Source organism: Kribbella pittospori, assembly GCF_004331465.1.
GTDB lineage: Bacteria > Actinomycetota > Actinomycetes > Propionibacteriales > Kribbellaceae > Kribbella > Kribbella pittospori.
The window spans coordinates 448298-673759 of sequence record NZ_SJKB01000002.1 but is presented as its reverse complement, the minus strand read 5'-3'; the positions used below and the strand labels follow the sequence as shown (position 1 = coordinate 673759).

The window sequence follows — 225462 nt, the reverse complement described above, 5'->3', positions numbered from 1 at the left end:
CGTTGTCGAAGATCGACATCGTCGGGAACGGGTTCGGCCGCTGGAACACCATGCCGACCACCCGGCGGACGGCGACCGGGTCGATGCCGGAGGCGTACAGGTCCTGCTGGTCCAGCAGCACCTTGCCCTCGACCCGGGCGCCGGGGATCACCTCGTGCATCCGGTTCAGGGTCCGCAGGTAGGTGGACTTGCCGCAGCCGGACGGACCGATGAACGCGGTGACCGAGCGGGGCTCGATCGTCATCGACACGTCCTCGACGGCCTTGAAGTCGCCGTAGTAGACGTTGAGGCCACTGACCTCGATGCGCTTGGCCATATCGACTCAGAACCTCTCGTGACTATTTCGACTTGACGGCGCTGAACCGGGCAACCAGCCGGGCCAGCAGATTGAGTGCCAGGACAAGGAGGATCAGGGTGAGCGCCGCCGCCCAGACCCGGTCCGCGGCCGGCTGCAGCGCCAGTTCGGTCCGGTCCTGGTTGATCATCGTCGGCAGCGCGCCCATGAACCCGTCGAACGGATTCAGGTTGATGTTCTTGGAGTAGCCGACCAGGATCAGCAGCGGCGCGGTCTCACCCATCACCCGGGCCAGGCCGAGCATCACGCCGGTGATGATGCCGCCGAACGCGGTCGGCACGACCACCTTGAGGATCGTCTTCCACTTCGGTACGCCGAGTGCGTACGACGCTTCCCGTAACTCGTCCGGGACGAGTTTCAGCATCTCCTCGGTCGACCGCAGGACGACCGGCAACATCAGCAGCACCAGCGACAGCGACACCGCGAACCCGACCCGGTTGAAGCCGAAGATCGTGATCCAGACCGCGTAGATGAACAGTGCGGCGACGATCGACGGGACACCGGTGAGGATGTCGATCATGAAGCTGACCGCCCGGGCCAGCCGGGTGCCCTTGCCGTACTCGACCAGGTAGATCGCGCCGAGGATGGCGATCGGGACCGCGATCACGGCGGTGATCAGGCCCATGATCAGGGTGCCCATGATTGCGTGGTACGCGCCGCCGCCCTCGCGCCGGACGGTGATCCCGCGCTGCGACTGGCTCCACCAGTTGGCGTCGAACAGCAGGTGGTAGCCCTTGCTGACGACGGTCCACAGGATCCAGATCAGCGGGATCATCGCGAGCACGAAGGCGAGCGTGATCAGCACGGTGGCGAGCGTGTTCTTGAAGGCCCGCGCGCCCGACTTCCCGGTCAGGTCCAGAGCCTGCCCGTCGTAGGCCGGTTTGTTGGCTGCAAGCGTGGTCACGCTACGGCTCCTTCCTTCGCGGCGGCTCCGCCGGCGCTGCGGTTGCGTCGTGTCCGCTTCCCGCCCGGTCCACTGCGGGCGACGATGAGCCGGGCCGCGGAGTTGACCAGGAACGTCACCACGAACAGCACCAGGCCGGCCGCGATGTAGGCGCCGGTCTTCTCCGGCGAGTCGAACTCGGCGGCGTTGTTGGCGATCTTCGACGCGAAGGTCTCGCCACCGGCGAAGATCGACGAGTTCCACGGGTCGTTGGCGTTCGGCACCGACAGGATGATCAGTACGGCGACGGTCTCACCGAGGGCCCGGCCCAGGCCGAGCATCGAGGCGCTCACCACACCGGACCGGCCGTACGGCAGCACGGCCATCCGGATCATCTCCCACTTGGTCGCCCCGAGCGCGAGTGCGCCCTCGCGGTGCGCGACCGGGGTCTGGGTGAAGATCTCCCGGCTGATCGCGGTGACGACCGGCAGGATCATGATGGCCAGTACGACGGACGCGGTGAACACCACGCCGACGTTGTCGCCCGGCGGCTTCTCGAACAGCGGCAGCCAGCCGAGGGCGGTGGCGAGACCGTCGATCACCGGCCGCAGGATCGGCGCGAAGAACAGGATGCCCCACAGGCCGTAGATGATCGACGGGACGGCGGCGAGCAGGTCGACCGCGTGCGCGACCGGCGTGGCCAGTCGCTTCGGCGCGTAGTACGTGACGAACAGCGCGACGCCGACCGCGATCGGGACCGCGATGATCATCGCGATGATCGAGCTGATCACAGTGGTGTAGAACATCGCCGCGATGCCGAACCGGGGCTGGTCGCCGCCGGGCTCCCAGATCCGGGAGAAGAGGAAACTGCTCTGGTCGTCGGCCAGTGCCGGGATCGCCAGCGCCAGCAGGAAGATGCCGACGAACGAGACGATCGCGATCACCAGGGCGCCGGAGCCGTGCGCCAGGCTGCTGAACAGCCGGTCGCCGAGGTGGCCGACCGGGCCGAGGTCGAGCTTCGGTCCGGCCTGGTCGCCGGTTGCTGCCACGGCGGCGGGTTCCGCCGGCCGGCCGGGCGGTTCCGTGCCGTCTGGACTACTCATCGATGGTGCTCCAAGCGCCTTGGTCGTGGGGTCAGGTCCGGACTGAGGATCAGGTTGAACCCGCTCCCGGGTCCGACGAGGCGAAGCCCCGGCCGCTTCCGATGACTCGGACCGGCCGGGGCTCGCATCAGTGCTGCTTCGTCGTCAGCGGATCGACCGACTCAGCTGATCGACTGGATCGCCGCGTCGACCTTGGTCCGGATCTCCTCCGGCAGCGGCGCGTAGTTCAGGTCGGTCAGCGACGCCTGGCCGTCCTTGCTCGCGAAGTAGGTCAGGAAGCTCTTCACCAGCGCGGTCTTCTCGGCCGGCAGACCCTTGGTGCAGGCGATCTCGTAGGTGACCAGGATGATCGGGTAGGCGCCCGCCTCCTTGGTCGCGTAGTCCAGCTTCAGCGCCAGGTCGGAGCCGGTACCGGCCGGCTTCGCGGCGGCCAGCGCCTTGCCCGCGGACTCGGCCGACAGCTCGATCGGGGTGCCCGAGCCGTTGTCGATCTGGGCGATGCCGAGCTTGTTGTCGACGGCGTACGACCACTCGACGTAGGTGATCGAGTTCTTGGTGCTCTTCACGCCCTCGGCCACACCCGCGGACTTCTCCTTGCCGGCACCCGTGCCGGTCCACTTCTTGGCCGGCTCACCGGTCCAGGCACCGGCGCCGGAGGCGGCCAGGTACTTGGAGAAGTTCTCGGTGGTGCCGGACTCGTCGGAGCGGAAGAACACCGAGATCGGGGCCGACGGCAGGGTGGCGCCCGAGTTCAGCTTGGCGATCGCCGGGTCGTTCCAGGTCTTGATGGTGCCCTGGAAGATCTTGGCGGCGGTCGGGCCGTCCAGGACCAGCTTGTCCAGGCCCTCGACGTTGTAGGCGATCGCGACCGGGCCGATGACCATCGGCAGGTCGACGGCCGCGTTGTTCGCGCAGCGCTTCGTGGCCGCGGTCATCTCCTCGGGCTTGAGGGCCGAGTCGGAGCCGGCGAAGTCGACCTGCGACGCGTTGAACTGCTTGATGCCCGCACCGGAACCGGTCGGGTTGTAGTTCACCGTGACGTCGGCGCACTTCTCGTTGTACTTGCTGATGACCTCGTCGATGGCGTTCTTCTGCGCCGAGGAACCCTCGGCGTTCAGGGTGCCCTGCGGGCAGTCGGCGGCGGCCGAGGAATCCGAGCTGCTCGGGTTCGAGGAGCCGGACGGCTCCGGGTCACTGCCACAGGCGCTCAGAGCGAGCACACCGAGGGATGCCACGGCGACGGAGCCGACGCGGAGCAGGCGATTGACGGACACGAGAGTGTTGCCCTTCTGCGGGAATCAGACTTCTGAACTTCCACAGACGGTAGGGAGACGAGGTGACCGACCGGTCCGTCGTCGGTGAACGAGCGGTGAACGATTCCAATAGCGTGTGCGACGGCTGGCGTGCCGCCAGGCGGCCAGCAGGTGAACTGCGTTAAGAGCCGTGACTCTGCGTAGAACCGAACGCCCGTCGGCCCACATTTCGGTGACGCTGGGCACATCGCCGGAGATGAACAACCGGCGTCGGGATTCAGCTGGAGAAGTCCTCCGGGGCCACGCCGTCGAGGAACTGGCGGAACCGTTCGAGCTCGGCCTGCTCCTCCTCCGGCGTCGCCACGCCGGCCTCGCGGAGCACCTGTTCGGTACAACGGATCGGCGTACCGAGCCGGACCGCGAGGGCGACCGAGTCGCTCGGCCGAGCGGACACCCGGGCACCGTTGCCGAGGACAAGCTCGGCGTAGAAGACCGCGTCGCGCAACTCGACGATCTCGACCGCCTCGATGTGGACGCCGAAGGCCTCGATCAGGTCGCGCATCAGGTCGTGGGTGAGCGGACGCGACGGGCGCAGGCCCTGCTCCTCGTAGGCGATCGCGGTCGCCTCGACCGAGCCGATCGAGATCGGCAGGTAGCGGTAGCCCTCGGTCTCGCGCAGCATCATCACCGGGGCCCGGTTGGGCGATTCCATCCGGATCCCGATCAGTGTCAGTTCTCGCATCATCGTCATGGTGCGCCCCGAACCTCTCCTCAGACCGGCACCCGGTGGGGCGCCGGTTCCTCGGTAGGAACATACCCGTCACCACCAGTGTGACTCGGGTGCCCCAGCGGCTGTGCCTGGATCGTCACCGAGCCGTGCCCGGGGTGTGTCGACGATCACCTTCAGGGGGCGCTGAAGCGCTCGTGCACCAGCCGCCCGCCGGCCAGTTGGTGGGCCACCACGAAGGCGCCGGGGGAGAACTTCCCCACCCTCAGCCCCAGCTCCCGGGCCAGCGCAGGCAGCACCGGCCGGTGCGAACAGACGGCGGTCACCTTGCCCTGTTTCCAGGCCCGGTCCGCCAGTCCACGGAGCCCGTCCGGATCGGCGTCGTACCCGCGCTCGGAGATCTCCGGCCACAGGTGAATGTGCCGTCCGATCGAGGCGGCGTACGGCCTGAGGGTCGCGATGCACCGCTCCGCGTCGCTGCTGATCAGCCGGTTCACTCCCAGTGCGGCGAGTACGCCGGTCAGGCGCTCGGCAACCGCCGTACCGGTGTCGCTGAGCGGTCTGTTGGTGTCCTTGCCGTCCCAGTCCTTGCGCTTGACCGCCGCGGCGTGCCGCACCAGGACGAGGGTGGCGACGACCGGGATCACCCGGTCGAGGTTGTCCAGGATGTCCACGTCCCGGGGATAGCTGAGCTTGGTGCGGGCCTTGTCCACCGGCAGCCAGGCGACCTCGTCCACCTCGTCGTTGGGGCGGAAGTCGCTGTTGTCGTCGACTGGTCTGGCGGACCAGTAGTGCACCAGCTTCGGCGCGGTCCCGCCGTTCTTGCGGACCGTGTAGCGCTGCACACCGACCGGTGGGCCGAGCACGACCCGGTATCCGGTCTCCTCCTCGATCTCGCGGCCGGCCGCACGCAGTACATGCTCGTGCTGATTCAGTTTCCCCTTGGGCAGGGACCAGTCGTCGTACCGGGGACGGTGCACCAGCAGCACCTGCCGGGTGTCGCGGCGCTCACGCCACACGACACCACCCGCGGCGATGACCGTCGCCGGGTTGCTCATGATGTCAGCCTAGGTAATCGGGTCAGCGGTTCTGCGTCGGCCACGCGTGGCGATGAGTCTTTCCTGCAAGTCGCGCAGCGGTTCTCCGCCCGGTCCGGTCAGTTTCGCCTGCCAGGTGTCGTCGGGCTGCAGCCACCACGACTGGGTGTCCTCGTCGAGCGCGAGGTCGAAGAGCTCGTCCAGTTCGGCGATGTGGTCCTGCTGCTTGAGCTGGACCAGCACCTCGACCCGGCGGTCCAGGTTGCGGTGCATCAGGTCGGCCGAGCCGATCCACACCTCCGGTTCACCGCCGTTCTCGAAGTAGAACACCCGGCTGTGCTCGAGGAACCGGCCCAGGATGCTGCGCACCTGGATGTTCTCGGACAGGCCGGGGATGCCGGGCCGGAGCGTGCAGATGCCGCGGATCCAGAGCTCGATCGGTACGCCGGCCTGCGACGCCCGGTACAGCGCGTCGCAGAGTGCCTCGTCGACCAGGCTGTTCACCTTGATCCGGACCTTCGCGGGCCGGCCGGCCAGGTGATGCTGCACCTCGCGCTCGATCCGCTCCATCAGGCCCCGCCGCACCGACTGGGGCGCGACCAGGATCCGCCGGTAGCCGGAGCTGCGGCCGAAGCCGGACAGGTGGTTGAACAGGTGGGCGATGTCCTCGGTGACCACCCGGTCGCTGGTGAGCAGGCCGAGGTCCTCGTACAGCCTGGCGGTCTTGGGGTGGTAGTTGCCCGTGCCGATGTGGACGTAGCGGCGCAGGCCGTCCGGCTCGTCGCGCACCACCATCGACAGCTTGCAGTGGGTCTTGAGGCCGATCACGCCGTACACCACATGACAGCCGGCATGCTCGAGCTGGCGGGCCCACTTGATGTTCGCCTGCTCGTCGAACCGGGCCTGGATCTCCACCAGCACCAGCACCTGCTTGCCCGCCTCGGCCGCGTCGATCAACGCGTCCACGATCGGGGAGTCACCCGACGTCCGGTAGAGCGTTTGCTTGATCGCCAGCACGTGCGGATCCGCGGCGGCCTGCTCGATGAACCGCTGCACGCTGGTCGAGAACGAGTCGTACGGGTGGTGCACCAGTACGTCGCGCTGCTTCAGGGCGACGAACATGTCCGCCGGGTTTGACGTCTCGACCTCCGCCAGGTGCGGATGGGTGGAGGGCACGAAGCCGGGGTACTTCAGCTCGGCCCGGTCCAGACCGGCGATGTTGAACAGGCCACGCAGGTCCAGCGGGCCAGGCAACTCGAACACCTCGGACGCGGTGACGCCCAGCTCCGACAGCAGCAGCGCCTTCACCTGCGGGTCGATCGACTCCTCCACCTCGAGCCGGACCGGCGGGCCGAACCGGCGGCGCAGCAGCTCCTTCTCGAGCGCGGCCAGCAGGTTCTCGGCGTCGTCCTCCTCGACCTCCAGGTCCTCGTTGCGGGTGACCCGGAAGGTGTGGTGCTGGGTGACCTCCATCCCCGGGAACAGCTGCCCCAGGTGGGTCGCGATGACGTCCTCCAGCGGGACGAACCGGCCCTCCGCGACCTGCACGAACCGCGGCAGCAGCGGCGGCACCTTGACCCGGGCGAAGTGGTCGCCGCCGGTGTCGGGGTTGCGGACCACGACCGCCAGGTTCAGCGACAGGCCGGAGATGTACGGGAACGGGTGCGACGGGTCGACCGCCAGCGGGGTCAGCACCGGGAAGACGCGGTCCCGGAAGAACTGGGTCATCTCCTCGCGCTCACTGTGCGCGAGCTCTTCCCAGCGGAGGATGTCGATGCCCTGCTCGGTCAGCGCCGGCTGGACCGCCTTCCGCCAGGTCTGCGCGTGCCGGTCCATCAGCTCGCGGCTGCGGGCCAGGCTCCGGTCGAGCACCTCGCGCGGAAGCAGGCCACTGGCCGCCTTCACCGCGACACCGGCGGCGATGCGGCGCTTCAGACCGGCGATCCGGACCATGAAGAACTCGTCCAGGTTGTTGGCGAAGATGGCCAGGAACTTGGCCCTCTCCAGGAGCGGGACCCGATCGTTCTCGGCCAGCTCGAGAACGCGCTGGTTGAACGCGAGCCAGCTCAGCTCGCGATCGGAAAAACGGTCCTCCGGGAGGTCGCCGGCCGCCGTGATGTCGTACGGGGGCTCGACGTCGTACTCCCGGTTGTGGGACGCCAGCAAGTCTCCTGCCACGTTGTCCAGCATCCCATCCTTTGGTGAACGGGAGGTAGCCACGGGCATGTCCGATTCGCAGGCTGGTGCCGTCCCGGACCGGCTGCTGTTGCTAGCGTCTCGCCTTGTGAACCCACGACTGGACGCGCTGCTCGGCAACGCGGTGTCCGCCGTTCAGGCGAACGCGGTGAAGCCGCTGTACGCGCTGCCCACGGCCGTTCGGAGGCGGCTGGCCGGTGCGCCGATCCAGATCGACGGCAACACTCTTGACCCCGAGGTGCAACTGCTCCTGCGCGTTGAGGGTTTGTTGCCAAGCACAACGAAATCGGACGTGGCCACGGCACGTGCGCATCTGCGCACGGTATGCAAGCTGGTCGCCGGGAACCCGCGGGAACTACACCGTGTGACCGAGCTCACCGTCCGTGGTGCCGACGGTCAGCTCGGCGCCCGCTTGTACGTGCCCAGGGACGCTGGTCGTGGGCTGCTCGTGTTCCTCCACGGCGGTGGCTGGGTCGTCGGCGACCTCGATACCCACGACTGCCTGTGCCGGGCGCTGGCCGACGAAGCCGGTCTCCGGATCCTTTCGGTGGACTACCGCCTGGCCCCGGAGGCGCCCGCGCCCACGGCCGCGGAGGATGCCATTGCGGCCTTCACCTGGGCGGTCGACCACGCCGAGGACCTCGGGGTCGATCCCGCGCTGGTCGCTGTCGGCGGCGACAGTGCCGGCGGGAATCTGGCCGCCGTGGTCGCCCAGCAGTGCGTCAGCCGCGACCTCCCGCGTCCGGCGCTTCAGGTCCTCCTGTATCCGGGACTCGACCTCGTTCACCGACGCCCCAGCCGGGACCTGTTCCCGGACGGCTTCATCATCACCGAGCACGACATCATCTGGTACCGGGACCACTACACCCCTGACCCCGGGGTCAGGCCGGACCCACTGGTCTCGCCCATTCTGACCCCCGACCTCACCGGTTTGGCGCCTACCTACATCGCCACCGGCGGCTTCGATCCCCTCCGCGATGACGGCAACGAGTACGCCGACGCGCTGAAGTCAGCCGGCGTCGAGGTCACTCACATCTGCCACAGCGGGCTGACCCACGGCTTCATGAATCTTCTTGCCGTCCCCGGCGCTGTCCAGGAGGCACGCGCTCATCTCACCGATCACCTCAGAGCCGTGCTCCGCTGATCGACGGTGGGGCCAGGAGCCGCCCGGCTGGGGGGTAAGAGGCACGGACGGCTCCTGGTTGATGGTGGGACGTTTCCGGCCGCGGTTCATGACGCGAAGTGAGCTCGCAGCTTCGCTGTGACGTCACTCACAGGGTGGCGGAGGGTGCGTACTGGACGTCCAGCGCAGCTGTGATGAAGCCGAGGGACGTGTAGAGACGTCGGGCCGCAGTGTTCGTGCCGTCGACATACAGCACGATCGCATCGAGGCCGCGGTCATCCTGGAGATAGCGGAGACCCTGGAGCGTCAGCGCCTTGCCCAAGCCGCTGCCCTGGTGGTCGGGGGAGACCCCGACCACGTAGACCTCTCCGACCCCGTCCTCGACCTTCGTCCAGTGGAAACCGGCCAGATCGCCGCTCTTGGCGTCCACAGCCAGGAAGAAGCCGGCCGCATCGAACCACGGCTGCTGCAGCCGCTCGGCCAGATCCTCCGCCGTCCAACTGCCCTGCTCGGGGTGGTCCGCGAACGCCCGCGCGTTCACCTGCAGCCACGCCGCGTCGTCCTGTCCCTGCACAAACGTCCGTACGTCGATGCCCTCGGCCCACACCGGGTCGGGCAGTGCCGCCCGGGTACGCCGGAGGAAGTAGAGCTCCCGCGTGACCTCCAGACCGAGCCGTGTAGCGAGCTCGTCGGAGCCGGGCAGCCGCCCATGGGCCCAGACCCGGATCCGGTCACCACCGTGGTCGAGCAGCATCCGGAGCAGCGCCGTGCCGGTGCCTTGGCGTCGTGCCGACGGGGTGACGACCAGCTCGGCGGAGCCGTCGGCGGCCAGGGCGCCGTACCCGATCAGGTTCCGGGCGCTCTGCAGGCCGGAGACCTCGATGATTCCGGGTTCGCCCTCGTACGCGAGGACGTGGACGTCACCGGAGTGCTCGCCGTCGAGATGGAGCAGCGTGCGCTCCGACAACGGGTTCACTCCGTCGCTCTGTGCCGCCGCATGGGCGAGCTCTGTGACGGCGGCGGCAGTGGCCGAAGGCAACGGTGAGGGTACGGCTTCGAGAGTCACTCCAATACCGTAAAAGGTCCGGACGAGTTCATGCTCAAGTCCTTTCAGAGGCCGGGCGAGTCGGGTAATTTCGCGGCACCGCGCATCAAAGGTGATCGCAACGACGACGGAGAAGACATGGCCTTGACAGGACGAGACAAGACGTGGCCGAGGAAGCGATGGGCCCTCGGGCTGGCCGCTGCCGGGACGGCCGCTGTGCTCGGCTTGGCCACGGGGGGAACCGTGACCCAGGCGGCGACGGCGAAGCCCAAGCCGACGCACACCCAGATCCAGCTGCTCGCCATCAACGACTTCCACGGCAACCTGGAGCCGGCGACCGGCTCGAGCGGCAACATCAACGGCACGCCGGCCGGCGGGGCGGCGTACCTGGCCACGCACCTGAAGCAGCTGCGGGCGGCCGCGGAGGCCAAGGGCCAGGACTCGGTCACAGTCGCCGCGGGTGACCTGATCGGCGCCTCGCCGCTGCTGTCGGCCGCGTTCCACGACGAGCCCACGATCGAGGCTCTGAACGGGATGGGCCTGGAGGCCGCCTCGGTCGGCAACCACGAGTTCGACGAGGGCTGGCACGAGCTGCTCCGGATGCAGACCGGCGGCTGCCTGCCGGACGGCGACGGGCAGAACAACCAGAACTCCTGCCCGGACGCCAAGCACCCGTTCACGGGCGCCAAGTTCAAGTACCTGTCGGCGAACGTGTTCTTCGAGAACACGCAGAAGACGCTGTTCGCGCCGTACACGATCAAGAGCTTCAAGGACGGCCGCAAGGTCGGGTTCATCGGCATGACGCTGGAGAACACGCCGAACATCGTGACCAAGTCCGGGATCGAGGGCCTGACCTTCAAGGACGAGGTCGAGACGGCGAACGCGCTGGTTCCGGTGCTGAAGAAGAAGGGCGTGGAGTCGATCGTCGTGCTGCTGCACGAGGGTGGCTTCCCGGCCGACCCGCGGGCCTACAACAGCTGCCCGGGCATCTCCGGCCCGATCGTCGACATCAACGCCGGACTGGACCCGGAGATCGACGCGATCATCTCCGGCCACACCCACCAGGCCTACAACTGCACGCTGATGGACAGCGCCAAGCAGCCGCGGCTCGTCACCAGCGCCTCGTCGTTCGGACGGCTGGTCACCGATGTCCGGCTCAGCATCGACAACAAGACCGGTGACGTCGACCGGCTGAACACGATGGCGAACAACCAGATCGTCACCCAGGACGTCCCGCAGGACCGCAAGACCAGCGAGCTGATCGCGAAGTACAAGACGCTGGTCGACCCGATCGCGAACAAGGTGATCGGCCACCTCACCACCCCGTCGGTGGTGCGCACTCCCGACGACTCGCTCGAGTCACCGCTCGGCAACCTGATCGCGGACGCGCAACTGGCCGATCCGACGGTGGTGACCGACGGGAAGACGCCGGTGGTGGCGTTCATGAACCCGGGCGGCATCCGGGCCGACCTGGCGTCGACCGGTGGTCAGGTCACCTTCGGGCAGGCGTTCACCGTGCAGCCGTTCAACAACTTCCTGGTGTCGATGGACATGACGGGCACCCAGATCAAGGCCCTGCTGGAGCAGCAGTTCTCCGGGGTCAACGGTCCGGAGCCGGCCAAGTTCAAGGTGCTCCAGGTCGCCGGGATCACCTACACCTGGAACCCGGCCGCCGCGGCGGGCTCGAAGGTGGTGGCCGGATCGATCATGATCGCCGGTCAGCCGCTGGTGGACGCGACGACGTACCGGATCGTCACTAACAACTTCCTGTCCGACGGCGGTGACGGCTTCCCGGCCTTCACCACGGCGACAAGCAAGTTCTTCGGCGGCCTCGACATCGACGCGTTCGCGAACTACCTGACCGCGCACGACCCGTACACACCGGTTGCGACCGACCGGATCTCGATCGGTTCCTGACCTCAGAAGAAGAACTTCACCAGCACGAAGGCCAGGGAGGCGGCGGTGGTCAACGCCGCCTTCCCTGAGCCGAAGCCACGCTTGAACGCGGTGCCGAACACGGCGACCGTCAGCGGCACCAGCATGAGCAGCAGCGTGATCCCGGCCGCATGGACGCCGACGTGCGACCGCCCGGTCAGCACCAGGCCAAGTACGAACGCGAACGTCAGTCCGAGCCAGGTCGTGATCTGGATCGGCCCGTCGTCACTGCGATGCCCGCGATGCGACGCTCGGGTCGCACGGCGATGCGAAGTCGGAGCAACGTGCGCCATCGGTCACCTTCCGAAAAGAACCGAGTACGCAAGGTAGCAGCATCTTCCCCAGAAGGTAAAAGTCTCAGCCGCCCGCGAACGGGGGCAGAGCATCGACCTGAGCACCGGCGTGCAGCGGCGTGCCGGGATCGGCCCGCTGGCCGTCCAGCAGGAAGGTGCAGATGCCGAGCACCCGGGCCAGCTCGGGCCGGCCGGTGGAGACGGTGCCGATCAGGTCGCGGATCGAGGCGGCGTCGGCTGTCGCGGAGGACTCGCCGGCGGCGCTGCGCGCGGCGGCGAAGTACCTGATGGTCACTTCCGGCATCTGGGAGTACGCCTCACTGGTCGATAGCTCGTCCGCTATTATGTCAGCTTGCTGTTGCTACCCAGTGTGTCTCAGGTCCGCGGCAACGACGCCGCCGGGGCCTGACGACCGGGCACGAGGAGACAGCGTGAGTACGTTGCTTCTGCTGACGAACGCACTGCAGGCCTCCACGGAGGTGCTGCCGTCGCTCGCGCTGCTTCCGCATCAGATCCGGATCCTGCCCGCCGAGGTCGCCGCGCTGGTCGATGCTCCCGATGCGGATGCGGTCCTGCTCGACGCCCGCCGCGACCTGGTCGCCGTCCGGAGCGTGTCTCGTCTGATCCGCACCACCGGGATCGAGGTGCCGCTGATCCTGGTGGTCACCGAGGGCGGTCTGACCGCGGTGAACGCCGACTGGGGCGCGGACGACGTACTGCTCGACACCGCCGGTCCCGCCGAGATCGAGGCGCGGCTGCGGCTGGTGATCGGCCGCCTCGCCGCGGCCCGCGACGAGGACCCCGACTCCAGCCTGATCCGCACGGGCGACGTCGTGATCGACGAGGCGTCGTACACGGCGAAGCTGAACGGGCGGGCGCTCGACCTCACCTACAAGGAGTTCGAGCTGTTCAAGTTCCTCGCGCAGCACCCGGGCCGGGTGTTCACCCGCGAGCAACTGCTGCAGGAGGTCTGGGGCTACGACTACTTCGGTGGCACCCGGACCGTCGACGTGCACGTACGACGGTTGCGCGCGAAGCTCGGCCCGGAGCACGAGTCCCTGATCGGGACCGTCCGCAACGTCGGCTACCGCTTCGTCGTCCCACCGGTCACCGCCACCCGCGAAACCGCTGACGCGCCGGCCTGACCTCTTGGTCCTCCGGGCGGCCTCTTAGTCGTCCGGGCGGCCGCGGAGGCGCTTGGTCTGGCCTCGGCGCTTCTTGTCGTCGAGCCGGCGCCGGACGGACGACTTGCTCGGTTTGGTCGGCCGCCGCTTCCTCGGCGGTGGCGCGATCGCCTCCCGGATCAGCGCCACGAGCCGCTCGCGAGCCGCCTCCCGGTTCCGCCACTGCGACTTGTATTCCGACGCAGCGATCGTCACCACGCCGTCGACCAGCCGCGACCCCAGCCGTTCCAGCGCTCGCGCCTTCAGTACGTCGCTCAACGCCGTGGTCGCCGCCACGTCGAAACTCAGCTCCACCCGGCTGTCCGTCGTGTTCACCGACTGCCCACCCGGCCCACTGGACCGCGAGAACCTCCACGCCAACTCGCTGTCCGGAATGACCACCCCCGCCCGCACCACCAGTCCGTTCTCCACCCACCCATTGTCCAGTCGGAGGAGTGAAACGGCTGGTTGAAGCGTAAACACTGCGACGTACTGTGGATTGCTATGAGCCTGGGGACATGGGTACTGGTAGCGGCGGTTGCCGCTGGTGTCCTGTTCAGCCTGGCCAAAGTGTGGTGGGACGGGCGGTTCCGGAAGGTCGTGACGCGAGAAGTGGACGGCGTGGAGCGGGTTTCCGCGGCGGAGGTCGGTGCGGAGCTGGGGGAGCGGGCGACGCTGCTGCAGTTCTCGTCGGCGTTCTGCGCACCGTGTCGGGCGACCCGGCGGACGCTGGCCGAGGTCGAGGGCATGGTCGACGGCGTCCGGCATGTCGAGCTCGACGCCGAGTCGCACCTGGAGCTGGTCCGGCGGCTCGACATCCTGCGGACCCCGACGACGCTGGTGCTCGACCGCACCGGAGCGGTCGTCAAACGGGCCAGCGGTGCGCCGCGCAAGCCCGACGTGATCGCCGCGCTGGCGACCGCGCTCGACCGCCAGCCGCAGTAGACGGTGTCCGGTAGCTGCAACCCAATGGCGGATGCACCGCCTCGTAGGGAATGCTGTCCCACGTGAGCTACCCAGCCGGTTGGTACGACGACCCACAGGACCCGACCCAGCAGCGCTACTGGGACGGCAACGCCTGGACTGATCAGCGCCGCGGCCAGCAGGGTCCCGGTCCGTACCAGGGCCAGCAGTACGGGCAGCCCGCCCAGCACGGCCAGGTGTACGGCGGAGGGCAGTCCGGCCAGCCGAGCCAACCGCAGTACGGCCAACCCGCGCAGTACGGCCAGCCGGCGCAGTACGGACAGCCCCAGCAGTACGGGCAACCGCAGTACGGGCAGCCGCAGCAGCAGGGGCAGGGCTATCCGGCGTACCCGCAACAGCAGCAGGGCTACGGCTACCCCGGACTGCGGGTGCCGTCGACTCCGGACGGCCAGCCGCTGTCCGGCTGGTGGCGCCGCGTGTGGGCCCGGATCCTCGACTCGATCATCGTCGGGATCATCGGTCTGCCGCTGACCGGCTACTTCTACTACCAGTACATCCAGGTGATCTGGGACTACCTCGAAGACACCATGGACTCCGCGGCCGCGGGGAACACCCAGCCCAGCACCACGCTGCCGGCCGAGGCGTACCAGTGGATGATCCCGGCGGTCCTGATCGGGCTGCTGGTCGCCTTCGTCTACGAGTACCTCTTCCTCACCAAGAAGGGCTGGACCCCGGGCAAGAAAGCGCTCGGCATCGCGGTCCGGCTGCGCGACGTCCCGGGCCTGCCGCCGGGTCCGGCCGTGGCCAAGCGGTACGGCTTCATCATCGGCCTCAGCCTGCTCGGCGCCATCCCGCTGGTCGGCACGCTGTTCGGCTTCGTCGCGCTGATCAACTACCTCTGGCCGCTCTGGGACGACAAGAAGCAGGCCCTGCACGACAAGGTCGCCGGCACCAACGTGGTCCGGACCAACTAGGGTTGTCCGTAATCTGATCAGTTGTCTCACTCAGTGAGACCAGGGCGGGCCGGGTGGCCGGGCTTCCGTAGTCTCGATCCGTGGCATACACGACATGGCTGACCAAGCGCCGGGCAGTGGACAACTGCCGGGTGCGCTCGTCGCTGTGTCGTCGCCGCTGACCAGGCGGCGTCCCGAGCGCTGCGGAACCGGTCGCTGAGCACGGTTCCGCGTACGTCGTCTCCCCGCAAACCCGGGCGGGTCCGGCTCGAACCACTCCTTCTCCGGGAGTCGTCATGTCCGATCGGACGGCGCAACAGCACACGGTGAAACACCCCCAGGTCGATCCGCGGGGACTCCGGTTCGCGGCCGGTGTGACCACGGTGCTCCTGGCCCTGACGCTCGTACTGAACAGCCCCTGGCCGCTCGCGGTGCAGACCGTGGTGTTCGCGATCTCGGTCGCGTTCGGCGTCCAGGCCTCGCCGTACGGGCAACTGTTCAAGCGGCTGATCCGGCCACGGCTCGGTCCGCCCAAGGAGTTGGAGGATGCCGCTCCGCCGCGGTTCGCCCAGCTGGTCGGCCTCGTCTTCGCAGTCGTCGGTCTGGTCGGGTATCTGACCGGTGCGACGGTGCTCGGCGTGGTCGCCACCGGATTCGCCCTGGTCGCCGCGTTCGTGAACGCGGCCGTCGGGCTCTGCCTCGGTTGCGAGGCCTATCTGCTGATCCACCGCATTCGTACGCCTAACACCGCTACCAACTGAGAGGCAGCACACATGAGCAGGGAATCCGCGCTCGTCTCGGCCGACTGGGTCGAGGAGCACAAGAACGACGCCGGGGTCGTCCTGATCGAGGTCGACGAAGACGTCTCGGCGTACGACGCCGGCCACATCGCCGGTGCGATCAAGCTGGACTGGAAGGACGACCTGCAGGACCCGGTCCGGCGGGACTTCGTCAACCAGGAGCAGTTCGAGGCACTGCTGTCCGACCGCGGCGTGAAGAACGACGACACGGTCGTGCTGTACGGCGGCAACAACAACTGGTTCGCGGCCTACGCGTACTGGTACTTCAAGCTGTACGGGCACAGCGACGCCCGGCTGCTCGACGGCGGCCGCAAGCGCTGGGAGCTGGACAGCCGCGAGCTGACCGACGAGGTCGTCAAGCGCGAGGCCACCGAGTACAAGGCGAAGGCGCAGGACCTGAACATCCGCGCGTTCCGCGACGAGGTGAAGGACGCCATCGGCGTGAAGAACCTGGTCGACGTCCGCAGCCCGGACGAGTACGCCGGCCGGCTGCTGGCTCCGGCCCACCTGCCGCAGGAGCAGGCGCAGCGCGCCGGGCACATCCCGACCGCGGCGAGCATCCCGTGGAGCAAGGCGGCCAACGACGACGGCACCTTCCGCTCCGACGACGAACTGCAGAAGCTGTACGCCGACGCGGGCGTCGACTTCGGCAAGGACACCATCGCGTACTGCCGGATCGGCGAGCGCTCGGCGCACACCTGGTTCGTGCTGCACGAGATCCTCGGCCAGGCGAACGTGAAGAACTACGACGGATCCTGGACCGAGTGGGGTTCGCTGGTCGGCGTACCCGTTGCCCTCGGCGACGAGCCCGGAAAGGCCTGACACATGTGCGGAGCGAAGAAGGGCGGCCTCGACCTCAAGGGTGTCGACGTCGACAAGGAAGCCGTCATCCAGGGCCAGGTCCTGCGCGGCGAGGAGCCGGTCGGTGGCGCGTACGTGCGGCTGCTGGACTCCTCCGGTGAGTTCACCGCCGAGGTGCCGACGTCGGCGACCGGGCACTTCCGGTTCTTCGCGGCGCCGGGCAGCTGGACGCTGCGCACGCTGGCGCCGAAGGCCGACCCGGTCGACCGCCAGGTCGTCGCCCAGTACGGCGCGGTCGCGGAAGTGGCCGTCACCGTCTGAGCCGTCGATCGTTACTGATGGTGCCACCTCCACCCGACGGTGGCCCACCCTGAAGTAAGCCCCGAAGGGCCCGGACCTTGCGCGTTCGGGCCCTTCGGCATGTCCGGATCCGCCGCCGTACAGGGCTTTGCGGTCATCGTGCCCGGGTTACGGGTACAGCGGGAAATCTCGGCTGCCGGGCGGCCATGTAACGGTTTGGTCTCGGAGCGGGGTCAGCTCGTCACCTACCGCAATCGGCTGAGTTGTGTCTGTGTCCTGACCCGCACTTCGGGTCACGTCATCACTCAGGGAGGAGGGGTCAATGCGACCCCGCATCGGATACAAGAAGCTCGCCGCCGTCGGAGTTGCGGCGGTTGTCGGCGTGGCTTCTACGATCGCGCTGACTTCGGGTTCTGCGTCCGCCTCGCCGGTTTTCGGATACAGCGGCTACTCGTACGGGACCGACGTTGAATCCGGGCTGGCGAACAGCGGCCCGCAGGTGGTCAGCAAGTTCGGTTGCACCACGGACGCCACGAAGGCCGACAAGAACGACATCGCCACGGCGAACGTGAACAACCAGGCGATCGCCCGCAGCGTGCGGACCGACACGCACGCGTTCAACGACAAGCGCGGGACCGGCGTCACCAGCAACGCGACCGCCGTCGACATCAAGGTCGGCAACCTGCTCACGCTGACGGGTGTGAAGACCACCACCACGGCGAAGTACTCCAAGGGCCAGCTGTCCTACACCGGCAACACGACGTTCGCGGGTGTGAAGATCGGCGCCATCTCGGTGCCGTCGCTGATCAAGCCGAAGTGGAACACCAAGGTCGCGGTTCCGGGCCTGGGCTACATCGTGCTGAACCGCGTCGGTGGCGTGAAGACCAGCTCCGGCATCTACTCGTACGCGCAGGCGGTCGTGCTGCACGCGACGGTGAAGAACCAGTACATCCCGGAGGGTGTCGACGTCGCGGTGCTGAAGACCCGCGCGGAGATCTCCAAGCCGGCCACCGCGCTGGTGATCGGTGACGCGTACGGCACCAAGGCCAACGCCGACAAGCTGGTCGTCTCCGGCCCGACGTCGCTTCAGACCACCTGCCAGGGGACTGAGGGCAAGACGGTGCGGGTGGCCGTCGGCGAGCTGAACATCCCGAAGGTCGCCTACGTGGGTGCGGTCTACACCACGAAGAACGGCGCCATCGGCGAGAACAAGTCCTACATCAACTTCACCTCGCACGTCGGTGGAGTGAAGGTCGGCAACCTGTCGATCGGCGCCATCGAGTCCTCGGCGTCGGCGTGGAAGACCAAGGACGGCAAGGGCGGCGTGAGCTCGTCCTCGAGCATCGCCTCGATCAAGGTCGGCAACAAGACCTACCCGGTCGCGACCGGCGAGAACAAGACGCTGGAGATCCCGGGTGTCGCCCGGCTGACCTTCAACCAGGTCCTGCGGCAGCAGCGGTACATCTCCGTGAACGCCCTGGTGATCGACGTCTACAGCCTGAACACCAAGGTCATCGTCGGCCACTCGGCCGCCGGCGTCGTCAGCTGATCCAGCTCGACGTACCTTTCTGAGTCGAACCTCACCGACCCAGAACAGCACACCCGGCCCCGGGCCCGGATCTCACGATCCGAGTCCGGGGCCGGTGCTATTCCTGCCGCAACCGCGCGGCGAGCTCCGCGTTGCGTTGCGCGAACGTCCGCCAGGCAACCGGCGTGGCCTCCACCCGGTCGCGGGCCGTCGTCTCCGTCACCGCCTGCTGCGTCCAGGTCTGCATCCGGCCACCGAGTATGCGGAACCGCACCAGCACACCGTCCGACCAGCCGTGGACGTCGACATCGTGCGGCTCGAGCCGGGACACCTTCTGCTCCGCGACGATCCACTCGAACGCCGCAAGCTCGTCCTGCAGCTTGGCCGCGAACTCGAACCGGAGCCCGGCGGCGGCCACGTCCCGTCGACGTACCAACTCGGCGCGCAACGCAGTCACCGCGGCCGGATCACGCTCGAGTACGGCGCACGCCGTACGGGCCAGTGCCTCGCGGTCGTCCGGACCGATGCCGAACAACTCAGCGAACTCACGGACCGATCCGTTGGAGTCCGCCGTGTACTGCAGCGGCAGCACTCGCTGAAGTGCCGAGATCGCCTGCCGGACGCGCAATCCACCGAGGTACGGACCGAAGTGCGGCGCCGCCGGGCTGACGGTGTGCGTGAACCGCAGCCCCGGCCGTTGGGGTCCGTCGTCGAAGCGGATGTAGCCGACGACCTCGGCTCCGCCCTCCATGCGGTTCCAGCGCGGCTTCGAGTACTCCAGCAGGTTGCGCTCCAGCCAGGCTGCCTCATGCTCCGAATCGCACCAGACACTCTCGATCCGGGCGATCCGCTTGACCATCCGGGCCAGCCGGGGCCGGTCGCCGAGGTGGGTCCAGTACGACTGCACCCGGCGGCGCAGGTTGACCGCTCGGCCGATGTACAGCACCTTGCCGGCCTCGTCGCGGAAGCGGTACACGCCCGGCTCCTGCGGGAGTCGGCGGGCGACAGTACGGGCGGGGGCCACGGGCGGTCAGGCGTCCAGGATGAGGGTGACTGGACCGTCGTTGACGAGCGCGACGTCCATGTGGGCGCCGAACCTGCCGCGTTCGACCTTGGCGCCGAGTGACTCCAGGGCCGCGCAAAAGGCGTCGTACAAGGGTTCGGAGACCGGGCCGGGGGCGGCCGCGCTCCACGACGGACGGCGGCCCTTGCGGGTGTCGGCGTACAGGGTGAACTGGCTGATCGCGAGGATCGGTGCCTGCTCGTCGGAGGCGGACCGCTCGTCGTGGAGGATGCGCAGGGTCCAGATCTTGGCGGCGAGTGTCTTCGCCTTCTCCTCGGTGTCGTCATGCGTGACGCCGAGCAGGACGACCAGCCCCGGACCCTCGATCGCTCCGACCACTTCACCGTCGACGGTCACCGACGCCTGGCTCACCCGCTGTACTACAGCTCTCATGGAACCATCCTGCCCTGCGGGATATGGTCCGGTCATGGCGTCCACTCTGATCACCGTTGCCCCGACCGGTGCCGAGACCGCGAAGGCGGACTGCCCGGCTCTGCCGACCACGCTCGACGAGCTGGTGGAGACGGCGAAACGGTGTGAAGCCGCCGGAGCGGCGATGATCCACCTGCACATCCGCGACGGCGAGCACCGGCCCACGCTTGAGCTCAGCCGCCTGACCGACGCGGTCGCCGCGATCCGGGCGAACACCGGGCTGATCGTGCAACTGTCGACCGGTGGCGCGGTGACCGATCCGTACGACCACCGGCTCCGGGTGCTCGACGCCGGTCCCGACTCCTGCTCGCTGACGATGGGGACCGTCAACTTCGGTGACGACGTGTTCATGAACCCGTGGCCGTTCGTGGCCGAGCTCTACCAGCTGAGCCAGGAGCGCGAGGTGGTCCCGGAGTTCGAGTTGTTCGACCTCGGGCATGTGGCCGCGCTTCACCGGCTGCTGGACAAGTTCGGCTTGCCGTACGGCGGCCGCGTGCACTGCGACCTGGTGATGGGAGTCCCAGGCGGCATGCCCGGCACGACGGACGCCCTCGTGGCAGCCGTCAACGCACTCCCCGCCGCGGTCACGTCCTGGTCAGCGACAGGCATCGGGCGTACGTCGCTCAACGTCGCACTGGCGGCCTTGTCGAAGGGCGGTCACCTCCGAGTCGGCATGGAGGACACGCTGACGCTGGCGAAGGGCCGGCCGGTCACGCACAACGCCGAACTGGTCGAGCGCGCCGCGGCCCTCGCGACGATGGCTCAGCGCCCGCCGATGTCGCCGGACGAGGCGCGCGACTTCTTGAACGTGAAGCGGGACCGCTGAACCACGAACCACACCACGCCGATCACGATGATCGTTGCCTCCAGCAATAGCCAGTCGCGCAGATAGTCGCGCGGCAGCACGGTCGGGTTGACGCCCTTGCCCTGCCGCAGCAGCAGCGGGATCGCGATCAGTGTGGTCAGACCGACGTACAGCAAGGTGGTTCGGACCGCGCTGATGGTGCGGTGATGGTCCGGACCGGCGGACCAGCGGGTGACCAGCCAGCCGGTGGCGACGGTCAGCGGGACCAGGAAGAAGTCATCGGCCAGCACCGCGCCGGCGAGCCACAGCGGCAGCCGGATGAGCGCTTGGAGCTGCACTGCGTCCAGCAGGAGCCACAGTCCCCAGAGGCCGACGCCGATACCGGCAGCTGCGAGGGATGCCCGGAGCTTCATGCGATCACCTCCAGGCGGTGGACCCACTTGGTCTGCAGTACGCCGGGCCGGTTCGGCGCGATGATCCGAGCCGGATAGCCGTGGTCGAGGGCCAGCTCACCGCCGTTCAGGCGTAGCGCCAGCAGGGTGAGTGGATCATCGGCGAACTCGGGCGGCAGCTCGCTGGTCGCGTAGAAGCCGCCCTTCTCCATCGAGACCACCCGGACCCTGGAACCCTTCGGCGCCCCGCACAGCTGCAGGAGATCGCGGATCCGAATGCCCTCCCATCGAGCGCCCTGACTCCAGCCCTCGACGCACGCGATCGGCAGGTCGGACCTGCTCTGCGGCAGCTGTTGCAACTCGTCGAGCGTGTACGACAGCTCCTGTGGTCCTTTGATCGTGAAGCGCCAGTCCGGTCCGATCCCGGTGACACCCGCGTCGTGCGCCGTACGGTTGATCGGCAGGCCCTGCGGACCGATGTTCGGCTTGCGAGGCGCCAGCACCGCGACCGGGCCGAGGGCCGGAACGGATTGGCCGACCGACGTGATGCCGGCCAGCGCGGCCGCCCCGGCGACCGTCCGGAACAGCCCGCGGCGGGTCAGTCCGGTGATTGCTGGCGGCAACGACTCGGCGACGGTCTCGGAGGTTGCGCGCCAGTGCGCGACGATCAGCGGGAGCTTGACCGCGAGGTGGACCAGCAGTGCGCCGATGATGATCCAGGCCAGCGCGTAATGCGTTTGTTTGAAGGGAAACGGCCACGGATACCACTGCAGCGTGTTGACGAACCCGATGAACAACTCCAGTGCCATCGCGGACACCAGCACCAGGATCGACAGCCGCTCGAGGACGTTCGCCAGTGCCTGGCGGCTCGGCGGCCAAGGGAGCTTGGCGAACAGTTTGGGATAGACCGTCCACAACTTTGCCAGCAGCAACGGCACGGCGACCGTGCCACTCAGGACGTGCAGCCCCTGCGTCACGCGGTACAGGGAGGCCGGCCGGCTGGGGATGTGAAGCCAGCCAGGGGTCTCCTGCTGGAAGTGGCTGAACAGCCCGGTCAGGAAGCAGATCGTCACCGCGATCCCGAGCCAGCGTCCGATCACCACCGCGACCCGCGGCTGGTGCAGCGGGGAGGGGAACGACTTCTCCGTCGGGGGCGCCGGAAGCTTCATGCTTCCACTACAACGCAGATCACCTGCCCCGAACGTCGCTCAGCGGTTACTGCTCGCGAACGGCCGGACCGTCAGTAGACGATCGCCTGCGTCCCGTCGGTGAGGATCTCCTCGGTGAACGCCGGGGCTCCGGCGACCCGGGTGCCGGGGAGCAGCTCGGCCTCGGTGAGGTCCCGACGCTTCGCGCACTGGGTGCACACCGTGAGCTGCCCGCCCTCCAGAACCGTGCCGACCAGGTCCGCCAACGGGGCCGCGTGCGGGAGTTCGAAGGTCTCGGCGCGTCCGGGGACGGCGAACCAGACGGCGTCGCCGGTCAGCCACAGGGAGACGGTCGCTCCGGCGGCCACGGCGGTCGCGGCGACGGTGAACGCCTGGTTCGCGCGTTCGGCCTCTTCGGCGCCTGCGGTCAGCTTGATCACCAGGGTGCGGGACATCACGCCACGGTAACCGAAGCTTCCGGGCCGGTATCCCCTAGACTGGCCGACGTGTTGCACGTCATCTTCACCTCCCTGCTGATCCTGGTCTGCGTGTTCATGGCCTGGTTCTCGGCGTTCGTCGTCTACCGGCTGTACCGCGGCCGCAGCGCGAACTGAGTGACCTGATGGCGTTCGAGATCCCGCAGGACCTGCATCCGGACCTGATCCCACTCGCGTGGCTGCTCGGTCGCTGGGAGGGCCGCGGCCACGGCGACTACCCGACGATCGAGAAGTTCGAGTTCGGGCAGCAGATCGACTTCAGCCACAACGGCAAGCCGTACCTGCACTACGTCAGCCAGACCTACGTGGTCGGCGAGGACGGCACGAAGGAGCGCCCGCTGGCGGTCGAGACCGGATTCTGGCGGCCGCAGCCGGACAACAAGGTCGAGGTCATCCTGGCCCACCCGACCGGCTTCGCCGAGATCTGGTACGGCGACATCGACGGCGCGAAGATCGAGTTGCAGACCGACGTCATCGCCCGGACCGTGAGCGCCAAGGAAGTCACCGCCGGTCACCGCCTCTACGGCCTGGTCAAGGGTGAGCTGCTCTGGGCCTACGACATGGCCGCCGAGGGCCAGCCGCTCCAGCCTCACCTCTGGGCGACGCTGGTCCGCTCCAGCTAACTCTCGGCCACCCAGGAGTACTCGACCTTCGGTCGTCCGCTGCGGCCGTCGTATCGCTGGGTGCGGAGTGCCTGGCCCTGGTCGGCGAGGTGCTCGAGGTAGCGGCGCGCGGTGATCCGGGAGGTGCCGAGGGACGTCGCGACCTCCTCCGCGGTCCAGCCCTCCCGGTTGCCGAGCAGCTGGACGACGCGATCCAGCACCGATCCGGCCAGGCCCTTGGGCACCGACGAAACGGTTGCTGGGTGCAACAACCGGTCGACCTCGTCCTGATCCGCGACGACCTGCCCCGCCTCAGCCGCTCGCCGCTGACGCGCGTACGCCGTCAGCCGGTCCCGCAAAGTCTCGTAGGCAAAGGGTTTCAGCACATACTGCACGACGCCGATCCGGGCCGCGGCCTGCACCGCAGCCACCTCGCGCGCCGACGTCACCGCGACCACGTCGATCTGGTTGCCCAGGGCCCGCAGCCGGCGGACCACGTCGAGTCCGTGCCCGTCGGGCAGGTTCATGTCCAGCAGGACCAGGTCGATCTCACCACGGGTCAGCACCTGTAGCGCACGGGCCGCCGTACCGGCGACGCCGATGCACGTGAAGCCCTGCAGACGATCGACGTACGTGCGATGGGCCTCCGCGGCGACCGGGTCGTCCTCGACCACGAGGACCCGCAGGTCAGGCACTGGCGCTCACCGCCCGCGGCAGCCGGACCCGGACAGTCAGCGCCGGTACGTCGTCCAGCTCGGAGTCCGGGTCGACCATCAGCGTGCCCTGCCAGCGCTCGACCGTGCTGCGTACCAGCACGAGGCCGAGTCCGTGCCCCGGCTCCACCTTCGTCGTCCAGCCTCGGTCGAACATGTGGGCCAGCTCGGTCGCACCCAGCTCCGCTCCGGTGTTCGTGACGATCAGGTCGATCGCGTCACGCGTCGTACCCGCCCGCAGCTCGACCCGGCGCGGAGCGGGACCACCCCGCGCAGCCTCGATCGCGTTGTCCAGCAGGTTTCCGACGACGGTGACCACGTCCTGCGCGGGCAGCCGTGTGTTCAGCGGCTCGTGGCCGAGCTCGAGCGTCAGGACCACGCCGCGTTCCTGCGCCTGCGCGAGCTTGGCAAGCAGCAGCGACGCAAGCACGGGATCACCGACCGTACCGACTACGCGATCCGTCATCGCCTGCGCGAACTGCAGCTCGGACACCGCGAACTCGCGGGCCCGTTCCGGTCTGCCGATCTCGATCAGGCTGACCACGGTGTGCAGCCGGTTGGACGCCTCGTGGTTCTGCGCCTGCAGGGAGTCGGCCAGACTGCGCACCGCATCCAGCTCACCGAGCAGCCGCTGCAGCTCGGTGTGGTCTCGCAGCGTCACGATCCGGCCGGAGCGTGACGGTTGCTGGTTCACGACCACGACACCCTGCTTCCCGAGGTGGAGTTCGTCGTACGCCGTCCTGCCCGCGCGCAGCAACTCGGCGAGGGTGGAGGGGAGATGCAGGTCCTCGATCGGCGTACCCGGGATGACCTCGCTGAGGCCGAGTAGCTCCAGGGCTTCGTCGTTGGCGAGCTGGACGCGGCCGTCGGCGTCCAGCAGGATCAGCCCCTCGCGGGCGGCGTGCAGCACGCCCTCATAGAAGTCGAGCATGCGGGCCAGCGACTGGGTGCCCATCCCGCGGGTGGCCCGGCGAACCCGCCAGGTGACCAGCGCGTTGCCTGCGATCGCGACCCCGAGCATGAGGCTGGCGACACCGAGCATCGAGCGCATGTCGAGCTGGATCAGCTCCCACCAGCCGGGTGGCGCGACGCCGGCGGCCGCCGCATCCCGCTCGGCCTGCGCCCGGGACCGGCTGACCATGGTGATCGCCACCATCAGGATCAGGATCGCGACCGTGACCGTCTGCAGCCAGAGAACCTGGCGGCGCAGTTCCCACGGCCGGCGACGCATGCGGACAGTCTGCACCGAGAACGATATGAACGAAACGCGCACTTCTCCTGTGCGTCACGTCACAGTTACCCAAGCAGCATCCGGCCCCTCCTCCACTGCCCGCCGGCCGATACAGGGAGTCCCACCATGTCGAGCCCGACCGAACCGCGACCGACCCCGGTCCGCAACGACCGGACCCATTTCCTCTACATCGCCGTCATCGTCGCCGTCCTGCTCGGCATCGGTGTCGGCTTCCTCTTCCCGGACTTCGCGGTCGAGCTGAAACCGCTCGGCACCGGATTCGTGAACCTGATCAAGATGCTGATCAGTCCCATCATCTTCTGCACGCTGGTACTCGGCATCGGCTCGGTCCGGCAGGCCGCCAGCGTCGGCAAGGTCGGCGGTCTCGCGCTCCTCTACTTCCTGGTGATGTCGACAGTCGCGCTCGGTATCGGCCTGGTGGTCGGCAACATCGTCCAGCCGGGTTCCGGTCTGAACCTGACCGACAAGCTCCGCGAGACCGGACAGAAGCAGGCCGCCGGCGCGCACGAGAGCACGACCGACTTCATCCTCGGCATCATCCCGAAGTCGCTGCTGTCCTCGCTGACCGAGGGTGAGGTGCTGCAGACCGTGCTGGTCGCCCTGCTGGTCGGCTTCGCGCTGCAGGCGATGGCTGCCAAGGGCGAGCCGATCCTCACCGCCATCGGGCACATCCAGCGGCTGGTGTTCAAGATCCTGTCGATGATCATGTGGACCGCGCCGATCGGTGCGTTCGGTGCGATCGCGGCCGTCGTCGGCGCCACCGGCTGGGACGCGCTGGTCAGCCTGGGCAAGATCATGCTGGCCTTCTACATCACCTGTCTGCTGTTCGTGATCGTTGTCCTGGGCACCGTTCTCCGCGTGGTCACCGGCATGTCGATCTTCCAGCTACTGCGCTATCTGGGCCGCGAGTTCCTGCTGATCGTGTCCAGCTCGTCGTCGGAGACCGCGCTGCCGCGGCTGATCGGCAAGATGGAGCATCTCGGCGTCGGCAAGCAGGTCGTCGGTATCACCGTCCCGACCGGCTACTCGTTCAACCTGGACGGCACCGCGATCTACCTGACGATGGCGTCGCTGTTCATCGCCGAGGCGATGGACACACCGTTCTCGATCGGCCAGCAGATCTCCCTGCTGCTGTTCATGATCGTGGCCTCGAAGGGCGCTGCCGGTGTCACCGGTGCGGGCCTGGCCACGCTGGCCGGCGGCCTGCAGTCGCACCGGCCGGAGCTGGTCGACGGCGTCGGTTTGATCGTCGGCATCGACCGGTTCATGTCCGAGGCTCGAGCGCTGACGAACTTCGCCGGCAACGCGGTCGCGACCGTCCTGGTCGGGCACTGGGTCGGGGCGTTCGACAAAGAGCAGGCCAAACAGGTCTTCGCCGGCGACGATCCGTTCGACGAGGCCGCCTTCGCGGCCGGAGACACCCACGCGGGCGACGTTCCCCTCGAGGACAGCCGCAGTACCGAGCCCAGCCGCGTGACCGACCACTGAGCCACCTGTCCCACCCCTCCGGCACTGCCCGTCAGCTCCCCCCCGCTGACGGGCAGTGCTGCGTTCAGCTGCCTGCGAGCTTCTGGACGACCGGGGCCAGATCGTCGAGGTACGTCGAGTTGACCGTGATGTACGTCGTACCGAAGGTGTCCCTCCGGCGCTCCAGTTCGTCCACCATCTGCTGAGGCGTACCGCGCAGCATCATCAGCGAGTCACTCGCCTCCAACTCCTCCGGCTCGACTCCGGCGGCCTGCTTCGTCCACGGCGGCAGTTCGCGCGTGCCTGCCGCGAAGAGGTTCATCGCCAGCTCGATGTCGTCCGCGCGCGGTCCGGCCAGCTCACGCAGGTCCTGGATGAGTCGAAGGATCTCCGCACGCGGTGTCATCGCGTCCTTGGCGATCGAAACGATGTCGGCCCGGGCCGCGGCCAGAGCCAGTGCCCGTGGTCCACCGGCGGCGAGCATGATCGGCGTACGACGGTCGCCGTCGAGGTCCGCCAGCAGGTCGAGGGTCTCGCGGACCTGGTCGCGACGCTCCTTGCCCGATCCGAAGGGCAGGCCGATCTCGGCCGCCTGCTGCTCGACACCGGGCCGTCCGGTCCCGATGCCGAAGTCGAAGCGGCCGTCGGTGAGGACGGTCAGCGTGTGCGCATCCCAGGCGGCCTGGCGGGGCGTCCGCAGCGGGGCCGCGGCCACGAAGGTCCCGACCCGGATGTCGGCCAGCGTCGCGGCCATCGCGAGCGAGGCGAACGGTGACGGCAGCTGCAGGCCGTCGGGCATCAGCACGCTGGTGTAGCCGAGCTCCGCGGCCCGTCGCACCGTCGTGGTCCACTGCTCCGCGGTCGTCGGGCTGCCCACGACGCCGAAGCGGAATCGCTTGTCACTCATCGCCTTGCTCCCTTCACTGGATTCGATACCTCCACCCTGCCGTCGGGCGGGGTTGTCCACATCCCACGACGGGAGGCGTTCGCCGTACGCCGGCCGACGTACTCTGGTGACATGTCACGGATGCGCAGCCCCCTGCTCGACCGCCCCGGCGCGGTCGAGGCCGACGGACTCGACGCCGGGGTCGCGGCCCACTACGGCTCGGACCTGCGGGAGCAACGCGCCCTGGTCGCGGGGAAGGCGTTCGTCGACCTGTCCCACCGTGAGGTCGTCACGATCACCGGTCCCGACCGGCTGACCTGGCTGCACGCGCTGACGACGCAGTACTTCGAGGGGCTTACGCCCGGTACGTCGACCACCGCGCTGCTGCTGTCGCCGACCGGCCATGTCGAGCACGTGATGTACGGCGTCGACGACGGCGAGACGTTCTGGCTGCACACCGAGCCCGGCGCGGCCGCGGCCCTGGTCGAGTGGCTGCAGAAGATGGTGTTCATGTCCCGGGTGGAGATCGCGGACGTGACCGACGACTACGCGATCGTCTGGCGGCCCGGACCGGCTCCCGCGGACGGTCCGTTGACCCGCAGCGGCGCGGACTCGCTCGGCGGGCACGAGGTGTTCCTGCCGCGCGCCGAGTTGGCGGGTCTGGAGGGTCCGGCAGCCGGAGTCTGGGCGTACGAGGCGCTCCGGATCGAGGCGGGCAACCCACGGTTCGGCCTGGACACGGACGAGCGCGCGATTCCGAACGAGCTGGGCTGGCTCGGCGTCGGCGTACATCTGGACAAGGGCTGCTACCGCGGCCAGGAGACGGTCGCCCGGGTGAACAACCTCGGCCGCCCGCCGCGCCGGCTGGTGCGGCTGCACCTGGACGGTTCGGTCGACCACCTGCCCGCGCACGGGTACGCCGTCCGCGTGGGGGACAAGCAGGTCGGGTTCATCGGGTCCGCGGCGCGGCATCACGAGCTGGGTCCGATCGCATTGGCGCTGGTGAAGCGGAACGTGGACCCCGCGGCCGTGATCGAGGTCGTCGCCGAGGATCAGCCGACGGTGACCGCGACCCAGGAGGTCCTGGTCGACCCCGAGGTGGGGCTGCACGTGCGCTCGCAGCTGTGAGCCGGATCATTCGCAACACTGCATTTTGCACCTGTACTGTTCAGCCGTGACCGAACCTGTGATCCTGGCCGACGTCGTCCGCAGCGGCTTCGTGGAGGGCCACCACCACGGCTCCGTCGTGGTGACGAACCCCGACGGCTCCGTCGCCTGGGCGGCCGGCGTGGTGGACCAGCCGATGTTCCCGCGCTCGTCGAACAAGCCGATGCAGGCACTCGGCATGCTCCGCAACGGGCTCACCCTCGACGGCAAACTGCTGGCTCTGGCCGGCGCCTCCCACTCGGGCGAGCAGATCCACCTCGACGGCGTCCGCGAGATCCTCGCGATGGCCGGCACGGACGAGACTGCGCTGCGGACCCCGGAGGCGTACCCGTTGGCCGACCCGGCCCGGGACGCATGGGTGCGCGCGGGGCACGGACCGGAGCGGATTACGATGAACTGCTCGGGCAAGCACGCCGCGATGCTCCTGACCTGCTACGTCAACGGGTGGTCGTTCGACGACTACCGTGCCCCGGATCACCCGCTGCAGAAGGTGATCCGGACCGCGATCGAGGACTCGGCGGGGGAGAACGCGTCCTACGTCGCGGTCGACGGCTGCGGCGCTCCGATCTTCGCCCTCAGCCTCGCCGGCCTGGCCCGCTCCTTCGGCCACTTCGCGGCCGCTGCTCCGGGCACGCTCGAGGCGCGGGTGAAGGATGCCTACCGGTCATTCCCGGAGTACGCCAGCGGGACCACGCGGGACGAGGCTGCGTTGATGCGCGGCGTCGACGGCCTGTTCTGCAAGGCCGGAGCGGAGGGCGTGTACGCCGTCGGTCTCGCCGACGGCCGCGGCATCGCCCTCAAGATCGAGGACGGCGCCGCCCGGCCTCGCCAGGTCGTGATGGCCGCCGTCCTCCAGCGCCTCGGCTTCACCGACGGCGTCGTCGAGCGCCAGCTCCGCTTCCCGCTGTACGGCGGCGGTGTCGACGTCGGCGCCGTACAGCCACACCTTCCGGCGTTCAGCTGACCAACGGGTGCGTCGGGGTCACCTCCGGCGTGTGGATCGCGACGTCGAACCAGTCGGACAGGCTGTCGCCGGTCATGTACGACCCGGGGCCGTACTCCGGGATGCCGCGCGTCTTGGCGGTGCCGCGCAGCCAGGCGCGGACCGCGTCCGGTTGCGGGCGGCTGTGCAGATCGAGGACGAACTGCCCGTTTCTGGCGGCCGTGAGTTGGTGCTCGAACCAGTCGGAGGATGCCGGCGGCAGCGTGACCGGGCCGAGCGTGGTGCCGTGGTCGACGGTGCAGCCGACAGAGCGGTAGCGGTCGCCGTACCAGTCGCGAAGGTACGAACCGGCGTTGCGGAAGACGACGTCCGGGTCCGGTGGGACGGTGACGCGTAGACCGGGGGCGTTCGCCGTGTGCGCGTTCGCGGCCCAGTAGATGACCTTGTTCCGGGTGAAGCCGTGCCACCAGCGCACGTTCTCCGCTGCCCGGGCGTCGCGATAGCCCCAGATCTCGGCCTCGGGCAGGCTGAACGCCGTGTAGAACGACAGGATCTGCCGGGCGTGGTGCTCGGTGATCGCGTAGTCCCGGTCATTCGGCCGATGCGGCAGCTTCTGGACGAGCGCGAGCACAGCCTGCGCCTTGGCGACGTACGGCGCCTTGTCCTTGACCTCCTTCCAGTACCACTGGACGTACGCACCGATGTCCTCGAGCTGCGGGCGGATGGGCTTCAGACTGCGGCGCAGTTCGGCCAGTCGGTGGGGTGCGCGGCGGGCGACGTACTCGTCGATCGCGTCGTACGCGAGTTGCCGGGTGGCGAAGTACTCGGAACCCGCGAACCGCACCTTGTCCCGGTGCGTGGCGTTGTAGGTGCGCAGGTAGGCGAACAGCTCGGCGATCTCGTGGGTGCGGCTCTCGGTGCTCAGCTGGCCGACCAGTGCGTTGAGGTCGCCGCGTCCGGTCAGCACGTATTCGTTCAGCTGCGTGCCCAGCGACCAGTCGTCCTCGAACGCGATCGCCCGGAAGCCGAGCCGCTCCACGAGATAGCGGACCACCCGCAGCTTCAGGTGCGTGAGCTCGGCCGTCGCGTGCACGGCCTCGCCGAGTCCGACGATCTGTGCGCCAGCGATGGACCGGCGGAGGTGGTCCAGATCTCCCAACGGCTCGGCCTTGCGGGCGATCCAGCTCGTGATCGGGTCGCCGGAGGCCTGCGCCGGCGCCAGTCCGGTCGCGGCCGCTACACCTACCGCCGAGCCGGCCAGGAACGTTCTTCGTGTGATGGTCATGCCACACCACTCTGGCCGGGCGAGGCGTTCCGGGCATCCGCCAGTGGAGGGCTCCACAGATACGCCCTCTGTCGTACGCACGGAGTCCGCCGGACTCCTATCGTCGACGGCATGACCGACCAGAAGGCGATCGTGGTCGGCGGCGGGATCGCCGGCCTGGCCGCGGCGGCCGCGTTGATCCGGACGGGCTGGCGCGTGCAGGTACTGGAGAGCGCACCCGAGCTCGGCGAGGTCGGCGCAGGCCTGGCCGTCACTGTGAACGGGGCCCGTGCCTTGGACGCGATCGGTGCCGGCGACAGGGTCCGGCGGGACGGGTACGCCGTACGTCCGGCCGGGTCACGCCGGTCCGACGGCAAATGGTTGCTCAGGGCACCTGATGGGAACGGGCTCACCCGGATGATCGGGATCCATCGGCAGCGGCTGCACGCGGCATTGGCCGAATCCGCCGCCGGCGCGGAACTGGTGACGGGTGCGCGCGTCACGGCTGTCGACCCCGGTACGCCGGGAGCCTCGTCGGCCCGCGTGACGTGGACGTCCGCGAGCGGTTCGTGCAGCGCCGACGCCGACCTGGTCGTGGGTGCGGACGGGATCCGCAGTGTTACCCGGGGCGTGCTCTTTTCCCCGTTCTGCCTTGCGTTACAGCGGTTACTCGAGTTGGCGGGCGATCATCTCCGAAACCACGATCGTCGACGACAGCTTCGCCATGCTGTGGGGCCCGCAGGCCGAGTTCGGCTCGCTCCGGATCAGTGCCGACCAGGTCTATTGGTACGGGTACGTGCGGCTTCCGGCCGGTCATGGTTTCCCGGACGAGATCCGGGCGGTTCGCGAGTACTTCGGCGCGTGGGCTCCCGACGTACGGGCGCTGACCGCGGCAACCTCCGACGTGATCCGGCATGACGTGTGGGAGCTCGAGCCGTTGCCGCGGTACACGGCCGGGCGGGTCGTGCTGATCGGTGATGCGGCGCATCCGATGCTGCCGACCTTGGGGCAGGGGGCGAACTCGGCGCTCGAGGACGGGGTGTCGGTGGGGGCGTTGATCCGCGGTGACGGGGAAGTTGCGGTGGGACTGCAGGACTACCGTGCGCAGCGGTACCGGCGTACGCAGCAGCTGGTGACGCGGTCGGCGCAGATGGCTCGGGTGGGTGCCCATCTCGGGCGTGGGCAGTGGCTGCGGAATGCGATGCTGCGGCTCACACCGGCCGGTCTCGCTGCGCGCAGCGGTACGCGGCACCTCGATTGGACCCCGCCGGTCATTTAGCGCGGAGGCGGTCCACCGGGGGTGAGCTGATCGGAAGTGGCGCGGCCGGTGTGGGCAGGTTGTAACCGGCGTACAGGCGGCGACGGATGTCTTCGAGAGGGAAGGTCTCGCGGTAGATCGCGAGCTTCACCGTGACGCCCTCCAAGGTTGCTCTGAGCAACATTTCCTCGACCGCCGGGTCGGCGGCTCCGCGGGCGGCGAAGACGGAGCGAATGGCGTCCTCGACCTGGCTGACGCGGACCGACTTGTCGGCCTCGACGCGCGCGAAGACGTCGTGGGTGGTGGGCTGCATCATCAGGGTGATCGCGAGCCGCTGGATCGGAAGCGTGGTGGCGGCCGCCATCAGGGCGCCGTCGATGATGCCGGCCAGGCGCTCGTCCGGGCTGCCCTGGATCGTCAGGATCCCGGCGATGCCGTCCAGCCAGCGGTCCAGCAGTTCCGCGGCCAGTTCTTCCTTGGCGGCGAAGTAGTACGAAACCAGGCCACGGGACACCCCGGCTGCCTCGGTGATCTCGGAGATCGATGCGGCCTCGTACCCCTTGGCGGCGAAGACCTCCAGAGCCGCGGCCAGGATGCGCTCCCGGGAGCGCTCTCGCAGCTCCTGATTCACGGTGGCCGAGCGCGGCACGGTTCCTTCCCTGCTGGTCGTTACCCCGGAGGCCGAGCTACCTCCCCCATCAAGTGCTCGGCGCTCCCGGGTTCGGACCCCCCCGTTCTTTTCTGGCCCCTCCCCAGGCGCCGTTTATAGACTGGACGTCCAGTTAACAAATGTCAAAGGTCTTCCCGTTTCGTGGACACGTGCCGTCACCGGTAAGATGAAAGGGCTGCGCCCTGCGTCGAGTGGCCATCTCGTGCGACACAACACGCCGTAGCCGCCGCCTGACACCCAGTCCCCATTGCTTGGAGCGCTTCCCCATGCCTGTCCGTAACGACCTGCGCAACGTCGCGATCGTGGCCCACGTCGACCACGGCAAGACCACCCTGGTCGACGCGATGCTGTGGCAGTCCGGCGCCTTCGGCGCGCACCAGCACGTGGACGAGCGGGCGATGGACTCCGGCGACCTGGAACGTGAGAAGGGCATCACGATCCTGGCCAAGAACACCGCCGTACGGCACAAGATGGCCAACGGCGAGCAGATGACGCTGAACATCATCGACACCCCCGGCCACGCCGACTTCGGTGGCGAGGTCGAGCGCGGCCTGTCGATGGTGGACGCGATCGTGCTGCTGGTGGACGCCTCCGAGGGCCCGCTGCCGCAGACCCGGTTCGTGCTGCGCAAGGCGCTGGCGCGGCAGATGCCGGTGATCCTGGTGGTGAACAAGGTGGACCGCCCGGACGCCCGGATCGCCGAGGTCGTCGACGAGACGTACGAACTGTTCCTCGACCTGCTCGACCACGACGCGGACCAGAGCGCGCTCGACTTCCCGGTCGTCTACGCCTCCGCGCGGGCCGGCCGGGCCTCGCTGGCCCAGCCCGCCGACGGCGGCATGCCGGACTCCGAGGACCTCGAGCCGCTGTTCGAGACGATCCTGGCCAACGTGCCGGCCCCGGAGTACACCGAGGGAGCGCCGCTGCAGGCGCACGTCACCAACCTGGACGCCTCGCCGTTCCTCGGCCGGCTCGCGCTGGTCCGGGTGCACGAAGGCACGCTGAAGAAGGGCGCCCAGGTCGCCTGGTGCCGTCACGACGGCTCGATCCAGCGGGTCAAGATCACCGAACTGCTGGTCACCGAGGCGCTCGAGCGGGTGCCCGGCGACTCGGCCGGTCCGGGTGACATCGTCGCGATCGCGGGCATCCCGGAGATCATGATCGGCGACACCCTGACCGACCCGGACAACCCCAAGCCGCTCCCGTTGATCACCGTCGACGAGCCGGCCATCTCGATGACGATCGGCACCAACACCTCGCCGCTGGCCGGCCGGGTGAAGGGCACCAAGGTGACCGCGCGGCTGGTCAAGGACCGGCTCGACCGCGAACTGGTCGGCAACGTGTCGCTGAAGGTCCTGCCGACCGAGCGTCCGGACGCCTGGGAGGTGCAGGGCCGCGGTGAGCTGGCGCTGGCGATCCTGGTCGAGCAGATGCGCCGCGAAGGCTACGAGCTGACCGTCGGCAAGCCGCAGGTGGTCACCCGCGAGATCGACGGCAAGCGGCACGAGCCGGTCGAGCGGCTGACGATCGACTGCCCGGAGGAGTACCTCGGCACGGTCACCCAGCTCCTCGCGGTCCGCAAGGGCCGGATGGAGCAGATGACCAACCACGGCACCGGGTGGGTCCGGATGGAGTTCCTGGTCCCGGCTCGCGGTCTGATCGGGTTCCGGACCGAGTTCCTGACCGACACCCGCGGTACCGGTATCGCGCACCACGTGTTCGAGGGGTACGAGCCGTGGTTCGGCGAGCTGCGGACGCGGCCGTCGGGTTCGCTGGTGTCGGACCGGTCCGGCGCGGCCACGTCGTACGCGATGATCAACCTCCAGGAGCGCGGCACCATGTTCGTGGAGCCGACCACCGAGGTGTACGAGGGCATGATCGTCGGCGAGAACTCGCGCTCGGACGACATGGACGTCAACATCACCAAGGAAAAGAAGATGACCAACGTCCGGTCGTCGACCGCGGACGAGTTCGAGAAGCTCGTCCCGGCCCGCAAGCTGTCGCTCGAGCAGTCGCTGGAGTTCTGCCGCGAGGACGAGTGCGTCGAGGTCACCCCGGACGCGATCCGGATGCGGAAGGTCGCTCTGACCCAGGTCGAGCGGTCGAAGCTGGGGCGCAAGAACAAGAGCTGATCCTTCCCACGCGTGCTGCGCAGCCGCTCCTCCGTCGCGGCTGCTGCGCGCGCTCCCGCCCACCCGGTTCTACTACCGGGCTCATCGCCGCGACCTGCGGCTCGGCCGCGGTGTGCTGCTGCCCTCGTGAGGGAGGGTTCTCCGGCGTACTGGGTGTGCCCTCTGGCTTGTCTTACCGGCCGGCTCGGGAACGAAACGGCAACGGGGGGCGCGACATGCGGAGCGAACTACAGGGGTGTGATACACCATTCCTCGGTCGGTCTGTGGGGAAGAAATCCGGATCGTTACCAACCGGACGTGGGGGTCTGACGTCTGTCATGTGCAAGCAACTCTTTGGGGGAAGGAAACAGGAGCATGGGAATTCTGCGTAAGCTCGGCGCCACCCTCACGGCAGCCGCGTTCGTGGGGGTGGGCGCACTGACCGCGACCACGACGGCCGACGCGGCCGTAGTGGCACCGAAGGTTGCGCCCCAGGCCGTGGTCGTGCCACAGCAGGCGACCGCGGCGGCGTCCTCGACCGGGCTCGTGCCGGGCAAGCTGCGGATCGACAGGCGGTGTATGACGAAGGGCCGGGTGCTGTGCATCAACAAGCGCACCCGCAAATTGGTGTACATGGTCAACGGCAAGCCGATCCAGATCACCGACGCACGGTTCGGCGCTCGTAGGACGCCGACCCGGCAGGGCGTCTTCAAGGTCCAGCGCAAGTCGAAGAACCACGTGTCGTCGCTGTACCACTCGCCGATGCCGTACGCGATGTTCTTCAGCGGTGGCCAGGCCGTGCACTACTCGGCCGACTTCAAGGCCCGCGGGTACAACGGCGCCTCGCACGGCTGCGTGAACATCCGGGACAAGAAGAAGATCGCCTGGATCTTCGCCCGGGTGAAGGTCGGCGACAAGGTCGTCGTCTACAACGCCTGACGAGACCGCAGCGCGGTCTGGAAGGCCTTGTAGAGCCGGGGCTCGATCAAGCAGAACGTGGCTTTGCTGACGGAGGTCGTCGTACGGAGAAGTGTCCGTACGGCGACCTCCGCCGCTGACTGGGCCGGCCAGCCGTAGATCCCCGCGGACACCGCCGGAAGACTGAGAGTCTTGGCCCCGAGCTCGTCCGCGATCCGCAACGCGTTGCGATAGCAGGACTCCAGCAACGCCGGATCCCGTTGTCCTGCGTTGTAATTCGGCCCGACCACATGGATCACGTACGACGCCGGCAGCGCACCCGCGGTCGTCCAAGCAGCCTCGCCCGTCGCGGCACCGTTCGGATACCGCTCGACGAGCTCCGCGAGGATCTCCGGCCCGCCGGCGCGGTGGATCGCGCCGTCCACACCGCCTCCGCCGCGGAGCGCGTGATGGGCCGCGTTGACGATCGCATCGGCCGGGATCGTGGTGATGTCCGCCGTACTCAGGACGATCTCCATGGCGGTCTCCTCGTCAGTCGAAACAGGTGGGCAGCCAGTCGAGGAGGGCGGCGGCGATGTCCGCCGCGGAGTCCTCGGGCAGGAAATGCAGGCCGGCCACGGTGACCTCGCGCTGGTGCGGCCATCGGCGACACTGTTCCCGGAGCGGTCCGGTGAGCAGCGCGCCCGGCTCCGCGTTGATGAACAGCTTCGGGACCGGGGCAGCGGCCATCCAGGTGGCGTTGGCGGCCACGATGTCGTGGACGTCGGCAGGCGTACCGTCGATGGGAATCTCCCGTGCCCAGGTCAGAGTGGGCCGGCGGGACTCACCGGGCTGCTCGTACGGCGCGCGGTAGACGGCCAGCTCGTCGTCCCGCAGAGTGCGCAGGATCCCGCTCGGCAGGACTGTCTCGACGAAGACGTTCTGCTCCAGCACCAACTGCTCGCCCTCTGGCCCACGTAGCTTGCGGAACAGCTCCGGAGCCGGTGCGTTCGGCCCGTCCCACGTCACGGGGGCGATCAGGGTCTCCAGGTAGGCGATTCCCCGGACCGCGCCCGGGTGCCGGCGCGCCCAGTCGACCGCGAGCACTCCACCCCAGTCGTGGCCGACCAGTGTCACCCCGCTGGTCAGGCCCATCGTGTCGAAGAACCCGTCGACGTACCGGCGGTGGTCGGCAAACCGGTACCGTTCGGCCGGATCAGCCGTCGACGGGGCCGAGCGCCCCATGCCGGCCAGGTCGAGGGCCACACACCGCGCGACCGCGGAGACGGGTTCGAGGACGTTCCGCCACAGGTACGACGAGGTGGGGTTGCCGTGCAGAAAGACGACCGGCGGCCCACTGCCGGTGCTGCGGTATGCGAGGCGGACACCGTGGACATCGATCTCGTCGTACTCGCCCGCTGTCACAGCGCTCAGCACCCCGCCTCGGTCACGACTTGCTCACAACAGATGCACAATTCGCAGATCTCAACCTACGCTGGACCGCCAACCAAAAGACCGGTGAGGACGTCCTATGTAGGTAGGACGGGGTCTACCAAAGGGGTTTTCCGATGCGCGCGCTGATCATTCGCAACGTGCTGGCCGGTGTCGTCTCCGGCACCGTGATTGCGGCACTTGCTGGTCTCGGAATGAGCGCAACTGCGGCGCCGACCGCCACGACGGACCTGAAGACGGTGCCGTTCGAGGTGAGTGGCGAACTGCCGATCTACCCGAAGGCGCTGTACAAGAACGGCTCCTCCGGCACGTCGGTGCGCAAGGTCGAGGCCCGGCTGGTCCAGCTGAAGTTGCTGGAGAAGCGCTACCAGGACAACGACTTCGGCACCATGACCCGGTCCGCGGTGAAGAAGTTCCAGAAGTCCAAGGGCATCCCGCAGCTCGGGTACGTCGACCAGAACACCTGGAACAAGCTGTCCGCGGCCACCCACGAGCCGACCCAGACCGAACTCTTCCCGCCGGCGCCGGTGGTCAACGGCAAGAAGCTGGATGCACGCTGCGCGACCGGAGTGGCGCTCTGCATCGACAAGACCACCCGCAAGCTGCGGTACGTCGTCGACGGTGTGGTGAAGATGCAGCTGGACGTCCGGTTCGGCGCGGTGAAGACGGCGACCCGCGAGGGCAGCTTCACGGTCGGCTGGAAGAGCCGCAACCACGTCTCCAAGCTGTACGACTCGAAGATGCCGTACGCGATGTTCTTCAGCGGCGGCCAGGCGGTGCACTACTCGTCGGACTTCGCGGCCCGCGGCTACAACGGCGCCTCGCACGGCTGCGTGAACGTCCGGGACCTGGGCAAGATCAAGGTCCTGTTCGACGAGGTCAACGTCGGCGACAAGGTGATCGTCTACCGCTCGTAGGGCTTCAGAGCGGCCGCGGTCCGGCTCGTACGGCTTCAGAGCGGGCGCGGTCCGCGGCGGCGCCGGATGCCCCAGCCGCCCCGGCCGCGGCCGGAGGCGGCGCGCAGGGCGGGCCGCGCGTCGACCAGGTAGACACCGGCGGCGACGATGCCGATCAGGCCGAAGAAGCTGAGCCAGCCCTGGAAGATCTGACTGAGCGTGAACACGATCAGGATCAGCATCCAGCCGGGTTTGGTCAGCTTGTCGGCGGCGACGAACACCGCCCGTGGCCGGAACGCGGCGTCCAGCAGCGCGACCAGCTTGAGTCCGAGCAGCACCCACCAGATGATCTCGAGCGGACCTGCGAACCCGGGAAAGAGGTTCGGGAACGTAGCGAGTGGGAGCATGCACACGAGCCTAACCGAAAGACCGGGCGGCCCACCTCTGCTGGCTCGCAGATCGGGGCCACCCGGTCGGGAAAACTACCGTCAGTCGCCGACCTTGTCGGCAGCGTCCGTGGCCGCCTTGGAGGCCGTCTTCGCGGTCTTGCGGGCGCTGGTCGCGGTCGCCTTGACGTTGCGGGTCGCGGTCTGGGCGGTCTTCTTCGCGGTGGTGCGGGTCGCCTTCGCCTTGCTCACCGTGGTCTTGGCCTGGGTGACCAGGTCCTCGGTGGCCTTCTGGCTGCGGATCCGCTCGACCAGGTCCTTGCCGCGGCCGGCCAGGTCCTCGTAGGTCTCCTCGGCCTGGCCGAGCACGGTGGTGAAACCGGCCTGCGCGACCGCGGGCAGCTCACGCAGCTTGGCCGGGGCGGTCTTCGCGTCGGCCACGAAGGCGTCGAAGCGCTTGGTGACCTCGGACTGCGCCTTGGTCAGTTCGGTCTGCAGGGTCTTCTGGTCCAGCTTGGCGAACCGGGCGGTGACGTCCTCGCTGACCGCGCGGAACTTCTCCACCGCGAGGTCGCCGGCGCCGGCGATCGCGTAGAACGGGGTGACAGGCGTACGGGTAGCCATCAGGCTTCTCCTCGGGTGTTTGCAGCAGGATGCGATTACTTGGTGGTGCGTTTGCTTGCCGGGGATTTCCTGGCCGTCGGTTTGGCCGCGGCCGGCTCGTCGGAGGGCGTGTTCTCACGGACGAAGGACGCGTAGACGTCCAGCAGGACACGCTTCTGCCGCTCGTTCAGGACGGGATCGAGCAGCACCGCTTCGACCACACCGGAAGCACTCCGGCCGTCCGAACCGTCGTCCGGGTCGAGGATGCCGGCCCGCACGTACAGGGTCTCCGCGGAGATCCGCAGTGCCTTCGCGAGCTGTTGCAGTACGTCGGCCGAGGGTTTCCGCAGGCCGCGCTCGATCTGGCTGAGGTACGGGTTCGACACACCGGCCAGGTCGGACAACTGCCGCAACGACAGCTGCGCGTTCCGTCGCTGCTCGGCGAGGTACTCCCCGACGGAGCCCACCGAACCTGCGACGCGATCACTCAACCTGGCCATGCGTCCAGTGTGCTAGCAGAGTGCTTGCAATTGCAAGCAGGATGGCCGTGAGGCCGCTCACGTCAGGGAGGTACGGCGCTGTTACTGCACCCGGTGAACCTTGTGCTGCGCGGCCTGGGCGCGGGGGCGGACCGTGATCCGGTCGATGTTCACGTGCGACGGGCGGGTCGCGATCCAGGCGACGATGTCGGCGATGTCCTCGGAGGTGAGTGGTTCGCCCACTCCGGCGTACACGGCGTCGGCTTTGGCCTGGTCGCCGCTGAAGCGGGTCAGCGCGAAGCCCTCGCTGCGGACCATGCCGGGGGCGATCTCGCAGACCCGCACCGGCTGGTCGAACAGTTCCAGGCGCAGGGTGTCGACGACGGCCTTGGCCGCGTGCTTCGCGGCGACGTACCCACCGCCGCCCTCGTAGGCGACCTGGCCGGCGGTGGATCCCATCACGATGATCGTGCCCTTCCCGGCGACAAGGGCCGGGAGCAACGACTTGGTGACCGCGGCGACGCCGATCACGTTCACCTCGTACATCTGCCGCCAGGCCTCGAGGTCCGCGTCCGCGACCGGCTCGAACCCGAACGCGCCACCGGCGTCGTTCACCAGCACCTGCAACTGCTCACCGACCGCCTCGGCCAGCGCCGCCACGTCCTCCGCGGACGTGACGTCGCACTGCACCGCACGCCCGTCGATCTCCTTCGCCAGCGCCTCGATCCGGTCCAGCCGACGGGCCGCACACACCACCTCGAACCCCTCACGGGCCAGGTACCGCGCCGACGCGGCCCCGATCCCACTGCTCGCTCCGGTCACCACGGCAAGAGGACGGCTGCTCGAAGTCATAGGCCGAGTCTCTCAAACCTGCTGGACCAGCACGCGCTCTGTCCGATCGGCGACCGCGGCCTGGCGACGAGCCGATCCGACGACCGCGGCCAGGGCCGCGAGGCTGATCGCGACGAAGCCCGCCAGCATGCCCAGGGTCTGTACGTCGGGGTGGATCAGCGACTGACCACGGAACGCCTGGACCGTCACGGTGACCATCAACCCCGTGTAGGCGAAGGCGGCCACACCCACGAGGCGCGCGCGGACCCGCTCGGGACGCAGCCACGCCACCCGTCGGGACAGGAGGGTCAGAATCAGTACGGCGATCAGCAGCGCGTGGATCGCGTGCAGCCCGACGAAGTGCGGGATGCGCAGGTCGCCACCGACGGTGCTCCAGTGCGTCAACGGCATCCCGGGCCCGCCGGCCTCGACGCCGATGCCATGACTGCCCGCGAGCGTGACCGGGTGGCCGTAGGCGTCGGTCACCTGCTGCCGGTCGGAGTTCGCGCCCACCAGGTAGAAGGCGATCCCCATCCCGGCCACCGCCAGGCCGAGGCCGACCCGGATCGCGCGGTTCAGGGGTGCGTCGCCGACCCGCTGGAACAACAGCATGACCGCGATCACCAGGCTGGCGCCGAACAGGCCGAGGACGCCGGACATGAAGATCCGCTGGCCGACCTGGTTGAAGGTGTCGGTGTTGTCGTTGAAGTGGCTGAACGTGCCGCGGGCCGCTTGGACGGCGATGAACCCGACGTCCACCACGCCGGTGACCGCGAACGCCGTACCCACCCACCAACCGAAACGCTTCGCCTTGCGCAGCCGGGACACCAGCCAGGCGAGGGTCGCGCCATACAGGACGAACGCGATGCCGAACTTGAACGGCTTGAGCCACACGGACTCGTTGAGGATCTCGCGGTGGTCGGCGACCAGGCCGACGCCGGCCGTCAGGACGAGACCGGCCATGGCCAGCACCATGACCATCAGCGGACGATGCCAGGACCGCACTTCTTCGAGGACTCTACGCATGTGATCCATGCTTTCGGCGCGCCGCCTCGAGCGCAGTGGAGCGAATCCCTCGATCGTGGTGGTGGTAGACCCACCTGACGTCGCCGGAGTTACCCTGACCACGTGACCGTACCGTCCGCTGACCGTCCCGTTCGGCGGGTTGCGATGATCAGCCTGCACACGTCGCCGCTGGATCAGCCGGGGACCGGTGATGCCGGTGGGATGAACGTCTACGTGGTCGAGTTGTCGAAACGGCTTGCCGGGCTGGGGATCGAGGTCGACGTCTTCACCCGGGCGACCTCGTCGGCGCTGCCCGCCAGAGTCGAGCTGATGCCGGGCGTTGTGGTCCGCAACGTCGCCGCCGGGCCGTACGAGGGCCTGAGCAAGAACGAGCTCCCCGCCCAGCTGTGCACGTTCGCTCGGGCCGTACTGCGCGCCGAGGCGATCCACGAGCCCGGCTGGTACGACGTGATCCACTCGCACTACTGGCTCTCCGGCCAGGTCGGGCTGCTCGCCCGCGACCGCTGGGCCGTGCCACTCGTCCACACCATGCACACCATGGCGAAGGTGAAGAACGCCAGCCTCGCGGAGGACGACGTACCCGAGCCGCCGGCGCGATTGCTGGGTGAGGAGCAGGTGGTCGAGGCCGCGGACCGGCTGCTGGCCAACACCGACGATGAGGCCAACGAGCTCATCACCCTGTACGGCGCTCAGCCCGCGAAGGTCGGTGTGGTCAACCCCGGCGTGGATCTGGACATGTTCAGCCCCGGCGACCAGGCCGAGGCCCGGCGTGCGGTCGGCGTACCCGAGGACGCCGTCGTACTGGCATTCGTCGGCCGGATCCAGCCGCTGAAGGCGCCCGATCTGCTGATCCGGGCCGCCGCGCGGATGCTCGAGCAGGATCCGTCGTTGCGGAGCCGGCTGGTCGTCGCGATCATCGGCGGCCCATCCGGCAACGGGATGGAGCACCCGGAGTCGCACGCGGAGCTGGCCCGGGCGCTGGGCGTCGACGACGTGACGCGGTTCGTGAAGCCGATGGAGCGGCCAGGTCTGGCGCAGTGGTACCGGGCCGCATCGGTTGTCTGCGTTCCGTCGTACTCGGAATCCTTCGGGCTGGTCGCGCTGGAGGCCCAGGCCTGCGGTACGCCGGTTGTTGCGGCGGCCGTCGGCGGCCTGACGACCGCGGTCGTGGACCGGCAGACCGGGCTGCTCGTGCGGGGCCACGCGGTCGGTGAGTTCGCCGACGCGCTGGCCCGGATCGCGACGGATCCGCACACCCGCGAGACGATGAGCCGGGCGGCGGTCAAGCATGCGCAGGCCTTCGGCTGGGAACTGACCGCCAAGAAGACGCTGGACGCGTACCGGACGGCGACGGAGACGATGGCGGCCGAGCTGGCCGCGGAGGTGGCTGGGTGAGAGTTTCGGCGGCGGACGTGATCCGCCAGGTGCTGACCGAGAACGAGCTCGAGTTCACCGAGACCAGTCCGGGGGAGTTCAGCGCCGATCTGCCGGGCGAGCGGAAGCTGAAGACGACCGTCTCATTGATCGTCGGAGCGCAGGCGGTGCAAGTGCACGCGTTCGTGGCCCGGCACCCGGACGAGAACCACGAGGCCGTCTACCGCTGGCTGCTGGAGCGGAACCTGAAGATGTACGGCGTCGCGTTCGCGGTCGACCACCTGGGAGACATCCACCTGGACGGAAAGGTCCCGCTGCACGCGATCACCCCGACCGAGGTGGACCGATTGCTCGGCGCGGTGCTCGAGTACGCCGACTCGTCGTTCAACACGATCCTCGAACTCGGCTTCGCGTCCTCGATCCGCAAGGAGTACGAGTGGCGCGTCTCCCGCGGCGAATCCACCCGCAACCTGGACGCTTTCAAAGGCTGGCTGGAGCCCAAGTAGTCTGAGGGCCATGACCTATCGCCTCATCCTGCTCCGCCACGGCCACAGCGACTGGAACGCCAAGAACCTCTTCACCGGCTGGGTCGACGTCGACCTGAACGCCCAGGGCGTCGAGGAGGCGCAGCGCGGTGGCGAGTTGCTGCGTGACCGCGACCTGCTGCCCGACGTACTGCACACCTCGGTGCTGCGCCGGGCGATCCGGACCGCGACCATCGCCCTCGAGGTCGCCGACCGCCAGTGGATCGACGTCCGCCGGTCCTGGCGGCTGAACGAGCGGCACTACGGCGGCCTGCAGGGCAAGGACAAGAAGCAGACCCTGGAGGAGCTCGGCGAGGAGCAGTTCATGCTGTTCCGCCGTTCCTACGACACCCCGCCGCCGCCGATCGAGCGCGGCTCGGAGTACGACCAGGCCGGCGACCCGCGCTACGCCGGGCTCCCGTCCGACATCATGCCGACGACCGAATGCCTGAAGGACGTCGTCGAGCGGATGCTGCCCTACTGGTACGACGCGATCGTGCCGGACCTGCGGGTCGGCAAGACCGTCCTGGTCGCCGCCCACGGCAACTCGCTGCGCGCCCTGGTCAAGCACCTGGACAACCTGGACGAGAAGACCGTCGTCGGCCTGAACATCCCGACCGGCATCCCGCTGTACTACGAACTGGACGAGGACTTCCAGCCGATCACCCCGGGCGGCGAGTACCTCGACCCGGTGGCCGCCAAGGAAGCCATCGAAGCCGTCAAGAACCAGGGCCGCTGACCTCCGCCCGAAGCTGCTCGAGCAGGGCCTGCAGCTCGGGACTCGCGGCCACGAGCTGAGGATTGTCCTCCAGAAGAGCGAGTTTGCTCTCCTGGAGGGCCTTCAGCTGCTGTTGCACCGCGTCGAGATGCGCGAGCATCTCGGCGCCGTCCATGGCGGACACGTCGGTGTTGACCAGCCGCTCGGTGACAGATTCGTCCATGGCAGGGACGCTATCGGAAACCCGGCACATAAAGGCGCCCCCGGCAACAATCTGCCGGGGGCGCCTTGGTGTCTGGGTCAGTTGGTGCCGTTGGGGTTCGGCGTGGAGGCGCCGGCGCCGGAGCCCGCCGCCGTACCGCCGATGGCGACCGGGAGCTCGCCGGTGACCAGGTAGACGACCCGGCGGGCCATCGAGACCGCGTGGTCGGAGATGCGCTCGTAGTACCGCCCGAGCAGCGCGATGTCGACCGCGACCTCGACGCCGTGCGGCCAGTCGTCGTCCATCATCAGCCGGAACTGGTTGGTGCGCAGCTTGTCCATCTGGTCGTCGGTGGCCTCCAGCTTGTTCGCTGCCTCGACGTCGCGGCTCTTGATCACGTCACCGGCGGCGTCGACCATCTTGCCGGCCACCGTGCCCATCTCCTGGATCACGTCGTGCAGTTCGTCCGGGATGGCCGGCGACGGGTAGCGCAGCCGCGCGATCTTGGACACGTGCGCGGCCAGGTCGCCCATCCGCTCCAGGTCGGCGACCATTCGCAGCGCGGCGACCAGCATCCGCAGTTCGTTGGCGACCGGCGACTGCCGCGCCATCAGCTCGAAGACCTTCTCCTCGACGCCCTCGCCGGCCGCGTCCAGCTGGATGTCCGACGCGATGACCTCTTCGGCCATCCGGATGTCGGCTTCCAGCAGGGCCGAGGTCGAGCGGCGTACGGCGGTGGACACCGTGCGCGTCATCCGTTCCAGCTCGGCGAGGATGTCGTCGAGCTGCTCGTGGTAGGTGTCACGCATTGTGTTCGTTTCCGATCTCTGGTGTCCGGTTGCCGCGAGGGCGGAGCGGGCCACCGGCCCGGTACCCGCCCAACGGTGACCGTATGCCGTCGAGGTTGCCGGATGGCGACGAGTGGTGAACGCCTGATGAACAGTTAGGTCGCGTCCCGGTCATCCCGCGATCATTCGGTCTTTCCCTGCTGGTTGCCCGCGTAGCATCGTTGCCGTGGACCCCACGCTGGCTGCGGTGCTGGGCGGCGTCATCGGCGCGGCCCTGGCTCTGCTTTCACTCGGTGCGATGATGCTCAGCGAGCGGGCCCAGCGCAAGATCCCGGAGTCCCCGGACCCGATCGTCCCGACCGGCGTCGCCACGGTTCTGTCGGTACTGCGTTCGTCCGCCGTCGTGATGGGTCCGGAGGACCAGGTCCTGCAGGCGAGTGCGCCGGCCCATGTGCTCGGCATCGTCCGCGGCGAACGCCTGGTGGTGGACGACATCCTGACCATGGTCCGCGCGGTCCGCCGCGACGGCGAGATCCGGCAGCAGGACCTGGAGATCGTCCGCGGCCGGCTGGGCGCGACGCAATACGTCAGTGCCCGGGTGGCTCCGCTGGGCAGCCAACTCGTGCTGGTCCTGGTCGAGGATCGGACCCGCGAGCGTCGCCTGGAGGCGATCCGGCGCGACTTCACCGTCAACGTCAGCCATGAGCTGAAGACGCCGATCGGCGCGCTGATCCTGCTGGCCGACGCGGTCTCGGAGGCCTCCGACGATCCGGAGGCCGTGCAGCGGTTCTCCAGCCGGATGCAGGTCGAGGCGGCCCGGCTGAGCCGGCTGGTCAAGGAGATCATCGAGCTGTCCCGGCTGCAGGGGGACGACCCGCTGGAGAACCCCGGCCCGGTGGACATCAACGGTGTCATCGAGGCCGCGGTGGACCGCTGCCGGGTCGACGCCGAGGACCGCGACATCAAGATCGTCGTGAAGACCGAGCCCGACCTGGAGGTGATGGGCAGCGAGGACCAGCTGTCCATTGCCATCGGCAACTTGGTGGAGAACGCGGTCAACTACAGCCCGGACGGCACCCGGGTCGCGGTCGCCGCGCACCCGATCGGGGACCTGGTCGAGGTGACCGTCAGCGACCAGGGCGTCGGCATTCCGACCGGCGACCTGGAGCGCATCTTCGAGCGCTTCTACCGGGTCGACCGGGCCCGCAGCCGGGAGACCGGCGGCACCGGTCTCGGCCTCTCGATCGTCAAGCACATCGCTTCCATCCACGGCGGCGACGTACGGGTCTGGAGTGTCGAGGGCCAGGGCTCCACCTTCACCGTGAGACTCCCTCTGCGGCTCGAACCCGCAGCGGGTCAGACCGACTCCTCCAGCCAGGACGAGCCGGCCCTTTATCTGACGCCTACCCCGTCGGAAAGAACCAAGGAGGCAGCTTCGTGACCCGAGTGCTGGTCGTCGAAGACGAAGAGAGCTACAGCGACGCGTTGTCGTACGTCCTGCGCAAGGAGGGGTTCGAGGTCGCCGTCGCGGAGACCGGCCCGGACGCGCTGGACGAGTACGACCGGGCCGGTGCGGACATCGTCCTGCTCGACCTGATGCTGCCGGGTCTGTCCGGCACGGAGGTGTGCCGGGCTCTGCGGAGCCGGGGCAACGTCCCGGTGATCATCGTCAGCGCCAAGGACACCGAGGTGGACAAGGTGGTCGGCCTGGAGCTGGGCGCCGACGACTACGTCACCAAGCCCTACAGTCCACGCGAGCTGCTGGCCCGGATCCGTGCGGTGCTGCGCCGTGGCCAGGATGTCGAGCTGCTGCCCGACACGCTGGAGGCCGGTCCGGTCCGGATGGATGTCGAGCGGCACGTGGTGACCGTGTCCGGGACCGAGATCCGGCTCCCGCTCAAGGAGTTCGAGCTGCTCGAGATGCTGCTGCGCAACACCGGCCGGGTGCTGACCCGCGGGCAGCTGATCGACCGGATCTGGGGCGCCGACTACGTGGGCGACACCAAGACCCTGGACGTGCACGTGAAGCGGCTGCGCTCGAAGCTGGAGAAGGACCCGTCGAACCCGCAGCATCTGGTCACGGTGCGTGGTCTGGGCTACAAGTTCGAGTCCTGAGTCACAGCCCCACAGGTCGCGACGGCCTTCGGGGTTAGCTTAGGCTCTCCTTAGTTGAGGCAATCTGTCGAAGGAGAGTCACCATGTCCTGGTCCCGTTCCCGGGTGGTCAGCGCGGTCGCCGCCGTGGTGGTCGCGACCACCACGCTGGCCGCGTGCGGCAATGACGCCGACGAGCAGGCCACCGGCTCTGCCAGTACGGCGGCCGCCGGGTTCCCGGTCACGTTGAAGAACACGTTCGGTGAAACCACCGTCACCAAGAAGCCGGAGCGCATCGTCACGCTCGGCTGGAACGCGCAGGACGTGGTCTACGCGCTTGGTGAGACACCGGTCGGGATGCCCAAGGTGACCTACGGCCCGACCGCGGCCGGCGTCACCGCCTGGGACGCCGGCAAGTTCGACCCGGCGAAGACCGAGTTGCTCGACACCGCAGACAAGTACCCGTTCGAGAAGATCGCGGCGCTCAAGCCCGACGTGATCCTGGCGCCGTACGAGGGCTTCGACGAGGCGACGTACAAGACCCTGTCCGGGATCGCGCCGACGGTCGCGTACCCGGGTGCGCCGTGGCAGACCACCTGGCAGGACCAGACCCTGCTGGTCGGTGAGGCGCTCGGCAAGAAGGCCGACGCGGAGAAGCTGATCGCCGGGATCCAGGACAAGATCAAGCAGGTCGCGACCGATCACCCGGAGTTCAAGGGCAAGACGATCACGGTCGGCTCGTTCGGCGCGGAGAACTACGTGTACATGCCGGGTGACCCGCGGGTGCAGATCCTGAACGAGATGGGCTTCAAGAACGCGCCGGGCGTCGAGGCCCTGGAGAAGACGAACACCAAGAAGGAGTTCTCGCTCGCCATCAGTAAGGAGAAGGTGGCCGACGTGGACGCCGACGTACTGGTCGCGTACGTCGACGGCCTCGGGGCGCAGAAGTTCCTGGCCGACCCGGTCTACTCCTCGCTCGGTGCGGTGAAGCGTGGCAGTGCGTACGCGATGGAGGACCAGCAGGTCATCTCCGGGATGAGCGCGGTCAGCGTGCTGAGCGTCCCGTGGGTGCTCGACAAGACCATCCCGAACCTGGCCAAGGCTGCTGCGGCGGCCGGCTGACGCAGGCCGCCGTCTGGGGCCGGGGCCGCTACTCGGCCGGCGGCGGCGTCGGCGAGTAGTGGTTGTCGGTGAGCACCGGGATGTAGGTGGTGATCGGGCCGGCCTGGCCGAACGTGATCACCACGTTGATCATCTGGCCGGGCTTGCCTCCTGTGACGGTGATGCGCCTACTGGCGTCGCCACTCGGCGTCTCGGTCGGGGTAGCAGTCGGGTCTGCCGACGGCGTCTCCGTGGGGGTCGCACTCGCCGTTTCGCTGCCGGCGGCCGGCAGCATGGTCGACGTACCGGCCTTCAGAACGATCGGGGCGAACTCGCTGAACGTGACCTGGCCCGGCTGGTCGCCGCCGGCCTGGCCGTCCTGCGTGCCGGGCGGGGCCTGCTCGATCTTGACCAGGGTGTCGTCGGTGCTGCCGTCGTTGATGATCGCGCTGTGCAACTCGCCCTTGCCGTCCGCGGTGGCCAGCACCAGCATGTTGCGAACCTTGATCGAGCCGGAATCGGCGTTGGTGCCCTCGGCGGCCTGGTACGGCTTCGCGGTCTGGGCGTTGAAGTTCGCGCCGCACGCCGCCAGCGCGATACTGAGAGTGGCGGCGGCCCCGGCCAGCGCGGTACGCCGGACGAACCGCGAGGACAACGTGATCGGCACTGGAATCCCTCTTCTGCAAGCTGTTCGACGCCGTCAGGCAGCAGCCTCCGGCGCAGGAAAGCGTAGCCCGCGGCTGCTGCGGCCCCGACGGCGGGATGCCCGTCACGGGGTGTCGCGACGGTGTCCCCGGCAACCATTCACGCGCGCACGAGGCACGGCCGCCAGCGTTTGTCAACCCACGAAGTGGCCTCTGACCAGCGCAAACGCCGAAACCGGACCACCCAGCACGTGGTAAGATGGATCTCGGAAAGGGGCACGTGACATATGACTTTCACAGTCGGCGAGACGGTTGTTTACCCCAATCACGGAGCGGCCGTCATCGAGGACATCGAGACCCGTCAGATCAAAGGTGAGGACAAGACCTATCTGGTCTTGAGGATCGTCGCTCAGAACGACCTGGTCGTCCGGGTCCCCGCGTGCAACCTCGATCTCGTCGGCGTGCGTGACGTCGTGGATCAGGCTGGCCTGGAGCGCGTCTTCGACGTGCTGCGCGCACCGCACACGGAGGAGCCGACCAACTGGTCGCGTCGCTACAAGGCGAACCTGGAGAAGCTGCACTCCGGTGACGTGATGAAGGTGGCAGAGGTCGTCCGCGACCTGTGGCGCCGTGAGCGTGACCGCGGTCTCTCCGCCGGTGAGAAGCGGATGCTGGCGAAGGCACGTCAGATTCTGGTCTCCGAGCTGGCCCTGGCCGAGCACACCAATGAGGACAAGGCGGAAGCCATCCTCGATGAGGTTCTCGCTTCCTGACTTCGGTCAGATCGCGTCGCATGAGCACTGCGGCCATCATCCCGGCGGCCGGACTGGGACTGCGACTCGGTGGTGAGAACTACAAAGCGTTTCGAGAGGTCGGTGGCGATTCGCTGCTGGTCCACGCAGTTCGTGGACTGAAGGCAGCGACCGCCGCCGACCTCGTCTGTTTGGTGGTCGCCGTACCGCCCGGGTTCGAGGAGTCGGTGGCCAAGGAGCTCGAGCCGTACGCCGGTGACGCCCGGCTGCTCGTGGTCCCGGGTGGTGCGGAACGCCCCGACTCGGTCCGGGCGGCCCTGGACGTGGTCCCGGCCGACGGCATCGACTGCATCCTGGTCCATGACGCGGCCCGCGCGTTCGTTCCGGCAGACGTGGTCGAGCGGGTGGTCGCGGCGGTTCGTGGCGGCGCGCCGGCCGTCGTGCCGGTGGTCCCGGTGACCGACACGATCAAGCAGGTCTCGCCGACGGGTGAGGTGGTCGACACGCCCGACCGTTCGACTTTGGTCGCCGTGCAGACCCCGCAGGGCTTCGAGCCCGGCGTACTGCGTCGTGCGCATGCCGCCGGCATCGTTGGGGCGACCGACGACGCGATGATGTGTGAGCGGCTCGGGGTGCCGGTGATGACGGTCGAGGGGTCCCAGGACGCGTTCAAGGTGACCCGGCCGCAGGACCTGTTGCTGGCCGAGGCGATGCTGGCGGAGAGGCGGCTCGGATGAAGATCCCACGGGTCGGGAACGGCATCGACGTACATCCGCTGGAGGACGGCCGGCCGATGTGGCTGGCCGGCCTGCACTGGCCGGAGGAGACGGCTGGGCTCGCGGGTCACTCCGACGGCGACGCGGCCGCGCATGCGATCTGCACCGCGTTGCTGAGTGCGGCCCGGCTGGGTGACCTCGGGTCGAACTTCGGCACAGCCGAGCCCGAGTGGGCCGGAGCCTCCGGGATCGCCTTGCTGACCGAGGCGGCGCGGCGGGTGCGAGCCGCCGGGTTCGAGATCGGCAACGTCTCGGTCCAGATCGTCTGCAACCGGCCCCGCATCGGACCCCGCCGCGAGGAGGCCGAGAAGGTGCTGACCGCCGCCTGCGATGCGGAGGTATCGGTGAGTGCGGCAACCACCGACGGCCTGGGGTTCACCGGCCGCGGTGAAGGCATCGCCGCGTTCGCGACCGCCCTTATCTACTGACCGGCTCGCTCGAGAACCGGGCCGCCCGCGGATCGAGCTCGTTGCCCATCACCTGGGTCAGCAGGCCGTACAGCTCGGGTCGACGGCCGCGCATCCAACGCTGTCCGGTTGCCAATGGCACCAGATCCAGGTCGAGGTCGGCGGTCACCACGGCTTCGTCCGGTACCGGGGTCTCGGCAATGATCCGTCCGTACGGGTCCAGGATCATCGCGTTGCCGGTCCGCAGTTCGTCGTCGTCCCGACCGACGCCGTTGCTGAACAGCAGGAACAGCCCGTTGTCGTGCGCCCGTGCCGGTAGCCACCGCATCAGCCACTCCCGTCCGCTCGGCCCGTTGAACGCGACCTCGACCGCCGCCGGATCCTGCTTCCTGTTCTCCCAGACTTCAAGCGGGATCGGCTTCATTCCGTACGGGCTGCGCGAGTTCGTCCCGCCGGTCTGGTGTGGCGCGATCAGGACGGTTGCTCCGAGCAACGCGGTGATCCGGACGTTCTCGACCAGGTTGTTGTCCCAGCAGATCAGCACCCCCGCCCGGAAGCCCCACGGCGTGTCGAACACCGTGTACGACGATCCGCTCGCGATCTCCTCGTGCTCGAACGCATGCAGCTTCCGGTGCACGTGGACCTCGCCGTTGGGGAGACAGACGGCGTACGCGTTGAACAGCTTGCCGTCGGCAGCTTCCAGGAAGCCGACGCCGAGGCCGGCCTCCAACTCCTGAGCCAGGGCAGCGATTCGGCTGACCAGCGGTCCGTCGGCGGGCTCGGCCAGCTCGTGCAGCCGCTCGGCGGAATGGTTGCGGAGGTGCCAGTAGCCGAGCAGGCACATCTCCGGGAGTACGACGAGCCGGGCGCCGTCGGCGACCGCCTCCCGGGCCAGGCGCTCGACGGTGGCGAGGTTGGCCGCGGGCTGGTCCGGGACCGGCTGGAACTGGACGACGGCGCTGCGGAAGAGGGTCATGCGCCCATCGAAACGCCGATCGATCCATGACGTCCAATAGCGATTGGTCGACATTCCATATCCTGGAGTTATGGATCTCCGATTGCTCCGGACCTTTGTCACGGTGGCACGGCTGCGGAACTTCGGGGCCGCGGCCGACGAGTTGGCGACCAGTCAGCCGGCGTTGACCAAGCAGATCCAGGTCCTCGAGCGCAGGGTCGGATCCGTTCTGTTCACTCGCGGTAGGCACGGTGCCCGGCTGACCCCGGCCGGGGAGTTGTTGCTACCCGACGCACTCGAACTGCTCGAGCGATCCGAGGCCTTCGACCGGCGCGCGGTACAGGTTGCTGCGGGTGACGAGGGATCGCTGGCGATCGGGTTCGGGCTCTCCGCGATCGACCTCGCGCCGCGAGCCGTCGCGTTGTTCCGCAGCCGGTGGCCGGGAGTGTCGATCTCCCTCGACGACATGTCGTCGGCAGTGCAGTGCGAACGCCTGCTCGCCGGGAGCCTTCAGATCGGCTTCGTCCGGCTGCCGGTTCCGGCCGGCCTCGAACGCCTCCGGCTCCGCAGGGATCGGCTCGCCCTGGCCGTCCCGGCCGGCCAGGACGTACCGCGTGACGTCGGCCGCTGGCTCGACGATCGTCCGCTGGTCCGCCTCACGCCGTCCCGGGGTCCCGGCCTGACCGCCCAGATCAACGGCCTGTACGCCGAACTCGGTTGCCATCCGCAAGTGCTTCAGGAGGCCGCCGACCTGCAGACGGTGCTCGCTCTCACGGCCGCCGGCGCCGGGCCGTCCGTCGTACCGCAGTCCGCCGAACGGATCGCTCCACCGGAGCTCCGGCTGACTCCGCTTTCCGGCCGGGCCGCGTCGTGGTGGATCGGCGCCGCCTGGTCCACCCGGACCCCGCTCACAGAACGCTTCCTGAAGGCCGCGGCAGAGGTCGCTCGCGCCTAGCTAGCGTCGGCGCGGGAGTTCGTAGGTGTCCAGCCAGGCGGCGAAGAGGTCCAGGAGCGCGGCCTCGTCGGGACTGAACGTCGCGGCCAGGCTGATGAAGTCGTCGGTGGTCACCGAGCCGTGGCGGTTGGTCCTGGTCCACGTCCGGAGCAGGTCGAAGAATGCGTCGTCGCCGAGATGCTTGCGCAGGGCATGCAAGGTCATCGCGCCGCGCTTGTAGAGCCGGTCGTCGAACATCATCTCCGGCCCGGGATCCGACAGCATCAGGTCCGCGGACAGGCCCCGCATCCGGGCGTACGCCTTGGACACCTGCTGGTCGGCGGTCAGGCCGCCGGACGCCTCCGACCACAGCCACTCGGCGTAACAGGCGAACCCCTCGTTGAGCCAGATGTGCTGCCAGGTCGAGGGAGTCAGGCTGTTGCCGAACCACTGGTGCGCCAGTTCATGCGCGACCAGCCGCTCGGACGTACGCCGACCGTCCACGTGATTGCTCCCGAAGATCGAGATCCCCTGCGCCTCCAGCGGAATCTCCAGGTCGTCGTCCGTGATCACGACCGTGTAGCCCTCGAACGGATACGGCCCGAACAGCCGGCAGAACAGCTTCATCATGTCCTGCTGCCGGCCGAAGTCCGTCCTGAACTCCCGCAGTTGCCCGGCCGGCAACACCGCCCGCGTCGGCACCGGTGACGTGGCCATGTCGAGGACGTCGTACCGGCCGATCTGGATCGTCGCCAGGTACGTCGCCATCGGTGCGGCCTGGTCGAACACCCAAGTGGTGCGGCTCGCCTTCACCCGGCGCGACACGAGCCGGCCGTTCGCGACCACCTGGTACGGCGAGTCGGTGGTGACCGTGATCCGGTAGTGGGCCTTGTCGCCGGGGTGGTCGTTGCAGGGGAACCAGGTGGCAGCGCCACTCGGCTGGCTGGCCACGATCACGCCCTCGGTGAGTTCCTCCCAGCCGAGTTCACCCCACGGACTGTCCTCCGGCTTGGGGTTGCCGGCGTACTGGACGTCGACGACGAACTCGGCGCCGTCCGTGATCGCGGCCGACGGCGTCACATGCAGCTTCCCGGAGCGGTGGGTGTAGCGGGCGGCGCGGCGGCCGTTCACCGACACCTTCGCGACCCGCAGGCCGGACAGATCGAAGGTCAACCGGGACAGCGCTTGGTTGGCGACCGCGGTGATCGTCGCCTTGCCGCTCAGGCGGTTGCTGTTGACCCTGTAGTCCAGGTCCAGTTCGTACGACTCCACGTGGTAGCCGCCGTTGCCGTGAGTGGGCACGTAGGGATCGCCTGCGGTCGACGCTCCGGGCCGCCCGGTCGCGCGGGCAACCATCAGCCCTGCCAGGGGGCGATCGGGTTCCCGGCCCAGCGCGTCCCGGCAGGCACACCTTCACCACGCATCACCAGAGACACCGGACCGATGGTAGCTCCCGCGCCCACCGTGGCGGCCGGCAGGACGATGCCGTGCGGCCCGAGGGTGGCGCCTGGTCCGAAGGTGACTGTGCTCATGGAGAGAACTCGATCATGAAAAAGGTGCGTCTGCAGCACGCAGCCGCGATTCACCGTGGCGCCGTCGCCGAGGGTGACCAGATCCGCCTCCGGCAGCCAGTACGTCTCGCACCAGACGCCCTTGCCGATCCTGGCTCCGAGGGACCGCAGCCAGAGCGCGAGAACCGGCGTACCCGCGGCCGCGTTCGCGAACCAGGGCGCCGCGACCAGTTCGACGAAGCTGTCCACCACCTCGTTGCGCCAAACGAACGAGCTCCACAGCGGGTACTCGACCGCGCGGGTCCGGCCGACGATCAGCCACTTGGCGACCGTCGCCATCCCGCCCGCGACCGCGCCGGCGGCGAGGATCACCGCGCCGGACAGCAGGAGCGTCGCCCACGGACCGATCCACAGATCCATCGCCTGCAGCGCGAACAGCACACCGAGCGCGATCAGCACCGTGCACATCATCGGCACGAACCGGCACAGCTCGACCAGCGCCCGGGCGACCTTCAGCCGCGTCGGCGGGTTGAACGTGCGGCTCTGGTCGCCCTCGACGGCCTGGCGGCGCAGCTTCACCGGCGGCGAACCGAGCCACGACGTACCCGCCTTGGACTTCTTCGGCGCCGCCGACAGGACCGCGACCAGGCCGTTCTTCGGCACCGATCGGCCCGGTGCGGTCATCCCGGAGTTCCCGAGGAAGGCACGCTTGCCGACCTTCGCGCCGGCCACGTGCAGCCAGCCGCCGCCCAGCTCGTACGACGCGATCATCGTGTCGTCGGCCAGGAACGCACCCTCGCCGACCGTCGTCATCTTCGGGAGCAGCAGCACGGTCGAGGCCTCGACGTCCCGGCCGATCTTCGCGCCGAGGGCGCGCAGCCACCACGGCGTCAGCAGGCTCGCGTACAGCGGGAACAGGAGGGTGCGAGCCGAGTCCAGCAGTCGCTCGGTCGCCCACACCTGCCACCCGATCCGGCTGCGCACCGGGTAGTGGCCGGGCTTGATGCCGATGCCGAGCAGCCGTACGCCGATCAGTGTGAGCAGGGCCAGCGTGACGAACCCGACCAGCGTCATCAGCGGGATGGCAGACAGAGCCTTGAGCGCGGCCGCTTGCAGGGTGTCGGTTCCTCTCAGGGCACGACCCAGTACGACGATCGCCGCGGCGGCAGCGGCCACCGGGATCAACGACATGACCGCGGACTGAGCGCCGTACGCGAGAACCCACCACGGCGCCCGGGCGGGACGGTGGTCCGGCCAGGGGTGGCGGGCACGGCCGACGCGGGTCGCGGGCGAGCCGGACCAGCGCTCGTTCGGGGGGACCTTGCCGGAGACGGCCGAGCCGGCGGCGATCTCGGCGTTCCGGCCGATCTCTGCCCCGGGGAGCAGCGTGCTGCGGGAGCCGACGACTGCCTCGGCGCCGACGCTCACCGTGCCGACGTGGAGTTGGTCGCCGTCGATCCAGTAGCCGGACAGGTCCACCTCGGGCTCGACCGAGGCGCCGCGGCCCATCGTCAGCATGCCGGTGACCGGCGGGAGCGTGTGCAGGTCGACGCCGCGGCCGATCTTCGCGCCGAGGGCGCGGGCGTAGTACGCGATCCAGGGCGCGCCGGCGAGGTTCGCCGCGCCGGCGGCGTCGGAGAGGTTCTCGGCCGCCCACAGCCGGACGTGGACGTTGCCGCCGCGTGGGTAGGTGCCGGGTTTCACGCCGTGCAGGAGCAGGCGAGCGCCGACGACGGCGATGCCCATCCGACCGGCTGGAGTGATCAGGATCAGCCAGCCGGCCAGGATCCACCACCACGAGACGGTCCGAAGCCAGGGCAGTGGGCCGGCGAGCTCGGCCAGCAGGTTGTTCAGTGTGAAGAGATAGACGAGCCAGCGGACGCCGACGACTGTCTGGAGCACCAGGGTCAGGGCGGTCTGGAGTAGCTGCGTGGACTTCGGCGTTGGTCTGATCTCGCGGACCTCGACCGGGCCAGTGATCAGCACGGTCGACTCGTCGAGCCTGTCGGCCAGGGCGCCTAGTCGCGGGTACTCGTAGATGTCGCCGACGGTCACGTCGGGGTAGCGCTCGCGCAGCGCCGACACGAGCTGCGCCGCGGCGAGGCTGCCGCCGCCGTGCAGGAAGAAGTCGTTGTCGAGGCCGGTGACCTTGGCGCCGAGGACCTTCGTCCAGCGTTCGGCCAGCCAGCCGGCCGTGCCGTCGAGCATGGCGGCCGGGCCGTCGGAGTCCATGCCGGGCAGCGGCCAGGGGAGGGCGTTGCGGTCGACCTTGCCCGACGTTCTGGTGGGCAGAGTGTCGACGATCGCCAGCAGCGGCACGAGGGCCGCGGGGAGAGCTTCGCGGAGTCGCTCGGTCGCCTTGGCCTGGTCGAACGTGTCGGGGTCCTCGGGTACGACGTACCCGACGAGCAGTTGATTTCCGGCCGCACTCGCGCGGACTGCGGCTGCGGCGCCGGTGACTTGGGGTAGCGCTTGGAGCGCGGCGTCGACCTCGCCGAGCTCGATCCGGCGGCCGCCGAGCTTGATCTGCTCGTCGGCGCGGCCTTGGAAGAGGAGGCCCTCGGGCTCGTAGCGGACGAGGTCGCCGCTGCGGTACGCGCGATCCCAGCCGAGGGTCGGCATCGGGGCGAACTTCTCGGCGTCCTTCGCCGGATCCAGGTACCGGGCCAGGCCGACGCCGCCGATGATCAGCTCGCCGATGCCGCCATCGGCCACTTCGTTGCCTTCGGCATCTACGACGGCGAGATCCCAGCCGTCCAAGGGGAGACCGATCCGGACCGGGCCCTTGCCGGTCAGCTGTGCACCACACGCGACCACGGTCGCCTCGGTCGGGCCGTACGTGTTCCAGACCTCGCGGCCGTCGACGGCGAGCCGCTCCGCGAGCTCGGGCGGGCAGGCCTCACCGCCGAAGATCAGCAGCCGGACCTGGTCGAGTGCGTCGGCCGGCCAGAGCGCTGCCAGGGTCGGCACGGTCGAGACGATGGTGATGCCTTGGGCAACCAACCATGGGCCGAGGTCCATGCCGCTGCGGACCAGCGATCGCGGCGCCGGCACCAGGCACGCACCGTGACGCCAGGCCAACCACATCTCCTCGCACGACGCGTCGAACGCGACCGACAGGCCGGCGAGCACGCGGTCGTCCGGGCCGATCGGCTCCTTCTGGAGGAACAGTCGCGCCTCCGCATCCACGAACGCCGCCGCGGAACGGTGTGTGACGGCGACACCCTTCGGCACACCGGTCGAGCCCGATGTGAAGATGATCCACGCGTCATCCTCCGGTCGCGGACCGTCGTGATGCGATGGCCGGGCGTCCGTCGTACTGGGGGAATCCATCCGGGCGCTGTACGGGTAGTCGAAGTAGCCGTCGGCGTTGTCGTTGTCCGGGATCGGGCCTGGTTGCGGGCGCAGGACGGTCAGTTCGAGATCGTCGGCGACGGTCGCGGCGACGGCGGCCTCGCCGAAGACCAGTTCGGCGCGCTCGTCCGGGTCGTCCGCGTCGACCGGGACGTACGCCGCGCCTGCCTGGAGTGTGCCGAGGATGGCGACGTACAGGTCGTTGTGGCCGGACGAGATTCGTACGCCGACGCGATCGCCCGGGCCGATGCCGGCCGCGGTCAGGCGTGCTGCGAACTTGGTGACCTGCTCCAGTAGTTCGCGGTAGCTCAGGCTCACGCTGCCGTCATCAAGCGCCGGCTCATCGGCGTACTTGTCGGCCGTGTCCTGCAGCACCCCCACCAACGTTCGCGCGGGCGCCGCCAGCTCCCCGCGTCGCAACGTCACGGCCGGATAATACGCTGCAAAGTTGACAATTCCTGCATACCGGCCGACTGCGAGATGGCCGTCCCGGACCGACCGCTTGCCGGCCTAGACCGGCGTGTTGATCGAATTGTCGCGGCCGGTGGCGGGGGTCGCGATCACGGTCTGCGAGAACATGGTGGACTCCTGCTTCGATGGGCTGTGCCGCGAAGCTAAGTCCGGTCGCTCGGGACCCCTCCCGAGCTCAGTCGTCCAGTATGTCGACGTCCGAGGGAACGAGGGTGGTCGACAGCAGCAGTTCGGCGAACAGGTTGTCGTTCAGCGCGTTGCCGACCGGTTCGCCCACCTCCTCGCGGGTGAGCCCGGCGACGCCCTCACGGGACAGCCTGTTGCGTACGCCCGCGACCAGGTGCTCGACTCGCTTGCCCGTCCAGCCGGCGTCCGGCTGGAGCTCGGACAGCTGGTCCGCCGCAACGCGCCAGGCGAGAGGGAGGGGGTGACGCTCGTGCAGGAGGTACCGCTGGCCCACCACGATCAGTGCGAGCTTCTCGTCGGGGCTGAGGTGCCAGATGCGTGGCGGCTGCGTCGGGTCGCGGTGCCGCAGGACGGGCCGGGTCCCGCTGTCGCCGGCGACGTACACCTCGAGCAGATGCTCCCGGCCGCTGGACCCCTGCACGAAGAGAGGTGTGTAGCCGGCCGCAAGCGGCACCGGATCCTCGGACGGGAACAGCCGCTGCCCTTCCGGCAGCCGCAGTGGCAGCCGCCCGGTCGCTGTCACCCACCACTGCCCGGACCGGTACGTGATGGACCCGTGCTGCCGGCTCACCCGCTGGTCGTCCTCGCCGACGCACACGTGCACCTTGGGCCGGTTCCGGCCGAACAGGATCGACTGGCCGGGAGCAGGGTCGACCGAGATGCCGCCGGCGACGGTCAGCACGAAGATGGTGCCGGGACGTGCAGTCGGTACGCCGTTCGCCAGGCTGGTCTGGTCCTTGGGCAGCCTGCGGCCGATCGGATCCACGTCACGCCCTCGGAAGCTTGGCCGCGGCGGCCTGGCTGAGCTTGCTGGCCAGCCCACACAGGGACGCCGGCTTGCCGGGCCCGGACACCACGACCTGCACCAGTTCGATCGCGTCGTCGTCGTGCGCATCGAGGAACGTCCGGTACACGACCCGCACAGTGCAGGTGCCCGGCCCCTCGTCATCGCTCTGCACGAACGCGGACCGCCCCGCCACCTTGACCGGCTGCCCGTCCGACGCGTCCAGCGGCTGGTCCCGGTCGAACCGCAGGGCCACCGACAGATCGCTCGTCGTACTGTCCCAGCCGCACTGCCACCCACCGAACGAGTGCTCCGGATGCGTCGCGTCGACGCCGGGGATCAGCTCCAGCGCCTGGTTGTCGAGCAGCGCACACGCGTCCAGTCGTGCCAGCGACGTGTCCGGCAGCGGCTGGGTACGACGGGGTATCGGCCCCGCTCCCAGTACGCCGATCGCCTTCTGCGTCACGGCCTCCGCCATCCCGCACACGTCCATCCCGGACCCGTCGGTGTGCCTGGCCCCGACCCGCACGTTCTTGTGATCGGACAGCACCAGCACCCGATCGCACGAGTCGTCCTCGGCCTTCTCCCGCACCACCGCGAGCAGGTTGCCGGTGTGCTTCTCGACGTCACCCTGCGGTAGCTCGTCCGAGTCCGGCAGTTCGAAATCGGCGCGTACGTCGACCTCCTGGTCGCCCTTCCCGGTCACCACTACGTCGCACCGGTCGAAGTTGCCATAGCTCGGCTCCAGCGTGGTCTCGCCGAATGAGCTCAGCGACGCCTCCTCGATCAGCGCGCACGGATCGACCGTCAACGGGTCGCCCACCGGATCACGCACAGCGCGAACGCCCGATCCCTCAGACGCCGTCGTGTCGCGCAACGCGTTGACGAGCACCAGCGCCAGCACCACCGCTACCACAACAGCACCGGCCGCGGACGGGATCAGCCACCGCTGCTTCCTCGGAGGCGGCGGGAGCGGAGTGCCGCCCAGTTGATCGATCACCTGTGCGACGCTCGGCCTCGCGGCAGGATCTACGGCAAGCATCTGTGTGATCAATGGCGTGAGTGGACCGGCCCGCCGAACCGGTTCGATCTCACCGTGCGCCGCCCTGCGCAGTACCGCCAGGGGATTGGGATCCGTGCCGAACGGCGAGTGCCCTTCGAGTGCTGTGTAGAGCACGGCGCCGAGCGAGAAGACGTCCGAGGCCGCGGTGGGTTCATTGCCGTTGGCAACTTCCGGGGCGAGGTGGGCCGGCGTACCGACGGTTGAGCCGTCGGTCAGCGTCGCCTCGGCCCACAGCCGGCGGGAGATCCCGAAGTCGGCCAGCTTCGCCGTACCGTCCGTCGTGACCAGGACGTTGCCCGGCTTGAGGTCGCGGTGGATCACTCCGGCCGCGTGGACGGCCTGCAACGCCAGTGCGAGCTGCAGGCCGATCAGTGCGACCTCCGGTGGCGGCAGTGTGCCGCGCTCCGCGATCAGCTCATCCAGACTGCGGGACGGCAGGTACTCGAGCACCAGCCAGTGCTCGTCGCCGTCGCTCACCACGTCGAAGATCGTCACCACGCGCGAATCGTGGATCCGGGCACCGGTCCGCGCCTCGCGGCGCAGCCTCCGGCCGTCCGGGTCGTCGACACCGGGGTGCGCACGCTTGAGCGCGACCACACGGTCCAGTTGCTCGTCGTGGGCACGCCAGACCGATCCCATGCCACCCGTCCCGAGCGGCTCCCCCAGTAAGTACCGGCCCCCAATCAGCCGATCGGTCACTTCACCAGATCCGCCGATACCGCGAAGGTGTTGCAGGCTTTGTTCTCACCGATGTTGAACCCGTTCTGGATCCAGAAGCCCTGACTGGTCGCCAGGCCGTGGGTCCGCTCGTCCTCCGGAGTGTCCGACGACTCGCCGAAGCTGTTGCTGGACTGCCGTTTGAACTCGTCCAGCCGGCCGGTCAGCGGATACGACTGCTCGACCGCCTTGCTGAACACGCCGGCGAAGCAGGATGCCTGCAATTCGTTGCGGCGCGAGGACTCCAGCTTCTGGTCCGGGTGGTCCTGCAGGTAGACCGCTCGCGCGTAGAACAGGCCGCTGACACCTTGCACGTGGTGACCGTACTCGTGCGCGATGGTCATCAGGTACGCCAGGTCCTCGGTCGGACCGAACGCCTTGTTCATCTGCGCGACGTCGGTGTACATCACCTGGTTGCCGTAGCAGTAGAACGCCAGCACCCGGCCGGACAGCGGCTCGAACCGGCCGCACGGCGTGGTCACCGGCTTGTCGAACACGACCAGGCCCGGGTCCGGCTTCTCCTGCCCGATCTCCTTGAAGATCGGCCGCCAGGCCTCGTTCAGGCAGCCGAACAGCTTCTCGTAGTACACCTTCTGCGCGGCAAGACTCCCGTCACCGAGGTCGGCGGCCTTGCAGCTCTGCTCCGGCAGCGCACCGGTGTCGTAGATGTCGGCGTGCAGCAGGAAGTCCTCGGCGCTGCCCTCCTGCGGGTGGCTGGTCGCGGTCGGCACGATCGACGGACCAGACACACCGGGGCCGGCGGTGTTGTCGTCGCTGTTGCCGCCGGACATGATCATGCTGATCACGGTCAGCGAGACACCGAGGACCGCCACGACGAACACGCCGAACAGGATCAGCCGGAGTGCACCGGACCGGCGGGGTGGTGGGTGGAACCCGTTGAACTGGCCCGGACCGCCCCCGTAGTACGGCTGCTGTGGACCCCACTGACCCTGGTACGGCGGTTGCTGCTGGAACTGCGGCGCCGCTTGTGGAGGTGGCAGAACACCGGGCGGCGGACCCACCGGCCGATCCTGTGGACGACCGCCGTAGCCGTACTGGCTGCTCACGGATCTTGCCCTCCTGCCCCTGCACTGGACGAACCCGCACGAGACTACCCTCGACCCATGTCACTGAAGCGTCGCGTCCTGCCGGCCGCCCTGCTGCTGTCTCTGGCCGTCCCGATCGTTGCCCTGAGCACGTTGCCCGCGCAGGCCGCGGACGACAGCATCACGGCGTACTCGGCCGAGGCGACACTGACGAAAGACGGCAAGCTGCAGGTCAAGGAGACGGTCGATCTGGCCGCCGGTGGCAGTACGTTCAGCCGGACGCTGGCGACGCGGGTCCGCGCGGACGCCGAGCGGGACCGCACGTACGGCCTGAGCGACGTGTCGGCGACGGTGAACGGCCAGCCGGCGCAGGGCTTCCAGAACGAGGGCACCGACGACGGCCGTCGGCTCACGGTGAACGTGTCCGGTCAGTCCAAGGTCGTCTACAGCTACACCGTGGACAACGTGGTGGCCGACTCCACCGAGGGCCGTGAGGTCAGCTGGCCGATCTTGCAGGGCTTCGGTACGGCGGTCCCGAAGGCGAGCGTCACCGTCAACGTGCCGTTCGCGACCTGGGTGACCTGCATCGCCGGACGTGTCGGTTCGAGCATGCCGTGTACGTCGTCGCAGCTCGCCGAGTCAGCCGCTTTGCAGATTGAGCAGAACGGCGTACCGGCTGGTGGGCGGCTGACCTTCCTGACCGGACTGAGCGACCAGGCAACAGTGCAGCCGAACGCGGAGTTCAAGACCCGCTGGACACTCGGCCGCGCGTTCACCGCCGACTCGAGCACCATCGGTCTCGCAGCCATCGTGCTGGCCATCGGACTGCTCGCTGCGGCAGCACTCTGGTTCCTCCGCGGGCGTGACGCTGGCAAGGTCGCCGGGGGCGCGCCGGAGCGGCCGGTGCTCGACGGCTCCGACGGTCCGCAGTTCGCCGCGCCTGACGGGATTCGTCCGGGTCAGGTCGGCACGGTGGTTGACGAGACGGCCGACGTCGTCGACATCACCGCGACGCTGCTGGACCTTGCTGTCCGCAACTACCTCACCATCGTCGAGCTGCCGCGGGAGACACGCTTCGGCAAGCTGGACTGGGAGCTGCACCGTCTCAACCAGGGTGGTCCCGAGCTGCTGCCGTACGAGAAGGCCCTGCTCGACGCGGTGTTCGCCGACGGCGACACTGCGGTCGTCTCCGCGCTCGGCCCGTCATTGCGGCCGCGTTTGAACCTCGTACGCGAGCAGCTGTACGCCGATGTCGTCACTCAGGGCTGGTTCAGCAGCCGGCCGGACGCCGTACGGAACCGCTGGACGACCGCGGGTCTGGTCCTGCTGGGCGCGGGCGTCGTACTGACCATCGTGCTGGCCATTGTCAGCAAGTTCGGACTGGTCGGCTTCGCGGTCATGCTGGCCGGACTGGCGCTCGCGCTCGTCGGCCAGATCGCGCCGGCCCGCACTGCCCGCGGCGCCGCCGTACTCGGCCGAGTGGCGGGCCTGCAGCAGTACCTGGCCAACGAGACGTCGGCGGACCTGCCGCAGAGCCACCGGCTCGAGTTCGCCTCCCGGTGCCTCCCGTACGCCGCTGTCCTCGGGCTGACCGAGAAGTGGGCGCTCGAGATCGCAGCGACCGACGACGACGCCGAAGCGGACGCCGGCATCGGCTGGTACTCCGGTCCGGAGAACTGGAACCTGTCCGACATCGGCGAATCGCTCAGCAACTTCGTGATGGCGTTCGGCGGTTCGGTGTCCGCCGGCCGCCGGCTGTTCTAAGCCACCCGGGCCGGGGCAGCGGTGTAGGTGTTGCAGTAGTTGGGCGACTTACGGTTGTACCCGGCAACGAGCCACCGGTAGTTGCTCACCCGGTTGCCGTGGGTGTGCACCCGCGGGACGGAGTAGTCGTCGCCACTGTGGGCGATCAGGAACTTCCAGTTCACCAGCAGCGGGCCGTTCATCGGGATGACCGCGGCGTTCGCACCGAGGTACGCACCGCCGAGGCAGGTCGCCTGGAGCTCGCGGCGCCGGCTCTCGAGCAGCTTCTGAGCCGGGGTCATCTTCTGCGCCCGGGCCATCGACGCGACCAGGATGCCGGTCAGGTACTGCACGTGATGGCCGTACTCGTGCGCGAACGTGTTCAGTCGCAGCGCGCGGGAGTACACCGCGTTGGACTTGAAGTTCTTGTTGTCCACGACGTACGGGATGTAGATGGTCAGGTTCGTCGCGCAGTACGCCGCCCGGACGCTGCGCTGGATGCCACAGGGGCTGGGGATCGGGCGGGCGTACACGACTGCCTTCGGCGGGACGAACCGGATGCCGGCCTTCTTCATCGCCAGCGACCAGGTGCGGTTGAGGCAGGGCAGCAAGCGGTTGTAGTAGTTCCGCGCGGCGGTGTAGTTGACCGGCGCGAACGGCGGCTCGGCGCAGCTCGCGGTGGCGATCGGACCGATCTTGTAGAGCTTGTTCGCGGTGACGAGTTGATCATCGCGCGACGGGACCTGCTTGGTCGGGGTTGGGCTCGGGCTCGGGGACGGCGACTCCGATGGGGACTCCGACGTCGCCGTTGACGGGGTGTTGGTCGCCTGCGGGGTGTCGTCGCCGGCGTTGCGGACGAGCAGGGTGATGCCGGAGCCGACGACTAGTACGGCGAGGACGACCAGGCCGATCAGGAGAGTGCGGGAGTTGCGCTTCGCGCGGCGGCCGCGGCCGGAGCCGGGTGGCTGGGGGATCGGGACGGGCGGGTACTGCCAGGTCGGTGCCTGCTGGACGGGTTGGCCCATCGGGCCGGTCTGGCCGCCGGGTGCGGCGGCGTGGCGGGCGCCGCTGGAGCGGGCGCCTTGCTGGGCGCTCGGTGGTGTTGCGCTCCAGGCCGAGGAGCCTTCCTGCTGCGGCTTACCGAGCTCGGGCGGGCCCCACAGATAAGACCCCTGAGAGTACGGTCCCTCTTGCTGGGGCGGCTGCCCCTGGCCGGGGCCGGACGCACCAGACTGTGCAGGACGAGACTGCGGCCCAGGCTGCGCGGGACCGGACTGCGCCGGACGGGACTGTGCAGGACGTGATTGCGCGGGACCGGGCTGGGCAGGCCGTGATTGCGTGGGCCCGGACTGAGAAGGACCGGACCACGTGGGCCCGGTCTGTCCTCGACCGCCTTGTGCGGGACCGGATTGTGCGGGACCGGATTGTGCGGGACCCGGCTGACGGGGATCGCTTGCAGCGGGACCGGCCTGTCCCGGACCGGGGCGTGCCGGACCCGACTGGCCGGACCTGGACTGTCCTGGGCCGGGGGGAGTCGGACCGGGCTGACCTGGTGCGGACTGCGCCGGACCCTGCTGACCTGGACCGGACTGCCTCGGACCACCTTGCGCGGGACCACCACCCTGCGCCGGACCACCACCCTGCGCCGGACCACGTTGTGCAGGACCGGACTGCCTCGGGCCGGACTGGGGTGTGCGCCTGGACTGGTCTGGGTTGGTTTGCCAGGTGGAGGGCTTGTCGGGGTCTACCGGGCGGCGGTTGGTCCAGCCTTCGCCGAACCAGTTGTTCTGCGGGCGCTCGCCGCCGGACGGGTCCTGGAACTCGCGCTTGGCCTCGATGTCCTCTTCGGTCCACCACTGGCCTGGCTGACCGTCCCGGGCCGGCCGCTCCGGCGGACCGGTCGGCTGATCGCCCTCAGCCGGCTCGCGGTCTGCCGGGTCGTGTCCCGGGGGTGGGTTCCAGTTGTCCGACATCGATACTCCTCACGACCTTGCTGGGTGTTGCCGTCAACGTGATGCATCCGGCGCTGTTTCGGGGTGCCGAAGCCGCGCCCGGTCGGTTCCCCCCGGACAACGATGCACATCCCGGACATACTTTGCGTGATCCGGGTTCACCCAGGCTAGTCACCCCGGGCTGTCACCGCGCATCAGACCGGTGTCGGGCGAGCATTCCGGTCTACCGAACCTTCCCGGCCGAGGCGGCGAAGGTGTTGCAGACGTTCGGGTTGCGGCTGTTGAACCCGCGGGTGGCCCAGTACTGGTGGTTCACCCCGTCGCCGTGGTCGTTGTTGTAGTCCGTCCAGTGCAGGATCAGCCACTTCCACTGGAACAGGGACTCACCGGTGACCGGGTAGGTACGCCGGTTGGACCCGATGAAGATGTCACCGAAGCAGGACGCCTGCAGCTCCAGCCGCCGGCTGCCCTCGAGTTCGGCCGCCTGGGTCGGCGCCTCGTACCGGATCCGGCTGTTGGCCGCGAGGATCCCGGTCATGTTCTGCACGTGGTGCCCGTACTCGTGGGCGAACTGATGCAGCATCCACATCCGCGCCCACACCTTCTGATAGGCCTCCGGGTGCCGGTTGTAGTTGCCGATGTCCTCGCTGAGGTTCATGTAGATGGTCTCGGTGCTGCCGCAGTAGAACGGCGGGCCGCTGTCGCTGTAGCTCCCGCACGGCGTCTGGATGGTCCCACTGAACGACAGCACGTGCGGTGACCGGAACCGGCCACCGGCCTTCGCGACGATCGACGGCCACGCCTTGTTCAGGCACTTGAGCAGAGTGGAGTAGTTGGCCCGCGCACCGGCCGCGGTGGACGGACGGGACCGGCTCTCCGTGCAGTTCACTGACTTCATGCCCCCGGCCTTGTACAGCTTGTTGCGCAGCACGAGGTCGGTGTCGGTTGGTCCAGGCTTGGGCTTCGGCGTACTGGTCGTCCGCGGTGCGGTCGGTCGCGTGGTGGTCGGCTTGGCCGTGGTCCGCGGCGCAGTCGGACGGCTGGTGGCAGTGGCCGGTACAGGTGAGGGCTCTTCGGACGGCTCGTACGTCGGGCTGTCGGTCGACGTCGGAATCGACGGACTGCTGTAGGGAGAGTCGTTGTGCTTCAGGGCGTTCGACACACCCAGCAGACCGATCCCACCGAGTACGACGACACCGAGGATCGCGAACAGCACCTTCGCACCGCTGCCCTTCTTCCGCGGCGGCATCGGTCCACCAGGCGGTGCACCCCACCCGAACTGCGGCGGCGGCGGACCGCCGTACCCGGCGAACTGTCGGGGCGACGGCGGTGGGTACTGACCAGGCGGAGGAGGAGGTGGTGGATACTGCCCGGGCGGCGGTGGGCCCCACTGGTTGCCAGACACCCGCCAGACGCTATCCGAGCCCCGGCTCAACTCACTCTGGCCGCCGACGCGGTGTAGGTGTTGCACTTGCTGAGGTTCCGGCTGGTGAAGGCCGTCCGGCTCCAGGCGCCGTGGTTCTTCCGGCTCCCGTGGTCCCGGGGCAGCGAGGCGATGTCACCGCTGTTGTTCACGATGTACAGCCACTGCCGGTAGAGCCCGCCGGAGATCGGGTAGCTGCCCCGGTTGGCGCCGAGGAACGTGTTGCCCAGGCAGGACGCCTGCAACTCCATCCGCCGGTTCACCTCGAGCGCTGCCGCCTGGTTCGGCATCTGGTAGCGGACCTTGTAGTACGCCGGCAGGATGCCGGTCATCTGCTGGATGGCGTGCGAGTACTCGTGCGCCACTGTGTGCGTAGCCAGCGCCCGGGTGAACTGCTGGTTCTGCCGCCAGTACTGGATGTCGTCGGCAACATCCATGTAGATGGTGTGGTTCGACGAGCAGTAGAACGACAGACTCCGGTCGGAGTTGCCGCACGGGGAGTTCGCGCTGCCCACCCAGGAGATCAGTCCGGGCGTCCGGAACCGGCTGCCGGAGGCCTGGACCTGCCGCGGCCACGCACGGTCCAGGCAGGCCTTGACCGCGCGGTAGTAGGCCGTTGCCTTCGACCCGTTTCCGAGCCCGGAGCGGGACTCCCTGCAGTTCACCGACCGCTGCATCCCGGTCTTGTAGAGCCGGTGGGTGGCGATGAACTGCAGCGGGCTGACCTCCTTCGGCGCGGTGGTCGTCCGCGTGGGCTGGGGTGTCGGCGGGCGAGTGGTAGGTGGCGGCGGCAACGAGGTGGTCGTTGCCACCGGCACCGAAGGGGTCTCGTACGCCGGAGCGCTGGTGGCAACCGGCCGGGTCACGGCCACATCGTCGTCGTCACCCTGGGCGATCTTGAGCGCGATGATGATCGCGGCCGCCCCCGCGGCAGCGAGCAGGCCGAGGACCAGGAAGGCCACGCCGCGCGACTTCTTCGGTGGCTGCGGTGGCATCGGTCCCCAGCCGTACTGCGGGTTGGCCGGTGGCGGACCGTAGTACCCGGGCTGCTGTGGAGGTCCCCATTGGTTGCCTGACACGCGGCAGACGGTAGCGGAGCCCAGGCTCAACCACAGTTGAACGTGCGTCACGATATGGTGCCCAGGTCAACACTGACCCCTCCGATACGGTGTGATTGAGCAATGCGTCTTCGTCTGCTCGGGCTCTCCCTGTGTGCCCTTGGTCTGACCGCCCTCACCGGCCTCCCCGCCGGTGCGACCGGTTCCAGCGGTGCGGCCGACCCGGTCGTGACCAACTTCGACAGCCAGATCCGGGTCGAACGTGACGGCCTGCTCCGGGTTTCCGAGACCTGGAAGCTCAGCAACGTGACCGGGACCTTCACCCGGTTCGTCGTCACCCGTGACCACCTGCCCGACGACGTCGACCACGTGCAGGAGATCCAGGACCTGCAGGTCAAGTCCGGCGGCCAGGACAAGCAGGCCGAGCTGAGCACGGACGGTGACGTCACCTCGATGGCGGTCGCCGACGTCAGCGGCAACACCCAGCTGGACTTCACCTACACGGTCAAGGGCGCGGTCGCCCAGACGCTGAACGGCACCGAGGTGCGGTTCGCCCCGCTGACCGGGATCAACCTGACCGTCCAGCAGACCAACATCGTCTTCAGTACTCCGGAGGTCTCGCACGTCTCCTGCTTCGCCGGTGCGATCGACAGCAACACGCCGTGCACGCTGGCGCAGATCGGTGAGACGTCCGGCCCGACGTTCCAGCAGCAGAGCCTGCCGCCGGGCAACACGGTCCGGATGACGATCGGCTTCCCCGAGGGCGAGATCGCCGCGAACTCGATCGTCGAGTACCGCAAGACCCTGAAGCGCGCGTTCTCCACCGACACCGCGCAGCTGATCACCGCGCTGGCCGTGCTGTTGCTCGGCCTGATCGGGCTGCTGCTGCTCTACCGGGTCCGCGGCCGCGACCAGGTCGACCCGCGTCGCGTCGTACCGGCGTCGCTGTTCAGCCTCGGCCCCGACACCCGGATCGACTTCACCCCGCCGTCCGACCTTCGGCCCGGCGAGGTGGGCACGCTCATCGACGAACGGATCGACCCGGTCGACGTCACGGCGACGATCATCGACCTGGCCGTCCGCGGGCACATCACGATCATCGAGCTGGAGCACGAGACGGAGTATGCGCGACCGGACTGGGAGCTGCGCCGGGTCGCGAACGCGCCGTCGGAGGAACTGCAGCGGTACGAGAACGTCCTGATCCGCGCCATCTTCGGCGACGCCGACTCGGTGCTCGTCTCGGAGCTCGGCCGCCAGGTGCGGGAGAACCTCGGCCAGGTCCAGGACGCTCTGTACGACGGTGTGGTCAAGCGCGGCTGGTTCAACGAGCGCCCGGACCGGACCCGGTCGCTGTGGGCGACGATCGGTATCGCCACCACGGTGGTCGGCGTGATCGCGACTGTTCTTCTCGCACTGTTCTCGACCTGGGGCCTGCTGGGCCTGGCGGTCACCGCCATCGGCGTCGGCCTGATCGTGGTCGGCCGCTACATGCCGGCCAAGGCGCCGGCCGCCGGCCGGGTGCTCGGCCAGGTCGCCGCGATCCGCGGTGAGCTGCTCGAGATGGACGTCAGCGAACTGCCCTCGGACCAGCACGCCGAGCTCTGCTCGCGGGCACTGCCGTACGCCGTCGTCCTCGGCGGATCGGAGCGCTGGATCGACGCACTGGTCGCGACCGACGAGGACGCCGACGAGGACGAGGGCTTCGCGTGGTACCGCGGTCCGCGCGGCTGGCACCTGCAGTACCTGCCGGACTCGCTGCGAAACCTCACCACGAACCTCACCGGCGCACTCTTCGCCCGCTGAGTCCTACCAGTTGGCCTGTGGCTCCCGCGGTGGGAGCTGCAGGCCGCTCGGGTGGATGACGTACACGAGCCCGCCCGAGTGCGGTACCCACGCGTTCTCGAACGCAGTCCGGTCGTACGTCGTCCGCACCTCGCCGTTGCTCGGGATCAGGTGCGAGGCCGGATCGTTGACGACCACGTTGCCGGCCGGGTCGAAGCCGACGATCACCATCAGGTGCCCGTTGGTCCCGTAGCCCGCGCCGGGCAGGTCGCCCTTCTTGAACGACAGCGACGCGACCAAGGGTATGCCGGCCTTGATGAACTGCTCCGCCTCGGTCAGCGACCGCAGCCGGGTGATGAACCCGTCCACTCCGCGGGATCCGGCATACGCCGTGTTGAACGGCCAGTTCCCGGCACCGTCGTACGCGTAGTCGAAGACTGATCGAGCCGAGTGGTCCACCTGTGGATCCGCGTCGGCGGGATCGACCCAGGACGTCTCGCCGGCGGTTGGCCCGGCACCGTAGTAGTCCAGCACCATCGCCGTCGACGTCGCTGAGCACCAGGCCTCGCCACCGCCGTCCCACTGCGGATAGTGCCCGAGGTGCGTCTCCTGCGAGTACGTCGGTACGTCGAGAACGATGCCCTCCGCGCCGCCAAGGGGGCTCGCGGCAACCTTCTTCTCGTCGGGCAGCCGGGACGCCATTGCCCCGACCGACCGGACCACCGGGCTCTGCGTCGTACCGCTCAGCCGGTACAGGGTCACCTTCAGCTGCCAGCGGTCCAGCCAGCGTCCCGAGGCCGCCGTGAAGGTGTCGACGGCAACAGATCCGTCCTCATCACCCTGACTCGGCACCGAGGTCCGGTGGATGTCGCCGGCCGCGGTGTCGTCGCCGCTGGACCAGCGGCCGAGCACGTACCACTTGGTCGTGGTGCCGGCATCGGTCTGGCCGGCCATCGAGACCTCGACCCAGGTGCCGGGCGGCGTGGTGGCGTTCCAGGACGCGACCAGCTCGGTCAGCCCGAAGCCGGTGCTGACCTGCGGCGAGACCCAGCTGGTCTGGTCGTAGCTCTTCGCGGTGCCGTCGCCGAACGGATCGACGTACGACGTGGTGCCGGTCGAGGTGCCGAAGGTCAGGGCACCGTCGGTGACGTTGGTGCCCTGCTGGGCACCGGCGAGGAAGTCGGTGGTCGACGTCCACGTGCGGTAGGCGATCTGACGCGGCGGGGCGACCTTGGCGGCCTCGCTCGGTAGCGAGCCGGAGGTCAGCACGACCACACCGATGATCAGGGCGGTGAGGGAACGGGCGGCGGTCATTCTTCGACGGTAGACCCGAGTCGGTGAACGCGTGCCGCGATCGCGTGTCGCGCGGTCAGATAATTACGAGCGCTTGTCCCACTCCTCGGCGAGCATCGCGAACACGGCCTCGTCGGTCCATCGGCCCTTGAGGAACTCGTTCTGCACGAACGTCGCCTCGTGGCGCATCCCGAGCCGCTTCAGCAGGTTCGCCGAGCTGGTGTTGGTGGCGTCCAGCCGGCCGATGATCCGGTGCATGCCGTAGTCCTCGAACCCGATCCGCAGCAGCTCGACCGACGCCTCCGCGGCGAACCCGCGGCCGTGGAACTCGGGGTGGAAGACGAAGCCGATCTCGCCGCCGCGGTGCTCGGCGTTCTGGACGAACAACGACACCTCGCCGACATGCCGGCCGGTCTCCCGCAGGATCACAGCGACGGTGAGCGCCTGACCGTCGGTGTCCATCGGTACGTCGGCCAGCCGGCCGGCGAGGGACTCCTTCACCTGCTCCGGCGTCTTCGGGTCGTACAGCAGGAACCGAGTCACATCCGGGTTCGATTGCAGCTTCAGCAGGTCGTCGTAGTCGGTTTCGCGGTAGCGGCGCAGGGTCAGGCGGTCGGTCTCGATCGGCAGTGAAGAGCTCACCGATCGAGACTATGAGACCGCCGCAACCCAATTACCCGTTGGCGAGGGCAACGAGCCGGGACTGGTCACCGTTGAAACGGTCCTGGTCGATCGGCGTCGAGCTGTACTGCCAGATGGTGTGGAACGGCCAGCCGCCCGGCAGGGTCCCCGGCGCCGAGGCATAGCGGGCCACCCAGAGCGGATTGGTCGAGTTGAAGGCGGTGCTGTTGCCGGTGCAGCGGCTCCACCAGTCGAGGTTGGTGTAGATGACCGGGTCGCGGCCGGTGCGGGCCTTGTAAGTGTTGAGGAAGTCGCGGATCCAGCTGACCATCGCCGACGCGCTCAGTCCGTAGCAGGTCGCGCCGTACGGGTTGTACTCGATGTCGAGTGCACCCGGCAGGGTCTTGCCGTCCCGGGACCAGCCGCCGCCGTGGGCCAGGAAGTACGTGGCCTGGTTGGCGCCGCTGGAGTCGTTCGGGGTGGCGAAGTGGTAGGCGCCGCGGATCATCCCGACGTTGTAGGACCCGTTGTACTGCTGGGCGAAGTACGGGTTCGTGTAGTAGTTGCCTTCGGTCGCCTTCACGTAGGCGAACCGTTTGCCGGCCGACCACTGCGAGGCCCAGTTGACGTTGCCCTGGTGGCTGGAGACGTCGATGCCTTCGACCGAGGCGGCCGGGGCCATCACCGCCGGAGCGGCGCTGGTCGTGGTGTTCTGCAGCCAGCCCATGTAGGCGTCGCCGGCCTTGTCGATGCCGTGCTGGCGGGCCTGCGGGGTGGGCTGGTGGGACGCGGTCGACGCGTCGGTGTTCGGCGTACTGGCTTGGGCGGAGCCGATCGAGGCCAGGAGCAGGCCAAGAGTGACGGCGGCACCCGTGAGGACGGACTTCACGGTGAACCTCCACAGAGCGATGAGGGGCGGACAGAGCGCTCGGCGGAGGTTCTACCCGGCCTCAGAAAGAATCAAACCTCCAGTCTGTAGCCGACGTGATTATTTACCCACCAGCTACTTCACGTACTTCGCCGCGGCAACGTAGGTATTGCAGGCCGCCGGGCTGAGGGTGTTGAAGCCTGCATTGGCCCAGCGTGGCTGGACCGTGCGGCTGCCGTGGTCGCGGCGGGTTCCGTACTCGTCGCCGGAATGTGCCGTCATCCAGGTCCACCAGTACTTGAGCGATCCGGTCATCTTGTAACTGTTCTTGTTCGCGCCCATGAACACCGCGCCGAAGCAGGTCGCCTGGATCTCCAGCCGGCGGCTCATCTCCAGGGACTTGTCCCCGCTGAGCTGGTACTCCAGATTCGACGACGCCCGGAGGATGCCGGTCATGTTCTGGACGTGGTGGCCGAACTCGTGGGCCACCGTGTCGGTCATGACAGCTCGCGCGAAGATCGAGTTCTGCTTGCTGTACTGCAGGTCGGAGTCCACGTCCATGTAGATCGTGGCGTTGGCGGAGCAGTAGAACGAGATCCCCCCGTCGGTACCGCACGGCGTCGACGCCGACTTGTGGAAGACGATCAGGTGTGGCGCGGCGAATCTGGCGCCGGCCAGTGTCACCTGCTTCGGCCAGGCGCGGATCAGGCAGCGCAGCACGGTGACGTAGTACTTCTGCGCGTTCGCCGTACTGGTGGCCCGGGCTCCGGACTCGCGGCAGCCCACCGACGACTGCTTGCCGGTCCTGTAGATCCGGTTCTTGGTGACCATGTCGGAATTCGACGGCGGCGGAGGCGTCGTCCTGGTCTGGGTCGGCTTGGGCTGGGTCGGTTTGGTGGTCGGGACCTTGGTGGTCGTGGGGAAGTACGTCGGGCCCTCGGTCGGCTCGTACGTCGATGACGTCGGCTCGGGCTGGCTGTAGTCGTCGCTGTTGTGCTTCAGCAAGCTGCTGAGGACCGCGAACCCGACGATGGCGAGACCCACGATCGCGATCGGCAGCACGATCCAGCCGACCTTGCTCTTCTTCTTGGGCGGCGGTGGGAACCCGTTCGACCCCCAGCCGAATCCCGGCCCCGGCGGCGGGCCCATCGGCGGGCCCATGCGCGGTGGACCCTGCGGTGGACCCCAGTACTGCGGTGGTGGACCCGGTGGCGGACCGTACTGCGGGGGCGGTGGGCCCTGGTACGGCCCCGGCTGTTGCGGCGGCGGGCCGTACGGTGGCTGGTTCGGCAACGGATTCCTCCTGACAAGTGCTCCTGCCGGTATTTTGTCAAGAGGGAGTGCCACTTCCCGTTACCCTTGACCGGTGACACTTCGCTTGTACGACACCATGACGGCAGCAGTGCGGGATTTCGAGCCGGTCCATCCGGGCAAGGTCGGGATCTACCACTGTGGGCTGACGGTGCAGGGTGCGCCGCACGTCGGGCACATCTACAAGGAAGTCGTCTTCGACGTTCTGCGGCGCTGGATGGAGCGGTCCGGGTACGAGGTCACCGTGATCGCGAACGTGACCGACATCGAGGACAAGATCCTGGCCAAGTCGGCCGAGCGCGGTGTGCCGTGGTGGGCGCACGCCTACGAGTTCGAGCGCGAGCTGCACTGGTCGTACGACGTACTCGGCTGCCGCCCGCCGACGTACGAGCCGCGCGCCACCGGTCACATCCCGGAGATGCTCGAGCTGATCGACGAGCTGATCGAGCGCGGCCACGCGTACGTCGCCCCGGACGGTTCCGGCGACGTGTACTTCGACATCCGGTCGTGGCCGTCGTACGGCGAACTGTCGCACCAGAAGATCGACGACATGGAGGCCGCCGAGGACGCGGACCCGCGCGGCAAGCGGGACCCGCGCGACTTCGCACTGTGGAAGGGGTACACCCCGGACACTCCGCGGACGGCCTCCTGGCCGGCGCCGTACGGCCGCGGCCGCCCGGGCTGGCATCTGGAGTGCTCCGCGATGGCGGGCAAGTACCTCGGTGACGAGTTCGACATCCACGGCGGCGGTCTGGACCTGCGGTTCCCGCACCACGAGAACGAGCTGGCCCAGTCGACCGCGGTCGGGCGGAAGTTCGCCCGGTTCTGGATGCACAACGCGCTCGTCACCACCGCCGGCGAGAAGATGTCGAAGTCGATGGGCAACGGCGCGATCGTGCGCAACGTGGTCCAGCGGGTCCGGCCGATCGAGCTGCGGTACTACCTGGTGCAGTCGCACTACCGCTCGGTGGTGGAGTTCTCGTTCGAGGCGCTGGACGAGGCCGCGAAGGGGTTCCAGCGGGTCGAGGGCTTCGTCACCCGGGCGACCGAGGTGACCGGCGGAGTCGAGCCGGCGGCCGAGTTGCCGTCCGACTTCGGCGCGGCGATGGACGACGACCTGGGGACGCCGGCGGCGTTCGCCGTACTGCACAACACCGTGCGGGACGGGAACAAGTTGCTCGCGGACGGGGATTCGCCCGCGTTGCGGGAGAGCCTGGCGGCAGTGCGCGGGATGCTCGAGGTCCTCGGGCTCGACCCGTTGGCCGACCCGTGGGCGTCGCGGTCCGACGTCGGCGGCGAGCTGACCGAGGTGGTGGACGGGTTGGTCAAGGCGCTGCTGGAGCAGCGGCAGGCCGCCCGCGAACGCAAGGACTACGCCGCGTCGGACGCGATCCGCGACCGGCTGAAGGCGCTCGGCGTCGTCGTCGAGGACACGCCGCAGGGACCACGCTGGTCGCTGGCGGCACCGACTACAACCGACGAAGGAAGCTGACGTGCCGGGAAGTAGCCAGCGCAAGGGCGCCATCCGCAAGAAGCCGCGGGGCAACCCGACCGCCGGATCCGGTGGCCGGGTCCGCCGCGGTCTGGAGGGCAAGGGCCCGACCCCGAAGGCGGTGGACCGGGTCAAGCACCCGGCGCACAAGCGGGCCAAGGCGAAGGAGCGCGCCAACGAGCGTGAGCGCACTCGCCGCCCGGCCCGCAAGGACACCGACTCCACGGTCGAGTGGGTCTACGGCCGCAACCCGGTGGTCGAGGCGCTGCGGGCCGACGTACCGGCCGCGGCGCTGCATGTTGCCGAAGGCACCGAACGGGACGCCCGGCTGCGGGAGGCATTGCTGCTCGCGGTCGAGCACGGCGTCTCGGTGCTCGAGGTGCCGCGGGCCGAGCTCGACCGGGTCACCGCCGGCGGCGCCCATCAAGGTGTCGCGGTGCAGATCCCGCCGTACGAGTACGCGCATCCCGACGACCTGCTCGACCGGGCGTACGCCGCCGGCGAGGTGCCGCTCGTGGTCGCGCTGGACGGGGTGACCGATCCGCGCAACCTGGGCGCGATCACCCGGTCCGCGGCGGCCTTCGGTGCGCACGGCGTACTGGTGCCGGAGCGTCGGGCGGCGTCCGTGTCGGCGTCGGCGTGGAAGACGTCGGCCGGTGCCGCGGCGCGGATCCCAGTCGCCCGGGCGACCAACCTCAACCGCGCGCTGAAGTCGTACAAGGACGCCGGCCTCATGGTCGTCGGCCTGGACATGGGTGGCGCCGTCGAGCTCCCCGACCTGGACGTCGCCACCGAGCCTCTGGTCCTGGTCGTCGGCTCCGAAGGCAAGGGTCTGGCCCGGCTGGTCCGCGAGAACTGCGACCTGATCGTCTCGATCCCGATGACGTCAGCCACCGAGTCCCTCAACGCCGGCATCGCCACCGGCGTAGCCCTCTACGAAATCTCCCGCCGCCGCGCGTGATGTGACAACGCCCCGGACCGGGTGGTCCGGGGCGCTGTTGTTGTTGCAGGGGTCAGTAGACGCTCACGCCGTAGCGGGAGAGTGCTTCGGTGACGGGCTGGAAGTACGTCGTCCCGCCGCTGCTGCAGTTGCCGGAGCCGCCGGAGGTGAGGCCGAGGGCCGTGGAACCGGCGAACAGCGCGCCGCCGGAGTCGCCGCCCTCTGCGCACACGTTGGTGCGGATCAGGCCGGTGACGGTGCCTTCGGCGTAGTTCACCGTGGCGTTCGTAGCGGTGACTGTGCCGCTGTGCACCCCGGTGGTGCTACCGCTGCGCTTGACGGCCTGGCCGACGGTCGCGTTGGCCGACCTGGTGATGTCCTGGCTCGTGCCGTTGTACAGGTCCACCGTTCCGGGGTGGTTCGTGAACGACGTGCTGTACTTGACGATCGCGTAGTCGTTGCCGGGGAAGCTCGACCCGAAGGTGGTGCCGAGCAGCGTGGTGTGGCCCGAGTTCGAGTACCAGCTGGATGCGATGTTGCCGCAGTGACCGGCGGTCAGGAAGTAGTACGTGCTGCCACTGCGGACGTTGAAGCCGAGCGAGCAGCGGTACTGCCCGCCGTAGATCGCGTCACCGCCGGCGATGTACTTGGTCAGCTTGCCGGAGATCTTCTCCAGGGTGACCCGGTCGCCGAACTGCTTGGTGACGCCGGTGAGCGAGGACAGCTTGGCACCGGTGACCGTGTCGTCGTACGAGACGATGATCCGGCCGTCCGGGTTGGTCTGCCAGGCCGTGCCCGGGATGGACGCGTCCTTGCTCAGCGTGGCGGTGATGGCGGTCGCCGACAGTGCCGACGGCTTGATCGGGGCGGCGCTGGCCTGGGTGGCCAGCAGCCCGGCGGCGGCGAGCCCGGCGGCTGCCAGGATCGCGGTGGTACGGCGAAGCGGAGAGAATTTCACGGTTTCAGCCTCCTCACGATGAGGACGCGCTCGGGGCGGGTGCGTCCTTGACTTAAAACCGTGAGCAGTAGTACCCAGATCTGTCCGTGAGTATTCGCCCGAGCTCGGAGCGTGAGGGTAATCCTCCGGTCAGTACACGGCGACGCCGTACCGGGTGAGGGCCTCGACGACCGGCTGGAAGTAGCTGACACCGCCCGAACTGCAGTCGCCGCTGCCGCCGGAGAGCAGTCCGTAGGCGTACTGCCGGTAGAACAGCGGACCACCCGAGTCGCCCGGCTCCGAGCAGACGCTGGTCCGGATCATGCCGGTGACGCGGCCTTCGGGGTAGTTCACCGTGACGTTGAGCCCGGTCACTGTGCCGCTGTGCAGGCCGGTGGTGCCGCCGGCGCGGTACACGTACTTGCCGAGGTTCGGGTTCACCGCCCGGCTGATGTCCTGCGACCGCCCGTTGTACAGGTTCACGCTGCCGCCGGGCCGCGAGATGTCGGTCCGGTAGACGATCAGCGAGTAGTCGTTCCCCGGGAAGCTGAAGTGGTGCCGCTGGCCGAGCCGGGACGTCTTGGCCGAGTTGTTGTACCAGGTCGCGGCCTCGGCACCGCAGTGACCGGCGGTGAGCAGGTAGTAGATGCCCCGCCGCGAGACGTTGAAGCCGGCCGAGCACTTCACGTCCCCGCCGTAGATCGCGCTCCCGCCGCTGATCCGTGTGGTCAGCTTGCCGGGCAGCTTCGTCAGTACGACGCCCGCCCCGAGCTTCTTGGTCACGCCGGTCAGTGAGGTCAGCTTGGAGCCGGTGACGGTCGAGTCGTAGGACACCTCGACGGTGCCGTCCGGCCGGGTCATCCAGGTGGTGCCCGGGATCGAGACGTCCTCGTTCAGGGCAGAGGTGATGGCCGCGGCCGACAGTCGCGGCGGCTTGACCGGATCGGCCTTGGCAGGCAGTGCGGTCAGGGCCAGAGCGGTTACGGCGAGCGCAGCGGCTGCGCGCCGGACAGTGGAGGGTCGCATGTCATCAGCCTTCCGTGGCGTGCGGTTCTGATGAGTTCATTGGCAGCTTCAGGACGTCAAACGCTTGGTTGAGTCTAGGCCGCCGCAGGTCACCGTGCGCCGCAACACCTGCATATCACCTCGCAACACTGCGTGATCGACATCGACGGTCCACTTCTCGCCGGACAGCGTCACCGTCATCGCCCCGTTCTCGAACCACGGCCCGTGCGACAGCCGCCAGTCCGCCGCCACATCCCGTACGCCGGCCGACCGCGCGAGGCGGTGCAGCAGCGCGGTCATCCACCGGGTCCCGAGGATGTGATTGCCCCACCTGATGTGCTGCGGCACCGGGTTCCGGAACGGCGACATGGTGAGCTGGCGGATCGCCGTACCCGGATGCTCGACGGTCGTCAGCCGGGCCTCGGCAATGTAGCTGCAGTGCACGTCGCCGGACAGCATCAGGATCGACGCCGGCGGATCCTCACCGCCGACCACCTCGGTCAGCAGCGTGGTCATATCGTCCAGCGACTTCCGGAACGACGCCCAGTGCTCCAGATCCATGCGCTGCCGGATCTTCTCGCCCACTCGGGCGCCGCGCCGACCCCATGCGCCGGACGAGATCGCCTCGTCCCATCCCTCCAGGTGATGCAGCCCGGGCGCGAGCAGGAACGGCAGGGTCGAGGCCAGCAGGAGATGCCGGATCGGACGCGTCGCGCCGACCGTGTGCCGTTGTACCCACTCCCACTCGTGGGTGTCGACCATCGCCCGCTCGTCCGGGTCCAGATGCCGGGAGCACCGTGAGTCGATCGCGAGCAGCCGGACATCGCCGAAGTCGCGGTAGAAACTCCAGCGGGTCGACGCCGGATCCTCGTCCGCGGTCCAGGCGAAGCTGTCCAGGTACGCCGTACGTTCGTCGTCGTCCTCGATCGTGAGCATTGCGCGGTACGTCGCGTCCCGGTCGAGCTGCTCGGGCGAGAGATTGCCGAGGTGCTGATAGACCCAGTACGACGCGTAGGCGCCGACGACCCGGTCGTGCCACCACGGCTGCCCGGTCACCCAGCGACGCCAGGTCAGCGAGGTGTTCCAGTCGTCGCGCAGGTCGTGGTCGTCGAGCAGCATGCACAGCGGGACCGTCGAGAACAGCCAGCGCACGGCGGGAGTCGTCCACGAGTCGTCGTACAGCCAGGTGTACTCCTCGAAGTTCCCGATCTCATCGGCGACCTCGGACCCTGGCCGACCACCGTGGGCCTCGTGCAGCCGACGCAGTACGGCGTCGGACGGGTCGTCGGCGTACACCTGGTCACCGAGGAGCAGCACCGCATCCGGTTGATCGTCCTCACCGGCTGCCACCGACTCGGCCAGCGCGACCAACGCGTCCGGGCCGAACTCCTTGAACCCCTTCTCGTCGAACGGCGCGGACCGGCGGCACGACCCGAACGTCAGCCGGAAGGTCCCGTCCGCACGCGGTGTCCGGATCACACTCGGGCCGTACGGGCTGTACGCGACCGGCCACACCGTCCTGCCGTCCAGCATCACCTCGTACGGCGTCGTGGAGTCCGGCTCGAGGCCCTCGATCCGGACCAGCGCGTAGTGGTGGCCGTGCACCGACCAGGTCCGGGCCGTGTGGCCGAGCACCTCGACCTCGGCCGGACCGCTGGTCTCCACCCAGACGGTGGCCCGGGTCTCGTCGACGTACCGCAGCAGCGGCCCCAGCCTGAGCTCCATCCGGGCAACCTACAAGCTCAGTCCAGTCGCAGCGAGTGCAGAACGAACGACGCGAGCTCGCGGTACGCCTCGGCGTCGTTGAGGCCGGTGCGGCGGGCGATGTCGCCGCGCTGGATGGCCTGCATGGTGTGCGCGACCATCTCGGCCGCGAACGCGATGTCGACCTGCCGGAACGTCTTGTTGTTGATGCCGTCCTCGATCAGCGACCGGACCCGATCGGCCGCGATCCGGGTGTTCCGCTCGTACACCGAACGCGCCGGCGCGAACGTCGCGACGTCGTCCAGGAAGGTCCGGCTGGCCGGCCGGAGCGCGTCCGCGACCGCGTTCAGGTACGCCGCGATCCGCCGGTCGTGCCGGGTCTGCCGGGCGACCGCGGACTCGACCTGGGCGGTGGCATTCTTGAAGTAGTGCTTCACCACCTCGACGGCGAGCTGCTCCTTGCTCGGCGCGAGCGCGTACAGGGTCGTCTTGCTGCAGCGCAGCTCGGCGGCCAGGTCGTCCAGGGTGAACCGGCTGAAGCCCTGCTCGAGGAACAGGGTCAGGAGCCGGTCGAGCAGTTCGGACTGCCTGCGGGTACGGCGCCCCGGAACGACTGTTGTCATATCGAGACAGCATAGAACGATACGGAACTATGTGCTTCAGTATCGTTACGAGTATCATTTCGTCAGCCGTTGAGAGGGGTGCCTGATGGCTGTCGATCGTCTCCTGCCGACCGAGGAATCCACCGATCTGCTCGCTCTGGTCCGTGACCTGTGCGTGCACGAACTCGCGCCGTACGCCGCTCAGGCGGAGGAGAGTGAGACCTTCCCGCGGGACGCGTTCCGCACACTCGGCAAGGCCGGACTGCTCGGCCTGCCCTACCCGGAGCAGTACGGCGGCGCCGAGCAGCCGTACGAGGTGTACCTGCAGATGCTCGAGGAGATCGCCGCCGCCTGGATGTCGGTCGGCGTCGGGGTCTCCGTGCACACGATGACCAGCTACGGGCTGGCCACCTTCGGCACCGAGGAGCAGCGGGCCCGGTTGCTGCCGGACATGATCGGCGGCGAGATGCTCGGGGCGTACGCGTTGTCCGAGCCGCAGGCCGGCTCCGACATCAGCGGGATGACCACGCGCGCGGTCCGTGACGGCGACGAGTACGTGCTGACCGGCACCAAGGCGTGGATCAGCCACGGCTCGCACGCCGACTTCTACACCACCTTCGCCCGTACGTCGGCGGACCCGAAGCGCGGCATCTCGGCCTTCCATGTGCCGGCGACCGCGGAGGGTCTCAGCTTCGGCGCGCCCGAGCGCAAGATGGGCCTGACCGGGTCGACCACCACGCTGGTCAACTACGACCAGGTCCGGATCCCGGCTGTGAACCTGATCGGCGCCGAGGGTGACGGGATGCGGATCGCCCTGTCCGCGCTGGATTCCGGCCGGCTCGGCATCGCGGCGTGTGCGGTCGGTCTGGCCCAGGCCGCGCTCGACGTTGCCGCGGCGTACGCGCTGGAGCGGCAGCAGTTCGGTCAGGCGATCGCGGACTTCCAGGGCGTCCAGTTCCTGCTCGCTGACATGGCCGCCGCAGTCGAGTCGGCCCGGGCGACGTACCTGCAGGCCGCGCGCCGCCGCGACCTCGGCCGGCCGTTCACCCAACAGGCCGCGATCGCGAAGCTGATCTGCACCGACGCCGCGATGAAGGTCACCACCGACGCGGTCCAGGTGCTCGGTGGGTACGGTTACACCCGCGAGTTCCCGGCCGAGCGGTACATGCGCGAGGCCAAGGTCACCCAGATCTTCGAAGGAACCAACCAGATCCAGCGGCTGGTGATCAGCCGAGATCTCCTGAGGAGTGTTCGATGAAGCTTGGCCCGTCCGACGTCGCGCTGGTCACCGGTGGCGGTTCCGGTCTCGGTGAGGCGACGGTACGGCGGTTGGCCGCCGACGGTGCCGGGGTCGTGATCGTGGACCTGGCATCGTCTGCAGGCAAGGCGATCGCCGACGAGCTGGGCGACCGGGTCGTGTTCGCACCGGCCGACGTCACCGACGAGGCTGCCGTGACGGCAGCGCTCGACGCGGCTGCTGAGCTCGGCACCCTGCGGGTGGTTGTCACCTGCGCGGGGATCGCCACGCCGGGCCGGGTCGTCGGGCGGAAGGGTCCGTTGCCGTTGGCAACGTTCCGGCAGGTGGTCGAGGTGAACCTGATCGGCACCTTCAACGTGCTCCGGCTCGCGGCCGAGCGGATGATCGCGCAGGAGCCCGCCGCGGACCTCGACCGGGGCGTCGTGGTGATGACCGCGTCCATCGCGGCGTACGACGGTCAGGTCGGGCAGGCGGCGTACGCGGCCAGCAAGGGCGGCATCGTCGGCCTCACCCTGACCGCGGCCAGAGACCTTGCGGACAAGGGGATCCGGGTCGTCACCATCGCTCCGGGCACCATGGAGACGCCGATGCTGGCGGGCCTCCCCGAGGAGACCCGCACGGTCCTCGAGCAGCAGGTCCCGCATCCGTCCCGGCTCGGCCGCCCGTCCGAGTACGCCGCTCTGGTCGGTCACATCGTCGACAACCAGATGCTCAACGGCGAGGTCATCCGCTTGGACGGCGCCCTGCGGATGCCGCCGCGCTGATCACTCCGGTTCGGTCAGAGTCGGGGTGGGTAGCGCGAGCTTCTCATCCGGCTTGGCCGCCAGCACGTCCTCCACGTAGGACCGGGCGGCCTCCATCGTGTCGATCTCGCGGCCGGCCTGCTCGGACAGGAACCAGCGGTGCTCGAGCACCTCGTGGAACACCTCGGCCGGCTCGAGCTTGCGGTTCAGGTCCCGCGGAACCGAGCGGACCACCGGCTCGAACACGGTGGTCAGCCACTGGTGCGCGACGATCTCCTCGTCCTCGTTCTGCTGGTCGGTCGCGGCGGCGAACGCGTCCAGGTCGTTCAGCAACCGGCGGGCCTGGTTCTCCTCGACGTCCAGGCCGGTGAGCCGCAGCAGCCGGCGCGAGTGGTGCCCGGCGTCGACGACCTTCGGCTGGATCCGGACCTGGCTGCCGTCCCAGTCGGTGATGATGTCGATCTCGGCGACGTCGAAGCCGAGCTCGTTCAGCCGCCGGATCCGCGAGTCCAGCCGGTGCATCTCGTCGGTGGTGAACTCCTCCGGCGCGGTCAGCTCGGCCCACAGCGCCTCGTATCGCTTCTGGATCGACTCGACGGTCTCCTGCGGGTCGATGTCCGGGTCGAGCAGACCACCCTCCTGCAGGTCGAGCAGTTCGCCGAAGAGGTTGATCTCCGCGGTGTAGAGATCGTGCGCGCGCTGGCCGTCGGAGATGTCCTGGTGCAGCTCGCCGGTCTCGGCGTCCACCAGGTACGCCGCGAATGCGCCGGCGTCGCGACGGAACAACGTGTTGGACAGCGAGCAGTCGCCCCAGAAGAACCCGAGCAGGTGCAGCCGGACGATCAGCGCGACCAGGGCGTCGATCAGCCGGTTCACCGTGTCCGGCCGCAGCGTGCTGGAGAACAGCGCGCGGTAGGGCAGCGAGAACTGCAGGTGCCGGGTGATCAGGATCGAGTCGATCGGCTCACCTTTGCGATCCAGCCGGTCGGTGATCACACCGACGGGCTCGACCGAGGGCGACTCCAGCCGTTCCAGATCGCGCAGCAGCCGGTACTCGTGCAGCGCCAGGTGCTCCATCACCTCTTTGATCGCGTACACGCTGCCGTTGACCCGGACGAACCTGACCACGTGCCGCGAGATACCGCGCGGCAGCGCGACCAGTTGGTCCTCGGGCCAGTCCTCCAGGGGCACGTCCCACGGAAGCGACAGCAGACCGGTGTCCGGGCGGGTGGCGACAAATCGGGGCACGGCTCCAAGTCTGTCAGGAATCCTGAGGGTTCAGCGAGGTACGCAAGCTATTGCAAGAACTTGCGTGATCAGGCGTAGAGTTTGCGCTATGACACGACGACTTGCAGAGGTGGCCAAGAAGGTCGGCGTCAGTGAAGCCACCGTGAGCCGGGTCCTGAACGGGAAGCCGGGAGTGTCCGAGGCGACTCGGGAAGCCGTACTCACGGCGCTCGATGTCCTGGGGTACGAGCGTCCGACGCAGCTGCGCGGCGACCGGGCCCGGCTGGTCGGGCTGGTGCTGCCCGAGTTGCAGAACCCGATCTTCCCGGCGTTCGCCGAGGTCGTCGGTGGCGCGCTGGCGCAGCAAGGTTTCACGTCCTTGCTCTGCACTCGCACAGTCGGCGGCGTGTCCGAGGCCGACTACGTCGACCTGCTCCTGCAGCAGCAGGTGTCCGGGGTGGTGTTCGCCGGCGGGTTCTACGCCCAGGCCGACGCGCCGCACGCGCACTACGAGCTCATCCAGGAGCGCAAGCTGCCGACCGTCCTGGTCAACGCGGCGGTCGACCACCTCGGCTTCCCGCAGGTGTCCTCGGACGACTTCGTCGCCGCCGAGATGGCGCTCGGCCACCTGCGCGCCCTCGGTCACCGCCGGATCGGCATGGTGCTCGGGCCGCGTGACCACATCCCGTCGCGGCGCAAGCTGGACGCGTTCCTGGCCGCGGACGAGGCGGACATGGAGCTGGTCGAGCACACGATGTTCTCGCTCGAGGGCGGGCATGCGGCCGCGACCCGGCTCGTCAACAACGGCGTCACCGGCATCGTCTGCGCCAGCGACATCCTCGCGCTCGGCGCCATCCGGGCAGTCCGCCGGGCCGGCCTGTCCGTCCCCGACGAGGTCTCCGTGATCGGGTACGACGACTCCGCGATGATGAACTGCACCGACCCGCCACTGACCACGGTCCGGCAGCCGATCGACGCGATGGGCCGGGCCGCCGTCGACATGCTGGTCGCCTTGATCGAACGGGCCGCCGTGCCTGCCGACGAATTGCTGTTCGAGCCGGAGTTGGTCGTCCGGGCCTCCACCGCGCGCGCCAGGATCTGACCTACCACCCTCTCCGCAGCCGCTGACCGGTCACCGGTCGGCGGCTGCTGTCGTCTGCTCCGCGCGAGCCACCTTCCCATCTGAAGTCACGTTTTTGCAATCTTCTATTTGAGTATTGCGCAGTGGTGTCGAGTTGCCTACGGTGTCCGCAAGATCGAGGGAGAGGGTGGATCGATGAGGACAACGCGGCGCGGGCTCAGCCTGCTGCTGGTCGCGGGACTCGGGCTGGTGGCCGCGTCCTGTGGGTCGGGGGACGACGAACCGAGTGCTCAGACATCAGCGAGCAGCGACGGCCCGGTGACCATCACGGTCGGCTGCCAGCCGCCGAAGAGCAATCCGAAGGAACGGCAAGCCTGGGACGCCGACGTGGCCGCGTTCCAGCAGCAGCACCCGAACATCACCATCCAGAGCAAGGACGCGTTCCCCTGCATCAACCCGGACACCTTCCAGGCGAAGCTGGCCGGCGGCAGTCAGGAGGACGTGTTCTACGTCTACTACACCGACGTGCAGAAGATCATCAAGGCCAAGCAGGCCGCCGACATCAGCCAGTACGTCGGCGACGTCCAGGCGGTCAAGGATCTGCGGCCGGACGTGATGGGCGTGTTCAAGGACGGCGACAAGACCTACGGGCTGCCGCGCAACAACTACAACATGGGCCTGGTCTACAACCGCAAGTTGTTCACCCAGGCCGGCCTGGACCCGGACAGCCCGCCGAAGACGTGGGGCGAGGTGCAGGAGGCGGCGAAGAAGATCGCCGGGCTCGGTGCCGGGTACGTCGGGTTCGGTGAGTACTCCGCCGGCAACACCGGCGGCTGGCACTTCGCCGCTTCGCTGTACGCACGTGGCGGGTCGATGGTCAGCGACGACGGCAAGACCGCCGCGTTCAACAGCGCCGAAGGCAAGGCGGTGCTGGAGAACCTGAAGCAGATGCGCTGGAACGACAACTCGATGGGCAGCAAGCAGCTCCTCCAGTGGGAGGACCTGATGCGGATGATGGGTTCCGGCAAGCTCGGCATGATGATCGGCGCGCCGGATGTCGTGCAGGGCGTGAACAACGACTTCCAGGGCAAGTTCGAGGACTACGGCGTGACCGCCGTACCGGAGTCCGAGGGCAAGGCGTCGCTGAGTGGTGGCGACGGCTACATGTTCAACCCGAAGGCGACGCCGGAGAAGATCAAGGCCGGGCTGCTGTGGCTGAACTTCCACGAGCTCACGCCGGGTCAGGGGCAGTTCAACTACGCACGGGCGAAGGAGCAGGGGCGTCCGGTCGGGCTGCCGATCCCGGATCTGTACGGCGACTCCGCGCCGGGCAAGCAGATCGTTGACCTGCGCAAGCAGTACGCGACGGTCCCGGTCGACCACTTTTCGCCGTACGTCGCGGCGCAGTCGACCATCACCAACAAGCTCGAGCCGCCGAAGGCGCAGGAGCTGTACGCCGTCCTGGATGTGGCGATGTCTGCCGTACTCACCCGGAAGGACGCCGACATCGACAAACTCCTGTCCGACGCGGAAGGCAAAGCCAACAAGATCCTGGCCAAGAACACCTGATGGCTGACAACACCAGCACACGCACCCGCCGTCCCCGCTCCGCGGGGACGGCGGGTGGTGGGGGAGAAGAACGGCGGGGTTCGGCGGACGGGGCGGCAGGAGGCGGCGGGCTCCGGCGGTCGGCCCTCGATTCATCACCCACCCCCGACCAGGTGGGTGCGCTGCGGCGGGCGGTGGGGCGGAATCTGACTGCCTACGGGTTCTTGTGTGGGGCTTTGATCTGTTTCGCCTTGTTTTCCTGGTATCCGATGGTTCGGGAGGTGGTTCTCAGTTTTCAGGAGAACAACTTCGTCGACCCGGGGAAGTGGGTCGGATTCGACAACTTCCGGACCGTGATCGAGGATCCGGCGTTCCGGTCCGCGTGGCTCAACACCGCCGCGTTCAGCGGGCTCGCCCTCGTGATCGGGTACGCCGTACCGTTCGTGCTGGCCGTCGTGCTGAATGAGCTCAGGCACGCGAAGGCCTACCTGCGGTTCGTCGTCTACCTCCCGGTGATGCTGCCGCCGGCCGTCGCCGTACTGCTGTTCAAGTGGTTCTACGACCCGGGCTCCGGCCTGTTCAACCAGATCCTCGACGTCTTCCACCTCCCGCCGCTGAGCTGGCTGGACTCCACCAGCACGGCGCTCGTCAGCCTGGTGCTGGTGTCGACCTGGATGAACCTCGGCACCGGCACGCTGATCTACCTCGCCGCGCTGCAGAGCATCCCGGGCGACCTGTACGAGTCGGCCGAGTTGGATGGCGCCGGCCTGTTCCGCCGGGTGTGGCACGTGACGATCCCGCAGACCAAGCTGATCCTGCTGGTGATGTTGCTGCTGCAGGTCGTCGCGACCATGCAGGTGTTCATCGAGCCGTACCTGCTGACCGGCGGCGGTCCGGAGAACGCGACCGTCACGGTCGCCTACCTGATGTACCAGTACGCGTTCAACTTCGGCGACTTCGGTGGCGGTGGCGCGCTCGGCCTGATGCTGATGGTCGTGCTGCTGGTGTTCTCCACGATCTACCTGCGCGTGTCTCGCGAGGAGGAGGCCCGATGAGGACCTTGGTGTCGCCGCTCGCGCTGCGGACCCCGCGCGGCCGGCTGATCTACTGGACGATTCTGACGGTGGTCGTGGTCGGCTTCACCGGCGCGTTCGTGTTCCCGCTGTACTGGATGGTGACCGGCGCGCTCAAGTCGCCGGACGAGCTGGCCCAGATCCCACCCAGCTTCTTCCCGAAGTCGTTCGACCTCGGGGTGTACGCCGACGCCTGGGAACAGCTGCAACTGGGCGTCTTCCTGAAGAACACCGCCCTGTACGCCGGTGGCGCGTGGCTGTTCACGCTCGCGGTCGACGTCACCGCGGCGTACGCGCTGTCGAAGCTCCGGCCGTTCTTCGGCAAGCTGATCCTCGGCGCGATGCTGGCGACGTTGATGATCCCGCCGATGGTTCTGCTGCTGCCGACGTACCTGGTGGCCAAGGATCTGCCGATCTTCCATCTCGACCTGCTCAACACGCCCTGGGCGATTTGGTTGCCGGCGGCAGCGAACGGCTTCTTCGTGTTCCTGCTGAAGCGGTTCTTCGACTCGATCCCACGCGAACTGCTGGAAGCGGCGGAGATCGACGGCGCATCGCCGCTGCGGATCCTGTGGTCGATCGTGCTGCCGGTGTCGCGGCCGATCCTCGGCGTGGTGTCGATCCTGTCGGTCGTGACGGTGTGGAAGGACTTCGTCTGGCCGCTGCTGGTGCTGCCGGAGACGGACAAGATGTCGATCAGCGTCGGCATCGCGTCGCTGTCCGCCCAGATGCCGCAGAACGTGCTCATCGCGTCCTTGGTCATCGCCAGCCTGCCGACGATCCTGGTCTTCTTCGTGTTTCAGCGGAGCATCATGGCGGGGCTCACCGCCGGAAGTCTTAAAGGATAAGAACAACATCCCGCCCCTCGCTCCGCTCGGGACGGGATGGAGAGAGGGCGGTCTGACCGCCGGAAGTCTTAATGGGTAAGGGGATTCGATGGCTGACGAGTGGTGGCGCGATGCGGCGATCTACCAGGTGTACCTGCGTAGTTTCGCCGACGGCAACGGTGACGGGATCGGCGATCTGGCCGGTCTGCGCGAGCGGTTGCCGTACCTGGCCGAGCTCGGCGTGGACGCGATCTGGCTGAACCCGTGGTACCCGTCCCCGATGGCCGACGGCGGGTACGACGTCGCCGACTACCGCGCGATCGACCCGGCGTTCGGCACGCTCGAGGAGGCCGAGGCGTACATCGCGGAGGCGCACGCGCTGAACATCCGGACCATCATCGACATCGTCCCGAACCACGGATCCGATCAGCAGGACTGGTTCGTCCAGGCGCTGCAGGCCGGTCCGGGGTCGCCCGAGCGCGAGCGGTTCCTGTTCCGTCCGGGACGCGGTGAGCTGCCGCCCAACGACTGGCAGTCGATCTTCAACGGCCCCGCCTGGACCCAGGTCGAGGACGGCGAGTGGTACCTGCACCTGTTCGCCCCGGAGCAGCCGGACTTCAACTGGCGCAATCCCGAGGTGGTCGAGGAGTTCCACGCGATCCTGCGGTTCTGGCTGGACCGCGGCGTCGACGGGATCCGGATCGACAGCGCCGCCGTACTGTTCAAGGACCTGGACAGTGTCGAGGAGTCGTACACCGACCACGACGAGGTCCACGACGTGTACCGCGGTTGGCGCCACCTCACCGATGCGTACGACGGCCGGTTCCTGGTCGGTGAGATGTGGATGCCGGACCAGGAGCGGTTCGCGCTGTACCTGCGTCCGGACGAGATGCACACCGCATTCAACTTCGACTTCCTGTCCCGGCCGTGGCAGGCGGACGAACTGAAAGCGTCGATCGACCTGACGCTGACCACGCACGTCCCGATCGGAGCCCCGCCGACCTGGGTGCTGTCCAACCACGACGTCACCCGGCCGGTGACGAAGTACGGGCGCCCGGACACGTCGTTCTCGCATCAGGACCGCAAGCACGGCATGCGTACCGATCTCGTCCTCGGCGAACGGCGCGCCCGCGCGGCGGCACTGCTCGCGATGGCGCTGCCGGGTGCGGTGTACGTCTACCAGGGCGAGGAGCTCGGTCTCCCGGAAGTCGAGAACCTTCCCGACGAGCTGCTCCAGGACCCGATCTTCGCCCGCTCCGGCGGTACCGATCGCGGCCGGGATGGTTGCCGAGTGCCCCTACCGTGGTCGGGCAAGGAGCCGCCGTTCGGATTCGGAACCGGTACGCCGTGGCTCCCGCAACCCGCCGACTGGAAGAACCTCACCGTCGAGTCCCAGCACGACGACCAGAGCTCGATGCTCACCCTCTACCGCACCGGCCTCGCACTCCGCCGCACCTATCTCGGCGACGGCACCCTCACCTGGCTCGACTCACCACCCGGTGTGCTCGCATTCCAGCGGGAGAACCTGACCTCCATCACCAACCTGACGGCCGACCCGGCCGACCTGCCACCGCACGAGGAGGTGCTCCTCACCAGCACCCCACTCGACAACGGCAGACTCCCGACCGACAGCACCGCTTGGATCAGGTGAGGGGACGGAATCGGCGTAGGCGGAGGCTGTTGGAGACGACGAAGACTGAGCTGAAGGCCATTGCCGCGCCGGCGAGGATTGGGTTGAGGAGGCCGGCGGCGGCCAGTGGGAGGGCGGCGACGTTGTAGGCGAAGGCCCAGAACAGGTTGCCCTTGATCGTCCGCAACGTGCTGCGGGACAGGCGGATGGCGTCCACCGCCGCGCGCAGGTCGCCGCGGACCAGGGTCAGGTCGCTGGCCTCGATCGCCACGTCGGTACCGGTGCCCATGCTCAGGCCGAGGTCGGCCTGGGCCAGGGCGGCGGCGTCGTTGACGCCGTCACCGATCATCGCGACGACCCGGCCTTCGCCCTGCAGTTGCTTCACCGCGTCGACCTTGCCGGCAGGCAGTACTTCGGCGATCACCTCGTCGATGCCGACCTCAGCCGCGACCTTCTGCGCTACTGCCTCGTTGTCGCCCGTCAGCAGCACCGGCCGCAGTCCCAGCGCCTTCAGCTGGCCGATCGCCTCTGCTGACGTGGGCTTCACCGTGTCCGCAACCACCAGGACCGCTCGCGCTTCCCCGTCCCATCCGACCGCGACCGCCGTACTGCCCTCGGCCTCGGCGTGGTCCTTGGCGTGCGCCAACTCCTCCTGCAGGTACTGGCTCCACTCCTCCAGCAACCGCGTGCGTCCGACCAGGACCGCGTGCCCGTCGACGATGCCCTGGACACCAAGGCCTTCGACGTTCCCGAAGTCCTCGACCTCGGGCAGTTGACCGAGCTCGGACTGGGCACCGCGGGCGATGGCCTGTGCGATCGGGTGCTCGCTGGAGTGCTCCAGCGCCCCGGCCAGACGCAGTACGTCGGCACGCTCCTGCCCAGGAGCCAGCAGTACGTCGATCAGCTCCATCCGGCCCGTGGTCACGGTGCCGGTCTTGTCCAGGACGACGGTGTCGACGCGACGAGTGGACTCCAGCACCTCCGGACCCTTGATCAGGATGCCCAGTTGCGCACCTCGGCCGGTGCCGACCATCAACGCGGTCGGCGTGGCCAGCCCGAGCGCACACGGGCAGGCGATGATCAGTACGGCGACCGCAGCGGTGAACGCGACCTCGACCGGAGAACCGTTGCCGAGCCAGAAGCCCATCGTCGTCAGCGAGAGCCCGATCACGATCGGCACGAAGAACCCGGACACCTTGTCCGCCAGCCGCTGGACCTCGGCCTTCCCGTTCTGCGCGTCCTCGACCAGTCGCGCCATCTGCGCCAGTTGGGTGTCGGCGCCCACCCGGGTGGCTCGGACGATCAGTCGACCGCCCGCGTTCACGGTGGCGCCGACGACCGCGTCGCCCGCACTGACCTCGACCGGGACGGACTCCCCGGTCAGCATCGACGCGTCGACCGCGCTGCTCCCGGTCACGATCACACCGTCCGTCGCGATCTTCTCGCCAGGCCGTACGACGAACTCGTCACCCACGGCCAGTTGGTCGGCCGGGATCCGCACCTCGGCGCCGTTCCGCAGTACGGCGACGTCCTTCGCACCCAGCTCCAGCAGGGCCTTCAGGGCCGCGCCGGACCGGCGCTTGGCGCGAGCCTCGAAGTACCGCCCCGCCAGGATGAACGTGGTCACGGCGGTGACGACCTCGAGGTAGATCTCCTCGGCGCCGGTGCCGCGGGACGGGATCAGCGTGAACGGCATCGTCATCCCCGGCTCGCCGGCGGAGCCGAGGAACAGCGCATACAGCGACCAGAGGAACGCACTCACCACGCCCAGCGAGATCAGCGTATCCATGGTCGTGGCGCCGTGTCGCAGGTTGGTCCAGGCGGCCTTGTGGAACGGCCAGGCCGCCCACGTCGCCACCGGGAAGGCCAGCGTCAGCGACGCCCACTGCCAGTAGTCGAACTGCAGCGCCGGGATCATCCCGAACGCGATCACCGGCACCGCCAGTACGATGCTGGCGATCAGCCGCTCGCGCAGCGGCTTCAGCTCGTCCGGCTCATCCTCGTTGCCATCGGCAACCGCAGGAGCCGGCAGCGACGCGGTGTAGCCGGTCTTCTCCACGGTGGCGACCAGGTCGTCGGTGGTGATGCCGGCCGGGTACGTCACCTTCGCCTTCTCGGTGGCGTAGTTGACGGTCGCGGTGACGCCGTCCATCCGGTTCAGCTTCTTCTCCACCCGGGCGGCGCACGAGGCGCACGTCATGCCACCGATGATGAGTTCGACGGAATCACTCATGGCAAGCCTCCTCAGTGGCCGTGCGGGGTCTCTTCGTGCCCCGGGGTGGTGGTTGTTGTCGTCTTGGTCGGCACCGGAGCCGGCGGCACGATCGTGGTCCCGTTCGGGCCCACCTTCACGGTGAACTCGGCGGTGTGCACGGCGCCCGCGTGCTGGAAGTCCAGGAACAGGCTGTACGTCGCGGCGGTCGGGAAGGTGGTGCCGAAGGTGATCTCCGGGCCGCCCTTCATCCCCGGCTCCGCGTGCTGGGCCGGGTGGTTGTGCAGGTAGGCGAGGTCGCCGCTGCGCAGCGAGACCAGGTGCCCGAAGGCGCCCAGGTACGGCTGCAGGTCGGTGACCGGCTTGCCGCCCCGGCTGACCCGGAACGTCAGCTCGGATTCCTTCCCCGCGACCGGAGTGCCCGACAGCGTCACGTCGTACCCGTGGAAGCTGTAGATGCTGGAGGGCTCGCTCAGCGGGACCGGGATGTAGAGACCGGAGACGTTGACGTCGGTGCCGAGCGTCAGGCCGCGGTCCAGTCCGGCCGGCTGGAAGTCGGCGTACAGCCGCCAGGTGCCACCGGCGGTGAAGGTGAACGGGACGCTCCACGTCCCGCTCGCGTCCCTGGTCGGGTGTACGTGGTGGAATCCGGACAGGTCACGCCGGACCACAATCAGGTGCAGGTCCTTCTCGTGGGTCTTCGTGTACTGCGTGACCGGCTTGCCGTCCGGTCCCTGGATCGTGAAGCGCAGTTGGGTCTTCGCGCCGGACTGGTAGAACGTCGTCGCCGGCGCGAACGTGTAACCGGCGTCGGACACCGCCAGCCCGGGCAGCTGCCCGGGGGCATCGTGTCCCGCGCCGTGTCCTGAGGTCTGCTCCATACCGCCCATTTCCTCTCCGTGGGCCGGAGCCGCGGGCGTGTCGGCCGCCGCGATCGGGTCGACCGCGGAGCCGATCGCGTACGCCGCCCCGAAGGCGAGCGTCAGCGCACCGGCGAACGCGCCGAGCCGGAGCGCGACGGCCCGGCTCACGACGCCGCCAGTTCGTAACCCGCCTCGTCGACGGCCTCGCGCACGGCGGCCTCGTCGAGAGCGGACTCACTCGTCACGTGCACCGCGGAGGTGCCACCGGCGACGAGATCGATGCTGACCTCCTGCACACCGGGAAGCTTGCTGAGCTCCTCGGTGACCGCGGAGGTGCAGTGGCCGCAGGTCATCCCGGAGACGGAGTAGGTGGTGTTCATATCGGGCTCCTTCAGAGTGTGTTGTGTCAGCTGCGAACGAGGCGGGCGATCGCGTCGGAGGCCTCGCGGACCTTCTCCTCGGCCTCGGCGCCACCCTTCTGCGCGGCCTCGACCACGCAGTGCGACAGGTGCTCGTCGAGCAGTTCGAGGGAGAAGGACTGCAGCGCCTTCGTCGCGGCCGACACCTGGGTGAGGATGTCGATGCAGTACTTGTCCTCCTCGACCATCCGCTGCAGGCCGCGGATCTGGCCCTCGATCCGCCGCAGCCGCTTCAGGTGGCTGCTCTTCTCGGCGGTGTATCCGTGCACATGAGCGTCGGCGTCGGTGGTCATCTCAGGTTCCTCCAGCGGTCCGCGGCTACCCCTCGGGGGTATGTCGACAGGCATGAAGTTACCCCCTTGGGGTATCAAGTGCAAGTCTTCGGTCGGTACGGGTGGGGGGTATCACATCGAGCGGTCCGGCAACAAACCTGTCACGCTGTGCGTCTGCCACGAGACGAGAGGGGCACGATGCCGGAACTGGCGATCAGTACGCGCGGTCTGCGCAAGACCTACCGGACCCGGCTGGGCCGCAAGGTGGTCGCGGTCCAGGGCCTCGACCTGGACGTGCCGGCCGGGGGAGTACACGGGTTCCTCGGGCCGAACGGCTCGGGCAAGACGACGTCGATCCGGATGCTCCTCGGCCTGATCCGCGCTGATGCCGGGACGATGACGGTGTTCGGCCGGCGCGTGCCGGCCCAGTTGCCGGAGGTGGTCGGCCGGGTCGGTGCGATCGTCGAGTCGCCGAAGTTCTTCCCGGCGTTCACCGGCGAGAAGAACCTGCAACTGCTCGCCGAGGCGATCGGCGTACCCCGCCGGCGGGTCGGTGAGGTGCTCGAGCAGACGTCTCTGGCGGACCGCGGCGACGACCGGTTCCGCTCGTACTCGCTGGGCATGAAGCAGCGGCTGGCGATCGCGGCCACGCTGCTGAAGGAGCCCGATCTGCTGATCTTCGACGAGCCGACGAACGGCCTCGATCCGGCCGGCATCCGGGAGATCCGTGAGACCATGCGTGGACTCGGCAACCAGGGCCGGACCGTGCTGGTGAGCAGCCACATCCTCGCCGAGGTCGAGCAGGTCGCCGACACCGTGTCGATCATCGGCCACGGCCGGCTGCTGGCCTCCGGCACCGTCGCGGAGGTGATCGGCGGCGGTACGACGACCACGGTCAAGGTTGCCGTGGACAATCACGAGGCGGCGACCCGGATCCTCACCGCGGCAGGGATGACGGTGCGGGCCGATGGCAACTATCTGCTGGTGGACGGCACCGGGCAACCGGCCGAGATCACGCGCCGGCTGGCGCATCAGGAGCTGTACGTGTCCGAGCTTGTCCCGGTCCGCGCGGACCTCGAGTCCGTCTTCCTCGAGCTGACCGCGGAGGAGAAGATCTGATGCTCCGTCTCACCACGGTCGAGTTGCGCCGGCTGGTCGCCCGGCGGATGACCGTCGTCGGCGTGATCGGCCTCCTGCTGATCATCCTGCTGCTGTTGTTCGCGACCTGGCTCGAGGCGCGGCCGTCGTCGGCGGACGAGCAGCGCGCGGCCCAGTCGCAGTACGAGCTCGCCCATCAGCAGTGGGTGGACGGCCACGTGGCGAACGAGGCCGCGTGCAACGAGCAGTGGGACAAGCAGCCCGATCCGAAGCCCAAGCGCGAGGACATGTGCAGCTACCCCGAGCCGAGGCCGGAGGAGTTCGGCAAGCCGCCGACGGTGTTCGCCGAGCTGATGCCCGACCTGCTGCACGGAGTGTCGTACCTGCTGCTGTTCGCCGCGTTCCTGCTGGGCGCGAGTTTCATCGCGGCCGAGTTCAGTACCGGTGCCATCGGCAACTGGCTGACCTTCGAACCACGCCGGCTACGGGTCTACGGCAGCAAGCTGCTGGCGGCCGCGATCGGATTCGTGCCGGTGGCGGTCGTGGTCCTCGGTGTCCTGGTGGTCGGCACCTACCTGATCGTCGACCAGCTCGGCAGCACCGCGACCACGACCGGCAAGGTCTGGGGCGATCTGCTCGCGACGGCCGGGCGAGCCGTCGTACTGACCGCTCTGGGCGCGGCTCTCGGCGGCGTGGTCGGTCTGCTGCTGCGGCACACCGCGGCCGCCATCGGTCTGGCGATGGGGTACCTGGTCCTGGTCGAGGCGATCTTCGGCAACCTGCTGAACAAGGTCCAGCCGTGGTTGGTGAAGCTGAACTTCGACGCGTTCATCCGGCACGACACGACGTACTACGTGAACCAGTGCTCGTCGACCAGCGACGGCGGCTACATGTGCAACAGCGTCCTGAAGACGCTGACGTTCGAGCGTGGTGCGTGGTATCTGGGCATCCTCGCGGTCGTCCTGGTGGTGTTCGGCGCGGCGGTCTTCCACCGCCGCGACATCAACTCCTGAGCCGCCGCATCCGTCCGAACAGCGCCACCCCGACAGCGATCGCAACGGCTACGGCGGCCAGTGCCAGGCCGCGCCGCAGACCGGGCGGTGTGTAGCTGCAGTCGATCCGGTCGGCCGAGTCGCCGAGCGGTACGGCGATCAGGCCGCCGAAGTCCCGCGGAGTCTTGGCCGCGCCGTCCCCGGTGGAGCAGCTCCAGCCGGGCAGCTTCGGTACGGCGACCACGGCGTACCCCTGGCTGCCTGCCGGGAGGGTCGCGCTGATCGAATGACCGCCCGCCTCGACGTCCGTCGCCCCGGTCGTGCGCAGCGTCTCGACGGCCTTCGCCAGGGCGGTTTCGTCGAGGCAGCCGATCGCGCCCCTGGGTGCGATACCGCGCTTCGCGTTCCCGAGGAACTTGACCTCCACGGACACGGCACCGGAGGCCGGCGTCGTGCCGAGGCCGACCACCCCGCTGTTCGTCGTCACGCCCGGCCGGCGGCTCGCGAGCAGGTCCGTCCATTTGGGGTCACCGGTCTGCCGCACCTGTCCGACCGTGTGCGGCAGGTTCAGGAAGATCTTGGAGCCCGGGCGGCACTGGCCCTCGAGCGTGACGCTTCCGCCGCCGGGCATCCGCCTGCCCTTGTACGTCGGCACCTGGTAGACCTGGGTCCCGAGCAGCCGGTCCTGGGCGACGAAGACATTCGGCGCCTGGGTCGTGCCGAGCCCGGGCCGCACCGTGACGAGCGGCGGCACCGTGGCGCGGGTGAACTCCGGAGGGCCGCCGTTGAGGTGCATCCGCGCCCCGACCGAGAAGATCGCGTCGACCACCGGGTTGTCCAGGTCGCGGTTCGCTCTTCCGTAGCCGGTCCAGCCGAAGCCGAGATCGGTCAGCGTCTCGTTCAGCGAGTGCGGCAGCAGGCTGCTGTAGAGACCCGGGCCCTGCCCACCGAGCAACACCGGGTCGTTCGGCGTCACCGCGGTCCCCGGATCCGTCCGGTACGACGGCCAGTCGCCGGCCGCCTCGAGCGCGTCGAGCCGCTGGGTCTGCCGGTCGTCCCAAGGGCGCAGCGATGCGCTGAGGATCTCCTTGCGCTGCTCGTCCGTCACCACCGCGGACCAGGTCGTCTCCACAGCGACGACGGCCAGCACGAGGGTGAAGGCCGCCGCGACCGGCCACTTCGACCGCTTCAGCGAGGGCGAGCGGCGTACCGCCCAGATGATGGTGAGCGCTCCAACGGTGACGACGCCGGAGACGATCAGCAGGGACACGGCGTACTCGGTCAGGTACGGGCTCCCGTCCGACACCACCGCGATCACGGCGACCAGGGCGCCGCCGCCGAGCAGTGCGATCGGCCCGGGCAGGCGGTACGCGACCGACAACCAGCCCATGACCACGATCAGGCCGCACAGGACGAACGCCTCGCGGTACTGGCTGCCGTTCGGCGTGTCGAAGCCGTGCCACATCGCCTGCGTCGGAGCCCACCGGAACGACAGCGTGACCAGGACGGTGGTGATCACCCAGACCAGCTTGGTCCGGATCGGCACCGCCCGGTTGAACGGCAGGGTGCAGGCGAGCAGCAGTGCGACCGTTCCGACGTACAGGCTGGCCGTGCGGCCGACGCCCTCGGACAGCGGGAGCAGGCGGGAGAGGAACTCGCTCCATTCGTTCGCCGTGAAGATCCCGGGCGGCGACGGCGTTGCGTCACGGTTGGCCATCAGGACCGGGAGCAGGATGGGCGCCGACAGGGCGATCCCGAGAACGAACGAGATTCCGTGCCGGACGACGACACGCAGCCGGTCCACCCAGCTCAGGTCGCTGGTCAGTATCCGCGCGATCAGGTAGATTCCGCCCGCGATCGTGGCCATGTAGGCGGTGTAGAAGTTGGAGACCCAGAAGACCCCCACCACCAGCACGCTGAGCAGGCGGTTGGTCCTGCGGAGTGACCACTCGGCGACCAGGAAGAACAGCGGCAGGGCGATCAGGCCGTCCAGCCACATCGGCACGTATGCGCCGTCGTCGATGGCCCAGCCGCAGACGCCGTACGAAGCTCCGAGAATTGCTGCAACCCAACGGGGTCCTCGATGCATCTTGATGAGTAGCACCGCCATCGCGGCGGCGGCGAGGCTCAGTTTGAGGACGGTGATGACGTAGACGGCCAGATCGATCTGGTCGCGGGGAAACAGCCCCACCAGCAGCGACAGGGGGCTGCCCAGCACGACGCCGTAGTCGCCGAGGAAGCCGACGCCGAAGCCGCTCTGCCAGTTGAAGAACAGGTCGCCCTGAGCGCGGCCGTGCAGGACGTCCCAGAGATGGGCGAAGAACGGGATGTACTGCGTGCCAAGATCATTGGTGCTGCGGGACACTGAACCGAAGGGAAAGGTACCGCGGATGACTCCGGAGGCGGCGAAGACCGCCGCCACCACTAGCCCGGCCGCCGGCGCCGCTCTGCCCGCCTGGGCAGGCCGGTCCTGCACCCCCGTGCCCTGCTCCGATCCCACAGTCCGCCCCTTTGTTCGCTCGCCCCGGCGTGCAAAGCTAACGCCTAGTTCAGGTCTAGACAAGAATCGCGTCGGCGCGGACGGGTGGAATCGATGAGAACGACGATGCGACTGAGTCTGGTCGTACCATGCTTCAACGAGGCCGAGGTGATCGCCAAATTCCACCAGGCCCTCAGCCGGGAACTGACCGCCACCGGCCGTCCGTACGAGATCGTGTACGTCGACGACGGCAGCGCGGACGAGACGCTGGACGCGCTGGTCGAGCTGGCCGCCACCGACGAGTCGGTGCGCTACCTGTCCTTCAGCCGGAACTTCGGCAAGGAGTCCGCGATGCTGGCCGGCCTGCGCTACGCCAGCGGCGACGCCGTGGTGATCATGGACGCGGACCTGCAGCACCCGCCGGAGCTGGTCGGCCGGATGCTCGAGCACTACGAGCGCGGATTCGACCAGGTGATCGCACGGCGGACCCGGGTCGGCGACCCGGCCACCCGCACGCTGTTCGCCCGGACGTACTACTGGCTGATCAACCGGTGGGCCGACGTCGAGCTGATGGACGGGGTCGGCGACTTCCGGCTGCTGTCCCGGCGCGCGGTGGACGGGCTGCTGGAGCTGGGCGAGTACAACCGGTTCTCCAAGGGCCTGTTCGCCTGGATCGGGTTCGAGTCGATCCTGTTCGAGTACGAGAACGTGAAGCAGACCGACCGGAAGAGCCGCTGGACGTTCCGGCGGCTGCTCGAGTACGGGCTGGACGGGCTGCTGTCGTTCAACAACAAGCCGCTGCGACTGGCGATCTACGTCGGTGGCGTGCTCACCGCGATCGCGGCGGCCTACGCGGTCTGGGTGATCGCGGTCGCCGCCTTGAACGGGGTGAAGATGCCGGGATACGTCACGCTGATCGCGGCCATCACCGGACTCGGCGGGCTGCAGATGGTGATGCTCGGGGTGATCGGCGAGTACATCGGCCGGATCTACTACGAGACCAAGCAGCGGCCGCACTACCTGCTCAAGCAGACCAACATGGACCCGGCCGACCGCCTGGACAAGACACCGGCCTCGAGTGGCAGAGCCACCCGAGGCCGGCGTGTGATGTAGATCCCAGGATCAGGCGGTCAGCCGCTCCTCGGTCGAGGTCGAGAAGAGGTGCAGCTTGTCCGGCACCGCCGCGAGGCGGATCGTCGAGCCCTTCTCGACCGGCATCCGGGCGTCGATCCGGGCGACGATCTGCTGGTGCTCGTTGTTGTGCTCCGCGGTGCCGTACAGGTACGCGTCGGCGCCGAGCTCCTCGACCACGGCGACCTTGACCGGCAGGCCGTTGTCGGCGACCTTGAAGGCCTCCGGACGGACACCGATGGTCAGGGTCTTGTCGCTGCCGGCCTTCGACAGGATGTTGCGCTCGATCGGGATCACGTAGTCCCCGACCTTCGCGCCGCTCTCGGTGATGTCCGCCTCGAGCAGGTTCATCGCGGGCGAGCCGATGAAGCCGGCCACGAACTTGTTCTTCGGGGCGTCGTACAGGTTCAGCGGGGTGTCGACCTGCTGGAGCAGACCGTCCTTCAGTACGGCGACCCGGTCGCCCATCGTCATGGCCTCGACCTGGTCGTGGGTGACGTAGACGGTGGTGACACCGAGACGCTGCTGCAGCTCGGCGATCTGGGTACGGGTCTGGACACGCAGCTTGGCGTCGAGGTTCGACAGCGGCTCGTCCATCAGGAAGACCTGCGGGTTACGCACGATCGCGCGCCCCATGGCGACGCGCTGACGCTGACCACCGGACAGCGCCTTCGGCTTGCGGTCCAGGTACTCCTCCAGGCCGAGCAGCTTCGCGGCTTCCATCACCCGCTTGGCCCGGTCCTCCTTGGAGACACCCTGCATCTTCAGCGCGAAGCCCATGTTGTCCGAGACGGACATGTGCGGGTAGAGCGCGTAGTTCTGGAACACCATCGCGATGTCCCGCTCTTTCGGCGGACGGTGCGTGACGTCGCGGTCGCCGATGTAGATGGAACCCTCGTTGACCTCTTCGAGGCCGGCGAGCATCCGGAGCGAGGTGGACTTGCCGCAACCCGACGGGCCGACGAGCACCATGAACTCGCCGTCCTCGATCTCGAGGTTGAGCTTGTCGACCGCGGGGGTGTCGGAGCCGGGGTAGACCCGGGTTGCCGATTTGAACGACACAGTGGCCATGACGATGTACATCCCTTCACCGGCAGGAACGTGCCGGACGATCCGAGTAAAGGCCCCCGGGCGGGGGTTCGCTAATCCTCACCCGCCCCGCTCGTCCTGACAAGGTGTACGGCGTGTGAGGTGCCCGTACTGTTCACGTTGTGGACACTTCCGCGCATCCTGCAAGTTCTTGCAGGATCTTGCTGCAAGATCAGCGGCGGGCTGGGTACAGTTCCGGGCGTGAGCAGCAGCGTGAACGGGAGGGCCCGGCTGGCGGACATCGCAGCCAAGGCGGGGGTCAGTGAGGCGACGGTCTCGCGGGTACTGAACGGCAAACCGGGGGTCGCGGAGGACACCAAACAGGCGGTGCTGACCGCACTCGACGTACTCGGGTTCGAACGGCCGACCCGATTGCGGCGCCGGTCGGCCGGCCTGATCGGGCTGGTGATGCCGGAGTTGATCAACCCGATCTTTCCGGCGTTCGCCCAGGTGATCGAGTCGGCGCTGTCGCAGCGCGGCTTCACCCCGGTGCTGTGCACGCAGTCCCCGTCGGGTGCGACGGAGGAGGAGTACGTCGAGATGCTGCTGGAGCGCGGCGTCTCCGGGATCATCTTCGTCTCCGGCCTGCACGCGGACACCGGCGCGGACCACGCGCGGTACCAGTCGCTGGTCGAGCGGCGGCTGCCGGTGGTGTTCGTGAACGGCTGGCTGCCTGGGGTGGAGGCGCCGTTCGTCTCGTCCGACGAGTACGCCGCGATGGAGCTGGCGGTCACCCATTTGGTTGCCCTCGGCCACCGTCGGATCGGGTTCGCGTCCGGGCCGGAGCGGTTCATCGTGGTGCAGCGCAAGCTGGCCGGCTACCGGACGGCGATGAAGGCCCAGCTCGGATTGTCCGACGACGAGCTGGACCCGATGGTCGCGTTGAGCATGTTCGGGGTAGAGGGTGGGGCCGCGGCCGCTCAGCAGCTCGTGGACGCCGGCGTCAGTGCGGTCATCTGCGGTTCCGACATGATGGCGCTCGGTGTGATCCGGGCAGCTCGTCAGCGTGGCCTCTCGGTTCCTGGTGACATCTCGGTGGTCGGCTACGACGACGCTCCGATGATGGAGTTCACGGATCCTCCGATGACGACGATTCGTCAACCGGTTCAGGCGATGGGGCTCGCGACCGTCCAGTCTCTGCTGGAAGAAGTTCGTGGCCACGCGACCCCGCACACCGAGTTCCTTTTCCGCCCCGAGTTGGTGGTCCGCGGTACGACAGGTCCCGTCCGTTGACCGTGAGGCGGCCTGCCCGGGCATCGGGGCGGGCTGCCCGGGCAGACCGGACTGAGAGGGCGTCTGAGAACCCTGCGCCTACTGCGGGGCACTCGGCACGGCACCTCGCCGCACGGGTGCAAAGGCCACGATGCTCCGCATCGAGACCTTCGCCCCCGCACGCCGATGCACCGCACCGAGCACCTCCTCGCGACGGCGCAGAGTTCTCAGACGCCCTCTGACTCCGGCTCGGCCGCCCCCTGCCGGACGGTCGAGCCGGAGGACCGGATCAGTCGAGGGTGATCACTTCGCCACGTGGAATGCGGCGTTCGGCAGGCTGGTGATGCCGTTGGCCCAGAGCTGGTCCACTCGGGCCCGCTCGGTCGCGTCCGGGTTGGGGTTGGTGCAGGACGGGCCGGGGCCGCCGCCGGACATCAGTTCGGAGCAAGGGCCGGTGTAGTGGTCCGGCAGGCCGAGCACGTGGCCGGTCTCGTGGGCGGTGATCCGGGTCGGGTCGTACTCCTGCGCCTGGGCATAGTCCAGGAACACGTAGCCGCTGCCGTGCCCGTCGGTGGACGCGTACGAGCCGCGCGGGTCGTTGCCCTCGGTGTAGTAGAAGTCGTAGTTGCTGCCCTCGACCAGGTGGACGTTGCTGACCGAGGAGTTCCAGATCTGCGTGCTCGAGTTGATCTGCGACTGGAAGGTCGGCGCGTCGACGGCGTACGTGACGGTGACGGCGGCCATCTTCTGGCCGGACTTGGCCTGCTGGGCCATCTTGGCCCGGGCGGACTTCATCACCGCGTCGTAGAAGGCCCTGGTGGCGGCCTCGTCCTGCGGCGAACCGACGTACGCCGCCCGGGTCGCGGCGGTGGAGGCGGACGGGTTGGTGACGGGGGCCGACGCAGTGGGGGACGCGGCGGCGAAGGCTGGGACGGCGAGTGCGGCGGCGGCGAGCCCCGCTAACGAACTCAAGACACGGCGATGCGACATGGGAGGGCCTCACTCCGGATATCTGTGGCGGATAGCGACCAGTGGATTACTGTTCGCTACCCCCGGATGCTGCCAAGACTCCGGAAATTCCGCACCGGATCACCCCAAACTCGGGGGTTAACCCGCGACTCACACCGACAGTTCTATGTCATCCATAGCCTCAGCCCTATGACCTGACCCCCCGATAGGGTCAATCAGGTGCGCTCCCTGGGGAAAGTGCTGCTGGTGTTGGTGGCCTGCCTCGTCGAGCTTGCGCTGTTCGCCGGCGGTGCCGTGCTGGCCTTCTCGGGATTCGCGGACCAGAACGCCGCGCGCTACGACTACAAGGTGGGTTTCAAGCACCCCGGCGACGACTGCGGCAACAACGAGTTGTCGGTCGACGTCACGACGGGTGACCCGCTGCAGTGTCTCTCGTCAGGGTCGGGGTCGCTGCCGGGGTTCAGCGACGAGCAGCAGAGTGAGGTGGTGGGGTTGTCGAAGCAACTGGGCGAAGGGGGGCTGACGGGGGCGGAGCAGGATCAGGTGCAGAAGCGGGTCGATCGAATCGCCGACTCGCTGCCGCCTGATCGCCGGCCCCAGCATCCCTGGCTCTGGGGCTGGAAGCTCGGCGTCCTGGGCCTTCTCGCCGTCCTCACCGCCCTCGTAGCCGCCGGCCTCGTCATCGACCCCGACTAACCAGGAATCTGAGCGCATGCGCGTACTGGGGAAAGTGCTGCTGGTGTTGGTGGCTGTGGTTGGGGTGGTGGGGCTGGCGTTCGGCGGGTTTATGGCGGCGTTGTGGGGGTTCGCGGATCAGTACGCCGCGCACTACGACTACAAGGTGGGGTTCAAGGATCCCGGCGACGAATGTGGCAACAACGAGCTCTCGGTTGACCGCGCCGACGGTGCGCCGCTGGCGTGCGGGTACGGCGGATCGTCGGGCAAGCTGCCCGGGTTCAGTGACGAGCAGAACGCCGAAGTGATCGCGCTGTCGCGGGAGTTGGGTGCGGGTGGTTTCACCGACGCGGAGCGTGATCAGTTGCAGCGGCGGGTGGACCGGATCGTCGCGTCTCTTCCAGCGGACCGGCTGCCGCAACACGCGTGGCTGTGGGGCTGGCAGCTGGGAGTGCTGGGCCTGCTGTCGCTGGTGGTGCCGATCACAGTGGTCCGCACGGCGACCCGTCGTATCCGTCGCTAGCGGGTACGCGTCACTCGCCGGGGATGCCGACGTTGAGGATGCGGGCGCCGGGGCCGCGCTCGGCGAGGCGGTCGGCCTTGTTGTAGAGGTTGCAGCGCTGCAGGCTGAGGCAGCCGCAGCCGATGCAGCTGTCCAGGTCGTCGCGCAGCCGCTCGAGCTCGGAGATCCGCTCGTCGAGCCGGCCGCGCCACGTCTTGGACAGTCGGCTCCAGTCCGAGCGGGTCGGGGTCCGGTCCTCGGGCAACGAGTCCAGTGCGCCTTTGATCTCGGACAGTGCCAGGCCGACCCGCTGGGCCGCCTGCACGAAGGCGATCCGCCGCAGCGTGCTCCGCTGGTACTGCCGCTGGTTGCCGGCCGTCCGCCGCGAGGTGATCAGGCCCTGGTCCTCGTAGAACCGCAACGCCGACGCCGCTACTCCGGACCGATGTGCAATCTCCCCGATGGAGAGCCAGTGCTCCTTGCTGGGGACGTTCTCCTGCGCCATACGGCCACCCTAGAACCGGGTTCCAAAAACTCAACCGCACTTGAACTGGGTGGGCCGTCACCGGCGTGGTCAAGGGGCGGTCCCAGGTCGGGTATACTTTTGGGGTGTCGGTGCGCGCGTCGCGTCACCAGAGCATTTCCCAGGCGCTCCGACCCGTCGGTTTCAGCATCCCGCTGAAGGTTCCCGGCGACGAGGGTGCAACGCGATAGCACCCGCAGGTCGATGCCTATCTCCTGCCAGTTCGTCCAGACCGGCCAGTTTCTCCTGGCCGGCCTTTGCGCGCGGGTACCGGTCGGGTTTCGTCCGTGACGTTGAGAGAGAGATTGCGTGACCCAGCACCACCAGGACCAGCACGAGCCTGCCGCCGGTAACACGGCCGACGGCCGGATCAAGAAGCCGCGGCACAAGAAGTTCCAGACCCAGTCGTACGGCGAGCGGATGGCGGCCGACGCCGCGGCCGCTTCCCCGGCGGCCGGTGAGGTCCGGGACGACACCGCTCGCGGTGAGCGCCGGGGCGGACCCACCCAGTACTCCGACCGCGGTGTGCGCAGCTACGACCGCGCCCCGGTGAAGGGCTACCGCGCCGAGCGCGCCAACCAGCCGCGCCGCGAGGACGACCGCCCGCAGTACCGCCGCGACGACCGCCCGGCCTACAAGCGCGATGACCGTCCCTCGTACCAGCGGGACGAGCGTCCGACGTTCAAGCGGGACGAGCGTTCGCGCGATGAGCGTCCGTCGTACCAGCGGGAGGAGCGTCCGCGTAACGAGCGTCCGTCGTACCAGCGGGACGAGCGGCCGCGTTTCGAGCGGAGCGATCGCGCTGAGCGGCCGACGTACGGGCGGGACGACAAGCAGCACACCAAGCGGGACGAGGCGCCGGTGGACCTCGGGACCGTTGCTCCCGACAACCAGTTCGCCGAGCTCGGGATCGCGCCGCGGCTGATCCAGCGGATGGCGCGGGACGGCATCACCACGCCGTTCCCGATCCAGGCCGCGACCATCCCGGACGCGCTGGCCGGCAAGGACGTGCTCGGCCGCGGCCAGACCGGTTCCGGCAAGACCCTCGGCTTCGGTCTGCCGACGCTGATGCGGCTGGCCGGCGGCCGGACCGAGTCGCGGCGGCCGCGCGGGATGATCCTCGTCCCGACGCGTGAGCTCGCGATGCAGGTGCACGACGCGCTCGAGCCGCTCGCGCACGTGATGAACGTGTCGCTGAAGCTGATCGCCGGCGGCCTGCCGTACCCGAAGCAGATCGACGCGCTGCGCCGTGGTGTCGACCTGCTGATCGCGACGCCGGGCCGGTTGATCGACCTGTGCGAGCAGGGCGCGGCCGACCTCGGTGCGGTGGAGATCGCCGTACTCGACGAAGCCGACCACATGTGCGACATGGGCTTCATGCCGGCGGTCACCACGCTGCTGGACATGACTCCGGCCAGCGGTCAGCGGCTGCTGTTCTCGGCAACGCTGGACAACGACGTCGACACGATCGTGAAGACGTACCTGAAGGACCCGGTCACGCACTCGACCGAGTCCGGCCAGGCCACGGTCACCACGATGGAGCACCACCTGCTGGTGATCGAGCCGGGGCACAAGCAGTCGCTGACGGCAGAGCTGGCCAGCCGCGACGGCCGGACGATCGTGTTCGTCCGGACCAAGCTGGGTGCCGATCGCGTCGCGACGCAGCTGCGTGACCGCGGCGTGATGGCCGCGGCGTTGCACGGCGGTCTGACCCAGGGCGCTCGGAACCGGACGCTGGACCAGTTCAAGGACGGTTCGGTACCGGTGCTCGTGGCAACGGATGTCGCGGCTCGCGGTATCCACGTCGACGACGTCGGTCTGATTGTCCAGGCGGATCCGGCAGCGGACCACAAGGACTACCTGCACCGGGCCGGCCGGACGGCTCGCGCTGGCGGCAAGGGCGCGGTTGTCACGTTGGTGCTGCCGCACCAGCGGCGTGGCATGGTCCGGCTGGCCGAGTCGGCCGGTGTCGACGCCGAGCCGGTTCGCGCGCGTCCGGGCGACCAGCTGGTCACCGAGCTGACCGGCGGTAACAAGCCGTCCGGCTACCCGGTGAAGCTGCCCGCCCCGAAGCCGCAGCGCTTCGGCAAGGGCGGCGGCAAGGGTGGCAAGCGGTTCGGCAGCAGCCGGCCGGGGCGTGGCCACGACAGCCGTGGTGGCAGCGGACCGCGTCGCAGCAACGGACCCCGTCGTACTGACGGCAAGTCGTACCAGCACTGATCGAGGCGAGGCCCTGATTCCCTTGAACACAAGGGGATCAGGGCCTTTGCTATGTCAGGATCGCCCAGAGCCTGGCGAGTACGGCGGCGATCTCGGTGTCGTCCAGCGGGACGAGCTCGAACATCAGTTCATTGGTGTCGACGCGATCGGTCATCACGTAGATCGACGGTGACCCGGCCTCGAGTTCGGTCGCCAGGCGCTTGGCGTCCGGCACCCTGAGCAGGGCCCGCGACACCTGCAGGCCGGTCGGATCCGGCACGACCTCGGTCACGACACCGGGAATCTTGCCGGCGGCATCGGCGAACGCGACCACCTTCGCCAGTTCGTCGGCCTCCCACTTCATCCGGTCGAACGCCTGCCACTCCTCGAGTGCGGCCAGGACGCCGATGACGGCCTCCTTGGTCGGCTTCATCCCCCGGCCGATGCCTCGCTCCTGGGCGCGCACGGCCTGGACGAGCGACCAGGTCCCGGCGACCAGCCCGGCCGTGGGGGAGCCGAGGTACTTCTGCCCGCTCACCAGGACCAGGTCCGCACCGGTGGACAACAGGTCCGCGATCCGCGGGAACTGAGCGGCGCCGTCGATGATCGCGGGTACGCCGCGACGATGCGCAGCACGTACTGCGGCGACCAGATCGATCGGCTCGCCTTCGGTCAGCCGGGACGAGACGAGGAACAGGCAGGCGACGTCCGGGCCGTCGAGCTCTTCCTCCAGATCCCCAATGGAACAACGGGTTTCGTCCCCGGCGAGGTCTACCTGCGCACCGGCCAGCCGGATGCCCTGCAGGTTGGTGTGACCGTAGTTGACGACGTGACACGCCGGCAGCACGACGCGGTGGTGCAGATCCGTTGTGTCAGGCAACGCTGCGATCCGGCGCGGGTCGCCGCCGGTCATCGTGGCCGCGACAGAGAGCGTGATGCCGGCCGCGGTGCAGTGCACGACGGCACCGGCCTGCGCACCGGTGAACTGCGCGATGGCCTCGCTGGCCCGATCGCCGAGCTCGTCCATCACGAAGAATTCAGGAAGTGCCTGTGCGACGGCCGCCGCCACCCCGTCGGAACTGCGCGACACCCCGAGCGGGGTGTACGTCCCCTTGGCGTTGATCACCACACTCAACCGATATCGCTCATGGATGCTCATGGTGCGGCTGAGCCTAGTGGTCACGCACAGCAATTGGCGAGACCCCGAGCGCAAGATCTTGACCCGAAACCTACTGGTGAGTCATTCTCAGTTTTACTGAGCAGAGGAGGTTTCTTGTGCCCCGCCCCGCACGCCGAACCCACCTTCGTCCGATCACCGCCGCAGCCGCCGTCATCGCCGTCCTGGCTGCCCTACCGTCGCCGAGTCAGGCCAAGCCCGAAGCAGCGGCCGCCACACCCACCGATTATTGCGTCGGGCAATGTCGCGACATCCTTCCGCCCGGCCAGAACGGCAACGCCACTTTCACGGATCTCCTTCTTTTCAAGGGATTGGGCGTCCGTCCGCCACACTTCAGCGATTCGCTGAAGCCGTACCAGGACCTGGTCTGGAACTCGCAGGGCATCACCGACGACGGCCTTGCGCCGTACTATGACGACGCCTCGTTCGGGGTGCAGCCGAACGACGTGGCGAGCACGATCCACCCGCGCGCGGACGTCACGATCGTGCGGGACAAGTCGCGCGGCATCCCGCACATCACCGGGACCACCCGCCAGGGCGTGATGTTCGGCTCCGGGTACGCCGGTGCGCAGGACCGGCTGTTCGTGATGGACGTGTTCCGGCATCTCGGTCGTGGCCAGCTCACCCCGTTCGCGGGTGGTGCGGCGGCGAATCGCGCGTTCGAGCAGGAGTTCTGGCGGACAGCGCCGTACACGGAAGCAGATCTGCAGCGGCAGTACGACGACGCCGACGAGCTGTACGGCGCCGACGGCGTGAAGATGCAGCAGGACATCCAGGCCTGGGTCGACGGGGTGAACAACTACATCAACACCGTCGGCATCGCCTACCCCGGTGAGTATGTCGCGCTCGGCCTGGACTGGCCGACCCAGCCGTGGAAGGTGACCGACGTGGTTGCCACGGCTGCCGTGGTCGCGGGCATCTTCGGCACCGGCGGTGGGCAGGAAGTCAACTCCGCGTTGGCTTTGCTCGAGGCCCAGGCGAGGTACGGCGTCGCCGAAGGCACCAAGGTCTGGGAGTCCTTCCGCTCACAGAACGACCCGGAGGCCAGTACGACGGTGCACAACGGGACGACCTTCCCGTACGGCGAGACAGGTCCGAACCCGGCCGGTCGCGCCATGCCGGACCGCGGTTCGGTCACTCCGGAGCCCGAGGTGATCAACCAGACCGTCGCCTCGGGGAAGGCGGCGAAACCCGCACCCGCGGGCTCCGAGGCACTGCGCGGCATCTTCGACGGTGGTCTGTTCCCCGAAGGCTTTGGCAAGAAGGGGATGTCGAACGCCCTGCTCGTCTCCGGAGCGCTCACCGAGAGCGGCAATCCGGTCGCGGTCTACGGGCCACAGACCGGGTACTTCGCTCCGCAGCTGCTCATGCGTCAAGAGCTGCAGGGACCGGGCGTCAGCTCACGCGGCATCGCGTTCGCCGGGTTGAACTTCTACACGCTGATCGGTCGCGGACCCGACTACTCCTGGAGCGCTACGTCCGCGGGACAGGACATCACCGACACGTTCGCCGTACCGCTGTGTGAGCCGGGTGGCGGGACGCCGGCGAAGGACTCGCAGTACTACGAGTTCCGCGGCCAGTGCCAACCGATCGAGCGGCTCGAGCGGCACAACGAGTGGTACTCCAGCCTCGGCTCGTCCGAACCGGCCGGGTCGTACACGCTGGTTGCCCTGCGCACCAAGTTCGGCATCGTCACCCACCGCGGCACGGTCGGCGGACGGCCGGTCGTGTTCACCAAGAACCGGTCGACGTACGGCAACGAGGCCGGCTCCGCGCTCGGGTTCATGCAGCTCAACGACCCGGACCGGATCCATTCGGCGGCCGACTTCCAGAGTGCCGCGAGCAACATCGGCTACACGTTCAACTGGTTCTACACCGACAAGTCGTCGATCGCGTACTTCAACTCCGGGGACAATCCGGTCCGCGCGGCCGGTGGCGACCCGAACCTGCCGACCTGGAGCTCGTACGAGTGGCAGGGCTGGAATCCGGCCACCAACCGGGCGACGTACACCCCGGCCGCGCAGCATCCGCAGGTCGTCAACCAGGACTACCTGACCAGTTGGAACAACAAGCAGGCGCCCGGGTTCTCCGCGTCGGACGGGCAGTTCGGGTACAACGCCGTCTATCGGAGCCAGCCGCTCGACGACCGGATCAAAGCCGTGATCGACAACGGGCAGAAGTTCACCCGCGGCAAGCTGGTCGAGGCGATGGAGGACGCGGCCACAGTCGACCTCCGCGGTGACCAGGTGCTGCCGTACCTGATCCGGGTCCTGAAGAGCGCGCCCATCACCGATCCGGCGGTGGCCGACGCAGTCGCCAAGCTGACGGCCTGGGAGGCGGCCGGCAGCCACCGGAAGACGCCCAACGCCTCGTCGAAGACCTACGACCACGCTGACGCGATCCGGATCCTGGACGCGTGGTGGCCGCTGCTGGTCCCGGCAGAGTTCAAGGGCCTCGGCCCTGAGCTGTACGGCGCTCTGGTCGCGAACCTGAAGATCGACGAGCGACCGAGTGCGCAGGGATCCGCCTTCCAGAGCGGATGGTGGGGCTTCGTGCAGCGTGATCTGCGCAAGGTGCTCGGCGATCCTGTTCAGGCGCCGCAGCCGGTCACGTTCTGCGGTGGCGGATCGCTGGCGGCTTGTCGACAGGTCTTGTCGGACTCTTTGCTGGCAGCAACGAAGATTCCGGCTGAGACGACCCATCCGGCCACAGCGGACTGCTCGGCAGGAGACCAGTTCTGCGCCGATCAGATCGCGCACAACCCGATGGGTGGGATCACCCAGGACCGCATTGCTTGGGTGAACAGGCCGACGTACCAGCAGGTGGTCGAGTTCCCGGCACGACGTGGTGATGACGTCAGCAACCTGGCTCTGGGGAAGGTGGCAACCGCCAGCAGCCACGAGAGCGGCTTGTTCAACTCGCCGCCGGCGCAGGCGGTGGACGGGAAGCTGACCACGCGCTGGGCGAGCAACTGGTCCGATCCGCAGTGGCTGAAGGTTGACCTCGGCAACGAGCAGCCGGTCGGCCGGGTGGTGCTGCGATGGGAGACGGCGTACGGGAAGGCGTACCGGATTGAAGTGTCGCGAGATGGGACGGCCTGGCAGCAGGTGTACGCGACGACGACTGGCGACGGCGGGGAGGATGTCGCGCGGTTCGGGGCGGTGCCGGCGCGGTATGTGCGGGTGACCGGGACGCAGCGGGCCACGTCGTACGGGTACTCGTTGTACGAGCTTCAGGTCTTCCGGCAATGAGGGCCAGGGGCCTGTCAGGATGAGGGCATGAACCAGAACTTTCCTCCGAACCAGCCATACCCGCCCCATAATCCGGCACAGCAGGGCTACCAGCAAGGGCCGCCGCCCGGCTATGCCCCGCCGCAGCAGCAGGGATATCAGCAGGGTCCGCCGCCGCAGGGATACGGGCAGCAGCCCGGGTACGGACAGGCTCCCGGAAACTACCAGCCGACGCAGCAGAACGCGCCGCACGTCGCGCCGCAGGGATCGCCGTACCCGGTGCTGGTCTCGACCATGAACGACCTGCCCGGGTACACCGCGGACAAGGTGTTCGGCGAGGTCTTCGGGCTGACCGTGCGCAGCCGCGACTTCGGGTCGAACTTCGCCGCCGGCTTCCGGTCGCTCGGTGGTGGTGAGGTGCCGGAGTACACCCAGATGCTGGCCGAGTCGCGGCATGTCGCGGTGATGCGGATGTGCCAGATGGCGCAGCAGATGGGTGCCAACGCGATCCTCGCGATGCGGTTCGACTGCAACGAGATCGCGAACACGATGAGCGAGGTCGCCGCCTACGGTACGGCGGTCATCGTGCGCCAGGACGAGCGGCCGCGGCCGCAGGACACCACACCCGATGAGGATGATGCGAGTGACAGCTGACCTGTCTTTCGGGCCCGGCTTCCGCTGGGGAGTCTCGACGTCGGCGTACCAGATCGAGGGAGCCGTGGCCGAGGGCGGCCGCGGTCCCTCCACCTGGGACACCTTCTGCGCGGAGCCGGGCCGGATCATGAACGGCGACACCGGCGAGATCGCCTGCGATCACTACCACCGGTACGCCGAGGACGTCGCGCTGATGCGGGAACTCGGCGTGGACACGTATCGCTTCTCGTTCTCCTGGTCGCGGATCCAGCCGTCGGGGATCGGGCCGGCAGTGGCCTCGGGCATGGACTTCTACGATCGGCTGATCGACACGCTGCTGGGGGCGGGGATCCAGCCGGCGCCGACGCTGTTCCATTGGGACACGCCGCAGCCGCTCGAGGACGCGGGCGGGTGGCTGTCCCGAGACATTTGTGATCGCTTCGCGGAGTACGCGTTGATGCTGGCGGAGCGGTTCGCGGACCGGGTGCCGATGTGGATCACTATCAACGAGCCCATGGTGCTCACGTTGATGGGCTACTCGCTCGGTGCTCACGCGCCCGGGAAGCAGTTGCTGTTCGACGCGTTGCCGGTCGCGCATCACCAGTTGCTGGCGCATGGTCGCGCCGTACAGGCCTTGCGGGCGGGCGGTGCGTCGTACATCGGGATCGCCAGCAACCATGCTCCGACGTGGCCGGCGAGCGACAGCGTTGAGGACACGGAAGCGGCCGGTCTCTACGACAATCTGATCAACTGGTTGTTCGCTGATCCGGTCCTGCTCGGTTCCTATCCGGCTGGGTTCGAGGCGGCGATGCCTGGGCCGGTTGCGGATGACCTGGCGGTGATCTCGACGCCGTTGGACTGGTTCGGGATCAATCACTATTCGCCGGTGTCCGTGGGGGCCACGACTGGGCAGGCGGACACGGCGGCGACTGACGGGATCCTGCTGCCGCCTGGGTTGCCGTTCGAGCCGCGGCAGTTGACCGGGTACCCGACCACGGACTTCGGGTGGCCGGTGGTGCCGGCGGCGTTCGGGGAGATACTGCGGACCTTCAAGGACCGGTACGGCGATCGGCTGCCGCCCCTCTACATCACCGAGAACGGGTGCGCGATCAACGACGAACCGGTCGACGGGGTGGTGACGGACCAGCGGCGGATCGACTACCTCGACGGGTATCTGCGGGCGTTGAAGGAGGCGATCGACGACGGGATCGACGTTCGCGGGTACTTCCAGTGGTCGTTGCTGGACAACTTCGAGTGGGCCGCTGGGTACTCGCAGCGGTTCGGGTTGGTGCATGTTGACTTCGAGACGCTGGAGCGGACGCCCAAGGCGTCGTACCACTGGTTTCGTGACGTGATCGGCCGCGGATGATTCCCGAGCCCGGGGTCGTGCCCGCCGCTCTGGCGGAGCCGACCGTGCGGGTCCGGGCCGGGTGGACGTCGGCCGTCGTACTGGCGAACGTGGGCGTGTTCGCCGCCTGGCTGGGGCCGATCCAGGTGCTGTTGGCGCAGCAGTCGGAGGCGGTTGCTCCGGGCAACAAGGAGTTCGTGTTCGGGTTGGTGACGGGGGTTGGCGCCGCGGTGTCGGTGGTGGCCAACCCGGCGTTCGGGGCGATCTCGGATCGGACGATGTCGCGGCATGGGCGGCGGGTGCCGTGGGTGCTGGGCGGGGCGGTCGGCGGGGTTGCGGGGTTGTTGATCCTGGCCGACTCGCGGGCTGTTGGGTTGATGCTGCTCGGGTGGTGCCTGGTGCAGCTGTTCGGGAATGCGTTGCTTGCGGTAATCACTGCGACGGTGCCGGATCGGGTGCCGGTCGCGCAGCGTGGGGTCGTTGGTGGGTGGGTCGCGATCTCTCAGGTGCTTGGGGCGCTGGTGGGGACTGCGCTGGCGGCCGCGTTCGGTGGGTTTGCGTTGGGGTATGTGGCTTGCGCTGTCTTTCTGTTCCTGTCGGTTGTGCCTTATCTGTTGCGTAGTGGCGATGTGCGGTTGCTGCAGCGCTCGCCGTTGGTGGTGGGGGAGTTCCTGCGCGGGTTCTGGATCAGCCCTCGGCGGTATCCGGATTTCGGGTGGGCGTGGTTGACGCGGTTCCTGTTCAACGTCGGGAACGCGTTGGGCACGTTGTACCTCTTCTACTACCTGCAGGACGAGGTGGGGATCGCGGACGCGGACACCGGCGTACTGATCCTGACCGCGATCTACAGCGTCTGCGTCCTCACCACCGCGATTAGTTTCGGCCGCTGGTCCGACCGAACAGCCCGCCGGAAGATCTTCGTGACGTGGTCCGGCGTGGTGATGGCGGTGGCCGGCGTCATCCTCGCCGTCTGGCCGACCTGGCCCGGCGCGATCCTGGGTGCCGTGGTCCTGGGCGCCGGCTTCGGCGTCTACCTCTCGGTCGACTTCGCCCTCCTCACCGAAGTACTCCCCAACGCCCGCGACCGCGCCAAAGATCTGGGCGTCATCAACATCGCCAACTCCCTCCCCCAAGTCCTGGCACCCGCCATAGCCGCCCCCATCGTCAAACACCTAGGCGGCTACCCAGTCCTCTACCTCCTAGCCTCCTTCGTCACCGTCCTAGCCGGTTTGCTGGTCACCAAGGTGCGTGCGGTCAGGTAGCGGGATGTTTGACCGCTGGCGCCAAAGTACCCCGTCAGCGGCAATAAAAGCCGCCATCCGCCTCTCAGTTGTTGAGGGCCTGGGCGAGAAGGACAGCGGCGGGGCTGGTTGCGGTGACTCGGACGTGCTGCAGGTCGAGCCAGTGGGCGAGGAGACGGAGCTCGGCTGCCAAGGGGTCGGTGAGGTCGGGGGTGTTGGGTTCGGGGGTGAGGGTGGGGACTAGGAGGGTGGAGGTGGGGCGGTCGGATTTCAGGTCTACTCGGGCTACCAGGCGGTCGCCCAGGAGGAAGGGGAGGACGTAGTAGCCGTGGGTGCGTTGGGGCGCTGGGGTGTAGATGCTGATGCGGTAGAAGAAGTCGAACAGGTGGTGGGTGCGGTCGCGGTTCCAGATCAGGGGGTCGAAGGGGGAGAGGAGGGCGCGGGCGTCGACGGGACGGTCGGTGGACTCGTGCCAGCGGTAGCTCTGTTGGGTGATTCCTTCGACCTGCACGGGGATCAGTTCGCCTGAGTCGACCAGTTCTCCGACGACCTCGCGAGCGGTTGCTGTGGGCAACGGGTAGTGGCCGGTTCCGGCCCCGCAGAGGTCGCGGGCGGTGGCGATGCCCAGGCCGCGGGCGGCGATCCGCACCAGTTCTCGGCGGGCGTCGGCGGGGTCGAGCGCGGGACGGGCGAGGACGTCGGCGGGCAGGGCGCGTTCGGTCAGGTCGTAGAGGCGCTCGAAGTTCCGCCGCCCCGCGATCGTCACGCGGCCGGTGCAGAACAGGTACTCGATGGCGATCTTCGCGTCCTGCCAGTTCCACATCCGGCCGGTGCTCGGATCGGGGTCCGGCTCGGACCGCTTCCGCCGTACGCCGTCCGGACTGGCCTCGCCGGCGGAGATCGGGCCTTGGTCAGTCACCCGGGCCAGTACTTCGTCGACGAACCCGGGCCGCTCGGCGTTCAGCCGCTGCATCCCGACAACCACGGACCACGGCGCGGTCACGTCCGGGTCGAGCTTCGCGTCCCAGACCTGCCGCTCCGCAGCCCGCATCCGGTACTTCAGCAACGGGTAGTAGCTCAACGGCAGCAGTGCCGCCTTGTGTCCCCAGAAGTACTCGAACAGTTCCCGCGGCTCACCCCAGCTCATCCGATCCAGCGTCGTACGCGCGTAGTCCCCTGCGCGCGCGAACACCGGCAGGTAGTGCGACCGGCACAACACATTCACCGAGTCGACCTGCAACACCCCGGCCCACCCAACAGCCTTCCGCACCTGCCGCACGTCGCCCCGCCCGGAAGCCCGCCGCCCCGCAAACCCCTGCGCCCCCAACACAATCCGCCGCGCAGCATCCACCGACACCGCATCCCCAACCACCCGCCGAGCCATGCGCCCAACCTATCTGGCGGCGTGCGGGTCGACAGGTAGTAACGGGCGGGTGGGTAGTGCACCTGAGCCGGGGCGTGCCGCGGTATGCGACGTCTCGCAGGTGCACTACCTGTCGAGCTGCACATTCTCCGCCCTACTCGCGGGATCTTCGGTGGTTCACGAGCCACAGGATGGCGGTGAGGACGAGGACGGCTACGCCTAGGGGGAGGGAGTACTTGGCGAGGGCGCCGAGGTGGAGGAGGCCGGCGAGGGTCAGGGCGGCGCCGACCACAGCGAGGCGGGTGGTCATGAGGAGGCTCCCATCGTGGAGTAGGTGGTGCTGAGGGTCTGGAAGACGGCTTTGCGCGACCAGGTGCGGTCGGGATTCAGGCGGATGACGCCGTACGACGCCAGGTCCAGATCCCGCCGTGGTTCCGGGTGGTGCGGGAAGTTGTAACCGGCGAACGTGAACCAGAACGCCGTGTCGACGCCCTCCTCGTCGAAGACCGTGACGAGTTCGCGGAAGTACGTCGACTGCTCGTCCTCGTCGCGGACGTAGTCACCATCCAGCCGCCACGGATCCTGATCGCGATCGAGGATCATCCAGCCGCGCCCACCGCGGTCCCCGGCGCCGCGGTAGGTGCTGCCGCCGAACTCGGTCACGACGACCGGCAGACCGTACTGCTGAAGACCACGGACCTCGTCCCGGAACGTCGCCGCATTGTGCGCGCTCCGATAGGCATCCACCGCGACGAAGTCGAACAGTGTCCAGTCGACCTTCTCGTACGGCAGCGACGCATACGTCACCTTGCCGCCGAAGATCGGCCGGACCGTGTCCATGACCTCGCCCAGGAAGAGATTCAGCTTCGGCGGAACACTTCCGAGCAACCACGGCAGGTCAGGACCGGCATCGGTCAGCTGCGCAGTGCGCTGGAACAGATCCTCACCAGGCAGGAAGCCACGCGAGAAGATGCTCAGCTCGCCGCCGACGATCAGTACGACCTTCGCCCCGGACTGGCGAATCTTCTCGGCCCGCTCCGCGCACTCCGCGAACAACGGCAGCATCTGCTCGGTGGTCAGATCGCAAGGGAACGGCGACAGCCACACCTCGAGCCCGACCGCCGCCGCATGCTCGCCCGCGATCGCCAACCGATCCGGGTCGCTACCGGAAATCCGTACCGCCGTGCAGTGCAACTCGTCCGCGATCACCTCCAGCTCACGCCGTACCGTCGCGGAGTCGAACGTCTTCCGGGTGCACCCACCGGTCAACTGGGCGCCGGTGTCGTAGTTGATCCCCTTACCGCGCATTCGCCTGCTCCATCGCTCGTTGCCGACGGCTCCGGTACCACAACGCCAAGCCGACCAGCACCGCGAGTGCCGCGACGTGCAGGATCGGCGAGAGGTTCGCCATCAGGTCGACGGGCAGCGAGTAGATGAGCACCAGCCGGACGATCGCGTCGGCCAGCAGCACTCCGCCGAACACCGCGGTCAACTTCATGAAATGCCCGCGGAACGCCGGTTCGTTCCGCCACCGCTCGTCCCACTGCGCCAGCACTTCCGGCTTGCCGGTGTTGAGCTTCCGCCCCAGCGTGTAGACCAACGGCTTGCCGAGCAGGCACGAGCCGACCAGCAGCATACCGGCCGCACCGGACAGCACCGACTCCTTCGCCAGCAGGATCCGCGGATCCCCGGTCAGCAACGACACGATCACCAGCAACGCGAACGTGCCACCCACCAGGGCCGCGAGCCCGTTGAGCCGTCGCCGTACGACGGCCACGAAGCCGACGCGGATCACCGCCGCCAATCCACCGGCCACCAGCGCCGGGAGTACGTCGCACCCCAGCGCCCGCGCTCCGTAGAAGACCGCGGCCGGCAGGCCGATGTCCCACAGCAACCCGATCAGGACTGCCTTCTTCTCCATCGTCATCTCCATCCCGAGTAAGATACTGCCAGTAGCTTAAGTGAGCGGATCTGAGCGGGGAGGTGCCGAATGTCATGGGATACTCTGGGTATCTCTCAGGGGAGGTTGGGTGACAAGCGCAAGACCGACCCGCCGCCGGGGCGCGGCGCTGGACGAGGCGATCCTGCAGGCGACGATCGAGGAACTGCACGCGGTCGGATTCCGCGCCTTGACCATGGACGCCGTCGCCGCCCGCGCCGGGACGTCGAAGAACGTCATCTACCGGCGCTGGCCGAGCCGTGGGGCGCTGTGCGTCGCCGCATATCTGCGGATGTTGCCGACCGACCCCGAGAATGCGCCGGACACGGGCTCGATCCGCTCGGACGCGCTGGCGCTGCTCCAGCGGGCGAACGAGCGGATGTCAACGCCAGTGGGGCAGATGCTGCGGGAGTTGATCGCGGGCATCCAGGCCGAGCCCGAGCCGATCCGCGACCTCCGCGAGCAGGCCTCGCGCGCGGGCGTCGCCGTCTGGCTGAAGGTCCTGGCCCGGGCGGTGAGCCGCGGCGAGGTCGACCCCTCCGCGCTCACCCCCAGAGTCGCCACGGTCGCGGTCGACCTGCTCCGGAACGAGTACTCGCTCAACGGCGCGAGATCGGTTCCCGACGCGGTCCTGGTCGAGATCGTCGACCAGGTGTACCTCCCGCTCCTACGCTCCCACGGCTGACTACTGACTACGCCGGCACAGGCTCGGCGGCGTACCGGATGTTCAGGCGCTGGTAGGCGGTGCTGAGGAAGGCCAGCAGTACGACGATCAGCATCAGCAGGCTCGCGACCACGAAGGCGAGTGCCATCCCGCGGGCCTGACCGTCGCCGAGCAGCCAGCCGAAGGTGGACCGACCCGGCGCCGACTCCATGTAGGGGATCAGCAGGAACTGCGCGGCCGGGCCGATGATGAAGGCTGCGATCGGGGTGGACGCGGTCTCGATGCTCTGCGCGACGCCGAACACCCGGCCCTGCTGCTGGAACGGGACCAGCCGCTGGAGGATCGTCTGCTCGGCCGCCTCGGCGATCGGGATCACGAGCATGAACCCGAACATCCCCAGGACCAGCAGCGACTGCCACTCGCGGACCGCCGTACCCATGCCGATGATCGCGATCGCGACGTTCGCCACCAGCAGGACTCGCAGCGGCTGACGGCCCAGGCCGAACCGGGCGACCAGCGCGCCGCCGGCGATGAAGCCGATGCTGGTGATGCCGAGCACGACGCCCCAGGACTCGACCGAGAACAGATTCAGGCCGTACGGGTCCATCAGCGCCATGAACACTCCCATGACGAGGTTGTTGAAGCTGCTGAACAACACCAGCGGGAGCAGGCCCGGTACGCCGCGCAGCGTCCGCCAGGTGCCGCGGAGATCGAACCGCGCTTGGTGGTGTCCCTCGGGTCGCGGCTCGTCGATGTGGATCGAGCCCAGGAGGTCGACCAGGACGACGGCGGTGAAGACGACAGCGATGGCCACCGTTCCGCCCATGCCGAGCAGGCCGACCGAGAGTCCGCTGAGGATGCTGGTCACGAGGTGGGCCACGCCGTTGACCGTCCCGACCAGGCCGTTCGCCTTGTCCCGGCGGTCTGCGGGGACAAGGAGCGTCACGGTTGTCGAGAGGGCGATGCTGCGGAGTTGGCCGGCGATGCTGCCGACGAGAATCAGTCCGGTGAACGCCCAGAACCACGGTCCGTGCCAGTTGCTCGTCCGGTCGCCGGCGACGACATACACGGCGCCGGCTGTCGCGAACGCGACTCCGGTGATGGCACTCGACAGCGCCATCGCGGTCTTCTTGCGGTGGGTGTCGACGACTGCGCCGAAGATCGTGCCGGAGATGGCGCCGATCAGCATGGAGACGCCGGAGACGATGGAGGCGGCCAGCACGGACCTGGTCTCCAGGTAGACCCAGAACGCCAGCGCGAACGACAGGAAGCTGGTCGTCACGTTCGCCACCAGCGTGTTCGCCAGCAACCGCCGGAATGTCCTGGACTTCGCCGCAGTCCCCGTCGCGCTCATCAGATCGCCCTTCGTCTCGGTGAGTTCGTGCTCTCACCTGTACGTCGAAGTCCCCGACGAGAAATTGACACGCCCCGATCAACAGATCATGACCGACCGCAACACCTCGAAGTCCTCGACCGCGAGCGGGACCAGCCCCCGACGCAGCTGGTAACCCCAGTTCGGCTGCCGGGTGAGCGTCAACTCAGCGGTGACATCGGCGAGGGCGGCGCGCTCGACCACCTCGAAATCGACCGCCTGCCGCCACGGCCGGACGACACCGTGAGTGCCCATCGACATCGGTTCGGCCTGGTACGGCTCGGAGTCGGCGACGATGCCGAGGGCGGTGAAGGCCCGGAGCGGCACCTTCTCGCCGTACTGCTCGGTCGGCGAGTAGATGACGAAGCCGTCTCCGGGCCGCAACCGGTTCAGGTTGTACCGCTTGCCGTGGTTGAGCTGGATGAAGCCGTGCTCGCTGGCGCGCCGGGTGTGGTCGGCGGAGACGACGCCGAGCCAGGCGCGGTCGGGGGTCATGGTGATCATGACTCCACGGTGCTACCGAATAGCTGACACGTCTTGTCGTATTTTGCGGGAGCGGAGCTTTGCCAGCAGGGGCCAGATGAGGAGGGTGAGGATGACGGCGTAGATGACGTAGGAGACGGGACCGCCGATCAGGCCGGAGGGGTCGCCGTTGGAGAGTTGGAGGGACATCCGGGCCTGGCGTTCGGCGATCGGACCGAGGATGACGCCGATGATCAGCGGCAGGACCGGGAGGCCGAAGCGGCGCATGGTGAAGCCGAGCAGGCCCAGCAACAGCAGAAGCAGCAGGTCGAGCGGTTGCGCGTTCACGGCGTACGCGCCCATCGAGGCGAAGAAGATGATCCCGGCGTACAGGTAGGGCCGCGGGATCTGCAGGAGCTTCGCCCACGCCGGCGCCAGCGGGAGGTTGAGCAGGAGCAGCATCAGGTTGCCGATGAACAGGCTCGCGATCAGGGCCCACACCAGCGACGACTCCCGTTGGAACAGCAACGGACCCGGCTGGATCCCGTACGACGTGAACGCCGCCAGCATCACCGCCGCCGTCGCGTTGGTCGGGAGCCCGAGAGCCAGCATCGGGACCAGTGTCCCCGCGGCCGAGGCGTTGTTGGCAGCCTCCGGCCCGGCCACGCCCTCGATCGCACCATGCCCGAACTCCTCCGGATGCTTGGACAGCTTCTTCTCCGTCGCGTAGGACAGGAACGTCGGGATCTCCGCCCCGCCGGCCGGCAGCGCACCGATCGGGAACCCGTATGCCGTCCCGCGCAGCCAAGGCTTCCACGAACGACGCCAATCGGAGCGACCCATCCATGGCCGCCCGACCGGGATCACCGTGCCCGGGTTCCGGCGCAGGTGTGCAGCCACCCAGAGCGCTTCGCCGACCGCGAAGATGCCGACGGCAACGACGACGACATCGATGCCGTCGGCAAGCTGCGGCAGCCCGAACGTCAGCCGCTCCTGGCCGGTCACCTTGTCGATGCCGATCAGCCCGATCACCAGGCCGAGCAGCAACGCCGCGATCCCGCGGATCCGGGACGAGCCGAGCACAACGGTGGCACCGGCGAACGCGAGCAGCATGATGGCCAGGTAGTCCGGCGCACCGAGGCTGATCGCGAACTTCACCACCTGCGGCGCGATCAGGACCAGCAACGCCGTACCGATCGTCCCGGCCACGAACGACCCGATCGCCGCGGTCGCGAGCGCCTGGGCCGCGCGTCCGGCTCGGGCCATCTTGTTGCCTTCGATCGCCGTCACCACCGAGGAGGACTCGCCGGGCGTGTTGAGCAGGATGCTCGTGGTCGAACCGCCGTACATGCCGCCGTAGAAGATGCCGGCGAACATGATGAACGCCTGCACGGGCTCGAGGCCGTAGGTGATCGGCAGCAGCAGCGCGACCGTCATCGCCGGACCGATGCCCGGCAGTACGCCGACAGCGGTTCCGACCGTCACGCCCAGCAGTGCGAGCAGCAGGTTCATCGGCGTCAGTACGTCGCCGAACCCGGTCAGCAGATTGTTCAGGTTGTCCATCACAGGATCCCTTGCAGTACGCCGGCCGGCAGGTTCACACCGAGGCCGATCGCGAACGCGTAGAACGTTGCCAACGACAACCCGGCGGCGATGACCAGGTTGCGGACGTGGTGGCGGCTGCCGAGCGCGAACGCCGAGCCCCAGAAGAGCAGCCCGCCACTGATCACCCAGCCCAGCGGCTCGATCAGCACGAGGTTGACCACGAATGCGCCGATCAGCAGCAGGACCGTCCGCCAGTCGATCGGCGACGTCGGATCGACGTCCTCACCCTCCTCGGCCGCACCGGTGCCGCCGCGCGCGACGTCCACGGCGTACACGGCCGCGACCACCAGGAGCAGTACGCCGAGCACGATCGGGACTGGCTTCGGGCCGATCGGGTCGTTGCTGTTGGCAATGTGCCGGAGCCGGGCCGCGTCGATGATCACCAGAACACCGACGACGGCCAAGAACCCACACACGGCGTACTGCGCCCGATCCCGCCGAGTCTCAACCCGAGGCTCGGCGGTGCTCATCCACGTCCTCGCTTCGCTCCGGGCGCGGATGAGACACAACATGCACTGTGCTTGATGATGAGCTCGCTTCGCTCGCTCATGCTGCCAGCCCCAGCTTGGTCAGGATGTCGGCGACCGCCTTGTCCTGGTCGGTCAGGAAGGTGGCGAACGCGTCACCGGTGACGAAGGCGTCGGTCCAGCCGCGCTTGGCCAGTTCCGCCTTCCACTCGGGCGAGTCGTGCATCTTGGTCAGCGCGTCGACCCAGACCTGCTTGTCCTCGGCACTGATCTCCGGCGGTGCCACGATCCCGCGCCAGTTGGTGAAGACCAGGTCGATGCCGGACGACTTCAGCGTCGGCACGTCCTTCAGCGCCTCGATCGGCTGCTCACTCGTCACCGCGAGCACCCGCACCTGACCGCTCTCCACCTGATCGAGGAACTCACCGAATCCGCTGGCGCCGAAGGCGATCTTGTTGCCCAGCAGAGCCGGCAGCAGTTCGCCACCGCCGTCGTACGAGACGAAGTTGACGTCCTTCGGGTCGATCCCGACGGTCTGCGCGAGCTGCATCGGCAGCAGGTGGTCGGGGCCGCCGGGGGACGAGCCGCCGCCGACCGCGAGCCCCTTCGGGTTCGCCTTCCACGCGGTGACCAGGTCCCCGATCGACTTGTACGGCGAGTCCCTCGGTACGACGATCGCGCCGGCCTCCTCGATCAGCTTGGCCAGCGGGGTGGTCTGGGTCAGCGTCGCCTTCGACTTCGAGGTATACGTCGCTCCGACCACGCCGAGGCCCATCTGCATTGCGAGCTTGCCGTTGCCCTTCTCGTTCACGGTCCGCTGCAGGCCGACCGTGCCGCCGGCACCGGGCAGGTTGAAGACCTGGACGCCGGTGGCGATCTTGGCGTCGTCCATCACCTTCGCCGCCACCCGGGCGGTGGTGTCGTACCCGCCGCCGGCCGTGTTCGGCACCATCAGCCGCAGACCGGTGGCCGGCTTGCCGTTGCCGGCGTCGGCGGTGTCCTCCTTGTCCGCGGTCGCGCCGCAGGCGGTCGCGGTGAGCAGGGCGAGCATCGCTGCCGCGGTCGGTACCAGTAACCGGGGAGACCTCATCGGCGGAGTCCTTTCACGTCCAGGGGTTCAGGGCGTTGATCGTGACCTTCCCGCGGGAGTGCCGTCTGCCTTGTGTCAGCAGCGGAGGTTGAGTTCATTGTGGTCACACGCCGATTCCGGCCGAGGTGTGGCAATGCCGGCGCTCGACCGGTGATCATGCGGCATGGCATTGAGACTGGGCAAGCGGCCGACCCTGGCCGGTCAGCTGCTGGTGCTGCAGCTGGCGATCGTGGTGGTGGTGCTGGTCGCCGTCGCTGCGGTCTCGCTCGCCCAGTCCGCGGCCACCTTCAACCGGGTCGAGGGACGCAGAGTGACCGCCCTGGCCGAGCAGCTCTCCGGCAATCAGACGCTGCGGTTCGGTATCCGGCACCCGGCGCCGGCCGAAGTCCTGGCGCCGTTGCTCCAGACCACGCTGACCCAGTCCGGCGTCACGTCGATCACCATCGCCGACGCGAAGGGCCGGGTGATCGCCGCGACCGACCTGTCCGCGCTCGGCAGCGAGCTGACGCTCGGTGATCCCAGGGTCGCGCAAGGCCGCGGCTGGTCCGGCGAGCTCGGCGTCGACGACGGGACCGAGCTCGTCTCGCAGGTTCCCGTGCTGAGCCAGGGCACGAACGCGGACAACCAGCCGGACGGGACGCTCGGCGACCAGATCGGCACGGTGATGGTCGGTGAGCGGGCTCCGTCGATCTGGCAGCGGCTCCGTGGCGCATCGTCGTACCTGGCGATCTATCTGGGCATCGCGTGTGTGCTCGGGCTGCTCGGCTCGTGGCTGCTCGCTCGCCGGATCAAGCGGCAGACGCTCGGCCTCGAACCGCGGGAGATCGCCGGGCTGGCCGAGCACCGCGAGGCGATGCTCTATGGGTTGGCCGAGGGCGTCGTCGCGCTGGATCCGCACCTGCGAGTCACGCTCGTGAACGACGTCGGTCGGCGGCTCCTCGATCTACCGGAGAACGCGGTCGGCAGGAGCCTGCGTGAGCTGGGGATCGAGGGTCGGCTGCGGGAGGTGCTGGCCGGGGAGCACTCCGGTGATGAGGCCCGCGACGCGGTCGTCGTACGGCGTGGACGGGTGCTCGTGATGAACCGGATGAGCGTCACCAAGGACGGGCACTCGCTCGGTTCCGTCACCACGCTGCGCGACCGGACCGAGCTGGCGCAACTGGAGCGTGAGCTCGGCTCGTTCCGCAGTTCGACCGAGTTGCTGCGCGCCCAGACCCACGAATTCGCGAACCAGCTGCACACGATCTCGGGGCTGATCCAGATCGGGGAGTACGACGAGGTCGTCACGTACGTCGGCGCCCTCAACCGTTATCGTGAGTCGCTCGACCTGACCGTGACCCGGCGGGTGCAGGACACCGCGGTCGCCGCCCTGCTGATGGCGAAGTCCTCCGTCGCGGCCGAACGTCGTGTCGAGCTCCGCGTGTCCGAACGCACCACGCTGCTCCGGCTCGACCCGGAACTGTCGGCGGACGTCGCTACCGTGATCGGCAACCTGGTCGACAACGCGATCGACGCTGCCGCGCAGTCGGGTACGCCGCTGTCGCCCGCGTGGGTCGAGGTCGAGCTGCGGCAGGACGCCGCCAGCGTGGAGATCGTGGTCCGCGACTCCGGTCCCGGGGTGGCGCCCGAGTTGGCGCAGGAGGTGTTCGCGCATGGTTTCACCACCAAGGCCGCGGCCGGCGGTGAGCGCGGGATCGGGCTGGCGATGACCCGGCTGGTCTGCCGGCGGCGTGGTGGTGAGGTCGCGGTCACGAACACCGAGGACGGCGGCGCCGCGTTCATCGCGCGGATGTCTGTCCAGCGCCTGCCCGAGGGAGCCCGATGATCTCCGTCCTGGTCGTCGACGACGACTTCATGGTCGCCCGCATCCACCGCGGTTTCGTGGACCGGGTGCCCGGTTTCGAGGTCGTCGGTACGGCGAACTCCGGGGAGCAGGCGCTGGAGGCGATCGGGAAACTGCAGCCGGACCTCGTACTGCTCGACCTCTACCTGCCCGACATCTTCGGCCTCGACCTGATCGCGCGGATGCGGGCCGCGCAGCCGGACTGCGACATTCTCGTCATCACCGCGGCGCGCGAGGCGGACGCCGTACGCGGGGCGGTACGGCAAGGAGTGGTCAACTACCTGCTGAAACCCTTCGGTTTCGAGGATCTGCGGTCGCGGCTGGAGGAGTACGCGCGACGGCGAGCGAGCGTGCCCGATCAGGTGACGAGCCAGGCCGACGTCGACCGGGTCCTCGGACCGGTGCGGCCGACCGTCAACCGGCTGCCCAAGGGTCTGAGCCAGGAGACCGCGACCCTGGTCGCCGCGGCCCTCCGCGCAGCCGCGCAGAACCTGTCGGCCGCCGAGTGTGCCGAGAAGGTCGGCATCTCCCGCGTCAGCGCCCGCCGGTACCTCGAGTTCTTCTGCACCCGCGGCCAGGTCGAAGTCGCGCTGCGCTACGGCACGACCGGCCGTCCCGAACGCCGCTACCACTGGCGCCAGTAGGGTGCGGCGTATGCCGTTGTTCTCATTTGAGGGAAAGAGCCCGAGCGTGCATCCGGAGGCGTGGATCGCGCCGACCGCCACCTTGGTGGGCGACGTCGTGGTCGAGGCGGGCGTGTCGATCTGGTACGGCGCGGTGATCCGGGCCGACCTGGGCACGATCACCATCCGGGCCGGGGCGAACATCCAGGACAACACCGTGATCCACTCCGGCAGCAACGGCTGTGAGATCGGGCCGAACGCGACCGTCGGCCATCTGTGCCTGGTGCACGACTGCACGATCGGCGAGCAGGCGCTGGTCGGGAACGGCGCGATCGTCCTGGACGGCGCGGTCGTCGGCGAGCGCACGCTGGTCGCGGCCGGCTCGACCGTGACGCCGGGTGCGGTGGTCCCGCCGGAATCCGTGGCGCTGGGCAGCCCGGCGAAGAAGATCGTCCCGCTGGACGGCACTGCCAAGCTGTTCGTCGACCACAACGCCGCCGTGTACCACAACCTCGCCGAGCGCCATGCCGCCTCGGTCGAACAGGTCGGCTGAGTCTCCCGGACGCCGGACCGATCCCGTCGGATTCCGGACTGATCCCGTCTGGCGCCGGAAAGGAAAGTGAAAGGACCCGGTGCGAGGTTAGGTTTGGCAGCAGACCGAGGGAGGGTGCTCATGACCGATATCGCGAACACCGGCGCCGTGGTGATCAACCGCGCGGACGGGCGGGACGACGGCGAGGAGTGGACCGAGAACTACACCGAGTTGCCTGGTGGCGCCGGTGTCTCTCTGATCCTGGAATCCACCACTCAGGAGGGCAAAGGCCCGCGGCTGCACCTGCATCCGTACGCCGAGACGTTCATCATCCGGCGGGGTACGGCGACCTTCACCGTGGGCGAGGAGCAGATCGTCGGCAAGGCCGGCCAGATTCTCGTCGTACCGGCGAACACGCCGCACAAGTTCCGCACCGGGCCGGGTGGCTACGAGGCACTGCACATTCACGCCAACCCCACGTTCGAGACCACCTGGCTGGAGTAGTCAGCCGGCGGACCGCATCCGGTCGACGAGCGTCTCGAGGAGCTCGGGGCCGGTGCCGAAGTTGAGGCGGACGAAGCCGGTGGCGCCCGGGTCGTAGTCGCGACCCGGGCCCAAGGCAACCTTCGCACGACGGAGGAAGAACTCGCTCGGCTCCTCGTCCAGCCCGAGCGCGCGGCAGTCGAGCCAGGCCAGGAACGTCGCCTCAGGTGGGGTCCAAGTGACGCCGTCAGGCAGATGGTCGCGCAGGTACGCGCGGTTCTCGTCGAGCTGCCGCAGTACGGCGTCGAGCCAATCGTCGCACTCGGAGAACGCCACCTCGGCTGCAAGTACGCCGAGCAGTCCGGCCTGCTCGGCGGTGTAGGGCAGGCGATCGACGACGCTCTGCGCGCGGGCTGACGCGGTCACGGCCATCGCCGCCTTCAGCCCGGCCAGGTTGAACGCCTTCGAGGCGGACGTCAGCACGATCCCGTACTCGCGGGCCGCGTCGGACACCTCGAGCCACGGCACATGTGATGCGCCGGGCAGGACCAACGGCGCATGGATCTCGTCCGCCAGGACCCAGGCGTCGTACGCCGCGCAGAGCTCCGCGATCGCCGCGAGTTCCTCGTGTGGGAGCACCCGGCCGGTCGGGTTGTGCGGGTTCGCGAGGACCAGTACTTCGAGCCCGTCGGTCAGCGCCTCGCGGAGCCGATCGAGGTCGAACCAGCCGTCCGCACGCAGCGGGATCAGCACGGTGCGAAGGCCGGCCCGGGATCTGGGTGAAGAACGGTGGGTACGCGGCGGTCGCGAAGCCGACCGAACCGCCTGGTGCGAGCGCGAGGCAGAGCTCGATCAGCCCGGCCATCACATCCGGCACCAGCGAGATCCGGTCCGGATCCACGGACCATCCGAGCCGTCGGTCGGCGAAGCCGGTGAAGGCGTCGCGCAGGGACTTCGGCACCTCGAAGGCGTACCCGAGATCGCTGCGATCCACCGCTTCATGGAGCGTCCGCGCGATCGGCTCGGCGACGTCGAAGTCCATCTCTGCCACCGTCGCCGAGATCACCCCCGGCGCGTGGCCGGACCATTTCTCACCGCGCCGCTTCTGCAACTCCGCCAGTTCGGGAACCTTCAGCATGCCCAGGATGTACCCAGTTCGTCAGTCCGGGACGCGGTCGCCGGGTGGGGTGAAGGCGGCCAGGATGGTCGTGGTGATGTAGGCGGCGGCCTTGTCGGGGGTGACGCGGCCGGCGTTGATCTCGTCGGCGGCTCCGTGCATCACGTTGTGCATGACGCCGACCAGCCAGGACGTCGGCAGGTCCTTCCGGAAGGCGCCCTGCTTCCGGCCGCGCTCGATCAGCTTCTCGACCCGCGCCATCGGGTCTGCGTGCAGCTCCCGCACCCGTCCTGGCGGCAGAGTGTTCTGAGCCGCGATCAGGAGTGAGCGGTACCGGTCGACCAGGCGCCAGCTGGACTCGATCAGCCGAGTCAGCGCCTCGCGCGGGTCTCCGCTCAGGTCGACCTGGCCGAGTGCCTCCTCGCCGCCCTCGATCGCGTGCACGAACACCGCGTCGAGCAGCTCGGCCCGGGACGGGAAGTGGCCGTAGAGGGTGACCCGCCCGACACCGGCCGCTTTGGCGATCTCGCTCGTACTCGCCGCCGGATCGCGGCCAAGACACTCCGTCGCCGCGTCCAGGATCGCCGCGATGTTGCGCTGTGCGTCCGCCCGCTTGCCCGTCGTACTCGCCTGCTTCACCGGCATCGGTACTCCCTTGTCGAACACTGCTGTACGAGTTACTTTACCTGGAATAACTCGAACAGTAGTGTTCGACTTGACCAGTGAGGATGAGAATCATGAATGAAACCGGAGCGGATCCGCGGCGTTGGCGGCTGCTGGGGTTGCTCGCCATCGCGCAGTTCATGCTGATCCTGGACGTGACCGTGGTGGCGATCGCGCTGCCGCACATCGGCACCGACCTCGGCCTGGACCGCAGCACGCTGACCTGGGTGGTCAGCGCCTACACACTGATGTTCGGCGGCCTGATGCTGCTCGGCGGCCGGGCCTCCGATCTGTTCGGATCCCGCGTCGTGGTGCTCACCGGGCTACTGGTGTTCACCGCGGCGTCGCTGACCAGCGGGCTCGCCAACAGCGCCGAGCTGCTGATCGGGGGCCGGATCGCGCAGGGCGTCGGCGCGGCGTTGCTGTCGCCGAGTGCGCTGTCCGTGGTGACGAAGACGTTTGACGGCGAGGAGCGGAACAAGGCGCTCGGCATCTGGTCCGCGATCGGCGGTGGTGGCGCGGCGATCGGCGTACTGATCGGCGGATTGCTGACCGCCGGACCGGGCTGGCAGTGGGTGTTCTACGTGAACGTCCCGGTCGGGTTGGTCGTGTTCGCGATCCTGCTCCGGATGCTGCCCGCCGACCGGCCGGCCGAGCGTCAGGGCGGGTTGGACGTACCCGGCGCGATCCTGGTCACGGCCGGCACCGGTACGGCGATCTACGCCCTCATCAACGCCGGTGACCGGGGCTGGCTGTCCGCCGCGACCCTTCTCACCTTGGCCGGCGCGGTTGTTCTGTACGCCGCATTCGCCTGGCTGCAGCGGGTCGTCCGGTCGCCGCTGATGGACCTGCGGATCCTGACCCGCCGACCTGTTGCCGCCGGCTCCTTCCTGATCCTGGTCGCGACCGCGCTGATGATCTCGATCTTCTTCCTCGGATCGTTCTACCTCCAGCACTACAAGGGGTACGGCGCCCTCCGCACCGGACTGTCGTTCCTCCCGATCGCCGTCGCCACGACCATCGGAGCGCACTTGTCCGGACAGCTGGTCGGCAAGGTCGGTGCGCGTCCGGTCGCGATGATCGGACTGGCCGTCGCTGCGATCGGCATCGCTGTCCCTGCGATCTGGGATGGTGCTCTCATGGTGGTGATCGGGACGACGATCGGGGGCGCCGGGATCGGTGCCGCGTTCGTCGCCGCGTCGACCACGACGTTCAGCCAGATCGACTACCGGGAGGCCGGGGTCGCGTCCGGGATTCTGAGCACTTTCCACGAGTTCGGTGGGTCGCTCGGGGTTGCGGTGGTGTCGAGCATCGCCGCTGCCAGCCTGGCCGGCACCGTGACGACCGGATTCACCCGCGGATTCACTTTCGCCGCGATCGTTGCAGCCGTCGCAGCAGTCCTCGCGCTGGCCGTCGTACCGGCCGCCAAGCCCTCGACAGGAGCAGAAGTCCATGCCGCACACTGAGATCCGCCGCGCGGTCCCCGCGGATGCCGAGACCGTCTTGAGGATGTTGCAGGAGCTGGCCGGGTATCAGGATCAGCTCGCGTACGTCACCGCGAGCGTTGCGGACTGGGAAGGCTTCCTGTCTCGCTCGGACGTGATCGTGCTGATCGCCTCGGTTGATGGGGAAGTGGCCGGCTATGTGTCGTCGCTGCGGCGGGCGTATCTGTGGGTCGGTGGCGATCAGCTCGCGTTGGACGACCTGTATGTCCGCGAACAGTTCCGCGACGCCGGCGTTGGCCGGGCCCTCATGCTCGAGCTGGCCCGGCACGCCCTCCCTGATCGCCTCCCGATCGGCTGGGGCCTACGCCTCGAAAACAAAGCCGGCTACCGCTTCTACGAACGCCTGGGCGCCACCCTCAACACCAAAACCGCAGCCAGCTGGAGCCCCGACGTCTACGAGAAGCTGGTGGGTGACTGATGTTTCCCCCACGCGCCCGCTCCACTCGCCACCGGGTTGTTGGGCACGTTGTACCGGCTAGTTTGTGGTTCGGCGTTGGGGGCCGGCGTTCTTGGGGATTTCTCCGTGGAGGTGGGGGATGCAGACGAGCTTCTGGGTCTGGCCGTCGAGCACGGTCCCGCGTCGCCGACGCGTGCGAGCCGTTCGTCTCCGACAACCGTCATAGTGTGATGCGCCAGCCTGCCTGACGCGATCCATCCGAGGATGTCCGACTTCGGCGTGGCTCCGGACGGGCCGACGTACACCCAGTCGTCGGTCATGAACTGGCCGATCGCCTCGGCGTCGTTCCCTAACAGGGCGGTGTCGAAGGCAGCTGAGACGGCGCGGACCTCGACCTCGACTGGCATCTGTCCTCCTCGAAGAGATTCGGTCCGGGTGTCGAAAACGGGGGTGGTCGGTCGACGCAGGGGTGAAGGAAGCCCCTCAGTCAGCTGGAAGGAACCCGGACCATGACCACCAACGATCTCACCATCCCGACCACCACCCGGATCTCGACCCGGGCCTTGCTCACCGGCGGGATCGTCGCCGGCCCGCTGTACGTCGTTGTGTGGCTGGGGCAGGCGTTCACGCGGGAAGGGTTCGACATCACGCGGCACCCGGCCAGTCTGCTGGCGAACGGTGGACCCGGCTGGATCCAGACACTGAACTTCGTGGTCAGCGGTCTGCTGTCGATCGGAGCCGCAGTGGGACTTCGCCGTACGCTCACCGGACGCGGCAGCACCTGGGGGCCGCGGTTGCTTGTCGCGTACGGCGTTGGGTTGTTGCTGGCCGCGATCTTCAAAGCGGACCCGGCCTCCGGGTTCCCCGCGGGTACGCCGGCCCACTACGCCGAGATCAGCTCGCGCGGGATGGGCCACTTCGTTGCTGGAGGCATCGGGTTCTCCGGCTTGATCGCAGCGTGTCTGGTGCTGGCGGTGCACTTCCGCAGCGTTGGCCGTCGCGCACTCAGCCGGTTCTCCGCGATCACGGGCATCTTGTTCTTCGGAGCGTTCGCCGGTCTCAGCGCAGGCGTCGGCAGCCGGCCAACCATCATCGCCTTCGACGTCGCCGTGACCCTCGCCTGGATCTGGCTCACCGTGATCTGCACCGACCAGTGGCGTCACGACCACTGACCACAGTCAGCACTCACCCCGGGAAGTTCACGGGGTGAGTGCTGCTGTCAGCAGGTCGCCGCAGAAGGAGCGGACGGCGCGGTTGACCAGCTCGGGCCGCTCCCACGGCATGAAGTGGCCGGCACCCTTCACCCAGAACGGACCGACTGCCTGCGGAAAGGCGAGCGCGCATCGTTCCTCGATGTGGTTGCGCATGGTCGCCTGGTCGGTGCCGATCAGGACTAGGGCGCGTTGCTGGACCGGCCGGTCGATCATCTCCGGGGCCGACAGCGGCCGGGTGCCCATCGCGACCTCGTAGTCGGCGAAGGAGGTGCGCAGCCGGGCCGCGTCGCCGTACGGCTCGGTCAGGAACGCCAGATCATCCTCGTCGAAGGCGTCGGGCGGGCACCACAGGCGGTGCCCGTAGAACTCACCGATGTACCGCCGACGCTGCTCGGGCGTTGCCAGCTCGGCGACCAAGGCGTCGGCTTCGTGGCCTTGACGGCGCTGGTAGTCGTAGACGGCCGGCTTGGGGTCGATCGGCGGGAGACCCGCCGCTGTAAACGCCTCACCCAGGTCAGGCATAGAGTCGTCCAGGATCACCAGGCGGTCCACCCGATCCGAGTGGCGGGTAGCCAGGTCGATGGCGATCATCGCGCCAAGATCGTGCCCGGCGACGACGGCGCGATCCCAGCCGAGCCGGTCGCACAGGCCGGTCAGGTCGGTGTTGAACGCATTGAAGTCGTAGAAGTCGTCCGGCGCGAAATCGGAGTCGCCGTACCCGCGCAGATCCGGCGCGACCACATCGAACCCCGCCTCGGCCAGCGGACCGAGGTTGTGCGACCAGATGCGGCTCGTACACGGGAACCCGTGGATGAGCAGCAGCGGCACGCCCCCGTCCCCTCGTCGCCGCGCCGCCAGGTGATGCCCTGGCCCGACTTCGATCCGCACCGGCGCAACAACTTCAGCAGGAAGAACCATCCACCTGGTTTACACGATCAGCCGATCCGCCGTCGCCGGATTAACACCGTCGCGTTAACGGAGTTTGATGGCCACCAGGGTGGTTTCGATCGCGCTGTCGACCAGGTTGCCGTGGGCATCGAAGGCTTCGGGGCCATCGGTCATGCCGAAGTCGTTGTCGTTGATGACGACGAGCGTGTCGTGCGGCAAAAGCGCGACGCCCTCGATCTTCTTCGGCGCACCGGCGACGGTGTTCAGGTCGAGGAAGAGCTTCTTGGACAGCACCGGTACGCCGGCAGCCGCAGGGTCAGCGAGTGCCTCGTACGACGGCGTCGTGGTCGTCGAGTCCCACGCCGTACCCAGGATGTTGGCGGAAGGTCGCAGTACGACGCGCTGCAGCCGAGCGGCCTTGTCCGTGCGCTCCTGGACCAGCAACGTTTCGGGGCCGGCGGCAACCACCGAGGAGATCTTCAGTTCGCTCGGGTCGTCCTCGCCCGGGTCGACCACACCGACCGGGTCGAAACGATAGGCGTACTCCGCGGTGACCTTGCCCTGGTGCGGGGAGAACCGCAGCAGCCGCGTGTTCAGAGACGCCTCGCCGACCTTCTTGCTCGGGTTGAGCAGCGGGCTCTGCAGCGCCAGCACCAGGTCGCCACCCGGCAGTTGAGCCAGCCCCTCGAAGCCGCGGTTGATCTTGCGGGTCAGGAAGATCGCGGGCAGCGCCTCGATCACCGGGTAGTCGGCACCCTTCAGCTTCAGGCCCTTCGGCACGTACCGCGCCAGCACCCGGCCGCGGCTCGAAACGTGCACCAGCGACGGGCTGTACTCGTCCACCAGCCAGAACGTTGCGTCGTGCGCGCGGACGATCCCCTCGGTGTCCAGCCCGTTCGGGTTGAAGGACAACTCGGTGGAGGCGTTGAAGTTGTAGGGGAGTTCGTCCCGGCTCGCCTGGTTGGACAGGCCGGTCACCGGCTCGCCGTGACGGGTGGTGATCGGGATCGCCGACAGGACGCGGAGCTTGCAGCCGTCCACCTTCACCTTGACGATGGCCGGGTCGAAGCCGGGGACCGGGAAGGTACGCCGGTTGACGTCGTCGATCTTGATCTGCCCGTTCGGGCCGCGGTCGGTAACGGTCCAGAACTCGCCGGGCCGGTCAGCCGGGTAGATGTCGCTGCCGATGCCGCCGAGGTCGACGCCGCGATCGTTGGAGACGGTGTGCGGCAGCAGGCCGTTGGAGAACTTCGAGAGCGACATGGTGGGGAGCGTCGCCGTGCCCGTGACCCTGGGCTCGTGCCCGCGAGTCGCTTGCGCTCCACTCGTCAGCAGCGCCGCGGTGACCAGCACCGAGGCACCCACCAGAGCCAGCCGGCCAATGACACGAGACATGTACTTGCTCCCCTCACCAGGACGTCAGCGCGACGTTCGCCGGACCAGGTGAACACCGGCTGACCCCGTCATGAACCCCGGCAAGCCGCTAACCCAAGCAGTCGCGTACGACGGTCTCGCGAGCCCCTGGTCGTCCAGGAGTCGCCTCGCCGTCCCACAGCTCGACAACGACTCGACTGATTTACGGCAGCACCCACTTCTGGTTCACCGCGACGTGGCAGGTGTAGATGATCAGCTTCGTGCCGTTGGCGCTGGACGCACCGGTGGCGTCGAGGCACTGCCCGGAGCGCACGTTCAGCAGCGATCCGTCCGGACGAGGCAACCACTTCTGCCCAGCACTCCCGTCACACGTCCACAGCACCGCCTCGGACCGGATCGTCGTACCGCGCACGTCGAGGCACTTGCCGAGCGAGCGCACCGTGCCGTCCTCGTACTGCGTCCACTGCTGGTTCAAGGCGCTGTGGCAGGTGTAGAGGACGGTCGGCGTGCCGTTGTCCGTCCGGGCCTGGTAGATGTCGATGCACTTGCCGGCGATCCCGGTGATCGGCCCGCGGTCGCCGTACGCCCCGAACTCCCACAGCGCGTAGTAGTTGCCTGCCGCAACGCGAGCGGTCGCGTTGATCCGCACGTACCGCGCGTAGATCGCCCCGAACACGACGTTGTCGGTGCCGCCGTTCCCGGCGGTGGTCGAGTAGACGGTCTTCCAGGTCTGCGCGTTGCCGGACACCTGGATCTGGTACGCCTTCGCGTACGCCGACGACCAGTTGAGCAGCACCTGGTTGACCACCTGGACCGAGCCGAGGTCGACCCGCAGCCATTGCGGATCGCTGCGCTTGCTCGTCCACGCAGTCGTCATCGACCCGTCGACCGCCTTCGATCCCTCCCGGCCGGCCGCGTAGACGCTCGACACCGCGACCGCCCGGCCGCGGGCGAGGTTGCGCTTCGGCACGTACCTCGCCGTGTACGTCGCGGGCGCCGCCGGCGCGACGAAGTTGTGGTTGCGCGCACCGTTGTCGGACCAGGATGCGAACCGGTAGAGGTTGTTCGCCGACGACTGCAGGAGGCCGGCGGACAACGATCCGCTCGAGCCGACGATCGCCGTACCGGTGGTCGGAGCGACCGCGGTCTTGTTCAGGTAGGTCAGCTGCAGACCCGACGGCTGAGTGCCGAACGTGAGCTTCACCGTCTTCGGCTCCAGTTGCACGCTCTTGACGTCGGTCAGCCCGCCGGAGTCCCTCGCGGTCAGCCGCAATTCGAGATATGACGGGTATTCGTGATCGGGCGCGGTGAAGGTGCCACTCGCTCCGGTCATCGTCGTGATTTGGTGCGCATGGCAATCACTTGGGCAGTGATGCATGATCAGCGCCCAGGTCAGCGCAGAGCCGGGGAGCGTGCCCTGCTCCGGATCCGTGGCGGTGCCCGCGAAACTGATGGTGTCGCCAACCTTCCACGTCGTCGCGGGACCGGGTGACGTGATCAACGCCGTTGGTGCGGTGTTGGCGACATTGATCTGGGTGGTCGCCGTACCGGTCCCGCCGTGGCTGTCGGTCACCTTCAGCCGGGCGATGGCGGCGCCGCTGGTGGTGTAGGTGTGCTGGACAGTTGACGCCGTCGAATCGTCGTACTGGCCGTCGTTGTCCAGATCCCACGCGTACGTGAGCGCGTCGCCGTCGGCGTCGTTCGAGGCGGTCCCGTCGAAGGTGACCGTCAGCGGGGTCGGTCCGCTGGACGGGTCCGCGTCGATCACCGCGGTCGGCGGGTTGTTGGTCGCGCTGTAGACGTAGCGCAGGACCCTGCCGTTGTCGTAGTCGACCGCGAACAGGTCGCCGCCCGGACCCTGCTGCAGTCTGGTCGTTCCGTACCCCGACGCGAAGTTGACGATCTTGGCGGGGTCCGGGAGGCCGTTGGTGCCGGGGAGCATCGCCCAGGTGCACTGCCGGCTGTAGTCGGAGAAGAACAGGGCGCCGTCGTACTCCGGTGGGTAGTTGCCGTTCTCGTAGAAGGACATGCCGGAGATCGACGAACTGCCGGTGCTGCAGGTCTCGCCGGTGACGATGTGCGCGGTGTGGTCGTAGGTGTAGTACGGCGTGGCGACCGCGCTCGTGCCGGCGGCGTACAGGTTCTCGCAGAGGTTGAGGTTGAGGGCGTCGTAGGCGGCCGTGCGCCCCGGGCCCTCGTAGCAGGGCCAGCCGAAGTTCGTGACCCGCGCGGTGGGGTTGACGATGCGGTCGATCTCTTCCCACTTCGTCCAGCCGACGTCGCCGATCCAGAGTTCGTTGGTGCCTGGGCGGAAGTCGAAGCGCATCGGGTTGCGCAGGCCGTGCGCGACGATACGGCGAGTGTTCGGATCGGAGCTACCCGCAGCCGGGTTGCCCGGTGCGGCGAGGCCGGTGTCCGGATCGATCCGGATGATGGAGCCGTCGAGGCTTGCGGGGTCGCCGCTGGTGCGTACGTCCTGGGCGCGCAGCGCACCGCCTTCAGCGGTTGGCGAGGTGAGCTTCGCGCCGACGGGTGCCTGGCCGTCGGCACAGGGGTTGTCGGGGGTCTCGTCCGATGCCGTGAAGCCGTCCTGGCCGTAGTCGGCGTACCCGAAGCTGCCGCCGTCACCGCCGCCGGCGTAGATCATGCCGTCAGGGCCGAACTCGATCGAGCCAATCGAGTGGCTGGGGAACACCTGGCACCAGTCCTCGACGAGCACCTGCTCGGCGCCGCCCGGGGTGATCGCCGACAACCTGGCGCTTGCCTGGCAGCCGTCGCTGGTCGGCCCGGGTGGTGACGGGCACGGATCGTCCGTCGCTCCCGCCGTACCCCATTTCGGTGTCGGGCCGCCGATCAGGCCGTCGTGCGTGTACAGCACGTAGATGCGCGGATCGGCAGGGAAGTCGGGGTGCAGCGCCATCCCGAGCAGGCCGCGGTCCCAGTAGTTGTAGACCTGGGTGCGCAGGTCGGCGAAGATCGACGGCGTCGGGTCGTCGAGCGAGTCGAACACCTTGATCAGGCCGCTCTTCTCCGCGACGAACACCCGTCCGTCCGGCGAGAACGCGACGTTCGTCGGGTTGCTCAGCCCGGTGAACACCACCTGCTCACTGAATCCGGCCGGCACCTGCGCGACGGCGCTCGCCGACTCGATCGTTGCCAACGGCACCAACAACAGCACGCAGGCCGCAGCCACCCACCGGCGCAATCCGGCGTAACGCCTCATGAAGCCCCCCAGGCTCACCTGTCCTCACCAGCCCTCACAGCCCCCCGTGAGCACCCAAGTGACCGCAACTATGAAGCCAAGAACCCGCCCGCGCAATACCCCGTTTCAAACGCCTACTTGGCGTCAGTGACCGGTCACTCCCGCGACTCACCCACACGCGGCACCAACAACAGCTGGGGCATGGAGTCGGGTACCGGGGCGGTATGCGACTTCGGCGGAGCCATCCTGACGAGCCGGGTTTCTCGCGTCGGCGGCGTGGGCGTGGGTTCAGCTATGTGGATGCCGACGGCAAGGTTCTCAAGGACACGGACGTGGTCGAGCGGATCCGGACGCTGGCGATCCCGCCGGCCTGGACGGACGTGTGGATCTGTCCGTACCCGAACGGTCACATCCAGGCGATGGGCACGGATGAGGCGGGCAGGCGGCAGTACCTGTACCACGACGACTGGCGCTCGGCCCAGGACGAAGACAAGCACGATCGCGTACGTCGGTTGGCACGCAAACTCCCGGCCTTCCGGGAGGCGGTCGACGCGGACCTGTGCAAGCGCGGTCTCGATCGCAGCCGAGTGCTCGCCGTAGCGCTGCGAATGCTCGACTACGGCGTTTTCCGGACCGGCAACACGGAGTACGCCGAGGAGCACGGCAGCCGTGGTGCGGCGACGTTGCTGCGCGACGATGTCCGGGTCAGCAAGGGCAAGGTCGTGTTCGACTTCGTGGCGAAGGGCGGCCAGCAGCGGGCGATCGAGTTGGACGACGATCGGCTGGCGACCGCCGTACGGTCGCTGAAGCGGGCCCGGCACAAGAACCCGCTGCTGCTGATGTACCGCGACGACGACGGCTATCACGAGATCGACGCGGGCACGATCAACGAGCGTTTTCAGGAACTGGTCGGAGAGGACTACACGGTCAAAGATCTCCGGACCTGGACCGCCACCGTGCACGCCGCGGTGGACCTGGCCGAGGCGGACCCGCCGACGACGAAGAAGGCCTTGAACGCGGCGGTCAAGGAGATGCTCGAGGAGGTCTCCGATCACCTCGGCAACACCCCGACAGTCGCGCGTACGTCGTACGTCGATCCGCGCGTCGTCGAGCAGTACGAGCACGGCCGCACCATCACCGATGCCGTAGACCGCGCCGGCACCGACCTGGACGACGACGAGACCCGCGCCACCCTCGAACGCTCCGTCAACCGCCTCCTGGACCAGGACACTCGAGCGTAAACAGGGCTTCAGGTTCACCCGGTCGGGTACCGGCTGGGTCGTGACTGACGACCGGCTCCTGGACCTGGCCCAGCGATTGGCGAGGACGCTCACTCCTGGCGACCTTGACCACACGCTGAGTCGGATCACGGCGGCGGCGGTCGAGGCGCTGCCGGACACCGACTACGCGAGCATCACGATCCTGCATGTCGACGGCCGGTTGGAGACGGTCGCGCCGACCGACGACCTGCTGTGGGGTGTCGACGCCGCGCAGTACGAACTGCGGGAAGGCCCCTGCTACCAGGCCGCCGCGGATTCGGTGCACATCACGTCACCTGATCTGGCGCATGACGAGCGGTTCCCGCGGTACGCCGCGAGTGCGGTGGCTGCCGGGCTCAACGCCCAGGCCGGCATTCAACTGTTTGACGCGCCCAAGTCGCGTGGCGCGCTGAACCTGTACGCCCGTCAGGTCGGCGCGTTCGGTGATCTTGGTGGCCTCGGTGAACTGTTCCGGCACCAGGCGGCGATGGCGATCGACTACGCCCGCGAAATCCACAACCTGCAGGAAGCCGTGCGCACCCGCAGCACGATCGGCACCGCGGTCGGCATCGTGATGGAGCGCTACCACCTGACCGACGAACGCGCCTTCGCCTTCCTGGCCCGCCTCTCCCAGGACGGCAACGTCAAACTGCGAGAAGTCGCCAGACGTCTCATCGCGAGCGACTGACAGTGCTCCGCGCCGAGCACCGAACCCCAGTGCCAGGACGAGACCCGGCTCTCGAGCTTGGCTGCACTCGGCCTGGCCGGTGCTGCTCGACGCGAAGCGGTATGGCTGCCCGGTACCCGCGGCGAAACGCGGCCGTGCGGTGTACATGCGTCGTCCTGCGGAGCCGCCGTCCGATGTCTATGCGCTCGGCTGTGTGCTGTACCAGTTGGTCACCGGGCATCCGCCGTTCCTCGCTGACGAGCCGGCGTCGATCATGTTCCAGCACGTACGGCGCGAACCGGTTCCGCTAAGTGAACTCCGGCCTGAGTTGGCCCGCGATGTCGAAGCGCTACTGCTCTGGATGCTCACCAAGGACCCCACCGAACGACCGACCGCGGCGCAGGTCGCCGACGGCGTCCAGCCGCCGGTCACCGGAGGTTTACCCGTACGCGGACAGCCGCGCGGCCGGTGCGCGCCGGAGTTGTCGCCGGACTGGCATTGGTGCTGTCGGCAACTCTCGGAATCGTCTTCGCCACAAGGGATGTGAAGCTCCCGACGACAAACGACCTGACTCCGCGTGACAGCCGCATCACGAGACGACGTCTCGACCACCGAGTCCGGCCGCGATCCACACGGTCACCCGGACGACGACGCTCCAGCCGTTGCCGCAGTCAGGTCCCAGCAAGCCGAAGCCGCCGGATCCCGGACCCACCAGTCGCCCGAAGGACGAGAAGCCGGGTCAGGACAAGCCGAAGAAGCCGAAGCCCTGAGCAGACCTCGCCGTTTGTGGTGGTTGGTGTGCGCTGGAGCGATGCTCCTGAGAGTACGTCGTACTCCGATGGCACGGTCGTGGAGACCCAGCCCGCAGTTCTGGCCGCACTCCACCGACCGTGCCTTGGGCGCATCGGGTACCCGCGTTCCGGCCGTCCATGCATGCGATGGGGTACTGGATTGACGTAGGTAATGACCGTGGTCCGGAGGTGGGCTGCGCCGTGACTCCCCGTCGCGAGGTCATCTTCATGGTTCCCACCGAATCCGCTCTGGTCAGCCCAGTCCGCAAGGACTGCCTGACTCCCGAGGACAGAGCCCGCCGCGAAGCCGCAACCTGGGCATTGTTCGAGGCCAGAGAACGCAGTACGGACGAGGACGAGCAGCAACGGCTGCTCGAAGAGATCGTCGAGTTGAACATCGAGATCGCCCGCGGGATCGGGCGGCGGTTCCGCGGTCGCGGTGCCGAGGACGAGGACCTCGAACAGGTCGCGTACCTCGGTCTGCTGAAGGCGGTGCACAACTTCCGGCTCGACCACGGTACGCCGTTCATCGGGTTCGCCATCCCGACCATCCGTGGCGAGGTGAAGCGGTACTTCCGCGACTGTTCCTGGACCGTGCGAATCCCACGCCGGATGCAGGAACTCCAGGGCATGATCGCGGCCGCCGTACCGGTGCTCGAGCAGGAACTCAACCGTGAACCCACGCTCACGGAGATCGCGGACCGCATCGGCGTCGACGTCACGGAGGTCAACGGCGCCGAGGCTGCGCGAGGATGCTTCAACGTGCTGTCGCTCGATCGGCCTGCCACCGAGTCTGAATCTCCGCTGGGTGAGACCGTCGCCGACGACAGCGACCGTCGGTACTTCGACCAGCTCGAAGCCGTCGACATGCTCGGCCCGGTCGTCGACGACCTGGACCCGCGCGATCGGCGGATCCTGGAGCTGCGGTTCGTGGAAGGGTGGACGCAGTCGGACATCGGCGACGACATCGGCGTCAGCCAGATGCAGATCTCCCGGCTGCTGAACAGGATCCTTCGCGACCTTCGCGGGAAGCTCGATCCACTGCCGACCGCCGCGTGAGCCCGGCTCGTGCCAACGGCTAATGCCAGGAGTGCAGGGGCATCGGGCACTGCGGTTCGGTGGCGACGTCGTCGAGGTCGTACGCCACCAGCGGGCAGCGCCGGCAGTACAGGAGTCCGTCGTCCGGATCGGTGAACAGCTCGTGACCGTGCGTAGTGCCCGCGACCGGGCAGGAGGTGTTCTCGATCTCGGGCCGGTCCACGAAGTGGGCGCCGCAGCGGATGCAGACCGACCCCGCGCTGAGACGTGCCAGGGTCGTCACCCGCGACACAGCCACGACCCGATGGCCGTTGATCTCAACGACGGATTCGTTCACGGTCCTCTTCCCGAAAACGCGGACAGATCTTCGGTGCCCCCCGCAAGGATTTCTACGCCTCCTACTCGGCGCCAGGTGGTGGCGGCGTGCCTGACGGTTGCGTGCTCGGTGAGTTGGTCTCGGGTGGCGGTGTGTTCGACGGGGAGGTAGGCGTCGACTGAGTGGGTTCGCTGGTGGTGCTGGTCTGGGTGGGCTCGGTCGGTGACGGCGTTTCCGACGGGGTGGTCGAGGGAGTCTCGGACGGGGTGCGTGACGGTGAGGGGCTCCGTGTGGGCTGAGTCTTCGTCGTCTGGCTCTGCTGATTCTCGGTTGCGGACCGAGAGGGGTCGGTCGTGGTTGGGCTCGGCCTCGCGGTACTGGGGGTTGTTTGTGGCCCGACGTCGGTGGTCGGGGGCGGCGTGTCGTTGCCGTTGAGGATGAAGCCGGCCATGACGGCGGCCGCCGTCGCGAGGGCCGCGATCAGTCCGATCAGCAGGGCGTTCCGCCGTTTGTGGTTCGGCGGCGGCGGTGGCAGGGGCTCGAGTGGGCTGGTCGTCTCTGGGCCTGCGGGTGCTGCGGTGCCAACGCTCGCCGTACGCAGATAACCGCCCGCGACCTCCTCGGCGGACGGACGGTCAGCGGGATCTTTGGAGAGCATCCCGAGCAGGCCGATCTCGAAGGAGCCGCCGAGTTCGGGACGAATCAGACTCGGCTGACCAGGAGAAGCGTCGACATGCTGGTAGAGGATCGCCGTCGGATGATCCGCCGTGAACGGCGGCCGGCCGGTGACCAGCTGGTAGAGCACGCAACCCAGCGCGTACACGTCCGCCGGCTTACCGGACCGCTCGCCGCGCGCCCGCTCCGGCGCGAGGTAGTGGACGCTGCCGATGATCTGGCCGGTCCCCGTCAGCGTGCTCGCCCCTTCTTCCGGGACGTGAGCGATACCGAAGTCGGCGACCTTGACGGTCCCCTCGGTCGTCAGCAACAGGTTGCTCGGCTTCACATCACGATGTACGACGTCCTGCTCATGCGCCGCGGCCAGACCCGCGGCGCTCTGCTCGATGAGGTCGATCGCCCGGTCCTTCGGCAGCGGCCCCTTCTCGGCGAGCTCGTCCGCCACCGACCCGCCCTCGACCAGCTCCATCGCCAGGAAGAACCCGTCACCGTGGTTGCCGAAGTCGTACACCGCGACCACGTGCGGATCGTTCAGCCTGGCAGCGGCGCGCGCCTCCCGGTGAAAGCGCTCGGCAGCGCGCGGATCCTTGTCGGACGGCAGCAGCAACTTGACCGCGACCGGACGCCCCAACTGCTCATCCGTGCCGCGGAACACCTCACCCATCCCACCCCGACCCATGGAGGCGCCCAACCGGTACCGCTCCGCTACCAACATCCTGACACCCGTACCCACCCCTACCGTCACCGAACCACCACAACCCCGCCCAGCCTAGCTAGGTGCCACAGCGACCGATCGACACCGCCGTCAGGCTGGCTGGGGCCGGCAGCGGTGGATCGACACCGCGGCAGCGAGAAGGCACGGGCCGGCAGTCACAGCCGTCCGACCGCCGCCCGGCGCGGCGAAACCGGATCGGCCGCTCCGAATCCGCCATCACGCACTGGTGTTGGCTCAGCTGATCGCTTGTAGACGAGCGAGCAGCAGGCGCTCGACGGTCGCTCCGCCTTGGGGACCGTGGGAGAGCACGATCGTCGCCTCCTGGGTCTCCTGGGTCTCTTGGGTCCACAGTGCGCAGGTGTGGAAGGCGTGCCAGTCGCCGGTGTGGAGGAAGAAGCGGCGCTTGTCGTCGGTGAACATCCCGAGGCCGTAGCTGACTCCGTCGTCTTCAGTGCGCGCGAGCGGGGCAGAGAGCTGCGCTACCAGTTCCGGATCGGCGTAGAGGAAGGCGGAGAACTTCAGCAGGTCGTCGACGCAGGACCACAGCCCACCACTTGGCCTCCGCGCTCGCGGGAACGCATCACCTGGTCCGGTTGGCGGCAAGTCTGAGTCGGGTGGAGTCTCGAATCCGGTGCGAGTCATACCGGCCGGCCGGATCACGAACTCGTCGACGACCTGCTCGAACGTCGTACCCGTCATTCGTGCAACGACGGCGCCGGCGAGCCAGAAGCCCACTCCGCCGTACCTCCAGACGGTCCGCGGCTGGTCTTGCTGACCTCCTGCTGCGACTAGCGCGACCTGGCGCATCAGCGCGTCGTCACCGTCGCCGAAGTCCGCCTGCGCGGCGTCGTCGAATGGGACCGCGATCCCGGAGGTGTGGCTCAGGAGATCTGTCAGCGTGATCGTAGGGTCCAGCTGCCATACCGCGTGAAGCTCAGGAAAGTGCTCGCGGATCGGGGTATCCCAGGCGCCGGGTGACTGACGGCAGGCCAGTACGACGGCAGCGGCGACGATGGGCTTGGTGACAGAGGCGAGCCGCGATCGCATCCTCAAGACGTCAACGTCGGCAGGCAAGCCACGGCTCGTGAACTCGCCCGAAGGTGCAGCGCTGACGCGTTGAGTGCCGTGAATGATCCAGTCGAAGCCAGCAGGCAGTTCGTCGCCGGTCACGGGCTCGTGCTTGCGGCTTGGCGGAGTTGACGCAGCACGACTGGGTCGATCTTGCCCGGGACGAGCCGTTCTTCGTAGTTCTCCACGCTCGCCCAGGTCTCCAGCGCGTCATTCATGGTGTAGCCAAGCTTTTCGAGGAGGCCGGCGACCTCGGCCGCCAAGGGTCCCTCAAGCGGGAGAAGGCTTGCTGGGTCCGGCTTGCCGAAGTACAGATCGTGGAGATCCAGGAGACGTGCCAGTTCGTCGACCGGAGTTGGGTGGTCGTCGACGCGCAGGTCGATGGCGATATCGAGCACACCGCCGTACGCCGCGCCCTCGCGCCACACCCGCAGTGCCGCACTTTGACGCCCGCGACGGTCACCCCCGGCCTGATCCCCGGCTGTCAGCGCAGCGAGCAACCGCCGCTCGAGCGGGTCCCCGTCTCTTCGCTCCCAGGCCTCGGCCATCGCCGCCACCACCTCTGGACCCACGAGGATGTTGCCCTGCACAGCGAACCCGTCGCCGGCCATCCCACCCGCCCACTCCATGCACGAGCCACCGGTGAACGTAGCTCCCCGCCCCTCACTGTCGACCATCCCGACCTGCCGATGCTCACGCTCGTCGTCCCGACCGGTCAACTGCGCGATCACCTGCTCAGCCGAGTTGCCCTCAGCAAGCAAATCCAACCCGTCCGGTCCAAACGAAAGCTCAGCCATTGCCTGCGTAGCAACCGCCCCAGCCCCCGCCCCCCCCCCAGGCACCACCGCCCCCACCGCCAAGAACTTAGACGCAACCGCAACCCCCCAAGACCCAGACCCCGAATCAAACCCCACAACCGAGAACGTCATCCCGCTCCTCCACTCAGCCCCGCCAGACCGACAAGAACCGCCCGGTACGAACATCCACCGTGTAAGGCTTGGCCCCCGGCAGACCATCGAATTGCTTCACCAACGGGTCAACCGTTTCATCTAACCCCGATCCCCAGAGAGTCAGCGCAGCCTCGGCTCAACCTACACGCGTCCGGTCATGAGAGTTTGGCGGCGGAGTGGAGGGCTAGGCCGTCTTGGGGGGCTATGTCGGCTTTGAACCAGCCTGCTGAGTCGACTGTGTACGTCGGTCCTGTGCATTGGCCCGCGGAGTAGTCGCCGTGGAAGACGTCGCAGTACACGCCGCCGGGAGACTGGTGTGGAAGCTGCGGCCGGTGAGGGCAGAGCCTTCGTCGTTCAGGATCAAATAACCCTTGTCGCCGCGTCCGAACGCGATCGCGTCGTTGCCGTTGTCCCACCAATCGGTCACCGGCGTACCGCGGGTGTTGTTGTGAAAGGCAACCATGTTGGCGATCACGCGCCATTCGTGTTCGCACCGCCACCCGTTGCTGAAGCAGATCGTGTCGGTCGTACGTCCGTCGCCGGCCGACGGCGGACCCTGGTCGTTGGAGCTGTACTCGTAGCTCGACATCACCTTCGGCGTCCCGTACGTCCAGGCCAGCATGAACGCGTTCGCCATCGCATAACGCCCGTTGTCGCGGAACGTCAGCACTCCGCTGCCGCGCTGAGTGTCGTGGTTGTCGGTGAATACCACCGCCTGATCCGACGGCAGCGGCGACGCGAAGGTCCGCAGGTACGCGAGCTTCTCGGTGTTGAAGATCTTCGCCAGATCCTTGCCATAGCGGAACTCGAGCACGTCCCCGTTGCCGAGGTACTCATCCGGCGTGATCGGTTCACCCGCCCCGTAGATGACCTCTTGATACAGGTACGCCGATCGCGACAGCCGAGCCTTGATCGCCGCGATGTCCCCGGCCGCCATGTGCTTGGAGGCATCCAGCCGGAAACCGTCGACACCGATCGCGAGCAGATCGTTCAGGTACGCCGCAATCCGCCCGCGCACGTAGTCGGTATCGGTCGCCAGGTCGGCCAGATCGACGAGCTCGCAGTTCTGCACCTCGTAGCGATCACCGTAGTCGACGATGTCGTCGTTCCCGTTCCGCCCGCAATGATGGAAGTCCTGGGTCTGGTACGTGCCGGGGTAGACGTAGTGGCTGTACGACGATCCCGCGCTACCGACGCCACCTGACGAGCCGCCGGTCATATGGTTGATCACGGCATCGACGTACACCTTGACGCCGGCCGCGTGACAACTGTTCACCATCGCGATGAACTCGCTGCGCGTGCCACGTCGCGTGTTGTCGATCTTGTAGCTCACCGGTTGATAGTCCTGCCACCACGGATATCCGGCGCTCGGGAGAACGACGTGCTCTTGCGGTGGAGAGACCTGGACTGCGCCGTACCCCTTTGGGCCGAGCACTTGAACGCACTCCTGCCCGACTGACTTCCAGTTCCACTCGAAGAGTTGGACGATGACGTCGCGTTGCCCGGGCGGAGCACCCTCGGCGGTCTGCGTACCAAAGGGCAGCAGACACAGGCAGATGGCGAGGATCAGCGCTTTCCGGATCATCCCGAGTCCTTTCACCGGCTGAGCCCATCGAATCATTCCCCTCCGACAAATCCGGATGCGCAGCGTGTCGGACCGATCCGCGCCGCGGTCCACCCCGAACACCTCGGGAGGCCTGGGGAGTGGACTGCGACGGCGGAGGGATCGGGATCATGCGAGTGCCCAAGCTCATCAAGGCACGCCAACGACGACGCCACGGACGGCACCGCCGCGGTCGGCCGGCGGCCCAGGGGCGCTGGCAGTTGGCGGGTGCGGGCGCCGCGGTGATCACTCTCGCTGCGCTGGCAGCGTCGTCGTTCCCGGACAGTCCAATGACAGGTGGGTACGACGAGACCACCGTCGCCGGGCTTGTGGAGTCACCAGCGGCCGATCCGTTCATCGAGGACGAGACATTGGCCGAGTTCGTCGCTCCGGAGCAGCTGGCCGCCGTACCCGTCGGGCCCGGTCGAGTGGCGAAACCTGTGGCGATGGTGCTCTCGGGCGCACCGGTGATCAAGACGCTCGGCGAGAGCGGGATCCCCGAGGTCGCCGTACGCGCGTACAAGCAGGCGGAAGCGCGGTTGGCCGCCAGCGATCCGGGCTGCGGAGTGCCGTGGACACTGCTCGCCGCGATCGGACGGGTCGAGTCCAACCACGGCCGGTTCGGCGGCGCCCAACTCCGCGACGACGGGTCGGCGACCAAGCGGATCCGGGGGATCCCGCTGGACGGCCGGCCCAACGTCGCGGTGATCCGCGACAGCGACAACGGCGCGCTCGACGGCGACACCGTGTACGACCGCGCGGTCGGGCCGATGCAGTTCATCCCGTCGACCTGGCGCTCCGTGAACGCGGACGGCAACGGCGACGGCATCGGCGACCCGAACAACATGTTCGACGCCGCACTGGGCGCTGCGCAGTACCTGTGTACTGGTGCGTCGAACCTCCGCACCTCAGCCGGGGCAGCGCAGGCGGTACGGCGCTACAACAACGCCGACTCGTACGTCCGAGTGGTGCTTGGGCTGGCCCGCATGTACCAGTCCGGCCGCGTCGTCGGACTGCCTTCAACCGGCGAACTGCTCCCCAACGAGCCCGCCGCCGACCCGCCCGCGCTCCTGCCGTGGCCGACCGGCCCGTCGCCGGCGCTCCGCCCTTGGCCCGCCGGCCCTTCCGACGGCACCTTGCTTGCCAACCCAGCACCATCGCAGCGGACCGAACCCGCAGCTCCACCACGGACGACGGCTCGACCGCCGAAGCCAGCAGCACCACCGTCGGCCAAGCCCGTCGTACCCAAACCGCCCACCACCTCGGAGCCTCCGGTCGTGCAACCACCCCGACCGACAACCCGCCCGACCCCGACCGACCCTCAGCCGACGAAGACTCGCCCCGCCGAACCCAAGCCGTCAACCAACCCGTCTTCGCCGGACAGGACGCGACCGCCCGTCCCGAAGCCGACCGACCCCCAACCATCCGCGCCCAAGCCGACCCAACCGTCCGCGCCCAGGACGACTGAGCCATCCGAGCCCGACCCGTCGGACCCGACGCCATCCGCGCCGAAGCCGTCCGAGCCGAAGCCATCGGAGACCGATACATCGGCACCATCCACCAAACCCAACCCGACACCTGAGCCGACCACGGCCGCAGTCGGCTGGGCCCCAGCGATGCGCCAGGTAGTCGGCCGAACCCTGAGCCGACCAACCTGCACCCAAACCACATCACCCCAAACCACCGCACCCCAATCGGAACAACCCTCTAGGACCTGCGCCGACAAGCCGGCCGCTCCTGACGACAAGAACCGTGGCGACAACACCCGGAGCGACAACACCCGGAGCGACAAGACCCGGGGTGACAAGGACCGGGGCGACAAGGACCGGGACGAGAAGAACCGGAATCGGTGCACGTCGCAGAACGTGTGCAAGGCCCCGGGATCCCCACGTACGCCGGGCGGATCCACCCGCTGACCGATCACGCTCTGCACTGCACCGTCGTACAAGAGCTGTGCACGCTACGCCAAGGACTCGGCCGGGACGGTTGACGAGACTGCAGACATCAGTTCCGACAACCGTCTCGGGAGAGTCATGTACACGGGAAACATCCGCCGGCTGACCATCGGTGCCACCGCGCTGCTCGCCGTACCGACGTTGCTCACGGCAACGGCTCCGGTGGCCTCGGCGCACTACAACTACGCGTACCAGGGCAAGGACTTCATCTCCGTGAGCGATACGCACACCAGTGGCAGCGTCTGCGACCGCGAGGTCGACGGGAACGCCGTCTACGCGATGTGGACGCAGGGTCCTGACCGCAAGCCCATAGTCGAGTGGGACGGCGGCGACCGCGGCTGTGACACAGCGCAGTTCCCGGTCGGCGCCATCTACATGAAGCTCTGCGAGAACACCAACCACGGCACCGGCGCAGACACCTGCACCGGCTGGATCCACGTCTAGCAGGCCCTGGCCCACAGTTCCGCGGCGGCCCCGGCGCCGTACTCGTCAGTCAGTGCCGGGGCCTGGTTGGCCGGTCAGTGGCGCTTGCGGCGATCCGCCTTCGACTGCGCCCGCCGCCGCTTACGCTCGCGCCGAGCCCGATCCTCCTCAGCATGACTGGGAGCGTTGCCCGCCGCGGCCGCGGTCCCCTCGCGAGCCTTGACCCGGGCATTCCGGACCAGAACCACGACCACACAAAGAATCGCCAGCCCAGCAAACATGAACACGTACCACACGCTGACCCCTCCCGCTCCCTGCCGATTCTCAGCGCCCCGCCCGGCAAACACCTCATCCGCCACGGGTGACAACCGGGCGTCAGACCTCCTGGCGGCGGCGTCCACGGCGGTCATGCCCGGCGCGGCCGGTCGCCCCCCGGCGCCGTCCCTCAGTTCGCCGCCTCCACCGAATCGAGGGCTGACAGTCAGCTATGGGGATTGTGGTCGTGGCCTCCGGGTTCGTCGTCGGGCGCGATCGGCTCGGGATCGTCGACGAACAGATTGCCCGGGACCCCTGGGCGCTTCGGTCGGCGAACGACTGCCGTGCTCAGCTCCGGCGTGTCGGATCGGGCCTGCTCAGTGAGCTCGGACACCAACTGACGCCTGGCGACCGGGTCGTCGACGGAGACGTCGTCGGGCTTGGACCCGGCGGTCGGTTGGTTGGTGGCCGCGATCAGTGCATCGCGCAGGCCCTTGAGATCGAGGCCGGCTCGGCTCAAGCGATCCCGGACAGCAGCAGATCCGGGCAGCTTGTCCATCACATCGCGCAGCCGGCCGAAGTCCTCCTGACCGTCCCGATCCTCGTCTGTGAGCGGTTTCCACGGGTCGTCGCCGCCAACCCACACGCCCGCGGTGAGGATCTTCTCGCGGCTGAACGCTCGGTTGCTCGGGCTGCGGCCGACCGCACGTACGACGAACTGGTATTGGCCGGGGGTTGTGAGCGGATAGTTCGCTGCGTAACGGCCATCCCCGAGGTGGGCCAGCTCGACCCGCGACATCGTCCCGTCGGGGAGTCGGACCTCGGCCCAAACCTTCGCACGAGCCGTCAGCGGCTGGTCGTACTCCCGCAACGACGCCGTGATCGCAGCATCTGCGCCTGGGGTGAAGGTCTTCTGGAGCACCGCGGCGTCGAGACGCAGATTCGAGTAGGTGTGGACCGACAGGCTGTAGTGCACGGGCTGACTGGTCCATTCACGCAGCGCGCGGAGGAAAGCTTGGATGGCGCGGTCGTCGCCCTCCAGTTCCAGCTCCTCCAGGACATCTTTCGGATCACGTAGCCGCAGACTCGCTGTCCAACGACCTTGATGAGATCCGGTGGGGTTGGCGGTCAGTGCAGGCAACAAGAGCCGGAAGTACGCCACGTCGGCGTCTGTCACGTAGCTGACATTCGGCTCGGCGACCGCGCTGTCACGGGTGATCACTTCTCCGCCTGGTGCGGTCAGGGTGAAGTCCAGCAGTTCTGGCACTGGACACAGAACGACGACATCGACCGACAGGTCGGCCGCCATCAGTGAGAAGGGGATCGACTGCGCGGTCTGGTTCCACAGCAGCCACCCCTCCGGATCGATCACGGTCTGGTTCAGGCTGGCGTCCTTGAGGATCTGAAGGAAGTACTTGGCGAGCCTGAAGCGCTCGGTGGCGCTGCTCATTGCACCTGTGGTCAACAGATAGCCGCCGCTGTTGCCGGAGAGCTGGCTGAGGACCTGGTCGCTCACCTGACCGGGCAATCCGAATCCGATCGCGAAGGTCGTCTGGTTGACCGTCCCTGCAGGCAGTGAGCCCACCAATGGCGCGGTGTTCTCGTTGCCATCGGTCAGAACCAGCAGAGCCTTGTTCGGGTGGCTCGCGCCTGGGCCGTTGATCAGCGCACTGCCGGCCAGGAGCCCGGCTCCGACACTGGTCGCGCCGCGCGGATCCAGGTCGGGTCCGGTCAGCACAGTGCCCAGACCTGCGGATTTCGGTGACATCGTCAGGATCGCGTCGGCGACGTGGTCGAACCGGGCGATGCCGATCTCGTCGTCATCGTGCATCAAGCTGTGGAGCACGCCGACTGCGCTCTTCAGCAGCGCGTTCTTGGTGAGACCGCCGGTGACGATATCGGCCATGCTGCCCGAACGATCGAGCACGAGGGCGATCGAGCTGCCGGTCGTGATGATGTTGCTGGCAACCAACTCGACGTGGAAGGTGCCGACCACGAACGCATCGCCGGGATTGGCCGAATAGTAGCCCTCGTCATCAGTGACAGTCGCCTGCAGGTCGACCGCGGCCACCTGCACATTGGCCCCGATCGCGTGGAAACGTACCTCGATCTCGAGCGTCTCGAAGTCGTTCGCGCGGTCGGGGATCACGACGAAGTCGGGGCCGCCGACGACGCTGAAGTTGCCCGTCGGCACTGCTGTGACGCTGACGTTCACAGGGCGGCAGTTGCGGATCCGGAAACGAATCTTCCGACCGAGCGTGAGGCCGGCCGGTACGTCGGTGAATCCAACCGCGGGCCCGGATTCCAGGACGATGTCCGGTAGGTCGGTGTCGTACCAGGTGATCGACTTGTGGTCGAGAAGGTCGATGGGTCGGTCCAACGTGGTACCGCTGAAGTACTCGGCCAGGCTGTCCATGTGGTCGCTCAGCCGCTTGAGGTGGGTATGCCCGGCCGGCAACGGCTCGCTGTCGGGCGGCAGATAGTGCGCCACGGCCGGATACTTCTGCGTCCAGACCGCCCAGAGTTGGTCCTCCTTCGCGTGGTTGAGAAAGAACACCGGATCGTTCGGCGACGTGCCGGGGAGCATAGATCCACCGACCCAGACATGAACCCGGTTGTGGTTGTTGGGTCCCGGTTGGGGACCGACCCAGCCTTCGACCAGATTCCGGAAACTGTCAGCGCCCGGGGTCGAGCGATTCCAGGGCCGCGCGTCGTAGGTCTCTTCGGCCAATGCGCCTGTCACCGCGGCGGCGGTGGGTAGGTTGGCTGCCCCTGCACCCAACTGGCGTTGGAGCGAGGACAGGTTCGCGCCATGCTGGGGGTCGTTGTCGTAGGCGTCGGCGATGGCCAGATTCCAGCCATTGGCTTTGGCGAAGACGCCATCGGCGACCACGATGCCTGGACCCGTCCCGTTGCCGCCCAGGAACTCGGTGAAGAAGGGATAGCCGGGATCGGCCGGCGTTTTGTCCTCGCTCCAGTTCCAGTAGGGCAAGCACAGGGTCGGGTCGCCGGACACGGTACGCAGATCCTGTTCGAAGCGCCGGAGGAACTCACGGTGCCATGGGAAGAACATCGGTCCCCTGTGGCCAGGGTGCGGCCCCGGGTCGGAAGCCGGATGTCCGGCCATCGACTGCTGATGGATGTAGACGTAGTCGTCGTATCGATTCGCCTGATTGTGCGGAGGCGCGAGCTTGCTGGGCGCCGCCTTCAACGCGACCAGAGCGTTGCGGAAACGGATAAGCTCCGTGGCCGGTCTGTCGGCGGGCGCAGCGGCGTTGTATTCCTCGATCAACTTCCTGATGTTTCTGCGGCAGAACACGGTAGATCCCCCCTGATACGGCGCACAATCGCCGAGTACTCGAGGGAGGCACCCCACGTCTTTGAGTGAACGACCGCCCCCACATCGCTGTGACTCCAGACGTCCCGCCGCCCCCGACCTCAGAATCTCAGGGCAGCAGTCTTGTGAGGGCATGTCAATGCCCCGTCGGCTCGCGGACCACGGCCTGATTTCACGCCTCGATCGGCATAGGGTCAGCCCGACGCGACGTTCACGACGACGATCGGCGGTAGAACGTGGAGAACGGCACCAGAAGTGAACTCCTCACCCGTCTGGCCGAGGTGGTCGGATCCGTTGCGAACGCGCACCCGACGCGGGTTGCGGTGGACGGACCGCCGGCCGTGGGCAAGACCACGCTGGCGGACGAGCTTGCCGTCGTACTGCGCGAGCAGGGCCGCGACGTCATCCGCGCGACGATCGAAGACTTCCTGACCCCGCGGTCACAGCGCTATCGGCGCGGCGAGGACTCCGCCGAGGGCTGCTATCACGACAGCTTCGACTTCGACGCGCTGCACGGCGTACTCCTCGATCCGCTAGGTCCCGGGGGAGACCGAAGGTTCCAGCAGGCGGTCTACGACAGGGACACGGACACCCCACGGTCCGAGCCGATCAGGTCAGCACCCGCCGACGCCGTACTGCTCTTCGACGGCGTCTTCCTCATGCGCCCCGAACTGATCGAGCGCTGGGACCTGCGCATCTTCGTGTCTGCGCCGTTCGAGAACACGTTGGCCCGCGCCCGGACCCGAGACCAGACCTCGTCGAGATCAGCAGCCGAGGTCGAACGCCGCTATCGCAGCCGCTACATGCCGTCCCAGCAGTTCTACTTCGACACGGTCCGCCCGACCGATCACGCCGACATCGTCGTCCACAACGACGACCCCCACCGTCCAGCCTGGGAAGCCCAGCCGCGCTGACGCTTCTTGCTCCTCCCGACCACACCTGACACGGTGTGACCGTGATCTTCGAGGTCAACGGATACCGCCTGTCCCACCTGGTCAAGGACCCCGCCGCAGTAGACCTCGCCTTGACTCGTCTCGCCGTACTGCTGGCCGACGCCCGAACCCACATGCAGCAACTCGACCGGCACGATCTGGCCGACCGCCTCGACGAATTGTCCCGCCAGCTGCAAACACAGGGAGCGGCGATCGATGACACCTTCGACGAGGCGTTCAGAGAAGTAACCGACGCCGCCGCCGAAGCCTGCGAAACCGCCGCGGGTCCAGACGGCATGCAAACCCTCGACGACCCGAACGCACACCTCTACCAAGCCCTCACCTGGGGCGTCGTACATCTGGTAGTGATCCGCATCGGCGGCCACGGCACCCTCGAGCACCGCAGCACGAACGCCGACCAAGGTCAATGAATCCGCCGGCCAGGCTCCGGTAGATCACCGAGCCTGGCCGGCCAACTACCGACCGAGCGCAACGGCCAGATCAACAACCTGGAATCCACGCGGACACGCCCCCACGCCAAGTCGCCCGACCAGTCGTCAGGCCAACGTCATACAGCTGTATCCGGTCGCAGACACGACGTACTGCGAGCCTGTGGTTGCCGACGGCCAGGCTCCGGCAGAGAGCACAAGAGCCTGGCCGCGCGGACTACCGGCCGAGCGGGACGGCCAGGTCGACGACCTGGAAGTCGCGCGGGAAGGACCCGAGGCGGGTCGCCTTGCCGGTGGTTAGCTCGATGTCGTACAGGCGCATCCGGTCGCCGGTGCTCAGTACTGCGAGCCCGCGGTTGCTGCCGTTCTGGGTGGAGATGTCGAATCCGGCCCACGGGCCGACGTCGACCGTGAGCTTGCCGGTTGGTGCGAGCAGTCCGGCGTTCGCGGGCGACTGGATCACGACCTGGTCGAGCATGGTGTCGATGTCGAACAGCGTCGTCGCCGTGTTCGGATCGAGGTCGTTGTTCGTGTACGCCGCCGCCGTCACCCCGGTCGCCGTGGGCGCCGGAGCAGGTGGCACACCCGGATACGCCAGCGTCCCGTCGACGGCGGTCATGCCGCTCGCAGGCGCACCGGCCGGATCGTCGATGTTGTGGCGCAGGTTCTGGCCGGTATCACTGATCACACGCAGCCGATTCGCGGCCGGGTTGAAGTCGACCCCGAAGTTCTGCCCGTCCAGCGCCACGCTGAGCTGCGACACCTTCGAGGCCCGCCCGAAGTACGCCCCAGTGTTGATCGTGTAGATCCCACCCCGATCGCCAACGCCGTACAACTTCCCGTCCTGAACCCGGAAGTCGATCCCCACCAGCCGCCGATCATCCTTCAGTCCCAGCACCCGCGCCGCACTACGGATCCTGTCAGCCGACCGAAACTTCACCAGCCGCCCCCGATCGGTCAGCCCGACCACATCAGAACTCTGCCCACCAGCCTTCGCGGACCCCTGAGCCCCCGCCTTCGCGCCCGCGGAGTCCTGAGCCCCAGCCTTAGCAGCCGAAGCCGCCACACCCGTGGCCGCCCCGCCACCGGCCGTCGCCTGCGTCGCACCGCTGAGCACCAAAGCCGTAGCCGGCAACGCGATCGCGGCCAGCGTCGCGGCGACGATACGAACACGTCGTCGTGGTTGATACATGCCGATTCACCTCTCAGTAGCGGCGCCGTCCACCCCACGCGTCCGGTCACCAACAACCGCCACCAGCGGGCCCACCCAGCAGCGTCACCCACCCCTTCGCCGCCACCACCAATCCGGATGTCCCCAACCACAACCCGTCCGATAAACGCCCACCCCAGCAGCACCCTGGACCCCGCCGAAGCCTTCCGCCTGACCCGGCCATTCAAGAAGTCGAGCTATCAGGTTGGTGTCCGGGCGCGGTATGTCCGGAGCTCTTGGGCCGTTCCCCGCCCAGCCGTTCGCCGACGTTTGGCCTAGCGGTCACCGCCTCAGCGTCCTGAGATGGCAAGGTGGGCGCATGTCTGATGGCCCCATGCCTGTCCTTGGCCGCCTTACTCGTCTATCTCCCCGCGACGTTTGGCCGCATGAGGCTCACAGCTTCACCCCGTGGCTGCTCAACAACGTCGACGTACTCAGCGACTTGCTGGGGATGGATCTCGCGCTCGACGTGGCCGAGCATCCGGTGGGCGGATTCAGCTTGGATCTCATGGGCCGCGATGAAACCACCGGCGAAGTCGTGATCGTCGAGAATCAGCTCGAGACCTCCGATCACGGCCACCTCGGCCAGATCCTCACCTACGCGGCCGGGACCGACCCCACCACGATCGTCTGGGTTGCCGCATCGTTTCGAGCCGAACATCGAGCGGCTATCGACTGGCTGAATGCTCGCACTGACGAGGCCACGAGATTCTTCGCTGTAGAACTCGGCGTCGTGCGGATCGGACAGTCCGACCCAGCACCGTCGTTCCGACTCGTCGCCCAGCCCAACGATTGGGAGAAGACGGTTCGGGCCGCCACCAGCCAGGCTGAAGCGACCGGCAAACAAATCCTGTACCGCGCCTTCTGGAGTCGGTGGATCGACGTCGTCAAGGCTGACCGGCCGGGCTGGTCTCGGGCAAGGCGCGCTCCGCGAGACTCGTGGTTCACGATGACCGCTGGCATCACCGGTGCGACCTACTTCACGTCGTTTACCAGGGGCGGTCTCTCCAGCGAGCTGGTCTTTGAATCACCCGACGCCGATGTCAACCTCGGCCGATTCCAAGCACTCAAAGCCAAACAAGCCGAGATGGAACAGGCCTACGGTCTGGCTTTGGACTGGCAGGAGCTGCCTGACCGTAAGTTGACCCGAGTCGCGGATTACCTGCCTGACGCGGACGTGAGCTCTGAGGAGAACTGGAATCAGTACGTCGATTGGCTGCTTGATCGACAGACCCGCCTCCGGAAAGCCTTGGCAGCAGTCGGCGGCGTACCAGCTCCCTAACCGCGGTGGCCAGTACTGCGGCTCGACCTTGATCGCTCAGCCGGTCAAGCGTGCGTCTGGCGTCTGGGTCTTGTCCCATTTGGCGAGTAGGTCGGCTTCGCGTTCTGGGGGCAGGCCGAGTTGGGACTGACGGGGGTGGGCGATTAGGCCGTCGCGGTCGAGGGTTAGCTTGAAGTCTTGCAGGGTGTTGGGGAGGGGGCGACAGGTCAGGCCGGCCTTGGTTGCCTGGTGGTTGTCGACTTTCCAGGTGCCTTGGGGGACGCGCCATAGGAGATCTCTGTCCACTGGCGTACGTCGTGTTCGATCAGCCAGTGTGGATCCACCCAGACTGGTTGGGTACGGCGGCCTGTTAGGTGTCAAGGCAGATGTCGATGAGGCCGCCGTACGTCGCGTGGTCTTGTGGTGCGACGACGTTGTATGCGCCGTCTAGTCGATGCTCAATGGCGTTGAGTACGAACGTCGAAACGTCGCGGACGTCGATCGGTTGGATTGGTTGCTCAGCCGGTGCTGGGAGCAACCATCGTCCTCCTAGGGCGGCTCGCTGCAGGAGTTTGAGGCCGCGACCGACGTACTCGCCGGGTCCCAGGATGACGCCAGGGCGGACGATGAGGCTGCGGGCAGCACCGGCGACGGCGGCGACCTCACAGCCGGCCTTGAGCGTTCCGTACCGTCCGCCGATGGTCATGCCGGCGAGTTCGGGAGAGTCCTCCGTGTACGTCGCAGCCGACGGTCACAATGGCGCGGTCTCATCGACTGCGCTCGCCGGCCAGTCTCGGTAGGCGCTGACTGTTGAGACGAGCACGTATTGCTCGAAGTTGTCCGCGAGAGTCTTCGTCACGCCCGCGACATCGATCGGTTCATAGGCGCTGGTGTCGATGACGGCGTCCCAGGTCCCGTTGGTTGCCAGTCGACGGAGGTCCGCTTCCACCGTCCGATCACCAATCACATGCCGTACGCCGGCCGGTGGTTGGCCGCGTGCGCAATGTCAGGCGCGTCAGCGGTCGGGGAGGTTGAGGCGTTTTAGGCGTTCGTAGGCGCCGAGGATGTGTTTGTCTATTCCGTCTTGGGCGGCTTGGGGATCACCCAGGGCCAGGGCGTCTCGTAGTTCTTTGTGTTCGCTGTAGCCGACGTCCAGGAAGTCGGGGAAGCTCGCGTTGCGGGCGCGGAGGAAGACCGTCACCTGACCGCGGATGGACTCCCAGACGCGCTGGACGCGGGCGTGGTCGCAGTAGGCGTAGATGATGTCGTGGAACTGGAGGTCCAGTCGTACGGCGTCCTCCGGGACGATCTTGGTGTCGACGCTCTTCATCTGCTCCAGGACCGCGTCCATCTCGGCGAATCCCTGACCCTGCATCCGAGTACACGCCCGGCTGACGGCCAGGCGCTCGATGGCGCCGCGGAGGGTGTGCACTTCCTCGACATCGGTCTTCGTCAACGTGCTGACGAACGCCCCTCGGTGCCGGCGGAGCTCGACGTGCCCCTCCTCCTCGAGTCGGGCCAGCGCCTGCCGGATCGGCCCGCGGCTGACCTTGAGCGCCTCGGCCAGCTCGGTCTCCTTGAGGTGCTGTCCCGGCTGGAACCTGGCGCCGGTGATCATCTCCCGGAGTACGTCGGTCACCAGATCACCAAGAGCGCGCTGCGAAGGCAGCGAGGGCACGACGTCGTCGGACATCATGCCGACCACCTCCTCGAAGCAGTTACCGCCAGTAAGGACGACTGTAACCCCTGTCAGGTCTACCTGTAGATTGTAAACAGTAAGTCATTGACAGTAAATCAATCGCAAGAGCAGACTCGGAACCTCCACTCAGGCACAGGGCCGGCGCCGAAGCCGGCCGACCGTGAGGCAAGCCCGACCCCCAGGGCAGAGAGGTCACGACGACGATGACCACCGACACAGCGGTTCACACCGGACGCAAGTCACTCGGCCCGTTTCCGCCGGCCGCTCCCCGGAATCCCGATGCGCCGCACGTCACCACGGCGACGATCGCCGTCGACGCCGCGGAGATCGAGGGTCCGCTGACGCGCATCTGGGAGAGCTTCGGGTACGACGAGTTCAACTGGACGTACACGCCGACCGGCAAGCGGCTGCTGCAGACCTTCACCGACTTCTCCGGCGGCGGGTACTTCGTCCGGCCGCACTACATGTACTGCTCCGGCAGCGGCTTCGGGATCCCGCACTGGAGCAACGGCAACGTCTACCACGAGGACGCCGACGGCAACCCGTACTACGACTTCACGCTGCTGGACCAGGCGTACGACGCGATCGTCGGTGCCGGACATCACCTGCTGGTGGAACTCGGCTTCACCCCGCGCGATCTGCTGCCGCCTGAGGCCGCCGAGCTGACCGTCGTACCGAGCCCCACGGCGTACACCAATTACGAGGCGGGCGCCTGGGGGTATCCGCCCAAGGACTACGCCAAGTGGGCGGGGCTGGTCGGCGCCACGGTTCGGCACTGCATCGATCGGTACGGCGAGGCGGAGGTGAAGACCTGGCTCTGGGAGCTGTGGAACGAGCCGGACATCAGCTACTGGCGCGGCACTCTCGAGCAGTACAACGAGCTGTACACCGCAACCGTGGAAGCGATCCGGGCCGTGCTGCCAGAGGCCAAGGTCGGCGGACCGGCCGTCACCAGCGGTGGACTGGAGTTCCTGCGGGGCTTCCTGGACTACACGTCGCGCCGTGGCGAGCCGCTGGACTTCATCGCTTATCACACCAAGGGCTGCCGCTTCCCGACCCGCGACTACCGGCCCTTCGCCGAGCCCGCGGCCGAACTGCTCAGCCCGTCGTCGACGAAGATGTTGTACGACCTGCGCGAGTTCAACCGGCTGATCGGTTCGTACGAGGCGTACGCCGACCTGCCGGTGATCGTCGACGAGTGCGACGCAGCGGTGCCGGCGCACTTCGGACGCTACGACAACCGCAACTACAGCTTCCAGAACACCGAGTACTACCCGGTCTTCCAGGCGAAGCTGATGAAGAAGATCCTGGACCTGAACGCCACCGAGCCGGCCAAGGTCGCCTACGCCACCTCCTGGAGCTTCTACTTCGAGGCCGAACGCTACTTCGAAGGCACCCGGTCCTTCCTCACCGCGGGCGGCGTCGAAAAGCCGTTCCTCAACGCCTATCGGATGCTGTCGCTGCTCGGTCCTGACCGGCTGCGCACGACCTCGGATGCGGCCTGGAAGGTGGGCGAACTCGAGCACACCGACGGCAGCAGCATGCCCGAGGAGGTCGACGCCCTCGCCTCGCGGGCGGAGGACGGGAGCGTCGCCGTACTGCTCTGGCGGCACATCGATGATCAGTATCAGACCAGCGAGGACCTGACACCGGTGAGCGTGACCGTACGGAACCTGCCGGCCGGGTCCTACCGGTTGCGGCATCTGCGCATCGACGCCGACCACAGCAACTCCTTTACTGTCTGGCAGAGTCTCGGCTCGCCCCAGGATCCGACCGCCGAACAGCTGGCCAAGATCACCGATCGGCAGGGTCTCGAGGAGTTCGAAGCCGAGCGCCGCATCACGGTGGACGGTGACGTGTCCCTGGAGGTCACGCTTCCGTTGCCCTCGGCATCGTTGTTGATCCTCGAACCGAGCAGCTGACGGACGAGAGGGCAGACGATGGACCAGAACGTGATCACGCTGAACAACGGCGTGCGGATTCCCCAGCGTGGCTTCGGCGTCTTCCAGGTGCCGCCGGACGACACCCAACGCGCGGTCGAGCAGGCGATCGAGATCGGATACCGGCACATCGACACGGCGGCGGCGTACAACAACGAGGCCGGTGTGGGGGCGGCCGTGCGGGCGAGCGGACTACCTCGCGGGGAGCTGTTCGTTACCACCAAGCTCCGCAACGGCGAACACGGCTACGAGTCGGCGCTGACGGCGTACGACGAAACACTGGAACGCCTCGGGCTCGAGTACGCCGACCTGTATCTCCTGCACTGGCCCAATCCGACGGTCGATCTCTATGTCGACAGCTGGCGTGCCCTGGAGCGGATCCACACCGAGGGGCGGGTACGGGCGATTGGTACGTCGAACTTCCTCGCCGAGCACCTGGATCGATTGGCCAAGGAGGGCGAGATCGTACCGGCGGTCAACCAGATCGAGCTGCACCCGACGTACCAGCAGCGCGAACTGACCGAGCTGTGCCGCGAGCGGTCGATCGCGGTCGAGGCGTACTCGCCGCTCGGCCAGGGTGGTGACCTCGATGATCCTGTCCTGGCGTCGATCGCGAGCGATCACGACGTGACGCCGGCCCAGGTCGTACTGCGTTGGCATCTGCAGCTCGGGCACATCGTGATTCCGAAGTCCGTCAATCCCGAGCGGATCCGCGCCAACTTCGACCTCGGCGGCTTCGAGCTGACCGACGCCGAGCTCGCGTCCGTCACCGGGCTGGAGAACGGCAACCGGCTCGGCAACGATCCACGCACATTCGCGATCAGCCAGATCAGGTAGCGCGATGACGAGCAGATCTGTGCAACTCAGCAGGCGGCAGGACCGCCGATCGAAGTCCGCCACGGCAGCGGTCGACCGACCACGTCACGGCTGGCAGAAGACCACCTGGATCTGGATCTTCCTGCTGCCGACCGTGGTCCTGTACGGCCTCTACACGATCTACCCGATCATCGCGAGCTACTGGTACTCGCTGGTCGAGTGGAACGGTTTCGACTCCGGCCAGAAGTTCGTTGGTCTGAGCAACTACCACGAGGTCTTCGCCGATCCGCTGTTCTGGAACTCGTTCAAGGTCACGCTGCTCTTCATGCTGCTGGTGGTGCCGGCGCGGGTTCTGCTCACGTTGCTGATGGCAATGATCCTCAACTCCCCGAAGCTGCCGCTGATCGGCGTACTGCGGTCGGCGTTCTTCATCCCGGTGGTGACCACGACGGCCATCATCGGCGTGGTGATGCGCTTCGTCCTGGATCCGGCCAGTGGTCCGGTCAGTTCCGTGCTGGCCAAGCTCGGCTTCGGCGGCGTCGACTTCCTGGGTGACCAGCACCTGGCGCTGCCGGCCGCGGCCGTTCTCTACATCTGGAAGTTCTTCGGCGTCACGATGATCTACTGGCTCGCGGCGCTGCAGACCATCCCGTACGAGTTGTACGAGGCGGCCCGGATCGACGGCGCCGGGACCTGGCAGCTCTTCCGGCACATCACGCTGCCGATGCTGAAGCCGTTCCTGATCATCATCACCGTGCTGACGATCGAGGAGACGTTCCACAACTTCGACCTGATGTACACGCTGACCTCGGGTGGGCCGTACTTCCACACCGAGATCATCGAGATCTACATCTATCGGTGGGCGTTCGCCGCCCCGATCCCGCAACTGGGGCACGCGTCTGCGGCCGCCGTGGTCTTCGGGCTGCTGGTCGCGATCGTCGGCGCCCTCCAGCTGTGGGCCCTGTACACCGGCCGTCGGCTGAGAGGTGAACAGCGATGACCGCTGAACTGACCGTCCAACGCTCGGACCGGCAACGACGCATTCTGTCTCGACTGCCGTGGTGGATCGCCGCGCTCGTCCTGGTCGGCATCGCCCTGGTCTGGATCTTCCCGTTCCTGTGGATGCTGTCGGCATCGCTGAAGGACAGCATGGAGATGTTCTCCGGCGGCCTGAAGCTGTGGCCGGACAAGTTCGTCTGGGACAACTACGCCCGGGCCTGGAACGACGCGCACTTCGGCCGGTACCTGATCAACACGGTCATGGTCACCGTGATCACGGTCGTGATCGTCACCGTACGGTGCGCCCTGGCCGGCTACGTCCTGGCCCGCTACCGCTTCCGTGGATCCAAGCTCTTCCTGGGGATCCTGGTCGCGACGCTGTTCGTACCCACCGGCTACACGATTATTCCGGTGGTCAAGATCTCGATGCAGTTGCACCTGATCGACTCACTGACCGGAATGATCCTGGCGCTCAGCGGTGGGGCTTATGTGTCCGCGATCCTCTTGTACTACGGCTATTTCCGGCAGATTCCCCGGGAATTGGAGGAGGCCGCACTCGTCGACGGCGCCGGCTTCGTCCGTACGTTCTTCTCGGTGATGCTGCCGCTGGCGATGCCGGTCACGGCGACTGTCGCCGTACTGACGTTCATTGCCACCTGGAACGCCTTCTTCCTGCCCCTGGTGTTCACCTTCAGCCGGCCGGAGCTCCGGACGGTGAGCGTCGGCATGCAGGCGTTCGTCGGGGAGACCGCGACCGACTGGTCCGGAATGGCCGCGGCCGGCGTGATTTCGATCGTCCCGGTCGTGGTGCTCTTCATCTTCCTGCAGCGCTACTTCGTCGAGGGAATCTCCGGCGCAGTCAAGTCTTAGCAACACCCGAAGGAGTGGAACGATCATGACCGGAATGACACGTCGCAGTCTGCTCGGCGCATCGGTACTTGCCGTCGCCGGCGCCGCGGTGGGATGCAGCAGCTCGACCGACGAGGCCGGCAGCACGAGTGGTGGTGCCGCCGGATCGCTGGCCTGGTGGGATCACTTCAGTTCGTTCAAGAAACTCAATGACGACTGGGCCAAGAATCAGTCGTCGGCGCTGAAGACCAACGTCGCCCACACCTATTACGACGCATCCAAAGCACCGCAGGCGTTCCAGTTGGCGCATCAGGCCAACAAGATGCCGGACATCTACTCCAACGTGGTCGGGTTGCCGTTGTCGGCCCTGGTCAGTGGCAACTGGGTGCACGAGGTGACGCTGCCGGCGGACATCAAGTCGAAGCTGCCCAAGGACGCGTTCACCGAGGGCATCACGCAACTGGACGGCAAGCTCTACGGGTTCCCGATGTTCAGTCTCCGGCAGAGCTCGACGCTGGTGTGGGTGAACAAGGATCACTGGGGCAAGGCCGGGCTCGACCCGAACAACGTGCCCAAGGACTACGCGGGCTTCAAGGACGCGCTGGGGAAGCTGAAGGGGGCCGGGCTCCAGCCGCTGACCCTGGCGATCGGTGCCGACGGCGGGCGCATCCGGGACCAGATCGACGACATGGCGCAGACGGCCGGATTCCCTGGCTACCAGGGTCTGCAGTTCACCACCGGTGAGTACGCCTACCACGACGACGCCTACATCACGGTGATCGAGTTCCTCAAGGAACTGAACGACGCCAAGCTGATCATGCCGGGCTCGAACAACTTCGGAGTCGTCGACGCCCGTACCCGCTTCGCCTCCGGCGCGGTCGGGACCTTCATCGACGGCATCTGGTGTGCCGGTGGATCCAAGGCGCTGGCGCCGCCGATCGTCGACAAACTCGCCTCCGGGTGGGTGCTGGCACCGACAGCCGACGTGAAGCCCTTCTGCTACCGGGGCCGGCCGTCCTCGGCGTACTTCGTTTCCGCGGACAGCAAGAATCCGGACGCGGCCGGGAAGCTGCTCGCGTCCTTCATGACCGACGACTACCAGAACGGGATGATCGAGGCGATGGACCAGCCGCCGCTCAATCTCGACCTCGTCGCGTCGTCGAAGGCGATCGACGCGTACAAGAAGGGCGTCGACTTCTGCAAGGCCAACGTGTTCCAGATGCCGCAGGCGATCGTGAAGAACCCGGCCCAGGCGAAGGTGGACGCGTTCCGCAAGCCGGTCACCCCGCACGTCGGCAACATCGTCCAGGGCTACCTGGGCGGATCGATCAGCGACCTCAAGGCCGAGCTGAAGAAGCTGAGCGACGCCACGACCGCTGACCGGGCCCAGGCGCTCCAGAAGGCGAAGGCCGCCGGAGCCAAGGTCTCGGAGGACGACTACGTCTTCACCGACTGGAAGCCCGGACAGGACTACGAGGGAGCCAAATGAGCCTTACCGCGGTTGTGACCGGGGCAGCATCACCACGGGGTATCGGACGCGCGACGGCATTGGTGCTCGCCGAACAGGGCTGGAACATCGGCATCCTCGACATCGAGTCCGGCCGCGCCCTGGCTCAGGAGATCACGGAGAAACACAACGTCAAGGCGCACGCCGTCGTGGCCGACGTCGCGAACGAATCCCAGGTCCGCGCAGCGATCGACGACCTCGAAGCCGCCCTTCCACCCATCGCAGCCCTGGCCAACCTCGCCGGCGTCAGCTCCCCGGTCCCGTACCTCGAGCTGACCTCTGAGGAGTGGCACCGCGTCATCAACATCAACCTGAACGGCGTCCACTACGTCACCCGCCGAGTCGCCGAATCCATGGTCCGCCACCACTACGGCCGAATAGTCAGCGTCTCCTCGACGTCGGCCCAACGAGGCGGCGGCACCTACAGCAAAACCCCGTACTCCGTAGCCAAGGCCGGCGTAATCGGCCTAACCCGAGCCCTGGCCCGAGAACTGGGCCCATATGGAATCACCGTCAACGCCATAGCCCCCGGCCCCATAGACACCGACATCATGGGCGGCCCCCTAACCCCAGACCGCCGCCAATCCATGATCAACGACCTCCTGGTAGACCGAGTAGGCACCCCCCACGACGTAGCCTCCGCCATCGCCTACCTACTATCCGCCCAATCCACCTACATAACCGGCCAAACCCTCAACGTAGACGGCGGCCTGTACATGCATTGACGCCCCACCCGCAACACTCCAGACCTGCACGAAGACCCGAGCCCGTGTATGCCCTCACGAGATTGTCAGCCTGTTGTCGTGACCAGTTCATGAAGGGCATCCCGGGCTTCGGGATCCGGGGAGTAGAGCACTGTGCCCATCATGCCGCGGGTCAGAAGGACCTTGTAGGTGTTGCGCACGAGGCGGTCGAAGGCCGAGTTGTCGGTGACCTTCCGATTCTTGAAGGCGGGATCCTTGTTGGCGTCGCGAACGGTGGTGAAGCGTCCGTCGCGCCAGACGAGGTCCGGCCCGAGGATGACGCCGCTCCAGTCGTACTCGAAGCCCTGCGCTGTGTAGATACAGCCGACTTGCCCGAACCCGTTCGGGTCGGAGGCCCAGAGCGCAGCCGGCGGCGCGTCCCCGACCTTGCGATCTCCCTTGAGGTTCCAAGGACGAGCCCAGCTACCGATCTGGACATCGTCAACAAGGGTTTGGTCAGGGCGCGGATTACTCCACGGCCAGCAGTAGCCGGCTGAGATTCGTGCGCCGTAGCCCGCTGCGATCTTGTCCCGGAGAAGGGACTCCATGGCTTCGGGGCTGTCGGCAACTCGAACATCGAATGCAGGGTCACCCGGCCACTCGGCCGGTCCACCCCCCGAGAGCCCGAGCAGTCGTTGGACCCACTCGACATACTCTTCGCTGCCGCCACAACGGAACTGCGCATCGAGTTCGATCAGATGCACCGGCAAGCCCAGGTCAGCCGCGTGGCGCCTGATGTCATCCACGGTTCCGAGCTCGCCGGGTTTGACGACCTGATGCTGATCGAGCAGGAACACCGGGACGCGCGCTGCGGCGATCAGTTCGTCGACCTGCGGCCGGTCGGTTCGCAGTACCGCCTTGGTGTAGCGATCCACGGAGGTCTCTCGGATGCGGTGCGCTTCGTCCAGGATCAGAACATCCAGGTCGTTGGGCTCTGCTTCCATGAACTGATTGAAGTACTTGAACATCCGCTGGACGCGAGGCTGCCGCTGCCCGGCGACCTTGCGGAGCGTCTGAGTGAACGAGCGTGAGCCTGTCGCGTGGAGGACGCTGCGTCCACGGCGAGCCAGATCCCCGAGCAGGGACAGAGCGATGACGCTCTTACCGCTGCCCGGCCCACCGGTGACGATGACAACCGCCTTGCTGTCGCGGCTCCGCGCACGCTCGACCTCGTGCAACACCATCGAGTGCGCCAGCTTCTGCTCGGCGACCAGGACGAATTGCTCTCTTCGCTGGACCTCGTCCGCCGCGACTGCGAGCAACTGTTTCGACGGGGCGATCGCGGAGTTGATCAGCTGATCGGCGTACGGACTCCCTGGAACGTTCGGATCGAGCCGATCGCGAAGAAACTCGATGAACTCGTCACGGCGTGCACCGGTGAAGAGCTGACCTCTGCTGTCCTGCGGATAGTCATAGAGGTCCCGCACATCCGCCTCGGCCATGGCGTTGTGCAGGTACGCCGCACCCGCGACAGCCTCCGGTTGGCCGTCCAGAAACTTGGCGAAGTCGGCCAAGTACTCGCAGTACCCTCGGACCTGCGCAACCGGGTGCAACCGAGGCGCGTTCGGGTATCCATCGATCAGTACGAGCTCCCGATCGTCGTCCCAGGCGGCCGCACGACTCCACTGCTTGAGTTCGATGACGACGTACGACGGTCCGCCCGTCCGCGGGTTGCGACCGGCGAGTACGACATCCGCTCGCTTTGAGGTCAGCGGAAGGTGGTGTTCGACCAGTACTTCGACCTTGCCGAGCCCGGCCTGTTCGAGGTCCTGAGCGAGAACCGGCAGACTGCGCTCCCACGACCTGACCTCGGCCGGCGATGCCCGATGGCCGGTGTGAAACTGCATCTGCTCGGCGATCCTCAGGGCGAACTGCTGCTCGAGTGTCAGCACGACGAAACCAGCGCCGGATTGGCGGAACAGCGTCACGAGTGGATCCCCCAGGCAGCACGAATCAAGGTCGTGCGGGTGGGGGCATGTCCTGTGAACGCAGATGTTCGGCGGAAGCCCGTCGGGCCGCGCCCCCGACTCTACCCAGCCAGCCGAGGGACCAGGATCCGTGTCATGCTCGCGGCGTGTCTGATCTGATCGAGTTGCGAGACCGCATGCGCGTGTTCACCGAGGAACGCGACTGGGGACAGTTCCACGATCCGAAGTCGCTGATCCTCGCCCTCGTCGGCGAGGTCGGCGAGCTGGCCGAGCTGTTCCAGTGGCTCCCCGCCGACGCAGCAGTCGATCGCGCCCGCGAGGACCGTCTCCACGAGCGCGCCGGCGAGGAACTAGCCGACGTACTGATCTACCTCGTCCGCCTCGCCGACGTCCTGGACATCGACCTAGCCGACGCAGCCCTCCGCAAACTACGTGGTTCCTCAGCCCGATTCCCAGCCGAAGAGGTCCGCGGCCAAGCACCAGACAAGAGCTGAAATGCTCGGGCTCCGTCAGGACACGACTCTTCCTCTCCGGAACGCGCAGCGCGGGTGGGCCGGTCCTTCCAGGCGAGCCAGTGAAACTCGAACCCTAACCACCGTTCGCCACAGGCTGGGCAGCGCACCCAGCACAGAAGCGGCTCACTGTCACAGGAGCAGCGTCTCGAGTTCTGGAAGTCGGGCGAACAGGTCGGGGAGGCCGCGTACGCCGTTGCGCGCGGCCTCGTGCGACAGCGCGAGGTCAGGGCCGGTGCTCGCCTCGACACCGGCCAGGCAACGGAGGATGTTCCACCTCGTGTGCCCCAGCCAGCCGCCGATCAAGTACACGAACCAGCTTGGACCCGACGGCGGCAGCGCTCCGCCCGCTGCGACGTAGCCGTCGAGGACCGAGCGGAAGATGGTGGGCTCGATGTCGTCGAAGCCAGGTCCCTTCGCGAGGCTCAGCGCGGTCGAGCCGAGCTCACCGGACAGGTCGAGCATCCCCGAGAGCTCCCAGTCGAGCACCACCGGCCGACCGTGTCGAGCGAGCAGGTTCCACGGTTGGATGTCCTTGTGGGTCAGCACGACGGGGCCTGGCCGTTCGCAGGCGTCGACGAAGTGGGCGATCGCGAGGAACGTCTCGACGTGGAAGGCGAGTTCGTCGGCCCACGGCTGTCCGGTCGCCGCCGCCCGCTCGGCGAGCTCGGGCCAGTCCCGTGACGCCGGTTCCTCGATCGACACGTGGGTCCACTCGACGTCGAGCGCGTGGATGCGCGCGAGGATCGCACCGATCTCGAACGCGTACGCCGCCGATACCGGTGCTTCGGGCACCTTCTCTCCCTCGACCCACCGGTGGACCAGCGCGTGGTGGCTGGCCGAGATCGGCTCTGGCATCGGGATCCCGGCAGCGAAGGCCGCCCGCTCGAACCTGAACACGTCCTCGAGGCGGTAGGTCCAGCGGCGGTCGACGAGGTTCAATTCCTTCACCGCGAACGACCCCTGGTCGGTGTCGAGCCGGTACATCCGGTTGGCGAACCCGCCGTGGACGCGGATCATCGGCCCGATCGGCGCGCCGAGATGCGGAAGGTTCACCCCACACAATCTAGGACTCGCAGTCCATCGATGCACCGGAATTGCCCGGGACGCATCCAACCAGGCTGGTTGGCTGCAGGACCTGACAGTCCCAGCGACACCTTCCCGTACTACAAGCAGCCGTTCAGAGCCCAGATCGGGAGCCCATCAGTCGACGTGTCGCAGTGCCAAGTCGCTGGTGAGGCCGAATGAGGCGCTGTCGTTTCTCCTCGTGATGAGAAGGTCGCCGGGCTTGGAAGACTTCACGGGATCGGGTTGGGGGTGCAGAGTGGTGCGCACGCGTCAGATGAAGGTCGGCACTCGCCAGGAGAGCCCGATGGGGATCGAGCTGAACCACACGATCGTGCATGTGAAGGACCGATGGGCTGCGGCTCGCGATGTCGGCGGGGTGCTTGGTCTGCCGGAGGCGGGGGCGTACGGGCCGTTCGCTGAGTTGAAGTTGGATAACGGGGCGAGTCTGGACTTCATGGACACCGAGGGTGAGATCCATGGTCAGCATTACGCGTTCTTGGTGAGTGAGGGGGAGTTAGACCTCGTCCTTGGCCGGTTGCGGGATGACGGTCGGCAGTGGTGGGCGGACCCGTTCAAGCGTCAGCCGGGGGAGATCAACGACGGTGACGGTGGCCGCGGTTTGTACTGGGAGGGGCCCTGACGGGCATTGGCTGGAGATCATCACCCGTCCGTACGGCAGCGGCGGCTGATCTCTGAGCCCGGCTCGCACTGGGAGTCGCAGGGCGCACGACGGCGCGACATCTTGGATGGTTCGAGATGGGCGCGACGTCGGAGGATCTGCTTCGCACCGCGCGGCAACTCGCGGTCAGCGCTCATTTGAAGGCTGATAGCGACAGGCCCCGAGATCTGGCCACTCGGTTTGGCTGGCGGACGGTGGTTCTGCGGATGCGCGCCGGTCGGGCAGTCGGTGGCGCGCGGGAGAGCGCGCAGATGCGGGCGGTAGCCCGCATGGAAACGAGGGCGGGTGGGAGCGCGCGTAGCGGGCCCGACGGAGGAGGGACTGCGTAGCACGCGTGGGGTAGACCCCAGTACGTGGCTACGAAGCAGGTTGAGCCGGTGAGGGGACTCGAACCCCTAACCACCGCTTTACAAGAGCGGTGCGCTGCCAGTTGCGCCACACCGGCGGGTGTTGCGGGACCATCTTAGGGGATGGGAGGTGGGGGGATGGGGGTGCTGCGGGAGGCACGCGGGTTTCGGGTGTTGTGGGTGGCTCGGGCGGTGTCGTTTCTGGGGGACTCGCTGGGGTTGGTGGCGCTGCTGTTGTATGTGGAGGCTTCTACGGGGGCCGCGCTGGCGGTGGCGTTGTTGTTGCTGGCGGGGGACCTGACGCCGGGGTTGTTCGGGGCGTTCGCGGGGGTGGTGGGGGATCGGTTCGATCTGCGTCGGGTGATGGTGACGTGCGACGTACTGCAGGGTGCGCTGGTGGTCGTGATGGCGGTCACATTGCCGCCGTTGCCGGTGTTGCTGGTGATGGTTGCCGTACTGAGTGTCGTCGCGCAGGTGTTCCAGGCGAGTTCGCGCAGTGCCGTGCCGGCGTTGGTGCGGGACGAGGACCTGGAGGCGGCGAACTCGACGCTCGGGGCGGGGACGAACGGGCTGGAGGCGATCGGGCCGTTGATTGCGGCCGCGTTGTTCCTGGTGACGGATGTGCGGGGGATCTTGCTGATTGACGCGGCCACGTTCGTGGTTTCGGCGGTGTTGTTGAGTCGGCTGCCGAAGATGCCGCCTGAGGGTTCGGGAGCGGTGCCGACGGGCGTATTCAAGGATGCTCGGGACGGGCTGACGTACATCTGGCGGACGAAGGCGGTGCGCGTCATCGGGATCGGGTTCTTCGCCACGGTGGTGTTCAACGGGGTGGACGACGTCGCGATGGTGTTCCTCTCCAAGGACGAGCTGGGCGCGAGCGATTCGGCGGCGTCCGCGCTGTACGCCGGGGTCGGCATCGGACTCATCCTCGGGTTCGCGGTGCTGGCGCGGTACGCGAGCCGGTTCCGGATGACGACGCTGCTCCTGCTCGGGTTCGCGGTGAGCAGTCTGGGGAACCTGGTCACGGGCCTCGCCTGGGCGGTGTGGGCCGCGTTGGCGCTGCAGGTGATCCGCGGATTCGGGATCGCGGGCGTCGACGTGGGGATCAACACCCACCTGCAGCGCATCGTGCCGCCGCACATGCGGAGCCGGGTCTTCGGCAACCTGTACGGCGCTATCGGCCTGGCCGCCGGGGTCTCGTACGTCCTCGGCGGGCTGCTGCTCGAGCACACCGACGCCCGGGTCACGTTCGTTGCCGCGGGCTTCGGTGGACTGCTGGCTACGGCTGCGGCAGCTGTCGCAGTTCGTCGACAGGGCCGCGGAGGGCACGAGCACCCGGTACGGCGATCAGCGGAATGACGGCCATCACCAGGAAAGCCGCCGTCGGATAGTCGACCAGGAGACCCACCACGGTCGCGACCAGGAGACCGCCGAGGTTGCCCGCCATCCAGATCAGCCCCGCCGCGGTGCCTTCGGCTTCGCCGGTACGGCGTTCGACGAGCTCGAGGACGATCGGGAGAGCGGGGAGGAGAAGCAGTCCGATCACAGTGATGGCGACGAAGCCAGTCAGCACGCCAGGAGCAAGCGCGAGTACGGCGCAGGCGATCGAGGTCGCGGTGAGGCTGACGACGAGCAGTGCCGACTCGGCCCGTCGTCGTACGACGATGATCGGGATGATCGCGCTGCCGAGGACGCCGGCGACGACGGTCACCAGGAGGATCGTGCTGGCGGTGCCGCCGGAGACGCCGGCTGGTTCCAGCAGGGCCTGGGCGAAGGTGGTCATGGCGACGAAGACGCCGAACGGGAAGATCGCGAGGACGCAGAGGCGGCGGATCAGCGGGTCGCCCCAGGCGATCTTCAAAGCACCCCGATCGGGTCGTTGCCGATCCACCGCATAAGCACCTTGGTTGCGCAGTGCAACGATCAGCACCAGAGCGGCGACCACACAGAAGATCGCGGTCACCGCCAGCATGGTCGACAACGAGTCGCCGGTAGTGAAGACGGCATCGAGCGAGAACGCGATCACCATCCCCGCGAAGATGCTGGCGGTGCCGACAGCGATCCCCGTCGGGCGGTCCTCGACCTTCAGATAGCGCCCGGTGATGCCGGTGACGGCGTTCAGGACGAGTGGTTGGGCGATCGAGGCAACGATCTGGCCGGCGAGCAGCCAGCCGAAGTCGTCGCCGATCAGCCGCAGGCAAGCGCCAAGTGCGGTCAGTACGGCGCCTACGATCAGGCCGGACCGGAACCACCGGTCGAGGATCAGGCCGCACGGGATCGCCAGCAAGACGTACAGCAGCGGGAACACCTGAGCGAGCCACCCGATCGCGCTCTCGGACACGCCGTAGTGCGCCGCCGCGACGGTGGTGACCCCGGCGAAGTTGAGCCAGACGAGCTGGGTGGCCGCGCCGACCAGGGAATAACCGACGATCGCCGCCCAGCGACTCCCGGTCACCACTCGCGCCATCCGCGTCCCTCCAGACCCTCAGACCTGCCCGAACTGTAGTGCCGTCACACGCCCCATCACACGATCCCGCAGTACAAAAGAGGCATGGTGGATTGGGATGGACCGCTCACGGAGGCGTTCGAGCGGGCGACGACGTACCTGGCCGGGCTGCCGGAGCGCCCGGTCGGCCCGCGTGCGACCGCGGCCGAGCTCCGGAAAGCGCTCGGCGGCGAACTGCCGACCGGACCGAGCGAACCCCGGGACGTGATCGCGCACCTCGCGAAGGGAGTCGAGGACGGACTGCTGCCGAGCGGCAGCGGCCGGTTCTTCGGCTTCGTGTTCGGCGGCGCGACCCCGGCGTCTCTCGCCGCCGACTGGCTCACCACCACGTGGGACCAGAACGCCGGCCTGTACGCCGCCTCACCCGCGGCGGCCGTGGTCGAGGAGATCACGGCGGACTGGCTGGTCGAGCTGTTCGGCCTGCCGAGAGGTACGTCGGTCGGCTTCGTCACCGGTGCTCAGATGGCCAACTTCACCGGCTTGGCCGCCGCCCGGCATGAGGTACTGCGGCGGGCCGGCTGGGACGTCGAGCGTGACGGACTGATCGGCGCACCCCCGATCCGGGTGCTCGCCGGGGCCGAGCGCCACGACACGATCGATCGCGCCCTGCGCTTCCTCGGCCTGGGCACGAACTCCATCGTCCCGATCGCCGTCGACGACCAGGGCCGCATGCGAGCCGACGCACTACACCAAGCGCTCCAGGACGACGGGCCGCAGATCGTCTGCGCCCAGGCCGGCAACGTGAACACGGGTGCCTTCGACCTCGTGAAGACAATCTGCGACCTCGCGCACGACAAGGGCGCCTGGGTGCACGTCGACGGCGCGTTCGGCCTCTGGGCCGCGGTCAGCCCAACGCTCCGAGGACTGGTCGACGGGATCGACCGGGCCGATTCCTGGGCGACCGACGCGCACAAGACGCTCAACGTGCCGTACGACTCCGGCCTCGTCCTCTGCGCCCACCACGAACCCCTCCGCGCCGCGATGTCCATCCGGGCGGCGTACCTGATCCAGGACGAGACCGGCGAACGCGACTCACTGGACTACAACCCGGAGTTCTCCCGTCGGGCCCGTGGGATTCCCGTGTACGCCGGCATTCGCGCGCTCGGCCGGTCCGGAATCGCGGAGATCGTCGACCGGTGTCATGCGATGGCGCGGCGGTTCGCGGAGACGCTGGCTGCCAACGGGGTCGCCGTACTGAACGACGTCGTCCTCAACCAGGTCCTGGTCCGGTTCACGAACGACGAGCTCACCAGAAGAGTTGTCCGCGCGGTGCAGGACGAGGGCACCTGCTGGATGTCGGGCACCACCTGGCAGGGCAAGGCGGCGATGCGCATCTCGGTCTCCAACTGGACGACCGACGAGTCCGACATCGACCGCTCGGCGGCAGCCGTGCTGCAGTGCCTAAACCAACTTCAACGAGCGTAGGACTCGAGGCGGGCCAGGGCGGCGTCGAGAGAGTCGCGCAGGGGCTCCACCCGGCGGAGCGTCTGAGCCAGCAGTACGCCGCCCTGCATGGCGGCCAGCATCGAATGCGCCAGAGCATCCGGATCGGCGTCCCCGCTCAACAGACCCTGGTCGCGCATGGCACCTAGGTCGCGCCGGAACCGGTCCAGCCAACGGCCGTAGCCGTCGGCGAGGTAGGAGCGCGTCTGCGGGCTCGACTCCACCAGTTGCCCGGCCAGTGAGCCGAAGTCGCAGCCGCCCTGGAACTTGCGCCCGGTGTGCCGCGCGACGATCTGGTCGGCCCAGCGATGCCAGGCCGCGAACGAGTCGAGCGCCGGTTCGTGGTCCGCGACGACGTCCGCCTGCCAGGCGATCACGTCGTCGATCAGCGTCCGCTTGTCGTGGAAGTAGTGCGTCAGCTGTGATCCGCTCACGCCGGCAGCCCGGCGTACGTCGTCCAGCTGGGTCCGCGTGACGCCTTTGCGCCGGACCAGTTCGGCCGTGGCGGCGAGGATCCGGGCCCGGGTCGCCCGGCCCTTCGCGGTCAGTCCATCGTCCACCTCATCGAGACTAGCTGCTTCTGGGGTTCTGAACCCAGAAACGGAGGCGCATGATGGTCGTATGGGTGAGGGGATTCTCGAGCTGGCGCAGGAACTGGCCGAAGTGAGCCGGCTGGTCGAGGACGATGACGTCCCGACCACGCTGGGCCGGTTCGTGCATCGGGTCGTGCTGACCGTGCCGGACTGCGAAGAGGCAGTGATCACGGTGCTCGTCGACGGTTCGGCCGAGATCGTCGCGCGCCACCACAAGACGACCGATCCGGTGGCGGAGCCGACCCGGTCCACGCTGGCCGAGCAGCTGACCAAGGGCGGCGGTCCGCTGTTCGACTCGCTCACCTATGGCGAGCCGCGCAGGATCGGCGATCTGGCCGCCGATCACCGGTGGCCCGAGTTCAGCGCCGCCGCCATCAACGCCGGCTACCGCAGCTGCGTGTTCCTTCCGCTGCCGGCCGCAGGTAGCGCAGCCGCCGCCTTCAGCCTGTTCTCGGCCAAGCCGGATGCCTTCGGCAGTACGTCGTACGACATCGTGCTGCTGTTCGCCATGCATGCCGGGGTCGCGTTCGACAACGTGCAGTTGTTCAACGACAGCCGGACGCTGATCGAGCAGTTGCGGACGGCGCTCGGCACCCGGACGGTCATCGGGCAGGCCCAGGGCGTGCTGATGCACCGGTACGGCGTCACCGCCACGGTCGCGTTCGACGTACTGAAGCGCTGCTCGCAGGACGCCAACGTCAAGCTGCGGCAGCTGTCCCTCGAGCTGGTCGAGGCGCAGAACTTGGGCAGGCTCAGCGAGGCGCTGCGCAAGTACGGCCTGAACTCCGACGGGTGACCCTGTCGATTTCCGGCCCGGTCGCTCGACGCAGTGGTGTACGGCGCAGGAGGCGCCGGACACGAGGAGGCTGCACAGATGTCGTTCCAGGCGTACTTGGACAAGATCGAGGAGAAGACCGGCCTGACCCCGCGGGCGCTGGTCGACCAGGCGAAGGAGCACGGGTACGACGCTCCGGGCGTGAAGGCCGGTGTGATCTGTGACTGGCTGAAGGCCGACTACGACCTCGGCCGCGGGCACGCGATGGCGTTGGTGCACGTGATCAAGAACGGTCCGGGGATCAGCGACAAGCACGTCGGCAGCACGGGCACCCACCGGGACCCGTCGAACACCCTGTGGCTGGATGGGAAGGCGACGAACCCGGCCGGCTGAACGGCGTACCGTAAGCGGGTGGATTCAAAGAGGTCACCGCGGGACAAGTGGATCACGATCTACGGGCGCAAGCCCGTGCTCGAGGCGCTGCACGATCCCGCGCTGTCGGTGGCGAAGGTGGTCGTGGCGGACAACGCCACCGGTGGATCGCTGCAGGAGATCCTGCGCGCCGCGGACAAGTACGGGACGCCGGTCGAGCGCGCGACGGCGAGCAGGGTGAAGTGGCTGGCCGGGAACGGCAAGCACGACCAGGGTGTGGTCGCGGATGTCGACGCGCCGCGGATGACGCCGCTGGAGGAGTTCGTCCGGGCGCGCGGCCGCCGTCCGACGAACGTCTTCCTGCTGGACGGCGTCACGAACCCGGGCAACGTCGGGATGATCCTGCGGACCGCGACCGGAGCCGGGTTCGACGGTGTGATCCTGCCGCGCGCCGGGACGCCGCACGTCGGGCCGCTGGTGATCAAGGCGTCGGCCGGGATCGCGTTCCAGGCCCCGATCGTGAACACCTCGACCGCGAAGGCAGCCGTCGACCTGCTGCGCACGGCCGGCTACCACCTGTACGGCCTGTCGGCCCGGTCGCACGACTCCCTGTTCAAGGCCGAGCTCGCACCGCGCGCGGTGTACGTCCTCGGCGGCGAGACCAACGGCATCACCGTGTCGACCGACTCCGACCTCCAGATCCCGCTGCATGCCGGCGTCGAGTCCCTCAATGTCGCGGTCGCCGCGGCTGTCGTAGCCTTCGAGGTCACGAATCGCTGATCGGCCGTGCAACCCGATGCCGGCGCCGATGCGTTGATACCGGGACAGTGCACCGTGCCAGGAGGTGAGCGTGAACAGCGAGGCCGAGAGCGAGTACGTCGACTTCGTCACCCATCACGCGAACGCTCTGTGCCGTACGGCGTACCTGCTGTGTGGTGACCGCCGCCGGGCCGAGGACGCGACGCAGGAGGCGCTGATCCGGATGTACCGGATGTGGCCCCGGCTGCAACGCAAGGGCGGCGTCGGCGCCTACGCGCGCAAGGTCGTGGTCTGCACCACGCTCGACGGATTCCGTCGCCGGTCGAGCACCGAGGTCGTCGGAGGCGACGGCTACTTCGCCGCCGAAGCCGATCCCGCCGATCCGCTCGACGTACTGGAGAGCCGGATCATGATCATGCAGGCGCTGGCCGAGCTCCCCGCTCGGCAGCGGGCCTGCGTCGTCCTGCGGTACTTCGACGAACTCTCCGTCGACGAGACCGCCGAAGTCCTGGGCTGCCGGCCCGGGACCGTGAAGAGCCAGACGATGCGTGCCCTGGACAAGCTCAGGGTGCACCCTGCCCTGGCCGACCTCAACCTCGCCGGAACCGGGAGGCTGATATGACCAACGAACTCAAAGACTTGATGACCGAGGCAACCGACCGGCAGACGCCGTACGTCCCGAACGTCGACGGTCTGTTGCGGGCCGGTCGCCGGGACGTCCGCAAGCGCCGGATCCTGACCTCGCTCGCCACCGCCGCGGCGGTCGTCGTCATCGCCGGCGCCATCACCACCGTCGCCGTCGACGCCCGGGAGCGCTCGTCCGCGCCGCCCGCGGCACCTGCCACGACGGAGGCGCCGAGGGCAGCCAAACTGTCGGTGCCTCCGGGCGGGAGCACCGGGCTCTGCACCAAGTCCAACGGCGATACAGTCTCGGCCTGGAGTTGGCCAGTCGTGGTCGACGTCCGGGACACCTTCGGCCAGTCCGTCGTACGCCGGTCTCCGGCCGACCCCAAGATCGTCGCGTTCTGCACGACCGAGTGGGGCAACGGCGCGAGCGAGTCCGTCGTACCCGGCGACTCCGTGCAGGGCGTCGTACTGCGGAAGTCCGCCGCCGAGGGCCGCGGAGTCACCGGACCTGCCAGCGTGACGACCGTCTTCGGCATCGTCCAGGGCGCTCCGAAGGTCACTGTCCAGACGGACGACGGCTACGTCGGCGTCGCGACGGTCAAGGACGGCGTCTACGCCTACCGCCGGGTTGAGCAGTCCCCGTGGCCCGGCCCGGTCCCGGGCGCAGTGGTCAAGTTCCGGTATCCGGGCCAGGGCGAGTACGTCGCCGCGCACCGCTGAGACAGACGAAGAGCCCGACCGCGGGGGGATGCGACGGGCTCTTCTGAATTGTGCGGCCAAGCACAATGCAATGCCGGAGGGGGGTTCCGGCGGTGCAGGTCTACGGTCTCGCGCCGGACGGTACGGCGGCAATGACGGTGGCGAAGGGCCCATCCACAAAACGAAGGCCACGATGGTTCTCGACGTGGCGCGACCCGGTGGTCGAGACTGGCGGTGTGGGTGGGGGATTGCCGGCGGGGACGGTCTCGATGGTGTTCACGGACATCGAGGGCTCGACCATGCTCCTGCGCCGGCTGGGGGAGCAGTATCTGGAGGCGTTGAAGGAGCATCGCGGGATCCTTCGCGCGGTGTGGGAGGAGTACGGCGGGATCGAGCTCGGCACTGAAGGTGACAGCTTCTTCGTGGTCTTCCCGACAGCCGACAGTGCGGTCGGGGCCGCGGTCGAGGGGCAGCGACGGCTGGCGGGGAACCGATGGCCGGGCGGGGAGCGGTTGCGGGTGCGGATGGGGATCCACACCGGTACGCCGGGCGTCTACGAGGACGACTACTGGGGCATGGACGTCCACCTGGCGGCGCGGATCGCGGGATCCGCGCACGGCGGTCAGGTGGTGATCTCCGCGGCGACCGGCGACGTGGCGCGACTGCCCCAGGGTGCGTCGTTGCGTGATCTGGGCATGCATCATCTGAAGGACATTCCCGAGCCTGAGCATCTGTTCCAGGTGACGGTCGCGGGGCTCGATCAAGAGTTCCCGCCACCGCGCACTGTCGGTATGGCGAGCAGTCTCCCGGTGCCCGCGAATCCCTTGCTGGGAAGGGATCCCGACCTCGTCCGCCTGACCGGGCTGATCCGGGAACCGGAGATCCGGTTGGTCACCCTCACCGGTCCCGGCGGTGCGGGCAAGACGCGACTCGCGATGTCCGTGGCCGCCGAGCTGACGAACCAGTTCCCCGGCGGCGTGTACTTCGTACCGCTCGCGGCAGTGACCTCGGAACAGGTGATGTGGACGTCGATCGCCGAGGTCCTCGACGTACCTCCGCGCGAGCGCAGCCCCGCGCGACTGGCGTCGTACCTGGCGCATCGTTCGCTGTTGCTGGTCCTCGACAACCTGGAGCAGGTGGACGGCGGTGCCGCGGTCGTTGCCCAGATCATCGAACGGGCGCCGCAGGTCGAAGTCATCGCGACCTCGCGGCGGCCGCTCGGACTGATGGCCGAGCACCAGCATCCGGTGATGCCGCTGGACGCCGTCGCTGAGGATTCGCCCGCCGTACAGCTGTTCGTTCAACGTGTGCAGGCGGTCCAGCCCCGATTCACTCTTGGCCCGGCCAACGTCGCCGACGTGGTCGCCATCTGCCGCCACCTCGACGGGCTGCCGCTGGCCATCGAGTTGTGTGCCCCGCGCGTTCGCGTGCTCAGCGTCAGCGAACTGCTCGGTCGCATCGACCAGAGGCTCGACATCGCGTCCACGAGCAGCGTCACACCGGACCGGCAGCGGACGTTGCGGGACACGATCGCCTGGTCGTACGAGCTACTCAGTCCGGAGCATCGCCGCATCTTTCGCCGCCTCGCCGTCTTCTCCGGCGGCGCCGATCTGGCCGCGATCACCGCGGTCGCGTGCGACGCGTCGGATCCACTCGACGCGGTCGCGGAGCTGAACGACGCCAACCTGATCACGATCTCCGAAGGTCCGGAGGGGCGTAGCAGGATCGGGTTGCTGCAGACGATCCGCCAGTACGCCGGCGACGAACTGGAGGAAACCGCCGAGGCCGATGCGGTACGTGCGGCCCACGCGTCGTACTACACCGGCGTGGCCGAGAATCTCCAAGCCCTGCGGGAATCCCGGCACAATACTGCCCTCGACCTGGCCGAGTCCGAGCTCGACAACTTCCGCGCCGCGCTGACCTGGTCGATCTCGGCGGACATCCCGACGAGCCGACGGCTCTGCGTCGCCCTCGGCTGGGCCTGGCTGATGGCCGGCTACATCGCCGAGAGCCGGCGGTGGCACGAGCAGGTCGTCGCGCAGACCGCCCATCCGTCGGCGGACCTCGCCTCCTGCCTGCGCGGCCTCGGCAATCTCCTTCTCCTCCAAGGCGAAACCGATCAGGCCCACGAGGTCGCGCTGCGAAGTCTCGAGATGTCCAGAGCCCTGGACGACCGCCCCGGCATCGCGTACGCCCTGACCCTCCTCGGTACGGCGCTACGCCAGCAAGGCGATGTCCACGCGGCCGAACGCACGCTCGAGGAAGCGCTCGAGTTGCATCGCCACCTGGAGGACAAGAGCCGGCTGGCCCGGGTTCTCGGCAACCTGGGTGGCGTCGAGGAGGAACTGGACCGGCTCGAGCGCGCCGAGGCGCTGCTGCGCGAGTCTATCGGGCTCTACGAGGTGCTCGGTGACGTGTACGAGGCCGCCGTACAGGGACAGAACCTGGCCTTCCTGCTGGTGGTCGCCGGCCGGGTCGCCGAGGCGGGCGAGCTGGTCCGTGAGCTGGCCAGGACCATCCTCGCGATGGGCAGCCCGAGCCTCACCCTGGCGTTCGCCAACACGGCGATGAACATCCTGATCCGCGAAGGCGATCCGGTCGGTGCCGCGCACCTGTTCGGCGCGGAGGAGGCGATGGGGGAGCGGCTGGAGATCGCGAACCCTTACCTGGAAGAGGAACTCGAGGAGGCGGTTGCCCTCATCAACGGCGTGATGTCGCGGCAGGAGTGGGAGGACCACCGCCGGGCCGGCCGCTCGATGCGGGTCGAGGAACTGCTGGGCCGGCTCTGAGTCCGGCACGGATGGTAGCGCTCAGTGGTTGTGCGAGGCCCCGAAAGGACTCCATACTCTTCTCACCGCCGTCGGCGGTTCTGTGGGGGCAGAAGCATGTCTGGGGTTCATTGAAGTGGGGGGCTTTACTGTGCGTGCTTTGAGGATGTTTCGTGCTGCGCTGGTCACGGCGCTGGTGGGTGCGGGCCTGGTGGCCGGCACCCAGGTGGCGGCGGCCGCGCCGCCGTCGAGTGTGATCGAGGTCAGTACGACGTCGGTCGCTCCTGGGCAGACCTTCACGGTCACCCAGACGCTGTCCAACGACCGCGATTTCGCCATCCTGGGATCGAAGGCCGGGATGTACGCGAAGGAGCCGGCGTTCCTGCCCGGCCTGGTCGACCTGGTGGGGTGCGCGGGGGCCGTCGCCTGTGACCAGTTGGGGAGCAGCTACCGGTCCGGGCTGGGCGACATCCCGCCCGGTGAGTCCAGGTCGGTGACGTGGACGTTCAAGGTCAAGGACGACGCTCCGGCCGGGACGATCACGCTGCAGCACCAGTTCATCGGGGAGAACTACGCGTTCGAGATCTTCGACGGACCGACGCTCACGATCGAGCAGGCCACCACCGACGCCGATGTGGCGGTCAGCATGACCGCGTCGGTACGGACGCTGCTCATCTCGCGGATCACCTACACGGTCACGATCAAGAACAACGGTCCGTCCGCGGCCACCGACGTACGAGTGGTCGGTGCCTACCCGACCCGGCTCGTGTACGCCGGCGGAAGCTGCACCCGGATGGGGACGACCAAGACGGTGAACTGTGACGTCGCTTCGCTGGCGAGTGGTGCCAGCGTGACGCGCACGTTCGCTGCCGACGCCGGCCTGCTGACGATCGGCCCGCTCGTTGCCACGGCGCAGCGTACGGACAGTTCGCCGGCCGACCCGGTCGCGAGCAACGACAAGGCCAGCCGCACCTGCAACGCGCTCACCAGCCTGTTGGTGCGCTGCTGATCACCTGGTAGGTCACATCCGGCCGGCGGCCGCGGGTTCTCGAGTCCCGCGGTCGCCGGTCTTTTCGTGGTTCACGCCTTGCATCGATGGGCGGGACGGGTCTACGGTCCAGGTTAACGTTTAAGTGTGCGTTAGTGAGCACTTGTTCAGAACTTGGAGCAGCTATGGTCAGTCGTCGGCGATTCCTGCAGTTGGGCGGTGCCGTGGTCGGGGCGGCTGTCGCCGGTCCCACGCTCGCGGCCTGTGGTGACGGTGGTACGGCGAACGGGGGTGCGAAGGCCTCGGGCGAGTTGGCCCTGCCGACGTACAAGCCGTTCGAGGGGGTGCGGCCGGATCTGGCCGGCGCGGAGTCGGGGCTCGAGCCCGGGTTCCTGCGGTTCCCGGCGGACGCGACCGCGAGTGTGAAGGCGCCGCCGCTGAAGAACGCGGTGACCGCGCTGACCGAGACGTTCGCGACGCCTCCGCCGCCGATGGGCAGCAACCCGATGTGGCAGTCGCTGAACTCCGCACTCGGGGCCGAGTTGCGGCTCACCATCGGCACCGACCCGGGCTACCCGGAGAAGTTCGCCACGCTGCTGGCCAGTGACTCGCTGCCGGACCTGATGTGGCTGCCGCCGAACCAGGGCATCCCGAACATCGGCCCGATGCTGGAGGCCAAGTTCCAGGACCTGACGAAGTACCTCTCGGGTGACGCCGTCCTCGAGTACCCGAACCTCGCCGCGCTGAAGCCGGCGTCGTGGCGGACCGCGGTGGTGAACGGCAAGATCTGGGGCGCACCGATCCCGTCCACGCCGTTCGGCCAGGTGATGATGGGCAACCCGCGGACCTGGGAGAAGGTCGGCGGCCTGCAGTGCAGTACGGCGGACGAGTTCTTTGCCAAGTGCAAGGAGCTCACCAACGGCACGAACTACGCGCTCGAGCCCGCGATCATCAACATGCTGCACATGTTCGGCGAGTGGTTCGGCGCCCCGAACGGCTGGCGGGTGAATCAGGACCGCTCGCTGACCTACTTGTACGAGACCGACAACTACAAGGCCGCGGTCGAGTACGCCGCCAAGCTGTGGGCCGCGAAGGTCTTCTACCCGGACCTGAACCTGGCCGACGCCACTCCGAAGACCGTGAACGGCCAGATCGCCGCGCAGGTGACGGTCGGCCCGCGGGCGACCTCCGACTTCCGCGCGATGGATCCGACGCTGTTCGTCGACACGATGATCCCGTTCGGCCACGACGGCAAGGCGAAGCCGGTCTACGACATGGGCTACGGCACCGTCGGATTCACGCCGTTCAAGAAGACCGACGAGGGCCGGATCCGCGAGCTTCTCGCGCTGATGGACTACCTGTCCGCGCCGTTCGGCACCAAGGAGTACCTGCAGAAGAACTTCGGTGTCGAGGGACAGCAGTACCAGCTGGACGGGCAGAAGAATCCCGTGCTGACGAAGGCCGGAACGCAGCAGGGGCCGGGTCTGGTCAGTGCGCTGCAGATCATGACCGCGCCGGAGAGCGTGATCTTCAACCCGGCGTTCCCCGAGGACACCAAGAAGATCTACGCGACCGAGCAGAAGCTGCTCGAGCACGCGATGCGCAACCCGACCGCCGGCACGTACTCCGACACCAGCAGCAAGGTCGGCCCGAAACTCACCGCGGCGTTCCGGGACACGATCGTCGACATCGTCACCGGCCGGCAGAAGCTGGACGCGTACGACGAGGCCCTCAAGCGCTGGAAGAACGGCGGCGGCGACAAGATGCGCGACGAGTTCGCCGCCGTCCTCCCGTCGAGCGTGCCGGTCACCGGGTCCTGAGTGATGCTGAAGCGAGCCTCTTCGACGACGCGGGTCAAGAGCGGTCTGCCGTTCGCGGTGAAGTGGCGGCGGGACTGGCAGATGGTGCTGCTGATGATCCCCGGGGTCGTGTTCCTGCTGGTGTTCTTCTACCTGCCGGTGCTCGGCAACGTGGTCGCGTTCCAGGACTTCCAGCCGTACCTCGGCATCATGCACAGCGAGTGGAACGGCCTGCAGAACTTCGTCAATCTCTACGACAACCCGGACTTCTGGGACGCGCTGCGCAACACGCTCGTGCTGGCCGCGGTGCAGTTGCTGCTGTTCTTCCCGGTGCCGATCGGGCTGGCGCTGATCGTGGACTCGCTGGTCAGCAACCGGGTCCGGCGCTGGTTCCAGACCATCGCCTACCTGCCGCACTTCTTGTCCTGGGTGCTGGTCGTGACGCTGTTCCAGCAGTCCCTGGGTGGGGCCGGGTTCCTGAACAACCTGCTCCGCCAGGCCGGGCTGGATCCGATCCCGTTCATGACCAACCCGGACACCTTCCCGCTGCTGGTGGTCGCACAGCTGATCTGGAAGGACGCCGGCTGGGCGATGATCATCTTTCTGGCCGCGCTGACCACCGTGGACGTCTCGCTGTACGAGGCGGCCGCGGCCGACGGGGCCGGTCGCTGGCGCCGACTCTGGCACATCACCCTGCCCTCGCTGCGAACCGTCATCGTGCTGCTGCTGATCCTGCGGATCGGCGACATCCTGAGCGTCGGCTTCGAGCAGTTCATCCTGCAGCGCGATTCGGTCGGTCCGGGTGCGGCCGAAGTACTGGACACCTTCACGTACTACGCGGGTGTCGTCGGCGGCGACTGGAGCAGTGGAGCCGCTGCCGGCCTGGCCAAGGGCGTGGTCGGTGCGTTGCTTTTGTGGGGTGCGAACTCGCTCGCTCATCGGCTCGGTGAGCCGGGGATCTTCCAGAGGCGCTCATGAGACCTGTGTGGAAAGAGAATCCGTCGCCGGGCTACCAGGCGATCAAGGCCCTCGTCCTGGGTGGCTTCGCGCTGGTGATCGTGATCCCGATCCTGGTGGTGATCTCGACGTCGCTGGCCAGCGACCAGGACATCATCGACGCCGGCGGCTATGTACTGTGGCCGTCGCATCCGACGATCAAGGCGTACCAGACCTTGTTCAGCGGCGGGTTGATGGGACGGGCGATCCTGGTCAGCGTGTTCGTCACGGTCGTCGGTACGGCGATTGCCGTCGCCGTCACGATCGCCTTGGCCTACGCGACGTCCCGGCCGGTGCTGTTCGGGCGGCCGGTGCTGCTGATGGTGCTGTTCACGTTGCTGTTCGCGCCGGGAATCATCCCGATGTTCCTGGTGGTGAAGCAGCTCGGGCTGCTGGACAGCCTGTGGTCGCTGATCCTTCCCGGCGCGCTGGGTGCGTTCAACTTCGTTGTCCTGCGGACCTTCTTCATGAATGTGCCGGGCGAACTGCTGGAGAGCGCGCGGATCGACGGCGCGAGCGACTTCACCATCCTGCGCCGGATCGTGATGCCGTTGTCGAAGGCGGTGATCGCGGTGGTCGGGCTGTTCTACGCGGTCGGCTTCTGGAACGCCTTCTTCAACGCGCTGTTGTACCTCAACGACACCTCGAAGTGGCCGGTCCAGGTGATCCTGCGGACGTACGTACTGCAGGGCAAGTCGCTGTCGGCGGACCAACTCGGGGTGGAACCGCTGCCGCAGCCGCAGTCGCTGCAGATGGCCGTGGTGGTGGTCGCACTGGTGCCGATCGTGCTGCTGTACCCGTTCCTGCAGCGACACTTCACCAAGGGCGTCATCACCGGAGCCGTCAAAGGCTGACGGTCTGCGAGAATCGACCGCATGGCGATGGGGCGCACGCAGGACCGGCCGACGCTGCGGATGGTCGCGAAGGAAGCGGGTGTCTCGGTCGCGACCGTGTCCTACGTGCTGTCCGGGCGGCACCGCAGCCACACCATCAAGGACTCGACCGCCGACCGGGTCCGGGAGGCCGCGACCCGGCTCGGCTACCGGCGCAACGACGCTGCCCGCGCGATCCGCACCGGCAAGTCGGACCTGGTCCTGCTCTCACTGAGCGTGCTCGCCGACCCGTGGTCGCAGGCGGTCGCGGCCACGGTGAGTACGGCGGTCGCGCCGTACGGGAAGACGGCGCTGATCGTGGCCGACGGCGACTGGCGGACCGTGCTGTCGAACCGGACGCCGGACGTGATCTTCATCGACAGCGTCAGCGCGGACCCGGAGCAGATCGCCGAACTGGAGGCGTTCGCGGCGCAGGGTGTGCAGATCGTGGCGTTCAGCGAGACGCTCGAGCCGCGCGGGTTCGACGTGATCCGGTCCGGCGCCGAGCCGCGCTGCCACCTGGCTGTCGAGCACCTGCTGGAACACCACGACCGGGTCGGAGCGCTCACCTCGCGGACCTCGGGCTTCGCCCGCTTTGACGCGTACCTGAACACGCTGCGGGCGGCCGGCAAACCGATCCTCGAGGACGACATCGAGATCTTCGAACGTCACCCGGAGGGTGCCTACCGCGCCGCGATGGCCCTGCTGAGCAAGCCGGATCGGCCGACGGCGATCTACTGCACGACGGACTTCGCGGCGATCGCCGTCGTCCGCGCGGCGCACCGGCTCCGGATCGACGTACCGCGGGATCTGGCCGTGGTCGGTGTCGGCAACACGCCGGAGGGCGAGCACCTGGATCCGTCGCTGTCGACCGTCGGGCCGGTCGGGTTCAACGAGGCATTGGCACGGATCATCGTCGGGCGGCTGACTGACCGTGAGGGCGCGCCCGGCGAGGTCTTCGACTTCCCGTGGCAGCTCATCGTCCGCGATTCGTCGAAGGTGGTTCCTGGTTGAAGGGCTGGGAACAGGTGAAGGGCGGGGAGTCCGACACGTCGCTGTACCGGCGGGCTGACGTCTTCGCCAAGTGCTGTGGGCCGGACGGTGTGCCGGAGCTGCGGGATGAACGGGACCGGGCCGAGTGGCTCGCGGGGACGGCGATTCCCAGCGCGACCGTCGTGGACTGGGTCGAGTCGGCGGATGGCGCGTGCCTGATGACGACAGCAGTGCCCGGCGTACCGGGGGACTCGTTGGCTGTTGAGGACCGGGCGCGCGCGATGGACAGCCTCGGGAGGGTGGTGCGGGAGCTGCATTCGCTGACCGACTGCCCGTTCGACCGCCCGCTCGCGTCGGTGGTGGCGCTCGCTGAGGACGTCGTACGGCGGGGTGCGGTGAATCCGGCGTTCCTCACCGATGAGTGGCGCAAGCTCGATCCGGCCGAGTTGCTCGCACGAGTTGTTGCCGAGCGCCCCTATGCCGAATCGGTGCAGGAGTTGGCCGTCTGCCACGGCGACCTGTGCCTGCCGAACGTGATCTTCGATCCGTCGACGCTGGAGGTCACCGGGCTGATCGACGTCGGCCGCCTCGGGATTTCCGACCGGTACATTGATCTGGCGCTGACGACCATCCAGATTCACGACGAGTGGTCGGTCGATCCTGCGCCGTTCCTGGCGTCGTACGGCCTGCCGGATCCCGACCAGCGCCGGCTGGAGTTCTACCGGCTGCTCGATCCGCTGACCTGGGGCTGACCGCCGTACTGTTGACCGGGTGAGCATCCCGGTCGAGATCGTCGCACTCGTGGTCTCGCGGGAGCATGCGTTCGAGGGCAGGCCGCACGACGGTCCGCGGCCGGATCCCGAGCCGGTGAGCCGGTCCGAGGTCGAGGTGCGTGCGGGGCTTGGCATCGTGGGGGACCGGTACTTCGGGCAGAAGGTGCACCGGAACGCGGCGGTCACCTTCGTGGACGCGGCTTCGCTGGACGAGCTGGCCCGCACGCTCGCGCTTCCGGAGCCGCCAGACCCGCATCTCATGCGTCGCAACATCGTTCTGCGCGGATTCCCGATCGACACTCTCGCGTCGCGGCCTGGCGGTGCGGGTCGCCGGTTCAGCCTCGACTCCGGGTCCGGCGCGGTGGAGTTCCAGGCTTATCGGCCGGCCCGTCCGTGCGCGTGGATGGACGTTGTCTTGGCGCCTGGCGCCATGAAGGCTCTGCGAGGGCACGGCGGCGTCCGCACCACTCCGCTGAGCGACGGCACTCTCCGTCTCGGGGCTGCAACGCTCACGTTGCTGGACTGAACTTTCGGGCGGTTTTCGGTGCGGTCGCTTACCGTCGGAGGGTGAGGCTGGCGGTTGGTGTGGTGATGATCGCGGGGCTGGTCGGGTGCAGTGATGTGGCGCCGACCGGTGCGCCGTCACCCACGCCTGCGCCCACGTCGACACCCACGACCACACGATCTGTCGTGCCTACCCCTTCGCCGTCTCCGAAGCCGTCTACAACTCCTAGGCCTACGGTCTCCGGGCCGGTGAGTATGGCGATTCCGGCGATCGGCGTCCGCGGGTTGCGGGTGGTGGCCTACCCGGGGACGGCGGACGATCGGGCCGGGACGCGGATCCAGGACCGGGGCGTGGCGGCGAGTCCGCGCGGCCCGGCGGGTGGAGTGGGACCGGGACAGATCGGGAACTTCATCATCACCGGCCACCGGACCAGCCACGGGCGGCCGTTGGGGCAGGTGCCGGAGATGGTGAACGGCGACCACATCCTGATCACCGTGGGCGGGACCGTGTACGACTACATGGTGAACCGGACGATGACGATCTCGTTCCGGAAGCCGGCCGAGAAGGCTCAGCAGAACGCCGCCGTACCGGGACGCCCGGGTGTCAAGCCGACGCAGGCGATGATCACGATCTCCACCTGCGCCACCCCGGAGGACCACGCCGCCGGCAACTTCTGGTCCGACGAGCTCGGCAACCCCGAACACCGGATCAACAAGATCGGCACTCTCGTCGCCACCCGCGAGGCCTGATCAGCCCGTCGGCTGCAGGTCCTGAATCAGCGTGGTCGGCTTGCCTGCCAACGCAGCCGGAGCCAGCTTGCTGATCACCGGGAGCCGCAGTACTCGCAACAGCAACCGTCGCATCACCAGCTGCGTCTTGGACTCCGGCAGGAACCAGCGAGCCGCGGACCGGCCGACCTTCTGCTTCTCCTCGACCAGCGGCCGCCAGATCCGTTCGTACTCCGCCAGCCCGGCCTCGATCGTCGCAGCGCCGATCAGCTTCTCCGCAAGGACAAACGCACCCGCGATCCCCAACGACGCACCTTGCCCTGCGAGTAATGAGACCGCGTACGCCGAGTCGCCGACCAGCGCCACCCGCCCCTTGCTCCAACCCGGCATCACGATCTGCGCGACCTGGTCGTAATAGATCTGGTCCACGTCCGGACACAACGCCAGCGCCTCCGGCACAACCCACCCGAGCCCGGCGTACGCCGTCCTGATCGCGGCGCGGGGGTCCTTCGGCAGCGACGGATCCGCCGTCCGGTGTACGGCGAACGACGCGACCCGTCCGTCCCGCAACGAGTAGAAACCGAACTGACTGCCGATCGAGTCGGTCAGGCAGAACCGCCCGTCCACCTCGTCGTGGATGCGCGGCGCATCGAACGTGTATGCCGCAGTGTGGAAGCCGAGATGCCGCAGGTACGACGACTCCGGTCCGAAGACGAGTCGGCGCACGGTGGAATGGATGCCGTCGGCACCTATCAGGACGTCCGCGTCGAGCGCCGTACCGTCGGCCAGCCCGACCTGCACTCCGTCAGGCGTTGGCGTGATGCTCGTCAGGGTCGCGTCGTACCTGAGGTCGACCGCGGTCGGCAGGTGCTCGTGTAGTACTCGTTCGAGATCGGGGCGCATCACGCTGAGGAGAGTGCCCTCGGCGAACTGGCCGAGGCTGATCCCGCCGCGCCGACGCCCGTGCTCGTCGACCAGGACGGCCTCGCTGACGTGGTAGGCGACCTCTTCCAGCGCGGGCAGCAGTCCCATCGCCCGCATCGCGTCGTACCCCGGGCCGAAGAAGTCGATCATGTAGCCCTGGGCGCGGGGGCCTGGCGTGCGTTCGAGTACGGTCACGTCCTGGCCGAGCGCGGCCAGGCGATGGGCCAGGGCCAGACCGGCGATGCCGGCACCGCAGATGATCACGTGCATAGGTCAACTCACCAACCTTCTGAGAACAGTCGCCGTACGGTCGTCCCCCGGGCCGAGGCCGCGGTGCAGCAGCAGGCCGTCGATCGCCGCGGCGAGTACGGCGGCAGTCGCGGCCGGCTCGGGGACCTGATGGATCGCCAGCCAGTCGGTCACCCGGGTGCGGAAGTCAATGACGAGGGTTGCCAGCTGGTCGTGGAGGTGCTCGTCGCGGGTCGCGGCGAGGTAGGCCTCGGTGAAGAGCAGGGACATCGGGTCGGTGCCGTCGTACTGCTCGACCGAGGCGAGCATCGCGTCGACCGCGTCCGCCGGAGTGGTGGCCGCGGTGAAGAGCTCGTCGGTCGCGGCCAGCACCTGGCGCATCGCGGTGATCGCGGCCTCGGTCAGCACCGCCTGCACCGATGGGAAGTGGTAGTGCACGACGCTCGGCGTCACACCGGCCCGCTCGGCCAGGATGCGCGTGCTCACCGCCGACCAGCCGCGCTCCGGGATCAGCTCCGCCGCGGCGGCCAGCAGCCGTTGGCGCACTTCGGCGCCGCGCGCGGCTGCTGGGGAGGATGCCATCCCGACCTCCTTGGTCGATTGCCCTGAACAGTCGTCCTGTACGATCGTCCTGATTCTAGCTCATGCCAAAACCGACCGTGCACCACGGGGTGTCAGCTGCGGCCGAACTTCCACCACTTCGGCTTGTTCATCTTGATCTCGTCAGGCGTCATCGGCGGCGGGACCGGCGGCCGGGACTCCTCGGTGAGGAAGTTCCCGGACTCGGTGTCGTAGGGCGTAACGCCGAGGCGGCGGCTGATCTCCATCACGAGCGGGATCGAGCGCGGGCCGTCGTTCAGGTAGAACGTGATGTCGCGGACCTCGACGCCCTTGCCGATGGTCATCTCGACGTCGTACTCCGGACTTCGCAGCGCCAGCCAGGACGGCTTGCTCGCGTCAACGTCGGGCACCAGCTCGCGGACAACGGCCACCACGTCGGCCGACGTACCGACCGATGGTGGCTCATACCCGTCGGGAATGTCGTCGAGGCGACGTACGCCTCCTGGCCCTCGCATCGCGTAGACAGCCCAGCTCATCCACGTCCTCGCTTCGCTCCGGGCGCGGATGAGGCACAAATCGCGCTGTGTTTGATGATGAACTCGCTCCGCTCGTTCATGTCCCCAGCATCCCCTACCTCCGGCCTACGGGCGACAGGCGGTCTCAGAGTTTGCGAGCGGCCAGGATCGCGAAGGTGAGGTACTCGCCTCGGTCGGCCTCGAGCATGTCGAGGGTGCCGTCGCGCTCACCCCGGTACGCCGTGACCGCGCGGGACCAGGTGAGCCAGTCGTCCCAGCCGGACTCCTGCAGCCGCGCGGCGGTGACCTCGACGAGTTCGGTGATCTCCCACTGGAACCGCCACCAGTCCGCCGTGTGCCAGGCGAGTGCCTCCCCGCCGACCACCTTCTTGATGTGGTCGGGGATGAAGCCGAGGTCGCGGATCTCCTTGCGCAGCGCGGGTGTGGCGACGCCGAGTTGGCCGCCCGGCTTGAGGAAGCTGGTGAGGTAGGCGAGGTAGGTGTCCGCTGTACCGAAGTACTCGTAGGCATCGACGCACACGATCGCGTCGAAGAACTCCCGTGCGAACGGCAGAGTGTGCGCCTCGGCCTTCACGGTCACAATCCCGTCGACGCCTTGCGACGCGATGTTCGCGGCGGCGTCGGTCGGGTCCACCCACAGGTCCGCGGCCCACACCTGGACGCCGTACTCCTTCGCCAGGAAGACCGAGGTCGTGCCCTTCCCCGATCCGAGATCCAGCACCCGCATCCCCGGCCGCAGTTCGAGGTCCCGCGCGAGATCCTCCAGCAACCACAAGGGATGCGGGCCCATGTCCCCGCCCAGCACCCAGTCGGCGTCGTACTTGGTCGACCGCGGACAGGCATCCCGCTGCAGTTCCACCATCCGTCCACCCAATCAGAAGACGGAATATCCGCCATCGATTAACAGGACGCTGCCGGTCATGAAGGAGGACGCGGGGCTGGCGAGGTAGACGACGGACGGAGCGATCTCCTCGGGCGTGGCGTAGCGCTGTTGTGGGGCGTCGAGGATCCAGTTCTGGCGGAACTCGGGCTCGTCGACGGGCGACATGTCGGTCTTCACGTAGCCCGGGGCGAGCGCGTTGACGCGGATGCCGTGCGGCGCCCACTCGGCGGCGAGGCTGCGGGTCAGATGGTGTACGGCGGCCTTCGACGCGTTGTACGACGCCTGCCACTGTGGGCGGTTCACGATCCCGGCGGACATGCTGCCGACGTTGACGATCACGCCGCCACCGGCCTCGATCATGCCAGGGGCGACCGCCGTACTGCAGTTCCACAGCGCGGTCAGGTTGAGGTCGATGACCTGCTGCCACTCCTCCGGCGGTATGTCGAGGGCCGGGCGGTGGATCGCGATCCCGGCGTTGTTGACCAGGATGTCGATCCCGCCGAGTTCCGCGGTCACGTCGGCGACCAGGCGCCGTACGTCGTCCGCAGCGGTGATGTCGGCCTGGATCGCGAGACCACGCCGGCCGCGGGCCTCGATCTCGCCGGCGACCACGGTGTTCCGCTCGGCGTCCCGCGCGGCGATCGCGACGTCGGCGCCGGCCTCGGCCAGGGCGAGCGCGAACGCCCGCCCGAGACCGCGGTTCCCGCCGGTGATCAAGGCCCGCTTGCCCGTTAGGGCAAAGGTGTCCAGGACGTTCATGCGCTGCTCCTCTGTCGATGGTTACCCGGAGTAAGTTTCCCGGCCGGAGCGGGTCGCGAAACGGTGTCAAAAGCTGCAAACCGGTTCCCGCGACCTTCGTCCAGCGCTTAATATCGCTCGTCGGTCTGGGACAGGGGGTGTCCCGGCCGTTTCTGACAAGTGGGTGGGACCGGCCGAGTCCGGTACTGGGGAGAAGCGGGGAAGCATGGCGGACAAGCCGGCGCCTAAGCCTGGCCATTTTCTGCCCGGCGGCGAGGGGCACAACACCCCGGCCGGGGGTGAAGCGCAGCGTGGGTCCACCCCGCTGGCCGCGCCGACGCCGCGGCTGAGCGGGGACGCGCCGGACGCTGCGCCGGTTCTGCGCGGGTCGCGGATCGAGTCGAGGCGTACGACCCTGACCGGCAGCCGGCTCGGCCCGCCGCCGCCCGACGACCCGGCGGCAGCGGCGTACCAGGCGGTCTTCCACCCCGAGCCGATCCCGTTCGTCCCGAAGAAGCGATCCAAGGTCATGGTCGCGGGCATCGTGATCGCCGCCCTCCTGATCACCGGTGGCGGTATCGCACTCGCCACGAAGCTGCTCTCGTCGTACGACGACCTCGTCGCCAACCCGATGGGGACACCGTCGGTCCGGCCGAGCGACGGCCCGGTCGTGCCGGCCGGCAAGCCGAAGCCGGATGCCGAGGTGGTCAAGCAGAACCCGTTCTACACGGCCGGGAAGCTGCCGGCGGTGAAGTGCCAGGAGCCGGCGTACCGGCCGACCTCGAAGGAGAACGTCTACTCCTACTACCAGGCCCTGATCGCCTGCATGGACAAGGCGTGGAAGCCGATCGTCACCAAGGCCGGGTTCGAGTTCAGGTCGCCGCGGCTGATCGTCTTCGACGAGGGCGACGAGACGGCGTGCGGCTTCCAGAAGGACGTCTCGTCGTACTGCCAGGACGACCAGGGCGGCAGTGTGACGATGCCGTGGCAGGACCTGATGGACGAGTACCCGAAGAACAAGGCGCTGGCCCGGGTCCAGATGGCCGAGTCGATGGGCTTCGTGTACGGCGCCCATCTGCAGAACCTGGTCGGCATCTTCGAAGCATCCGGCAATCTGCGCGACACCGCGGCGAACAAGGCCGGCCAGCTGGAACAGGACCGGCGGGCGGCGCTGCAGGCGACCTGTTTCTCGGCGGTGTTCTTCGGCGCGGCCAAGGCCAGCTTCCCGCTGCGCGGCGAGTTGCTGCGGCAGTGGACCCTGCTGATCCAGCACGGCGGTGACGAGCACGCCGAGGACAAGGTCCGGGACCACGGCTCGGGCAAGAACCTGGCGCTGTGGATGAACCAGGGGTTCGCGAGCACCAATCCGGGCACCTGCAACACTTTCGTGGCATCATCCGCGAAGGTCAGTTGAGGTACGGACGAACGAGGGGGGACGAGCGATGCCTGAGGAGCACCCGGACGGTGCCGGTGCGCCCGAGCCGGGGCACTTCATGCCCGGTGGCGCCGGTGACGCCATGCCCGACGGCGGCCGCGCGGGCTTGCGTCCCCTCACTCTGACCCGCCAGATGCCGGGCAGCCTCGGCAAGGCGCGCGAACTCCACGGCACCGTCAACCCGGCTGCGCGCCGGAAGGCACAGCCGCTCCCGACAGATCCCGACGAAGCCGGCGGGTACGGCGCACCTCCGCCGGCACCGCTCGCCGGCGCTCCGCTCACCCCTCTGACCGGCACCCGTCGCCCCGGCGGATCCCGACCGGTCGGCTGGCACTCACCGGCGTCCCGTTCAGGCGCCCAGTTCTCCGCCGACGCGCCGCTGGTCAAACCCCCGCGGCAGCATTCCAAGGCGATCATCACCACCCTGTCCGTCCTCGTCGTCATCATGCTCACGGGCGCGACGATCGGCGGCTTCAAACTCATCGACTCCTACGACAACCCCGTCGCCAACCCGCTGGCCCGGCCGTCGGTCAAGAACACCGAGCCCCCGCTCCCGGTCCCTCCGGATCCCACCGTCACCGTCACCGCTCCGGTCGTCCCCGACCTCGTCCGCCTCCAGCAAAACGAGATCTACAAGGCCGGTAAGGTCGCCTCGGTCAGCTGCAAAGAGCCCGCGATCAAGCCGAACTCCCAATCGGCGATCCTCAAGTACTACAAGGCCCTCCTGCCCTGCCTCAACCAGGCCTGGGCCCCGGTGATCAAGAAGGCCGGGTACGAGTTCCGCGCGCCCAAGGTCGTCCTGCAGAGCGGCACGATCGTGGCGTCGTCGTGCTCCGGCGAAGAGAACGTCGCGTACTACTGCCCGTACGACGAGACCATCAACATCAGCTGGAAGAACGATCTGAAGAACTACCGCGACGACGCGCTGGGCGCCCGGGTCTGGATGCTGGACACGATGGCGCACGAGTACGGGCACCACGTCCAGAACATGACCGAGATGCTGACCGCGGCGTGGTCGCGCGAGGGCTGGGCCAAGACCAAGGCCGAGGAGCTCGAGTGGAGCCGCCGTACCGAACTCCAGGCGGGCTGCCTGGGCGCGGCGTTCCTCGGCGCGAACAAGAAGCCGCTCGGCCTGAAAGGCACCAAGCTGGAGGTCTGGGAGTACGAGACCCAGCACAGCGGCGACGAGTACAACCCGAAGAAGATCCGCGACCACGGCTCCCGCAAGAACCACTGGGTCTGGGGCCAGCCCGCCTTCAAGTCCGCCAGCCCTGCGTCGTGTAACACGTTCACCGCTCCCGCCGCCAAGGTCAGCTGAGTGGCCACCGCGGCGAAGACCGCTGTGCTGGGGGTTCTCGCGGTGGCGGTCGCCGTGATCGCGGGGTTTGGTGCTCGGCCGACGGATTCTGCGGTCGCCGAGCCCGTGTCATCAGGTACGCCGACACCCTCCGCGGCGGCGCCGTCGGTGCGGGCGGCGCCCGAGCCGACGCGGACGCCGACTGATCCCACGACGCTGGCGAGCAAGACGCCGTTCTACAAGACAGGAAGGGTGCCGGCGGTGAGCTGCCGGCTACCGAAGACCTTGGTGCAAACGCGGGCGGGGATGCTCGCGTACGCGCGCGCGATGGTCGGGTGTATGCAGCGCGCGTGGCAGCCGGCGGTGCGCGAGACCGGGTTCTCCCTCTACGCTCCGAACGTCGAGGCGTACTCGCTCGACAAGCCGGCGGCGACTCCGCTCTGCCGGAACCCGCCGCGGAACACCGACGGGTACTACGTGAGCTCGAACCAGCTCATCTGCTTCGAGTGGCCGTCGTTCGTCGATCGCGAGGACCCGGTCTGGAGCCTGATCGACTTCCAGACCATGGTCGCCCACGAGTTCGGTCACCACCTGCAGGACTCGGTCAACATCCTCTCGACGTACGAGTTCGCCCACGCCGGCGGCTCCGCGGCGGTGCAACTGGAGGACGAACGCCGCCTCGAACTCCAGGCCAGTTGCCTGGGCGCGGCCTTCCTCGGCGCCAACAAGCAACCCCTCAAACTCACCGGCCGGCGCCTCGACATGTGGGAGTACCAGGTCGCCCACACCGGCGACGAGTACAACCCCAAGAAGATCCGCGACCACGGCTCCCGCAAGAACCATGGGTATTGGAGCCTGCGCGCCTTCGAGTCCAGGAACCCGGCCTCGTGCAACACCTTCGTCGCGCCCGCCAAGCGAGTCAGCTGATGTCCGGTACTGCGAAGGCAGTGGTGCTCGCGATCGTGGCGGTTCTGGTGGCTGGGGTCGCCGCTGTGGGGGTCGTGTGGTCGCTCAATCAGCCCGATGAGTCGACGGATGCGGCTTCGGCTTCGGCGCCGGCGGTGACCGGGAGGCCAACTCCCACAACTGCTCCGAGGTCCGTGAGTGCGGTCAACCTGTCGGATGCCGACCGAGCCACCCTGACGGAGAACGAGATTCTGCTGCACAACCCGCTGTACTCGGCCGGTCAGGTGGCGGCGGCCGAGTGCTCGTCGTTGCCGACCGCGAGATTGGCGACCGAGCGGGCGATGATCCGTTACGCCAGCGCGTTCGTCGAGTGTCTGAACAGAGCCTGGGCGCCGCTGATCAAGCGGTCGGGCTTCAAGTTCACGCCGCCCGGAGCGGTCCACTCGGCTCCGACCGGAAGCGACTCGGCGTGCGGGGTGATGGACAAGGATGTCGGGGCCTTCTACTGCGACGTCGACCAGGGCATCTACTTCAACTGGCCGGACTACCAGGTCGAAGAGAGCTACTGGCAGGAGGCGGGCCGAGTGTCGGTCCAGTATCTGATGGCGCACGAGTACGGCCATCACGTGCAATGGTTGACGGATCTGGCCGATGGCTACAACAGCCGCTGGGGTGCTGCGACCGGGACGGCCGCGCGCCTACGGGAAGAGGACCGGAACGAGATGCAGGCGCACTGCTTCGCTGCGGCCTTCTTCGGCGCCAACCAGAAGACGCTCCGTCTGCACGGAGAGCAGCTCGCGCACTACGGACACCCGGGATTCCAGCGCACTGAGGTCGGGGACAACTTCGGGTCGTGGTTGCGGCAGGGGTTCCGGGCCAGGGGTCCGTCCGCCTGCAACACCTGGGCGGTGCCGTGGACGAAGGTCAAATTCACATGAGCTTGAGTTTGAAGCCTTCGTGGGTGTTGAGGAAGCCGAGGCGGTCGTAGAAGCGGTGGGCGGCGGTCCGGGACTTGTCGGAGGTCAGTTGGACCAGGGCGCAGCCCCGGGAGCGGGATTCTTCGATGGCCCACTGGATGAGCGTCGTACCCAGGCCGGAGTTGCGGGCGGGGACGGCGACACGGACGGCTTCGATCAGGCCGCGGGACGAGCCGCGGCGGGACAGGCCGGGGATGATCGTGAGCTGGAGCGTGCCGACGAGTTCATCGTTGCGCTCGGCAACCACCAGGAGCTGGTTCGGGTCGGAGTCGATGCGTTCGAACGCCTCCAGGTACGGCGTCAGGTCGTCGGTCGAGTCGCGGGTCGCGCCGAGCTGGTCGTCGGCGATCATCTCGACGATCCCGGCAACGTCGGCGCTGGTGGCGCGGCGGATCACCAGATCATTCATACCGGCAGGATCTCAAATCGCTGAATCGGTTCAGCAGTCGGGGTAACGACCGTAGTACCGAGACGGTGATTGCCTTATGCAAGGACCTTGCGCTGTCACACGCCGGTGTCAGCCGTTTGCCCTGCGCAACGAAGGGTACGAGTGATACTGGACACCACTGCATCCGCCCGTGCCGGGGTCGCGTGCGGTGTGTGCGCGGCAGCGGATGCGGGCCTCATTCCGGAAGGAAGGTCCGATGTCCGCGTTAGCGATCGACTTCACGCAGCCGTTCGAAGATGCCTTCAGCAAGCTTCTCTCGTTCGTCCCGAACCTGCTCGGCGGTCTCGTCATCCTGGTGATCGGCTATTTCGTCGCCAAGGTGCTCGGGAAGCTCGTCGGCAAGCTGCTCGGGCGGGTCGGGTTCGACCAGTGGATGGAGCGGGCCGGTGTGTCCGGTGTGCTGCAGCGGTCCGGCACGGGGCTGACCGCTTCGGCGATGCTGGGCAAGGTCGTGTTCTGGTTCGTGTTCCTGATCAGCTTCACGATGTTCGCCTCCGCGCTCGGCGTACCGGAGATCTCGAACTTCATGAGCGACATGCTCGGCTACATCCCGCGGATCTTCGCCGCGATCGTGATCATCTGCCTGGCGGCGCTGTTCGCGAACTTCCTGGCCGCGATCATCCGGGGTGCGACCGGCAACGAGATGCTCGCCAAGGTGGGCAAGTACGCGATCCTCGTGTACGCCGCGTTCGCCGCGCTGACCCAACTCGGGATCGCGGTCCAGCTGACCGGCAACACGCTGCTGATCGTGCTCGCGGGTGCGGCGCTCGCCCTCGGTCTCGCTTTCGGCCTCGGGGGCCGCGAGATGGCCGGCCGGGCGCTGAGCAATCTGTTCGACCGAGACATGATCAAGAAGCCGGCCACTGGTTCGAACGGTACGACGGCGTACCCGGCTGACGGTGGCTACGAGCCTCAGCCCGACTACCAGCCGCAGGCCGGCTATCAGCCGCAGCCCGGTTACGAGACCCAGGCCGGTTACCAACCCCAGGCCGGTTACGAGACCCAGGCTGGTTACGAGGGTCAAGGCGGCTACCAGGGTCAGCCCGGTTACCAAGGTCAGCCGGGTGAGCAGCACCCAGCCACCCACGGCGCCCCCCAGAACGGCGGCTGGTCCAACGGCTCAACCCCCTCCAACACCAACTGGCAACCCGGCCAACCCTGATCAACCGCGTGCCTCCGCGCTCCGCGCGGAGGCACGCGGGAAGTAGGTGCGGGAGTGAGCGGGTGTGGGGTGTGGGGAGGGAGCGGGGCGCGGCGCACGGGGCTGGGGCAGCGGGCGCGGGGTGCTCGGGGTGTGGGGTCTGCGGACGCGCGGGCTGGCGGAGTGAGCGGGTGGCGACCCGTGGGGGGCCGTGCGTTTGCTTGCTTACATGGTGGTGGGGAAGCGGCCGCCTAGGAGGCGGGTGGCGTGTTCTGCCGATTCGACGAGGAGGTCCAGCCAGTCGAGGCAGCGGGCCAGGGGCATGCGGATGGTGGGGCCGCTGATGGTGAGGCAGCCGGCTAGCTCGCCGTTCGCCTTGAAGACGGGGGTGGACAGGCCGGAGGCGCCTTGCTCGCGTTCGCCGATGGTGATGGCGTAGCCGTCGGCGCGGGTCTGCTTGATCACTGCGGCCAGCTCGTCCGCGCTGGTGATCGTGCTGTCGGTGATCGACCCAAGCGGCTGCGCCAGCACCGACTTCGCCAGCTCGTCGTCCCACGCCAGCAGGACCCGGCTGGCCGACCCGGCGTGCAGGGGCATGATCTTGCCGACGTGCATCTCCCGGCGCAGGGCATGGTTCGTCTCGGCCAGCGCCACACATACCCGATGTCCCTGCTCAGCCCGGAAGAACGCGGCCGTCTCGCCGGTGGCGTCGCGCAGTTGCCGCAGCAGCGGCACGATCAGGTCGAGTACGTCGACCCCCTTGACCGCCGGCGCCGCCCAGTACGCCATCTTCACCCCGACCCGCACCTGGTCGCCCTGCCGGTCGAGGAAGCCGAGGGAGACCATGTTGGTGACGAGCCGCTGCACGGTGGACGTCGGGAATCCGGTGGCATCGCGGATCTCGCTCAGGGTCAACGACGGCCGATCGAGCGAGAACGCATCGAGAATCTCGCCGATCTTGCCCAGCACCAGAAGGGGCTGACCGTTCCCACCCACCGGATCCGCAGTCGCCATGGCCTCAGGGTATGCGACCTGCCGTCGCACCGATCTGTCGCCGATCATCCCTCGATACCTCACTCAGTACTCCGGATCACGACGCCCAGGGGAAGGACGTCGTACTGGCCTGTGCGCCCTGACCGGCGCGGGAACGGTTCGGCTCGCCGAGCTCGGCCAGCAGCCCGCCCGCCAGCCGCACCAGCTCGCCGAACTTCGCCGGAGTGAGCCACTCCGGCCGGAGCGCGAACACCAGGTCCTCGGTCGCGGTGTTTCCGGCCGCGCCCGGCGCGAACGGGCATCCGCCCAGTCCGCCGAGCGATCCGTCCACGGTGGTCGCGCCGGCATCGATCGCGGCCAAGCTGTTCGCCACGCCGAGCCCCCAGGTGTCGTGACCGTGGTAAACGATCGGCCGGTCGTCGACGGCCGCCGTCCGGCCGACGAGGTGGTGGACCTGTTCCGGGATCGCCTGGCCGAGGGTGTCGCACAGTACGACGTCACTGGTCCCGTCGGTCCGCGGATCGAGGACGATGTCCAGCACCCGGCCGGGCGGGACCTCACCCTCGAACGGGCAGGTGAAGGCGGTCGCGATACACAGCTGGACGTCGCCCGAGACGTCCGCCGCCAGCCCCAGCGCCTCGGGCAGTGCGGCCAGGCTGTCATCGGTCGAGCGACCGAGGTTCGCCTGGTTGTGCTTGTCCGACGCCGAAAGGCAGTACTGGAAGTTCCGCGCGCCTGCCTCGGCCGCCCGCGCCACGTGGCGCGGCGTCGCGACCCAGATCCAGCACTTCTCCAGCTCCGCGGGCGTCAGCTCGCGAATCACATCGAGCGTGCCGTCCATCGCCGGCACCAGGTCCGGCCGCGCCATCGAACCGATCTCGAGCGCCGGAACTCCCAACGACAGCAGGGATCTGACGATCTCGACCTTACGGGCCACAGGCAACGGCTTGCCGGTGAGCTGCAGACCGTCCCGCAGCGTGACATCGCGCAGTACGACGGTCATGACGCCTCCTCCAGGTCCTGCGTGCCGCGCCGGATCTCGGCGGCGGTCAGTCCGAGCAACCCGGAGAGCACCTGTTCGGTGTGCTCGCCCAGGTCCGGCCCGAGGGTGCGGATCGGCAGCGATTGCTTGCCGATCACCGGGACCACACCCGGGAAGCCGACATCCTTCAGTACCTCGGCACCGTTGGAGACGTCGAACCGCTGGATCATCGCGCGAGCGGCGTACTGCTCGTCCTGACTGATCTCCCGCGCGGTGTAGATCGGCCCGCACGGAACGCCGGCCTCCTCGAGTTCCTCGATCGCGGTCGCCGCCGGCCGTCCGGCCGTCCACGCACCGATCGCCTCGTCCAACTCGTCCCGCCGCGCCCACCGGCCGGCGTTCGACCGCAGGTCAGGGTCATTGGCGAGATCGGCACGACCGATCAACCCCACCAGCCGCTGGAAGATCCGGTCGCCGTTACCGGCCACGATGATGCTGTCGCCGTCCTGGCACAGGTACGCGTTCGACGGCGCGATGCCTTCCATCCGGCCGCCGATCCGCTCCCGCAGTACGTCGTACGCCTCGTAGTCGGGGATCAGCGACTCCATCATCGACAGCATCGACTCGTTCAGCGCGACGTCGATCACCCGCTCGGTCAGCGGCGCCGGCGGCAGTCCCGCCGTACGCCGGACGTCGCGCTGGAAGAGCGCCATCACCGAGCCGAAGCCGGCGTACAGGCCGGCGATCGAGTCGCCGATGGAGATGCCGACCCGGGCCGGCGGCCGGTCCGGGTGGCCGACCAGCTCGCGGAAGCCGCCGTGCGCCTCGGCGACCGCCGCGAAGCCCGGCCGGTCCGACATCGGCCCGGTCTGCCCGAACGCCGAGATCCGGGTCAGCACCAGCTCCGGGTTCGCCGCGCTCAGTACCTCTGGGCCAAGGCCCCAGGCCTCGAGCGTGCCCGGCCGGAAGTTCTCCAGTACGACGTCGCAGTGCCGGACCAGCTCGAGTACCGTCCGGCGGCCGAACTCGCTGCGCAGATCCAGCTCGATCGACTGCTTGTTGCGGTTGATCGTGCGGAAGAGCAGCGACGTGGTCCCGGCGTACAACCGCCAGTTGCGCAGTTCGTCACCGGTGCCGGGCCGTTCGACCTTGATCACCTCGGCGCCGAAGTCCGCCAGCAGGCGTCCGGCCGTCGGGGCGGCGATGTAGTTGCCCAGCTCCAGGACCCGGACTCCGGCCAGTGGCGCCGGCGACTCGCTCGTGGTCATAGCAGTGCTTCTCCAAGGGTTGGTGGGTCAGAACAGCAGGCTGATCGGCATCAGCAGGAGGATGGCGACCACCGAGGCGATCGACACCCCGATCGTGCAGCTCTTCAACGTGCCGCGGGTGGTCTGGCCCATCAGTGCCTGCAGCAGCCAGAAGGTGTTGCTGGTGACGTGCACCGCGAACAGCGAACCTGCACCGGCCGCCAGTGCGATCAGCACCGGGTCGAGCCCGAGGGCCGGGGCGATCGGGGCCAGGATGCCGGCCGCGGTGATCGCGGAGATCGTGACCGAGCCGACTGCGATGTGCAGCGCAGCGGCCATCACCCAGACCACCAGGAGCGGGGCGACGGTGTTCGCACTGAAGTAGCCACGCAGGATGTCGCCGAGTCCGCCGGCCGCGACCACCGCCGCGAGCGAACCACCGACCGCAGTCAGGATCAGGATCTGGCCGCTCTCCTTGAACCCGCGGGCGATCGCCTTCTCGACCCGCGGCTGTCCCATCGCGTACCGGCCGATCAGGCAGGTGCCGATCAGGCCGACCAGCAACGCGACGACCGGGTCCGAGATCAGTGAGACGACCTTGTTCTCCCAGTCGGCGGCCTCGGCGATCGCGCCGAAACCGATCAGCACCAAGGCCGACAGCAGCGGGACGAACAGCACGAACAGCGGCGGCTGACCGGTCTCGTCCACGTCGGCGACATCACCAGTGCCACCAATCGAATCAGTGCCACCCACCGAGCCGGTACGACGGACGTCCGCCGAACCGCTGCCCCCGCCGACGGTGACGGTCTCCTTCACGTCCTCGTCGATCGCGAGGGCCTCGCCGGCGACGGCCTGCTGCTCGTCCACGGCCTCGTTCCAGAAGCCGCGACGGAACAGGAACGTCATGATCGTGATCGCGATCAGCACGGTCGGGATGATCAGCACCAGACCCCAGAGCAGCATCTTCCCGAGCGGGACGTGCAGCAGTGCGGACAGCGCCAGCGCGCCGACGCCGGGGACCATCAGGACGATGCCGCACTCGAGGCCGATCGCCAGCGCGGTCGCCATCCGGGCGTTGCCCAGCGGGCCGATCCGCTTCGCCGCGGACCTGGCCAGCGGAGCCGAGATCACCAGCAGAACGTCGAGGTAGATCGACTGCAGCAGCGTCGCGATGGTGAGCGCCATCGAGTAGGGAAGCCGCTTCGGGCCGAACAGTTGGAGCAGGTGCTTGACCAGGCGCTCGATCGCGCCGAGCTCCTGCAGGATCGAGCCCATCAGCACACCGAAGGCGATCAGCAGGCCGACCTCGGCCATGATGTCGCCGAAGCCCTTGGTGATGGTCTCGACCGTCTTGTCCAGCCCGAGCTTGCTGACCAGGCCGAGATAGAGCGACCCGACCACCAGCGAGATCACCGGGTTGACCCGGAAGCGGACGATGAGGACCACGATGGCGAGGATCGCCACCGCGGTGTTGATCAGTACTCCGACGTCAGAAGTCATGGGGGCAGAAGTCCTTCGAACGGGGATCGCGGGGACAGTGCGGACATCGTCTGGCTCACAATGTGAACATAGACCCACGAAGTAGGCAAGAGGTTGAACCCCGTACGTTCCCGCAATCTCCGCACAACGACAACGGCGGCCGCTCCCAGAGGGGTGCGGCCGCCGTGGCGACGGGTGATCAAGATCTCACAGTGTCGGTAGTGCTCCGAGTACTCAGTCGGTCGCGGCGTCGGGACCCGCGCGGCGGACGTCCTCGACCTTGGTCATGGCGTCGCGCAGGTCGGCGAGCCAGGACTCGCTGTGCTGGGCGACGAGTTTCACGCACCAGCCGAGCGCGTCGCTGCGCGAGCGGGCCACGCCGGCGTCGACGAGAGTGTCGAGGACCTGGCGCTCGGGCTGGCGGAGCCGGGTCATCACCGGCGCGGACAGGGACGTGAAGACCGTCCGGGTCTCGCCGCACCGCACACCCCAGGCGACCTTGCGGCGGGTCGCGTGCTCCAGTTCGCGGGCGATCTCGATCCGGCGTTCCCGGGTGTCCTCGCGGTACTGCTTGATCCGGCCCTCTTCGGCGGCCGACCGCTCGGCCGCGCTCACGTCGTCACTCTGCTCGGGCGCCGCGATCCGCCCGACGATCAGGATCTCGTCCCGGTCGATGCTCAGCTCCGGCTCACCCTCGAACCACTCGGCCGGCAGCCGTCCGGTCAGCCAGCCTCTCACCCGTTCACTCTCATTCTGTGTACTCATGTAATCATGATTACACCTCAATCAAGAGACCTTCAAGCGGCCGGAGGTGGTGCGAACGCAGCCCGCAGCCTAAGCTCGAGCCGGTCGGCGTCCGGGTCGACCAGGACCAGCTCGGAGATCGGCAGCGTGTCAGTCAGCCGGGCGAAACCGTCGACGAGTTCTGGCGTGTAGGTGGATCCGCCGCCTACGACTGTGAGTTTCATCCGGGCTCCTGCGGGATGGGTGGACCTGCGGTGTCGAACACTTCGTCGCGGGTGGTGCTCAGGGCGGACTGCAACGCGCCGGAGAGCACGGGGTCGCTGTGGATCGCGGTCAGCAGCAACCGCGGCCGGGGTACGGCGAGATCGGCGAGCTCGTCCTGGACCAGGCCGCGCAGGCGTTCACCACCGGCCGTGATCACACCGCCGGCCAGCACGATCAGCTCGGGGTCGACGACCGCGACGATCGCTGCGAGGCCGACTGCGAGCCGGTGTGCGAACTCGGCCAGGACCGCGTCGCCGGCACCTTCGCTCTCGAGCGCGGCAGCGATCGCGGCCTCGGGCGTGCGCGCTTTCAGGCCGTGCGAGCGGGCCAGCTCCAGCACCGGTTCGCCACCGGCGAGCTCCTGGAAACCACCTGCGTTGTTGCGACCGACGTTGCGGACCAGCGGCGTACCGGGCAGCGGGAGGAAGGCGACCTCGCCGGCGCCGCCGGTCGCGCCGCGGTGCAGCCGGCCGTTGATCACGACGGCCGCGCCGATGCCCTCCTCGCCCCAGAGCAGGACGAAGTTGTCGGAGTCCCGGGCGTGGCCGATCTGCTGCTCGGCGATGGCGGCCAGGTTGACGTCGTTCTCGACCTCCAGCGGAACGGCGATCGCGGCGGCCAGCTCGTCGAGCAAGTGCGGGGCGTGCCAGCCGGGCAGGTGGGTCGCGTACCGGAGCCGGCCGGTGGTCGGGTCGAACCCACCCGGCGTGCCGATCGCGACGCGGCGCAACCGCTCGCGCGTCAGTCCGGCCTCGCCTACGGCGCCGTCGATCGCCTTGAGCACACGCTCGACGGTCCCCTTGGCGCTGCGGCCCGGGGTGGGCAGCTCATAGCTGCCGACGACGTTGCCGGTCAGGTCGGCGACCGCGGAGCGGATCCGGGCCGGCGTGACGTCGAGGCCGGCGACGTACGCGATGCCGCCGTTGATCTCGTACAGCTGGGCGTTCGGTCCCGGGCGGCCGGCGCTGGTGCCGCTGGCGCGGACGAGACCGGCGGCTTCCAGCCGGGCGAGCAGCTGCGACGCGGTCGGCTTCGACAGGCCGGTGAGGTTGCCGAGGGTGGTGCGGGACAGCGGTCCCTGGGACAGCAGCAGGTCCAGGGCGGCGCGGTCGTTCATCGCGCGAAGCAGGCGGGGAGTTCCGGGTGTCGTTGCCATGAGCTAACCCTGCCTCCCTCTGACGCTCCCGTGTGGTCGGCTCGCTGATCCTCAAGACTGTTAGGAAAGTTTCCTATTAACGCGAGACCGTACGGCGGACGGGTGCGGGTGTCAATGCTGACTCCTTCGCCACCCCCAGAACCGCCTGCGGCGCGGGCGCCGTCGAACGCGTCGCTGGTCGGGGGGAGTCGGGCCGGGAAGACCACGCTGGCGGCGATTGCGGCCGGAGTACTCAAGCCGAGTGCGGTGTGGTTGTGGGCGCGTGCGCTACCGGATGGCCCGGATCGCCGTACTGGATGAGGCGACGGTGGTCGCACACCGGTTGAGGCAGGCCGAGCAGGCGGACCGGATCGTCGTACTGGACCACGGACGGGTGGTGAAGTCCGGTACGCCTGAGTCGCTGCTGGCCGACGCTGGACCGTACGCCCAGCTGTGGCGCAGTTGGGCGGGAGTGCCTACGCCTGACTCGCCAGCAGGGCGAACGACACGAGCCAGTGCGTCGACATGAAGTCGCCATCGGTCACTGTCGGCAGGACCGCCTCGAGCTGACGGTCGGCTCCGTGGCGTAGCACCTCAGCGGCGTCAGGCAATGCCGGTGCGATGGTGCGGAGCTGCCAGGCGCGGGACAACGCCAGGCCGGACAGGTGTGCCAGCTGTCCGTCGCCGGAGTCGTCGGTGATCGGCACCTCCAGCAGGTGCTGGTGTGCGTCGCCGCCGAGGCCAGGCAGGAAAGCTGTCAGCCAGGTGGCGAACTCGTCGGCCGGCAGCACGTGGCGCATCAGCTCCGCCTCGGTCAGCGCCGGGGACAGGAAGTCGGTGCCGGACGGCTCGAAGCGCGTGTCGTACGCCGTATCCGCGCCGAACCACTCGAGCGCGCGGGCTCGGATCGCGTCGACCACATCGGCGCGGCCGAGATCGTCGTACGCCTCGAGGAGCAAGGCGAGCGCGAACGCGCTGTTCAGGTGGACGCCGTGCCGGACCGGGTAGGCCTGGCGCGGCAGCCACTCGAGCACGAGGTCGGCGATCGTGTCGCCGAGCGGGGTGAGGGCGTCCGCCCAGTTCTTTGCCTGGGGCAACTTCTGCGCGGCCGCGACCAGCATCGCCGCCCAGGCCCAGCCGTACGGGCGTTCGTACGACGGATGATCGCGCAGGTACGCCGCCTCGGTCGCGATCGCCTCCGGGGTGAGTCGTTGGTCGAGCACCTCGATCGGGCGATGGCCGGCCTGGTCCGGTGCCAGCGTGAGCAACCGGACCAGGGACCACTGCATGTGTGCACTGGAGTGCCAGTCGTACGAGCCGTGGAACGCCGGATGCAACCGGTCCGGGGTCACGTCCACGTCGTCCGGACTCGCCGACGCGTGGGCGGAACCGTACGGGTACGGGGTTTCGAGCACCTGACAGGCAATGGCGGACCAAGCGGCGGCGTACTTCATAGGACTCCCTTCAGTGTCGCTTACGGGACACTAGAACGCGAAGACGTACATCAGGACGATGTTGCAGGCCAGCAAGGGAACCGCGGTCGGGACCTGCGCCTTGATCGGGCCGTACTGGTCCTTCATCTCGAGCAGTGCCGCCGGGACCAGGTTGAAGTTGGCGGCCATCGGCGTACACAGAGTGCCGCAGAAGCCGGCCAGCATGCCGATCGCGAACACGACCGCCGGAGTACCGTCGAACTGCTGCACCAGCAGCGGCCAGCCGACCGCCGCCGTCATCACCGGGAATGCGGCGAACGCGTTGCCCATGATGATCGTGAAGACCGCCATCCCGATGCAGTACAGGGCGACCGCCGCGATCAGCGAGCCCTTCGGGATCAGGTGGTCGGTCACTCGGCCGACCGCCGTGCCGACGCCGGAGGCGTTGAAGAGCAGGCCGAGCGTGGCGAGCATCTGCGGCAGGATCGCGGTCCAGCCGATGTGCTCGAGCAGCCGCCGTCCCTCGTGCATCGGGACCGCGGGGGACTTGGGCTTGAGCAGCACCATGCCGACCGCGAGCGCCAGCAGCGACGCGACGCCGAGGCCGATGATGGTGGCCGAGCCGGACTGCAGCAGGAGTTTGCCGTCACCCACGTGCACCTTGGCGAGCCAGGCACCGAAGATCGCGGCGACCACCGGGATCACCAGTGCCGGCAGGAAGAGCTTGTTGCCGAACCGGTCGGCGAAGCGCATCCGCTCCTCCGGGCCCGTGGTTCGCTCCTTGCCCCGGCCGGGGAAGCCGGCTCCGGCCAGCAGCGCCAGTCCGATCACCGCGATGCCGAGCAGCCAGGACGGCGCCTGCTTGTTCACCACGAACGTGCCGTAGCCGAACGAGAGACCGAGGATGCCCCAGAACGCGGCGGAGCCGATCCGCTTGGGGTTGCTGCGGTCGTTGATCACCTGCGCCGCGATCAGGACGAAGAAGATGCCGCAGAGCCAGTAGAACCACTCGACCTTGATCACTGCGCCACCTCCTTCGCGTTCGCCCGGTCCTCGGCCGCGAGCTTGTCCAGCTGGCGATCCAGCAGGAACAGCCGGACGCCGTGGATGAGCAGCGCGCAGATGCCGGTCGGGATCGCCCAGAGTGCGATGTCGATCGCCTCCAGGTGCAGCCCGTACGTCGTGTCGACGAAGCCGGTGATCAGCAGGATCGAGCCGATCGCGACGAAGATGTCCTCGCCGAAGAACAGCCCGACCGTGTCGGCGCTGGCGGCGAAGCCCTTGATCTTCTCCTGGACCCGCTCCGAGAGCGAGCCGTAGCGGCGCTCCGCGGCGCCGGCGGCCATCGGATGGATGAGCGGCCGGACCGCTTGGGCGGGACCACCGATGCTGGTCAGACCGAGCGCCGCCGTACCTTGCCGGATCAGCAGGTAGACGGCCAGCAGCCGGCCGGTGGTCATGACTTTCAGCTTGCCGATCAGCTTGCGGGCCTGGTGTTGCAGGCCGTAGCGCTCGATCAGCCCGATCACGGGCAGCGTGACGATGAAGACGGTGACGGACCGGCTGCCGGCGAAGCCGTCGCCGAACGCGTTCAGGATCTTGACCGGTGACAGGCCGCCGATCAGGCCGGCCACGATGCCGGCCGCGGTCACGACCAGCATCGAGTTCAGCCGCAGGGCGAACCCGACGACGACCACCGCGATGGCGAGCAGAACCCACATGGTTCCTCCCGGGGACGGAACGGTGTTGCATCGATTGACGCGAGTCCGGCCACCATAAGAGATTGTTGAACGATCCTGCAATGCATCATTCGAACAAGTTTCTTCGGAGAACGATGAAACGCGCCGTGACCGCGTGGGTCCGGCGCGTTGTCGTCGTACTGGATTGCTGGTCGTACTGGATTGGTGGTCGTACCGTTGGACGGCTAGGGGAGGCGCCAGTCGATCGGGGTGGCGCCCTGCTCGACCAGGAGGGCGTTGACACGGCTGAACGGGCGGGAGCCGAAGAAGCCGCGATCGGCCGACATCGGACTCGGGTGCGCGCTCTCGACGTACGGCGTACTGCCGAGCATCGGCTTGAGGGTCTGGGCGTCGCGGCCCCACAGGATCGCGACCAGAGGGCCGCCGCGGTTCACCAGCGCATGGATAGCTTGCTCGGTGACGGTCTCCCAGCCCTTGCCGCGGTGCGCGCCGGACTTGCCCGGCTGCACGGTCAGCACTCTGTTGAGCATCAGCACGCCTTGGTCGGCCCACGGCGTCAGGTCGCCGTTCGACGGAGCCGGTACGCCGACGTCCGCCATCAGCTCGCGGTAGATGTTGGCCAGGCTGCGCGGGATCGGCCGGACATCCGGCGCGACCGAGAAGCTGAGCCCGACCGGGTGGCCGGGTGTCGGGTACGGATCCTGGCCGACGATCAGCACTTTGACCTGCTGCAACGGACTCTTGAACGCGCGCAGCACGTTCTCCCCGGCCGGCAGGTACGGCCGCCCGGCCGCGATCTCCGCCCGGAGGAACTCACCCATCCGTGCGACCGTCTCCTCGACCGGCGCCAGCGCTTCCGCCCAGTCCGGCGCCACCAAATCCGTCAACGTCTTCGGGCTCACCCGCCACAGTTTCGCAGTACCCGATCCACCCCCGCACCTCGGGTTGCCGACACCTGTTCGCGTGTTGGTCAGCCCGCAGCCTTGTCACACCGGGTACAAAGGGGGCGGCCCCGCAAAGGTATGAGCTTGCGGGGCCTTTGCTATGGGGTGGCCAGCCGGCGGAGGACGTTGGTGTAGCGGCGGGCGGCCAGGTGTTGGGCTTTGCGGGTGGCGGGGCCGCCGAAGCGGGTGTACCAGGTGGCGGGGCGGCTGTAGGCGCGGACGGTGAAGTGGATGCCGTCGGGGTCTCGGGTGACTACGAAGGATTCCTCACCGGACTCGGGGTGGCCTTCGAGAGTGCCGTAGGCGAAGCCGATGCGGTCGGGTTCGTCGACGGTCCAGACGACGCGGCACGGGACGGGGAAGCCGAGCAGGCCGACCGGGGACAGGGTGCGAAGGCGGCCGACGAGCATGCCGGCGCCCAGCCTGCCGAGGCTGTTCGTGCCGATGGACGGCGGGGTGTCGGTCGCCGTCATCGGCAGTCCGGCGGCGCGATGCATGCGCCATCCGAGCAGCGCCTCACCGGCTCGCCGGAACACCTCGTCGCCCACGCCGATCTGCTCCCGGTACTCGAGCCGGTGGTACCCCTGCGGCGTCTCGTCGTACCGCGTCGACCCGACCACGTCGTAGTTGAACCGCAGCCCGGCCAGATCCTCCAGCCTCATCGAACCCCTTCCATCACCCGTCGCCACGCCAGTACCCCGCACAACGCGAACCCGACCGCGTTCGCCAGACCGTGTGTCGCAACCATCCACTCCAACGGTAGGTACGGCGTACCAGCGACATGCCCCAAGGCCCAAGTCAGCGCCAGCACCATCGTCACCACGAGGACCGACGCAGAGACGATCAGCAGGGCGGCGGTGGCCCGGCCGGCCTGCCGCGACCGTCGCCAGAGGTTCCAACCGACCAACCACATCCCCGCGGTCAGTACGGCGGCACCCGCGAGCTCCACCGAGTCGCCGACGAAGAAGCCGAGCAGGACGATCCCAGTGCCGACCGGCACGCTCACGGCCGCCACTGTGGTCGCCCAGGTCTCCGACTCCGCCACCAGATAGGCGATCAACGCCGCTGCGAAGCCTGCGAAGTGGAAGTGCGCGACGGTGAGGGACAGCACCGTCAGGTTGAAGCCGAACAGCTCGTACGACGAGCGCTCGGCGACCAACGCGAGCGCGGCAATGGATGGTGTCGCCAACGCCGTGTAGAGCGCGATCTCGCGAGGGCGGATCGCCTTGTGCTGCAGGAGATGGCGGCCAGCCAGGGTGATGAGCACGAGCGTGCCGGCGAGGTAGATCGAAGCCAGGATGATGGAGACCGTGCCGCGCGGCAGCCAGAGGGCGAGTGCCCCGGGGATGGCGAACGCGAACCACCAGCGAGTGCTGGTGGTTCGCGTCGGGAGGAGGGTGAGGCCGAGCGGTACGACGACGAGCATGCCCAGACTCACTACCGCATGGACGAGGACGGTCAAGCGCTCTTGAGGCCGGTTGTGTTGTCCTGCTTGAGGGCGTTGAAGAGCGCCAGGGCCTTCTTCTGGTCCCACCTGACCGCGACGCTGCCGTCGGACAGGCGATAGTTGTCGTCGCTGATCGGGACGGTCAGGGTGACGCCGCCGGTACCGGAGACCGCGCGCATCCCGCGGGCGAAGCGGATGAAGTCGAACAGGCTCATGTCGTTGTCGACGGTCAACGCGTCCACGCCCTTGGTGGCGACGTTGAAGTAGCGCACCGGGTTGAGGAACGTCGACGGCGAGCTGGCCTTCTTCGCCACCGCACCGACCATCGCGCGCTGCCGCTCCACCCGGCCGAAGTCGTTGTTGCCGTCGGCCTTCCGGGACCTGACGTACCCAAGCGCGTTCACACCGTCGAGTTCCTGGCAGCCGGCCGGCAGGTCGATATGCGCGTCCTTGTCTTTCATTGCCTTGGGCAAACACATCTTGATCCCGCCGACACTGTCGATGACCGAGGCGAAACCACCGAAGCCGACCTCCACGTAGTGGTCGATCCGCAGGCCGGTCGCGTTCTCGAGGGTCTCGATCAGCAGCGCCGGGCCCTTGTTGAAGGCAGCGTTGATCTTGTGCTTGCCCTTCATCCCCGGGATGGTCACTGCGCTGTCGCGCGGGACACTGATCAGCGCCGTCGGTCCGGAGTCGGGTACGTGCATGATCATGATCGTGTCGGTCCGCGCACCGCTGTCGGAGCCGGTGTGCAGCCGGGCCCGCTCAGCACGGCTGAGGTCCTCGCGGGCGTCGGAGCCGACCATCAGGTACGTCGTTCCAGGGGTTTCGGCCGGCCGGTCGCCGGTCGGCATCGCGTCGATCTTGTCGATCCGGCTCCAGGCGTAGAGCGGGACCGCGACGAGCATGAGGATGAACAGCAGGACGATCAGTCCGACGGTCCGGAGGAACCAGTTGCGCCGCTTCTTCGGTCGTGCCTGCGGCGGCCGGCTCACGTAACGTGGGTCGTTGGGCTGCGGTTGACTCATACCCACGACCGTAGCGGTGCCGGGTGCCGGTGCACGTCACCCCACTGAACGGTTTTACCTGGCGGAAAGTCGATCCCGCCTCCTCCGGAAGGAGGAAATCGGGCCCGAAACCGAACCAGAACGCCGGAACCCGCCGGGCGAAAGCCCTACCCGGGTGGTGAACAAGCGCGTGAAGTACGCCGGATCGTCGTACCCGACCTGCCGGGCGACCACGGCAACGGGCAGGTCCTCCTCGGCGAGCAAAACCTTTGCAGTGTTGAGTCTTGTGGTCAGGACCAGTTCCTGCGGCGTGGAGCCAGTGGTACGACGGACTGCCTCGCGCAACTCCTTCACGGTCAGCCCGAGCTCAGTGGCGTAGTCCTGAATGCTCATCGGCGTACACGCCAACTCACCCAATCGCCCGGCCACATCATCAGCACGCGGCGGTGCGGCAGCCGCCAGAAGCTCATACAGCGCAGCCACTGTCTGTACGGCGTCATGCGTCGTACTGACCCGCAGCAGCCGGGTGAACGCGCGGTCGACTGGGCGCGCGTCGGCATACCGTCGTACGGGCTCGGACGGGTCGAGATGGCCCAGTGTGGTGAGTGCCGCGGTGGCCGGACCGCTGAACAACGCCCACGCCTGACGCCAGCGAGTCGTGGGTCGGTAGCCGTGCAGTACGCCGGGATAGAGCCAGAGCATCGCGGGCGCCTTCACCTCGTGCAGCCGGCGGTTGGGGCCGTACAGCAACTGCCCGCGGCCCTCTTTGATCCAGACCACAGCGTGGCAGCCGAGCGCCCGCTCCGGAGGTGCCTCAGGCGGGTGGTCCTGTTCGCCGGCGCCGAGGCAGAAGAGTCCAAGTTCGCGCTCAGGAACGCCAGGGGTCAGGTAGATCGACCAGTTCGGCATGACACAAGAGTCCAAGAATCGGGTCCCGGCTGTCCATTCCTGTGCGGCCCCGGCCCGGATGCAATGGACGTGTGCTGACTTCGAACGGGTATGTGCTGGATGAGCGGCGGCTCGGTGAGCTGAGCGTCGTACCGGAGCGGGAGCGTCGGGACCGGCCGCGGTTGCGGGAGAGGTTGCAGCGGGACGGGTACCTGTACCTGACCGGACTGCTGGATCCCGAGGAGGTGCTGGCGTTCCGGCGTTACTACTTCGGGCTCATCGGGTCGGTGACCGAGCGGGCGACGTACCGGAAGGTCCTGTTCGGTCAGATCGTGCCAGGAGCCGAGTACGCCGCCTTCTGCACGCAGCCGGGACTGAAGGGGTGGTTCGAGTGGTTCCTGGGTGGTGACCCCTTCCTGCACAAGCGGAAGATCATCCGGCAGACCGCACCGGGCGAGAACGGCATCGGTACGGCGACGCAGGCCCACTACGACCTGGTCTACCTGCGTGGGGGCAGTGACCAGGTGCTGTCGGCGTGGATCCCACTGGGCGAGTGCCCGGTCAGCCGCGGCGGCCTGACCTATCTGGAACGCAGCCACCACAGAGTCCTCGCGGACGAGGCCTCAGAACGACTCAAGCGACCTGCAGCATCCATGACCGCCGACCTGCCGGGCCTGGCCGAGGAGTACGACGCGAACTGGCTGGTCACCGACTATGCGGCCGGAGACGTCGTGATCCACACCGCGCACACCATCCACGCGGCCCTCGACAACGTGTCCACCGGCATGCGGCTCTCCACCGACATTCGCTACCAACGAGCCGACGACGCCGTCGACGCGCGCTGGCAGAACCACTGGCACGACCGGGACGGACTCTGAGCAAAGCAAGACGCCGGCCCCGCCGGCGAAGTTCCCGCTCCGGTGCGGTCGACCGGATTCCGGGCGCTTCTCGCTAACGACAATCATTTCGGTTACGGTGCCGATCGAAGGGTTAGCGAATCGGAGGAGAGCCGTGAACCGCAACGAGCTGGTCGCCGGGGTGGCGCAGAAGGCGGGCATCCCGCGGAACCAGGCCGAGAAGGTCCTCGACGCGCTGGGCGACGTCGTCACCGAGGCCGTGCACAAGGGCGACAAGGTGTCGCTGACCGGTCTGCTGAGCATCGAGCGGGTCCTGCGCGCACCGCGCACCGGCCGCAACCCGCAGACCGGCGAACCGCTGGCGATCCCGGCCGGCTACTCCGTCCGCCTCTCGTGCGGCAGCCGCCTCAAGGCTGCCGCACGAGGTGACCTCCGGACCGTTTCCTGACCCCCGATCACCCCTTCAGGAACCGGATCGGATCGCACTGGCCGTCGTCGGCCGAGTGCTTCATCGCCGAGATGTCGACGGCGGTGGCCCAGTACGGCGTGGTCGGCTCAGGCGGCGTGGTGAACCGTGCGTTCGGCAGGTAGAGCCGGTCCCCGAAAGCCGCCGCAGTGGTCGGTACGTCGAAGTCGGCACTGGTGATGCGCCGGTCCACCATCCCCATGGTGCCGGCGGAGTTCAGGCTGACGACCGCGATCGTGTTCAGCCGGTTCTGGACGACGTACAGGGTCTTGCCGATCAGCAGCAGGCCGTCGCCGTTCGTCATCACCTCGGTGCCGAGATCTACCCGCTTGGTCACGCCGGTGCGCGGGTCGACCCGGAACAGGAAGCCGGTCGACGACTGCACGATGATCAGGCCGCGGCCGTCCGGGGTCAGTGAGATGCCGTTCGCGTTGGTGGCGCCGGCGCTGTGCTGGTAGTCGCCGCTGAGCGGGACGGTCTTCACCGCGGACTGCCCGGCCAGCCGGCCGTGGCGGCCGAACGGGACCTTGTAGAGCACCGGCTGCTGCGAGTCGGTGAACCAGGCCGCGTCCTTGCTCAGGATCACGTCGTTCACGAACGTCGTGGTCGAGGTGGTGAACGTGTAGCTCTTGAGGATGCGGCCGGTGCGGAGGTCGACCACACGGCCGTTGCCGCCGCCGGCGCCGGCCACCCACAGCCGTCCGGAGCGGTCCACCTTCATCCCCAGGGAGGCGGTGCCCGGTCCCTGGCTGAACACCGTCCCGGTCCCGGTCCTCAGGTCCGCCCGGTAGATGTCACCGTCCACCCGGGAGCCGAAGAACGCCTTGCCGCCGGCGATCGCGATGCCTTCCGGCTGGAACCCGTCCGGCAGCTCGATCCGGGTCGGGAACTTGGTCGTGGTCTGCGTCGTGGTGTGGGTCTTGGCCGGGGCAGCGTCGGCCGGCGAACTCACCATGCCCAGTAGCAGAGCGGGCACGCTCAGCACTGTGGTGACCCGGCGGACAAGGTTAGACATGGGCGGGCCCTCCTGATCCGATGTCCTTTACAGGGACAACGGCGCATCCCTGTGGATGGTTCAAATTCTGGTCGGTGCGAACGGGTACTGTCACTGGCAGCAACTCGACTTCGGGAACAAGGGGCAGGGATGACAGCAGGGATCGACAGTTCCGGCACGGTGCGCCCGCAGGACGATCTGTACCGGCACGCGAACGGGCAATGGCTGGCCGAGCACGAGATTCCGGCGGACAAGGCCATCTACGGCGCCTTCCACGCGCTGTGGGACACCGCCGAGCAGGACGTCCGCGCGATCGTCGAGAAGACCGCCGCGGCCGGGCACCCGGACGGCAGCGAGGCGCGCAAGATCGGCGACCTGTACGCCAGCTTCATGGACGAGGACACGATCGAGCGTCTCGGCGCCGAGCCGATCGCCGAGCAGCTGGCCCTGGTCCGTGCGATCGAGGACGTCCCCGGCCTGGTGTCGGCGCTCGGGCAACTCGAGCTGCAGGGCGTGCCGGGTCTGTTCCACTACTGGGTCGACGCGGACGCGAAGAAGTCCGACGAGTACGTCGTGTACCTGATGCAGGGCGGACTCAGCCTCCCCGACGAGTCGTACTACCGCGAGGACAACTTCGCCGGCGAGCGGACGGCGTACGTCGCGCATGTCGCGCGGATGCTGGAGCTGGCCGGACTGCCCGACCCGGCCGGGTCCGCCGAGCGGATCATGGAGCTGGAGACGCGGATCGCCGGCCACCACTGGGACCGGGTGAAGAACCGCGACGTCACGCTGACCTACAACAAGGTCGACCGGTCCGGCCTCGAGGCACTGGCCCCCGAGTTCGACTGGTCGGTGTGGCTGGCGGGTGCCGGCGTACCGGAGAGTGCCTTCGAGCAGGTCGTCGTCCGCGAGCCGGACTTCTTCACCGGAGCCGCCGCGGCCGTGCAGGACGCCGGGCTGGACCGCTGGAAGGAGTGGCTCAGCTGGCGGATCGTGCACAGCGCGGCGCCGTTGCTCAGCAGGGCGTTCGTCGACGAGAACTTCGCCTTCTACGGCACGACTCTGACCGGTGCCCCGGAGCTGCGCGAGCGTTGGAAGCGCGGCGTCGGTGTGGTCGAGCAGGCGCTGGGCGAGGCGCTCGGCCAGCTGTACGTCGCCGAGCATTTCCCGCCGGCCGCGAAGGCCCGGATGGTCGAGCTCGTGCAGAACCTCGTCGAGGCGTACCGGCAGCGGATCGAAACGCTTGACTGGATGGGCGCGGACACCCGGCAGCGCGCGCTGGACAAGCTCGGCAAGTTCATGCCGAAGATCGGCTACCCGGACAAGTGGAAGGACTACAGCGGGCTCGAGATCGACCCGGCCGACCTGTTCGGCAACGTCCGCCGGTCGGTCGCGGTGGAGACCGCGCGTGACCTGGCCAAGCTCGGTCAGCCGATGGACCGGACCGAGTGGAAGATGACGCCGCAGACGGTCAACGCGTACTACAACCCGCCGATGAACGAGATCGTCTTCCCGGCCGGCATCCTGCAGCCGCCGTTCTTCGACGCCGACGCCGACGACGCGGTCAACTACGGCGCGATCGGCGCGGTGATCGGGCACGAGATCGGCCACGGTTTCGACGACCAGGGCTCGCGGTACGACGGCGACGGCAACCTGAACGACTGGTGGACCGACGACGACCGGACCGCGTTCGAGCAGCGCACCGACAAGCTCGTCGCGCAGTACGACGCCCTCGAGCCGGCCGAGACGCCCGGGCAGCATGTGAACGGCAAGCTCACCCTCGGCGAGAACATCGGCGACCTGGGCGGCCTCTCGATCGCGTACGTCGCCTACCAGTTGTCGCTCGACGGCGCCGAGCCCTCGCAGGCCGACGGGCAGCGGTTCTTCACCTCCTGGGCCCACGCCTGGTCGACCAAGACCCGGCCGGAAGAGGCTGCGCGGCGGCTCGCGATCGACCCGCACTCACCGCCCGAGTTCCGCTGCAACGCGGTGGTGAAGAACATCGACCAGTTCCACCAGACCTTCAACAGCACCGAAGGCGACGGCATGTGGCTCGCCCCGGAGGAGCGCGTCCGGATCTGGTAGGTAGACAAGCGAAGGGGGCCGCACCGATCCCGGTGCGGCCCCCTTCGGTTGTTCTCTAGGAAGCCATCCAATTGTGGATGCCCTCGACGTCGCGGGGCATTGCGTCGGAGAGGTTCTCGGCGCCGTCGTCGGTGACGAGGATGTCGTCCTCGATCCGGATGCCGATGCCGCGCAGGTCCTCCGGCACGGTCAGGTCGTCGGCCTGGAAGTACAGGCCCGGCTCGACCGTCAGCACGTAGCCGGTCTTCAGCTCGCCCTTGCGATACTTCTCCGACCGCGCCGCCGAGCAGTCGTGCACGTCCAGCCCGAGCATGTGGCTGACGCCGTGCAGCGTGTAGCGCTGGTAGAGCATGCTCTCCGGGTCGAGCGCCTCCTCAGCCGAGACTGGCAGCAGGCCCATCGCGTCGAGGCCGTGGACGATGACCTCCATCGCCGCCTCATGCGCGGCGCGGAAGTGCGCACCGGGCTTGACCGCCGCGATGCCGGCGTTCTGCGCGTCCAGCACCAGTTGGTAGAGCTCGCGCTGGCGCGGGGTGAACTCGCCGTTCACCGGCAGCGTGCGGGTGATGTCGGCGGTGTACAGCTGGCGGTTCTCGACGCCCATGTCGAGCAGCATCATCGTGCCGTTGTCGACGGTGCCGTCGTTCTCGATCCAGTGCAGCGTGGTCGCGTGCGGTCCGGACGCGGCGATCGAGCTGTAGCCGAGATCGTTGCCCTCGGCCCGGGCCCGGCGGAAGAACGTGCCCTCGATCCAGCGTTCGCCGTACTCGCGGACCTTGTCCATCTCGGCGAGGACGTCGGAGAAGCCGCGGTGCGTGATCGCGACCGCGTCCCGGAGCTGCTCGAGCTCGAACGGGTCCTTGACCAGCCGCAGCTCGGACAGCGTGGCGGCCAGCTCGTTGTCCTTGAGGTCGTCCCTCCGGGCGCCGCTCAGCAGCGACGCGATCGACTCGTCCTCGCCCCGCCGGACCCGGGTGGGTACGTCGCCCTTGAGTGCGTCCGCGAGCTGGTCGACGTGCCGGGTCTCGACCCCGAACTCCTTGGCGGTCTCGGTCAGCGACGGACGCCGGCCGGCCCACAGCTCGCCGTACATCCGGTCGCGCCAGAACTCCTCGCCCTCGCTGCGGTCCGCGCGGGGCCGGAAGTACAGCACCGAGTCGTGGCCGCTGGTGCCGTTCGGCTCGAGCACCAGTACGGCGTCGGAGGTCTGGTCGCCCGCCAGCCAGACGTAGTCGGTGTGCGGGCGGAAGACGAAGTCGGTGTCGTTCGAACGGACCTTGTAGGTGCCGGCCGGGATGACCAGTCGCTCACCCGGGAACGCCTGCGACAGCGCGTCCCGCCGCTTGGACGCCCACACACCGACATCGCTGAGCGTCACGTCGTGTCGCTCCGAGTCGGCCCAGCCCGAGTTCATGAACGCGCGCAGCTTCGGGTTCGGCTCGTTGTCGTGCGACGCGGTCTTCGGTGCGGCTTCGCCGGTCGTGGCGGCGGTGGTGTCAGCGGTGGTCTCGCCGGGTTCGGTCATCCTGGACCAGTCCTGTCTCAGCGCGGGGTGTGCAGTTGGTCGCCCCGCAGCGTGCCGGTGTCAGGCAGCGCCTCGGCGGGGTCCGAGCCGATGCGGGTGATCGCATTGTGCTCGTCCACGAAGACTACGCTCGGTTGGAAGACCTTCGCCTCGCTGGTGTCGAACATCCCGTAGGCGATCAGGATGACCAGATCGCCCGGATGGATCAGGTGCGCGGCGGCCCCGTTGATCCCCACCACCCCGGACCCGCGCGGCCCTTCGATCAGGTACGTCGACAGCCGCTGACCGTTGGTGATGTCGACGATGTCCACCTTCTCGCCGGCCAGCAGATCGGCGGCATCCATCAGGTCCGCGTCCAGCGTGCACGACCCGACGTAGTGCAGGTCCGCCTGCGTCACCGTCGCCCGGTGGACCTTGGCCCGCATCATCTCTCTCAGCATGGAATCATCTCGCGCAGCATGCGCGTCATGATCCAGGCAGGCCCGGATCCTGTCAGTGGCGGCGGTCACCCAACTCCCGAGGTGTTGAGGGCGTCAGACTGTCCCAGAGGAGGGCGGCTCATGCGTGTGGTGATGCTGTGTGGTGGTGAGAGCTCGGAGCGAGACGTCTCGCTGTCCGGTGGCTGGGCTTTGGCGGGTGCGCTGACCGAGCGCGGCCACGAGGTGTCGGTGATCGACCCAGCCGCGGCCGAGCCGGTGCTCGCGGAGCGGGTGGAGGGGAACGGTACGTCGTACCCGATCCCGAAGACACCGCCTGCGATGGACCAGCAGCCGCTCTGGCGGGAGCGGATGTACGGCGCTCTCACCGGGGGCGACGTACTGCGCCGGATGCGCGCGGCGGACCGGGTCTTCATGGGGCTGATCGGCGGCTGGAGCGAGGACGGTCACGTCCAGGCGCTGCTGGAGATGGCCCGCATCTCGTTCACCGGCGCGGGCAGTGCGACCTGTGCGCTCAGCTGGCAGAAGGACCGCTGCCAGGCGCTCCTCGGCGCGTACGGCGTACCGGTCGCCGAGCGAGTCGTACTCCGGCCGGGCGTCGGGCTGCCGGATCGGGTGAAGGAGTTCCTGGACGCCGGTCCGGTCGTCGTGAAGCCGATCGCGGACGGCTCGAGCGTCGATGTCCGCCAGGTCCGGACCCTCGAGGAGCTCGCCGCGATCACGCCGCGGACCGACCTCCTGGTCGAGCCGTTCCTGCCCGGCCGTGAGTTCACCGTCGGTGTCGTCGGCGATCAGGTCCTGCCGGTGGTCGAGATCGAGCTGTCCACGGCGATCTTCGACTACGAGGCGAAGTATCAGCCGGGGGCTGTGCGGGAGATCTGTCCGGCCGAGGTGACGCCGGACTTCGCTGCCCGGCTGCAGGAGTTGGCGCGCACTGCTCACGACGCGCTCGGGTCTCCGGCGTACTCTCGGGCGGACTTCCGCTGCGACGCGTCTGGCAGCCCGTACTGCCTGGAGGTGAACGCTCTGCCGGGCTTGGCTCCAGTCAGCCTCGTCCCGCGAGAGGCCGCTGCCCACGGCTGGAGCTACGCCGATCTGGCCGAGAAGATCCTCACCACCTAGAGCGCCGAGGCCTGCACTGCCAGCTCGCGTAGCGCTTCGTAGCGCGGACGGAGCGCGGCGACGCGATCGACGTCGGCCTTGACCGGTGTGAGGTGTTCGCCGCCGGGCTGTGGTGACAGGCCGAGCGCCACGGCTGCAGCGCCGCGCGCGCCGACCTCGGCTTCGGCGCAGACCGTGGTGGGCCGGGCGAAGGTCGCGGTGAGGCAGCGGCGCCACCAAGCAGAGGCGTCGATGCCGCCGCCACCGAGGACGACGGACAGCTCACGCCCGAACAGCGAGTCCAGCAGCCGCAGCCCGCGGTCGACCTCCAGCGACGCGCCCTGCATCGAGGCGGCCAACAGGTCCTCCGCGGTGTCGTCGAAGGACAGACCGAAGTACACCCCGGATCCGCTCGGCACCGTCGCCGGCGGCCTGGTCCCGGCCTGGAACGGGATCGCGATCACCCGCGACCCTCCGATCTCCACACCGGTCGGCTCGTCCGAGGTCAACTGCAGTACGCCGGTCAGCCACGCATGCAGGTTCCCCGCGGCCGAGAACGCCATCCCGGTCACTGCCCGCTTGTCGTCGACGCGGTACCGCCACAGCTCCCACGGAAGCTCTGGTGCACCGTCGATCGGATGCACCACCCGCACCGCGGCCGACGTCCCCACAGTCACCGCAGCGGTCGTCTCGTCGTACCCACCGGTCCCGACGTTCGACGCGGCGCCGTCGCCGGTCGGCGGATGCACCGGTACGCCGACCAGCCCGGGCCACCGGCGTCCGTACTCGGCGGACAAGTGCGCGGTCCAGCCGGTCGGCACGATCGACGGCAACCGATCGGCCTTGACTCCGGCGATCTCCAACGCCTCCTCGTCGTACTCGCCGGTGGCGAGGTCGAGGGTCCCAGTACCGGAGGCGATCGACACCGACGTGACCCGCTCGCCGGTCAAGCGCTCGATCACCAGATCGGGCAGACCGGCGAAGCAGGCCGGGGATCCCTCGGACAGCAGCCAAGGGATCCGCCGCGTCCAGTAGAGGCGGTGCAGCCAGGACCCGGTGCGGGCGTGGAAGGCGTGTTCGTCGAACGACGAGCCCAGGTCCAGGTGGACCGACCGCGTGTCCGCCCAGGTGACAACCGGCGTCAGCGCGTCACCCTTGTTGTCCAGGGCAACGATCGAGTGCCACTGCGACGAGACCACGATCGCACCGATGTCGTCCAGGTGCCCGTTCTGCTGCAGTTCGTCCAGGCAGCCCAGCAGGCCCTCGACGTACTCGTGCAGGTCGATCGTCGCCGAGCCGCCGGTGCCGTAGGTGGGGGAGATCTTGTGCCGGGCCAGTGCGCCCGGGACCGGCGTGGCGTCGCCGGCCGTCAGTACCAGGGCGCGCGACGACGACGTGCCGAGGTCGAGCGCGAGCACCCGGCCGTCAGTCGTCGTCATGCAGCGCCTTCAGGAAGGACTGGGCCCAGACGTTCACGTCGTGTGCGGCCAGGTGCTTGCGCATCGCCTTCATCCGGCGGCCGAGCTGGCGGTCGTCGGTGTTCATCGCGTCGACGATGGTGTCCTTCATCCCGTTGATGTCGTGCGGGTTCACCAGGAACGCCTGCCGGAACTCGTCCGCGGCGCCGGCGAACTCGCTCAGCACCAGCGCGCCGGTGTCGTCGTACCGGCAGGCGACGTACTCCTTGGCGACCAGGTTCATGCCGTCGCGCAGCGGCGTCACCACCGCCACGTCGGCGGCCCGGAACAGCGCGGCCATCTCGGTCCGCGAGTACGACGTGTGCTGGTAGTTGATCGCCGGAGTACCGATCCGGCCGTGCTCGCCGTTGATCCGGCCGACCAGCAGCTCGATCTCGTCGCGCAGTACCCGGTACTGCTCGACCCGCTCCCGCGACGGTGTCGCCACCTGGACGAACACCGCGTCGTCGACGGAGATGCGCTTCTCGTCCAGCAGTTCGCCGAACGCACGCAGCCGTTGCCGGATGCCCTTGGTGTAGTCGAGCCGGTCCACTCCGAGCAGGATGTGCGCCGGATCGCCGACCTCCTTGCGGATCTCGCGGGCGCGCTGCTCGGTCTCCGGCTGGCGGGCCAGCTGTTCGAGCTCGCCGACGTCGATGGAGATCGGGAACGCCTTGGCCCGGACGATCCGGTCGTCCGGCAGGTGGATGCGGTCGCCGCGGGTCCGCAGGCCCATCCGGTTGCGGGCCAGGCGGGCGAAGTTCGACGCCGCCCCAGGCCTCTGGAAACCGACCAGATCCGCACCCATCAGCCCGTCCAGGATCTGTCGCCGCCACGGCATCTGCGCGAACAGCTCGGTCGGCGGGAACGGAATGTGCAGGAAGAAGCCGATCCGGACGTCCGGACGCAGCCGGCGCAGCATCGCCGGAACCAGCTGCAGCTGATAATCGTGCACCCAGACGTCGGCATTGTCCTCGGCGGCGTCCGCCGCGGCCTCGGCGAACCGCCGGTTCACCGCGACGTACGACTCCCACCACTCACGATGGAACTCCGGCGCCACGATCACGTCGTGGTACAGCGGCCAGAGCGTAGCGTTCGAGAAGCCCTCGTAGTACAGCTGAACGTCCTCGGCCGACAGCATCACCGGGACCAGGTGCATGCCGTCGTTCTCGAACGGGTCGACCTTCTCGTCGGCGCTGCCGGTCCAGCCGATCCACGCACCGTGGGCCCGCTGCATCACCGGGGCCAGGGCGGTGACGAGACCACCTGGGCTGCGCCGCCACGCCGTACTGCCGTCGGGCATCTCGATCCGGTCGACCGGCAGCCGGTTGGCCACCACTACGAAGGAACTTCGTCCGTTCGGCATATTCAGTTCATCCACTCAGGTCGTCGTCGTCACCGGGGTAACGGACCCCGATCTGTCTCCGTGTCTCGTCGAGGAGTTCGAGGATCCCGACCGTGGCGGCATGCGGCAGCGACGGGACCTCAACCAGTCCATCGCGCAGCGCCTGCATCACTGCGGCGGCCTCGTAGTGGTACCCAAGCCCATGCGTCGGTACGTCGATCCGCTCCGCTCCGGACGCCGTACTGCGCACGTAGTACTCCGGGTGGTGGAAGCGGTGTGGGAGTTGCAGACTGCCCTCGGGCCCACTCACCGAGGCTGTCCAGGGGTTCTGTGAACGCAGGCCGCAGGTGATCGCGGCCACCGCACCTGAGTCGTACCGCCAGGCCATGGCGACGTTCAGATCGATGCCGTCGTCGTTGAGCGAGCCGACCGCCTTGATTTCGGCGGGTCGCCCGAGGGCCATGTAGGTGAACGTCATCGGGTAGATGCCGCCGTCCATCAGCGAACCGCCGCCCAGCGCCGGGTCGAGCAGGCGTGCGGGCAGCGACGGCTTGTGGAATGCGAAGTCCGCGACGACCTGCTGCGGTTCGCCGATCACGCCGCTGTGCAGATCGGCGAACATCGCCTGGATGACGGGGTTGGTCCGCATCCACATCGCCTCGGCGAACAACGTGTTGTGCTCGGTGGCGACCGCGATCAGGTCCTGGGCCTGTTTGGCGGTGAGTGTGACCGGCTTCTCACACAGGACCGCGATACCGGCCTGCAGTGCGGCGCGGGCGATCGCGTAGTGCTGTGGGTGCGGTGTACCGATGTAGATCACGTCGACCGTGCCGGATTCAATCAGCCGGCGGTAGTCGTCGTACGCGTGCTCGATGCCGAACTCGGCCGCGAACCGGTCCGCGTTCTGCTGCGATCGCGATGAGACAGAGGTCACCACAGCGTCGTCGGCGAGTAGCTTCAGGTCCCTCGTGAACGACGTGGAGATGTTGCCAGTAGCAACAACGCCCCACCTGACACGATCTACACCCACTGGGTTAACTCCGGGGTCGGAAACGGTCCGTCTGCCTTGATTCTCGCCGTTTCGAACGCATGAGCCAAGCGAATGAGCGTGGCGTCACTCCGCCCGGTACCGCTGAAGGTGATCCCGACCGGCAGTCCGGAGACCGTTCCGGACGGCACCGAGAGCAGCGGATAGCCGGCCAGCGCGGCATGCGAGGACGAGCTGCCGAGCACGTGATCGCCGTTCACCAGGTCGATCGCCCAGGCCGGCGAGTACGACGGCGAGACCAGGGCGTCGAGCTGGTTGTCCTGGAGCAGGTTGTCGATGCCGTCGCGGCCGGCTCGCAGCGCGGTCAGCCGGGAAGCGACGTAGATCGGGGAGCCCAGGCCCTCCGTCTCCGCGGCCCGCTCGAACAGCTCCTGACCGAACCACCGCAGCTCGACGTCCGCATGCTCCTTGTTGAATGCGATCAGATCGTCCAGCGTGCGTGGACCGCCGGGAACGCGGGTGGACAGGTAGGCGGCCAGATCGACCTTCAGCTCATGGGCCAGCACCTGCAACTGGTCCTCCTCGCCACCGGGCGTCGGCAGCGACAAGTGGTCCACCAGCGTGGCACCACAACGACTCAGGATCTCCAGAGCCCGCTCGCTGACCTCGTCGAGACCGGTCGAGTATCCCCACAGCGGTCCCCGCGGTACGCCGATCCGCAGGTCACTGAGATCGTCACCGCGGCAGTGCTCTGTGTAGTCGGTGTCACCGCCGGTGAGCACGCTCAGCAAGGCAGCGGCCTGGATCACGGTCCTGGTCATCGGACCAGCCGTGTCCTGCGAGTGCGAGATCGGCACGATGCCCTGCTGCGAGACCAGGCCCACCGTGGGCTTCAGGCCGACGATGCCGTTCAGCGCGGCGGGGCAGACGATCGACCCGTTGGTCTCGGTGCCGATCGCGTAGTCGGCCAGCCCGGCAGCCACGGCTGCGCCGGATCCACTCGAGGAGCCACCGGCCGAGCGGTTCAGCGCATACGGGTTACGGGTCAGGCCGCCGTACGCGCTCCAGCCGGATGAGGACGACGAGCCGCGGAAATTGGCCCACTCGCTCAGGTTGGTCTTGCCGAGGACGACACAGCCGGCCGCGCGCAGTCGGCGTACCAGGGGCGCGTCCTGCGGTGGCGGCGGCTGATCGGCCAGCGCCAGCGAGCCGGCCGTGGTCGGCAGGTCGGCGGTGTCGATGTTGTCCTTGACCAGAATCGGTACGCCGTGCAGGGGGCCGCGGACACGCCCATCGTCACGCTCTGTGTCGAGTTGGGCGGCATGGGTGAGAGCGGCAGTGTTCGGCGTGCAGATGGCGTTGACCAGCGGGTCCACCTCACGGCTCCTGGCCTGCAGCTCTTCTACCAGCGCCGCTGAACGGAATTCCTTCCCCACCCCACCACCCCGGTCGGAGAGAGTTGAGCTCACACCGTCGATCCTGCCAGAGTTGGGCACGTCTGGCTGTCCGCTCAACGACACGCTTCGTGTCGGTCACCGGTGAATGACATCGCTGTTGTTCAGCACGTAGAGTGGAGCGCGGACGGACGATCACCGACCGCACAGGAGTCATCAACAGATGGACAGCGCCAACGCCAGCTCTCCCGGTCCCGCCGAGGCTGCGCCGCCGGCTGTTGCCGGGCTCTCGGAGCGTGACGGCGCCATCCTCGCCTTCGAGCGGCACTGGTGGAAGTACGCCGGTGCGAAGGAGCAGGCGATCCGGGACCAGTTCCAGATGTCGGCCACCCGGTACTACCAGGTCCTGAACGCGCTGATCGACCGGCCCGAGGCTCTCGCCCACGACCCACTGCTGGTGAAACGGCTGCGCCGCCTGCGCGCCGCCCGGCAGCGAGCCCGCTCCGCACGCCGGCTGGGCATCGAGGTCTGAGAATGTCCCGCCCGACGGACGAACGGGGACAGGTCCTCTCGTCCCTCGTCGCCGTGCTCGCCGTCGTCGCGATCGTCGCCGGCCTGCTGGTGCTGTTCGGCACGCGCGGCGGCGACAGCACCGCGGACCAGCCGTCCACCGCGACGACCCCGAAGCCGAGCACCAAGCCAACGACCGGGCCGTCGACGATCGTCGCGAGCGTGCCGAGGCCTGGTGAGTCCGAAACGCCGGTACCTCCAATTCAGCCGACGAGCGCGCCGACTGACGAGCCGACGCAACCGCCGACTGACGATCCGACGCAACCGCCGTCGAGCGAGCCGACCACCGCGCCGCCACCGGCCACCGAACCCGCGATCCCGCCGGCTGAGCGGCCCGCGGTCGAGGTCTACAACAACACTGGACGCAAGGGCCTTGCCGACTCGGTCGCGGGCCGGGCGCGACAGGCCGGCTGGACCGTCGCCGGTGCCGACAACTGGCACGGCAAGATTGCCG

At 68.1% G+C, this 225462-nt stretch carries 219 protein-coding genes, 1 tRNA gene and 2 pseudogenes (2 of these 222 only partly in view); 105 read left to right on the top strand and 117 right to left on the bottom strand.

The features are described 5' to 3' along the window. From pstB to E0H73_RS09750, 7 genes are all read right to left on the bottom strand, one after another. Positions 1 to 316, bottom strand: partial view of a phosphate ABC transporter ATP-binding protein PstB gene (pstB, locus tag E0H73_RS09780; RefSeq protein WP_131353162.1) — the 5' end (the start) only. Its footprint begins 461 nt before the window's first position; only the first 316 of its 777 coding nucleotides appear in the window; it begins with the start codon at positions 314 to 316; its stop codon lies off the left edge, out of view. A 22-nt stretch (positions 317 to 338) separates the two neighbouring features. Further along, positions 339 to 1259 (bottom strand): phosphate ABC transporter permease PstA, encoded by a 921-nt coding sequence (pstA, locus tag E0H73_RS09775; RefSeq protein ID WP_131353161.1) that lies wholly within the window; start codon positions 1257 to 1259, stop codon positions 339 to 341. After that, a complete protein-coding gene (gene pstC, locus E0H73_RS09770; protein ID WP_131353160.1) occupies positions 1256 to 2341 on the bottom strand; it encodes a phosphate ABC transporter permease subunit PstC in 1086 nt (361 codons plus the stop codon). The genes pstA and pstC overlap by 4 nt, the downstream gene beginning before the upstream one ends. Positions 2342 to 2502: 161 nt before the next feature. Then, complete coding sequence (pstS, locus tag E0H73_RS09765; protein ID WP_131353159.1) at positions 2503 to 3615, bottom strand: phosphate ABC transporter substrate-binding protein PstS; 1113 nt, start codon at positions 3613 to 3615, stop codon at positions 2503 to 2505. Between the two features lie 256 nt (positions 3616 to 3871). Further along, positions 3872 to 4345, bottom strand: a complete 474-nt coding sequence (locus tag E0H73_RS09760; protein ID WP_131353158.1) for a bifunctional nuclease family protein — start codon at positions 4343 to 4345, stop codon at positions 3872 to 3874. 152 nt (positions 4346 to 4497) lie between these two features. Continuing rightward, positions 4498 to 5379, bottom strand: a complete 882-nt coding sequence (locus E0H73_RS09755; RefSeq protein ID WP_131353157.1) for an NUDIX hydrolase — start codon at positions 5377 to 5379, stop codon at positions 4498 to 4500. Positions 5380 to 5388: 9 nt separating this feature from the next. Beyond that, a complete protein-coding gene (locus E0H73_RS09750) occupies positions 5389 to 7548 on the bottom strand; it encodes an RNA degradosome polyphosphate kinase (protein WP_131353156.1) in 2160 nt (719 codons plus the stop codon). A gap of 94 nt (positions 7549 to 7642) precedes the next feature. Between E0H73_RS09750 and E0H73_RS09745 the strand changes: the two genes are divergently transcribed. Continuing rightward, positions 7643 to 8698: an alpha/beta hydrolase gene (locus tag E0H73_RS09745; protein WP_238163906.1), complete on the top strand. Its 1056-nt coding sequence runs from the start codon at positions 7643 to 7645 to the stop codon at positions 8696 to 8698. Positions 8699 to 8825: 127 nt separating this feature from the next. On the opposite strand, the gene mshD is transcribed toward E0H73_RS09745, so the two are convergent. After that, the gene (gene mshD, locus E0H73_RS09740; protein ID WP_131353155.1) at positions 8826 to 9743 is read right to left on the bottom strand and encodes a mycothiol synthase; all 918 of its coding nucleotides are present in this window, start codon (positions 9741 to 9743) and stop codon (positions 8826 to 8828) included. A 117-nt stretch (positions 9744 to 9860) separates the two neighbouring features. Here mshD and E0H73_RS09735 point away from each other — a divergent pair, with 117 nt between their 5' ends. Continuing rightward, entirely contained in the window at positions 9861 to 11639 is a 1779-nt protein-coding gene (locus E0H73_RS09735; protein ID WP_131353154.1) for a bifunctional metallophosphatase/5'-nucleotidase, read from the top strand. Positions 11640 to 11641: 2 nt separating this feature from the next. Here E0H73_RS09735 and E0H73_RS09730 read toward each other — a convergent pair whose 3' ends face one another. Continuing rightward, positions 11642 to 11950, bottom strand: coding sequence for a hypothetical protein (locus E0H73_RS09730; RefSeq protein ID WP_131353153.1), 309 nt, complete (start codon positions 11948 to 11950; stop codon positions 11642 to 11644). Between the two features lie 64 nt (positions 11951 to 12014). Further along, positions 12015 to 12254, bottom strand: a complete 240-nt coding sequence (locus E0H73_RS09725) for a MoaD/ThiS family protein (protein WP_131353152.1) — start codon at positions 12252 to 12254, stop codon at positions 12015 to 12017. A 127-nt stretch (positions 12255 to 12381) separates the two neighbouring features. Here E0H73_RS09725 and E0H73_RS09720 point away from each other — a divergent pair, with 127 nt between their 5' ends. Beyond that, positions 12382 to 13095 carry a winged helix-turn-helix transcriptional regulator gene (locus tag E0H73_RS09720; RefSeq protein WP_131353151.1) on the top strand — a complete coding sequence of 238 codons (714 nt, stop codon included), beginning with the start codon at positions 12382 to 12384 and terminating at the stop codon, positions 13093 to 13095. A 24-nt stretch (positions 13096 to 13119) separates the two neighbouring features. Here E0H73_RS09720 and arfB read toward each other — a convergent pair whose 3' ends face one another. Then, positions 13120 to 13545: an alternative ribosome rescue aminoacyl-tRNA hydrolase ArfB gene (gene arfB / locus E0H73_RS09715; protein ID WP_131353150.1), complete on the bottom strand. Its 426-nt coding sequence runs from the start codon at positions 13543 to 13545 to the stop codon at positions 13120 to 13122. 72 nt (positions 13546 to 13617) lie between these two features. On the opposite strand from arfB, the gene E0H73_RS09710 reads away from it, so the two are divergent. The 6 genes from E0H73_RS09710 (at position 13618) to E0H73_RS09685 (ending at position 18440) form a co-directional block, all read left to right on the top strand. Next, on the top strand, positions 13618 to 14058 hold the full coding sequence (locus E0H73_RS09710; protein WP_131353149.1) for a TlpA family protein disulfide reductase: 441 nt from the start codon (positions 13618 to 13620) through the stop codon (positions 14056 to 14058). 62 nt (positions 14059 to 14120) lie between these two features. Then, positions 14121 to 15011, top strand: a complete 891-nt coding sequence (locus tag E0H73_RS09705) for an RDD family protein (protein WP_165555555.1) — start codon at positions 14121 to 14123, stop codon at positions 15009 to 15011. A 275-nt stretch (positions 15012 to 15286) separates the two neighbouring features. After that, the gene (locus E0H73_RS09700) at positions 15287 to 15751 is read left to right on the top strand and encodes a DUF4395 domain-containing protein (protein WP_131353147.1); all 465 of its coding nucleotides are present in this window, start codon (positions 15287 to 15289) and stop codon (positions 15749 to 15751) included. Positions 15752 to 15763: 12 nt separating this feature from the next. Continuing rightward, positions 15764 to 16612, top strand: coding sequence for a sulfurtransferase (locus E0H73_RS09695; protein ID WP_131353146.1), 849 nt, complete (start codon positions 15764 to 15766; stop codon positions 16610 to 16612). A gap of 3 nt (positions 16613 to 16615) precedes the next feature. Further along, the gene (locus E0H73_RS09690) at positions 16616 to 16912 is read left to right on the top strand and encodes a DUF1416 domain-containing protein (protein ID WP_131353145.1); all 297 of its coding nucleotides are present in this window, start codon (positions 16616 to 16618) and stop codon (positions 16910 to 16912) included. Positions 16913 to 17213: 301 nt separating this feature from the next. Further along, positions 17214 to 18440, top strand: a complete 1227-nt coding sequence (locus tag E0H73_RS09685; protein ID WP_131353144.1) for a choice-of-anchor P family protein — start codon at positions 17214 to 17216, stop codon at positions 18438 to 18440. 97 nt (positions 18441 to 18537) lie between these two features. On the opposite strand, the gene E0H73_RS09680 is transcribed toward E0H73_RS09685, so the two are convergent. Both E0H73_RS09680 and dtd read right to left on the bottom strand, forming a co-directional pair. Then, positions 18538 to 19395, bottom strand: coding sequence for a GIY-YIG nuclease family protein (locus tag E0H73_RS09680; RefSeq protein WP_165555553.1), 858 nt, complete (start codon positions 19393 to 19395; stop codon positions 18538 to 18540). A 54-nt stretch (positions 19396 to 19449) separates the two neighbouring features. Further along, the gene (dtd, locus tag E0H73_RS09675; RefSeq protein ID WP_131353142.1) at positions 19450 to 19875 is read right to left on the bottom strand and encodes a D-aminoacyl-tRNA deacylase; all 426 of its coding nucleotides are present in this window, start codon (positions 19873 to 19875) and stop codon (positions 19450 to 19452) included. Positions 19876 to 19909: 34 nt separating this feature from the next. On the opposite strand from dtd, the gene E0H73_RS09670 reads away from it, so the two are divergent. Further along, positions 19910 to 20740 (top strand): beta-keto acid cleavage family enzyme, encoded by an 831-nt coding sequence (locus E0H73_RS09670; RefSeq protein WP_131353141.1) that lies wholly within the window; start codon positions 19910 to 19912, stop codon positions 20738 to 20740. On the opposite strand, the gene E0H73_RS09665 is transcribed toward E0H73_RS09670, so the two are convergent. The 3 genes from E0H73_RS09665 to E0H73_RS09655 form a co-directional block, all read right to left on the bottom strand. Next, positions 20677 to 21132: a hypothetical protein gene (locus tag E0H73_RS09665; protein ID WP_131353140.1), complete on the bottom strand. Its 456-nt coding sequence runs from the start codon at positions 21130 to 21132 to the stop codon at positions 20677 to 20679. The genes E0H73_RS09670 and E0H73_RS09665 overlap by 64 nt on opposite strands. After that, positions 21129 to 22280: a molybdopterin-dependent oxidoreductase gene (locus E0H73_RS09660; RefSeq protein WP_131353139.1), complete on the bottom strand. Its 1152-nt coding sequence runs from the start codon at positions 22278 to 22280 to the stop codon at positions 21129 to 21131. The genes E0H73_RS09665 and E0H73_RS09660 overlap by 4 nt, the downstream gene beginning before the upstream one ends. 71 nt (positions 22281 to 22351) lie before the next feature. Next, positions 22352 to 22714, bottom strand: a complete 363-nt coding sequence (locus E0H73_RS09655) for a DsrE family protein (RefSeq protein WP_131353138.1) — start codon at positions 22712 to 22714, stop codon at positions 22352 to 22354. 167 nt (positions 22715 to 22881) lie between these two features. On the opposite strand from E0H73_RS09655, the gene E0H73_RS09650 reads away from it, so the two are divergent. Beyond that, the gene (locus tag E0H73_RS09650; RefSeq protein WP_131353137.1) at positions 22882 to 23379 is read left to right on the top strand and encodes a heme-binding beta-barrel domain-containing protein; all 498 of its coding nucleotides are present in this window, start codon (positions 22882 to 22884) and stop codon (positions 23377 to 23379) included. Here the strand turns inward: E0H73_RS09650 and E0H73_RS09645 are convergent. Then, positions 23376 to 24053 (bottom strand): response regulator, encoded by a 678-nt coding sequence (locus E0H73_RS09645; protein ID WP_131353136.1) that lies wholly within the window; start codon positions 24051 to 24053, stop codon positions 23376 to 23378. The two genes, E0H73_RS09650 and E0H73_RS09645, sit on opposite strands and share 4 nt — an antisense overlap. Then, positions 24046 to 25302, bottom strand: a complete 1257-nt coding sequence (locus tag E0H73_RS09640) for a sensor histidine kinase (RefSeq protein ID WP_131353135.1) — start codon at positions 25300 to 25302, stop codon at positions 24046 to 24048. The genes E0H73_RS09645 and E0H73_RS09640 overlap by 8 nt, the downstream gene beginning before the upstream one ends. A gap of 126 nt (positions 25303 to 25428) precedes the next feature. Between E0H73_RS09640 and E0H73_RS09635 the strand changes: the two genes are divergently transcribed. After that, positions 25429 to 26811: a cation:dicarboxylate symporter family transporter gene (locus E0H73_RS09635; RefSeq protein ID WP_131353134.1), complete on the top strand. Its 1383-nt coding sequence runs from the start codon at positions 25429 to 25431 to the stop codon at positions 26809 to 26811. Between the two features lie 64 nt (positions 26812 to 26875). Here E0H73_RS09635 and E0H73_RS09630 read toward each other — a convergent pair whose 3' ends face one another. Continuing rightward, complete coding sequence (locus tag E0H73_RS09630) at positions 26876 to 27697, bottom strand: LLM class flavin-dependent oxidoreductase (RefSeq protein ID WP_131353133.1); 822 nt, start codon at positions 27695 to 27697, stop codon at positions 26876 to 26878. A 111-nt stretch (positions 27698 to 27808) separates the two neighbouring features. Here E0H73_RS09630 and ygfZ point away from each other — a divergent pair, with 111 nt between their 5' ends. Continuing rightward, positions 27809 to 28804 (top strand): CAF17-like 4Fe-4S cluster assembly/insertion protein YgfZ, encoded by a 996-nt coding sequence (ygfZ, locus tag E0H73_RS09625; protein WP_131353132.1) that lies wholly within the window; start codon positions 27809 to 27811, stop codon positions 28802 to 28804. A 46-nt stretch (positions 28805 to 28850) separates the two neighbouring features. Continuing rightward, positions 28851 to 29807 carry an asparaginase gene (locus E0H73_RS09620; RefSeq protein ID WP_131353131.1) on the top strand — a complete coding sequence of 319 codons (957 nt, stop codon included), beginning with the start codon at positions 28851 to 28853 and terminating at the stop codon, positions 29805 to 29807. Here the strand turns inward: E0H73_RS09620 and E0H73_RS09615 are convergent. Continuing rightward, positions 29800 to 31071, bottom strand: coding sequence for an erythromycin esterase family protein (locus E0H73_RS09615; RefSeq protein WP_131353130.1), 1272 nt, complete (start codon positions 31069 to 31071; stop codon positions 29800 to 29802). The genes E0H73_RS09620 and E0H73_RS09615 overlap by 8 nt on opposite strands. Before the next feature lie 111 nt (positions 31072 to 31182). Between E0H73_RS09615 and E0H73_RS48340 the strand changes: the two are divergent. Further along, positions 31183 to 31665 (top strand): annotated as a pseudogene (locus tag E0H73_RS48340) (FAD-dependent monooxygenase); the annotation flags it as partial. Positions 31666 to 31702: 37 nt separating this feature from the next. Continuing rightward, positions 31703 to 32329, top strand: coding sequence for an FAD-dependent monooxygenase (locus E0H73_RS47115; protein WP_238163905.1), 627 nt, complete (start codon positions 31703 to 31705; stop codon positions 32327 to 32329). Here the strand turns inward: E0H73_RS47115 and E0H73_RS09600 are convergent. Beyond that, complete coding sequence (locus E0H73_RS09600) at positions 32322 to 32957, bottom strand: TetR/AcrR family transcriptional regulator (protein WP_131353127.1); 636 nt, start codon at positions 32955 to 32957, stop codon at positions 32322 to 32324. The two genes, E0H73_RS47115 and E0H73_RS09600, sit on opposite strands and share 8 nt — an antisense overlap. A gap of 287 nt (positions 32958 to 33244) precedes the next feature. Here E0H73_RS09600 and typA point away from each other — a divergent pair, with 287 nt between their 5' ends. Further along, positions 33245 to 35110 (top strand): translational GTPase TypA, encoded by a 1866-nt coding sequence (gene typA, locus E0H73_RS09595; protein ID WP_131353126.1) that lies wholly within the window; start codon positions 33245 to 33247, stop codon positions 35108 to 35110. 354 nt (positions 35111 to 35464) lie between these two features. After that, positions 35465 to 36028: a L,D-transpeptidase gene (locus E0H73_RS09590; protein WP_131353125.1), complete on the top strand. Its 564-nt coding sequence runs from the start codon at positions 35465 to 35467 to the stop codon at positions 36026 to 36028. On the opposite strand, the gene E0H73_RS09585 is transcribed toward E0H73_RS09590, so the two are convergent. Continuing rightward, positions 36016 to 36525 (bottom strand): macro domain-containing protein, encoded by a 510-nt coding sequence (locus tag E0H73_RS09585; RefSeq protein WP_131353124.1) that lies wholly within the window; start codon positions 36523 to 36525, stop codon positions 36016 to 36018. The genes E0H73_RS09590 and E0H73_RS09585 overlap by 13 nt on opposite strands. A gap of 13 nt (positions 36526 to 36538) precedes the next feature. Beyond that, positions 36539 to 37411, bottom strand: coding sequence for a haloalkane dehalogenase (locus E0H73_RS09580; protein ID WP_131353123.1), 873 nt, complete (start codon positions 37409 to 37411; stop codon positions 36539 to 36541). Between the two features lie 143 nt (positions 37412 to 37554). Here E0H73_RS09580 and E0H73_RS09575 point away from each other — a divergent pair, with 143 nt between their 5' ends. After that, a complete protein-coding gene (locus tag E0H73_RS09575) occupies positions 37555 to 38355 on the top strand; it encodes a L,D-transpeptidase family protein (RefSeq protein ID WP_131353122.1) in 801 nt (266 codons plus the stop codon). A gap of 35 nt (positions 38356 to 38390) precedes the next feature. On the opposite strand, the gene E0H73_RS09570 is transcribed toward E0H73_RS09575, so the two are convergent. The 5 genes from E0H73_RS09570 to E0H73_RS09550 form a co-directional block, all read right to left on the bottom strand. Then, positions 38391 to 38741 carry a DUF2516 family protein gene (locus E0H73_RS09570; RefSeq protein ID WP_131353121.1) on the bottom strand — a complete coding sequence of 117 codons (351 nt, stop codon included), beginning with the start codon at positions 38739 to 38741 and terminating at the stop codon, positions 38391 to 38393. A gap of 81 nt (positions 38742 to 38822) precedes the next feature. After that, positions 38823 to 39344, bottom strand: coding sequence for a hypothetical protein (locus E0H73_RS09565; protein WP_131353120.1), 522 nt, complete (start codon positions 39342 to 39344; stop codon positions 38823 to 38825). 35 nt (positions 39345 to 39379) lie between these two features. Further along, on the bottom strand, positions 39380 to 39823 hold the full coding sequence (locus E0H73_RS09560) for a helix-turn-helix domain-containing protein (RefSeq protein ID WP_131353119.1): 444 nt from the start codon (positions 39821 to 39823) through the stop codon (positions 39380 to 39382). A gap of 81 nt (positions 39824 to 39904) precedes the next feature. Continuing rightward, positions 39905 to 40654: an SDR family NAD(P)-dependent oxidoreductase gene (locus E0H73_RS09555; RefSeq protein WP_131353118.1), complete on the bottom strand. Its 750-nt coding sequence runs from the start codon at positions 40652 to 40654 to the stop codon at positions 39905 to 39907. A gap of 12 nt (positions 40655 to 40666) precedes the next feature. Continuing rightward, positions 40667 to 41659, bottom strand: a complete 993-nt coding sequence (locus E0H73_RS09550; RefSeq protein ID WP_202867275.1) for a hypothetical protein — start codon at positions 41657 to 41659, stop codon at positions 40667 to 40669. Between the two features lie 144 nt (positions 41660 to 41803). Here E0H73_RS09550 and mshA point away from each other — a divergent pair, with 144 nt between their 5' ends. The 3 genes from mshA to E0H73_RS09535 are packed head-to-tail and all read left to right on the top strand — an operon-like array spanning position 41804 to position 44296. After that, positions 41804 to 43054, top strand: a complete 1251-nt coding sequence (gene mshA, locus E0H73_RS09545; protein WP_131353360.1) for a D-inositol-3-phosphate glycosyltransferase — start codon at positions 41804 to 41806, stop codon at positions 43052 to 43054. Next, complete coding sequence (locus E0H73_RS09540; RefSeq protein ID WP_131353116.1) at positions 43051 to 43539, top strand: type III secretion system chaperone family protein; 489 nt, start codon at positions 43051 to 43053, stop codon at positions 43537 to 43539. Before mshA ends, E0H73_RS09540 begins: the two co-directional genes overlap by 4 nt. A gap of 10 nt (positions 43540 to 43549) precedes the next feature. Further along, positions 43550 to 44296 carry a phosphoglyceromutase gene (locus tag E0H73_RS09535; protein WP_131353115.1) on the top strand — a complete coding sequence of 249 codons (747 nt, stop codon included), beginning with the start codon at positions 43550 to 43552 and terminating at the stop codon, positions 44294 to 44296. Here the strand turns inward: E0H73_RS09535 and E0H73_RS09530 are convergent. Beyond that, positions 44277 to 44498 carry a hypothetical protein gene (locus tag E0H73_RS09530; RefSeq protein ID WP_131353114.1) on the bottom strand — a complete coding sequence of 74 codons (222 nt, stop codon included), beginning with the start codon at positions 44496 to 44498 and terminating at the stop codon, positions 44277 to 44279. The two genes, E0H73_RS09535 and E0H73_RS09530, sit on opposite strands and share 20 nt — an antisense overlap. A gap of 77 nt (positions 44499 to 44575) precedes the next feature. Continuing rightward, the gene (phoU, locus tag E0H73_RS09525) at positions 44576 to 45286 is read right to left on the bottom strand and encodes a phosphate signaling complex protein PhoU (RefSeq protein ID WP_131353113.1); all 711 of its coding nucleotides are present in this window, start codon (positions 45284 to 45286) and stop codon (positions 44576 to 44578) included. A gap of 205 nt (positions 45287 to 45491) precedes the next feature. Here phoU and E0H73_RS09520 point away from each other — a divergent pair, with 205 nt between their 5' ends. The 3 genes from E0H73_RS09520 (at position 45492) to E0H73_RS09510 (ending at position 48480) form a co-directional block, all read left to right on the top strand. Next, the gene (locus E0H73_RS09520; RefSeq protein ID WP_131353112.1) at positions 45492 to 46706 is read left to right on the top strand and encodes a sensor histidine kinase; all 1215 of its coding nucleotides are present in this window, start codon (positions 45492 to 45494) and stop codon (positions 46704 to 46706) included. After that, positions 46703 to 47380 carry a response regulator transcription factor gene (locus tag E0H73_RS09515; RefSeq protein WP_131353111.1) on the top strand — a complete coding sequence of 226 codons (678 nt, stop codon included), beginning with the start codon at positions 46703 to 46705 and terminating at the stop codon, positions 47378 to 47380. Before E0H73_RS09520 ends, E0H73_RS09515 begins: the two co-directional genes overlap by 4 nt. 83 nt (positions 47381 to 47463) lie before the next feature. After that, positions 47464 to 48480, top strand: a complete 1017-nt coding sequence (locus E0H73_RS09510) for an iron-siderophore ABC transporter substrate-binding protein (RefSeq protein WP_131353110.1) — start codon at positions 47464 to 47466, stop codon at positions 48478 to 48480. Positions 48481 to 48508: 28 nt separating this feature from the next. On the opposite strand, the gene E0H73_RS09505 is transcribed toward E0H73_RS09510, so the two are convergent. Further along, complete coding sequence (locus tag E0H73_RS09505) at positions 48509 to 49126, bottom strand: hypothetical protein (protein WP_131353109.1); 618 nt, start codon at positions 49124 to 49126, stop codon at positions 48509 to 48511. A gap of 264 nt (positions 49127 to 49390) precedes the next feature. Between E0H73_RS09505 and E0H73_RS09500 the strand changes: the two genes are divergently transcribed. From E0H73_RS09500 to ispF, 3 genes are read left to right on the top strand one after another with little or no spacing between them, the layout of a single operon-like run. After that, positions 49391 to 49876, top strand: coding sequence for a CarD family transcriptional regulator (locus tag E0H73_RS09500; RefSeq protein ID WP_012918679.1), 486 nt, complete (start codon positions 49391 to 49393; stop codon positions 49874 to 49876). Between the two features lie 20 nt (positions 49877 to 49896). Further along, on the top strand, positions 49897 to 50592 hold the full coding sequence (gene ispD / locus E0H73_RS09495) for a 2-C-methyl-D-erythritol 4-phosphate cytidylyltransferase (RefSeq protein ID WP_131353108.1): 696 nt from the start codon (positions 49897 to 49899) through the stop codon (positions 50590 to 50592). Beyond that, entirely contained in the window at positions 50589 to 51059 is a 471-nt protein-coding gene (gene ispF, locus E0H73_RS09490) for a 2-C-methyl-D-erythritol 2,4-cyclodiphosphate synthase (RefSeq protein WP_131353107.1), read from the top strand. The genes ispD and ispF overlap by 4 nt, the downstream gene beginning before the upstream one ends. On the opposite strand, the gene E0H73_RS09485 is transcribed toward ispF, so the two are convergent. Then, a complete protein-coding gene (locus E0H73_RS09485) occupies positions 51049 to 52014 on the bottom strand; it encodes a nitrilase family protein (protein WP_131353106.1) in 966 nt (321 codons plus the stop codon). The two genes, ispF and E0H73_RS09485, sit on opposite strands and share 11 nt — an antisense overlap. Positions 52015 to 52084: 70 nt before the next feature. On the opposite strand from E0H73_RS09485, the gene E0H73_RS09480 reads away from it, so the two are divergent. Then, entirely contained in the window at positions 52085 to 52948 is an 864-nt protein-coding gene (locus tag E0H73_RS09480) for a LysR family transcriptional regulator (RefSeq protein ID WP_131353105.1), read from the top strand. Here the strand turns inward: E0H73_RS09480 and E0H73_RS09475 are convergent, their stop codons facing one another. The 5 genes from E0H73_RS09475 to E0H73_RS09455 form a co-directional block, all read right to left on the bottom strand. Then, positions 52949 to 54283 carry a M1 family metallopeptidase gene (locus E0H73_RS09475; protein ID WP_131353104.1) on the bottom strand — a complete coding sequence of 445 codons (1335 nt, stop codon included), beginning with the start codon at positions 54281 to 54283 and terminating at the stop codon, positions 52949 to 52951. It abuts the gene before it with no gap. Next, positions 54283 to 58218, bottom strand: a complete 3936-nt coding sequence (locus E0H73_RS09470) for a Pls/PosA family non-ribosomal peptide synthetase (protein ID WP_131353103.1) — start codon at positions 58216 to 58218, stop codon at positions 54283 to 54285. The genes E0H73_RS09475 and E0H73_RS09470 overlap by 1 nt, the downstream gene beginning before the upstream one ends. Before the next feature lie 220 nt (positions 58219 to 58438). Further along, complete coding sequence (locus tag E0H73_RS09465; protein WP_202867274.1) at positions 58439 to 59215, bottom strand: FHA domain-containing protein; 777 nt, start codon at positions 59213 to 59215, stop codon at positions 58439 to 58441. 1 nt (position 59216) lies between these two features. Continuing rightward, positions 59217 to 60995 carry a serine/threonine-protein kinase gene (locus E0H73_RS09460; RefSeq protein ID WP_272949119.1) on the bottom strand — a complete coding sequence of 593 codons (1779 nt, stop codon included), beginning with the start codon at positions 60993 to 60995 and terminating at the stop codon, positions 59217 to 59219. Continuing rightward, entirely contained in the window at positions 60992 to 62080 is a 1089-nt protein-coding gene (locus tag E0H73_RS09455) for a neutral zinc metallopeptidase (protein WP_131353101.1), read from the bottom strand. Before E0H73_RS09455 ends, E0H73_RS09460 begins: the two co-directional genes overlap by 4 nt. A 57-nt stretch (positions 62081 to 62137) precedes the next feature. Between E0H73_RS09455 and E0H73_RS09450 the strand changes: the two genes are divergently transcribed. Beyond that, the gene (locus E0H73_RS09450; protein WP_131353100.1) at positions 62138 to 63823 is read left to right on the top strand and encodes a DUF2207 domain-containing protein; all 1686 of its coding nucleotides are present in this window, start codon (positions 62138 to 62140) and stop codon (positions 63821 to 63823) included. Here E0H73_RS09450 and E0H73_RS09445 read toward each other — a convergent pair. From E0H73_RS09445 to E0H73_RS09435, 3 genes are all read right to left on the bottom strand, one after another. Next, positions 63820 to 64827 carry a neutral zinc metallopeptidase gene (locus E0H73_RS09445; RefSeq protein ID WP_131353099.1) on the bottom strand — a complete coding sequence of 336 codons (1008 nt, stop codon included), beginning with the start codon at positions 64825 to 64827 and terminating at the stop codon, positions 63820 to 63822. The two genes, E0H73_RS09450 and E0H73_RS09445, sit on opposite strands and share 4 nt — an antisense overlap. 1150 nt (positions 64828 to 65977) lie before the next feature. Next, positions 65978 to 67003: a neutral zinc metallopeptidase gene (locus E0H73_RS09440; protein WP_238163904.1), complete on the bottom strand. Its 1026-nt coding sequence runs from the start codon at positions 67001 to 67003 to the stop codon at positions 65978 to 65980. A gap of 182 nt (positions 67004 to 67185) precedes the next feature. After that, complete coding sequence (locus E0H73_RS09435; protein ID WP_131353098.1) at positions 67186 to 68256, bottom strand: neutral zinc metallopeptidase; 1071 nt, start codon at positions 68254 to 68256, stop codon at positions 67186 to 67188. 102 nt (positions 68257 to 68358) lie between these two features. Here E0H73_RS09435 and E0H73_RS09430 point away from each other — a divergent pair, with 102 nt between their 5' ends. After that, positions 68359 to 70038, top strand: coding sequence for a DUF2207 domain-containing protein (locus E0H73_RS09430; RefSeq protein WP_131353097.1), 1680 nt, complete (start codon positions 68359 to 68361; stop codon positions 70036 to 70038). A 3-nt stretch (positions 70039 to 70041) separates the two neighbouring features. Here E0H73_RS09430 and E0H73_RS09425 read toward each other — a convergent pair whose 3' ends face one another. From E0H73_RS09425 to E0H73_RS09410, 4 genes are all read right to left on the bottom strand, one after another. Then, positions 70042 to 71331, bottom strand: a complete 1290-nt coding sequence (locus tag E0H73_RS09425) for a peptidase C39 family protein (RefSeq protein ID WP_131353096.1) — start codon at positions 71329 to 71331, stop codon at positions 70042 to 70044. Positions 71332 to 71394: 63 nt separating this feature from the next. Next, entirely contained in the window at positions 71395 to 71952 is a 558-nt protein-coding gene (locus E0H73_RS09420) for a GNAT family N-acetyltransferase (protein ID WP_131353095.1), read from the bottom strand. A 31-nt stretch (positions 71953 to 71983) separates the two neighbouring features. Further along, the gene (locus tag E0H73_RS09415; RefSeq protein WP_131353094.1) at positions 71984 to 72820 is read right to left on the bottom strand and encodes a lysozyme; all 837 of its coding nucleotides are present in this window, start codon (positions 72818 to 72820) and stop codon (positions 71984 to 71986) included. Positions 72821 to 72934: 114 nt separating this feature from the next. Next, on the bottom strand, positions 72935 to 73960 hold the full coding sequence (locus E0H73_RS09410) for a neutral zinc metallopeptidase (RefSeq protein WP_131353093.1): 1026 nt from the start codon (positions 73958 to 73960) through the stop codon (positions 72935 to 72937). A 205-nt stretch (positions 73961 to 74165) separates the two neighbouring features. Here E0H73_RS09410 and cysS point away from each other — a divergent pair, with 205 nt between their 5' ends. Together cysS and rlmB are read left to right on the top strand one after the other, a co-directional pair. After that, positions 74166 to 75602 (top strand): cysteine--tRNA ligase, encoded by a 1437-nt coding sequence (cysS, locus tag E0H73_RS09400; protein ID WP_131353092.1) that lies wholly within the window; start codon positions 74166 to 74168, stop codon positions 75600 to 75602. Between the two features lies 1 nt (position 75603). After that, on the top strand, positions 75604 to 76563 hold the full coding sequence (gene rlmB / locus E0H73_RS09395; protein WP_131353091.1) for a 23S rRNA (guanosine(2251)-2'-O)-methyltransferase RlmB: 960 nt from the start codon (positions 75604 to 75606) through the stop codon (positions 76561 to 76563). Between the two features lie 52 nt (positions 76564 to 76615). Here the strand turns inward: rlmB and E0H73_RS09390 are convergent, their stop codons facing one another. From E0H73_RS09390 to E0H73_RS09375, 4 genes are all read right to left on the bottom strand, one after another. Then, complete coding sequence (locus E0H73_RS09390; protein WP_131353090.1) at positions 76616 to 77500, bottom strand: S1 family peptidase; 885 nt, start codon at positions 77498 to 77500, stop codon at positions 76616 to 76618. A gap of 129 nt (positions 77501 to 77629) precedes the next feature. Then, positions 77630 to 78505, bottom strand: a complete 876-nt coding sequence (locus E0H73_RS09385; protein ID WP_131353089.1) for a S1 family peptidase — start codon at positions 78503 to 78505, stop codon at positions 77630 to 77632. A gap of 48 nt (positions 78506 to 78553) precedes the next feature. Continuing rightward, positions 78554 to 80209 carry a DUF7800 domain-containing protein gene (locus tag E0H73_RS09380; protein ID WP_131353088.1) on the bottom strand — a complete coding sequence of 552 codons (1656 nt, stop codon included), beginning with the start codon at positions 80207 to 80209 and terminating at the stop codon, positions 78554 to 78556. A 17-nt stretch (positions 80210 to 80226) separates the two neighbouring features. Then, complete coding sequence (locus tag E0H73_RS09375; protein ID WP_131353087.1) at positions 80227 to 80811, bottom strand: TetR/AcrR family transcriptional regulator; 585 nt, start codon at positions 80809 to 80811, stop codon at positions 80227 to 80229. An 85-nt stretch (positions 80812 to 80896) separates the two neighbouring features. Between E0H73_RS09375 and E0H73_RS09370 the strand changes: the two genes are divergently transcribed. Continuing rightward, a complete protein-coding gene (locus E0H73_RS09370) occupies positions 80897 to 82048 on the top strand; it encodes an acyl-CoA dehydrogenase family protein (protein ID WP_131353086.1) in 1152 nt (383 codons plus the stop codon). Then, positions 82045 to 82812 (top strand): SDR family NAD(P)-dependent oxidoreductase, encoded by a 768-nt coding sequence (locus E0H73_RS09365; RefSeq protein WP_131353085.1) that lies wholly within the window; start codon positions 82045 to 82047, stop codon positions 82810 to 82812. Before E0H73_RS09370 ends, E0H73_RS09365 begins: the two co-directional genes overlap by 4 nt. Here the strand turns inward: E0H73_RS09365 and E0H73_RS09360 are convergent, their stop codons facing one another. Then, positions 82813 to 84060 (bottom strand): DUF4032 domain-containing protein, encoded by a 1248-nt coding sequence (locus E0H73_RS09360; RefSeq protein WP_238163923.1) that lies wholly within the window; start codon positions 84058 to 84060, stop codon positions 82813 to 82815. Positions 84061 to 84127: 67 nt separating this feature from the next. On the opposite strand from E0H73_RS09360, the gene E0H73_RS09355 reads away from it, so the two are divergent. The 5 genes from E0H73_RS09355 (at position 84128) to E0H73_RS09335 (ending at position 90198) form a co-directional block, all read left to right on the top strand. Then, positions 84128 to 85120: a LacI family DNA-binding transcriptional regulator gene (locus E0H73_RS09355; protein ID WP_131353083.1), complete on the top strand. Its 993-nt coding sequence runs from the start codon at positions 84128 to 84130 to the stop codon at positions 85118 to 85120. Positions 85121 to 85294: 174 nt separating this feature from the next. Next, positions 85295 to 86668, top strand: a complete 1374-nt coding sequence (locus tag E0H73_RS09350) for an ABC transporter substrate-binding protein (protein WP_131353082.1) — start codon at positions 85295 to 85297, stop codon at positions 86666 to 86668. 260 nt (positions 86669 to 86928) lie between these two features. Then, the gene (locus tag E0H73_RS09345; protein ID WP_238163903.1) at positions 86929 to 87702 is read left to right on the top strand and encodes a carbohydrate ABC transporter permease; all 774 of its coding nucleotides are present in this window, start codon (positions 86929 to 86931) and stop codon (positions 87700 to 87702) included. Beyond that, the gene (locus E0H73_RS09340; protein WP_131353081.1) at positions 87699 to 88568 is read left to right on the top strand and encodes a carbohydrate ABC transporter permease; all 870 of its coding nucleotides are present in this window, start codon (positions 87699 to 87701) and stop codon (positions 88566 to 88568) included. Before E0H73_RS09345 ends, E0H73_RS09340 begins: the two co-directional genes overlap by 4 nt. Before the next feature lie 88 nt (positions 88569 to 88656). Continuing rightward, the gene (locus tag E0H73_RS09335; RefSeq protein WP_131353080.1) at positions 88657 to 90198 is read left to right on the top strand and encodes a glycoside hydrolase family 13 protein; all 1542 of its coding nucleotides are present in this window, start codon (positions 88657 to 88659) and stop codon (positions 90196 to 90198) included. On the opposite strand, the gene E0H73_RS09330 is transcribed toward E0H73_RS09335, so the two are convergent. The 4 genes from E0H73_RS09330 to E0H73_RS09315 are packed head-to-tail and all read right to left on the bottom strand — an operon-like array spanning position 90191 to position 93964. Then, positions 90191 to 92410 (bottom strand): heavy metal translocating P-type ATPase, encoded by a 2220-nt coding sequence (locus tag E0H73_RS09330; RefSeq protein WP_131353079.1) that lies wholly within the window; start codon positions 92408 to 92410, stop codon positions 90191 to 90193. The genes E0H73_RS09335 and E0H73_RS09330 overlap by 8 nt on opposite strands. An 11-nt stretch (positions 92411 to 92421) precedes the next feature. Then, the gene (locus E0H73_RS09325; RefSeq protein ID WP_131353078.1) at positions 92422 to 93420 is read right to left on the bottom strand and encodes a hypothetical protein; all 999 of its coding nucleotides are present in this window, start codon (positions 93418 to 93420) and stop codon (positions 92422 to 92424) included. Continuing rightward, complete coding sequence (locus E0H73_RS09320; RefSeq protein WP_131353077.1) at positions 93417 to 93632, bottom strand: heavy-metal-associated domain-containing protein; 216 nt, start codon at positions 93630 to 93632, stop codon at positions 93417 to 93419. Before E0H73_RS09320 ends, E0H73_RS09325 begins: the two co-directional genes overlap by 4 nt. A 26-nt stretch (positions 93633 to 93658) precedes the next feature. Then, positions 93659 to 93964, bottom strand: a complete 306-nt coding sequence (locus E0H73_RS09315; protein WP_131353076.1) for a metal-sensitive transcriptional regulator — start codon at positions 93962 to 93964, stop codon at positions 93659 to 93661. Between the two features lie 177 nt (positions 93965 to 94141). Between E0H73_RS09315 and E0H73_RS09310 the strand changes: the two genes are divergently transcribed. Both E0H73_RS09310 and E0H73_RS09305 read left to right on the top strand, forming a co-directional pair. Continuing rightward, complete coding sequence (locus E0H73_RS09310) at positions 94142 to 95062, top strand: ABC transporter ATP-binding protein (protein WP_131353075.1); 921 nt, start codon at positions 94142 to 94144, stop codon at positions 95060 to 95062. Beyond that, positions 95062 to 96054 (top strand): ABC transporter permease subunit, encoded by a 993-nt coding sequence (locus tag E0H73_RS09305; RefSeq protein ID WP_131353074.1) that lies wholly within the window; start codon positions 95062 to 95064, stop codon positions 96052 to 96054. The genes E0H73_RS09310 and E0H73_RS09305 overlap by 1 nt, the downstream gene beginning before the upstream one ends. Here E0H73_RS09305 and E0H73_RS09300 read toward each other — a convergent pair. Then, positions 96044 to 98533 carry a YfhO family protein gene (locus E0H73_RS09300; RefSeq protein ID WP_165555548.1) on the bottom strand — a complete coding sequence of 830 codons (2490 nt, stop codon included), beginning with the start codon at positions 98531 to 98533 and terminating at the stop codon, positions 96044 to 96046. The genes E0H73_RS09305 and E0H73_RS09300 overlap by 11 nt on opposite strands. Positions 98534 to 98626: 93 nt before the next feature. On the opposite strand from E0H73_RS09300, the gene E0H73_RS09295 reads away from it, so the two are divergent. Then, positions 98627 to 99625, top strand: a complete 999-nt coding sequence (locus tag E0H73_RS09295; protein ID WP_238163902.1) for a glycosyltransferase family 2 protein — start codon at positions 98627 to 98629, stop codon at positions 99623 to 99625. A gap of 9 nt (positions 99626 to 99634) precedes the next feature. On the opposite strand, the gene E0H73_RS09290 is transcribed toward E0H73_RS09295, so the two are convergent. Further along, the gene (locus E0H73_RS09290; protein ID WP_131353352.1) at positions 99635 to 100714 is read right to left on the bottom strand and encodes an ABC transporter ATP-binding protein; all 1080 of its coding nucleotides are present in this window, start codon (positions 100712 to 100714) and stop codon (positions 99635 to 99637) included. 231 nt (positions 100715 to 100945) lie between these two features. Here E0H73_RS09290 and E0H73_RS09285 point away from each other — a divergent pair, with 231 nt between their 5' ends. After that, positions 100946 to 101965, top strand: coding sequence for a LacI family DNA-binding transcriptional regulator (locus E0H73_RS09285; protein WP_131353350.1), 1020 nt, complete (start codon positions 100946 to 100948; stop codon positions 101963 to 101965). Between the two features lie 282 nt (positions 101966 to 102247). Here E0H73_RS09285 and snpA read toward each other — a convergent pair whose 3' ends face one another. Continuing rightward, complete coding sequence (gene snpA / locus E0H73_RS09275; RefSeq protein ID WP_238163901.1) at positions 102248 to 102916, bottom strand: snapalysin; 669 nt, start codon at positions 102914 to 102916, stop codon at positions 102248 to 102250. Between the two features lie 216 nt (positions 102917 to 103132). Between snpA and E0H73_RS09270 the strand changes: the two genes are divergently transcribed. Both E0H73_RS09270 and E0H73_RS09265 read left to right on the top strand, forming a co-directional pair. Beyond that, a complete protein-coding gene (locus E0H73_RS09270) occupies positions 103133 to 103609 on the top strand; it encodes a DnaJ-like protein C-terminal domain-containing protein (RefSeq protein WP_131353070.1) in 477 nt (158 codons plus the stop codon). A 16-nt stretch (positions 103610 to 103625) separates the two neighbouring features. Continuing rightward, the gene (locus E0H73_RS09265) at positions 103626 to 104111 is read left to right on the top strand and encodes a hypothetical protein (RefSeq protein ID WP_131353069.1); all 486 of its coding nucleotides are present in this window, start codon (positions 103626 to 103628) and stop codon (positions 104109 to 104111) included. 10 nt (positions 104112 to 104121) lie between these two features. On the opposite strand, the gene soxR is transcribed toward E0H73_RS09265, so the two are convergent. Further along, positions 104122 to 104595, bottom strand: coding sequence for a redox-sensitive transcriptional activator SoxR (soxR, locus tag E0H73_RS09260; protein WP_131353068.1), 474 nt, complete (start codon positions 104593 to 104595; stop codon positions 104122 to 104124). A 327-nt stretch (positions 104596 to 104922) separates the two neighbouring features. Here soxR and E0H73_RS09255 point away from each other — a divergent pair, with 327 nt between their 5' ends. Next, positions 104923 to 106833 carry a DEAD/DEAH box helicase gene (locus E0H73_RS09255; RefSeq protein ID WP_131353067.1) on the top strand — a complete coding sequence of 637 codons (1911 nt, stop codon included), beginning with the start codon at positions 104923 to 104925 and terminating at the stop codon, positions 106831 to 106833. A 49-nt stretch (positions 106834 to 106882) separates the two neighbouring features. On the opposite strand, the gene E0H73_RS09250 is transcribed toward E0H73_RS09255, so the two are convergent. Next, positions 106883 to 107971 (bottom strand): aminotransferase class V-fold PLP-dependent enzyme, encoded by a 1089-nt coding sequence (locus E0H73_RS09250; protein ID WP_131353066.1) that lies wholly within the window; start codon positions 107969 to 107971, stop codon positions 106883 to 106885. Positions 107972 to 108087: 116 nt separating this feature from the next. Between E0H73_RS09250 and E0H73_RS09245 the strand changes: the two genes are divergently transcribed. Genes E0H73_RS09245 through E0H73_RS09230 form a run of 4 tightly spaced genes read left to right on the top strand, consistent with a single transcriptional unit; the run spans position 108088 to position 114462 of the window. Further along, a complete protein-coding gene (locus E0H73_RS09245) occupies positions 108088 to 111240 on the top strand; it encodes a penicillin acylase family protein (protein WP_131353065.1) in 3153 nt (1050 codons plus the stop codon). A gap of 27 nt (positions 111241 to 111267) precedes the next feature. Then, entirely contained in the window at positions 111268 to 111873 is a 606-nt protein-coding gene (locus tag E0H73_RS09240) for a YbjQ family protein (RefSeq protein WP_131353064.1), read from the top strand. Continuing rightward, complete coding sequence (locus E0H73_RS09235) at positions 111857 to 113221, top strand: GH1 family beta-glucosidase (protein WP_131353063.1); 1365 nt, start codon at positions 111857 to 111859, stop codon at positions 113219 to 113221. The genes E0H73_RS09240 and E0H73_RS09235 overlap by 17 nt, the downstream gene beginning before the upstream one ends. Beyond that, positions 113218 to 114462 carry an MFS transporter gene (locus tag E0H73_RS09230; protein ID WP_131353062.1) on the top strand — a complete coding sequence of 415 codons (1245 nt, stop codon included), beginning with the start codon at positions 113218 to 113220 and terminating at the stop codon, positions 114460 to 114462. Before E0H73_RS09235 ends, E0H73_RS09230 begins: the two co-directional genes overlap by 4 nt. Before the next feature lie 64 nt (positions 114463 to 114526). On the opposite strand, the gene E0H73_RS09225 is transcribed toward E0H73_RS09230, so the two are convergent. The 4 genes from E0H73_RS09225 to E0H73_RS09215 all read right to left on the bottom strand — a co-directional run bounded on the left by E0H73_RS09225 (position 114527) and on the right by E0H73_RS09215 (position 117737). After that, positions 114527 to 115711: a winged helix-turn-helix domain-containing protein gene (locus E0H73_RS09225; protein WP_238163899.1), complete on the bottom strand. Its 1185-nt coding sequence runs from the start codon at positions 115709 to 115711 to the stop codon at positions 114527 to 114529. Between the two features lie 247 nt (positions 115712 to 115958). After that, positions 115959 to 116114 carry a hypothetical protein gene (locus tag E0H73_RS45775; RefSeq protein WP_165555546.1) on the bottom strand — a complete coding sequence of 52 codons (156 nt, stop codon included), beginning with the start codon at positions 116112 to 116114 and terminating at the stop codon, positions 115959 to 115961. Continuing rightward, complete coding sequence (locus tag E0H73_RS09220) at positions 116111 to 117112, bottom strand: hypothetical protein (protein ID WP_131353060.1); 1002 nt, start codon at positions 117110 to 117112, stop codon at positions 116111 to 116113. The genes E0H73_RS45775 and E0H73_RS09220 overlap by 4 nt, the downstream gene beginning before the upstream one ends. Continuing rightward, a complete protein-coding gene (locus E0H73_RS09215; protein ID WP_131353059.1) occupies positions 117102 to 117737 on the bottom strand; it encodes a VC0807 family protein in 636 nt (211 codons plus the stop codon). Before E0H73_RS09215 ends, E0H73_RS09220 begins: the two co-directional genes overlap by 11 nt. Before the next feature lie 97 nt (positions 117738 to 117834). Between E0H73_RS09215 and E0H73_RS09210 the strand changes: the two genes are divergently transcribed. Then, positions 117835 to 118428 carry a TetR/AcrR family transcriptional regulator gene (locus E0H73_RS09210; RefSeq protein ID WP_131353058.1) on the top strand — a complete coding sequence of 198 codons (594 nt, stop codon included), beginning with the start codon at positions 117835 to 117837 and terminating at the stop codon, positions 118426 to 118428. 7 nt (positions 118429 to 118435) lie between these two features. On the opposite strand, the gene E0H73_RS09205 is transcribed toward E0H73_RS09210, so the two are convergent. The 5 genes from E0H73_RS09205 to E0H73_RS09185 all read right to left on the bottom strand — a co-directional run bounded on the left by E0H73_RS09205 (position 118436) and on the right by E0H73_RS09185 (position 123403). After that, complete coding sequence (locus tag E0H73_RS09205) at positions 118436 to 119761, bottom strand: MFS transporter (RefSeq protein WP_131353057.1); 1326 nt, start codon at positions 119759 to 119761, stop codon at positions 118436 to 118438. Positions 119762 to 119839: 78 nt separating this feature from the next. Next, entirely contained in the window at positions 119840 to 120283 is a 444-nt protein-coding gene (locus E0H73_RS09200) for an EVE domain-containing protein (protein ID WP_202867273.1), read from the bottom strand. 12 nt (positions 120284 to 120295) lie between these two features. After that, complete coding sequence (locus tag E0H73_RS09195; RefSeq protein WP_131353056.1) at positions 120296 to 121804, bottom strand: tripartite tricarboxylate transporter permease; 1509 nt, start codon at positions 121802 to 121804, stop codon at positions 120296 to 120298. Next, the gene (locus tag E0H73_RS09190) at positions 121804 to 122316 is read right to left on the bottom strand and encodes a tripartite tricarboxylate transporter TctB family protein (protein ID WP_131353055.1); all 513 of its coding nucleotides are present in this window, start codon (positions 122314 to 122316) and stop codon (positions 121804 to 121806) included. The genes E0H73_RS09195 and E0H73_RS09190 overlap by 1 nt, the downstream gene beginning before the upstream one ends. A gap of 76 nt (positions 122317 to 122392) precedes the next feature. Next, positions 122393 to 123403: a Bug family tripartite tricarboxylate transporter substrate binding protein gene (locus tag E0H73_RS09185; protein ID WP_131353054.1), complete on the bottom strand. Its 1011-nt coding sequence runs from the start codon at positions 123401 to 123403 to the stop codon at positions 122393 to 122395. A gap of 163 nt (positions 123404 to 123566) precedes the next feature. On the opposite strand from E0H73_RS09185, the gene E0H73_RS09180 reads away from it, so the two are divergent. From E0H73_RS09180 to E0H73_RS09165, 4 genes are all read left to right on the top strand, one after another. Then, positions 123567 to 125228 carry a sensor histidine kinase gene (locus E0H73_RS09180; RefSeq protein WP_131353053.1) on the top strand — a complete coding sequence of 554 codons (1662 nt, stop codon included), beginning with the start codon at positions 123567 to 123569 and terminating at the stop codon, positions 125226 to 125228. Then, the gene (locus tag E0H73_RS09175) at positions 125225 to 125890 is read left to right on the top strand and encodes a response regulator (protein ID WP_131353052.1); all 666 of its coding nucleotides are present in this window, start codon (positions 125225 to 125227) and stop codon (positions 125888 to 125890) included. Before E0H73_RS09180 ends, E0H73_RS09175 begins: the two co-directional genes overlap by 4 nt. 10 nt (positions 125891 to 125900) lie before the next feature. Then, positions 125901 to 126422 carry a gamma carbonic anhydrase family protein gene (locus tag E0H73_RS09170; RefSeq protein ID WP_131353051.1) on the top strand — a complete coding sequence of 174 codons (522 nt, stop codon included), beginning with the start codon at positions 125901 to 125903 and terminating at the stop codon, positions 126420 to 126422. Between the two features lie 120 nt (positions 126423 to 126542). Beyond that, positions 126543 to 126905 carry a cupin domain-containing protein gene (locus E0H73_RS09165; protein ID WP_131353050.1) on the top strand — a complete coding sequence of 121 codons (363 nt, stop codon included), beginning with the start codon at positions 126543 to 126545 and terminating at the stop codon, positions 126903 to 126905. On the opposite strand, the gene E0H73_RS09160 is transcribed toward E0H73_RS09165, so the two are convergent. Further along, on the bottom strand, positions 126906 to 127637 hold the full coding sequence (locus E0H73_RS09160; RefSeq protein ID WP_131353049.1) for an aminotransferase class I/II-fold pyridoxal phosphate-dependent enzyme: 732 nt from the start codon (positions 127635 to 127637) through the stop codon (positions 126906 to 126908). It lies immediately after the preceding gene. A gap of 26 nt (positions 127638 to 127663) precedes the next feature. Here E0H73_RS09160 and E0H73_RS09155 point away from each other — a divergent pair, with 26 nt between their 5' ends. Next, positions 127664 to 128104, top strand: coding sequence for a hypothetical protein (locus E0H73_RS09155; RefSeq protein WP_131353048.1), 441 nt, complete (start codon positions 127664 to 127666; stop codon positions 128102 to 128104). On the opposite strand, the gene E0H73_RS09150 is transcribed toward E0H73_RS09155, so the two are convergent. Then, positions 128044 to 128646: a TetR/AcrR family transcriptional regulator gene (locus E0H73_RS09150; protein ID WP_131353047.1), complete on the bottom strand. Its 603-nt coding sequence runs from the start codon at positions 128644 to 128646 to the stop codon at positions 128044 to 128046. The genes E0H73_RS09155 and E0H73_RS09150 overlap by 61 nt on opposite strands. Before the next feature lie 92 nt (positions 128647 to 128738). Here E0H73_RS09150 and E0H73_RS09145 point away from each other — a divergent pair, with 92 nt between their 5' ends. From E0H73_RS09145 to E0H73_RS09135, 3 genes are all read left to right on the top strand, one after another. After that, positions 128739 to 130130: an MFS transporter gene (locus E0H73_RS09145; RefSeq protein WP_131353046.1), complete on the top strand. Its 1392-nt coding sequence runs from the start codon at positions 128739 to 128741 to the stop codon at positions 130128 to 130130. Continuing rightward, positions 130117 to 130587 carry a GNAT family N-acetyltransferase gene (locus tag E0H73_RS09140; RefSeq protein ID WP_131353045.1) on the top strand — a complete coding sequence of 157 codons (471 nt, stop codon included), beginning with the start codon at positions 130117 to 130119 and terminating at the stop codon, positions 130585 to 130587. The genes E0H73_RS09145 and E0H73_RS09140 overlap by 14 nt, the downstream gene beginning before the upstream one ends. A 488-nt stretch (positions 130588 to 131075) precedes the next feature. Beyond that, on the top strand, positions 131076 to 131738 hold the full coding sequence (locus E0H73_RS09135) for a DUF998 domain-containing protein (RefSeq protein WP_131353044.1): 663 nt from the start codon (positions 131076 to 131078) through the stop codon (positions 131736 to 131738). Between the two features lie 27 nt (positions 131739 to 131765). Here the strand turns inward: E0H73_RS09135 and E0H73_RS09130 are convergent, their stop codons facing one another. The 3 genes from E0H73_RS09130 to E0H73_RS09120 all read right to left on the bottom strand — a co-directional run bounded on the left by E0H73_RS09130 (position 131766) and on the right by E0H73_RS09120 (position 137265). After that, entirely contained in the window at positions 131766 to 132608 is an 843-nt protein-coding gene (locus E0H73_RS09130; RefSeq protein WP_165555545.1) for an alpha/beta fold hydrolase, read from the bottom strand. Positions 132609 to 132752: 144 nt separating this feature from the next. Further along, positions 132753 to 134063, bottom strand: coding sequence for an esterase-like activity of phytase family protein (locus E0H73_RS09125; protein WP_131353042.1), 1311 nt, complete (start codon positions 134061 to 134063; stop codon positions 132753 to 132755). A 181-nt stretch (positions 134064 to 134244) separates the two neighbouring features. Beyond that, on the bottom strand, positions 134245 to 137265 hold the full coding sequence (locus tag E0H73_RS09120) for a ricin-type beta-trefoil lectin domain protein (RefSeq protein ID WP_131353041.1): 3021 nt from the start codon (positions 137263 to 137265) through the stop codon (positions 134245 to 134247). Between the two features lie 203 nt (positions 137266 to 137468). On the opposite strand from E0H73_RS09120, the gene E0H73_RS09115 reads away from it, so the two are divergent. The 4 genes from E0H73_RS09115 (at position 137469) to E0H73_RS09100 (ending at position 141020) form a co-directional block, all read left to right on the top strand. After that, on the top strand, positions 137469 to 138485 hold the full coding sequence (locus E0H73_RS09115) for a DNA topoisomerase IB (protein ID WP_131353040.1): 1017 nt from the start codon (positions 137469 to 137471) through the stop codon (positions 138483 to 138485). Between the two features lie 40 nt (positions 138486 to 138525). Then, positions 138526 to 139191, top strand: a complete 666-nt coding sequence (locus E0H73_RS09110) for a GAF and ANTAR domain-containing protein (protein ID WP_131353039.1) — start codon at positions 138526 to 138528, stop codon at positions 139189 to 139191. A 145-nt stretch (positions 139192 to 139336) separates the two neighbouring features. Further along, the gene (locus E0H73_RS09105) at positions 139337 to 139717 is read left to right on the top strand and encodes a protein kinase domain-containing protein (protein WP_131353038.1); all 381 of its coding nucleotides are present in this window, start codon (positions 139337 to 139339) and stop codon (positions 139715 to 139717) included. 472 nt (positions 139718 to 140189) lie between these two features. Next, entirely contained in the window at positions 140190 to 141020 is an 831-nt protein-coding gene (locus E0H73_RS09100) for a sigma-70 family RNA polymerase sigma factor (RefSeq protein ID WP_131353037.1), read from the top strand. 19 nt (positions 141021 to 141039) lie between these two features. Here the strand turns inward: E0H73_RS09100 and E0H73_RS09095 are convergent, their stop codons facing one another. The 6 genes and pseudogenes from E0H73_RS09095 to E0H73_RS48330 form a co-directional block, all read right to left on the bottom strand. Then, positions 141040 to 141336, bottom strand: coding sequence for a hypothetical protein (locus tag E0H73_RS09095; RefSeq protein WP_131353036.1), 297 nt, complete (start codon positions 141334 to 141336; stop codon positions 141040 to 141042). Between the two features lie 61 nt (positions 141337 to 141397). Further along, positions 141398 to 142705 (bottom strand): serine/threonine-protein kinase, encoded by a 1308-nt coding sequence (locus tag E0H73_RS09090; protein WP_131353035.1) that lies wholly within the window; start codon positions 142703 to 142705, stop codon positions 141398 to 141400. Positions 142706 to 142939: 234 nt separating this feature from the next. Further along, a complete protein-coding gene (locus E0H73_RS09085; RefSeq protein WP_131353034.1) occupies positions 142940 to 143752 on the bottom strand; it encodes a serine hydrolase domain-containing protein in 813 nt (270 codons plus the stop codon). Between the two features lie 119 nt (positions 143753 to 143871). Then, positions 143872 to 144702 (bottom strand): DUF1028 domain-containing protein, encoded by an 831-nt coding sequence (locus E0H73_RS09080; RefSeq protein WP_131353033.1) that lies wholly within the window; start codon positions 144700 to 144702, stop codon positions 143872 to 143874. A gap of 176 nt (positions 144703 to 144878) precedes the next feature. Beyond that, on the bottom strand, positions 144879 to 145205 hold the full coding sequence (locus E0H73_RS48335) for an alpha amylase C-terminal domain-containing protein (protein WP_420323421.1): 327 nt from the start codon (positions 145203 to 145205) through the stop codon (positions 144879 to 144881). Positions 145206 to 145666: 461 nt separating this feature from the next. Then, positions 145667 to 146308, bottom strand: a pseudogene (locus E0H73_RS48330) (alpha-amylase family glycosyl hydrolase); the annotation flags it as partial. 149 nt (positions 146309 to 146457) lie between these two features. Between E0H73_RS48330 and E0H73_RS09070 the strand changes: the two are divergent. Both E0H73_RS09070 and E0H73_RS09065 read left to right on the top strand, forming a co-directional pair. Continuing rightward, positions 146458 to 148242 carry a lytic transglycosylase domain-containing protein gene (locus E0H73_RS09070; protein ID WP_131353032.1) on the top strand — a complete coding sequence of 595 codons (1785 nt, stop codon included), beginning with the start codon at positions 146458 to 146460 and terminating at the stop codon, positions 148240 to 148242. Between the two features lie 117 nt (positions 148243 to 148359). Further along, positions 148360 to 148725 (top strand): hypothetical protein, encoded by a 366-nt coding sequence (locus tag E0H73_RS09065; RefSeq protein ID WP_131353031.1) that lies wholly within the window; start codon positions 148360 to 148362, stop codon positions 148723 to 148725. Between the two features lie 74 nt (positions 148726 to 148799). On the opposite strand, the gene E0H73_RS09060 is transcribed toward E0H73_RS09065, so the two are convergent. After that, the gene (locus tag E0H73_RS09060; RefSeq protein ID WP_131353030.1) at positions 148800 to 148991 is read right to left on the bottom strand and encodes a hypothetical protein; all 192 of its coding nucleotides are present in this window, start codon (positions 148989 to 148991) and stop codon (positions 148800 to 148802) included. A gap of 194 nt (positions 148992 to 149185) precedes the next feature. Continuing rightward, entirely contained in the window at positions 149186 to 152251 is a 3066-nt protein-coding gene (locus tag E0H73_RS09055; RefSeq protein WP_165555543.1) for a tyrosinase family protein, read from the bottom strand. Between the two features lie 326 nt (positions 152252 to 152577). On the opposite strand from E0H73_RS09055, the gene E0H73_RS09050 reads away from it, so the two are divergent. Together E0H73_RS09050 and E0H73_RS09045 are read left to right on the top strand one after the other, a co-directional pair. Next, positions 152578 to 153210, top strand: a complete 633-nt coding sequence (locus E0H73_RS09050) for a cytidylate kinase family protein (protein WP_202867305.1) — start codon at positions 152578 to 152580, stop codon at positions 153208 to 153210. 41 nt (positions 153211 to 153251) lie between these two features. Continuing rightward, a complete protein-coding gene (locus E0H73_RS09045) occupies positions 153252 to 153659 on the top strand; it encodes a hypothetical protein (RefSeq protein ID WP_131353027.1) in 408 nt (135 codons plus the stop codon). A 235-nt stretch (positions 153660 to 153894) separates the two neighbouring features. On the opposite strand, the gene E0H73_RS09040 is transcribed toward E0H73_RS09045, so the two are convergent. Next, a complete protein-coding gene (locus E0H73_RS09040; RefSeq protein WP_131353026.1) occupies positions 153895 to 154869 on the bottom strand; it encodes a DUF4394 domain-containing protein in 975 nt (324 codons plus the stop codon). Between the two features lie 337 nt (positions 154870 to 155206). Here E0H73_RS09040 and E0H73_RS09035 point away from each other — a divergent pair, with 337 nt between their 5' ends. Beyond that, positions 155207 to 156169 (top strand): DUF4268 domain-containing protein, encoded by a 963-nt coding sequence (locus E0H73_RS09035; protein ID WP_202867270.1) that lies wholly within the window; start codon positions 155207 to 155209, stop codon positions 156167 to 156169. A 349-nt stretch (positions 156170 to 156518) separates the two neighbouring features. Here the strand turns inward: E0H73_RS09035 and E0H73_RS09030 are convergent, their stop codons facing one another. The 3 genes from E0H73_RS09030 to E0H73_RS09020 all read right to left on the bottom strand — a co-directional run bounded on the left by E0H73_RS09030 (position 156519) and on the right by E0H73_RS09020 (position 157844). After that, entirely contained in the window at positions 156519 to 156854 is a 336-nt protein-coding gene (locus E0H73_RS09030; protein ID WP_131353025.1) for a Rossmann-fold NAD(P)-binding domain-containing protein, read from the bottom strand. Positions 156855 to 156899: 45 nt separating this feature from the next. Next, positions 156900 to 157097 carry a Rossmann-fold NAD(P)-binding domain-containing protein gene (locus E0H73_RS09025; protein ID WP_131353024.1) on the bottom strand — a complete coding sequence of 66 codons (198 nt, stop codon included), beginning with the start codon at positions 157095 to 157097 and terminating at the stop codon, positions 156900 to 156902. A 66-nt stretch (positions 157098 to 157163) separates the two neighbouring features. Beyond that, positions 157164 to 157844 (bottom strand): GntR family transcriptional regulator, encoded by a 681-nt coding sequence (locus E0H73_RS09020; protein ID WP_202867269.1) that lies wholly within the window; start codon positions 157842 to 157844, stop codon positions 157164 to 157166. A gap of 206 nt (positions 157845 to 158050) precedes the next feature. On the opposite strand from E0H73_RS09020, the gene E0H73_RS09015 reads away from it, so the two are divergent. From E0H73_RS09015 to E0H73_RS08990, 6 genes are read left to right on the top strand one after another with little or no spacing between them, the layout of a single operon-like run. Then, positions 158051 to 159769: a GH39 family glycosyl hydrolase gene (locus tag E0H73_RS09015; protein ID WP_131353023.1), complete on the top strand. Its 1719-nt coding sequence runs from the start codon at positions 158051 to 158053 to the stop codon at positions 159767 to 159769. An 18-nt stretch (positions 159770 to 159787) separates the two neighbouring features. Further along, the gene (locus E0H73_RS09010; RefSeq protein ID WP_131353022.1) at positions 159788 to 160624 is read left to right on the top strand and encodes an aldo/keto reductase; all 837 of its coding nucleotides are present in this window, start codon (positions 159788 to 159790) and stop codon (positions 160622 to 160624) included. Between the two features lie 4 nt (positions 160625 to 160628). Further along, positions 160629 to 161603 (top strand): carbohydrate ABC transporter permease, encoded by a 975-nt coding sequence (locus tag E0H73_RS09005; protein WP_131353021.1) that lies wholly within the window; start codon positions 160629 to 160631, stop codon positions 161601 to 161603. Then, positions 161600 to 162472: a carbohydrate ABC transporter permease gene (locus E0H73_RS09000; RefSeq protein WP_131353020.1), complete on the top strand. Its 873-nt coding sequence runs from the start codon at positions 161600 to 161602 to the stop codon at positions 162470 to 162472. The genes E0H73_RS09005 and E0H73_RS09000 overlap by 4 nt, the downstream gene beginning before the upstream one ends. A gap of 25 nt (positions 162473 to 162497) precedes the next feature. Beyond that, entirely contained in the window at positions 162498 to 163940 is a 1443-nt protein-coding gene (locus E0H73_RS08995) for an ABC transporter substrate-binding protein (protein ID WP_131353019.1), read from the top strand. Further along, positions 163937 to 164683 (top strand): SDR family NAD(P)-dependent oxidoreductase, encoded by a 747-nt coding sequence (locus tag E0H73_RS08990; RefSeq protein WP_131353018.1) that lies wholly within the window; start codon positions 163937 to 163939, stop codon positions 164681 to 164683. Before E0H73_RS08995 ends, E0H73_RS08990 begins: the two co-directional genes overlap by 4 nt. Positions 164684 to 164748: 65 nt before the next feature. Here E0H73_RS08990 and E0H73_RS08985 read toward each other — a convergent pair whose 3' ends face one another. Beyond that, positions 164749 to 166629 (bottom strand): DUF2075 domain-containing protein, encoded by a 1881-nt coding sequence (locus tag E0H73_RS08985; RefSeq protein ID WP_202867268.1) that lies wholly within the window; start codon positions 166627 to 166629, stop codon positions 164749 to 164751. A 146-nt stretch (positions 166630 to 166775) separates the two neighbouring features. Here E0H73_RS08985 and E0H73_RS08980 point away from each other — a divergent pair, with 146 nt between their 5' ends. After that, entirely contained in the window at positions 166776 to 167123 is a 348-nt protein-coding gene (locus E0H73_RS08980) for a nucleotide pyrophosphohydrolase (RefSeq protein WP_238163897.1), read from the top strand. Positions 167124 to 167273: 150 nt separating this feature from the next. Here the strand turns inward: E0H73_RS08980 and E0H73_RS08975 are convergent, their stop codons facing one another. After that, on the bottom strand, positions 167274 to 168197 hold the full coding sequence (locus tag E0H73_RS08975; protein ID WP_131353017.1) for a phosphotransferase family protein: 924 nt from the start codon (positions 168195 to 168197) through the stop codon (positions 167274 to 167276). 271 nt (positions 168198 to 168468) lie between these two features. Here E0H73_RS08975 and E0H73_RS08970 point away from each other — a divergent pair, with 271 nt between their 5' ends. Next, positions 168469 to 168849, top strand: coding sequence for a VOC family protein (locus E0H73_RS08970; RefSeq protein ID WP_238163896.1), 381 nt, complete (start codon positions 168469 to 168471; stop codon positions 168847 to 168849). Positions 168850 to 169260: 411 nt separating this feature from the next. Here E0H73_RS08970 and E0H73_RS08965 read toward each other — a convergent pair. Then, a tRNA-Thr gene (locus E0H73_RS08965) sits at positions 169261 to 169333 on the bottom strand. Positions 169334 to 169373: 40 nt separating this feature from the next. Between E0H73_RS08965 and E0H73_RS08960 the strand changes: the two genes are divergently transcribed. After that, the gene (locus tag E0H73_RS08960; RefSeq protein WP_131353016.1) at positions 169374 to 170594 is read left to right on the top strand and encodes an MFS transporter; all 1221 of its coding nucleotides are present in this window, start codon (positions 169374 to 169376) and stop codon (positions 170592 to 170594) included. Here E0H73_RS08960 and E0H73_RS08955 read toward each other — a convergent pair. Continuing rightward, positions 170515 to 171702, bottom strand: coding sequence for an MFS transporter (locus tag E0H73_RS08955; protein WP_131353015.1), 1188 nt, complete (start codon positions 171700 to 171702; stop codon positions 170515 to 170517). The two genes, E0H73_RS08960 and E0H73_RS08955, sit on opposite strands and share 80 nt — an antisense overlap. A gap of 84 nt (positions 171703 to 171786) precedes the next feature. On the opposite strand from E0H73_RS08955, the gene E0H73_RS08950 reads away from it, so the two are divergent. Next, positions 171787 to 173166, top strand: a complete 1380-nt coding sequence (locus E0H73_RS08950) for a pyridoxal phosphate-dependent decarboxylase family protein (protein WP_131353014.1) — start codon at positions 171787 to 171789, stop codon at positions 173164 to 173166. Here the strand turns inward: E0H73_RS08950 and E0H73_RS08945 are convergent. Then, a complete protein-coding gene (locus E0H73_RS08945; RefSeq protein ID WP_131353013.1) occupies positions 173154 to 173744 on the bottom strand; it encodes a TetR/AcrR family transcriptional regulator in 591 nt (196 codons plus the stop codon). The genes E0H73_RS08950 and E0H73_RS08945 overlap by 13 nt on opposite strands. Positions 173745 to 173805: 61 nt before the next feature. On the opposite strand from E0H73_RS08945, the gene E0H73_RS08940 reads away from it, so the two are divergent. The 14 genes from E0H73_RS08940 (at position 173806) to E0H73_RS08875 (ending at position 187452) form a co-directional block, all read left to right on the top strand. Continuing rightward, positions 173806 to 174573 carry an ANTAR domain-containing protein gene (locus tag E0H73_RS08940; RefSeq protein ID WP_131353012.1) on the top strand — a complete coding sequence of 256 codons (768 nt, stop codon included), beginning with the start codon at positions 173806 to 173808 and terminating at the stop codon, positions 174571 to 174573. A gap of 78 nt (positions 174574 to 174651) precedes the next feature. Beyond that, positions 174652 to 174945, top strand: coding sequence for a DUF4287 domain-containing protein (locus E0H73_RS08935; protein ID WP_131353011.1), 294 nt, complete (start codon positions 174652 to 174654; stop codon positions 174943 to 174945). 18 nt (positions 174946 to 174963) lie between these two features. Next, positions 174964 to 175704: a TrmH family RNA methyltransferase gene (locus E0H73_RS08930; protein ID WP_131353010.1), complete on the top strand. Its 741-nt coding sequence runs from the start codon at positions 174964 to 174966 to the stop codon at positions 175702 to 175704. Between the two features lie 70 nt (positions 175705 to 175774). Beyond that, positions 175775 to 176305: a SigE family RNA polymerase sigma factor gene (locus E0H73_RS08925; RefSeq protein ID WP_131353009.1), complete on the top strand. Its 531-nt coding sequence runs from the start codon at positions 175775 to 175777 to the stop codon at positions 176303 to 176305. After that, on the top strand, positions 176302 to 177030 hold the full coding sequence (locus E0H73_RS45770) for a hypothetical protein (RefSeq protein ID WP_165555541.1): 729 nt from the start codon (positions 176302 to 176304) through the stop codon (positions 177028 to 177030). The genes E0H73_RS08925 and E0H73_RS45770 overlap by 4 nt, the downstream gene beginning before the upstream one ends. A gap of 92 nt (positions 177031 to 177122) precedes the next feature. Further along, entirely contained in the window at positions 177123 to 179798 is a 2676-nt protein-coding gene (locus E0H73_RS08915; RefSeq protein WP_165555539.1) for an ATP-binding protein, read from the top strand. Between the two features lie 145 nt (positions 179799 to 179943). Next, positions 179944 to 180786 carry a COG1361 family protein gene (locus E0H73_RS08910; RefSeq protein WP_131353339.1) on the top strand — a complete coding sequence of 281 codons (843 nt, stop codon included), beginning with the start codon at positions 179944 to 179946 and terminating at the stop codon, positions 180784 to 180786. A gap of 164 nt (positions 180787 to 180950) precedes the next feature. After that, the gene (locus tag E0H73_RS08905; RefSeq protein WP_131353007.1) at positions 180951 to 182585 is read left to right on the top strand and encodes a type 2 periplasmic-binding domain-containing protein; all 1635 of its coding nucleotides are present in this window, start codon (positions 180951 to 180953) and stop codon (positions 182583 to 182585) included. Positions 182586 to 182588: 3 nt separating this feature from the next. Further along, positions 182589 to 183542, top strand: a complete 954-nt coding sequence (locus E0H73_RS08900) for an ABC transporter permease (RefSeq protein ID WP_131353006.1) — start codon at positions 182589 to 182591, stop codon at positions 183540 to 183542. After that, entirely contained in the window at positions 183539 to 184414 is an 876-nt protein-coding gene (locus tag E0H73_RS08895) for a carbohydrate ABC transporter permease (RefSeq protein ID WP_131353005.1), read from the top strand. The genes E0H73_RS08900 and E0H73_RS08895 overlap by 4 nt, the downstream gene beginning before the upstream one ends. Positions 184415 to 184435: 21 nt before the next feature. Continuing rightward, positions 184436 to 185446, top strand: a complete 1011-nt coding sequence (locus E0H73_RS08890) for a LacI family DNA-binding transcriptional regulator (protein ID WP_131353004.1) — start codon at positions 184436 to 184438, stop codon at positions 185444 to 185446. After that, positions 185443 to 186177, top strand: a complete 735-nt coding sequence (locus tag E0H73_RS08885; protein WP_131353003.1) for an aminoglycoside 3'-phosphotransferase — start codon at positions 185443 to 185445, stop codon at positions 186175 to 186177. Before E0H73_RS08890 ends, E0H73_RS08885 begins: the two co-directional genes overlap by 4 nt. Positions 186178 to 186196: 19 nt before the next feature. Beyond that, positions 186197 to 186724 carry an MOSC domain-containing protein gene (locus tag E0H73_RS08880; protein ID WP_202867265.1) on the top strand — a complete coding sequence of 176 codons (528 nt, stop codon included), beginning with the start codon at positions 186197 to 186199 and terminating at the stop codon, positions 186722 to 186724. A gap of 233 nt (positions 186725 to 186957) precedes the next feature. Next, complete coding sequence (locus E0H73_RS08875) at positions 186958 to 187452, top strand: class E sortase (RefSeq protein ID WP_131353335.1); 495 nt, start codon at positions 186958 to 186960, stop codon at positions 187450 to 187452. On the opposite strand, the gene E0H73_RS08870 is transcribed toward E0H73_RS08875, so the two are convergent. From E0H73_RS08870 to E0H73_RS08850, 5 genes are all read right to left on the bottom strand, one after another. Next, the gene (locus E0H73_RS08870) at positions 187453 to 188625 is read right to left on the bottom strand and encodes an FAD-dependent oxidoreductase (RefSeq protein ID WP_131353002.1); all 1173 of its coding nucleotides are present in this window, start codon (positions 188623 to 188625) and stop codon (positions 187453 to 187455) included. 3 nt (positions 188626 to 188628) lie between these two features. Next, the gene (locus E0H73_RS08865) at positions 188629 to 189186 is read right to left on the bottom strand and encodes a TetR/AcrR family transcriptional regulator (RefSeq protein WP_131353001.1); all 558 of its coding nucleotides are present in this window, start codon (positions 189184 to 189186) and stop codon (positions 188629 to 188631) included. Between the two features lie 92 nt (positions 189187 to 189278). Beyond that, positions 189279 to 189701, bottom strand: coding sequence for a hypothetical protein (locus E0H73_RS08860; protein ID WP_131353000.1), 423 nt, complete (start codon positions 189699 to 189701; stop codon positions 189279 to 189281). A gap of 124 nt (positions 189702 to 189825) precedes the next feature. Next, on the bottom strand, positions 189826 to 190563 hold the full coding sequence (locus E0H73_RS08855; protein WP_131352999.1) for an SAM-dependent methyltransferase: 738 nt from the start codon (positions 190561 to 190563) through the stop codon (positions 189826 to 189828). Positions 190564 to 190575: 12 nt separating this feature from the next. Further along, positions 190576 to 191343: an SDR family NAD(P)-dependent oxidoreductase gene (locus E0H73_RS08850; RefSeq protein WP_131352998.1), complete on the bottom strand. Its 768-nt coding sequence runs from the start codon at positions 191341 to 191343 to the stop codon at positions 190576 to 190578. 205 nt (positions 191344 to 191548) lie between these two features. Between E0H73_RS08850 and E0H73_RS08845 the strand changes: the two genes are divergently transcribed. The 4 genes from E0H73_RS08845 to E0H73_RS08830 are packed head-to-tail and all read left to right on the top strand — an operon-like array spanning position 191549 to position 195898. After that, positions 191549 to 192736, top strand: a complete 1188-nt coding sequence (locus E0H73_RS08845; protein ID WP_131352997.1) for a neutral zinc metallopeptidase — start codon at positions 191549 to 191551, stop codon at positions 192734 to 192736. Between the two features lie 28 nt (positions 192737 to 192764). Continuing rightward, positions 192765 to 194075 (top strand): neutral zinc metallopeptidase, encoded by a 1311-nt coding sequence (locus tag E0H73_RS08840; protein ID WP_131352996.1) that lies wholly within the window; start codon positions 192765 to 192767, stop codon positions 194073 to 194075. Beyond that, complete coding sequence (locus E0H73_RS08835) at positions 194076 to 194981, top strand: neutral zinc metallopeptidase (RefSeq protein WP_131352995.1); 906 nt, start codon at positions 194076 to 194078, stop codon at positions 194979 to 194981. After that, on the top strand, positions 194981 to 195898 hold the full coding sequence (locus tag E0H73_RS08830; protein ID WP_131352994.1) for a neutral zinc metallopeptidase: 918 nt from the start codon (positions 194981 to 194983) through the stop codon (positions 195896 to 195898). Before E0H73_RS08835 ends, E0H73_RS08830 begins: the two co-directional genes overlap by 1 nt. On the opposite strand, the gene E0H73_RS08825 is transcribed toward E0H73_RS08830, so the two are convergent. Then, complete coding sequence (locus E0H73_RS08825; RefSeq protein ID WP_131352993.1) at positions 195891 to 196346, bottom strand: GNAT family N-acetyltransferase; 456 nt, start codon at positions 196344 to 196346, stop codon at positions 195891 to 195893. The genes E0H73_RS08830 and E0H73_RS08825 overlap by 8 nt on opposite strands. Positions 196347 to 196581: 235 nt before the next feature. Between E0H73_RS08825 and E0H73_RS08820 the strand changes: the two genes are divergently transcribed. After that, complete coding sequence (locus E0H73_RS08820; RefSeq protein WP_131352992.1) at positions 196582 to 197547, top strand: mechanosensitive ion channel family protein; 966 nt, start codon at positions 196582 to 196584, stop codon at positions 197545 to 197547. Positions 197548 to 197751: 204 nt separating this feature from the next. Here E0H73_RS08820 and E0H73_RS08815 read toward each other — a convergent pair whose 3' ends face one another. From E0H73_RS08815 to E0H73_RS08785, 7 genes are all read right to left on the bottom strand, one after another. Then, the gene (locus E0H73_RS08815; protein ID WP_131352991.1) at positions 197752 to 198540 is read right to left on the bottom strand and encodes an IclR family transcriptional regulator; all 789 of its coding nucleotides are present in this window, start codon (positions 198538 to 198540) and stop codon (positions 197752 to 197754) included. 76 nt (positions 198541 to 198616) lie between these two features. Continuing rightward, positions 198617 to 199522 (bottom strand): beta/alpha barrel domain-containing protein, encoded by a 906-nt coding sequence (locus E0H73_RS08810; RefSeq protein WP_131352990.1) that lies wholly within the window; start codon positions 199520 to 199522, stop codon positions 198617 to 198619. Further along, the gene (locus E0H73_RS08805) at positions 199519 to 200769 is read right to left on the bottom strand and encodes a CaiB/BaiF CoA transferase family protein (RefSeq protein WP_131352989.1); all 1251 of its coding nucleotides are present in this window, start codon (positions 200767 to 200769) and stop codon (positions 199519 to 199521) included. Before E0H73_RS08805 ends, E0H73_RS08810 begins: the two co-directional genes overlap by 4 nt. A gap of 27 nt (positions 200770 to 200796) precedes the next feature. After that, positions 200797 to 202248, bottom strand: a complete 1452-nt coding sequence (locus E0H73_RS08800) for a GntP family permease (RefSeq protein WP_131352988.1) — start codon at positions 202246 to 202248, stop codon at positions 200797 to 200799. A gap of 213 nt (positions 202249 to 202461) precedes the next feature. Continuing rightward, positions 202462 to 202992, bottom strand: coding sequence for a hypothetical protein (locus E0H73_RS08795; protein WP_131352987.1), 531 nt, complete (start codon positions 202990 to 202992; stop codon positions 202462 to 202464). 32 nt (positions 202993 to 203024) lie between these two features. Next, positions 203025 to 203195, bottom strand: coding sequence for a family 4 glycosyl hydrolase (locus E0H73_RS08790; protein ID WP_238163895.1), 171 nt, complete (start codon positions 203193 to 203195; stop codon positions 203025 to 203027). Next, positions 203192 to 204391 carry an ROK family transcriptional regulator gene (locus E0H73_RS08785; protein WP_131352986.1) on the bottom strand — a complete coding sequence of 400 codons (1200 nt, stop codon included), beginning with the start codon at positions 204389 to 204391 and terminating at the stop codon, positions 203192 to 203194. Before E0H73_RS08785 ends, E0H73_RS08790 begins: the two co-directional genes overlap by 4 nt. A 262-nt stretch (positions 204392 to 204653) precedes the next feature. Between E0H73_RS08785 and E0H73_RS08780 the strand changes: the two genes are divergently transcribed. Beyond that, positions 204654 to 204899 (top strand): ABC transporter ATP-binding protein, encoded by a 246-nt coding sequence (locus E0H73_RS08780; RefSeq protein ID WP_202867264.1) that lies wholly within the window; start codon positions 204654 to 204656, stop codon positions 204897 to 204899. On the opposite strand, the gene E0H73_RS08775 is transcribed toward E0H73_RS08780, so the two are convergent. The 8 genes from E0H73_RS08775 to E0H73_RS08740 all read right to left on the bottom strand — a co-directional run bounded on the left by E0H73_RS08775 (position 204847) and on the right by E0H73_RS08740 (position 211810). Next, positions 204847 to 205824: a DUF2891 family protein gene (locus tag E0H73_RS08775; protein WP_131352985.1), complete on the bottom strand. Its 978-nt coding sequence runs from the start codon at positions 205822 to 205824 to the stop codon at positions 204847 to 204849. The genes E0H73_RS08780 and E0H73_RS08775 overlap by 53 nt on opposite strands. A gap of 30 nt (positions 205825 to 205854) precedes the next feature. Continuing rightward, positions 205855 to 206826 (bottom strand): DUF979 domain-containing protein, encoded by a 972-nt coding sequence (locus E0H73_RS08770; RefSeq protein ID WP_131352984.1) that lies wholly within the window; start codon positions 206824 to 206826, stop codon positions 205855 to 205857. Next, positions 206823 to 207524: a DUF969 domain-containing protein gene (locus E0H73_RS08765; protein WP_131352983.1), complete on the bottom strand. Its 702-nt coding sequence runs from the start codon at positions 207522 to 207524 to the stop codon at positions 206823 to 206825. Before E0H73_RS08765 ends, E0H73_RS08770 begins: the two co-directional genes overlap by 4 nt. 203 nt (positions 207525 to 207727) lie before the next feature. Beyond that, positions 207728 to 208405, bottom strand: coding sequence for a uracil-DNA glycosylase (locus E0H73_RS08760; protein WP_131352982.1), 678 nt, complete (start codon positions 208403 to 208405; stop codon positions 207728 to 207730). Between the two features lie 140 nt (positions 208406 to 208545). Beyond that, positions 208546 to 209109, bottom strand: coding sequence for a DUF1990 family protein (locus tag E0H73_RS08755; RefSeq protein WP_131352981.1), 564 nt, complete (start codon positions 209107 to 209109; stop codon positions 208546 to 208548). Next, positions 209106 to 209885, bottom strand: coding sequence for a YndJ family protein (locus E0H73_RS08750; protein ID WP_238163894.1), 780 nt, complete (start codon positions 209883 to 209885; stop codon positions 209106 to 209108). Before E0H73_RS08750 ends, E0H73_RS08755 begins: the two co-directional genes overlap by 4 nt. 20 nt (positions 209886 to 209905) lie before the next feature. Further along, positions 209906 to 210922 (bottom strand): LCP family protein, encoded by a 1017-nt coding sequence (locus tag E0H73_RS08745; protein WP_131352979.1) that lies wholly within the window; start codon positions 210920 to 210922, stop codon positions 209906 to 209908. Between the two features lie 54 nt (positions 210923 to 210976). Then, positions 210977 to 211810 (bottom strand): helix-turn-helix domain-containing protein, encoded by an 834-nt coding sequence (locus tag E0H73_RS08740; protein ID WP_131352978.1) that lies wholly within the window; start codon positions 211808 to 211810, stop codon positions 210977 to 210979. Positions 211811 to 211881: 71 nt separating this feature from the next. Between E0H73_RS08740 and E0H73_RS08735 the strand changes: the two genes are divergently transcribed. After that, positions 211882 to 212667, top strand: a complete 786-nt coding sequence (locus E0H73_RS08735) for a phytanoyl-CoA dioxygenase family protein (RefSeq protein ID WP_131352977.1) — start codon at positions 211882 to 211884, stop codon at positions 212665 to 212667. Positions 212668 to 212800: 133 nt separating this feature from the next. Continuing rightward, positions 212801 to 213094: an HU family DNA-binding protein gene (locus tag E0H73_RS08730; protein WP_131352976.1), complete on the top strand. Its 294-nt coding sequence runs from the start codon at positions 212801 to 212803 to the stop codon at positions 213092 to 213094. A 7-nt stretch (positions 213095 to 213101) separates the two neighbouring features. Here the strand turns inward: E0H73_RS08730 and E0H73_RS08725 are convergent, their stop codons facing one another. Beyond that, the gene (locus E0H73_RS08725; protein ID WP_131352975.1) at positions 213102 to 214127 is read right to left on the bottom strand and encodes an SMP-30/gluconolactonase/LRE family protein; all 1026 of its coding nucleotides are present in this window, start codon (positions 214125 to 214127) and stop codon (positions 213102 to 213104) included. A gap of 129 nt (positions 214128 to 214256) precedes the next feature. Between E0H73_RS08725 and E0H73_RS08720 the strand changes: the two genes are divergently transcribed. Beyond that, complete coding sequence (locus E0H73_RS08720; RefSeq protein ID WP_131352974.1) at positions 214257 to 216191, top strand: M13 family metallopeptidase; 1935 nt, start codon at positions 214257 to 214259, stop codon at positions 216189 to 216191. 55 nt (positions 216192 to 216246) lie between these two features. Here the strand turns inward: E0H73_RS08720 and E0H73_RS08715 are convergent, their stop codons facing one another. Then, on the bottom strand, positions 216247 to 217716 hold the full coding sequence (locus E0H73_RS08715) for an aminopeptidase P family protein (RefSeq protein WP_131352973.1): 1470 nt from the start codon (positions 217714 to 217716) through the stop codon (positions 216247 to 216249). Between the two features lie 17 nt (positions 217717 to 217733). Then, positions 217734 to 218156, bottom strand: a complete 423-nt coding sequence (gene panD / locus E0H73_RS08710; protein WP_131352972.1) for an aspartate 1-decarboxylase — start codon at positions 218154 to 218156, stop codon at positions 217734 to 217736. 120 nt (positions 218157 to 218276) lie between these two features. On the opposite strand from panD, the gene E0H73_RS08705 reads away from it, so the two are divergent. Beyond that, on the top strand, positions 218277 to 219275 hold the full coding sequence (locus tag E0H73_RS08705; RefSeq protein ID WP_131352971.1) for a D-alanine--D-alanine ligase family protein: 999 nt from the start codon (positions 218277 to 218279) through the stop codon (positions 219273 to 219275). Here E0H73_RS08705 and E0H73_RS08700 read toward each other — a convergent pair. The 4 genes from E0H73_RS08700 to E0H73_RS08685 are packed head-to-tail and all read right to left on the bottom strand — an operon-like array spanning position 219272 to position 224513. Next, on the bottom strand, positions 219272 to 220693 hold the full coding sequence (locus tag E0H73_RS08700) for an FGGY family carbohydrate kinase (RefSeq protein WP_131352970.1): 1422 nt from the start codon (positions 220691 to 220693) through the stop codon (positions 219272 to 219274). The two genes, E0H73_RS08705 and E0H73_RS08700, sit on opposite strands and share 4 nt — an antisense overlap. Continuing rightward, positions 220680 to 222077: an alpha,alpha-trehalose-phosphate synthase (UDP-forming) gene (locus E0H73_RS08695; protein WP_131353333.1), complete on the bottom strand. Its 1398-nt coding sequence runs from the start codon at positions 222075 to 222077 to the stop codon at positions 220680 to 220682. The genes E0H73_RS08700 and E0H73_RS08695 overlap by 14 nt, the downstream gene beginning before the upstream one ends. A 7-nt stretch (positions 222078 to 222084) precedes the next feature. Next, the gene (locus E0H73_RS08690) at positions 222085 to 223086 is read right to left on the bottom strand and encodes a Gfo/Idh/MocA family protein (RefSeq protein ID WP_131352969.1); all 1002 of its coding nucleotides are present in this window, start codon (positions 223084 to 223086) and stop codon (positions 222085 to 222087) included. Then, positions 223077 to 224513, bottom strand: coding sequence for an amidase (locus E0H73_RS08685; RefSeq protein WP_131352968.1), 1437 nt, complete (start codon positions 224511 to 224513; stop codon positions 223077 to 223079). Before E0H73_RS08685 ends, E0H73_RS08690 begins: the two co-directional genes overlap by 10 nt. A gap of 148 nt (positions 224514 to 224661) precedes the next feature. Here E0H73_RS08685 and E0H73_RS08680 point away from each other — a divergent pair, with 148 nt between their 5' ends. Both E0H73_RS08680 and E0H73_RS08675 read left to right on the top strand, forming a co-directional pair. Then, positions 224662 to 224970, top strand: coding sequence for a DUF3263 domain-containing protein (locus E0H73_RS08680; protein WP_131352967.1), 309 nt, complete (start codon positions 224662 to 224664; stop codon positions 224968 to 224970). A 2-nt stretch (positions 224971 to 224972) separates the two neighbouring features. Next, positions 224973 to 225462 carry the 5' portion of a LytR C-terminal domain-containing protein gene (locus E0H73_RS08675; protein ID WP_131352966.1) on the top strand. The gene runs 146 nt beyond the window's last position, so 490 of the gene's 636 nt are visible here — the first part of the coding sequence; its start codon is at positions 224973 to 224975; its stop codon lies off the right edge, out of view.

Excerpts from the sequence above, each read along its gene's own strand:
- pstC (WP_131353160.1), bottom strand. The coding sequence starts at position 2,341 with ATGAGTAGTCCAGACGGCACGGAACCGCCCGGCCGGCCGGCGGAACCC.
- E0H73_RS09760 (WP_131353158.1), bottom strand. The coding sequence starts at position 4,345 with ATGACGATGATGCGAGAACTGACACTGATCGGGATCCGGATGGAATCG.
- E0H73_RS09755 (WP_131353157.1), bottom strand. The coding sequence starts at position 5,379 with ATGAGCAACCCGGCGACGGTCATCGCCGCGGGTGGTGTCGTGTGGCGT.
- E0H73_RS09750 (WP_131353156.1), bottom strand. The coding sequence starts at position 7,548 with ATGCTGGACAACGTGGCAGGAGACTTGCTGGCGTCCCACAACCGGGAG.
- E0H73_RS09735 (WP_131353154.1), top strand. The coding sequence starts at position 9,861 with ATGGCCTTGACAGGACGAGACAAGACGTGGCCGAGGAAGCGATGGGCC.
- E0H73_RS09730 (WP_131353153.1), bottom strand. The coding sequence starts at position 11,950 with ATGGCGCACGTTGCTCCGACTTCGCATCGCCGTGCGACCCGAGCGTCG.
- E0H73_RS09725 (WP_131353152.1), bottom strand. The coding sequence starts at position 12,254 with ATGCCGGAAGTGACCATCAGGTACTTCGCCGCCGCGCGCAGCGCCGCC.
- E0H73_RS09710 (WP_131353149.1), top strand. The coding sequence starts at position 13,618 with ATGAGCCTGGGGACATGGGTACTGGTAGCGGCGGTTGCCGCTGGTGTC.
- E0H73_RS09700 (WP_131353147.1), top strand. The coding sequence starts at position 15,287 with ATGTCCGATCGGACGGCGCAACAGCACACGGTGAAACACCCCCAGGTC.
- E0H73_RS09695 (WP_131353146.1), top strand. The coding sequence starts at position 15,764 with ATGAGCAGGGAATCCGCGCTCGTCTCGGCCGACTGGGTCGAGGAGCAC.
- E0H73_RS09690 (WP_131353145.1), top strand. The coding sequence starts at position 16,616 with ATGTGCGGAGCGAAGAAGGGCGGCCTCGACCTCAAGGGTGTCGACGTC.
- E0H73_RS09685 (WP_131353144.1), top strand. The coding sequence starts at position 17,214 with ATGCGACCCCGCATCGGATACAAGAAGCTCGCCGCCGTCGGAGTTGCG.
- dtd (WP_131353142.1), bottom strand. The coding sequence starts at position 19,875 with ATGAGAGCTGTAGTACAGCGGGTGAGCCAGGCGTCGGTGACCGTCGAC.
- E0H73_RS09670 (WP_131353141.1), top strand. The coding sequence starts at position 19,910 with ATGGCGTCCACTCTGATCACCGTTGCCCCGACCGGTGCCGAGACCGCG.
- E0H73_RS09665 (WP_131353140.1), bottom strand. The coding sequence starts at position 21,132 with ATGAAGCTCCGGGCATCCCTCGCAGCTGCCGGTATCGGCGTCGGCCTC.
- E0H73_RS09660 (WP_131353139.1), bottom strand. The coding sequence starts at position 22,280 with ATGAAGCTTCCGGCGCCCCCGACGGAGAAGTCGTTCCCCTCCCCGCTG.
- E0H73_RS09655 (WP_131353138.1), bottom strand. The coding sequence starts at position 22,714 with ATGTCCCGCACCCTGGTGATCAAGCTGACCGCAGGCGCCGAAGAGGCC.
- E0H73_RS09650 (WP_131353137.1), top strand. The coding sequence starts at position 22,882 with ATGGCGTTCGAGATCCCGCAGGACCTGCATCCGGACCTGATCCCACTC.
- E0H73_RS09640 (WP_131353135.1), bottom strand. The coding sequence starts at position 25,302 with ATGCGTCGCCGGCCGTGGGAACTGCGCCGCCAGGTTCTCTGGCTGCAG.
- E0H73_RS09635 (WP_131353134.1), top strand. The coding sequence starts at position 25,429 with ATGTCGAGCCCGACCGAACCGCGACCGACCCCGGTCCGCAACGACCGG.
- E0H73_RS09630 (WP_131353133.1), bottom strand. The coding sequence starts at position 27,697 with ATGAGTGACAAGCGATTCCGCTTCGGCGTCGTGGGCAGCCCGACGACC.
- ygfZ (WP_131353132.1), top strand. The coding sequence starts at position 27,809 with ATGTCACGGATGCGCAGCCCCCTGCTCGACCGCCCCGGCGCGGTCGAG.
- E0H73_RS09615 (WP_131353130.1), bottom strand. The coding sequence starts at position 31,071 with ATGACCATCACACGAAGAACGTTCCTGGCCGGCTCGGCGGTAGGTGTA.
- typA (WP_131353126.1), top strand. The coding sequence starts at position 33,245 with ATGCCTGTCCGTAACGACCTGCGCAACGTCGCGATCGTGGCCCACGTC.
- E0H73_RS09590 (WP_131353125.1), top strand. The coding sequence starts at position 35,465 with ATGGGAATTCTGCGTAAGCTCGGCGCCACCCTCACGGCAGCCGCGTTC.
- E0H73_RS09585 (WP_131353124.1), bottom strand. The coding sequence starts at position 36,525 with ATGGAGATCGTCCTGAGTACGGCGGACATCACCACGATCCCGGCCGAT.
- E0H73_RS09575 (WP_131353122.1), top strand. The coding sequence starts at position 37,555 with ATGCGCGCGCTGATCATTCGCAACGTGCTGGCCGGTGTCGTCTCCGGC.
- E0H73_RS09570 (WP_131353121.1), bottom strand. The coding sequence starts at position 38,741 with ATGCTCCCACTCGCTACGTTCCCGAACCTCTTTCCCGGGTTCGCAGGT.
- E0H73_RS09565 (WP_131353120.1), bottom strand. The coding sequence starts at position 39,344 with ATGGCTACCCGTACGCCTGTCACCCCGTTCTACGCGATCGCCGGCGCC.
- E0H73_RS09560 (WP_131353119.1), bottom strand. The coding sequence starts at position 39,823 with ATGGCCAGGTTGAGTGATCGCGTCGCAGGTTCGGTGGGCTCCGTCGGG.
- E0H73_RS09555 (WP_131353118.1), bottom strand. The coding sequence starts at position 40,654 with ATGACTTCGAGCAGCCGTCCTCTTGCCGTGGTGACCGGAGCGAGCAGT.
- E0H73_RS09550 (WP_202867275.1), bottom strand. The coding sequence starts at position 41,659 with ATGCGTAGAGTCCTCGAAGAAGTGCGGTCCTGGCATCGTCCGCTGATG.
- mshA (WP_131353360.1), top strand. The coding sequence starts at position 41,804 with ATGATCAGCCTGCACACGTCGCCGCTGGATCAGCCGGGGACCGGTGAT.
- E0H73_RS09535 (WP_131353115.1), top strand. The coding sequence starts at position 43,550 with ATGACCTATCGCCTCATCCTGCTCCGCCACGGCCACAGCGACTGGAAC.
- E0H73_RS09530 (WP_131353114.1), bottom strand. The coding sequence starts at position 44,498 with ATGGACGAATCTGTCACCGAGCGGCTGGTCAACACCGACGTGTCCGCC.
- phoU (WP_131353113.1), bottom strand. The coding sequence starts at position 45,286 with ATGCGTGACACCTACCACGAGCAGCTCGACGACATCCTCGCCGAGCTG.
- E0H73_RS09510 (WP_131353110.1), top strand. The coding sequence starts at position 47,464 with ATGTCCTGGTCCCGTTCCCGGGTGGTCAGCGCGGTCGCCGCCGTGGTG.
- E0H73_RS09500 (WP_012918679.1), top strand. The coding sequence starts at position 49,391 with ATGACTTTCACAGTCGGCGAGACGGTTGTTTACCCCAATCACGGAGCG.
- ispD (WP_131353108.1), top strand. The coding sequence starts at position 49,897 with ATGAGCACTGCGGCCATCATCCCGGCGGCCGGACTGGGACTGCGACTC.
- ispF (WP_131353107.1), top strand. The coding sequence starts at position 50,589 with ATGAAGATCCCACGGGTCGGGAACGGCATCGACGTACATCCGCTGGAG.
- E0H73_RS09485 (WP_131353106.1), bottom strand. The coding sequence starts at position 52,014 with ATGACCCTCTTCCGCAGCGCCGTCGTCCAGTTCCAGCCGGTCCCGGAC.
- E0H73_RS09480 (WP_131353105.1), top strand. The coding sequence starts at position 52,085 with ATGGATCTCCGATTGCTCCGGACCTTTGTCACGGTGGCACGGCTGCGG.
- E0H73_RS09475 (WP_131353104.1), bottom strand. The coding sequence starts at position 54,283 with ATGGTTGCCCGCGCGACCGGGCGGCCCGGAGCGTCGACCGCAGGCGAT.
- E0H73_RS09450 (WP_131353100.1), top strand. The coding sequence starts at position 62,138 with ATGTCACTGAAGCGTCGCGTCCTGCCGGCCGCCCTGCTGCTGTCTCTG.
- E0H73_RS09445 (WP_131353099.1), bottom strand. The coding sequence starts at position 64,827 with ATGGGCCAACCCGTCCAGCAGGCACCGACCTGGCAGTACCCGCCCGTC.
- E0H73_RS09440 (WP_238163904.1), bottom strand. The coding sequence starts at position 67,003 with ATGCCGCCGCGGAAGAAGGGCAGCGGTGCGAAGGTGCTGTTCGCGATC.
- E0H73_RS09430 (WP_131353097.1), top strand. The coding sequence starts at position 68,359 with ATGCGTCTTCGTCTGCTCGGGCTCTCCCTGTGTGCCCTTGGTCTGACC.
- E0H73_RS09425 (WP_131353096.1), bottom strand. The coding sequence starts at position 71,331 with ATGACCGCCGCCCGTTCCCTCACCGCCCTGATCATCGGTGTGGTCGTG.
- E0H73_RS09410 (WP_131353093.1), bottom strand. The coding sequence starts at position 73,960 with ATGGGCCCGCCGATGGGCCCGCCGCCGGGGCCGGGATTCGGCTGGGGG.
- E0H73_RS09385 (WP_131353089.1), bottom strand. The coding sequence starts at position 78,505 with ATGCGACCCTCCACTGTCCGGCGCGCAGCCGCTGCGCTCGCCGTAACC.
- E0H73_RS09380 (WP_131353088.1), bottom strand. The coding sequence starts at position 80,209 with ATGGAGCTCAGGCTGGGGCCGCTGCTGCGGTACGTCGACGAGACCCGG.
- E0H73_RS09375 (WP_131353087.1), bottom strand. The coding sequence starts at position 80,811 with ATGACAACAGTCGTTCCGGGGCGCCGTACCCGCAGGCAGTCCGAACTG.
- E0H73_RS09370 (WP_131353086.1), top strand. The coding sequence starts at position 80,897 with ATGGCTGTCGATCGTCTCCTGCCGACCGAGGAATCCACCGATCTGCTC.
- E0H73_RS09365 (WP_131353085.1), top strand. The coding sequence starts at position 82,045 with ATGAAGCTTGGCCCGTCCGACGTCGCGCTGGTCACCGGTGGCGGTTCC.
- E0H73_RS09355 (WP_131353083.1), top strand. The coding sequence starts at position 84,128 with ATGACACGACGACTTGCAGAGGTGGCCAAGAAGGTCGGCGTCAGTGAA.
- E0H73_RS09350 (WP_131353082.1), top strand. The coding sequence starts at position 85,295 with ATGAGGACAACGCGGCGCGGGCTCAGCCTGCTGCTGGTCGCGGGACTC.
- E0H73_RS09340 (WP_131353081.1), top strand. The coding sequence starts at position 87,699 with ATGAGGACCTTGGTGTCGCCGCTCGCGCTGCGGACCCCGCGCGGCCGG.
- E0H73_RS09335 (WP_131353080.1), top strand. The coding sequence starts at position 88,657 with ATGGCTGACGAGTGGTGGCGCGATGCGGCGATCTACCAGGTGTACCTG.
- E0H73_RS09330 (WP_131353079.1), bottom strand. The coding sequence starts at position 92,410 with ATGAGTGATTCCGTCGAACTCATCATCGGTGGCATGACGTGCGCCTCG.
- E0H73_RS09320 (WP_131353077.1), bottom strand. The coding sequence starts at position 93,632 with ATGAACACCACCTACTCCGTCTCCGGGATGACCTGCGGCCACTGCACC.
- E0H73_RS09315 (WP_131353076.1), bottom strand. The coding sequence starts at position 93,964 with ATGACCACCGACGCCGACGCTCATGTGCACGGATACACCGCCGAGAAG.
- E0H73_RS09310 (WP_131353075.1), top strand. The coding sequence starts at position 94,142 with ATGCCGGAACTGGCGATCAGTACGCGCGGTCTGCGCAAGACCTACCGG.
- E0H73_RS09305 (WP_131353074.1), top strand. The coding sequence starts at position 95,062 with ATGCTCCGTCTCACCACGGTCGAGTTGCGCCGGCTGGTCGCCCGGCGG.
- E0H73_RS09295 (WP_238163902.1), top strand. The coding sequence starts at position 98,627 with ATGAGAACGACGATGCGACTGAGTCTGGTCGTACCATGCTTCAACGAG.
- E0H73_RS09290 (WP_131353352.1), bottom strand. The coding sequence starts at position 100,714 with ATGGCCACTGTGTCGTTCAAATCGGCAACCCGGGTCTACCCCGGCTCC.
- E0H73_RS09265 (WP_131353069.1), top strand. The coding sequence starts at position 103,626 with ATGCGCGTACTGGGGAAAGTGCTGCTGGTGTTGGTGGCTGTGGTTGGG.
- soxR (WP_131353068.1), bottom strand. The coding sequence starts at position 104,595 with ATGGCGCAGGAGAACGTCCCCAGCAAGGAGCACTGGCTCTCCATCGGG.
- E0H73_RS09250 (WP_131353066.1), bottom strand. The coding sequence starts at position 107,971 with ATGAGCATCCATGAGCGATATCGGTTGAGTGTGGTGATCAACGCCAAG.
- E0H73_RS09240 (WP_131353064.1), top strand. The coding sequence starts at position 111,268 with ATGAACCAGAACTTTCCTCCGAACCAGCCATACCCGCCCCATAATCCG.
- E0H73_RS09235 (WP_131353063.1), top strand. The coding sequence starts at position 111,857 with ATGCGAGTGACAGCTGACCTGTCTTTCGGGCCCGGCTTCCGCTGGGGA.
- E0H73_RS09230 (WP_131353062.1), top strand. The coding sequence starts at position 113,218 with ATGATTCCCGAGCCCGGGGTCGTGCCCGCCGCTCTGGCGGAGCCGACC.
- E0H73_RS45775 (WP_165555546.1), bottom strand. The coding sequence starts at position 116,114 with ATGACCACCCGCCTCGCTGTGGTCGGCGCCGCCCTGACCCTCGCCGGC.
- E0H73_RS09220 (WP_131353060.1), bottom strand. The coding sequence starts at position 117,112 with ATGCGCGGTAAGGGGATCAACTACGACACCGGCGCCCAGTTGACCGGT.
- E0H73_RS09215 (WP_131353059.1), bottom strand. The coding sequence starts at position 117,737 with ATGGAGATGACGATGGAGAAGAAGGCAGTCCTGATCGGGTTGCTGTGG.
- E0H73_RS09205 (WP_131353057.1), bottom strand. The coding sequence starts at position 119,761 with ATGAGCGCGACGGGGACTGCGGCGAAGTCCAGGACATTCCGGCGGTTG.
- E0H73_RS09200 (WP_202867273.1), bottom strand. The coding sequence starts at position 120,283 with ATGATCACCATGACCCCCGACCGCGCCTGGCTCGGCGTCGTCTCCGCC.
- E0H73_RS09195 (WP_131353056.1), bottom strand. The coding sequence starts at position 121,804 with ATGGACAACCTGAACAATCTGCTGACCGGGTTCGGCGACGTACTGACG.
- E0H73_RS09190 (WP_131353055.1), bottom strand. The coding sequence starts at position 122,316 with ATGAGCACCGCCGAGCCTCGGGTTGAGACTCGGCGGGATCGGGCGCAG.
- E0H73_RS09185 (WP_131353054.1), bottom strand. The coding sequence starts at position 123,403 with ATGAGGTCTCCCCGGTTACTGGTACCGACCGCGGCAGCGATGCTCGCC.
- E0H73_RS09180 (WP_131353053.1), top strand. The coding sequence starts at position 123,567 with ATGGCATTGAGACTGGGCAAGCGGCCGACCCTGGCCGGTCAGCTGCTG.
- E0H73_RS09175 (WP_131353052.1), top strand. The coding sequence starts at position 125,225 with ATGATCTCCGTCCTGGTCGTCGACGACGACTTCATGGTCGCCCGCATC.
- E0H73_RS09170 (WP_131353051.1), top strand. The coding sequence starts at position 125,901 with ATGCCGTTGTTCTCATTTGAGGGAAAGAGCCCGAGCGTGCATCCGGAG.
- E0H73_RS09165 (WP_131353050.1), top strand. The coding sequence starts at position 126,543 with ATGACCGATATCGCGAACACCGGCGCCGTGGTGATCAACCGCGCGGAC.
- E0H73_RS09150 (WP_131353047.1), bottom strand. The coding sequence starts at position 128,646 with ATGCCGGTGAAGCAGGCGAGTACGACGGGCAAGCGGGCGGACGCACAG.
- E0H73_RS09145 (WP_131353046.1), top strand. The coding sequence starts at position 128,739 with ATGAATGAAACCGGAGCGGATCCGCGGCGTTGGCGGCTGCTGGGGTTG.
- E0H73_RS09140 (WP_131353045.1), top strand. The coding sequence starts at position 130,117 with ATGCCGCACACTGAGATCCGCCGCGCGGTCCCCGCGGATGCCGAGACC.
- E0H73_RS09135 (WP_131353044.1), top strand. The coding sequence starts at position 131,076 with ATGACCACCAACGATCTCACCATCCCGACCACCACCCGGATCTCGACC.
- E0H73_RS09125 (WP_131353042.1), bottom strand. The coding sequence starts at position 134,063 with ATGTCTCGTGTCATTGGCCGGCTGGCTCTGGTGGGTGCCTCGGTGCTG.
- E0H73_RS09120 (WP_131353041.1), bottom strand. The coding sequence starts at position 137,265 with ATGAGGCGTTACGCCGGATTGCGCCGGTGGGTGGCTGCGGCCTGCGTG.
- E0H73_RS09115 (WP_131353040.1), top strand. The coding sequence starts at position 137,469 with ATGCGACTTCGGCGGAGCCATCCTGACGAGCCGGGTTTCTCGCGTCGG.
- E0H73_RS09105 (WP_131353038.1), top strand. The coding sequence starts at position 139,337 with ATGCGTCGTCCTGCGGAGCCGCCGTCCGATGTCTATGCGCTCGGCTGT.
- E0H73_RS09100 (WP_131353037.1), top strand. The coding sequence starts at position 140,190 with ATGGTTCCCACCGAATCCGCTCTGGTCAGCCCAGTCCGCAAGGACTGC.
- E0H73_RS09090 (WP_131353035.1), bottom strand. The coding sequence starts at position 142,705 with ATGTTGGTAGCGGAGCGGTACCGGTTGGGCGCCTCCATGGGTCGGGGT.
- E0H73_RS09085 (WP_131353034.1), bottom strand. The coding sequence starts at position 143,752 with ATGCGATCGCGGCTCGCCTCTGTCACCAAGCCCATCGTCGCCGCTGCC.
- E0H73_RS09080 (WP_131353033.1), bottom strand. The coding sequence starts at position 144,702 with ATGACGTTCTCGGTTGTGGGGTTTGATTCGGGGTCTGGGTCTTGGGGG.
- E0H73_RS48335 (WP_420323421.1), bottom strand. The coding sequence starts at position 145,205 with ATGGCGCGTGATCGCCAACATGGTTGCCTTTCACAACAACACCCGCGG.
- E0H73_RS09070 (WP_131353032.1), top strand. The coding sequence starts at position 146,458 with ATGCGAGTGCCCAAGCTCATCAAGGCACGCCAACGACGACGCCACGGA.
- E0H73_RS09065 (WP_131353031.1), top strand. The coding sequence starts at position 148,360 with ATGTACACGGGAAACATCCGCCGGCTGACCATCGGTGCCACCGCGCTG.
- E0H73_RS09040 (WP_131353026.1), bottom strand. The coding sequence starts at position 154,869 with ATGTATCAACCACGACGACGTGTTCGTATCGTCGCCGCGACGCTGGCC.
- E0H73_RS09035 (WP_202867270.1), top strand. The coding sequence starts at position 155,207 with ATGTCTGATGGCCCCATGCCTGTCCTTGGCCGCCTTACTCGTCTATCT.
- E0H73_RS09030 (WP_131353025.1), bottom strand. The coding sequence starts at position 156,854 with ATGACCATCGGCGGACGGTACGGAACGCTCAAGGCCGGCTGTGAGGTC.
- E0H73_RS09020 (WP_202867269.1), bottom strand. The coding sequence starts at position 157,844 with ATGATGTCCGACGACGTCGTGCCCTCGCTGCCTTCGCAGCGCGCTCTT.
- E0H73_RS09015 (WP_131353023.1), top strand. The coding sequence starts at position 158,051 with ATGACCACCGACACAGCGGTTCACACCGGACGCAAGTCACTCGGCCCG.
- E0H73_RS09010 (WP_131353022.1), top strand. The coding sequence starts at position 159,788 with ATGGACCAGAACGTGATCACGCTGAACAACGGCGTGCGGATTCCCCAG.
- E0H73_RS09005 (WP_131353021.1), top strand. The coding sequence starts at position 160,629 with ATGACGAGCAGATCTGTGCAACTCAGCAGGCGGCAGGACCGCCGATCG.
- E0H73_RS09000 (WP_131353020.1), top strand. The coding sequence starts at position 161,600 with ATGACCGCTGAACTGACCGTCCAACGCTCGGACCGGCAACGACGCATT.
- E0H73_RS08995 (WP_131353019.1), top strand. The coding sequence starts at position 162,498 with ATGACCGGAATGACACGTCGCAGTCTGCTCGGCGCATCGGTACTTGCC.
- E0H73_RS08990 (WP_131353018.1), top strand. The coding sequence starts at position 163,937 with ATGAGCCTTACCGCGGTTGTGACCGGGGCAGCATCACCACGGGGTATC.
- E0H73_RS08960 (WP_131353016.1), top strand. The coding sequence starts at position 169,374 with ATGGGGGTGCTGCGGGAGGCACGCGGGTTTCGGGTGTTGTGGGTGGCT.
- E0H73_RS08955 (WP_131353015.1), bottom strand. The coding sequence starts at position 171,702 with ATGGCGCGAGTGGTGACCGGGAGTCGCTGGGCGGCGATCGTCGGTTAT.
- E0H73_RS08950 (WP_131353014.1), top strand. The coding sequence starts at position 171,787 with ATGGTGGATTGGGATGGACCGCTCACGGAGGCGTTCGAGCGGGCGACG.
- E0H73_RS08940 (WP_131353012.1), top strand. The coding sequence starts at position 173,806 with ATGGGTGAGGGGATTCTCGAGCTGGCGCAGGAACTGGCCGAAGTGAGC.
- E0H73_RS08935 (WP_131353011.1), top strand. The coding sequence starts at position 174,652 with ATGTCGTTCCAGGCGTACTTGGACAAGATCGAGGAGAAGACCGGCCTG.
- E0H73_RS45770 (WP_165555541.1), top strand. The coding sequence starts at position 176,302 with ATGACCAACGAACTCAAAGACTTGATGACCGAGGCAACCGACCGGCAG.
- E0H73_RS08910 (WP_131353339.1), top strand. The coding sequence starts at position 179,944 with ATGTTTCGTGCTGCGCTGGTCACGGCGCTGGTGGGTGCGGGCCTGGTG.
- E0H73_RS08905 (WP_131353007.1), top strand. The coding sequence starts at position 180,951 with ATGGTCAGTCGTCGGCGATTCCTGCAGTTGGGCGGTGCCGTGGTCGGG.
- E0H73_RS08900 (WP_131353006.1), top strand. The coding sequence starts at position 182,589 with ATGCTGAAGCGAGCCTCTTCGACGACGCGGGTCAAGAGCGGTCTGCCG.
- E0H73_RS08895 (WP_131353005.1), top strand. The coding sequence starts at position 183,539 with ATGAGACCTGTGTGGAAAGAGAATCCGTCGCCGGGCTACCAGGCGATC.
- E0H73_RS08890 (WP_131353004.1), top strand. The coding sequence starts at position 184,436 with ATGGCGATGGGGCGCACGCAGGACCGGCCGACGCTGCGGATGGTCGCG.
- E0H73_RS08875 (WP_131353335.1), top strand. The coding sequence starts at position 186,958 with ATGGCGATTCCGGCGATCGGCGTCCGCGGGTTGCGGGTGGTGGCCTAC.
- E0H73_RS08870 (WP_131353002.1), bottom strand. The coding sequence starts at position 188,625 with ATGCACGTGATCATCTGCGGTGCCGGCATCGCCGGTCTGGCCCTGGCC.
- E0H73_RS08865 (WP_131353001.1), bottom strand. The coding sequence starts at position 189,186 with ATGGCATCCTCCCCAGCAGCCGCGCGCGGCGCCGAAGTGCGCCAACGG.
- E0H73_RS08860 (WP_131353000.1), bottom strand. The coding sequence starts at position 189,701 with ATGAGCTGGGCTGTCTACGCGATGCGAGGGCCAGGAGGCGTACGTCGC.
- E0H73_RS08855 (WP_131352999.1), bottom strand. The coding sequence starts at position 190,563 with ATGGTGGAACTGCAGCGGGATGCCTGTCCGCGGTCGACCAAGTACGAC.
- E0H73_RS08850 (WP_131352998.1), bottom strand. The coding sequence starts at position 191,343 with ATGAACGTCCTGGACACCTTTGCCCTAACGGGCAAGCGGGCCTTGATC.
- E0H73_RS08845 (WP_131352997.1), top strand. The coding sequence starts at position 191,549 with ATGGCGGACAAGCCGGCGCCTAAGCCTGGCCATTTTCTGCCCGGCGGC.
- E0H73_RS08840 (WP_131352996.1), top strand. The coding sequence starts at position 192,765 with ATGCCTGAGGAGCACCCGGACGGTGCCGGTGCGCCCGAGCCGGGGCAC.
- E0H73_RS08830 (WP_131352994.1), top strand. The coding sequence starts at position 194,981 with ATGTCCGGTACTGCGAAGGCAGTGGTGCTCGCGATCGTGGCGGTTCTG.
- E0H73_RS08825 (WP_131352993.1), bottom strand. The coding sequence starts at position 196,346 with ATGAATGATCTGGTGATCCGCCGCGCCACCAGCGCCGACGTTGCCGGG.
- E0H73_RS08820 (WP_131352992.1), top strand. The coding sequence starts at position 196,582 with ATGTCCGCGTTAGCGATCGACTTCACGCAGCCGTTCGAAGATGCCTTC.
- E0H73_RS08815 (WP_131352991.1), bottom strand. The coding sequence starts at position 198,540 with ATGGCGACTGCGGATCCGGTGGGTGGGAACGGTCAGCCCCTTCTGGTG.
- E0H73_RS08810 (WP_131352990.1), bottom strand. The coding sequence starts at position 199,522 with ATGACCGTCGTACTGCGCGATGTCACGCTGCGGGACGGTCTGCAGCTC.
- E0H73_RS08805 (WP_131352989.1), bottom strand. The coding sequence starts at position 200,769 with ATGACCACGAGCGAGTCGCCGGCGCCACTGGCCGGAGTCCGGGTCCTG.
- E0H73_RS08800 (WP_131352988.1), bottom strand. The coding sequence starts at position 202,248 with ATGACTTCTGACGTCGGAGTACTGATCAACACCGCGGTGGCGATCCTC.
- E0H73_RS08795 (WP_131352987.1), bottom strand. The coding sequence starts at position 202,992 with ATGAGTACACAGAATGAGAGTGAACGGGTGAGAGGCTGGCTGACCGGA.
- E0H73_RS08790 (WP_238163895.1), bottom strand. The coding sequence starts at position 203,195 with ATGAAACTCACAGTCGTAGGCGGCGGATCCACCTACACGCCAGAACTC.
- E0H73_RS08785 (WP_131352986.1), bottom strand. The coding sequence starts at position 204,391 with ATGGCAACGACACCCGGAACTCCCCGCCTGCTTCGCGCGATGAACGAC.
- E0H73_RS08775 (WP_131352985.1), bottom strand. The coding sequence starts at position 205,824 with ATGAAGTACGCCGCCGCTTGGTCCGCCATTGCCTGTCAGGTGCTCGAA.
- E0H73_RS08765 (WP_131352983.1), bottom strand. The coding sequence starts at position 207,524 with ATGTGGGTTCTGCTCGCCATCGCGGTGGTCGTCGTCGGGTTCGCCCTG.
- E0H73_RS08755 (WP_131352981.1), bottom strand. The coding sequence starts at position 209,109 with ATGAGGCTGGAGGATCTGGCCGGGCTGCGGTTCAACTACGACGTGGTC.
- E0H73_RS08745 (WP_131352979.1), bottom strand. The coding sequence starts at position 210,922 with ATGAGTCAACCGCAGCCCAACGACCCACGTTACGTGAGCCGGCCGCCG.
- E0H73_RS08740 (WP_131352978.1), bottom strand. The coding sequence starts at position 211,810 with ATGCCGAACTGGTCGATCTACCTGACCCCTGGCGTTCCTGAGCGCGAA.
- E0H73_RS08725 (WP_131352975.1), bottom strand. The coding sequence starts at position 214,127 with ATGTCTAACCTTGTCCGCCGGGTCACCACAGTGCTGAGCGTGCCCGCT.
- E0H73_RS08720 (WP_131352974.1), top strand. The coding sequence starts at position 214,257 with ATGACAGCAGGGATCGACAGTTCCGGCACGGTGCGCCCGCAGGACGAT.
- E0H73_RS08715 (WP_131352973.1), bottom strand. The coding sequence starts at position 217,716 with ATGACCGAACCCGGCGAGACCACCGCTGACACCACCGCCGCCACGACC.
- panD (WP_131352972.1), bottom strand. The coding sequence starts at position 218,156 with ATGCTGAGAGAGATGATGCGGGCCAAGGTCCACCGGGCGACGGTGACG.
- E0H73_RS08705 (WP_131352971.1), top strand. The coding sequence starts at position 218,277 with ATGCGTGTGGTGATGCTGTGTGGTGGTGAGAGCTCGGAGCGAGACGTC.
- E0H73_RS08700 (WP_131352970.1), bottom strand. The coding sequence starts at position 220,693 with ATGACGACGACTGACGGCCGGGTGCTCGCGCTCGACCTCGGCACGTCG.
- E0H73_RS08695 (WP_131353333.1), bottom strand. The coding sequence starts at position 222,077 with ATGCCGAACGGACGAAGTTCCTTCGTAGTGGTGGCCAACCGGCTGCCG.
- E0H73_RS08680 (WP_131352967.1), top strand. The coding sequence starts at position 224,662 with ATGGACAGCGCCAACGCCAGCTCTCCCGGTCCCGCCGAGGCTGCGCCG.